We start from the raw sequence: 230,686 nt of genomic DNA on the forward strand, positions 1-230,686 counted from the left end.
ATCGGCAGACAGAAAAGGTTCTGCCGGATGGGACCATTGAAAAGGCCGTGAGCAACCGGACGATCAACATCGCCATCGAGCGCGCGGTCCGGGTTTTGACGCTCTGCGCCAGGAAGTGGCGAGACGATGATCGCCGGCCATGGCTGGACAGTGTGCCCATGCTGAGGAAGCTCGAAGAGAAGAAGTCGAGCCGTAAGCCCTACCCAATGTCATGGGAAGAGCAGTCGATCCTCTTCAACGAGTTACCGGGCCACCTGCAAACGATGGCCCTGTTCAAGGTAAACACGGGCTGCCGGGAGCAAGAGGTGTGCAAGCTGAGGTGGGATTGGGAGATATCGGTGCCGGAACTGGGAACCAGTGTTTTCCTGATCCCTGCTGACTTCGGCGGGAGACACGCCCGGTCGGGCGTAAAGAATGGCGACGAGCGCCTGGTGGTGCTGAACAACGTGGCCAAGTCGATTATTGAAAGGCAGCGCGGGATCAGCAAGGAATGGGTATTCCCATACAACGGCACCGCGATGCACCGGATGAACGACTCGGCATGGAAGAAGGCACGGGTGAGAGCGGCGAAACTCTGGCAGGAGGAAAACCTTCGCCCCGCTCACCCTGGATATGCCTCGATCAGGATTCACGACTTGAAGCACACCTTCGGTCGACGACTGCGGGCAGCAGGCGTTACTGAAGAGGATCGGAAATCACTGCTCGGGCACAAGAACGGCAGCATCACCAGCCACTACTCCGGCGCTGAGCTGGGCAAGCTGATTGAGGCTGCGAACATGGTATCAACAACTGACTCTCGCGGGCCGGTGTTGACGATCTTGAAGAGGAAAATCGGATGAAGTCCCGAAAAACTCCCCACATGCAAAAACGACAAAGCCACCCGGAGGTGGCTAAGTCGTTGAAATATATGGTCGGGACGGAGTGATTCGAACACTCGACCCCTTGCACCCCATGCAAGTGCGCTACCGGGCTGCGCTACGCCCCGACTGGGCTTTGAAGCATGTTCTCAATCTTGCCGAGAACGTTGAAGAATGTACCCTAACCCTCTGATAAATGAAAGCTTTTTCTCAAAAAAATTTCCATTCATCAGAAACCCGGTTTACTTCTTCAAAACCACCAACACATCCTCCAACTCAACAATCATCTGCCGAATCAGCTGCTTGTACTGGCTGGATTCATCTTTAGCCTCATCACTGGAGAGCCTCAACCGCGCCCCGCCAATGGTGAACCCCTGATCATACAGCAGCGCACGAATCTGGCGGATCATCAGCACATCCTGGCGCTGGTAATACCGCCGGTTCCCCCGCCGCTTCACAGGGTTCAGCTGGTCGAACTCCTGCTCCCAATACCGCAGCACGTGTGGCTTTACGGCACACAACTCGCTCACTTCACCAATGGTGAAGTAGCGTTTGCCCGGTATGGGGGGCAGTTCGTCGTTATGGCTTGGTTCCAGCATAGGCCTCAACCCGGGCCTTCAACTTCTGCCCTGGACGAAAGGTGACGACGCGCCGTGCAGTGATCGGGATTTCTTCCCCTGTCTTGGGGTTACGGCCCGGCCGCTGGCGTTTGTCGCGAAGGTCGAAGTTGCCGAAACCGGACAGCTTGACCTGCTCGTTCTCTTCAAGTGCGTGCCGAATTTCTTCGAAAAACAGCTCGACCAGCTCCTTGGCCTCACGCTTGTTAAGCCCCAGCTCCTCGTACAGCCTTTCGGCCATCTCAGCTTTCGTCAGAGCACCCATGCCGTTATTTCCTTAACGTGGTGTTCAACCTTTGTTCGAGCGAGGTGAGGATGTTTTGCAGGGTAGTGTTCACCTCATCGTCGTTAAGAGTGCGCGATGGATGCTGCCAGGTCAAGCCGACGGCAAGGCTTTTTCTATCAGGATCAATGCCTTTACCTTGGTACACATCAAACAGCCTGAGGTCTGTGAGCCATTCGCCTGCATTGTCACGAATTAATTCAAGCACCGCGCTAGAAGCCACATCACGTCCTGCGATCAAAGCCAGGTCACGACGGGTTTCCGGGAACTTGGACAGTTCGCTGAATTTCGGCAGGCGGCCTTCGACCACGTCGCCCAGCACCAGCTCGAACAGGAACACCGGGCGGTCCAGGCCCAGGGCCTTGGCCAGCTCTGGGTGGATGGCGCCGAGGTAGCCGACCAGTTTGCCGTCACGCTCGATGGCAGCAGTCTGGCCTGGGTGCAGGGCTGGGTGTTTGCCGGCGCTGAAGGTGAAGTCGCTCAGGGCGCCGGAGTAGCCCAGCAGGGCTTCCACGTCGGCTTTGACGTCGAAGAAGTCGACGCCGTCGCGGCCGTTGGCCCAGCCTTCTGGCAGGCGGCTGCCGGTGATGACGCCGGCAATCATTGGCTGCTGCTGCAGGTCACCCAGTTGGCCGACAAAGCGCAGGCCGCTTTCGAACAGGCGCACGCGGTCTTGCTGGCGGTTCAGGTTGTGCTGCAGTGCCTTGACCAGGCCCGGCCACAGCGAGGCGCGCATGGCGGCCATGTCGCTGGAGATGGGGTTGGCCAGCAGCAGCGGCTCTACGCCCGGGCTGAACAGTTCGAACAGTTTCGGGTCGATGAAGCTGTAGGTGATGGCTTCCTGGTAGCCGCGGGCAACCAGCAGGCGGCGCAGGGTCGGCAGGTCACCGCGGGTTTCCGGCTTGCCCTGTGGGGCCAGGCGGGCTTGCGGGTAACGAACCGGCAGGTTGTTGTAGCCGTACAGGCGGGCCAGCTCTTCGATCAGGTCCACTTCCAGGCTGATGTCGAAGCGGTGGCTTGGTACGCTGACGGTCCACTGCCCTTCCCCGCTCTTGGTCGTGGTCAGCTCGAGGGCGTTGAGCAACTGCTCGACCTGGGCTGGGTCCATTTCCATGCCAAGCATCTGGGTGATGCGTTCGGCGCGCAGGGTGACCGGGGCTACTTGTGGCAGGTGCTGTTCGCTGACCGCTTCGACCACAGGGCCGGCTTCGCCGCCAACGATGTCCAGCAGCAACTGCGTGGCGCGCTCCATGGCTTCGCGGGCCAGTTGCGAGTCGACGCCGCGCTCGTAGCGGTGCGAGGCATCGGTGTGCAGGCCGTAGGAACGGGCTTTACCGGCGACGGAAATCGGCTCGAAGAAGGCGCTTTCCAGGAACAGGTCGCGGGTTTTTTCGGTGTTCACACCGCTGTGCTCGCCCCCCATGACGCCGGCGATGGCCAAGGCGCGGGTGTGGTCGGCGATGACCAGGGTGTCAGCACGCAGGGCCACTTCCTGGCCGTCGAGCAGGACGAGCTTTTCGCCCTCTTCGGCCATGCGCACGCGGATGCCGCCGTTGATTTCCGCCAGGTCGAAGGCGTGCATCGGCTGGCCGAGTTCGAGCATCACGTAGTTGGTGATGTCGACGGCGGCGTCGATGCTGCGAACGTCGCTGCGGCGCAGGCGCTCGACCATCCACAGTGGGGTTGGCTTGCTCAGGTCGACGTTACGGATAACGCGGCCCAGGTAGCGCGGGCAGGCAGCCGGGGCGCTGACTTCGACCGGGCGCACTTCGTCATGGGCGGCCGCTACGGCTGGCACCACCGGGCGGGTGACCGGGGTGTCGTACAGGGCGCTGACGTCGCGTGCCAGGCCGGCGATGGACAGGCAGTCGCCGCGGTTCGGGGTCAGGCCGATTTCGATGCTGGCATCATCCAGGCTCAGGTACGTGCGAATGTCTTCGCCAACCGGAGCGTCGGCAGCCAGTTCCAGCAGGCCGTCGTTTTCTTCGCTGATCTGCAGTTCGGCAGCCGAGCACAGCATGCCGAAGGACTCGACACCGCGCAGCTTGGCCTTCTTGATCTTGAAGTCGCCTGGCAGTTCGGCACCGATCATGGCGAACGGGATCTTGATGCCTGGGCGGGCGTTAGGGGCGCCGCACACAACCTGGAAGGTTTCCTGACCGCTGCTTACCTGGCACACGCGCAGCTTGTCGGCGTCCGGGTGTTGTTCGGTGGCGAGAATTTCGCCCACGACGATGCCGCTGAACTGGCCGGCAGCGGGGGTAACGCTGTCAACTTCGAGGCCGGCCATGGACAGGCGGGCGACCAGTTCGTCACGGGAGACTTGCGGGTTGACCCAACCGCGCAGCCACTGTTCACTGAATTTCATGCTGTTCTCCTGAAAGTTGCGTCGATTGGGCCTAGCGGAATTGGGCTAGGAACCGCAGGTCGTTGTCGAAGAACAGACGCAAATCGTTGACGCCATAGCGCAGCATGGCCAGGCGCTCGGCACCCATGCCGAAGGCAAAGCCCTGGAACTCTTCTGGGTCGATGCCGGACATGCGCAACACATTCGGGTGCACCATGCCGCAGCCCATCACTTCCAGCCAGCCGGTTTGCTTGCACACGCGGCAGCCGTTGCCGGAACACATCACGCACTGGATGTCGACTTCTGCAGACGGCTCGGTGAAGGGGAAGAACGATGGGCGGAAACGGACCGCCAGTTCTTTCTCGAAGAATACGCGCAGGAATTCTTCGATGGTGCCCTTGAGGTCGGCGAAGTTGATATCGCGATCGATCAGCAGGCCTTCGACCTGGTGGAACATCGGCGAGTGGGTGATATCCGAGTCGCAGCGGTATACGCGGCCCGGGCACACAATGCGGATGGGCGGCTGGGTGGACTCCATGGTCCGCACCTGCACCGGCGAGGTGTGGGTGCGCAGCAGCATGTTGGCATTGAAGTAGAAGGTGTCGTGCATCGCCCGCGCCGGGTGGTGGCCAGGGATGTTGAGCGCTTCGAAGTTGTGGTAGTCGTCTTCCACCTCTGGGCCTTCGGCAATGCCGTAGCCAATGTGGGTGAAGAACTGCTCGATGCGCTCGAGTGTACGGGTGATCGGGTGCAGGCCACCGGTGGCCTGGCCGCGGCCTGGCAGGGTGACGTCAATGCATTCGGCAGCCAGGCGAGCGCTGAGCTCGGCTTCTTCAAAGGCAGCCTTGCGGGCATTGAGCACAACGGTGACGCGCTCTTTGGCGTCGTTGATCAGCGCGCCGACTTTCGGCCGCTCTTCGGCTGGCAGGTTGCCCAGGGTCTTCATCACCTGGGTCAGTTCGCCCTTCTTGCCGAGATAATTAACCCGGATCTGTTCCAGGGCGTTGATGTCTTCAGCGCGTTCCACGGCCTCTAGGGCTTGGGAGACCAGCGCATCCAGGTTTTCCATGTACAGACTCCAGATACGAAAATAGGGGAAGAGCTTTGAAGGCTCTTCCCCTATCGATGACGTTCAATGCCCGGCAGCGCTAGCACCGCCGGGTGATTGTCGCGGGTACTTAAGCCAGAACGGCTTTAGCTTTCTCGACAATCGCAGCAAACGCCGCTTTTTCGTTCACTGCCAGATCAGCCAGAACCTTACGGTCGATTTCGATCGAAGCCTTTTTCAGGCCAGCAATCAGACGGCTGTAGGACAGACCGTTGGTGCGGGCACCGGCGTTGATACGAGCGATCCACAGTGCGCGGAACTGACGCTTCTTCTGGCGACGGTCGCGGTAGGCGTATTGGCCTGCCTTGATGACCGCTTGCTTGGCTACACGGAATACGCGCGAACGTGCACCGTAGTAACCTTTAGCCAGTTTCAGAATTTTTTTGTGACGCTTACGAGCGATAACGCCGCGCTTAACACGAGCCATGAGTAACTTCCTCTATCTTAACCAGAATTAACGAACGCGCAGCATGCGCTCGACTTTTGCGACGTCGGACGGGTGCAGCAAGCTGGCACCGCGCAGTTGACGCTTACGCTTGGTCGACATTTTGGTCAGGATGTGGCTCTTGAAAGCGTGCTTGTGCTTGAAGCCCGAAGCTGTCTTCAGGAAGCGCTTCGCAGCACCGCTCTTGGTTTTCATTTTTGGCATGTTGGAACTCCGCATTCGATAAAATTACACATAATCATCAGGCCTGCCGTGCCCGGGAGATTACTTCTTTTTCTTGGGGGCGATGACCATCATAAGCTGGCGTCCTTCCATCTTCGGATGCTGCTCAACGGTGCCGTATTCGGCGAGGTCGGCTTCGACCCGCTTCAACAGCTCCATGCCCAGCTCCTGGTGGGCCATCTCACGACCACGGAATCTCAGAGAGATCTTGGCCTTGTCCCCATCGGTAAGGAAACGTACCAGGTTGCGTAGTTTTACCTGGTAATCCCCATCCTCCGTCCCTGGACGAAACTTGATTTCTTTGATCTGGATCTGCTTCTGGTTTTTCTTGGCTTCGTTAGCCTGCTTCTTCTTCTCGAAGAGGTGCTTGCCGTAGTCCATGACCTTGCAGACGGGTGGTACCGCGTCTGCAGAGATTTCTACCAGGTCCAGCTTCGCTTCATCAGCGATACGCAGCGCTTCATCAATCGAGACGATGCCAACCTGCTCGCCGTCTGCGCCAATTAACCGAACCTCGCGGGCCGAGATATTCTCGTTGATCGGGGCCTTCGGTACAGCACGCTTATCGTTTCTCATTTCACGCTTAATAGTCATTACTCCGATTCTTGGCGACCACGCCGGGAAACCGCTTGTGTCAGCAGCTCAACGAATTGGGCGACGGGCATGGAGCCCAGGTCTGCGCCTTCGCGAGTACGCACAGCGACGGTTTGCGTTTCGACTTCGCGGTCCCCTATAACCAAAAGGTACGGGACCTTGAGCAAAGTATGCTCGCGGATTTTAAAGCCGATCTTCTCATTTCTCAAGTCCGACTTGGCACGGAAACCGCTTCCGTTCAGAGATTTCTCAACCTCGAGGGCGAAATCGGCCTGCTTGTCGGTGATATTCATGATCACCGCCTGGGTTGGGGCCAGCCACGCCGGGAACACGCCCGCGTAGTGCTCGATCAGCATGCCGATGAAGCGCTCGAACGAACCGAGGATGGCGCGGTGCAGCATGACCGGGCGAACGCGGCTGTTATCTTCGGCGATATAGCTGGCATCCAGACGCTCTGGCAGGTTCGGGTCGTACTGCAGGGTACCGCACTGCCAGTTACGGCCGAGGCAGTCGCGCAGGGTAAACTCGATTTTCGGGCCGTAGAAGGCACCCTCGCCCGGCTGGTATTCCCACTCAAGGCCGGATTCGTTCAGGGCGTCGGCCAGTGCTGTTTCAGCACGGTCCCACAGCTCTTCGGAACCGACACGCTTGGCCGGACGAGTGGACAGTTTCATGGCGATGTCGCTGAAACCGAAGTCCTTGTACACGTCCAGGGTCAGCTTGATGAAGTCGGCGGCTTCTTTCTTCACCTGTTCTTCGGTGCAGAAAATGTGCGCATCGTCCTGTACGAAGCCACGCACGCGCATGATGCCGTGCAGGGCGCCGGACGGCTCGTTACGGTGGCAGGCACCGAACTCGGCCAGACGCAGCGGCAGGTCGCGGTAGCTTTTCAGGCCCTGGTTGAACACCTGCACGTGGCACGGGCAGTTCATCGGTTTTACCGCATAGTCACGGCTTTCCGACGAAGTGGTGAACATGTTTTCGGCATAGTTGGACCAGTGGCCGGAACGCTCCCACAGGATGCGGTCGACAACCTGCGGGGTCTTGATTTCCTGGTAGCCGTTTTCGCGCTGCACGCCACGCATGTACTGCTCGAGTACCTGGTAGACGGTCCAGCCGTTGGCGTGCCAGAACACCATGCCCGGGGCTTCTTCCTGCAGGTGGAACAGGTCGAGCTGCTTGCCGATCTTGCGGTGGTCGCGTTTTTCGGCTTCTTCGATGCGCTGGATGTACGCAGCCAGCTGCTTCTTGTCAGCCCAGGCCGTGCCGTACACGCGCTGCAGCTGCTCGTTCTTGGCATCGCCGCGCCAGTAGGCGCCGGACAGCTTGGTCAGCTTGAATGCCTTGAGGAAGCGGGTGTTCGGCACGTGCGGGCCACGGCACATGTCGACGTATTCTTCGTGGTAGTACAGGCCCATGGCCTGTTCATCCGGCATGTCTTCGACCAGACGCAGCTTGTAGTCTTCGCCACGGGCCTTGAACACATCGATGACTTCGGCGCGCGGGGTCATTTTCTTGACCACGTCGTAGTCTTTTTCGATCAGCTCCATCATGCGCTTTTCGATGGCGGCCATGTCTTCTGGGGTGAAGGGGCGCTCGTAGGCGATGTCGTAATAGAAGCCTTCGTCAATGACCGGGCCGATCACCATCTTGGCGGTCGGGTACAGCTGCTTCACGGCGTGGCCAACCAGGTGGGCGCACGAGTGACGGATGATCTCCAGTCCCTCTTCATCTTTAGGGGTGATGATCTGCAGGGTGGCGTCGTTGCTGATCAGGTCACACGCATCGACCAGCTTGCCGTCGACCTTGCCGGCCACAGTGGCCTTGGCCAGGCCAGCGCCGATGGAAGCGGCTACTTCAGCTACGGATACGGCGTGATCGAACGAACGTTGACTGCCATCGGGAAGAGTAATAACGGGCATGGCGCCTCCTCTCCTAGTGGTGACCCCTACCAAAGGTCACGTGGGTTGGGATGAGCCAGTACAAGATCCGACCTGCCTTCCGGTAAAAGGAAGCCTGCCCCACAGTGGCAGAAGCCTTTCGGCTTGTCAGGGACGAACCAGAGTGACTGGAAAGAAAAAAGATAGCTGCAACCGGCAACAGCGCGACTGCAAGCCGAGCATGCTAGCACGCGGGTTGCACCCCAGGCAGAAATATTTGGAAATTGCACCACAACGGTGAACTAACGCGGAAAAATACCGCTCAGACTTTGGGAAGCAACCTACTCTTGATGAGACCTTAACCCAAGGAGTAACTGGTGATGCGAGTTCCGTCTCTTCTGGCCCTGGCGGCCGCTGGCGCCCTGCTGCTGCCCGTGGCTGCGAACGCCGGCAACTTCCCAGCCGGGAAGGAGGCCGCCTACATGACCCAGTGCACGCAAGTGGCCAGCGGCCAGGGCGTTGACGCTGCCACCGCGAAAAAACACTGCGACTGCGGCGCGCAAGCCATCAAAAAGAACTTCACCGACGCCGAGATTGCCGACCTCGACAGCAAGGACGGCGTTGACGCCAAGCTGATGCAGAAGGCGCAGTCGGTGGTGAGACAGGCCTGCGCACCGAAGAGCTGAAACCTTAAAGCCGGTGATGACCAGCCATTCTTTGAGCTGGATCAATATCCTGCGAAGGTAAAAGGCGCTAGATGCGCAGAATTAGACTATGATGTATCCCGTGCTCCGTAGCCTCGGCCGCATTGCACCACTGAAAAAACTAAATGTTCTGGAGATTCACCCATGTCCAATCGCCAACAAGGCACCGTCAAATGGTTCAATGATGAGAAAGGCTACGGCTTCATCACCCCAGCAGGCGGCGGCGACGACCTGTTCGTACACTTCAAAGCCATCGAATCTGACGGCTTCAAGAGCCTGAAAGAAGGCCAGACTGTTTCCTTCGTCGCCGAGCGCGGCCAGAAGGGCATGCAGGCTGCACAGGTTCGTCCGGAGTAATTCGGATAGCTGTAAAAAAACCCGCCCTTGTGGCGGGTTTTTTTATGGGTGATGCATCATCTGAGTGGGGCGGGATTGCCTGCGAAACCGACTGTAGGGTGAATGGCACGGGCTTTGCCCGTGTTCGCGGGTGAACCCGCTCCTACAAGGCGACCGCGCAGGCTTTTCACATTTTGCGCAAGGCAGTTGCCCCCGCGTGCATCAACCGCAGTTGACGCGGGTTACCCTACCCTGCTCGTCCACGTTCAGGTTCAAGCGCTCGGAGCGGTACTCCAGGGTGACCACGTCGTGCGGCTTGAGAATGCGCGCCATCTGCGAGCCGCTGGCCTTGCGTGCCTGCTCCAGCAATTCGGCGCTGGCCTGCTTGCCCAGGGCAAAGTCGGCACCACTGGCTTCGCAGCGGCCATCGTTGCCCGCTGGCGCGGCACCACCATCAGCATTGCCACCAGTGCTGCAACCCGCCAGGACAGCAGCCACAGCCAGAGTTGCCAGGTAAGCACGGGTACGGAACATGAAGCCTCCTAAATCGGTCCGGGAACTGCCTGATCCGACAGCTCCGCTCATCATTTGTTGCAAAACCGGTCAAGTCTGCCTGAACTGCAGCGGCGAGGCGAAAAGCAATCGTGACCGGATTTTGCACAACGTGCTGTATTTGCCATATGCTTAGCCCGCACGGTCACCGGCGCAAAGCCATGATTTGCTGCAAGAAGTGGAGCGCATCCCGCCTCCATCGAACACCAGGGTCAGGTGTTCCCCCTTCGTTCCGGGCCCCCAGCGAGAGCTTTTCATGAGCACCCACAGCATCGATGCCGATATCAAGGTCAAATGGGCCGAGGGCCAGAGCGCGTACAGCCCTGGCACACCGGAAGAGTTACTGTTGATCGCCATCGACCTGTTGGTGCGCGACAACGGTGCCGAGGCGGCACGCAGCTTCATCGACCAGGTATTCGAGCGTTACGCGCCGCACGCGGCTATTCCAATCGCGCCAGACGGTCACTGAGCAGGTTGAACAGCCCCTGGGCATCACCCTGCTCCACCCACAGCACATTCGCCGGCCGCTTGAGCACACCGTACCAGTCTGCAACTGTCTGGCCGAAAGTGGCCCCTTCGCGGCTGTCGATGCTCATGTGGATACGCCGGCCACTGAACAGCTCGGGCTTTAACAGGTAGGCGATGACGCTGGCGTCGTGCACAGGGCCGCCAGGTATGCCATACACGTCCATATCGTGGGTGATGTAGGCATTGAGGATATCCACCACGCGCTTGCTGGCCTGGTTGTTCACGGCTGCCAGTTGCTTCAGGCGGGCGTTACTGGTCAGCAGCTTGTGCGTGACGTCCAGCGGCAGGTAGGTCAGCTGTACGCCGCTGGCCAGCACCACTTCAGCGGCGTGCGGGTCGGCATAGAGGTTGAACTCCGCCACCGGGGTGATGTTGCCGCCGTTGAAATGGGCTCCCCCCATGACCACCACCTCTTTGATGCCGTTGACGATGCTCGGGCGCTGGATCAGCGCCAGGGCCAGGTTGGTCTGCGGGCCGAGCATGGCGACGGTGATGCTGTGCGGTTTGGCTGCGCTGAGGGTATCGACCAGGTATTGCACGGCATTGCCCTGGGCCAGAGGCGCTTTCGGCTCGTGCACCGGTACACCGGTGAGGCCTTCTTCGCCATGAACGTCGGCGGCGTAGATCGGCGTGCGCACCAATGGGCGGCCGGCACCGGCGTACACCGGGATGTCTTCACGCCCCGCCCATTCGCAGGCCAGGCGGGCATTGCGCGAGGTCTTGTCCAGGCGCACGTTGCCGGCCACGGTGGTGATGGCGCGGATATTGAGTTCGTTGGGCGAAGCCATGGCCAGAAACAGCGCGACCACGTCGTCCGCGCCGGGATCGGTGTCGATGATCAGGTCGATGGGTGCGGCCTGGAGGGTGGAGGCTGTGGCCATGAAGACGACTCCTTGTAGCAGGGACTTGAGCATGGATGGCACTCCTGTTGCCTATGAATCATGCGTTTACACAGCCCGGCGTCCTTTGTGGAAGCGGCTAGAAGGTGACGCCGGAGATGAGGGCGATGTTGCTGTAGGGCTGGCACTCGCCTGTACGCACCACCGCACGGGCACTGCGCGACAGCACTTTGAAATCCTCATGGGTCAGCCATTCGCGCTTGCCCAGCTTGCCCTTCAGTCGCTCGATTTCGACCAGCGCGGGTGGCACCACTTTCTGCATTTCTTCGGCCAGCACGTGGCGCTCAACCTGCAATTCGCTCAGCACCACCCGCAGCACACTGGCGAAGTCCGGCAGGCCAGGCGTAATGGCCAGGTCGATCAGCTCGACACCCGGCGGCACCGGCAGCCCGGCATCGCCGATCACCAGGATATCGCCATGCCCCATGCCGGCAATGACTCGCGACAGTGCAACGTTCAGCAGCGGGGTTTTCTTCATGGCGTCAGCTCCGCCAGGTAGGGAATCGACGGTTGGGCACCGGCACGGGTAACCGACAATGCCGCGGCACGCTGGCCAAAGGCGATCGCCTCGCCCTCCTTCAGCCCACGCACCAGGGCGGCAGCAAAGCCACCAATGAAGGTATCGCCGGCAGCGGTGGTGTCCAGCGGTTGCACGCGCGGCGCCGGATAGTGCTGATGGCCTTGGGCAGTAACCAGCAAGGCACCTTGCGCACCCAAGGTGATGATCACTTTGCCTGCCCCCAGCTGCAGCAAGCGCTCACCTGCGCGCCGGGCACTGTCCTGGTCGGTCACCGCCACACCGGTCAAGGCTTCGGCCTCGCTTTCGTTAGGGGTAAGGTAATCGATATGCGCAAACCAGTCCGCTGGCAAGGGGCCGGTAGCGGGTGCTGGGTTCAGGATGACCTGCTTGCCCAGCTCACGCGCCCTGGCCAGTGTGCACGCCACAGTGTCAGTGGGCACTTCCAGCTGGCAGATGACCACCTCGGCGGCCTGCAGCAGTGCATCGAAACGCAGCACCGACTGCGGCGTCAGCAGGCCGTTGGCTCCGGGAATGATGACAATACAGTTTTGGCTGGCGGCATCCACCGTGATCAGCGCCACACCGCTGGACGTGCCCGGGCAGGTGCTGACACCCTGACAGTCGATACCCTCGACATACAAGGCCCGGTGCAGTTGCCGACCGTAATCATCATCCCCCACATTGCCGATCATCGCCACGCTGCCCCCCAGCCGCGCTACCGCCACCGCCTGGTTGGCACCCTTGCCGCCCGGCACCGTGAAAAAGCTATCGCCGGGGAGTGTTTCGCCGGCCCGTGGCAGGCGCTGGGCGCGGACCACCAGGTCCATGTTGAGGCTGCCGACCACCACAACCTTGGCATTCATGACGTTTCCTTAGCGTTAGCGGTATTCATTGAACAGGTCCGGGCGCGGCCCGGTGGATTCACGCAAGACGATACGCGGGGCGACGATACGCTGCTCCGCCGCGCCTTGCCGGGGCGTAGCGATACGCGTCAGCAGCAACGAGGCAGCGCTCTCGCCCAGCTCGCGGATCGACTGGCCCACGGTGGTCAGTGGTGGGTACACGTAGCGGCTCAGTTCGATGTCGTCGAAGCCGATCACCGACAGCTCGCCGGGTACGCTGATATTGCGTTCGGCGGCAGCGCGCAGCACACCAAAGCCGATCATGTCGTTGCCGGCAAAAATCGCCGAGGGCCGCTTGCCTTCCAGCACCTGCGCCGCCGCTGCATGGCCACCCGGGCTGGTGAAGTCGCAGTGCAGTACACGGCTGCCCAGCACAGGCGCACCGGCTTCGGCCATGGCACGGCGGAAGCCGCTCAGGCGCAGCTGGGTAACACCGGTTTCGGCGGGGCCGCCGATATAGGCGACGTCGCGATGGCCCAGCTCCAGCAGGTGCCGGGTGGCCAGGTACGCCCCCTGCTCGTGGTCAATGCGCACCAGGTCGGCATCGACGCCTTCCAGCTCACGGTCGACGATGACCATTGGCGTGCGCACACCGGCCAGGCTTTGCAGCAGGTCGTCGTCCTGGCCCACCGAGGCCACTACCAGGCCGTCGATGCGTTTTTCCAGCAGCACGCGCAGGTAGCTGCGCTGCTTCTGTGGGTTGTCGTCGGAGTTGCACAGGATCACGCAATAGCCGTTGCGCTCGCAGGCGTCTTCGATACCCCGCGCCAGCTCGGCGAAGTACGGGTTGACGCTGTTGGGCACCAACAGGCCGATGGTGGCCGTGCTGCGCGCCTTCAGCGAGCGCGCCACCGCACTGGGCACGTAATCCAGTTCGATGATGGCGGCTTCCACTTTCAGCCGCACCTGCTCGCTGACCGGACGGGTCTTGTTGAGTACATGGGACACGGTGGTGTACGAAATACCCGCCAGTGCCGCGACGTCTTTGATAGTTGCCATGGTGTCAGTTCCGCCGGCCTGCGCGCCGGCTACGGTAAGTGTCGAGCACAACGGCGATGACGATCACCGCCCCGGTGATAATGCGTTTGGTCGGCTCGCTGGCGCCGATCTGCGCCAGCCCGGCGGCCAATACGGAAATGATCAGTACGCCAAAGAAGGTGCTGATGACCGAGCCACGCCCGCCCATCAGGCTGGTACCGCCGATCACGACGGCGGCAATGACCTGCAACTCCAGGCCAGACCCGGCGTTGGGGTCGGCGGCTTCCAGCCGCGAGATCTGGAACAGTGCGGCCAGGCCGGCGAGCAGGCCCATCAGGGCGAACACCAGCACTTTGTAAGGGCGCGGATCGATACCGGCCAGGCGCACGGCCTCTTCGTTGGTGCCGATACCGATCAGGTAACGGCCGAACACCGTGCGCGTCAGTACCAACTGGGCGAGCACGATCACCAGCAAGGCGATGATAAACGCTGGCGAAACACCAAAGGCGACCGGGTTGGAGAACCAGGCATAGGCGTCGCCGATATAGGCGGTGCGCGAGTCGGTGAACTGGTAGGCCAGGCCACGGGCCATCTCCAGCACACCAAGCGAGACGATGAACGACGGGATGCGCCAGGCTACGGTGACGCCACCGGTAATGCTGCCGGCCAATGCGGCCACAGCCATGCCCAGCAGCGCCGAGGGCAGCACGCCCCAGCCCCAGCCGAGTATCGCCACGCTCACCGTCGAGGCGGCCAGCGCCAGCACCGAGCCCACCGACAGGTCGATGCCGCCGATGATCAACACGAAGGTCATGCCCACCGCCAGCACCATCAGGTCCGGGATCTGGTTGGCCAGCGTGCTGAAGGTGCCATACGACCAGAAGTGGCTGCTGAGGAACGAGAACAGCACGATCATCGCCAGCAAGGCGCCAGCCAGGCCCAGGTAGGTGCCCAGGCCAAAGTAGGTACCGCTGCGGCGCACGGGGGCGGCTTCCTGGTTGTTGAGCGGGGTGGTTTTCATGCATCCATCCTGGGGGCTGCATCATGCAGCAACGCGTCACGTTTCTGATAACCGGCGAAGGCGGCGGCAAGCAACTGGTCCTGGCTCCAATGATCACGCGCGAAGGTGTCGATCAGGCGGCCGGCGGACAGCACGGCGATGCGGTCGCAAATCAGCATCAGTTCGCGCAGGTCACTGGACACCACCACCAAGGCCTTGCCTTGGCGCGCCAGCTCGGCCAGCAGGCCATAAATGTCGAACTTGGCGCCCACATCGATGCCACGCGTGGGCTCGTCGAACAGCAGCACCTGGCAATCGCGCTCCAGCCAGCGGCCGATCACCACTTTTTGCTGGTTACCGCCAGACAGCTCGCCCACCACCTGCTGCGCGCCGGCACTGCGAATGCGCATGGCCTGGATCTGGCGTTCGGCCAAGGCCTTTTCCGCTTCGCTATCGAGCACACCGGCGCGCGATACCGCGCCCAGGTTGCCCAACGCAATGTTGGCGCTGATCGACTGCGTCAACAGCAGGCCCTCGCCTTTGCGGTCTTCGGTTATCAGCGCGATACCGGCCCGCACTGCAGCCTTGGGCGAGTCGATGTTTACCGCCTGCGGCGGTTGGCCGAGCGCGATACCGCCGCTGTCGGCGCGATCGGCACCGTAGATCAGGCGCAACAGCTCGGTACGGCCGGCGCCGATCAGCCCGGAAATGCCAAAAATCTCCCCTGCCCTGACTTCGAACGACACCTCGCGCACCTTGTCGCCGCGGCACAACTTGTCGACCTTGAGCAGCGGTGCACCCATCTGCCGTCGGCCCAGGTCGATATGCTCGCCCAGCTCGCGGCCGACCATCAGGTTGACCAGCTCGGCGCTGCTGTAGCGCTGGATCGGCTCGTCGCACACCAGCTTGCCATCGCGCAGCACAACGATGCGTTGGGCTACCCGCTGCAACTCTTCCAGGCGATGCGAGATATAGACGATGGCCACGCCGCGCGCGCGCAGGCGCTCGATCTGGGTGAACAGCAACGCCACCTCGCGCGCAGTGAGCATGGCAGTGGGTTCGTCCAGGATCAGCACATGGCAGTCACCGATCAGGTTGCGGGCAATTTCGACCATTTGCTGATGGCCGATGCCCAGTTCACCGACAGGGGTGTCCGGGTCGATGGCGTCGAGCCCGACCCGAGCCATGGCGGCCGTTGCCAGCTGGCGCAGGCGCTTGTGGCTGATCCAGCCGAAACGGCTGGGCAGGTTGTCGAGAAACAGGTTTTCCGCGACGGTCAGCGTCGGCAGCAGGTTCAGTTCCTGCATGACCATGCGCACACCAAGGCGTTCGGCCTCGCTGCGGCTGCCGGGCGCGTAGGCCTGGCCACGGTAGGTCATGTGCCCGGTGGTGGGCACCTCCAGGCCGCTGATGAGCTTGGACAACGTACTCTTGCCCGCGCCGTTCTCGCCGGTCAGGGCCAGCACTTCGCCGGCGCGCAGGCTCAGGCTGACCTCGCCGAGCACGGGCTGGGCGTAGGTCTTGCCCAGGCCGCTGGCGGCAAGCACCACTTCATTGGCCGATGCAGGCATGGCCGATTCTCCTGGCAGCATCAGGGCTTCTTGGTGATGAGTTCGACCGGGGTCTGGATGACGTTGTCGGCATCCACATCAGGCTTTTCGCCCTTGACCATTTTCAGCGCCGCCTGAATGCCATACACCGCCTGCTGGCTGGCGGCCTGGTCGAGGGTGGCAAGCACGCGTCCATCGGCAAGCATTGGCTTGATGGCTTTGATGTTGTCGTAGCCCACCACTTGCACCTGGCCGGCCTTGCCAGCGGCACGCACGGCGGACACAGCGCCCAGGGCCATGCTGTCGTTGCCGGCCAGCAAGGCCTTCAGGTCGGGGTATTCGTTGAGCATGGAGGCGGCGACGGCGTTGCCTTTGTCGATCTCCCAATTGCCGCTTTGTACCGAGACGATGTTCATCTGCGCGGCGTCCATGGCGTCCTTGAAGCCGGCGGTACGCTGCTGGGCATTGGTGGTGGTCGGCACGCCTTCGATAATGCCCACCTGGTCGCCGGCCTTGAGCTTCTGGCTGGCCAGGTAATCGCCAACCAGGCGCGCGCCCTTGCGGTTGTCGGGGCCGACGAAGGGAACGCTGATGCCTTTGCTCTTGAGCAAGTCAGGGTCCAGACGGTTGTCGATGTTGATCACCACCACGCCCTGGTCCATGGCCTTCTTCACCGCCGACACAAGTGCTTTCGAGTCAGCCGGGGCAATCACCAGCGCCTTGGCGCCGGCATTGACCATCTGCTCGACGATGCGGATCTGCTCGCCAGTGTCGGTCTCGTTCTTGATGCCGTTGGCGATCAGGTCGAACTCGTCGGCGTGGGTTTTCTGGTAGTCCTTGGCGCCGTCTTCCATGGTGCGGAAGAACTCGTTGGCCAGCGACTTCATGACAAGGGCGACCTTGGGCTTGTCTTCAGCGTGGGCAGCAGACAATGGCAAGGCGAGGCTAAGCGAGGAAATGACAGCGAGGGCCAGCAGACGACCGGGGAACGGCAGCTTCATGAACGATGACTCCGAATCTTGTGTTTTTTATCGGATCGCAAACGTTTGCGTTGACCAACTATGGTAACAGGACCGTTGTTTGTCAAATCCGTTTGGCTGTCGGAGGCCAATGTGCTGCCGGGGCCGATTATGCAGGCTTTTCCGAAAACCCGAACACCTTTTCCTTTTTTTGTTCGGAATTACGAATGCAATGCCACCGTTTGCAGGCGCGGCTCGGTGCAACACCACACATTGCCGGGGCTGCTACGCGGCCCCTTGCAACGCAAGGCCGCTCCAACCCAGGCAACGCGTGGTGCCTTGGTACGAAAAATGCCTATAGCCCTGCGCGACTCAATAACTATCTCACTAGGAAGCGAGAACAATAACGATGAATGCCGCACTCAAAACCTTCGCCCCCAGCGCACTCGCCCTGCTGCTGATCCTGCCATCCAGCGCCTCGGCCAAAGAAGCCGAAACCCAACAGAAGCTGGCCAACGTGGTCATCCTCGCCACCGGCGGCACCATTGCCGGCGCCGGTGCCAGCGCAGCCAACAGCGCCACTTACCAGGCTGCCAAGCTGGGCGTCGACAAGCTCATCGCCGGCGTGCCAGAACTGGCCGACATCGCCAATGTACGTGGCGAGCAAGTCATGCAGATCGCCTCCGAGAGCATCAGCAATGACGACCTGCTGAAGCTGGGCAAGCGCGTCGCCGAGCTGGCCGAAAGCAAGGACGTGGACGGCATCGTCATCACCCATGGCACCGACACCCTCGAAGAAACCGCCTACTTCCTCAACCTGGTAGAGAAGACCGACAAGCCAATCGTGGTGGTCGGCTCGATGCGTCCGGGTACCGCCATGTCCGCCGACGGCATGCTCAACCTGTACAACGCCGTGGCCGTAGCCAGCGACAAGCAGTCGCGTGGCAAGGGCGTGCTGGTGACCATGAACGACGAGATCCAGTCCGGCCGCGATGTAAGCAAGGCGGTCAACATCAAGACCGAAGCCTTCAAGAGCGCCTGGGGCCCGATGGGCATGGTGGTGGAAGGCAAATCGTACTGGTTCCGCCTGCCGGCCAAGCGCCATACGGTCAATTCCGAGTTCGATATCAAGCAGATCAGCAGCCTGCCGCAGGTGGACATTGCCTATGGCTATGGCAACGTCACCGACACCGCCTACAAGGCGCTGGCACAGAACGGCGCCAAGGCGCTGATCCATGCCGGTACCGGCAACGGTTCGGTATCGTCGCGGGTAGTCCCGGCGCTGCAAGAACTGCGCAAGAACGGCGTGCAGATCATCCGCTCGTCGCATGTCAACCAGGGTGGTTTCGTACTGCGTAACGCCGAACAGCCGGATGACAAGAACGACTGGGTCGTGGCTCACGACCTGAACCCGCAGAAAGCGCGGATCCTGGCGATGGTGGCAATGACCAAGACCCAGGACAGCAAAGAGCTGCAACGCATCTTCTGGGAGTACTGATCAACCACCCATGGCCGGTGCCCCACATCACCGGCCATTCTTCCCTTCCAGATCAATCCCGCCCGGCCGCCATTCAACTGGGGCTCGCATCAGTGGGTTTCTTCTCTGGCTTGCGCAAGCGGCTCTATTTGTAATCTCTCGGATCAACGCCCCACTTCTTGAGTCGAGACGCCAAGGTTGTGGGCTTCAACCCCAGCAATTGCGCAGCACCACCCTCGCCGGAGACTTTCCCTGCTGTTCGTTTGAGCACAGAGATCGCATTCAGCTTCATCTGCCGCTCCCAGTCTTTGTCGGCAGTCGGCTCAGGCTGGCATTGTGCAATTGAAGATACAGGGCCACTGGACGGGCCGTTTGGCGCCAGAACCTCATGAAAGCTCACGCGACCGTCTCGGGAGACGATGGTCTGTCGCTCAATCACATTTTGAAGCTCGCGGATGTTGCCTGGCCAGGCGTACTGCTGAAGCACCGCGACTTGGGTCAGCGACATGCGAATGCCCGGCTTGTTAAACGCCAGGCTAGCCCTTTCAAGAAAATGGCTGGCGAGCAACGGAATGTCCTCAAGTCGCTCCCGCAGGGGCACCGAGCGTATAGGGAACACATTCAAGCGGAAGTATAAATCTTCCCGGAACGCCCCTCGGGCGACCATATCGCGCAGGTCACGGTTCGTTGCGGCGATAACTCGCACATCAACGGCCCTGGTGCGATTGTCGCCTACAGGCTCAAACTGGCGGTCCTGTAGAACACGGAGCAACTTGCTTTGTAGCTCCAGCGGAATCTCTCCCACCTCATCGAGAAACAAGGTACCTCCGTCCGCCAATTCAAAGCGACCCACTCGGTTGCTGACCGCTCCGGTGAAGGCCCCTTTGAGGTGGCCGAAGAACTCGCTCTCGAACAATTCACGGGGTACCGCGGCGCAATTGACCCGAATCAGAGGGCGGTCGCGCCGGGGGCTGCTGGCATGAATCGCGCGAGCCACAAGCTCTTTACCCGTGCCTGACTCGCCGGTGACCAACACGTTGGCGTCGGTAGCTGCGACCAGGTCAATCTGCTGTAACAGATGCTTGACCGCTGGGCTTTCGCCGACGATCTCGTGGTGATTGCCGTGGGCGTTGATTTCCTCCTGCAGGTATTGGTTTTCCATCTCCAGCCGAGTCTTCAACTGCTCTACTTCACTTAGCGCATCGCGCAGGCGCGCTTCAGTGCGCTGTCGTTCGCGGATGTCCCGAAACAACACCACCGCCCCCACCAGCCTTCCCATCTCGAAGATTGGAGTGCTGGTGTACTCGACGGCGATTGGTTCGCCGCTCTTGTGCCAGAACACCTCGTGGTCCACGCGATGAACTTGTCCATCGCTGAACGAAGCATGGATGGGGCACTGATTGACCTCGAACGCACGTCCGTCGCTATGGCTGTGGTGGAACAAATGGTGGGCATCCTGGCCAATCATGTCGATGGCACTCCACCCCAGAATACGCTCGGCGGCGGGGTTGATGAACGTGGTCTGGCCCCGGGTATCGAGCCCATAGATGCCCTCGCCAACTGCACCAAGAATCAGCCGGTTCTGCTGCTGGATGCGCTCGAACACCTGGCTGATCCGCTCCCACCCCACGTGGCCCAAACGGTGTTGGCGGCGCGCCTCAGCCCGGTTACGGCGCTGCTCCAAAAGGTCCCGGCGCTGCACCGCCAGTACAATTTTCCCGCCCTCAACCGCGCTAGCCGAAACCTCCACCGCTATTTGCCGCAGTTGCAGATCCACCAGCAGCAGGTCGTCCGACCACGCTTCGCCTTGAGTCAGCACCTCATCCGTAAAGCTCACCCACAGTGCGATTCCCCCTCGCAGAAAATGGCTAAAGGCATGACCGGAAAGCTCATTTGCGGCGCAGCCCAGTAAATCGAGCGCGGCGTTGTTGGCTTGCAGTACCCGATCATCTACCGGGTGGATTAACAGCATGGCAACGGCGGAGTCGGCAGCGACTCCGAGGGCGACGGCGTCTGTCACTGATGGATATCCTCGAACCGATTTTCACGACATTTCGTGAACAATATTACGACCGTTCGTGATTTACGAAATTTCGTAAATAAACCTCGCCATCAAACAAAAAATAACTCAATAAAATCATGCAGTTACAAAAAACAGGAGATTGGCACATCTCTCGCTATGGGTGTGTTCACCTTAAACCAAACTGCGGGAGCAGAAATAATGGACAAACTTGAAATGCATCACCTGATCATGGCCGCGAAAGCACGCAAGGGCCTGAGCTGGGATGATCTTGCCAACGCAGTGGGCAAGGCCCCGGTATGGCTTGCATCGGTCTGCTACGGCATGAATAGCGCGCCGCTGGAAGTGGCAACGCATCTTTGCGAGGTATTGGAGCTGGATGATCAAGTCGCCGCCACCTTAACCGCTTTCCCAGTCAAGGGCTGGGACAAGTCCATCCCTCAAGACCCGCTGATCTATCGACTATATGAAGTCGTGGGCGTCTATGGCCCGACCCTGAAAGACGTGATCCAGGAAAAATTTGGCGACGGCATCATGAGTGCCATCGACTTTTCCATGCATGTCGAGCGAATCGAAGACCTCAAAGGCGACCGGGTTCTGTTGACCCTCAATGGCAAGTTCTTGCCGTACCGTTCCTGGTAAACCCATCCAACCCTCGGCACCCCTCCAGGGGTGCCGCCTATTACCCGCAGTTGAGGGAGCCGCCATGTCTTATCTGCTACCCACCGATTTTGTCACCAAGATGCTCGATGCCGGCGCATCAAAGGTCCACATGTCCACTCGCGACACGCTGATCCGCAGCTATATGGCCGGGGCAATTCTGGCCCTGGCGGCCGTATTCGCAGTGACCATCGCAGTACAGACAGGCTCAGCCCTGCTAGGCGCAGTACTGTTTCCGGTTGGTTTTTCAATGCTCTACCTTATGGGCTTCGACCTGCTCACTGGGGTCTTCATGCTCACCCCGCTGGCATTACTGGACAAACGTCCCGGGGTCACCGTTAGGGGAATTCTGCGCAACTGGGGCCTGGTGTTCGTCGGCAACTTCGCCGGCGCCCTTACGGTCGCCTGCATGATGGCCTTCGTCTTTACCTATGGTTTCCATGCTTCCCCCGGCGCCGTGGGAGAGAAAATTGCCAGCATCGGTGAGGCCCGCACCCTGGGTTACGAGCAATACGGGCTGGCAGGCTGGTTGACGATCTTCCTGCGTGGCGTGCTGTGTAACTGGATGGTGTCGATGGGCGTGGTCGGCGCAATGATCTCCACCTCTGTGAGCGGCAAGGTGATCGCCATGTGGATGCCGATCATGCTGTTTTTCTTCATGGGCTTCGAGCACTCGGTCGTGAACATGTTCCTGTTCCCTTCCGCAATGATTATGGGCGGCGACTTCTCGCTCATGGACTACCTGGTGTGGAACGAAATCCCCACTGTACTGGGCAACCTGGTGGGCGGCCTGGCCTTCACAGGCCTGACGCTGTACGGCACCCACATCCGTACGGCCGCGAAGAAAGCCACCAGCGCAACAACCTGCTGAAGCGACAAAGAAGGCAGGCAGCCTCAGTCGCCGCCTGTCTCACTTCATACCCAGGACAAAAAAGAGGTTTTGCTTTGCACTGCTACTAACCCGAACATCGTTTACATTTCAGAACGGTGTCATGGCTTACAGACCAACGCTGGATTTCCCCTGACAAGCTGTTGCGAATTTACTTACAGTGAAATACTGTATGCACATACAGCAAAACAAGGAAACTCCTGTGTCCAGCACCGCCTCCGCCACCCCGAGCAGCTATGAACAGCTGGGTGTACGCATCCAGAAGATCATCAACAGCCCCACCGCCCAGCGCAGCCGTGCGGCGCTGATCTTCCGCCTGGAACAGGAAAGCCCGGATGACTGGGAGACCCTGCTTCAGGAGATCGCAGAAAACGACAACGTCACCCTCGCCCATCGCGACGATGGCGGTGTGCAGATTTTCTGGACCGTACCGAAGGAAGATTGACTGCGCATGAGAGTTTCGCTTTTCGCAGCAGCTTGCCTGTTACTGACCACTCCCCTTGTTCAAGCCGACGCCCCGCGCACCTTCCAGGAGGCCAAGAAGGTCGCCTGGAAGCTCTATGCGCCGCAATCAACCGAGTTTTATTGCGGCTGTAAATACAAAGGCAACAAGGTCGACCTGGCATCTTGCGGCTATACCCCACGCAAGAACGCCCAGCGCGCGTCGCGCATCGAGTGGGAGCACATCGTACCCGCCTGGCAGATCGGCCATCAGCGCCAGTGCTGGCAGAGCGGCGGGCGCAAGCAGTGCTCGCAGCATGACGAAGTGTACCAACGCGCCGAAGCCGACCTGCACAACCTGGTGCCAAGCATCGGCGAGGTCAACGGCGACCGCAGCAACTTCAGCTTCGGCTGGCTACCAGAACAAAGCGGCCAGTATGGCCGCTGCCTGACCCAGGTCGACTTCAAGGCCAAGAAGGTGATGCCGCGCCCGTCGATCCGCGGCATGATCGCCCGCACCTACTTCTACATGAGCAAGCAGTACAACCTGCGCCTGTCCAAACAGGACCGCCAGCTGTTCGAAGCCTGGAACAAGACCTACCCGCCGCAAGCCTGGGAGCAGCAACGCAACCAACAGGTCGCCTGCGTGATGGGGCGAGGAAACGCGTTCGTGGGGCCGGTCAACCTCAAGGCGTGCGGTTGATCCTCAGGCCAGCGCCTGTAAATAGGCACTGGCTTGGCGATAACGGGCCAGCCGCGCCAGGTCGGCGGGGCCCGGGCAAGGGATGCGCGAGAGGTCGCTGTTGTCGGCCAGATCAGCCAGCTTGACGGTGCGCGCCAACGGGTCTTCGCCCAGGCGCACCACGAAATCCTGGTAAGGCTCGCCTTCGCGGCGGCTAAGCGCCAGCAACGCAGCCAGGATTTTCAGCGCGAAGCCCTCACGCGCCAGGTCGGACAGGGTCAGCGGGGTGTCTTCGATCACATCGTGAAGCACCGCCACAATCCGCTGCTCAGGTGTGGAAACCCGCATCATCACGCGTAACGGGTGGAGGATATAAGCAGCCCCACCCTTATCGTATTGCCCTTCATGCGCCCTGGCGGCCACGGCAATGGCCCGCTCCAGTGTAGACATGAGGCCCTCCCCGTTTGGCATCTCCCAACCCAAGCATAGCCAAACTTGTGTGAACAGCGCCTGACACAAGCCTTGGCCGCGGCGCCACTGTACTGGCTTAGGCTCTGTACGATAAGCCTTGATACTTGGTCATGCTGCGTCTCAAGACTTCTCGAACAGACCCTAGCGTGCTGCGCCGTGCTGGATGACCACCGAATCGGTACCCAGCTTGGCCATCACTTCGTCCCTGCGCGCTTGCGCTTCTTCGCGGGTGGGGAACGGCCCCATCAGCACCACCGGCTTGCCGTCACGGTACTCCACCGAAGAGGGGATGCCCTTTTCGATCAGGCGCGCCGTCATATCGCTGAGTGCGCCCATGTTGGCGCCCTGTACCACTTCCACATCCCACCCCTGGGGCGCCGGCTGGTCTGCCAGCGCCTCGGCACGGCGCTGCAGGTCGGCTCCGCCGCAGAGTTCACGGATACGCAGGTTGTTGCCGGTATCGTCAACGATGATGTCGTACTGGCCATCGCGCTTGATCGCCACGTAGCTGCGGTAGGCTTCGTACTGCCCGGCATCGTCCTTGCCGCGGACCTGACCGCAGATGGTGCCCTGGGTGTCGATCCGCACGTTGCCGAACTTGGCGGTCTTGGGGTTATGCAGGTGTTCGGCCACCTGCTTGTGCACGCCTTCGACCTCGTTCTCACAGCCCGCCAGGGCGAGCACTGCCATTACCACAGCCAGTTTGCGCACGCGTGTACCTCCAGATTCGAAGGGGCGGATTCTAGCACGCCGGGTATGCCCCGAACCGCGACCAAACGTTACACGCTGCTTCGGGCGCAAATGCAAAAAGGGCGATCATTTCTGATCGCCCTTTTTCGATTTGGTAGGCACAATTGGACTCGAACCAACGACCCCCACCATGTCAAGGTGGTGCTCTAACCAACTGAGCTATGTGCCTGTCGTGTGGTGCGCATATTAGTGGCCCGATGCGTACCTGTAAAGCTTTTTTTTGAGAAAAATCAAAAACTTTCGAATGAAAGCGCTTTGCGTCCATGCCGCGGTATTCCCGCTCGCGCGGCAATGGACAATGAAAAAAGGGGTGACCCTTTCGGATCACCCCTTTTTCGATTTGGTAGGCACAATTGGACTCGAACCAACGACCCCCACCATGTCAAGGTGGTGCTCTAACCAACTGAGCTATGTGCCTGTCGTGTGGTGCGCATTCTACGCATTACAAAAACCCTGTCAACACTTTTTTTCGCGCTAACCTACTGAATCTTAAACTCTTTATAGAGAGGCTGACTGAGGGGGGCCCCGTAAAGGATTTTCACCAGACGACTAGCGGGTGTTTATTATTATTGATAGCATCGGTACATTCGTTAAAAATATAAAACACGAGGTTCCTGCAGCATGGCTAACACCCCCTACCCCCAGTCCTACTACGCCGCCTCGGCCAACCCGGTGCCGCCACGTCCGGCGCTGCAGGGTGAGGTGGAAACCGATGTGTGCATCATCGGTGCCGGCTACACCGGCCTGTCCAGCGCCCTGTTCCTTCTGGAGAACGGCTTCAAGGTGAGCATCGTCGAAGCGGCCAAGGTCGGCTTCGGCGCATCGGGCCGCAACGGCGGCCAGATCGTCAACAGCTACAGCCGCGACATTGATGTCATCGAACGCACCGTCGGCCCCAAGCAGGCACAACTGCTGGGCCACATGGCCTTCGAGGGCGGGCGCATCATTCGTGAACGCGTGGCCAAGTACAACATTCAGTGCGACCTGAAAGATGGTGGCGTATTCGCTGCCCTTACCAGCAAGCAGATGGGTCACCTGGAATCGCAAAAGCGCCTGTGGGAACGCTTTGGCCATAATCAGCTGGAGCTGATGGACCAGAAGCGCATCCGCGAAGTGGTTGCCTGCGACAGCTACATCGGCGGCATGCTCGACATGAGCGGCGGCCACATCCACCCGCTGAACCTGGCCCTGGGTGAAGCTGCCGCGGTCGAGTCGCTGGGTGGCATCATCTATGAGCAAACCCCGGCCGTGCGCATCGAACGTGGTGCCAACCCGGTCGTGCATACCCCGCAGGGCAAGGTCCGCGCCAAGTTCATCATCGTTGCCGGCAACGCCTACCTGGGCAACCTGGTGCCCGAGCTGGCCGCCAAGTCCATGCCATGCGGCACGCAGGTGATCACCACCGAGCCACTGGGCGAAGAACTGGCCCGCACCCTGCTGCCGCAGGACTACTGCGTCGAGGACTGCAACTACCTGCTCGACTACTACCGCCTGACCAGCGACAAGCGCCTGATTTTCGGTGGCGGCGTGGTGTACGGCGCGCGTGACCCGGCCAACATCGAGGCGATCATCCGCCCGAAAATGCTCAAGGCCTTCCCGCAGCTGAAGAACGTGAAGATCGACTACGCCTGGACCGGTAACTTCCTGCTGACCTTGTCGCGCCTGCCACAGGTTGGCCGGATTGGCGACAACATCTACTACTCGCAGGGTTGCTCGGGCCACGGCGTGACCTACACCCACCTGGCGGGCAAGGTACTGGCCGAGGCCCTGCGTGGCCAGGCCGAGCGTTTCGACGCCTTTGCTGGCCTGCCGCACTACCCGTTCCCAGGTGGCCAGATGCTGCGTGTACCGTTCAGCGCCATCGGTGCCTGGTACTACAGCCTGCGCGATCGCCTGGGCTTCTGATTCAGGCAGGCCTGGCCTTTTCGCCGGCAAACCTGCGCCCACACGGACTGTGCAATAAGCACAAATCCTGTGGGCGCGGGCTTGCCGGCGAAGAGGCCGGCACAGGCAACGCTATTCGTTCAGGCTATTGACCGCCTGCTTCGCCGCAATCTCTTGCCCCGCCTTGGCCAATTCATCCGCAGCATGCAACCACCGCTGGCGATCAACCTGAGCCGGCAGTTGCCGAGGTGGTTGCACCAGCACCGCCCAACTCCCCTGCTTCTCCCATGCCGATGCAAATTCATCGAATGCCATCACCTGCCGCCGGTGCATGCCCGAGCGCAGCAGCACCCGCTGCTTGTAACGGTCATACCCCATCAACACCGCATAGCGCGGCTCGCTCCACCAGGCCGAACCGTCCTCGTAACGCAGCAGCACCGGGTTGCCCGCTGCCACCTGGGTCAGCAGCGCGTCCAGTTGCTTGTCCAGCGGGTACACCACCCTACCGTAGTCCCGCGCCACACGGGGAATAGCGGTATCCAGCGTTTCGGCGCCCTGAGGCAGGTTGAGCGGCTTATCCAGCAAGCCCGGCGTAATAGGCGCCCCCTGCTGCGACAGCACTGCCGCCAGCGCCATGGCCCCGCTGTGGTTGGCGTTGCCACGGTAGAACGGCACGCTGCTGATCTCGACTCGCTGCGGCAGGCCCTTGAGGTTGCCGGGCGGTGCGCTGGCGCAGCCGGCCAGGGTGGCAGCCAGCAGGCAGGCAGCCAGTAGCCGCCGGGGGGCAGCCTTGAAGGAATCTTGCTCCATGGACACTCGCTTGTTCCAACGCCAGGCAGGCAGCGCCCGGCTCTGGCCACCGATCATAGGTCCGACAGCGGCGCGGGTATAGTCCGACAGCGCCTTGGAGCGAATCGGCCCTAGAGATAGACCATTGTTCGATGGAACGTCACAGACGAAGGGCTAGACTAAAGCAGTGTCTGGAAGGTAAACGCGGCCCAATCAAGCGCTTGCCGCAAAGATGGAGGCACAGATGAGCCTGACCATGGCAATTCTCATGCTGGTAGGCATGTGGCTGAGCGTCGCAGCCGCCATGCTGTGGGGTGTACTGCGTATCGTGCGGCGTCATGCACACCACCTGCCACCGCAGGCACCCGCCAAGCCACAGCCAGTAAGACGGCCGCGGCGGCATGCCGGGGTGAGCTAACCTCAGGATTTCCCGAAGCCCACTGACTGACAAGCCCGCTGCACAGGTATTCGCATTGCCAGTGCCACGCGAATACCTATGCAGCGGGCTTGTCCGCAAGAGGGGCGCGAGGCGCCCCTTTTTACATCAACCTTCAGCCGCCTCACGCTTCAGACGCGCTCGGCGGGCCAGGATGTTGAGGACCTCGATAGCCGTCGAGAACGCCATGGCCGCATACACATAGCCCTTGGGTACATGGGCGCCAAAGCCTTCGGCGATCAGCGTCATGCCGATCATGATGAGGAAGCCCAGCGCCAGCATGACCACGGTCGGGTTGTCGTTGATGAAGTTGGCCAGCGGGTCGGCGGCCACCATCATCACGATCACAGCCGTGATAACGGCGATAATCATGATGGGCAGGTGCTCGGTCATGCCCACGGCGGTGATGATGCTGTCGACCGAGAAGACGATGTCCAGCAGCAGGATCTGGAAGATCGCCGCAGCAAAGCCCAGGGTCACCGTGGAGGAGACTTTGGCTTCCTCCTTGGCGCCATGCGGGTCGACGTTTTCGTGAATTTCCTTGGTCGCCTTCCACAGCAAGAACAAACCACCGGCAATCAGAATCACATCCTTCCACGAGAAGGCGTTGCCGAACACTTCGAACACCGGGTCGGTCAACTGGACGATCCAGGCCACGGTGCTGAGCAAGGCCAGCCGCATGACCAAGGCCATGCTGATACCGATACGCCGCGCCTTGGAGCGGTACTCCACCGGCAGTTTGTTGGTCAGGATCGAGATGAAGATCAGGTTGTCGATGCCCAGTACAACTTCCATGGCCACCAGCGTAGCCAGGGCAACCCAGGCGGTAGGGCTAGCGGCGAGTTCCAGCAAATATTCCATTGTTCAAATCCTGCAGCAGCGGTTGGGGTCAGATTTCCTGGGTTTCTTCTTTCTTCTCGGCATCCTTGGGCTTCTGCCCTTCGCCGCCGATGGCTTCGCTCAGCGCCTGCTGGGCAGCCTTGTTGGTGTCGTCGATGGCCTGCTTGGCCGACTGCGCGGCCTGGTCGAGCATCTGCTGGGCGGATTTCTCGGCCTGGTCGCAGCCTGCCAGGGTGAACAGGGCCAAAGCCAGCACCAATGGGGTGCCAATGGATTTGAGTTGCAGCATGGTGTCCTCGCTTGAAATAACCCGGCGGCGCATGGCGCCTGATAGCCGTGCATTCTAGAGACGGCAATAGTTCAGGAAAATTCGTATTTTCATGGCATATACTTCGGTTTTTACGAATCGGGACGACCGACGGTGCTTAACTATCGCCAGCTGCATTACTTCTGGGCCGTGGCCAAGACGGGCAGCATCACCCGCGCCAGCCAACAGCTGAACCTCACACCACAAACCATTAGCGGGCAGATCACGCTGTTCGAGCAAACCTACGGCCTGGAACTGTTCCAGCGCGCCGGCCGGCAGCTGGAACTGACAGAAACCGGCCGCCAGGCCCTGGTGTATGCAGAGCAGATGTTTCAGATTGGCAGCGAGCTTGAAGCCATGCTGCGCGCCGGCCCTCAGGAGCAGATCCTGTTTCGTGTGGGGGTGGCTGACGTGGTGCCCAAATCCATTGTCTACCGCCTGCTGGCACCGACCATGGACCTGGAGGAGGTGCTGCGCATCAACTGCCGCGAAGACAAACTTGAGCGGTTACTGGCAGACCTGGCTATTCAGCGCCTGGACCTGGTGATTTCCGACAGCCCCATGCCTAACCACCTGGACATCAAGTGCTACAGCCAAAAGCTGGGCGAGTGCGGGCTGAGCTTCTTCGCCACCCCGGCGCTGGCACAACGGCTTGAAGGTCCTTTTCCAGCTTGCCTGCAGGATGCTCCGCTGCTGGTTCCCGGCCAGGAGACCGTGGTAAGCAGCCGCTTGCTGCGGTGGCTGGGCGAGCAGCAGGTGCAGCCACGGATCGTGGGGGAGTTCGATGACAGTGCCTTGATGCAAGCGTTCGGGCAGTCGGGCAGCGGCATTTTCGTTGCGCCCAGCGTAATCGCCGAGGAGGTGTGCCGTCAGTATGGCGTGCAACTGATCGGGCAGACCGAGGCCGTGCACGAGTCGTTCTATGCCATTTCGGTGGAGCGCAAGGTCAAGCACCCAGGGATCGTGGCGATTACCGAGGGGGCGCGGCGGGAGTTGTTTCACTGGTAGCCATCCAAGCCTGATTGACTAGCAACAAGGCGCGCCGTGCCCACCAGGTGCTCTATGGTAAAGTCCGCCCTTTCCAGATTCCGAGATACCGCTGCACATGACGCCTCTCCTCCGCTTCCTCAACCGCACCAGCCTGGTGACTCAGATCGTCATCGGCCTGCTCGCCGGCATCGCCCTCGCCCTGCTGGCACCTGCCATCGCCCGCGACCTGGCCTTTCTTGGCAAGGTGTTTGTCAGCGCCCTGAAGGCGGTTGCGCCCGTGCTGGTGTTCATCCTGGTCATGGCTTCGGTCGCCAACCATCGTCACGGCCAGGAAACCCAAATTCGCCCGATCCTCTGGCTGTACCTGCTGGGCACCTTTGCCGCAGCAGTGGTGGCCGTGGTTGCCAGCATGCTGTTCCCGTCGTACCTGGTACTAAGCACCAGCGAAGCCACGCTGAGCGCGCCAGGCGGCATCACCGAGGTGCTGCAGAACCTGCTGCTGAGTGCGGTAGACAACCCGGTCAATGCCCTGCTCAATGCCAACTTCATCGGCGTGCTGACATGGGCCATCGGCTTGGGCGTGGCCCTGCGCCACGCCGGCGAAACCACCCGTACCGTGGTCGAAGACCTGTCCACGGGTGTAACCCTGATCGTGCGCGTGGTCATCCGCTTCGCCCCGCTGGGCATCTTTGGCCTGGTCAGCTCCACCCTGGCCCAGTCGGGCCTGGACGCGCTGCTCGGCTACCTGCACCTGTTGGCGGTACTGATCGGCTGCATGCTGTTCGTGGCGCTGGTGATGAACCCGCTGATCGTGTTCTGGAAGATTCGCCGCAACCCGTACCCGCTGACGCTGCTGTGCCTGCGTGAAAGCGGTATTACCGCGTTCTTCACCCGCAGCTCGGCCGCCAACATCCCGGTGAACCTGGCGTTGTCGGAACGCCTTGGCCTGCATGAAGACACCTACTCGGTGTCGATCCCGCTGGGCGCGACCATCAACATGGCCGGTGCGGCGATCACCATTACCGTGCTGACCCTGGCCGCCGTGCATACCCTGGGTATCCAGGTGGACCTGCCGACTGCCGTGCTGCTCAGCGTGGTGGCGGCAGTGTGCGCCTGCGGCGCCTCGGGCGTGGCTGGGGGTTCGCTGCTGCTGATTCCGCTGGCGTGCAGCCTGTTTGGCATCCCTAGCGAAATTGCCATGCAGGTAGTGGCGGTGGGCTTCATCATCGGCGTGTTGCAGGATTCTGCCGAAACGGCGCTGAATTCTTCAACCGATGTGCTGTTCACCGCGGCGGCGTGTCAGGCCGAAGAGCAGCGTAACGGCTAAGCGGGCCGGGGCCGCTTTGCGGCCCCAATTGCCTTACGCGATCGCATTACCTACCCTAGTGGCCTTTCCCCAGCCACGAGACAGGGCCATGTCAGAACACGAAACCGCAGGTGAAGGCCGCTTCAACAGCATCGAGGTCCGCGTTCTCGGCTCGCTGATCGAAAAGCAGGCCACCAGCCCGGAAAGCTACCCGCTGACCCTCAATGCCCTGGTCCTGGCCTGCAACCAGAAGACCAGCCGCGAGCCGGTGATGAACCTCACCCAAGGCCAGGTCGGCCAGGCGCTGCGCGTCCTCGAAGGTCAGGGCATGACCCGCCTGCAGATGGGCAGCCGTGCCGACCGCTGGGAACATCGGGTAGACAAGGCACTGGAGCTGGTGCCAGCGCAGTTGGTGCTGATGGGCCTGATGTTCCTGCGGGGCCCGCAAACCCTCAACGAACTGCTGACCCGTAGCAACCGCCTGCACGACTTCGACGACACCGAGCAGATCCAGCATCAGCTGGAGCGCCTGATCTCGCGGGGCCTGGCCTTGCACCTGCCACGCCAGGCCGGCCAGCGTGAAGACCGCTACACCCATGCCTTGGGCGACCCGGCGGAAATCGAGGCTATTCTCGCTGCACGGCAGCAGGAAGGCGGCGCGCGCACCAGTGGCGGCAGTGTGTCCGAAGAACGCATCGAGGCCCTCGAAGCCCGCATTGCGGCGCTGGAAGCACGCCTGGCCGAGCTGGAAGGCTGAGCCGTCACGGCTCGGGGTCGGGGAAATTGCGGCAGCTCTTGCGCTCGGCCAGCTCCCGGTCAGTGGGGCGCTGGTCGACGAACACAGCGCGACCGTCGGCGTAGATTTCCAGGTAGCCCCAGTGCAGGTCCTGCTCTTGCTGCCCGGGCTTTGGGGGGACTAGCCACCAGGGTTCGCGGCTGATCAGGGTCATCGGTTTGATTCCTGAGGGGTCTGCAGTAAGCATAGACACCTTCAGGTCCTGCTTTGCTTGCACCGGCCCTTTCGCGGGTAAACCCGCTCCTACAGCGTCCTGTGTCCAACCCTCGATGTGTGTCCGCCACCAATCTGCGTAGGAGCGGGTTTACCCGCGAATACGGTGGCGGCGGCGACGGTGAACGGCAGGTGGAGATTGTCCAGCAGGCCCGGCCTCTTCGCGGGTAAACCCGCTCCTACGACGGCCTGTGTCCAGCCCTCGATGTGTGTCTACCACCGATCTGTGTAGGAGCGGGTTTACCCGCGAATACGGTAGCGGCAGCAACGGTGAAAGGCGGGTGGAGATTGGCCAGCAGGCCCGGCCACCGACATGTGTCCACCACCGATCCGATGTAGGAGCGGGTTTACCCGCGAATACGGTAGCGGCAGCAACGGTGAACGGCGGGTGGTGATTGGCCTGCAGGCCCGGCCTCTTCGCGGGTAAACCCGCTCCTACGGGGATCTTCACAGTTTCAACAACTGCGCAGTCCTGTGAGAGCGGCTTCAACCGCGAAAGGGCCGTACAGGCTTACGCCGGTGCCGAAGTCCGAATCAGGTGGTCAAAGGCCGCGAGCGACGCCTTGGCCCCCTCACCCACCGCAATGACGATCTGCTTGTACGGCACGGTAGTCACGTCACCTGCTGCAAACACACCCGGGATGCTGGTCTGGCCCTTGGCGTCGACAATGATTTCGCCACGCGGCGACAGCTCGACGGTGCCCTTCAGCCAGTCAGTGTTGGGCAACAGGCCAATCTGCACGAAGATGCCTTCCAGTGCCACCTCGTGCTGTTCATCCGTGGTGCGGTCCTTGTAGCGCAGGCCGGTGACCTTCTCGCCATTGCCCAGCACCTCGGTGGTCAGCGCGCTGGTGATCACGTTGACGTTCGGCAGGCTGCGCAGCTTGCGTTGCAACACCGCATCGGCACGCAACTGGCTGTCGAACTCAATCAGCGTCACCTGGGCGACGATACCGGCCAGGTCGATGGCCGCTTCCACACCCGAGTTGCCGCCGCCAATCACCGCCACGCGTTTGCCCTTGAACAGCGGGCCGTCACAGTGCGGGCAGTAGGCCACGCCGCGGCCACGGTACTCTTGCTCACCCGGCACGTTCATTTCGCGCCAGCGGGCGCCGGTGGCCAGGATCACGGTCTTGGCCTTCAGCGAAGCGCCCCCCGCCAGGCGCACTTCGTGCAGACCGCCCTCGGCGGCCGGAATCAGCGCTTCACCGCGCTGCAGGTTCATGATGTCGACGTCGTACTGTTTGACGTGCTCTTCCAGCGCCGTGGCCAGCTTCGGCCCTTCGGTTTCCTGCACCGAGATGAAGTTCTCGATGGCCAGAGTGTCCAGCACCTGGCCGCCGAAGCGCTCGGCTGCAACACCGGTGCGGATGCCCTTGCGGGCAGCGTAGATGGCAGCAGCGGCGCCAGCGGGGCCACCGCCGACAACCAGCACGTCAAAGGCCTCCTTGGCGTTGATCTTCTCGGCCTGGCGGGCGCCAGCGTTGGTGTCGATCTTGCCAATGATTTCTTCCAGGCCCATACGGCCCTGACCAAACACTTCACCGTTGAGGTAGATACTCGGAACCGCCATGATCTTGCGCGATTCCACTTCGTCCTGGAACAGCGCACCGTCGATGGCAACATGGCGCACGTTGGGGTTGAGTACCGCCATCAGGTTCAGTGCCTGGACGACGTCCGGGCAGTTCTGGCACGACAGCGAGAAGTAGGTTTCGAAGTTGAATTCACCTTCCAGGGCCTGGATCTGCTCGATCACTTCGGCACTGGCCTTTGACGGGTGGCCACCCACTTGCAGCAGTGCCAGCACCAGCGATGTGAACTCGTGGCCCATGGGGATGCCGGCGAAGCGCAGGCTGATAGCGGCACCCGGGCGGTTCAGCGAGAACGAAGGGCGACGGGCATCGGTACCGTCCGCGCTGAAGGTAATGAGGTTCGACAGGCCGGCAATCTCCACCAGCAGGTCGTGCAATTCGCGGGACTTCGCGCCGTCGTCGAGGGAAGCAACGATCTCGATCGGCTGGGTGACCCGCTCCAGGTAGGTTTTCAGTTGCGATTTAAGCGTGGCGTCCAACATACGGGCGATTCCTTTTTCAAAACTCGGATACAAAAACGCCCAGGCGAGGTCGCCCGGGCGCTTGACGGGGCGGTAGGTACTTCAGCTTTGGCGGCTGCTTACCGCCCGCGTTATGGGCATGACCTTAGATCTTGCCTACGAGGTCCAGCGACGGCGCCAGAGTGGCTTCGCCTTCTTTCCACTTGGCCGGGCACACTTCGCCTGGGTGAGCGGCAACGTACTGAGCAGCCTTGACCTTACGCAGCAGTTCAGCAGCATCACGGCCTACACCACCGTCGTTCAGCTCGACAATCTTGATCTGGCCTTCCGGGTTGATCACGAAGGTACCGCGGTCGGCCAGGCCGGCTTCTTCGATCAGCACGTCGAAGTTGCGCGAAATGACGTGAGTCGGGTCACCGATCAGCGGGTATTCGATCTTGCCGATGGTGTCCGAAGTGTCGTGCCAGGCTTTGTGAGTGAAGTGGGTGTCGGTGGAAACACCGTAGATTTCCACGCCCAGTTTCTGGAACTCGGCGTAGTTGTCAGCAAGGTCACCCAGCTCGGTCGGGCAAACGAAGGTGAAGTCGGCCGGGTAGAAGAACACGACAGACCACTTGCCTTTCAGATCGGCTTCGCTGACCTGAACGAACTCGCCTTTGTGGTAGGCGGTGGCGTTGAAAGGTTTGACCTGGCTGTTGATGATTGGCATGAGAGACACTCCTTCATGGGGTTGGAATCAGTTGATGGATAGAATCCTAACTAATCATCCCGCTGAAGGCTCATTGGCAAAGCTCATGCTTTCGATTGGTTTTGGCTATAACCGAGGTTACTTAATAGAAGGGAACGGGCTGAGCAAAGGATTGCGGTCCTGAGCGCTGCACTGGCAAAGAAATGTAACAGCTCCCCATTCGGCATCACGGGCAAACGGGTCTAGGCTCAAGCCCATGTGATACCGGGCCCCTCTGACGGCTGCCAAGCCGCCATGTCGGATCACTGTTGCCTTGCAACGTCGACATTCAAGGAGGGGCTCATGACAGCTCTGCAAGCATTCCTCACAACACCTGTCCTCGGTACCAGCGCCTGGTTGTGGCTGGTGTTCATGGCCATCGTCATCGGTTTGTTGGTGCTCGACCTGGGCGTGCTGCACCGCCACGACCGGGAAATTGAAATGCGCGAGAGCCTGCTGCTGTATTCAGGCTATTTCAGTGTCGGTGTGCTGTTTGGCGCGGGGGTCTGGTACCAGTTGGGTGCACAGTCGGCACTGGAGTTCTACACCGGTTTCCTGGTCGAACAGTCGCTGTCGATGGACAACGTGTTCGTCATGGCGATGATCTTCAGCTACTTCGCCATCCCCCGCCGCTACCAGCACCGCGTGCTGTTCTGGGGCATCCTGGGCGTGGTGTTCCTGCGGGCCATCATGATCGGCGTGGGCGCGGCGCTGGTACAGAACTTTGCCTGGGTGCTGTACATCTTCGGTGCCTTCCTGCTGTTTACCGGGGTGAAAATGGCGCTGTCGAAGGAAGACAGCCGCCCGGACCTGGCCAACAACCCGATCCTCAAGTTCGTGCGGCGGCACATGCGGGTTACCGACCAGATCCATGGCTCGCACTTCTTTGTACGCCACACCCCGGCCGGGCACAGCAAGGCGCTGCGTTATGCCACCCCGCTGTTTCTGGCACTGGTACTGATCGAACTGGCCGACCTGGTGTTTGCCGTCGACAGCGTGCCGGCGATCTTCGCCATCACCCAGGACCCGTTCATCGTCTACACCTCCAACATCTTCGCCATCCTCGGCTTACGCTCGCTGTATTTCGCGCTGGCGGCGCTGATGCACCGGTTCGTCTACCTCAAGTACGCACTGGCGCTGGTGTTGATCTTCATTGGCTGCAAGATTTTCTACCACGGCATGGTGGGCAAGGTGCCGGCGCTCCTGTCGTTGGGCGTGACATTCGGGTTGTTGCTGGGTGGGGTGGTGATTTCGTTGATCAAGACGCGGGGGCAGACGTTGAATAAAGACGACAAGACGATAGAAAAAGCAGCTAACGATAAGAAAACAACGGGAGAAAAAAGGAATGACCCACAGTTACGGGTCTGAGTTGCAATCATTGCTTGATGATGAAGTAACCAACCGCTCCCCAAAGTGAGGCAATCAAGATCAACCAAAGGGCTGCTCCCATATCTCGCCTCAACTTTGGGGGAAAATTGTCAAGCTCCGCTTCGTTCAACCATCCGAGGCGTAAATGTAACCTTGGGAATGTGACCAAAGCGCTTACTGTACTCATCAGTAGGCATCGATGCCTTAGGGATGGTCTGAAGTAGCCATGCATCTCTGGCTGACTTCAGCGTCTGCCGATTTCAAAATCGCCCAACTGATCCAAGACAATCCGATCAGTCGCGCTTTTCTACCTTTTTCGTTACCGCCAGCACGTTACCGCAGCCATTTTCCGCATTACAGGCGCACCTCTCCTGCGCTGGCCAGCAAATGTCGGCGGGCCATCCACAGATTCGACAGGGCAAACAGCGTCACCATCTGCGCCGCATTCTTGGCCAATCCTCGGAAGCGCACCTTCGTATAGCCAAACTGCCGTTTGATCACGCGGAACGGGTGTTCGACCTTGGCACGGATCTGGGCCTTGGCCTTCTCGATCTTGCGCAGCGCTTTGTACAAGGCGCTGCGCTTGCCGTGTTTCTTGTAGGTGCTGCGCCGAGCCGCGATCTGCCAGATAACGGCACGACCTTCATGTTCAGGACGCTTCTCGACTCCGGTATACCCAGCGTCAGCGCACACCACGTGTTCTTCGCCGTGTAGCAGTTGGTCGACCTGAGTGATGTCCGCAACATTGGCCGCCGTGACCACCACGCTATGTACCAGGCCCGATTCTTCGTCGGCACCAATGTGGGCTTTCGCGCCGAAGTAATACTGGTTGCCCTTTTTGGTCTGGTGCATTTCCGGGTCGCGCTTACCGTCCTTATTTTTGGTCGAACTTGGCGCGTGGATCAGTGTGGCATCGACGATGGTGCCCTGGCGCAGCGACAGACCGCGATCCCCCAGGTAGCCGTTGATCACGGCCAGAATTCCGGACGCCAACTCATGCTTTTCCAGCAGACGGCGGAAGTTGAGGATGGTAGTTTCGTCGGGGATGCGCTCCAGGCTCAGCCCAGAAAATTGGCGAAGGATGGTGGTTTCGTACAACGCTTCCTCCATCGCAGGATCGCTGTAGCCGAACCAGTTCTGCATCAGGTGCACGCGCAGCATCGCCATCAGCGGATAGGCCGGACGTCCACCTTCGCCCGTCGGATAATGCGGCTCGATCAGGGCGATCAAACCCTGCCACGGCACCACCTGATCCATCTCGATCAGGAACAACTCCTTGCGGGTTTGCTTGCGCTTGCCGGCGTACTCGGCGTCGGCGAAGGTCATCTGCTTCATCGGAAAACTCGGGCAACGGGATCGGCGTATTTCACCAGATTCGGGAAGTCTTCTTCAGGATTTCCTTAGGTTTCGCCCGCCCCATACAGGTTTCATCTGCTCAAGATAGGGGTTGCTCGTTATCGCTGAAAGGGCGACATCAAAATCACTCGACAAAGCAATTTTCACATTGATAGCGATCCCCGCAAGGCCTAGGACGAAAGGCGCAATCAGGAATCCTATTTGCAACAATGGGGACCAATTGTCAAAGTCAATCATCAGTCACCTCATGAAGGAGTTCACCGGTTTGCTCTCCGAGGGCGCCAATACCAATAGCGCCTGCAGAAGAGGCGGCGCCAACGATCGCAATCCCGCACACTGCACCAAACCCACCGGTACCCACCGCAAAAATACCGCATAACGCAGCTGCTGCAGCACCTCCACCAGAGGCGCCTACCAACCCTCCCGTTAGCCCCCCTACAAAATTTCCCGCTTCAGTAAACCGAACCTTTCGACAAGCACGAGTCTCCCCGGCCCGACAGACTTCATTTACTTTCAGATAAGACGAGGTCCCGCCCAGCCCAATCGCTGCATACCCTCCGTATTGCAGGTACTTACTTAACCGCGCCACCTTCTCAAGATGTGTCGCATACCCCGGAATCTGCCCCGGTCCGCCCGCTTTCGACCAATGGTGCACCAGGCTCTTGGTAGAGATATTCAAGCTCTTCTTCAGCCGCTCATAGCTCCCCAGATTCAGTTGCTTATTAAGCAACGCCGCTTTCAACTGGCCATCCAGTTGCTGCAACAACCGCCTGCGCTCGGCGAAGAAACCCGGACTATTCAAATGGCCATGGTGCATGAACTCACGCTGGTGCAATTGCTCGATGCTGGTCAAGGTATTGCTTACTTGTTTCAAGCCTTGATCCAGCATGTCCTTGCCCACGCCCATGGACAGACTGGCGTTGCTGAGCAAGCCGGCGATTTCGGCCTGGTGCTGCATCATGAAATCCGCTTCGACGTGGTCGAGTGCCTCCAGCGCACGCCGCGCATGCTGCGCAGCCGCCATAAGCTCTCCCTCTTCGCGCGTGTAGGCATTTCCATTGTCAGGATCACCGATAACGAAGATTTCCCCAGCTTTGAACCCTTGCGCATACGTGGGGTTGAGCCGCTGTAACCGTGAGATCGGCAACGTGGAATCGTGACCGGCCAGTTGAAGCAGTATCTGGGGAAACGACATGCGTCGTGGAACCACGTAGAAGCCAGGCTCCAGCGAACCAGGCAGTGCACCTATTACCGGTTGGGAGAAGCGCTCGGGGTTGAAGGTGGGTGACAGCTCGGCAGCGTGGGTATTGGCACGCCCGGCAATAGAGTGCATGGACGGCGGAGCCTCATACAAGGGCGCGACTACCCGGTTGGTGCCCGGCGAACAGCCACAGACAACCAACGCACCATCCATAGCCACCCGCTGGCCATCTGAAATAAAGTGATCCACACCTTCGGCGACAGTTCCCGCCTGCCCACAAAGAGGGCATGGCGTGGTGTGGTCGCCTTCACGGAGCACCATTCGGCCTTCGTCTAGATAGCCGGCCCCCGTCGCAATACAGACAGCACCCGTTGTGGTGACATCGCCGTCTACCGCCTGACCTTTCCCCTCTAGATTGACGCGCAGATATGAACTCCCTGTACTTGATTCAGGTTGGAAACCTATCACCAGCAAGGGAGATTCAAGTGGCCTCAGCCAAAATTCAGATACGTCCTACAAGTTGCAGGACTTTGCGCAATCACTGCAGGCGCGGGTTTAATCGCGAATGGGCCGGCGCAGGCTGACGCGTTCACCGCCCGCTACGCAACATCTCCACCGGCACATACTTGCCAATCTCGTATTTGCCAATCGCCGCCCTGTGCACTTCATCCGGCCCGTCAGCCAGGCGAAGGGTGCGCTGCATGGCATACATGTAGGCCAGCGGGAAATCGCCACTTACCCCTGCCCCACCATGTATCTGGATAGCCCGGTCGATCACTTTCAAGGCCACGTTCGGCGCCACCACCTTGATCTGGGCGATCTCGCTACGGGCCACCTTGTTGCCGACGGTGTCCATCATGTAGGCCGCTTTGAGCGTCAGCAGCCGGGCCATGTCGATTTCCATGCGCGAGTCGGCGATCTTGTCGACGTTGCCGCCCAGGCGTGCCAGTGGCCGACCAAAAGCAGTACGCTCCACCGAGCGCTTGCACATCAACTCGAGTGCGCGCTCGGCCATGCCGATCGAGCGCATGCAGTGGTGAATACGGCCAGGGCCCAGGCGGCCCTGGGCAATTTCGAAGCCGCGGCCTTCGCCAAGGATCACGTTTTCGTACGGCACCCGCACATTTTCGAAAAGGACTTCGGCATGACCATGGGGCGCATCGTCATAACCGAACACCGGCAGCGGGCGAACGATCTTCACGCCTGGCGTGTCGGTCGGCACCAGCACCATGGAATGCTGCTGGTGGCGTGGCCCTTCAGGGTCGGACAGGCCCATGAAGATCATGACCTTGCAGCGCGGGTCGCAGGCGCCGGAAGTCCACCACTTGCGGCCGTTGATCACCCACTCGTCACCGTCCCGTATGGCGGTAGCAGCCATGTTGGTGGCGTCCGAGGAGGCCACGTCCGGTTCGGTCATGGCAAACGCCGAGCGGATCTCACCACGCAGCAGCGGCTCCAGCCACTGGCGTTTCTGCGCCTCGCTGCCATAGCGCACCAGCACTTCCATGTTGCCGGTGTCCGGCGCGGAGCAGTTGAACGGCTCCGGTCCGAGCAACGAGCGGCCCATGATCTCAGCCAGCGGGGCGTACTCCAGGTTGCTCAGGCCGGCGCCGTATTCCGACTCTGGCAGGAACAGGTTCCACAACCCTTCGGCGCGGGCCTTGGCCTTGAGCGCCTCCATGATTGCAGTGGGCTGCCAGCGGTCACCCTCGGCGACCTGGCGCTCGAACACGGCTTCGGCGGGGTAGACATGAGCGTCCATGAACGCAGTGACACGCTCGCGCAGTGCCTGGACCTTGGGTGAATAGGCGAAATCCATCTGGGCTACCTTCACAGTTCGGAGTACTTGGGCCAGAGCCTAGAGCAGCATTGCTCCATCCACCTAGTCTATTTTCCGCGTGTATAAACATTCATAACCGATATATGATCGGCCGATAATTCCAACAAAGAGCGGCGCCCATGAACCTTAGCAAGGTCGACCTCAACCTGTTCATCGTGTTCGATGCGATCTACACCGAAGCCAACCTGACCCGCGCCGGGCAGATCGTCGGCATTACCCAGCCGGCAGTGTCCAATGCCCTGTCGCGCCTGCGCGAAACCTTCAATGACCCGCTGTTCGTGCGTACCGCGCAAGGCATGGTACCCACCCCCATGGCGCAGAACATCATCGGCCCTGTGCGCAACGCGCTGGCGCTGCTGCGGACCTCGGTGCAGGAAAGCCGCATTTTCAACCCGCAGCAGGCCAACAAGACCTTCCGCATCAGCATGACCGACCTGACCGAGGCGGTCATCTTGCCGCCGCTGTTCCAGCGCCTGCGCCGTCTGGCGCCGGCAGTCGTGATTGAAAGCTTCCTGTGCAAGCGCCGCGAGACCACCAAGGAACTCGCGGCCGGCCGCCTGGACTTTGCCATCGACGCGCCACTGAACACCGACCCGCAGGTGCGCCACATCAAACTGATGCAAGACCGCTATGTCTGCGCCCTGCGCCAAGGTCACCCGCTGGCCGACAGCAAGCTGACCCTCGACAGCTACCTGGGCATGACCCACATCCATATCTCCAGCCGCCGCAACGGCCTGGGTTACGTCGACCTGGCGCTGGGCAAGATGGGTGTTCAACGCAAGGTCGCCCTGCGTTCGCAACACTACCTGATGGCGTCGCAGGTGTTGCAGCAGACCGACATGGCGATGACGGTCCCCGAGCGCTTCGCCCGTCGCCATCAGTTGCGTTATCAGGCGCTGCCGGTGGAGGTCCCTGCGCTGGAAACGCACCTGTACTGGCATGAAAGCACCGACCAGGACCCGGCCAACCGCTGGATGCGCGAGCAGATCACGGAATTGTGCGAGCGCGTGGTTGCAGAGGAAGAGAAGGCTCTGGAGCCCTGACGGTGCCGGCGAGGGACCCTTCATGGCCCTCACCAGGCAAAGTAGAAAATCCCATGAAAGATCTTCGATAGAGAATTTTTTTCTAAAATAATCGCGAATCGACCTGAGGGAAACGAAAAAAATACCGCTGCTGGCAGGTACGCTTACGTCAATGATCGCCGATTTCACGGCCACTGACACGGACCCGCCCTCAATGCCTAGCGCCCCACTCTACTTCGATTACGCCGCCACTACCCCAGTCGACGACCGGGTTATCGAAACCATGCTCGCCTGCCTGGGCAACCAGGCCAACTTCGGCAACCCGGCGTCCAGCGGCCACGCCTTCGGCCAGGCTGCACGTCACGCCGTGGACCAAGCGCGCCAGCAAGTCGCCGAGTGCGTCGGCGCGCACGCCGAGCATCTGGTATGGACGTCGGGTGCGACCGAGTCCAACAACCTGGCACTCAAGGGTATTGCCCAAGGCATCGGCCAGCCCGGGCACCTGATCACCAGCCAGCTGGAACACAAGGCCGTGCTCGACACCGTGGCCGAACTGGAGCGCCAGGGCTGGGCCGTTACACGCCTGGCAGCGGATGCCGACGGCCTGATCCAGCCCGCGAGCGTGCAGGCAGCATTGCGCGCTGACACCCGCCTGGTGTCGCTGATGGCGGTCAACAACGAACTGGGCACGGTCACCGATTTTGCCGCGATCGGCGAGCAGGTGCGTGCCCACGGTGCCCTTCTGCACGTGGATGCCGCGCAGGCCGTGGGCAAGCTGGCGATCGACCTGCATACGATGGCCGTGGACCTGATGTCTTTTTCGGCGCACAAGGTCTACGGGCCAAAAGGCATCGGCGCGCTGTATGTCGGGCCGCGCGCCCGCGTGCTGATGCGTGCGCAGATGCACGGCGGCGGCCATGAGCAGGGCCTGCGTTCCGGCACCCTGGCGACCCATCAGATAGCGGGCATGGGCAGCGCCTTTGCCTTGGCCGGCCAACCTGGCGACAGCGAGCACCAGCGCCTTGAGCAACTGGCAAGACGCCTGCGCACAGGCCTGCTGGCCATGCCCGGCGTTACCCTGAACGGCTGCGCCAAGCAACGCATTCCCCATACCTTGAACCTGTGCATCGACAGCAAAGGCTTCAACAGTGCGGCGCTGGCCGGCGAGCTGGCCTTGTCGACCACCTCGGCCTGCAACTCGGCGAGCAACGCTGCCTCGCATGTGCTGCTGGCACTGGGGCTGGATGAGCGTCAGGCTCGCAACAGTGTGCGTTTGAGCATCGGCCGTTTCAGCACCGAGGCTGACGTGGACAAGGCGCTCGAAGTGTTTGGCCGGGTGCTGGCGTCAGCATCGGCAGCACTGTGGTGACCACCTCGGCTGTTTTCGCCTTGCCTGACCTGCGTCTCAAGACTTTTCGTACAGAGGCTAGAACAGGCGGCTGTCCGGGGTGAAATCCTCAACCTGGATTTTCGCGCTCTGCGCCTGCGGGTGCCGTGGGTTGAACAGGTAATTGGTGGTGCTGGGCATGATCGCGCTTGGCACCGGCAGCAGCAATGCCGAACCGTCATCCAGAAAGCGATTGCCCAGCGTACGGGTCAACTCAGGGTGAGCAGACCAGCCGGGCTGCAAAGCGGGCAACTGTGCCTGGGAAACCGTGTCGGGCAGTTCGATGCGAAGCAAGCGCATGGTGGTCGGGAAATCCTCGGGGTCGATCTCCAGGTGCACCAACACTTCCAGCATCGCCCCGGGAGGGCTGGTGGCGGCATACACCACCGGCCGCCCCGCCTGGTGCCAGCGGCCACTTACACGCAAGCCCCCCGTACCGCTCAAGTCTGTATAGGCGCTGATTCGCCACAAAATCACAGGCCATAGCCCTCGGCAATCTGCAGCAGCATTTCTTCGACCTGCGTGGTGCCTTGCTGGGTGGTGAGCATCTGCATCGGCGTCAGCCCCGAGAAACGCTCCTTGGGCTTGGAAAGCCAGCGTTTGGCCTTGCCCGCTTCACCGAACACAGCCTCGGCCATGGCGGTGATGTGGGCCGAGCGGAACAGCCGATCGCTCTCATCCACGGTCAGCGGTTGGTCGCGCTCGATACGGGATTTGAGGGTGCGCAGCGGGATGATCTGGTCGCGCTCCACCGGCGTGAGCACACCGCGTTCGGTCAGCTTTACCAACCAGGTGGCGGCAAAACCATCGGTGATGCGGGTGTGAATCTCGAAGTCACTGGCAAGCTCGGGAATGTCCAGCAGCGCCTGCAAGCGCGCCCGGTACTCGTGGTAACCGTTGTCGCGAAGCACTTCGGCAAGCATGGCAGGCTCCTTTTCGGCATTTGCCGATAAGTATGCGGTATATGCCGGGTCATTGCCAGTTTGCCTGATCGGGCGGTCGACGTCAGGGCTTTGCCAGATTAACTGCCAGCGTTGCCAGGGCCGCACAGCGGCCCCGGAAACCTCACAGGAAGGTGAACACTTGCGATGCCGGCAACCGCGACTTGCTCAGCCCGGCATTGAAGTCCGCCTCACTGCGGTAACCCAGGCTCAGGATCACCACACTGGTAAAGCCACGCTCACGCAAACCCAGTTCGGCATCGAGGACCTTGCTGTCGAAGCCCTCGATCGGCGTGGCATCCAGCCCATGCGCCGCTGCACCCAGCAAGGCAGTTCCCAACGCCAGGTAGGTCTGCTTTTCCATCCAGTGCTGCACATCCTTCTGGTCGAAGCGGTGCAGGTTGACGTAGTGCCGGCGGCTCTGGTTTTGCCCGGCGCGCGCTTGCTCATCACGGAAACGGCCATCGGCAGCCTCTTGATCGAGCACGGCGTTCAGGTGTTCTTCAGTCATTTCGGTACGGGTGCAGAACACGATCACATGCGAGGCATCGAGAAGCTTCTGCGTGTTGTAGGCATAACCCTCAGCAGTGCTCTTGGCCAGGCGGGCCTTGCCTTCGGCCGTGTCGGCGACGATGAAATGCCAGGGCTGGGAATTGACCGACGACGGGCTGTGACGCAGTTGTTCGAGCAGGGCGTCGACGGTGGCCTGGGGAATGCGGCGTGAGGCATCGTAAGCTTTGGTGGTGTAACGGCGCTTGGCCAGCGATACGGTATCCATGCGACAACTCCGGGATGAACAGTGGATTTGCCGGGCATCTTATCTTTCCAGCAAAAAAGAAAAAGCGGCACAATGTAACAACACTTTCATCCCTGGAATGAAAATGCTGCGCATCACCGACCTCGAACTGTTTGCCCGCAGCAGCGTGCTGGGTAGCTTCACTGCCGCCGCCCATGAAGCCGGCCTGCTGCCGGGCCAGGTGGCTGCCGCGATCAAACGTCTGGAACGCGACCTGGATGTACGCCTGTTCGCCCGCACCACCCGCAGCCTGCGCCTGACCGCCGAGGGCGAGCGCTACCTGCCAACCGCGCTGAATGTGCTGGAAAGCCTGCGCCAGGGCCATGAAGATCTGCATGGCAACCCCAATAGCCTGCGCGGCACCCTGCAGGTGTCGGCGCCTTCCGACATGGGCCGCAACATGTTGTTGCCCTGGCTCAGCGCCTTCCGCCACGACCACCCGGCATTGCAACTGCGCTTCTTCCTGTCCGACCAGATGGCCGACCTCAACCGCGACCCTGTGGATGTGGCCATCCGCTATGGCCTCAACCAGGATGCCAACTACATCGCCCTGCCACTGGCCGAATGGAACCGCCGAGTGCTGGTGGCCTCGCCCGACTACCTGGCCCGCCACGGCCGCCCGCTTACCCCCGACGCGCTGCAGCAGCATGCCTGCCTGCTGTACATGCAGCACAGCCGGGTGTACGACAAGTGGCAGCTGGGTAACCGCACCGTGCAGGTGCGTGGGCCGCTGGTCAGTGACGATGCCGACGTCATCCGCCGCCTGGCCATCCAGGGGGAAGGTATCGTCTACAAGTCGTGGCTGGATGTCAGCGCCAACATCGCGGCCGGTGAACTGGAAATGGTCCTGCCCGAATTGCTCGGCGAGCCTACCCCGCTGACCTTGGTCTGCCCTCATCGCAAACAACTCACACCGGCCGTGAAGCAATTGCACCTGTGGCTACGCGAACGCTTCGAGGCCCTGCGCGCCCGGGCACTGACCAACGGCTGCACAATCGTTCCAGACTGAGCCGGGGGCATTGCGCTAAGGTTGCCATTTACCCCACGGTACCCGTCCATGAGCAACTGGATCGACTTCAAACAAGACGCCGACACCGGCATCGAGTCGGTCCGCGCGCATTTTGTCGGCCATGCCTATGATCCCCACTGGCACGACAGCTTCCTGGTCGGCGTGACCGAACAGGGCGTGCAGCAGTTCAACTGCCGCCGGGTGCGCCACCGCAGCACGCCGGGGCAGGTATTTTTACTTGAGCCTGGCGACATCCACGATGGCCTGGCGCCCACCGAAGAAGGCTTCACCTATTCGACGCTGTACCTGGAGCCCGCCTGGCTCGACCAACAGCTGCGCGCGCTGTACGAGCACGCGCCGGGCGACAGCCTGCCCAGCTTCGCCGACACCCTGTGCCACGACGAACGCCTGGCACGGGCCACCGCCCTGGCCTTCAGGGCCGTGCATGACCAGGACTTGCGCATCGTCAGGCAAACGGCCATGGACGATCTGCTGGCCTGCCTGACCCGCCACCTGCACTGGCGCCGCCGCATCAACCCCGACCCGCGCCTGCCGCTGACCGCACAGCGCGCCCGGGACTTCCTGCATGCCAATCTGGAGCGCGACATCGGCCTGGAGGACCTGGCCCAGGCCTGCGGCATTGACCGCTTTCGCCTGACGCGTGCGTTCAAGGCGGCGTTCGGCATTGCACCCCATGCCTACCTGATCCAGCTGCGCCTGGCCCGCGCGCGGCGCCTGCTTGCCCAAGGCCAGACACCGGCCGAAGTGGCCGTGGCGTTGGGCTTTGCCGACCAGAGCCACCTGGGGCGCTGGTTCCGCCGCGCCTACCAGTTGACCCCGGCCGACTACCGCAGGCGCTGCTCAAACCTTCCAGACTGAGTGCCGGCGGGCAGCGAGCATGGTGCTTCGATGTTACGGAGCCCATGAACCATGTCTGAGTCGTTGTTGCCCTTCATTCTGTTTGCCCTGGTGTCCAGTATCAGCCCGGGGCCGACCAACCTGTTGATCCTGGCCCATGGCGCCCGCCGGGGCCTGCGCGCAAGCCTGGCGCCGATCGTGGCGGCGTGTGGCGCGGCTGCAGCCATTGTGCTGCTCGTCGGGCTGGGGCTGGGCGAACTGCTGCTGCGCCACCCCCTGGCACAACAGCTGATGAGCTGGGCCGGGGTGCTGTGGCTGAGTAGCCTGGCCTGGAAGATGCTGCGCAGTGCCGCCGCCCCGCTCCACACGACCACGGCGCCAGGCTTCAGTGCGCTCAGCGCGGCTTCGTTGCAGGTGGTGAACCCCAAGGTGTGGTTGATGGCCGTGGCGGTGGTCGGGGTATTTGCCGCGCCGTCGTTGCCAGTGTGGCAGCTGGCGCTGGTGTTCTTGCTGATCGCTCTGCCGAGCATGGCCGCGTGGGCGGTGTTGGGGGTGGGGAGCGCCCGGTGGCTGCAAGCACCGGGGCGGTTGCGGGTGTTCAACCAGGTATTGGCGGGGGTTTTGTTGATATCGGCATGGGCTGCCGTATTGGCCTGAGTCTCTACTTGACCGGCAAGGGGCCTGAGCGGCCCCGGCTCAGCGTGCCAACGCCTCGCGAAAGCGCCGGGTACTGGCAACGGCCAGTACCAGCCCGACCACTGCCACGCTGCCGCCCACCAGGCCGATATCCGCCACATTCATCTGGCTGCTGACGATACTGCCCAGCAGCGCACCCCCGCCAATACCGATGTTGTAGATACCCGAGAACAGCGCCATGGCCACATCGGTGGCGTCGGACGCCAGCTTCAGGGTCTTGGACTGCAGCGCCAGGCTGAAGCTGAGAATGGCCACGCCCCAGAACATGCTCAGCACTGCGAACACATAGAAGTTGCCCGACAGCGGCAACATCAGCAACAGGCACGCGGCGAGTACCCCGATCGAACCCACCAGGAAGCCATGCGGGAAGCGGTCGCTGTAACGGCTGAACAACAACGAACCAAAAACCCCGGCACCGCCGAACAACAGCAGCAACAGTGTGGTGCGGTCGCCGCCGATCTGCGCTACGTGCAGGGCGAACGGCTCGATATAGCTGTAGGCCGTGAACTGCGCGGTAATGACCAGCGTCACCAACAAGTAGGTAATGACCAGTGCCGGGCGCTTGAACAGGACCGGCAGGCTGCGCAACGAACCGGAGTTCTGGCTGGGCAGCAGCGGCAGCGATTTCATCAGGCACAGCATGGTGGCTAGCGCTACCCCGCCAATGCTCAGGAACGTGATGCGCCAGCCCAGTGCCTCGCCCACCACACGGCCCAGCGGGATGCCCAGGACCATGGCCAGGGTAGTGCCGGTGGCCAGCAGGCCCAGCGCCTTGGCCTGCTGGCCCGGCGGCGCCACACGCACCGCCAGCGAGGCGGTGATGGACCAGAACACCGCATGCGCCAGGGCAATGCCGATACGGCTGACCAGCAGCATGGCGAAGCTCTGCGAAAGCCACGACAGCACGTGGCTGACAATGAACACCAGGAACACGAACAGCAGCAGACGCCGCCGTTCGATGTTGCGGGTCAGCAACATCATGGGCAACGAGGCCAGCGCCACGATCCAGGCATAGATGGTCAGCATTAGGCCGACCTGGGCAGTGCTCATGTCGAAGCTGCGGCCAATGTCACTGAGCAGCGCCACCGGGACGAACTCGGTGGTGTTGAAAATGAAGGCCGCCAAGGCCAGGGCGATGACGCTCAGCCAGCTGCCGCTGCCCGTTGTGGGTGGCAGGTGTGTGGGTATGGGTCCGTTCATGGGTGGAAACCGCTTCTCCGCAGACAAAGCAACAGGTCGCACGCCAGCCACCCGCTTGCAGGGGTGCCAACGTACGTTTTGTTATGGATAGGAATGCCCGGCATGGTACGCGTCAAGCTGGGGCCTCACAACCGCAGGGCAGGCAGAAGGAGTACCATGCGCGCTTTGTGTGAAACGCGCGTGCAACAAGGAGCCCGATCCGCTCATGGACAAGCAGCACCCCCAGCAGCAGTGGCAGCAGGCAGTCATCGCCTATGCCCAGGCCGTCAACGACTACGTCGCGCAGGGCCGTGCGCACGGCTGGGACAACCTCGAAGAGCCGCAGGCACCCGCCACCGAACACCTGCTCGACGCCTGGCTGGCAGCCCTGCAGGCAGCCAACCGCCCTGGCATGGACGAACCGCAGCGTCAGGCATTTCGCGAGGCCTGGCCACCCGCACACCACCCCTTGATACCGTTGCTCGAAGACCACGGCCAAGGCATCAGCCATGTCCTGCTGCTGGAAGATGGCAGCCTGCTGGCCCGCATCGGTATGCCTTACGACAAGGGCCAGGTGGTGCGTATCGATCACCATGGGGTAACCCCGGTCATCGGCATCGAACACTTTGGCCGTTGCCCGGCGCGGCGCTATTTCGCCCTGGCCAATGCCGAGGGCGTGCGTGTGACCGATGGCTGGGGCGGCCCGCAAGTGCAGCGCCTGGCCTGGCCTACCGGGCTGGAGGGGTTGCCGCCAGGCTACCCGTTCGAGCCGTTCGACCTGCCGCCCACACCGACCGCGCTGATCCCCTTCCCCGATGGCCAGCGAGTGCTGCTGGTGAGTGCCGAAGGTATCTTCGTGCTGGCCACTCAAGGTGCGACTCGCCTGCTGCCACAGCAGACACGCGTGCTCGATGAGCTGGCCGAGGGCACCGACCCGGACGACATCAGCCTGGGGCTGAGCATGGAGCATGGTGCGGTGTCGGCGGATGGCCGGCTGATCGTCGTGGGTGAGCAAGGCAGCCGACACCTTGTTCTGGACGAACGACTCAAGCCGCTGGCGCACATCGGCCCGGGCAGCGAATACCCGCACTTTGCCTTGTTCAACCGCGCGGGTGACCAGTTGATCGTCAATGCCTGCCATTTCTACAGCGGTGCCACGCTGGCCGTGAGGGTGGCAGACCTGCACGGGCTGAATACCGATTACTACAGCCAGGACCCGCGTACCCCGCTGGTGCAGGATGGCGCAAGGGTGTATGCGGGGGTTGCGCGCGATGGCGAGTACATTGTGGGTGATGCCTATGGCTACCTGCGGGCGTTTGGCGAAGAGGGTACGGAGCATTGGCAGCATTACCTGGGATCGACCATCAGTGCGATGGATATCAGCGCCGACGGACAGACGCTGGTAGCGGCGAGCCATGCGGGGGTTATTTCGGTGATTGCGCTGGATAGCGGGCGGCCCGAGTGGCAGATCGGTACCGGGGCGCACGGCGAGGTGCGGCGATGGTTGTTCTGGAAGGGCTGGGACAAGCCGATGGCCTGGTAAAACGGCTGCATCGGTGCTGCCTGTACGGGCCCCAACGCGCGCAAGCCCTACATCACCCCTGTGTAGGAGCGGGCTTGCCCGCGAAGAGGCCCGTACAGGCAACCGACCCATCAGCCCTGTAACGTGGCCATGTCGATCACGAACCGGTACTTCACATCCCCGGCAATCATCCGCTCATAGGCCTGGTTGATGTTGCGGATATCCAGCATCTCGATATCGCAACGGATGCCGTGCTCGGCGCAGAAGTTCAGTACTTCCTGAGTCTCGGCAATCCCCCCGATCAACGACCCCGCCAGCACCCGGCGCTTCATCACCAGGTTGGCCGCATGCAATGCCGGGTCGATCGGTTCGATCAGGCCAACCAGGATGTGCACACCGTCGAACTTCAGCGTTTCCAGGTACGGGTTGAGGTCGTGCTGCACCGGAATGGTGTCGAGCAGGAAATCGAAACGGCCAGCAGCGGCGCGCATCTGCTCGGCATCGGTGGAGACGATCACATGGTCGGCCCCTTGGCGGCGCGCTTCCTCGGCCTTGGCCTGAGAGCGCGTGAACAGGGTCACTTCCGCACCCAGGGCCTTGGCCAGTTTGATGCCCATGTGGCCCAGGCCGCCCATGCCGAGGATGCCGATCTTGTGGCCCGGGCCAACGCCGTGGTGCTTGAGCGGCGAATAGGTAGTGATGCCAGCACACAGGATAGGTGCAGCGCTGGGCAGGTCCATGCCGGCCGGTATGCGCACCACGAAGTGCTCGCTGACCACGATGCTGCTGGAATACCCCCCCATGGTGTTGCTGCCATCGACCCGGTCCGGGGTGGCGTAGGTCATGGTCGGGCCTTCGAGGCAATACTGTTCCAGGTCCTTGGCGCAGGCTTCACAGGTACGGCACGAGTCGACCATGCAGCCGACGCCCACCAGGTCACCGACCTTGTGCGTGGTGACTTTGTCGCCCACCGCCGTGACCCGGCCGATGATCTCGTGGCCCGGCATCAGCGGGTACACGGCAATGCCCCATTCGTTGCGCGCCTGGTGGATGTCGGAGTGGCACACGCCGCAGTACAGGATGTCGATGGCGACGTCATCCGGGCGCGGGCTGCGGCGTTGGAACGTCATGGGGGCCAGGGGGCTGGTGGGGGTTTGAGCGGCATAACCGATGGCGGTATACATGCAGGGCCTCGCAGTGAAGTGAAACGATTCAGGCGACGCATTTTGCGCGTCGTTCGCCGCCTCGCCCACGGCTGATTCTCCGGCATGCATGCCTGATTCTACGAAGATGCCAAGCTATAGCTGGCGCCACGCCCTCAATCTGCGATGATCAAGCTGTCTGATTCTCTGCCCTTGGTCCACCATGCAACTGACCCGTCACGTCGATGCCAATGCGCCGCTCTGCTCACTGATCCGCAGCCTCACCACGCGCCCGGGCTTCGTGCCCACCCTCCTGCCCCAGGTGCAGGTGCTGAGCTGGGACCACTATGTGGCCAGCAGCCCACAGATCTACGAACCCAGCCTCATGATCCTGGCCCAGGGCAGCAAGCTGGCACGCCTGGGGCCGCGCACCCTGGAGTACGGCGCCGGGCATTACCTGGTGCAGGCGTTGTCGGTGCCGTTCATGTGCGAAACCTTCGCCACCCCTGACGCGCCATTGCTGGGCGTGGCGGTGGGCATCGACCGTGGCGTGCTGGGCGAGTTGGTGCAGAGCATGGGCTTGGCACCGGACGCTGAAGTGCAGGCGCAAACACCGCAATCGATGACCTCCGCAGCACTGGATGCGCCAATGCGCGAAAGTGTGGAACGGCTGCTGCACTGCCTGCAGGACCCGCTTGACGCCAAGGTACTGGGCCCGGCGCGCGTACGCGAGGTGCTGTATACCGCGCTGCGCGGCCCGCAGGCCGGTGTGTTGCGGGCACTGGTGGAGCAACAGGGGCACTTCGCCCGCATCGGTGCCGCCCTCGCCCACCTGCGCGAGCACTACGCCGAGCCGCTGAGCGTGGAGGCACTGGCCGCGCGGGCCAACATGAGCGTTTCGACCTTCCATGAACACTTCAAGCGCTGCACCGACATGGCACCGATGCAGTACCTCAAGCGCTTGCGGCTGCTCAAGGCGCAGCAGATGCTGATTGGCGAAGGCCTGGGCGTGGCACAGGCTGCGCACAGGGTGGGCTATCAGAGCACCTCGCAGTTCAGCCGCGAATACAAGCGCCAGTTCGAACGCAGCCCAGGGGATGAATTGCCTTACCAAAGCATGCCGGTGTAATCACCCGATCTGAACAGCCCCTGCAGGTACGCATCCGGGACAAGGCGTTTTTCGCCCGGCGGGTCAGCCTGCCAGCGGCCACTGCGCCAAGGGCCGGTAAGCGCCCTTGCGTGACTCGTAAAGCGTGAAGTGGCGCGCGCTGAGGTAGAACTCCGGCGCGCTGCTGGCCTCGGGGGGTTGCCCGCGGTAATCCCTGGACAGGGTCAAGTGTGGCCGATACTCACGGTTGGCCGCCTCCACCCCCAACGGCAGCAGTGCCTGCTGCAAGCCGTACACCAGTTGCAACAGGGCTGGCGGTGTCTGCTGTGGCTCCAGCACCAGCGCGCCGGCCCGCTGCCACACCTGCAAGCGGTCAAGCAGAAGCCGCGGTGCCATGGCCGGCAATGCCAGTTGATCGACTGCCGCACAGATCGCAGGCACCTGGGCGGTATCTACATCGCCGAGGAACAGCAGCGTGACATGGAAGTTGGCCGCCGGCACCGGTTTGCCGCTGCGCAGGTTCAGCCCGCGTCGCCACTGGGCCAGGTCACGGCGCTGCGCGTCGCTGACCGGCAAGGCGAAGAACAGCCGCTTGAACGGGCTACCGCTGGGGCGTATATCCTGAACCATACAAACTCCCTGACATGAAACGTTTGCGCAAGACTGTAGGGTATTACACCAATGTCGCCCCGCAGTTTGGTAACAATAAGTACAAACTGCCCCCATGATTGTTTATGCTGGCGGGCTCATGCCTCGGCGCATGGCCATTTTTCGACAAGTAAACGTCCATGAAAATTGCACTCGTACTTATCTTCGTCTTCTCGATCGCCTATGTTCACCTGCGCGGTCGGGTTCGCCACAAGCTGACTCGCCAGCTGGGCGACCACTCCAGCTTCCTGGCCCCGATCAACAGCTTCCTGTACCTGTTCTCCAAACACCCGGCCAAGCCCTACCTGCCGGTCGAGGCCTTTCCGGAACTGAAACCGCTGCAGGACCACTGGCAGGAGATCCGTGAGGAAGGCCGCCAGTTGCTGCACGTAGGCGAAATCAAGAAATCCGACAATTACGATGACGTCGGTTTCAACTCGTTCTTCAAGACCGGCTGGAAACGTTTTTACCTGAAGTGGTATGGCGAAAGCCACCCGTCGGCAATGGCCCTTTGCCCACGCACGACCGAGCTGCTGCAAGGCATCGGCACGGTCAAGGCCGCCATGTTCGCTACCCTGCCTCCGGGAGCCAAGCTGGTGCGCCACCGTGACCCGTATGCCGGCTCGTACCGCTACCATCTGGGCCTGGATACCCCGAATGACGACGGCTGCTACATCGACGTGGACGGCGAGAAATACGCCTGGCGCGATGGTGAGGGGGTGATCTTCGACGAAACCTACATCCACTATGCAGCCAACACCACCGAGCACAACCGCATCATCCTGTTCTGCGACGTCGAACGCCCGCTCAAGTACCGCTGGGCAACCGCGTTCAACCGCTGGTTCAGCCGCAACGTGATGGCCGCTGCCGCTGCGCCCAACGATGCCAGCGACAAGACCGGTGGCATCAACCGCCTGTTCACCCGCATCTACAAGATCCGCGAGCGTGGCAAGGCGCTGAAGAAGCGCAACCGCATGCGCTACTACCTGGAAAAATGGGCAGTGGTCGCGGCGTTGGTGCTGGTGTTCATCTACATCTGAAGGCTCAACGCAGGCCACTGTACGAGTGACCTGCGTTTACCCACCAAAGTACCGCCTCGCACGTGCCACGCTTCGACTAGCCTGAAAGCTCCACTCGCAACCCCCCAAGGTGAAGACGATGAGCATGATGGACTGGGACGCCTACCGTAAGCAGTTGATGGCCGGCATCGGCGATCTCAAGCAACTCTCCCCCGACACCGTAGCCGGCTACATGACCGCCAGCGGTGCAGGCGCCAAAACCAACCACCTGGATGCCAAGACCCGCGAGCTGATCTCCTTGGCCGTGGCTGTGACCACCCGCTGCGACGGCTGTATCGCCGTGCATTCGCAGCAGGCCGTCAAAGCGGGGGCCAGCCGCGAGGAAATTGCCGAGGCCCTCGGCGTGGCCGTGGCCATGAACGCCGGTGCCGCGCTGGTGTACTCGGCCCGCGCAATGGACGCGGTGGGCAAGGCCAACGGTTGAGCACAAACGGCGTCGTCGCCCTTGCGCGACGGCGCCGCGCCACCCAGACTGGGCGGCTCACCCCGCGCAGGAACCCGCATGATCCACATTCGCCCCATGACGCCGGACGATTTCGATCGTTTCTGGCCCACCTTCCAGGCCATTGTCCAAGCCCGTGAAACCTACGCTTTCGACCCGGCCCTGAGCTTCGAACAGGCGCGCCAGCTGTGGCTGGAGCTGCCCTTGCACACGCTGTTGGCCGAAGAAGATGGCGAGCTACTGGGGTCGTATTACCTCAAGCCCAATGCTGCCGGGCCTGGTGCGCATGTGGGCAATTGCGGCTACATGGTCTGCGAACAGGCGCGCGGCCGGGGCGTGGCGCGCTTGATGTGCAAGCACTCGCAAAAGCTGGCGCGCCAGGAAGGCTTTCTGGCATTGCAGTTCAACTCGGTGGTAGCCACCAACGAAGTGGCCGTGGCGCTATGGCACAAGCTGGGCTTTGAAACAGTCGGCCGTTTGCCCAAGGCCTACCGTCATGCCCGCCTGGGGCTGGTGGACTGCCTGGTGATGTACAAGTGGCTGGCGGATGAGCCGGTGGTGGAGAAGCCACCGCTGCTGATCGGGCGCAAGAACATCGAGGCACGGGTATCGCGGCGCCGCGGGCGCTAGCTTTACAGGCAAGCCTGCCTCCCCAGCCAACTCATCACGCTGGGGCCTGAAATTCTTGCCAAATGGGGCTCCGGCGCCGCAAAAACGCACAACCTGTTGTTTTTTCTCAGCATTCACAGCACACCAACATTTGACGCCCCAGCCTTTCAATGGTCAGATGCGCGCCAGTTTCAGGTGCCCTGCGCCGCCGCGCGCAGGGTGAAACGGGAAACCGGTGCGTCGTGTTGCCCACGACAAGTCCGGTGCTGCCCCCGCAACGGTAAGCGAGCGAACCCTTCGAGATACCACTGTGCTCAAGCATGGGAAGGTGAAGGTTTCATGCCCCTCGCAAGCCCGGAGACCGGCCTGGAGCTTCACTTGGCAACCCGCGGTGGGCGGGCGCAGGCCGGAATCCGTGCGCGCGCCTGCCTGCATGGTTCGCCTTTGCGTGTTTTCCACCGGGATCCATTCATTCCTGCAGCAGTGGAACGACATGTCCCGTATGTTCAAACTTCACCCCCTGGCGGCCTGCCTGGCCGTTGCCCTGCCGGCGCTGGCTGATGACCGCGACCCGCAGCCTCTGGCCCTGCCTTCCACGGCCATCACCGACACCCAGGACAACCGCACCATCGACCTGGCCACGCCGACCCAGGCCGGCTCGCGCCTTGGCCTCAGCGCCCTGGAAACACCGGCCAGCACCAGCAGCATCAGCGAACGGCAGATTCAGCAGCGCAACAACATCACGGTGCAGGATGCAGTGACCCGCTCGCCGGGCATTACCTTCGTCGGCTCCCCGGGGGACGGCGGTACAGGCCTGTCTGCCCGCGGCTTTGCCGGCCACAGCTCAGTGATGACCCTGTTCGACGGCGCGCGCCTGTACACCGGTGCCGGCACACAGACCTTCCCGGTCGACCCGTGGATGGTCGAACGCATCGAGGTGATTCGCGGCCCGGCCTCGGTACTGCATGGCGAAGGCGCCACCGGCGCAGTGATCAACGTGATCCCGAAAAAACCTTTTGCCGGCGAGGTGCGCAACCACCTGCGACTGGGTTACGGCTCGTGGGACCGCCAGCAGCTCGGCCTGGACAGCGGCGGCAGCCTCAGCGAGCGCCTGAGCTACCGCCTGACGCTGAACCAACAGGCCGGCAATGGCTGGGTCGACCGCACCGCTTCACGTAGCCTGGCCCTGAGCGCCGCGCTGCGTTTTGACGCCAGTGATGACCTCAGCTTCACGCTGGCCCATGACCGCGGCGATGCACAACCTGCCAACTACTACGGTACCCCGCTGATCGACGGCCACTACCGCAGCAGCCTGCGCAAAAAGAACTACAACGTGCAGAACGATGTGCAGCAGTACGTTGATGAATGGACCCGGCTCACGACCGACTGGGCGCTGAACGACCAGCTCGGCGCCAGCAACCAGCTGTACTACATCAAAAGCCGCCGCCACTGGCGCAACGCCGAGGACTACAGCTGGGACGCCGGGCGTCAGCAGTTGCTGCGCGGCAGCTACCTGGAAATCAAGCACAACCAGGAACAGTTCGGCGACCGTCAAACCTTCACCTTCGACCACACCCTGTTCGGCCTGGACAGCAAGACCGTGCTCGGTGCCGAATACAACAAGGTGCGCTTCAACGTCGACAGCAATTCACCCTACAACGATGTCGGCGGCGACTACCTCGACCCATGGCAGCCGCAGCCCGGCGGGTTCCATAGCGCCTCGCCGTTGCGGCCGCAAACGCTCTCGACCACCCATACCTTTGCCCTGTTTGCCGAGAACCGCCTGCAATTGAGCGATCGCCTGTCTTTGGTTACCGGCGTGCGTCGCGACCAGAACCACATCGACCGCAACAACTTGATCAACGACAGCCGTAGCGATCGCAGCCTGCAAGGGGGCAACTGGCGCGTCGGGCTGGTGTACGCAATCAGCGACGACCTGTCGTTGTACGGCCAGTACTCAACCAGCGAGGATGGGGTCAACAACCTCATCAGCCTCAGCCCCGCGCAGATGAACTATGACCTGACCGAGGCGAAGCAGACCGAGGTCGGCCTCAAGCAGCGCTTTTGGGAGGGGCGCGGCGAATGGACGCTTGCCGCCTACCACATCGTCAAGAAAAAGCTGCTGGTGGACGACCCCATCACGCACGAGAAGCAACAAGCCGGGCAGCAGACCTCCGATGGCCTGGAAGCGACGCTGGAGCTGGCCCTGGCCCATCAGTGGCAGGTGTCGGCCAACGCATCGCTGGTACGCGCCAAGTACGACGACTTCGACGAAATGGTCGGCGGCCTGCCGCAGAATCGGGCAGGCAACCGGCCGGCCAACGTGCCACGGCGTACCGCCAACCTTTGGTTGAGCAAAGGCTTCGGCCAGCAGGTGAAGGCTGGCATTGGGGCGCGCTATGTGGATGAGCGTTATGCCGATACCGCCAATACCCAGAGCGCCCCCGGGTACACCGTGGTCGATGCCAACATCGCCTGGCAGGTGCTGCCGGATGTGAAATTGGGGTTGCAGTTGAACAACCTGTTCGATCGCGAGTATGTGCAGTCGGCGTTCAGCGGGCAGCAGTGGTTGATGGGGATACCGCGGTCGTACTTCGCGACGGTGGATTACAGCTTCTGATCTGGGTGGCTTGTGCCGCGAAGAGCCCGGCACAGGCCACACAAAAACCTCTATTCCCTTTTAGCGTATTGTTATACGATAACGTTTCACATGAAATTCATTCCTATTAGACAACCCATGACAAGTGCCAGCGCCACGCCCACGCTGATCACCCAGCGCCTGCAGAGCATCGATGCCCTGCGCGGCCTGGTGATCCTGTTCATGCTCCTGGACCACGTCCGCGAGACTTTCCTCCTGCACCGCCAGGTCAGCGACCCCATGGCCATCGACACCACGGAACCGGCGCTTTTCTTCAGCCGCACCCTCGCTCACCTGTGTGCGCCTGTGTTCGTCCTGCTGACCGGCCTGTCGGCCTGGCTGTATGGCGAGAAGCATCAGGGCCGTGGCGACGTCTCGGCGTTCCTGTTCAAACGCGGGCTGTTCCTGGTGGTGCTGGAGTTCACCCTGGTCAACTTCGCCTGGACCTTCCAGTTGCCCCCGAGCGTGATCTACCTGCAAGTGATCTGGGCCATCGGCGTCAGCATGATCGCCCTGTCGCTGCTGGTGTGGCTGCCACGCGCCGCACTGCTCGCCCTGGGCGCCAGCATCGTCGCCGGCCACAACCTGCTCGACGGCCTGCACTTTGGCGTGGATTCAGCCCTGCATGTGCCGTGGGCAATCCTGCATGATCGCGGCTGGCTGGCGTTTTCCGAAAACCTGCACCTGCGCACGTCTTACCCGGTGCTGCCGTGGATCGGCGTCATCGCCTTGGGTTACGGCCTGGGGCCCTGGTTCGCCCGCGGCAGCGATGCCGGGCAACGCCAGCAACACCTGCTGGCGGCTGGTTTGCTCGCGCTGCTTGGCTTTGTCCTGCTGCGCATGTTCAACGGTTACGGTGAGGCGCCGTGGAGCGGTTACCCAACCTTCACGCAAACCCTGATGAGCTTCTTCAACATCACCAAATACCCACCGTCGCTGCTGTTCCTGACCCTGACCCTGGGCTGCGGCCTGTTGTTGTTACGCGCGTTCGAACGGGCCGGCCTGGCGCGCTGGATCACTGCCCTGGCGGTGATCGGTGCGGCACCGATGTTCTTCTACCTGCTGCACCTGTATGTGCTGAAGCTGCTGTACCTGGCCTGCGTGGCGCTATTCGGGCTCAACCATGGCGACTACTTCGGTTTCAACGGTGTTGCAGCGATATGGCTGGGCGCAGTACTGCTGGCGGTTTCGCTGTACCTGCCGGTGCGCGGGTTCGCCCGACTGAAGCAGCGCCGCCGTGACATCCGTTGGCTGAAGTACTTCTGAAAAGCGTTTTCACCTGGCGACGCGATGGTCTACCATGCGGGCCGCCGGTTTCCACCACGGAACTAACAGGGAATCCCAGGCCTGCCAATACGGGCCAAACGGAACTGCCCCCGCAACTGTAGGTGCCGAGCCTGCTCCATCAATGCCACTGGGCCTGCCGCCCGGGAAGGCCGGAGCCGGGCCGTGACGCACCAGTCAGGAGACCTGCCGGCCTACATTCACCAACCGGCGGGGTGTCCGGGATTGGCCATCCGTGTTGCCCCGGCCACCCGCTGGGCCTCGGCGATGCCTGTCCGTGCGTTCCTCACCAGAACTGTCCGATAGGAGATCGCCCAGCATGCTGCCCCGTTTCGCCACCCTGCTCGCTGGCCTAGGCTTCACTGGCCTGGCCCAGGCCGCTGCCACCCACTATCCGCTGACGGTCGACAACTGCGGCAAGCCGCAGGTTTTTGCCCAGGCGCCGCAGCGCGCCGTCACCATCGGCCAGGCCGGTACCGAGCTGCTCTATGCCCTGGGGCTGGGTGACAAGCTGGCGGGCACCTCGCTGTGGTTCAACAATGTATTGCCTGAATACCAGACGGTGAACGCCAAGGTGCCGCGCCTGGCCGACAACGACCCCAGCTTCGAGGCGGTGGTCGGCAAGCGCCCGCAGCTGGTCGCGGCGCAGTTCGAATGGATGGTCGGTACCCAGGGCGTGGTCGCCACCCGCGAGCAGTTCGATGAGCTGAAGATCCCCACCTACGTGCTGCCATCGGACTGCGAGGGCAAGGACAACCTGGTCGGTGCAGACGGCACCCGCCTGCAAGCGTTCCAGGTAGACAGCATCTACAAGAGCGTCAGCCAACTGGCCGAGATCTTCGACGTTCAGGACCGCGGCGCGGCCCTGAACGTCGAGTTGCAAGGGCGCCTCGACAGCGCCAGGGCACAACTGGCCGGCAAGGACCTGTCGGCAACTTCGGCGCTGTTCTGGTTCTCCAGCGCCGACCTGGACATCGACCCCTATGTGGCCGGCCGCCAAGGTGTCGCCGATTTCATGCTGCGCACCCTCGGTGTGCGCAACGTGGTCGAGTCCAGCGAAGAATGGCCAAGCGTAGGCTGGGAAACCCTGGCCAAGGCCAATCCGACCTGGCTGATCATCGCGCGTATGGACCGCCGCCGTTTCCCCGCCGACGACTACCAGAAAAAACTCGAATTCCTGCGCAGTGACCCGGTAACCCGCAACATGGACGCGGTGAAGCACGACCGCATCATTATCCTCGACGCTGACGCCATGCAGGCCGGCATTCGCCTGTTCCGCGGCGTGCAGACGCTGTCCACGGCCTTCGCCAGCGGTAAAGCAGCCCCGTGATGAACCGCCTGTTACCCTGCATCGCGGTTGCCCTGGCCGCTCTGTTGGCCGCCCTGCTGGCCGGTACCGCCATTGGCGAAACCAACCTGTCGCCCAGCGTGGTTGGCCAGGTGCTGGCCAACCACCTGTGGCAAGCCGATTACCCGGTGGACCCGATCGACGCCGGCATCATCTGGAACTACCGCCTGACCCGCACCCTGGTCGCCGCCGCTTGCGGCGCCGGGCTGGCCACCTGCGGTGTCATCCTGCAGGCGATGTTGCGCAACCCACTGGCCGAGCCCTACCTGCTGGGGCTGTCTGCCGGCGCCTCGACCGGCGCGGTACTGGTCGGCCTGCTGGGGCTGGGTAGCCTGGCATTAAGCATGTCTGCTGGGGCCTTCATCGGCGCCGGGGCCGCATTCGCCCTGGTGCTGGTGCTGGCCCGCGCGGCCGGCCCCAGCAGCAACAATGCACAGGTCATCCTTGCCGGTATCGCCGGCTCGCAGCTGTTCAATGCACTGACCGCCTTCCTGATCACCAAGTCAGCCACCGCCGAGCAGGCGCGCGGCATCCTGTTCTGGCTGCTGGGCAACCTGAGCGGCGTGCGCTGGCCTTCGGTGTGGCTGGCCGTACCGGTGGCGATTTTCGGCTTGCTGGTGTGCCTGTGGCATCGCCGTGCGCTGGATGCCTTTACCTTCGGTGCCGATTCGGCCGCCTCGCTGGGCATCCCGGTGCGGCGCACCCAGTTGCTGCTGATCAGTTGTGCAGCGCTGGTGACGGCTGTGATGGTGTCCATTGTCGGCGCCATCGGTTTTGTCGGGCTGGTTATACCCCATGCCCTGCGCCTTCTGCTCGGCCCCGGGCACAGCCGTCTGTTGCCCGCCAGCGCACTGGGTGGTGCGCTGTTTCTGATTGTGGCGGACATTCTTTCGCGCACGCTAATCACCGGCCAGGTGATCCCGGTGGGCGTGGTTACGGCGCTGATAGGTGCCCCGGTATTCGCGCTGATTCTGGTCAGCCGACGGGGGCGCCCATGACAGCCATAACCGCTGTTCGCATCCCCCCGCTGGCCTGCCATGGGCTGGGGTTGCAACTGGCCGGCACTACCGTGCTCAGCGCTATCGATCTCAGCGTTGTCGCCGGTGAAACCCTGGGCATCGTCGGCCCCAACGGCTCGGGTAAGTCCTCGCTGTTGAAGTTGCTGGCAGGGCTGCGCAAACCCGCCTGCGGCAGCGTGCAGCTCCTGGGTGAGCCACTGGCACAGATGCCCCGCCGCCGTGTTGCCCAAGCGCTGGCACTGGTCGAGCAACAGGCCGACACACTCGATGCGATCAGCGTGTTCGACGCGGTTGCCTTGGGCCGCACGCCGTGGCTCTCGGCCCTGGCACCGTTCTCCCGGCAGGACTGCGCCATCGTCGAGCAAGCCCTGGCCGACCTCGACGCCCTGCACCTGCGCACGCGCCTGTGGGGGTCGCTGTCCGGTGGCGAGCGCCAGCGTGTGCACATCGCCCGTGCGCTGGCCCAACGGCCGCAGGTGCTGCTGCTGGACGAACCGACCAACCACCTGGACATTCAGCATCAGCTCAGCCTGCTGCAACAAGTGCAGGCGCTGCCGGTCACCACCCTGGTAGCGCTGCATGACCTCAACCAGGCGCTGACCTGCGACCGTGTCGCGGTTCTCGACAAGGGCCGTCTGGTCGCCCTCGGCAACCCCTTCGAAGTGCTTACCCCCGAGCGCCTGTTGAGCACCTTCGGCGTCCACGCCCACTACCTCACCGACCCTTTCGACGGCGCGCGCATCCTGCGCTTTCGCGCCCCCTGAACCTGGTAGCCTTGCCCATGCTGTTGCGCCCTGTCGCCCTGCTGCTCACCAGCACCCTGCTTGCCCCGACCGCACTGGCCGAAGTGCATGAAGTGAAAATGCTCAACCGTGGCAGCGACGGCGCCATGGTCTACGAGCCTGACCACTTGCGCATTGCCCCCGGCGACAGCGTGCGCTTCCTGCCGAGCCACAGCGGGCATAATGCCGCCAGCGTGGCGGGCCTGCTACCCACCGGTGCCGAGCCGTTCAAGAGCACGCTGAACCAACCGTTCGAGCACACCTTCCGCGTGCCGGGCGTATACGGTATCCAGTGCATTCCGCACGTGGCCATGGGCATGGTCATGGTGATCCAGGTCGGTGATGCGCCTACCGCCGAATTGCCGGCCAGCTTGCCGGCGCGGGCCAAAGCCCGCTTTGCCGCACAGTTGCAAAAGCTCGAGGCCGGGCAGTGAGGCGGCTATTCGGGCCGCTCACACCCTGGCCGGCTCCGCCCGGTTGCACAGCAATGGCTTTACCGAGGATGGCAACTGGAACCTCATCAACCGCCGTGCGTTCGACCCAGTGACCCAGGGCGCGATCTTCATCGCCAATAGGCACGTTCCCACAGGTCAGCGTAATCGCAACTGCATGTGCGTGGTCTGCCACACCGGGTCCTGCTCCACATCCACCACCGTGAAGCCTTGCCGCTCCCAGAACGCAATGGCACCCGGCAGAAACGGATGAGTATGCAAGTAAAGGCAGTCCAAGCCCGCTTGCATCGCCCGTTCGCGCAGGGCACCAAACAAGGCAGCCGCCAGGCCATGCCTGCGGTAGGCCGGCAACACGAACAGCCGCACCACCTCGACTACCCGCTCTGCGCGGTAATCAAGCTGGGCAAAGCGATGGTCATAGGGCAAGTAACCGATCACCGCGACCAGCCGCCCACCCTCACGGGCTTCCAGAAAGCAGCCCGCACCGTCCAGGTAAGTGTCGGCGAAATGCGCCAGGTCACGCGGCAAGGGTGCGTTGGCGAGCATCGGGAAAAGCGCGCGCCGAGCGCTGTCGACAAACGCCAGCACTTCGGCAATGGCGTCACGCGCCACAGGTTGCAGGGTCCAGTTCGGCATCGGGCTATTGCCAGTGTGGTTGGGAGCGCACGGTTCTACCGCAGCGTGCCGCACAAGGCAAATCACAGGGCTCGTCGTGGCAAGGCGGACATCGGTATAATCAGCAGTCTTCACTGCCCGACCAGGCCACACCATGCCTCGCCTCCCGAAGTTGCTGTTACCCCTGTTGCTGGCTGCTGCATTCACCGCCTGCGACCAGAAACCCTCCCGTGAAGATCAGATCCTCAGCCAGCTGCCGCTGCAGGACGCCTACACGCACAACATCGAGCGCATGTCCGCGCTGCTGGGCCGCACTCACCCGCAGCTGTCGCAAGCGACCATCCAGGACGTACTGCGCAAGCACCTCACCGTCGAGGACCAGCGCCGGGACCTGTTCCGCCTGTACAGCGAAAAAAACTTCAGCGACGCCGAATTCGCCACCATCGTCGCCGCCACCCAGGACCCCGCCAAAGCTCGCGCCCTGGAAGACACCGAAGCCGGCAAACGCTTGAGCGAAAAACTCACCGCCCTGATGCGCGAAACCGCCCGCGATGTGAACGTGCAAGCCTTGGTGGAGCAGCGTATGCAAGAGGTGGAAGATGAGCTTGATGCGCTGGACAAAGCAGGCTCTTGACCGCTGCCCGGCAAGGTAACTTCTGTTCAGCCGCCCTTTACGATCACCCGAGGTCAGGATTGACACACACCAAGCATGGATTGCGCCTGGATCTACGTACACTCATTCTGGTGCTCTGCGCCCTTACCGCAGTGGTCATGCTGTGCGCCAGCTATTTCGCCAGCTACCGGGTGCAGCGCCAGCTATTGATCGACAATGCCCTGGAAGCCAACCGGGTGTATGCGACCAAGCTGGCCAGCATCACCGAAACCTTCATTGGCAACGCCTTGCAGCAACTGATGTTCAGCGCCGGCGTGCAAAGCCGGCAGTTGAGCGACACCACAGCGCTGCAGTTGGAAACCGACCGCGTACTGGGCCAGAGCATGGCCTTCAACTCCACCTTCGTGATCGATGCCAACGGTGTACTGCTGGCAGTATCCCCCGCCCCGCTACGCCACCTGCTCGGCACCCACGTGCAGTCGCCCGGTGCTCTGGAAGCCCTGCGCGAACGCCGTCCACTGGTTTCCACGCCCTACCTGTCGGCGGCCGACAACCTGGTGGTAGCCTTATCGCAACCCATTTTCGACAGCAACGGCAACTACCTGGGGTATGTGGGTGGCAGCCTGTACCTGCGTGAACGCAACATCCTCAACAGCCTGCTGGGCGAGCATTTCTACAAGGACGGTTCGTACCTGTATGTGGTCGACCGCAACCGACGCCTGCTGTACCACCCCCATAGCGAGCGGGTAGGCACGGTGGTGGAGGGCAATGCGCTGGTCGACCAGTTGGCGACACTGGACAGCGGTACCCGGCAACTGACCAATAGCCTGGGCGTGGAAATGCTCGCCGGCTTCGCCACTGTGCCCAGCGCCGGCTGGGGCGTGGTAGCGCAGCAGCCCTTGGTGCAGACGGTGGCGCCGTTGCACCATCTGGTGCTGAACGTGATCGCCAGTTCGGCGCCCTTGGCGCTGGTTGGCAGCCTGCTGCTGTGGTGGCTGGCCCGTACCATCGCCCGACCGCTCTGGAAGCTTGCCGCCGGTGCCCGCACGATGGACCGCGCCGCTACCGCCGAGCACTTGCATCAGGTGCGGGCCTGGTACTTCGAGGCGGCAGAGCTCAAGCGCGCGTTGCTGTTCAGCCTGAACTTGCTGCAAGAGCGTATCGGCCGGCTCAATCGGGACGCCCAGACCGATCCGCTGACCGGCCTGGGCAACCGCCGCAGCCTGGAAATCAGCCTGTCGTTACTGGAGGCTGAAAACCGGGAGTTTGCAGCCATTGCGCTGGATATCGACCACTTCAAGCGGATAAATGACAGCCATGGACACGAAGTGGGCGACCAGGTGCTGCGCCAGCTGGCGGAGCTCATGCGCCGTTGTTGCCGCGAGGGCGACCTGCTGTGTCGCACCGGTGGCGAGGAGTTCCTGATATTGCTGCCTGGGGCCACCCTGAACGTGGCGGCCGCGGTGGCCGAACGGTTGCGTGTGACCGTACAGGATATGCCGGTGGAACCGGTGGGCGCCGTGACGATTTCGCTGGGGGTGACGCACTGGGATGGCGAGACTCACGGCGAGCCCATGAACGCATTGGGCGAGGCTGACCGGGCGCTTTACCGGGCCAAGCAGGAGGGGCGCAACCGAGTCGCTTTTGCCTGAACGTCTTGAGTTGTCTGCAGGGGGCGGGCTTGCCCGTGAAATGCCGTTACAGGCAACGATGAATCGGTGGCTTGTAACAATTCCTGTCATAAAACTGCAGTGTTTCAGTCATAGGATTGACCCCGACCTGACATTTTCACTTCATGGATGAGCGTCTCATGCGTCGTGTGGTTTTCAATCAGAAAGGTGGCGTCGGCAAATCCAGCATTGCCTGCAACCTCGCCGCAGCCAGTGCCGCCGAGGGCTACCGGACCTTGCTGGTCGACCTCGACCCGCAGGCCAATGCCACCTTCTACCTCACCGGGCTGGTCAACGACACCATTCCTGCCGGCATCGCCGACTTCTTCCGCCAGACCTTGTCGCCGGTTACCGCCGCCGGCAAGAAGCACCGCGTGGCCATCACCGAAACCCGCTACCGCAACCTGCACCTGGTCACCGCCAGCCCTGACCTCAGCGACCTGCAAAGCAAGCTGGAGAGCAAGTTCAAGATCAACAAGCTGCGCAAGTTGCTGATAACGCTGAGCGAGGACTATGAGCGAATCTACATCGACACCCCACCCGCGCTGAACTTCTACACCTTCAGCGCGCTGGTGGCGGCCGAGCGTCTGTTGATTCCGTTCGACTGCGACAGTTTCTCGCGCCAGGCCCTGCACAGTGTCATGGCCGAGGTCGAAGAACTGCGCCAGGACCACAACCCCGCACTGGTGGTGGAAGGTGTGGTGGTCAATCAGTTCGCCGGGCGCACGGCGCTGCACCAGACTTTGGTCGATCAACTGCGCAACGAAGGCATGCCGGTATTGCCGGTGTACCTGAGCAGTTCGATCAAGATGCGCGAATCGCACCATGCCTCGGTGCCATTGGTGCATTTGGCGCCGCGGCATAAACTGGCTCTGGAATTCATCGATTTGCTGGATGTGCTTGAGCGTGCGGCCTGACAGGCCGTTGGGGGTACTCCAGCTGTAACCTGCTGGACCGGTCGAATCAGGTATACCGAGGTCGCCCTCGACAAAGCGCGTTGCAGCGCTCGGCTATCTACTGGCAAGCACAATAACGATGGCGCGGCCCGACTGCGCCACTTTCAACATGGCTGCCAAAGGAAACCGGAGAGCACCCGCATGTCCGCACATCATGAGGTATCCCCCGCCACCCTGCGCAGGGTGATTGCCGCTTCGGCCATCGGCAATTTCGTCGAATGGTTCGACTTCGCCGTGTACGGCTTTCTCGCCACGCTGATCGCAAGCCAGTTTTTCGCCAGCGAAGACGCCAGCGTAGCCTTGCTCAAAACCTTCGCGGTGTTCGCCGTGGCCTTCGCCCTGCGTCCCTTGGGCGGCATCGTCTTCGGCGCCTTGGGCGACCGCCTGGGACGCAAGCGCATCCTGTCGCTGACCATCTTGCTGATGGCCGGCTCCACCACGTTGATCGGCCTGCTGCCGACCTACGCCAGTATCGGCCTGGCAGCCCCGGCGCTGCTGACCCTGGCCCGCTGCCTGCAGGGTTTTTCTGCCGGTGGCGAATATGCCGGGGCCTGCGCCTACCTGATGGAGCACGCGCCTGACAACAAGCGCGCCTTTTATGGCAGCTTCGTGCCTGTGTCGACCTTTTCCGCCTTTGCCTGTGCGGCGGTGATCGCGTATGGCCTGGAAGCCAGCCTGTCGACCGAGGCGATGAATGCCTGGGGTTGGCGCATTCCGTTCCTGATTGCAGCACCGCTGGGCCTGGTCGGCCTGTACCTGCGCTGGCGCATGGAAGAAACCCCGGCGTTCCGCGAAGCCGTCGCCCAGGGCAAGGAGCACGAGCATTCACCGCTGAAGGAAACCCTGCGCCACCATGGCCGGGTCATTCGCAACCTGGGGGCGTTCATTTCGCTGACCGCATTGTCGTTCTACATGTTCACCACCTACTTCGCCACCTACCTGCAACTGGTCGGCAACCTGACCCGCGCGCAGTCACTGCTGGTAACCACCGTGGCCCTGCTGTTCGCTGCGGTCGGCTGCCCGCTGGCCGGGGCATTTTCGGACCGGGTGGGGCGACGCAAGACCATCGGCTTTACCTGCCTGTGGGTGATGCTGTGCGTGTTCCCGGCGTACTGGCTGGCCAGCTCTGGCTCGATGTCGGGTGCGCTGCTGGGGGTGATCCTGCTCGCGGTGGGGGCATTGTGCAGCGGCGTGGTTACCGCAGCCTTGCTCTCGGAAAGCTTCCCTACCCGTACCCGCTACACCGCTTCGGCAATTACCTACAACGTGGCCTACACGCTATTTGGCGGCACAGCGCCGCTGGTGGCAACCTGGCTCATCGGACAGACCGGCAGCAGCCTGGCACCGGCGTTCTACCTGGTGGTGATTGCGCTGGTGGCGTTGGTGGGCGGGTTGGCGTTGCCGGAAACGTCGCGGATTTCTTTGCATGACGACCTGGGTGTGGACGGTGTACGGGCTGGTGCCCGAAGGGCCGTTTGAGGTTGTTGGGGCTGCCTTGCAGCCCCACGTACTCAGCCTTCCTGCTGCTCATCCCGCCGATACGCCCACTGATACAACGCCGGCAACACCAGCAACGTCAGCGCGGTAGAAGACAAGATCCCACCAATCACCACCGTCGCCAGTGGCCGCTGCACCTCTGCCCCGGTCCCGGTGGCCAAGGCCATCGGTATGAACCCCAGCGAGGCCACCAGCGCCGTCATCAGTACTGGCCGCAAGCGGGTCAGCGCCCCCTCCTCGACCGCCGCCCGCAGCGTGCGCCCTTCCTCGCGCAGCCCGCGGATAAAGGCAATCATCACCAGCCCGTTCAACACTGCCACTCCCGACAATGCAATGAACCCGACGCCGGCAGAAATAGACAGCGGAATATCACGCACCCACAGCGCCAGCACCCCGCCGGTCAGGGCAAAGGGGATGCCGGTGAACACCAGCAGGCCATCCCTGAGGTTGTTGAACATCATCAGCAACAGCGCCATGACCAGCAGCAAGGCCACCGGCACCACCACCTGCAAGCGCTCGGCTGCCGACTGCAACTGTTCGAACTGCCCTCCCCAACGCGTCCAGTAACCCGGTGGTACCTGCACCTGGTCGATCAGGGCCTGCTCAGCCTCTTGCACAAACGAGCCCAGGTCGCGTCCACGCACGTTGGCACTGACCACCACCACGCGCTTGCCATCCTCGCGGCTCACCTGATTCGGGCCCAGTTGCAGGTTCAGCGTGGCGACCTGCGACAGCGGGATGAAACCGATTTGCCCGGCCCCCTCAGCGGCACTGGCCGGAACCGGAATCAGCAGGCTGGCCAGCCCGTCGACATCGGTACGCAAGGTCTCCGACAGGCGCACGACCATGTCGAAGCGGCGGTCGCCTTCATACAGCGTACCGGCGGTGCGGCCGCCCACGGCAATGGCGATGGCATCCTGCACATCGCCCACATTCAGGCCATGACGGGCGGCCTTGTCACGGTCGATGTCGATGGTCAGTACCGGCAGGCCCGTCGTCTGCTCCACCTTCACCTCGGACGCGCCCGACACCCCTTGCAGGCTGGCAGCGATCTGTGCGGCAGTGCGGTTGAGCACCTCCATGTCGTCACCGAACAGCTTCACCGCCACATCACTGCGCACCCCGGAAATCAGCTCGTTGAACCGCAGCTGAATCGGCTGCGACAGCTCGTAGTTGCTGCCCGGCACACTGGCAGCGGCGCGTTGCACCTGGGCGATCAGCTCATCCCGCGGTTTGCCCGGGTCAACCCATTGTTCGCGCGGGCGCAGCATCACGTAGGCATCGGAAATGTTCGGCGGCATCGGGTCGGAGGCAATCTCGGCAGTGCCGGTGCGGGCAAACACCCGCTCCACCTCCGGCACCTGAGCGATGATCGCCTGCTCCAGGCGCTGTTGCATGTCCACCGACTGCGACAGGCTGGTGCCCGGCACGCGCAGGGCCTGCAGGGCGAAGTCACCCTCGCTGAGGCTGGGGATGAACTCGCTGCCCATGCGGCTGGCCATCACGCCCGACAACAGCACCAGGGCGGCGGCGGCGGCACATGCCAGTTTGCGCCGGCCCAGCACCCAGGCCAGCACCGGGGCATAGCGCTGCCGTGCCGTACGCATCACCAGGCCTTCCTCTTCCTTGACCTTGCCGGTGACGAACAGGGCAATGGCTGCCGGAACGAACGTGACCGAAAGGATCATCGCGCTCAACAGGGCCATGACCACGGTAAAGGCCATAGGGTGGAACATCTTGCCCTCGACCCCGGTCAGGGCAAAGATCGGCAGGTACACCACCATGATGATCAACTGCCCATAGATCAGCGGCCGGCGTGCTTCGCGGGCAGCGGCAAACACCTCATGGAACCGTTCGCTGCGGGTCAGCATGCGACCGTGGCGCTGCTGGGCATGGGCCAGGCGACGGATGGCGTTTTCCACGATCACCACCGCGCCGTCGACGATGATGCCGAAGTCCAGCGCGCCCAGGCTCATCAGGTTGGCACTGACCTTGTTGCTGAACATGCCGGTAAAGGTGAACAGCATCGAAAGCGGGATAACCATGGCCGTGATCAGCGCAGCGCGAATGTTGCCGAGGAACAGGAACAGCACGGCAATCACCAGGATCGCACCTTCGATCAGGTTCTTCTTCACCGTGGCGATGGCTTTCTCCACCAGGTTGGTGCGGTCGTACACCGTCACAGCGACTACGCCCTTGGGCAGGTTGCGATTGATCTCGACCAATTTTGCAGCGACCGCCTGCGACACCGTGCGGCTGTTCTCGCCAATCAGCATGAACACCGTGCCCAGCACCACTTCCCGACCGTTTTCGGTGGCTGCCCCCGAGCGCAGCTCTTCGCCAAGGCCAACCTGGGCGACATGGCTGACGCGGATCGGCGTGCCGTCGACGCTGGAGATAACGATGTTGGCAATGTCTTCGGCCGAGGCCACCTGACCCGGCGCGCGAATCAGCAACTGCTCGCCATTGCGCTCGATATAGCCAGCGCCAATGTTGGCGTTATTGCGCTCCAGCGCTGCAATCAGGTCGTTGAGGGTGAGCTTGTAGGCCGCCAGGCGCTTGGGCTCTGGTGCAATCAGGTATTGCTTGGCATGGCCGCCAATGCTGTTGACCTCGGCCACACCCGGTACATTGCGCAGCTGCGGCTTGATGATCCAGTCCTGAATCACCCGCAGGTCAGTTGGGGTGTAAGGCGTACCGTCTTCCTTGAGCGCCCCCTCCTGGGCTTCCACCGTCCACAGGAAAATTTCCCCCAGCCCGGTGGAGATCGGCCCCATGCCCGCCTCGATGCCCTCAGGCAATTGCTCGCGGGCCACCTGCAGGCGCTCGTTGACCAGTTGGCGGGCGAAGAAGATATCGGTGCCATCATCGAAAATGACCGTGACTTGCGACAGGCCCGAGCGCGACAGCGAGCGGGTCTGCTTGAGCCCTGGCAGGCCAGCCATCGCGGTCTCGATGGCAAAGGTGATGCGCTGCTCGGTCTCCAGCGGCGAATAGCCGGGGGCGGCGGTGTTGATCTGCACCTGGACGTTAGTGATGTCCGGCACAGCATCGATCGGCAGTTTCTGGTAGCTGTGGATACCCACCGCGGCCATCAGGACCACGGCCAGCATCACCACCAGGCGCTGCTCGATGGCAAATTGAATCAGGCGTTCGAACATGCAGGTGTCCCCGTGATCAGTGGCTGTGCTCGGCCGAGCCCTTGCCCAGTTCCGACTTGAGGACAAAGCTGCCGGCGGCCGCAACCTGAGTACCGGCGGCCAGGCCGCTGGTGATTTCCACCTGGCCAGCATCGCGACGGCCAGTCTTCACCGGGCGCGCCTCGAAGCCTTCCTCCGTGCGGGCGAACACCACGGTCTGCGCCTCCCAGGTTTGCAGGGCGCTTTCCGGCACCGCCACGGCGGCATCGAAGCGGTCGACGCTGACAGCCACATTGACGAACAGCCCGGGGCGCCAGGCGCCATTGGGGTTGGCCAGTGTGGCACGCACAGTGGCGGCACGGTTCTGCTCGCCGAGCAGGCTGCCGACGTAGTTGACCTTGCCCAGAACTTGGGCGCCCAGGTCCGGCGCACTGACCGTGACTTCACGGCCGGTCACCACCTTGCCCAGGTCACGAGGGGCCACGGCGAAGGTGGCCCACACCCGGCTCAGGTCAGACAGGGTGAACGCGTTGCTGGTCTCGTCGACCACCTCGCCCACGGTCAGGTGCTTCTCCACGACGACCGCATCGAAGGGGGCGCGCAGTTCATAGCGGTTGCCGGCACCGGCCGGCCCCACCGCTGCGACCTTCTGCCGAGCATTGGCCAGGGCGATCTCGGCCTCCTGCAGCGCCTGACGTGCCTGCAGGTAATCCTGCTCGGCGCTGATTCGCTCCTGCCACAGCTGTTGTTCCCGTTGAAAGGTCAACCGCGCCAGTTCCAGGCGACGTTGAGCGGCCTGCTGCTCACTGCGCAGGTCGGAGATCTGCTGGCTGGCAATCACCGCCAGTACCTGGCCGCGCTTGACCGCCTGGCCCAGCTCGGCGTGCACCGCTTCGACCACACCCGGCACGCGGGGTACCACATGAGCGGTGCGGTCCTCGTCAAAGCGGATCTCACCCGGGAAGCTGATGGCGGTGCCCAGCTCACGGGGGCCTGCGGCAGCCAGTTGTATGCCAGCCGATTCGATCTGCGCGATAGACAGGTGCAGCTGGCCTTCTTCTTCGCCGTGCTCCTTCTCCGCATGGCCTTCGACGGCCTGCGCTGCAGCATGGCCGTGGCTGTCTTCACTATGGTCGTCATGGGGGGCTTGAGCCTTGGACGCCTGGCCGAGGTTGCCGGTCCAGGCCAGGCCCGTGAGGCCAAGCGCAGCAATGGCGGCAGCCAGAAGGGCTAGCTTGCGTGGGTTAGTCATTGTTGCTCCTGCTATTGGGTTTGTTGCTCACGCCATCGAGATCGCCGTAGATGCGCTCCACTTGTGCACGCGCGTCGGTCGCCGAGGCCAGCGCCTCGAGGTACAGCCCGCGAGCCTCGATCAGCGTGCGCTGGGCGTCGAGTACATCGAGGAAAGCGAACTTGCCCATTTCAAAACCGCGGGTGGCGGTGTCCACGGCCTGCTGCGCAGCCGGCAGGATGGTGCGGTCGTAGGCTTCAACGTCCTGCATCGCCGTCTCCCACTGGCTGATGGCACTACGGGTTTCACTGCGCAGACGCAGCGCCACGGCATTGCGCAGGTCACGCGCCTGGTCGGCACGGCGCGCAGCTGCCAGAACATTGCCTTGGTTGCGGTCGAACAGCGGCAACGGCATGGACAGGCCAACCACGTTCACTCGCTCCCGGTCTTCGCGGCTGTACTGGCTGCCAAGGCTGACGGTGAGGTTGGGGATACGCTGGGCTTTTTCCGCCCCCAGGGAGGCGTCGCCGCGCTCGACCTGGGCAGCGGCCAGGCGCCATTCGGCAGTCTTTTCGACCTGGTCAAGCAAGGTGTCGGCACCCGGCGCAATGCCTGGCGAAAGGTTGGCTGCCTGCAACCGGTCGAAGCTTGCCAGCGGGCTGCCCGTCATCCGGGCCAAGGCCTGGTAGGCCACGCTGCGCTGGGTTTTCGCGCGGCGCACTTCGGCCTGGGCCTGGGCCAGTTGCACCTGGGCACGGGTGGCCTCCACCGGTGATGACTGGCCTGCCGTAACCCGCCCTTGCACCACCCGCAGACCTCGTTCAGTCAACGCCTGCGACTGCTGAGCCAACTCCAGCGCGGTCTGTGCACGCAAGGCAGCGTGGAAAGCCTGCACCACATCGGCCCGCAGGGCGTTGCGCTGGCGCTCCAGGTCAAGCTGGGCAATGGCCTGGCCGGCACCCGCCACGGCGAGACGTGCGCCGCGCTTCCCGCCCAGCTCCAGCGGCTGGCTGAGGGTGACGGTGGTGGTGCTGGTGTCGCGGCGGGTGTCCTCGACCTCCCAGGCCAGCTCCGGGTTGGGGAGCAGCCCGGCCTGGCGCCGTTCGCCATCGGCAATGCCAATTTCACGGCCGGCTGCAGCCAGCTCCGGGTTCTGGGCGAAAGCGGCGGTAAGCGCCTGGGGCAGGCTCAGCACCTGGCTGGCCTGGGCGCCGGTGGCACTGGCCAGCAGCAGACAGAGCAAGGCGATCTTGCGGGGGATGGGCACGAAACAGTCCTCTGGGCGAAGCATTGGCGAGGGACTGTAGAAAGGGCTGGTTATCGGGGCGGTGGCGGCAAGATTACAATTTTGTAATGACGCCCTGCGGTTCGTTGCAGGGGCAGCTTTGCACGGCTGGGTACAGGGCATTCAACGCCCAATAAGTTCGATAATCGCCCACTTTCCCGGTGCGACGATCTTGGCCAATTGACGGAACTAACCAGTCAGTACAAAACTACGTGCATTCAACAACAACAAAGCGATGCCCGTCATGAAGCCCCTTATTCTCGTGCTCAACGGCCCCAACCTGAACATGCTGGGCACCCGCGAGCCTGCCCAGTACGGCCACGAAACCCTCGCTGACCTGGCTCAGGGATGTGCCGACACTGCCCACGCCCACGGCCTGGAAATCGAATTCCGCCAGACCAACCACGAAGGTGAACTGATCGACTGGATCCACGCCGCCCGTGGCCGCTGCGCCGGCATCGTGATCAACCCCGGCGCCTGGACGCACACCTCGGTCGCCATCCGCGATGCCCTGGTGGCCAGCGAACTGCCGGTGATCGAGGTGCACCTGTCCAATGTGCACAAACGCGAGCCGTTCCGTCACTTGTCGTTCGTATCGTCCATCGCCGTCGGTGTCATCTGCGGCCTGGGCAGCCACGGCTACCGCATGGCGCTGAGCCACTTCGCCGAGCTGTTGCAGGAGCGTGCGGCATGAGCCAGCAAGCCATCCTCGCCGGCCTGATCGGCCGCGGCATCCAACTGTCACGTACGCCGGCCCTGCACGAACACGAAGGCGACGCCCAGGCCCTGCGCTACTTGTACCGGCTGATCGACGCCGACCAGCTGCAACTGGATGACAGTGCCCTGCCCGGCCTGCTCGAAGCCGCGCAACATACCGGTTTCACCGGGCTGAACATTACGTACCCGTTCAAGCAGGCGATCCTGCCGTTGCTCGACGAACTGTCCGACGAGGCCCGCGGTATCGGCGCGGTAAATACCGTGGTGCTCAAGGACGGCAAGCGCGTCGGCCACAACACCGATTGCCTGGGCTTTGCCGAAGGCTTGCGCCGCGGCCTGCCCGACGTTGCACGGCGCCAGGTGGTGCAGATGGGGGCCGGTGGCGCTGGCTCGGCCGTGGCCCATGCCCTGCTGGGTGAAGGGGTAGAGCGGCTGGTGCTGTTCGAAGTGGATGCGACCCGTGCGCAGGCGCTGGTGGACAACCTGAACGCCCATTTCGGCGCGGAGCGCGCCGTGCTTGGCACCGACCTGGCCACAGCACTGGCCGAAGCGGACGGGCTGGTCAACACCACGCCGGTGGGCATGGCCAAGCTACCGGGCACGCCACTGCCGGTGGCGTTGCTGCATCCCCGCCTGTGGGTGGCAGAGATCATCTACTTCCCGCTGGAGACCGAACTGCTGCGCGCGGCCCGGGCACTGGGCTGCCGCACACTGGATGGCAGCTACATGGCGGTGTTCCAGGCGGTGAAGGCATTCGAGCTGTTCAGCGGGCGGCAGGCGGATGCGGCGCGGATGCAGGCGCACTTTGCCAGTTTTACCTGAGTAGGTCGCCGTTGGCTGCTTCGCGGGTTCACCCGCGAAGCAGCCAACAAAGGCCAATCACCCTTTTTCATCCAGCAACGCCTGTATCACCTGTTCCTGCTCGCCATAATCCCCCTCGCCAACGTGCACATGGCGCACCTGCCCCTTGCGGTCGACAAAGTAATGCGCCGGCCAGAACTGGTTGCCCCAGGCATTCCACACCTTGTAGTCATTATCTACCGCCACCGGATACCCGATACCCAACCGGGCTACCTTGTCCCGCAAAGTCGCCACATCATGCTCGTAGTCGAACTCGGGCGTGTGTACCCCCACCACCACCAGTCCTTGATCGGCATAGCGCCGCGCCCAATCATTCACATGCGGCAGGCTGCGCCGACAGTTGATGCAGTCCCAGGTCCAGAAGTCCACCAGCACCACCTTGCCCTTGAGCCCCGGGGCATCCACGGGCGGCGAATTCAACCACTGGCTGGCGCCTGACAGCGACGGCATGGCGCCGTAGCTGTCGCGTGCCTTCAGGTGCCCAGCCAACCCAAGCCCCATCAGCGCCAGCGCAAAACCACCTGCCTTGAGCATCCGGCGCCGATCAATTGTCATGGCAACCGCCCGTGGCGTAGGTGCGGTACTGCACGCTTTGCCGCTGGCCATGGGAGTCAAGGTAGTCCATTCGGGTGTTCACCAGGCCGCAGGCGTTGCTCTGATCGTCCTGCACCGACAGCACTTTCTTCACATCCAGAGGCTCACCGTAGCGGTACTGCATGACCCCGCCATCCTGCATCGGGGCCGTGGCGGCCTGGGCAGCGATGGCGCCGAAGCTGAGCACGGCGAACAGGCTGGCGCTGGCGATAGTCTTGACGTTCATGGCATCTCTCCTGGGTAACACTTGGGGGGTGGGGAGTGTTGCTCCCCGGTCGAGAGCCATTTCACGTCAGCCAGGTATCCCGCATGTGTCTCCCAGCGTTGTGATATGCGTCCTGCTGTATCCCTACCCGTGCCAGATACACTGCAATACAAACTCCCGCAGGCAAGGGCGAACGCGCTCGGTACACTGCGCCCAACCCCCTTTGCACAGGAACCCAGCGCATGGAACACGTCGATCACATCCTGATCGTCGACGACGACCGCGAGATCCGCGAACTGGTCGGCAACTACCTGAAGAAGAACGGCCTGCGCACCAGCATCGTTGCCGACGGCCGGCAGATGCGCGCCTTTCTCGAAGCCAACAGCGTCGACCTGATCGTGCTCGACATCATGATGCCTGGCGACGACGGCCTGCTGTTGTGCCGCGAGCTGCGCGCCGGCAAGCACCGCAATACGCCGGTGCTGATGCTGACCGCCCGCAATGACGAAACCGACCGCATCATCGGCCTGGAAATGGGCGCCGACGATTACCTGACCAAACCGTTCTCGGCCCGCGAACTGCTCGCCCGCATCAACGCCGTGCTGCGCCGCACACGCATGCTGCCGCCCAACCTGACCATCAGTGAAAGCAGCCGCCTGCTGGGTTTCGGTCAGTGGCGTCTGGACACCACCGCGCGCCACCTGCTCGACAGCGAAGGCACCCTGGTGGCCCTGAGTGGCGCCGAGTACCGCCTGCTGCGGGTGTTCCTCGACCACCCGCAGCGGGTGCTCAGCCGCGAACAGCTGCTTAACCTGACCCAGGGCCGCGAAGCCGACATCTTCGACCGCTCCATCGACTTGCTGGTCAGCCGCCTGCGCCAGCGCCTGGGTGACGATGCCCGCGAGCCCAGCTGCATCAAGACCGTGCGCAGCGAGGGCTACGTGTTTTCGCTGCCGGTGCAATTGCTCGAGTCCCCCTCATGAAATGGCCGCGCACCCTGGCCTCGCGCCTGGCGATGATCTTCTTCACCGGCCTGGTGTTGGCTTATGGTCTGTCGTTCGGCCTGCAGGCCTACGAGCGCTACATCAGCAGCCGTTCGATGATGCTCAGCAACCTCGAACAGGACGTGGCGACTTCGGTTGCCATCCTCGATCGCCTGCCTGCAGCCGAGCGTGCCGCCTGGCTGCCGCGCCTGGAACGGCGCACCTACCGCTATCGCCTCGACCAGGGCCTGGCAGGCGAAGCGATGGCCAGCAGTGACCCACCGATGGCCGCCGCGTCGATCGTCAAGGCCATTGGCAGCGACTACCGCCTGACCTTCCTGGAAATCCCGGGGCCCAATGCGCACTTCCAGGCGCACCTGAACCTGGCCGACGGCGCGCCACTGACCATCGACGTGACGCCAGCAACAGTCCCGGTAGCCCGTTGGTTGCCCGTGGTGCTGCTGATTCAGCTGGCTGTGCTGTTGCTGTGTACCTGGCTGGCGGTACGCCTGGCCATCGGCCCGCTAACCCGTCTGGCCCAGGCAGTGGACAACCTCGACCCGGACCAGCCCGGCGTGCAACTGGATGAAAGCGGCCCACGCGAGGTGCGTTACGCTGCCGTGGCCTTCAACGCCCTGCAGGCGCGCATTGCTGCCCACCTCAAGGAACGCATGCAGTTGCTGGCAGCCATTTCCCACGACCTGCAAACACCGATCACTCGCATGAAGTTGCGGGTCGAAGTGATGGATGAGGGGGTCGAAAAGGACAAGTTCGGGAGCGACCTGGATGAAATGGAACACCTGGTGCGCGAAGGCGTGGCTTACGCCCGCAGCATGGACAGCAGCACCGAAGCGACCTGCCGGGTCAACCTTGATGCCTTTCTCGACAGCCTGGTATTCGACTACCAGGACAGCGGCGCCCAGGTTGAACGCCACGGCAGCAGCGGGACTCTGCTGGAAACCCGCCCGCATGCGCTGCGCCGGGTACTGGTGAACCTGGTCGACAACGCCCTGAAGTTTGCAGGTGCTGCCGAGCTGCAAGTGTCACGCGAGGGCAGTACCACCATCATCCGCGTGCTCGACAACGGGCCAGGGATACCCGGTGACGAGCTGGATGAAGTGCTCAAGCCGTTCTACCGGGTGGAAGGTTCACGCAATCGCAGCACGGGTGGCACCGGCTTGGGATTGGCCATTGCCCACCAGCTGATCCAGGCCATGGGGGGCCGGCTGACCCTGAGCAACCGCGAACAGGGCGGATTGTGCGCGCAGATCGAACTCTCCTGAAGTGCATCTGCGATCGTTGGCAGGAACGGCCTTGGATCTCGATCGGGCCGTTCCTGTAAACCGCGAGGTCGCCTCTACATACAGATACACAACTGCATCCCCCTGACACACTGCAGATACCCCGCCTCGAGACACTCCCGGTCACACAACCACACCCCGGGAGTCCCTGATGAAAGCCCTCACCTTGCCCTCCGGCTGGAAGCTGTTCGCCGCCCTCGCCGGCCTGACCTTGGCGATGACTGCCGTAGTCCTGGCCAGCCAACCTGACCCGGACGGCTTGCGCAGTGCCATTCGTGCCACCGCACGCAGCTCGTTCGCACTGTTCCTGCTGGCGTTCCTGGCCTCGTCGCTGGTGACCTTGCTGCCTGGCACATCAAGCCGCCGCATCCTTCAGGAGCGACGCTACCTGGGGTTGGCATTCGCGTTCTCCCACACCGTGCACGGCGTGCTGATTTATCGCTACGCCCAGCAATTTCCCGAGCTGTTCTGGGCCGGCCGCACACTGACTTCCAGCCTGCCCGGCACAGTCGGCTACCTGTTCGTGCTGCTGCTCACCGCCACCTCGTTCAAGCCCCCCATGCGGCTGTTGGGCGGCCGTGCCTGGCAAGCGCTGCACAGCAGCGGCATGTGGGTACTGGCTGCCGTGTTCTGCCTGTCGTTCTACAAACGCATCCCCATGGGCGGGTGGTACCCGCTGGCGTTCGCCCTGATGTTCAGCGCCATCGCCGTCAAGCTCACCGCCAAAGTGGCCCGTAAACAACGCCGCAGCACCCGCGCCCTTGCCTGAAGAGAGCACCGCAAATGACGACCTTGACCCGTACCCTGACCACCGTTGATCGCCTCGGCAGCTGGAGTGCCGACGTGCCATTACGGGTATTTTTGGCCTGGGAGTTTTTCGAATCCGGCCTGGAGAAATTCAACGGCAGCAACTGGTTCGCCGACCTGCAGTCCAACTTCCCGTTCCCCTTCAACCTGCTGCCCGCGGAGCTGAACTGGCAGCTGTCGATGTGGGCCGAGTTGGTGCTGCCGTTGCTGCTGCTGTTGGGCCTGGGTACCCGGCTGGCATCGTTGGGTTTGATGGTGGTCACCGTTGTAGCGATAGCGGCAGTGCACTGGCCGGCGCACTGGTCGGGCCTGGCGGAGCTGGCCCAAGGCTATACCATTACCGACCAGGGCTTCGGCAATTACAAATTGCCATTGATCTACCTGGTGGCGTTGCTACCCCTGCTGCTCAAGGGCGCCGGGCGCCTTAGCCTCGATCATTGGCTTGGCATGCGGTTCGGCAGATGAGGGTTGGGGGCTGCTGCGCAGCCCCCAATGCCTTCAAACGGTTCCGACAATGACGCCCTGCTCGCGCAATGCCTCCAACAATGCCAACCCTTGCTGCACATCCCCGCCCAATGCCTGCAGCCGCTCTCTTCCAGTTCCCTGCTCCACCAGCAACCGATACGCCATAGGTGCCAACCGGGCAAAACGCACCTGCAACCGGGCATCGCGATAAACCAGCAGCAAGCTCGGCGATGCTGGGGCAGCCGTTGGCTGGTAGTCCACGCCAATGCTTTCTACCGGCCAACGATAGGCCAGCACCCGCGCCACACAAGACAACAACGGCGCTCCAGCCAGCAGGTCACCACCCGGGTCATGCGCCGGGTCCTCGGCATCGCTCAGGTACAGTTGCGCCTCGACCCACTCATAGTGCGCCAGCTCCAGCTGCCAAGGGGTGTCCAGCGCCACACGTTGCAAGTAGTCGACGAACGTCTCGGCAATTTCGGTAAACAACGGCGTCTGGCAACGGTAACTGGCGTAGAAATCACGTACTCGGGCATGCCAGCGCTGCTCGCCCAACGCCTGGCGCATGACCGGGAAGCTGCCAGCCAGCAACCCTTCGATGGCGCCATAGAACAACTCACGGTAAACCTTCAGGCGGCGGGCCTCGACGCCGGGCGGCGGGGCATGGCGCTGTGGGTCGCGCAGGTGACGGGCCAAGGCATACTGCTGCGCACGCAGGGTCTCATTCATCTGCTTGCCCTCCGGCAGCGCATTGCACAGCACGCATACGCGCCGTCTCGGCCAACAGTTCGGCCAAGGGCGGGTAGTTGAAATCACGTTCAAGCACCGTCGGCTTTACGCCAAAGCGCACGCAAGCGCTGGCGTACAGCGTCCAGACATCCTCCTTCACGGCCGCCCCGTGGGTATCCACTTTGAGGTCAGGCGCTTCATCGTAATGCCCGGCAACGTGCATCCCGGTCACGCGCGCCGGGGGCAAGCCTGCAAGGAATTGCTGGGCGTCGTAGCCATGGTTGCAGGCGTTGACATAGACATTGTTGACGTCCAGCAGCAGGTCACAATCCGCTTCTTCGAGCACCGCCTGGATGAAGTCGAGTTCGCTCATCGCCTGATACGGCGCGGCGTAGTAGCTGATGTTCTCCACGGCAATGCGCCGCTCCAGCTGCTCCTGAGCCTGGCGTATGCGCGCGGCCACATGGCGTACGGCTTCATCGGTGAACGGGATGGGCATCAGGTCGTACAGGTGCCCGTCATCACTGCAGTAGCTCAGGTGCTCGCTGTACAGTCGCACCTGGTATCGCTCGAGAAACTGCCGGGTCTGCTCAAGGAAATGGCGGTCCAGCGGGGCACTGCCACCCAGCGATAAAGACAACCCATGACAGGTGACAGCAAAGCGCTCCGCCAACTGGGCCAAGCCCTTGCCATAGGCGCCACCCACGGCAATCCAGTTTTCCGGCGCACACTCGAGAAAGTCCACTGCACCCGCCTCCATGGCCAGCAGTTCCGGCAACAGGCCGCGACGCAAGCCTAGCCCGATGTTCAACATCGCAGGACACATAAAAGTTCTCCAACAAGCACAACGCCCCACCTGGCCAGCAGGAGGAGCGTTGTGGCGTTTCATGGGGTAGAACGTCAGGGCTTGCCGGTCAGGTGGCTGAACAAGCCATCAGGCATGGCTTTGCCATTGGCCTGATAAATCGCCTTGAGGTGATCGGCCGCTTCCTGCTCGGAGATGAAACCGTCATGGTTGCGGTCGATCGTGTCGAAATCACGGGCACGGTCCTTGGCCACCGCCAGAAACTCATCGCGCGAGACCTTGCCATCGTGATTGCTGTCGGTTTTGGCGAACGAGGCGTCACCGCACTTGCCTTCACCACACTTGCCCTCAGCCCCAGCCTTGGCGCCGGCGCCGCACTTACCCTCACCGCACTTGCCTTCGCTCTGGGAAGCCTTGCCGCTCCCCCCGCACTTGCCCTCACCACACTTGCCCTCGCCGGCCACTTTGGCCGAGGCCAGTTGGTAACCTTGAGCCAGCGGCTCGACGGCGAACGCACTGTTGCTCAATGCCATGCTGCCGATCAGGGCGGCGCCGAGCAGGCCGAGGGTGTTTTTTGCTTGAGTCATGATGCAGCTCCACTGGGGTTGGAAAGTGGAGCCATTAGGCCGTTGCGGTTTGTCGTGGATGTATCGTGCCAGGCGCACTTTTGTATGGCAGTAGGTCTGCAGCACAGGCAGATACAGTGCGATACACACCACCCGGCAACGGGCCCCAAGTTGCCTTGGGGCCATCAGGCGTGATCAGTCTTCCAGCGGTTTGGGCGGGGCCGCTGGCTTGGCGGGCTTGGCCGGCTTGCTGTCCTTGTCCTTGGCTTGCGGGGCCGCCGCTACGGGCTCGGGCGCCGCCACCGCCTTTTCGCTGGCAGGCAGTTCATCGACCGCTTTGAGGATCACCTGTGGGTCGATGGCCTCGCCGGTGTCGTCGTCCTTGAGCATGTGCCGCTCACCGTCCTTGCCCACCAGGATCACCTTGGTACCCTTGCTCGCACCCAGCTTCAGTTCCCGAATCAGGGCCATTGTGGTCTGCTGCTCGAGGTTCTTGTCCTCTCGCTTGCCCATCATGTTGGCGACGCTGTACAGGACAAGGTTGCGCTCCTTGAACGCTGCCTGGGTGGCCGGGTCCTCGAGCGCTTTGTTCAGCCCTCGCAACGTTGGGTCGGCACTGCTGGGAGCGATAACCACCAATGGTCTGGCCTTGCCCAGTTCCTTGGCTAGAGGCGCATCACTGTCTGCGGCAAACAGGGGGCCGGCAACAGCAAGCAAGGTTGCGAGGGTCAGTGACCGGACAAGCATGCGTATCTCCTTATTGTCTCGATAAACCAATGACTACAGATCACGGAGAAAAATCCGACAGGGAGCCTAAACCACTTCATTCCAGAACGGGGTGTGTAAAAGTAACTGTCGATTTCCGAGCCACCTGAAGCCAAGACTACGGCGCTGGTACAAACCACATTCAGCTTGACTGAGCATAGCCCAAAGCCGCTTTGGCAGGGCCGGGCAAGCCCTTACCCTGAGCGCATGTCAACGTACATCGATCGAGGGCCCCTTGGGTCCCATTTCCATCGCTTGAATCGTCATATCCAGCATCAGTCCTCTGCGTGCAGCGCGCTGAGCATCACGAATGGCATCCGCCTGGTCGATCCTGGCCCCTTCGCTCAGCGCTTCGTCGTCAAGCACGGTTTCAAGCTGCCTTCTGAACGGCAGGTCGACCGCAGCGAATCGCTCAGGATGGGAACGCTCCAGGTGCGCCTGCCAAAATTCACGGTCAACCATGGAGCGGGCAATCTCTTCCGGTGTCTCTGCATCCCGCACCGCAGCCTCTGCCTCTGCAAGGTCCGCCTCCAGGACGCCAGAGATCGCAAGAAAGCTCATTTCTCCCACCTGCAATGGCAGGTCGAGACGCTCCCTCAGCCCGATCCTGAAAGCCAACCCCACCTCGCTTCCTTCCAGCGTCCTGCCATGCTGTAGCGCCCATCGGGTAGCGAACATGTCGACTGCATCCTGGCGCCAAAAACGTCTGCCCAGGTCTAGCAAAGCGCGTTCGCTTTCTCCCTGAGCCGCGTGCTCAACCTGCCAAACCAGCAAATTCAGTTCAAGGTTGCTCAAGCACCAGGTTGCACCGTCCTGGCACCCCCACTCATCATTGGCCACTGACAGCAAGTTCTGCCGCAGCTCTGGCGTAATGGCCATCGCTTGCAATACCGCCATTACCCGATTGCCCAGTGCACGCGCGTTGACACGAAAGTCTTCGGACAGCAACAACTGGCGAAGCACACGGAAAAAACGCTCGGCGTCCTGCCCTGCATCCAGCGAGTCCCAGGCAGCAAGCATCAAGCCGCGATGCTCCGGGGCCACGGCATCCCCCCAGACTTCACGCGCGTGCTGCAGGCGCAGAAGCACTTGCTCCTCGTCGAGGGCCGGATCGACGCTGCTCAACGAAGCCTGCAAGCGTAACGTCTGGGCCTCGCCCAAGGGGTTCGCATTCAAGCGAAACCGCCGCCGATGCCACACGGGCAACTGGTAGAAACCCTCTGGAATGTGCCTGATCCGGTTATCCCGCAAGTCAACGGATACCAACTGAGCGTTGTCGAACACGCCCAGTGGAAACTGCGAGATCTGTGTGTCGCGCAAGTTCAGCCAACGCAACTCAGCCAAACCCGCCAACGTGAACCGGCTCCCCAGGGGGTTGTGGGACAGGTCGAGAGACTGCAGGCTCGTGCAACTGGCCAATGTGGCGGTTTGTGCAGTGTTCAGGACGATCCGGTTGTTGGTCAGGCTCAGATGCCGCAACTGCGGTATCTGCAGCAACGGCTGCGGAAGGCGCGTCAACAGGTTCCCTCCCAGATCGAGGGTTAGCAGGTTAGGGAAAGCCAGCAATAGGCTGCTGGGCACCTCCAGAAGGTCAAGGTGCAGCAGCGACAGGCTGGTCACACCTCTGAAGCTGACCTGTGGGGGTATGTTGGGCAAGCCGCTCGATCTGAAATTGCAGAACATGACGTGGAGGTTTTCCTGTGCATTGATCTGCAGTTCCCCCACGCCCACCGACCGCCGCCAACAGTTGAACAACGTCTGGCGTAAAGCCTCTCGATCTTCCCTGACATCGCCCTGCCCTCGTGCCACCCAGGTATTCAGTGTGATGCGCAGGATGGCGAACTCATTGCGAAGGTCAGTCAGTACGTGTTCAATCTGCTGCCCTGAACGCCTGGCGTCATCGGCGAAGGTCTCGACCTGCTCATCACTCAACCACGGAAAGAGATCGCGCAGCGTTGCCCTCAGGGCACTCCCCCTTGATGCGAACCCACCTACTCCGCCACCACCCAGTGGGTAGCCAATACGTCCATCGGCCAAGCGCATGGGCCCTCGGACAGCACCTGGGCGTACCGCGCCAAGCAAACGACTGATCTCATCACGATGGCGTGCCGCTTCGCGCGCCAGTATCACCCTGAGGTTGTGCGTAAATGGATCGCCGATCCCCATCGCCGCCCTCTGCGCTTCGGTATAGGCTGGCGCCATGACGTCAAACAACTCACCTGCCTCACCCAGCGCCGTGCCCTGGCTGCCATGCAGTTGAAACGTACCGTTCACGTGCACCAGATCGAACGCCCGCTGCCCTTGCTCGGTCTTCGCCAGCATCGGCCCGCCCAGGCAACCTTCGTACAGGCGCCAGCACACACCTTCACCTCCGGGTAGATACCGCAACAAGCCCAAGGCCACCCGTGCCAGGTCTGCATGCTGCGGGGTATCAAGGTACAACGCTTCAAATACCCGAGCCTGGCGGGTAGCCAGCACACTGCCCCTTGCCGCTTCGGCGAGCCCCAGTGCAACCCTGCCGCTGGACAGCAGCCGCGTGCGATCAATGCTGCTGGCGGCCTGTACCAGTGCTTGCGCAGTGCGCGCGCTCAGCCCCGGGAACACCCGGCGCAACGCCGCGCTGCCAGCGGTGTCGCTGGGCTGCAAGGCTTCGAAAAGGTGCTGCAGCAGTGTTCGGCGCTGTGTCCATGCCAACGCGGCCAGTGCCTGATCTGTCAGGCCACTCGCGCCTGGCAGGCGCCGAGCGTGATCGAGCACTGTTGTATCTGCTACCGGCTCGCCGCTGCGCAGACGGCCAATCATGCTGCGGATGCGTTGATCAAGCCTGACCCGCTCCACACTGTCGATCATCCCGGGGCTCGGTGCCTGGGCGTGTACATGCAGGCCACGCAGGTCGTCGCCATCAAGGCCATGGAACAGCAGAACCTCATCGATCTGTTCGTCATTCAGCCTATTGAAGGGTTCGCCCAAACGCCGGAACATGCGGTATTTGTCGGTCCACCGAGCCGGTTGCTCGCTCCACAAACGCCAGGCACCTGCGCCATTGTGGCGCAGCAACGGCCCGTGGCCGTCGACCGGATACAACTGCCATTGATCATCACCCGCCTCTGCCACGCGATAGTGATGCCCGTCCATTTCGATCCAGGCCCGCCCGTCCTGACGCCGAATACCCAAGGCATCCCGGCTCGAGGCCGCAACGGGGGCCTGGCTTTGAAACAGGGTCAAGTCGTGTTGCCAAAGTTTCTCAGTGCCGTCCTCCAGCCGGGCCGGCACCATGGCATCGACCTTCGCAGAGCGTGCCCAAACCCGTCGAGCGACACCCACCCCGGCGACTGTGGTCGCCAGCACGGCAAGGTCTGTCGCCACGTGGGTCAAATGGTCGAGCGCCTCCTGACGATCGCCTTGCTGCCAGGCCTCGGCGCCATGGTAGACCTCACCCAGCAGTTCGCAGGCCGTCACGGCCAGCAGCGCCAGGCCAACCCCGGGCACAAAGAAACTGGCCAGGTTGAGCAGCGCCCATCCTTCGGCTGCAAGGCGCAGGTCATGCTGGCGCTGAACCTCACGATCCAGTCTGGCCACAGGCACCGCGATCATCGCCGCATCGTCCTTGATCTGGTGGATACGTGCCTGTGCCAGGCTGATGAACAACGGCTGCGGGTAAGCCTGCAAGCGCGGTTCGAGATCACGAAAAGCCCAGCCCGGCAGGTCATCGAAGCGCTCCGCGACCTGGGCGAAAAAAGCCTGGCTGTCGCGCCGCAGCACGAAGCGGCTGAAAAAACGCTGGTAAGCCTTGTCTCGCAAGCAACGGCCCAGTTCGCGATTAAGTTTGTCGAGGCTCTCGAACGCGCGCCAGGGCGAAAAAGGGTCTCCAGGCACGTAAAGCAACACCCGACGCGTCGTGTTGAACAAAACGCCCTGCTCAACCACTACGAACACGGTCACCTGCTCAATCTGGCAACCCAGCAATTTCAGTTGCCTGGCCTGCACAAGGTCGCCCGCCAAGCGCGGCAGTTGTCCCTTCTCGCACACAGCCACCATCACATTGAGTTCGCTGGCATCCAGCGTTCCCTCTTGCCTGGCTTTGTAGGCGTCCACAAGCATGGTGTAGCGCGTGGCATCTACAAGCTGCGATACCAGGCGCTCGGCACTGCCAGAGGGCGTGAGGATGGCATCCAGATGACGTTGATAGCGCTCACCCAGGTCCAGCTCACGACACAGTCCGGCAAACTCGATGCTCGTAGGGGGTTTGACCGTGCCGTGGCGTGGAAGCAGCAGGCGGTTACCGCGCGGCTGGCCACCTTCCTGCGCCTGCGCGTCCGTGAAGTTGCGCAATGCCACTTCGAGCAGCGGCTTTTCTTCATAGACCACGGTAGTCAGGTGCGCGCCCACCGGCTGACTGTTGATCACAGCTTCCCGGCGGCCCTCCAGGAACCTGAGCACGTGCGGGTTACGGCCAAGCCCGTAACGCTCGTCGAGGGCCTTTCCCAGGGCTGATGCGACGAAACTGTCGAGGCCTTCGATGCCTCGCAGCACCGTGTTCACTTGCTCACAGCAGCGAAGGCTGTTTGACAATGCCCTGCCGATCTCAGGCAGTTGCTCAGCGGGTGCATGACGCAACCAGGGTGGCAGGCGCCTGCCGATGATGCCGTCCTGGAACGCGTCGATGGCGGCCTGTGCATCTGACGGCAAAGTGGTGTCCATAGCGGGGGCCTCTTCATGAAAAGAGGCCAGACTAAGTTGCCTGCTCCCCGCCAGGCGCTATATAGCTAATGCCTGCGTTCAGACAACCGCCAACCCGCTAGCTGAGCGGACGCTGCACCGTGTTCCGGTCCAGCGCCTCCAGCGTCAACTGCAGCAACACCGCATGCTCGCGTTGCTGATTGCGGATCTGCAGCCGCGCGATTTCCTCGTCCCGATTCCCCAGCGCCATCAGCCGTTCCAGCTCAGCGTGCATGGATTGGGGCACTTGCAAGCGAACCGCGCAGGCCTTGCGCAAGTAATCCTGCCAGAACCACTGGCGTGACAGGTAATCAGCAATGCCCTCCCGGGTCTGTCGCGCCAGAACCCTTTCACGGGCCAGAAGAAGGTCCTGGCTACTCAAGGCAGGGATACCTGCATAGAGCATTTCATCGGGTTGGCCAGGCAAGTCCAGAGACTTGCGCAAGCCGATTCGATAGGCCAAGGCGAATTCGATCGATTCAGCGCTCGCCCCCACCCGATGAGCATGTTCAGCGGCAATTTGCTCAAGCACCGCCAACCGCCACATCCGGGCACCGAGCTTCAGCAAGGCCCGTTCAGGCCGGGCAGATCCGCTGTGCCTCGTGCGCCATATCATCACTCGCAGTTCCAGGTTGGCGAAACGCGCGGTGGCGTTATCCTGGCAACCGGTCGCCGCAGCGTGCTCGAACAGCTCCTGCCTGAGGGCATCATGCTCAGACATCGCCTGGAACATGTCGAACATGCGGGCCGCGAGCGCGGATGCAGTCGATGAGAAACTGAAGGCGCCCGATTCTGTCAGCATCGACAGGGTATTGAAGAACGCTTCCGATTGCTCCTCGGCCTCCAGATAGGCCCACAGTGCAGCCATTTCATCTCGACGTTCGACAGGCAGCGCATCCAGAATGCGCAACCGGTAAGGCACGCGACTGGCCTCAAGCAAATGCCAGTTTGATAACCCATCCTGCGCGCCCCCCAACCGATTGCCGGAAAGCTCGACCCTGCCCAAGCGCCACAGCTGCGACTGATGAAAACCCTCGGGCAGTTCAGAAATACGGTTGTCGCTGAGGTTCAGGGTGTGCAGTTCTGGCGCGTCCATCAGCCCGTAGGGGCACTCGGGCAACTGGGTGTTCGACAGGTAGAGGGCATTCAGCTCGGTCATTGCCTGGACGGAAAATGCCCTGCGCAACGGGTTGTCCGAAAGGTTCAGGTACACCAGGGATCGGCAATCTGCCAGGACCAACGCCTGGCCTTGGTCGAGGGCGATCTGGTTACCAGACAAGTCGAGCACCTCCAGCTTCTGGACAAGCATCAGAGGCAATGGCAAACGCCGGAGTCGGCAATGGGTGATTTCCAGGTTGCGCAAGTTGGGAAACGCCCGCAGAAACTCATCCGGAACGTGCTCCACGCGCATGGCGCGCAAGGCCAGGATCGAAACGTGGGGAAAGCCCACTTGCGCGGGCAGGGCCGGCAGGTGGCCCAAGCGGCTGATGGTCTGGGTCAGCATGAAGCGCCCATCGTCCAGTGCCGCTTGCCCTTGCAGTTCCGGCACAAGACAGCGCCAGCAGTTGATCAACCCCTTTCTGAATTCACGCCGGGCGGCCAGTTCTGGTGACAGCAAGGCACTGCGTGCCCACTGGGTCAAGTGCCTCTTGAGCACCCCGTATTGCTGTTCCAGCCTATGTAACCTGGCCTGCGCGTCGCCTGATGCGAGCCAGTGCCCGATCTGCTCGTCACTGAAAGCTGGGTACAGATCACGCAGCCGAGCCTGAAGCGCCCTGGGCCTGTTCCGCCCCAGCGCCCCCCAGAACCTGCCGCCCGCCAAAGGGTAGCCAACCCTGCCATCCGCCAGACGTTGCGGCGGGAGAAACGAGCCGGTCGGCTGTTCCAACCTGAGCAGACTCACCACGGTCTGGCGTTGCTCGATAGCAACGTCGGTCAGCGCCTGGCGCAGCGCAGGCACAAACGACCGGCCTTGGCCGATGGCCACTTGCGATGCGTCGTCATAGGCTGCGGCCAAGGTCTCGAACAACTCCCCCCTCTCACCGGCAACCGTGTGCGTTCGGGTACGCAGGCGGAACAGCCCATGATGATGAAGCAAGTCAAACGTCTGCCCCGATCCCTCGACCGTCAATAACGGCTCGCTGGCATCACCGTCGTACAATCGCCACCCGGGCCCGCCAGCCCCCGGCACATGCACCAGCAGATTAAGTACCACACGCGCCAGGTCGAGGTTTTGCGGCGTATCGATGCTCAGCGCCTCATACACCCGCGCCATTCGAATTCGCGCAACCTGCAACCTTGCTGCCTCGGCCATCGGCAACGGCACGCGCCCCGTCTCACGCAAAAGCTGCAGGTCATCCTCGCTGGCATCGCGTAGCACCTCATCCGCAGCCAGGCGGTGCAGGCTGGCAAAATTCTGCCGTAAGAGACGGCCCGTTTCCGTGTCGGGATTCTGCTCTTCGTACACCGCCTGCAGCAGTGCTCGTCGCCCGGCCCAAGCCACATCGGCCAACGCTGCTCCGTCCTTGCCGGCGGCCTGTGGAAGGCGCATGACCTGCTCCAGCAGTAGCGGGTCTGCCGTTACCCCTCCCTCGCGCAAGTGGTTGATCAACGTCCCAATCCTGCCGGCGAGCCGCACGCGTGCGACGGTGTCGACCAGCGCTGCTTCCGGCGCAAGGCCATACACATGCCATGCCCGAAGGTGCTGATCATCGAGGCCATGGATCGCCAGCGACTGGTCGATCTGCGCATCGTCAAGGTCGCTGAATGGCCCGCCCAGGCGGCGGAACAACTGGCGTGTGTCGCCCCACTCGGCGGGCTGTTCGCACCACAGCCGCCACGCGCCGGCCCCATTGTGACGGAGCGGCGGCGCATAGCCCTGGTAAGGGAGCAATTGCCACTGTTCATCATCATTGTGCCAGGTCACCTCATACCAGTGGCCGTCCATGCTGATCCAGCGGCGCTCGCCAACACGGTGCACACCCTCCATGTCCAGCACCGCCGTGTCTGACGGGCTTTCGCAGCGATAGGGGCTGAGGTCTGCGTTCCACAGCTTTTCCTCACCGTTTTCCAGCTGCGCCGGTACCAGGTTGTCCACCTCGGTCCAGGCGCGTCGAGCCGTGGCGACGACGGCAACGGTTGCCCCCACCGCCAGCAGCCCTTTGCCAACCTTCAGCAGGTGCGCCAGTGCCGCATTGCGTTCGTTGTCCTGCCAATCCCCTACAGCCTGGAACGTCTGCTCAAGCAGTTCCCAGGCCATCACCCCCAACAACACCGCGCCGATGCCCGGAACGAAAAACCCTGCAACACCCAACAGAGTCCAGCCTTCAGCACGCAAACGGCGGGCGTGTTCGGCCTGGACCTCGCGATCAAGCAAGGCTACGGGCGGGGCGATCACCGCAGCATCGTCCTTGATCCGCGCAATCCAGTCGTCAGCAAGGTGTTCGAACAGTGGCAGGCGATAGGCAAAGGTCTGCTCATCGAGGTCGCGGGTTGCCCAGCCGGGCACGTCATCGAGGCGCTCACTGACGGCCGAGAAGAATCGCTGGCTATCGCGTCGGCGCACGAAGCGGTTGAAGAAGCGCCGGTAGTCATCTTCGCGCAGGCGTTTGCCAAGCACCCGGCGGGCATAATCTTCCAGGTCGCTGCGCACGCTCCAGGGGCCGTGCGGGTCACCCGGTACATAGACCAACACGCGCTTGCTGGTGTTGAACAACAAGCCCGCGTCGATCACGTCCAGCACGACGATCTGCTGCAAGCGGCAACCGAACACCGCCAACTGCCGCACGCGAACCGAGGCGCCTTCGAGCTTGCCGAGCGTGTCCTTGGTGCAGAGCGCCACCACCCACTGCAGTTCGTCTGCGCTCAATACGCCCTGCGCCCTGGCCTGCAGGGCATCCACCAGCATGCTGTAGCGTTGCCGTCGCGTCAGCAATCCCCTGACTTCGGGCTGAAGTACCGAATCCAGATGCGCCTGGTATTTCTGCCCAAGATCCAGCGCTCGACACAGCCTGGCGAAGCTCGGTGCAGACAGCTCACTACGCCTTGCGCCGCGCACATCGACCAGGCAATTACCCTGTGGCTGGTCGCGCTGCTGTTCTGCGGTGAAATTGCTCAAAGCGGCCTCGAGCAGAGGGATGTCGTAGTAATCGCTGCCGACAACCGGAAGCCGACTGGTTACATAATGGATCGTGGGCGAGGTAAAGGTGTACCACTGGCGAAAGGACAGGCGATCGACGTCAAGGTCGCCGTGGGCACCGAGCGCTTGCTGCAGCAAGGGCTGGGTAAATGCATTCAGGTTGCGTAGCCGCGCCAGCGATGACACCAAGCCTGCGCGGCAGGCCAGCAGTTCAGGCAGCGCCTCGTTCAGCAAGGTGAATTCGGCCATGCTCAGCCGCTTCATCCAGGCCGGCAGCCGCTGTGCAATGTAGTGATCCTGGCATGCTTGTGCCATGGCAAGGGTATCGACCGCAGCCGATGGTTGACGGCTATTGTTCTGCATCTCTGCCTCCGCGACGACATGGAGGACCGAGTCTGAAGACTGTAGCGTCAGGCTGACGCCTAGCTATCTACCACCTGTTCAGAACAGCAGTAACTGATGGTCGGCAAGGCGCGCGAAATCATCGCCGACAAAGGGCAGGATGGCGTCGGCCACCGGCAGTAGCTGACGGCTGATGTAGTGATCGTAATCGATCGGTGCCTGCAGGTTTTCCAGCGGCTCAGGGCCGGCGGTGGTGATCACATAACTGATCCAGCCCCCACGCTGGTACTGAAGAGGGCGCTGCAGACGCTTGTTGTAGTCGTCGGCAAGGCGTGCGGCACGCACATGCGGCGGCACGTTGCGCTGGTAATCGGCCAGCGGGCGACGCAGGCGCTTGCGATAAACCAGCAGTTCGTCCTGCTCGCCCGCCAACGTTCGCCGCACGTACTCGCGGACATAATCACGGTAGGGCTCGCTGCGGAACACTCGGCCGTAGAGTTCCTGCTGGAACTGCCGGGCCAGCGGTGACCAGTCGGTGCGCACCGATTCCAGGCCCTTGTAAACCATTTCTTCAGCACCGTCGGCCCGCTGCACCAGGCCGGCATAGCGCTTTTTGCTGCCTTCATCGGTACCGCGGATGGTGGGCATCAGGAAGCGTCGGTAATGCACCTCGAACTGCAGCTCGAGGGCGCTCTGCAGGTTCATGGTCTCGTGCAGATGGGCTTGCCACCATTGGTTGACCTTTGCCACCAGCTCGCGGCCGATGCGCGCCGCGTCTGCCTCGGCGTGGGCACCCTTGAGCCAGACAAAGGTGGAGTCGGTGTCACCGTAGATTACATCGTAGCCACACGCCTCGATCAGGGACCTGGTCTGGCGCATGATCTGGTGGCCGCGCATGGTGATCGACGACGCCAGGCGCGGGTCGAAGAAACGGCAACCGCTGGAGCCAAGCACGCCATAAAAGGCATTCATGATGATTTTCAAGGCCTGTGACAGCGGCGCATTGCCCTCGCGCTTGGCCGCTTCCCTGCCCTGCCACACCCGTTCGACGATGGCTGGCAGGCAGTGCTGTGTGCGTGAAAAACGCCCACCGCGAAAACCCTCGACCGAATGTGCGTCGTCAGGCAGACGCAGGCCTTCAATCAGCCCGACCGGGTCGATGAGAAAGGTACGGATGATCGATGGGTACAGGCTCTTGTAGTCCAGCACCAGCACCGAGTCGTAAAGCCCTGGCCGCGAATCCATGACAAACCCGCCGGGGCTGGCTTCGTCAGGGCGGCTGCCAAGGCTGGGCGCGACAAAGCCAAGGCGGTGCATCTGTGGAATGTACAAGTGACAGAACGCAGCTACCGACCCACCGCTGCGGTCTACGGCCAATCCCGTCACCGAGGCACGTTCGAGCAGGAAGTCGAGCAGCCGGGTATGGGCGAAAATGCGCGTGACCAGTTCACAGTCCTTCAGGTTGTAGCGCGCCAGGGCCGGTTTGTCTTCGGCGAAGCGGCGATTGATTTCGTCCATGCGTTGGTACGGTGTGTCGATGGCCTTGCCTTCACCCAGCAGGGTCTGGGCAACGTTCTCCAGGCTGAACGAGGCAAAGCTCCAGGTGGCCGAACGCAACGCCTCGATGCCATCGATCAGCAGCCGCCCCGGCGCATCGGCGAAGACATGGCCGCCACCGGCATGGCTGCGCAGGGTCATGACCGCACCGTTGCGCCCCAGCGTCAGTGGCACCTGCAACGACTTGGCATGCTCATGCAGCAGGCGCAGGTCGAACTGCACCAGGTTCCAGCCAATGATCGCGTCCGGGTCATGCCTGGCCATCCACTGGTTGAGCCGGGTAATCAAGGCGGCGCGATCAGCGCAATACTCCAGGTCGAAGTCAAGCCCGGTGGCATCGCCGTTGGCCGGGCCGAGCATGTACACCTGGCGCTGACCACAGCCCTCCAGCGCGATGCTGTACAGCTCGCCACGCTCGCTGGTCTCGATGTCCAGCGACACCAGGCGCAGCGCCGGGCGATAGCCTGGCTGCGGCTTGAGCTGGGCGTCCCGGTAAACGCCCTGCGCATCCGGCTGACCAGTGAACTGCACCGGCGCCGTGATGAAGCGCTCCATGAGGTAACGCTCCGGCGGGCGGATATCGGCCTCGAACACGTCGATACCGGCCGTGCGCAGACGCTGCTCCAGTTGCATCAATTGGCGATGCTGGCGGGTATAGAGGCCGAGCATCGGGCGATGCTCGAAGTCCTTCAGGCGCAGTGGCTTGAGCTTCGTCCCGGTTTCGTTGGCCAGCAGCACACGGGCGTGCTCGGCCTGCGCCTGAGGAATGAAAGCCACCGACTCCTGCGCCGCCAGCCGCAACAGCCGCGGCCCGGCATCGGTGGCCAGCCAGAACTCCACGCAGGTGCCTTCCGGCGTATCGTGCCAGTGCCGGGTCAGGACAAAACCCTGCTGCAACTCCACTGCGTCGACCTCTGGATTGTCTGTAGATGGCGCTATTCTACCTGTGTCGTGCCTGGCATGAGTGTTTTAGCGCCTACCCGCCACAAAACCGCTCCCCCGCCCGGCCACGGCCAGCAGCCAGGCCAAGGCGATCAACACCAGCACCACCCCGCCAAACCACGCCACGCCGGCCCCAGCCAGCAGCAATCCGCCAATGATCCCGCCCAGGGCAATGGCGCAGTTCCACACCGTCACCAGCATCGACTGCGCCACATCACCACCCGGGCCTGCGGCGTCGGCGCACGCTGTCTGCAGCAGGGTCGGGGCGCCGCCATAGGTCATTCCCCACAAGGCGATGCTCAGGTACACAAGCCACGACGATGCCTGCCCCAATGCCAGCGTGGCCAAGGCAAAACCGGCCAGGCTCAGCAACACCAGCTTGCGCAGGTGCCGGTCGACCAGCAGCCCTACCAGGCCGATCCCGGCCAGCGCCGACAGACCAAACACCATCAGCACCGGGCCAATGTCCGCAGCCATGCCAGCCGCCGCCAGCAACGGCACGATATAGGTGTAGAGAATGTTATGGCCAAGGATCCAGGTGAGGATCACCAGCAGTACGATCAACACCCCTGGCGTGCGCAATACCTGCATGGCCGCCGGGCGCTTGTCGGCAGCCTGCCCCGGGTAGTCCGGCACGGATCGCAACACCCACACCACCAGCAGCGACGCCACCAGCGTGACGACCACGAACGTCGCGCGCCAGCCCAGCCCCGCTCCCAGCCAGGTCGCAATCGGCAAGCCGAGCGACAAGGCAATCGGCTGCCCGAGCATGGCCAGCGCCATGGCCCGGCCCTGCAACGGTACCGGCACCATGCGCCGGGCATGGCCAGCGATCAGGCCCCATGCCAGGCCGGCCGCAGCCCCCGTGAAAAAGCGCAGCACCAGGGTCAGGCTGTTGGAGTCCGATAGGGCCGTCAGCCCGTTGAACAGCACGAAGCCGATGATCGCCAGCAACAGCGCCCGGCGCCGATACCAGCCTTGGGTCAATGTCACCAACGGGATGGCGGTCAGTAACGAGCCCAAGGCATACGCCGTGACCCATTGCCCAGCCATGGCCTGGCTGATGTGCATGCCATCAGCGATCTGGTCGAGCAGACCCGCCGGCAGGGTTTCGCTGAGGATGGCGATGAAACCGGTCATGGCCAGCGCCAGCAGCCCGCCAACGGGCAAACGTTCGTTGCTGGCGGCCAGCACCGGTGCGGAAGATGTCTGGGACATTGCAAATGCCTTGAGTGAGAGACGAGGCGAACAGTCTGCAAGACCAGGCCATTGCGGAAAAAGACGGTTACAATGCCGCTCACCCAGGACATCAGCGTCCGCAATCAGGAGTGCGACATGGACAGCCTCAGCGGCTTCGTGGTCTTCAATCGGGTGGCCGAAACCCGCAGCTTCGTTGCCGCCAGCCAGTCACTGGGGATCAGTGCCTCGGCAGTGGGCAAGCGCGTGGCGCGCCTGGAAAGCCGCCTGGGCGTGCGCCTGTTCCACCGCAGCACACGCAGCATCACCCTCACCGCCGAGGGCACGATGTTCCTCGAACGCAGCCGGCGCATCCTTGCCGAAATCGAAGCCACCGAGCAGGAGCTGTCGCAGGCCAGCGAAACGCCGCGCGGGCGCCTGCGGGTGAGCATGCCGCAGGTGACCAGGCTGGTAATGCCGGCCCTGGCCGAGTTCATGGCACTGTACCCACAGGTTGAACTGGACCTGGACTTCTCCGACCGCATGGTGGATATCGTTGGTGAAGGCTTCGATGTGGTGATGCGCGGCGGGCAGCCGGTGGATTCCCGGCTCAGCGCCAAATTCCTCGGGCACTTTCAGCACCGCCTGGTAGCCTCGCCCGAGTACCTGCGCGAACGCGGCACACCCTTGCACCCACGCGACCTGGCAGCGCATACCTGCCTGCATTATCGCTTCCCCAGCAACGGCAAGCTGGAAACCTGGCCGCTGCGCCAGGAGCATCCCGAGCACGCCTATGACATCCCCATCTCGATGGTCTGCAACCACGTCGAAACACGCGTCTGCTTTGCCTTGAACCACCGCGGCATTACCTGTCTGCCGGACTTCAACGTGGGTCGTGAATTGGGCAATGGCTCACTGGTCAGTGTCCTCGACGACTTCATGGAACGGCGCGGCAGCTTCTATCTGCTGTGGCCGTCCGGGCGGCAGATGCCGCCAAAGTTAAGGGTATTCATCGACTTCATGCTCGCTCGGGTATTCAACCGTACAGGTAGTTGATGTCCTTGTAGGCCAGCGGCGGTACCTGGCCGAGCAGGAAGTCACGCAGCTTGTGCATTTGCCGCGCTTTTGGGCTGGCCTTGAGCCAGGTCATGTAGTAACCGTCGCCGGTGGCCACGGCATGCTTGAAAGGCGTGACCAGGCGCCCGGCGGCCAGGTCGGTGCTGGCCAGTACCAGATCGACCACTGAAATGCCCAAGCCTTGCTGGGCGGCCGATATGCCCTGGTCGAGGGTATCGAACACCTGCCCCTGGTCGATGCTGATGTCCAGCGCGTCCATTCGCGCCAGCCAACGCCGCCAGTCACGCCGGTCGGGTGACGGGTGCAGGAACTCGCATCGGGGCAGGTCGGACAGTTGCGGTTGTGCCTGCGTCATGTAATCCGGATGACATACCGGGATCAGCCATTCATCGAACAGCTTGAAACTCTCGATATCGGCAGGAAAACGCCCGCTGGCCAGGAGAATGGCGCAGTCGTAGGGCTCGGAATAGAAGTCCACGCTGTCGATATCCATCCACACACTGGACAGTTGCACGCTGCAGTTGTCCTCGACCTTCTTGAATGCATCAAGCGCCCGCAGCAGCCAGCGCACCGTGAGCGTGGACGGCGCCTTCAGGCGCAGGCCGTAGCGATCCTGACGCAGCAGTGCGCAGGCATTTTCGATGATCTTGAAGCCTACCTTCAGCTCTTGCGCCAGCAGGCGGCCGTGCTCGGTCAGGCTCAATTTCGGGCCCCGACGTTCGAACAGGTCGCAGCCGAACAGGGCTTCGAGGGTCTTGATGTGGTGGCTGACGGCGCCCTGGGTCAGGGCCAGTTCCTCAGCAGCGCGGGTGAAAGAGCCATAGCGAGAGGCCACCTCGAAGGCACGCAGCGCGTGCAAGGCCTGAATCCGTTCCGACATGGCGGCGTCCCGAGCATGAGTAAGACTAATAGTAGGTCATAACTCCACGCGTTTTACAACGACAGGAGCGTCTCGGAAAATGCCGGTAAATAACAAACATAACCAAGATCCTGCCTGCATGTGACTGGAACGTTCACTTAAATCAACGCCTGGGGAAATCATGTTTACGGGATATGGAAATTGCTATCGCCTGGATGCGCTGGAGCTCGCCGCTGAACATGGACACACCATGCAACACTGGACGTTCAAAACCATAGAACACTTTCGCAGTATTCTCGCCAACCCCGAATTCCCCTGCCTGTTCGGCCGCAAGGCGGTAAACGGCGAAACCTGCCACATTCTCTTCGCCCGCGCCGAGCAACTGGCCGATGATATCGCACAGGGCCTGGCCAATTATGTGCGCACCGTCGCACCGATCGCACCCAAGCAGCGCATCGGCAGCCCATTGGTGGTGTTTCTCGAAACCGCCGCCGGCAGCAGCCTGGCCGAGCAGCAGGCCTTGGCCTGGAAGGTACTGCGCGGCGTGCATGCGCGCGACCCGCACCCTTGGCCGCAGGGCATCCCGACCGATCCCGACGATACCGGCTGGTCATTCTGCTATGCCGGCATGCCGCTGTTCATCAACATGAACTTCCCAGGCCATCAGCAGATGAAAAGCCGCAATCTGGGCCAGCACATCACCTTCGTCATCAACCCGCGGGAGAACTTCGACGAAGTGGCCAACGCCAGCACCGAGAGTGGCAAGCGCATCCGCGAACGGATTCGCGAGCGCGTGCACCACTACAACGACGGCGTTGTGCCCGACACCCTTGGCTTTTTCGGCGATACCGACAACTACGAGTGGAAGCAGTATCAACTGCAGGAGGCAGGCTCGCTCAACCCGTCACGCTGCCCCTTCCATGCCCATGCCGCACACCAGGCGACACCCGACATACTGATCGAGAACTGACCGTGAATACCGCACTCACCGCCACCTACGCCCTCACCGTGCTGCTACTGATCGCCACTCCCGGCCCGGTGGTGGCACTGATCGTCAACACTGCGGCCGCCTCCGGCTCGCGCAAGGCCATGTTCACCGCCGTCGGCACCAACTGGGCATCACTGGTGCTGATCGGCGCGGCAGCGTGGATCATCCTCACCAGTGCCGCCATCGACAAAACATGGCTCAGCACCATGAGCCTGCTGGGCTGCCTGTTCATCGGCTACATTGCCATGGGCACGTTGAGGGACGCCCTGCAGGCACCCGCGTCAGACGCGGCGAGCGAGGCCCCCAAGGCTGGGCGCGGTGGGCTGATGCAAGGCTTCATGGTGGGCATTTCCAACCCGAAAGACATCATTTTCTTCATCGCCTTCTTCCCGCAGTTCATTCAGATCACCGAATCGTTCGGCAAGAGCATGGTGGTGCTGTCGCTGCTGTGGGTGGCCATCGATTTCGCCGTGCTCAGCCTGTACATCTTCGCCATCGGCAAGATCGCCTCGCAGCGCAGCAACCGCATCATCAGCCTGGCGTCGGGCGTCGCCCTGCTGCTGATCGCCGCCGGCGGCCTGCTGTACAACCTCAAGGAACTGGCGGCCTGAATCTGCTGCAAAGTACCCGACTTAAGCGAAGGAGAGACCATGACCACGACTGACACGCGCCCGTCTCCTTCGCCGCTGCAGCAGGACTACCAGCGTTTTCTCCTGCTGGGCAGTCGCCGTGCCCCCTATACCCTGCATGTGCACGAAACCGGCTACCGCTCCGGCACCATCAACACCGATGCCCTTGGCTTGCGCTACAGCCATTGCGCCGGCAAGCGCTTTTCGGCGGCCGAGCACGGTGGTGCGTCGCGCATCAACCTGCTGGTCGGCGGCTCCACAGCCCTGGGCATCGGCGCCAGCTCCGACGAACACACGGTGGCCTCGCACCTGTCGATGCTCACGGGCGAAGTCTGGCTGAGCCTGGCCGGCTGCGGGCTGAACGCCACCCAGGAATTGATGATGTTCCTGACCCACCAGCACCGCCTTGGCCAGCTCGGCCATGTGGTGGTGCTAAGTGGCCTCAACAGCCTGGCCCACGAAGCCCTGTGTGAAGTCCTCGCAGGCACCAACGACCCGCAGCACGCCAAGGCCTACCAGGCCTTTCTCAACAGTTTCAGCGAAGGCATGCAGCCCTGCGCACCGCCCCGTCGGCAGTCGCTGTGGCGGCGCATCGGCCAGGCGCTGGCCCCTCCCGTGGTCACAGCCCCGGTCAGCTGGCCACTGTCGTCCCCGGAAAAACGACTGGCCCGTGCCGCCGACAACATTGGCCGCACCTTGCGCCAATGGGACCGTCTGCTGGCAGACAGCCACGCCACGCTCACCTTCATCCTGCAACCGCTGCTGCCCTGGTGTCGGGATACCCTGCCCGCCGGCGAGCAAGCCATGTTGACCGCGCTGCAGCAACAACCGGCCAACTTCGACCGGTTGCTGGAGGGGGCATTCGACAGACAGTTGCATTCGGCATTTTTCCGCCGCATCAAAAGCCAGGCCGACCCGGTGCCCTGCTACGACATGAACTGCATGCTCGACAGCTCGCCCGTGTTCGGCGCAGACCTGTTCATCGACCGCCTGCACCTGAACGATCTGGGCAACAATGCCTTGGCCAAGGTGATCACCGCCAAGCTTGGGCTGGCCCAGGAAAAACATGCCCAGCGCAAGGTCACGCCGATCAAGCTCGTCTGACAGTTGTCGGGTGGTCTTTCGGCCACCCCCCTTGGGTGGCTAGAATACGTCGTCGTTACGATTTGCCCGAGGCGCACGTTTGACCGCCATGAACACCGAAGCCGTCCATCCGTACCTGGCCACCCATGGGGTTTGCCTGTGAGCCTTGTGCGACGCTTGCCCCCGCTGTTGGCTGCGCTGCTGCCACTGGCCGCGCAAGCGCTGGAGGTACGCATCGACCCTCATGCCGACTTGCTCTACCGTCAGGCCTTGCCACTACTGGAGCAGGCCGATAACCAGGACGACGCTGCCAGCACGCTGCGCACAGCAGCGGGCGGCGACCCAGAGCTTAGCCGCCAGGGCCAGGCCATGGCCCACACATTGCCAACGGCGGTAGCCCTGCTGAAAAAATCGGTAGCGCTTGGCCACCCGGTCGCACAGTACCGTCTGGCGCTGTATTACATGACGTACCTGCCCGCCGCGCAAATCCCGGAGGCCGCCTGCCCGTTGCTCGAAGCCAGCCTCCAGCAGGGGTTTGCCGCACCGGCGCCCGCCATCGCCACCTGGTGCCGGCCCTACAACGTCAGCAGCGAGTACCGTACAGCGCTGGAGGCCATCCCCAGCATGGCCACCGTGTACGCCCCCTACTACCCGCAACCGGCCACGCGCCTGGCCTGCAACCGCAGCCGGCCACAAGGCCTGGAAATGCTGTGGGGGCGTCAGCGCGACTACCAGGCCGAGGTGTACCGCCTGCTTGGCGACCTCGACCCACAGCAGCGCACGAGCCTGCTGCAGAAAGCCGTAGACATCAATGGCTGCGCAACGGCGCAACAGCTGCTGACCAGCCGCCCATAACCCAGGGTCATTCGGGGCCGCCTTGCGGCCCTGTTGTCAGTTGGCCACTGAGGTTGAGACGAACACGCCTCGACCAGCAAGATCGTTCAAGCCATCCCCTGCCCCGTCTGTCATGCTGGCCTGCCTCGTAGCCGTCATGCAGCCATCATGCCCCACATCGCCCGCCAAGCCTTTCTTCACGGCGCCATTGCCATTCTCCCGTTGTCCCTGGCCGTTGCCCCTTGGGGCCTGCTGGCCGGTTCCATGGCCATCGAGGCCAACCTCAGCGCCTGGCAGGGGCAGGGGCTGTCGGCCATCGTCTTCGCCGGCGCCGCGCAGCTGGTGGCCATTGGCATGCTCAAGGGGGGTGCCAACCTGGCATCGATCCTGCTCACCACCCTGCTGCTGACCTCGCAGCACCTGCTGTATGGCCTGTCGATGCGCCCGGTACTGTCCAGCCAGCCGCTGCGCTGGCGGCTCGGCCTGGGCTTTCTGCTGACCGACGAATTCTTCGCCCTGACCAGCCAGTACGACCAGCAGCAATTCAACCGCTGGTATGCCTTGGGGGTGGGCCTGACCTTTTACATCGCCTGGAACCTGTTCACCCTGGCCGGCATACTGCTGGGCCAGAACATTCCACACCTGGACCAGTTCGGCCTGGATTTCTCCATTGTCGCCACTTTTGTCGCCCTGATCGCGCCGCTGGTGCGCAACCTGGCCACCGTGGTGTGCGTAGCCGTGTCGCTGTTCTGTTCGGTGCTGTTCAGCTACTGGCACTGGGAAACCGCCCTGGTGGTCGCAGGCCTGCTGGGCATGAGCGCCGGGTTCATCTGCCAGAAATTCGCCGGAGCCCGCGCATGACCTGGATCCTGATTTTCGCCATGGGCGCCATCGTATTTCTCAACCGCTACGCATTCCTGGAGCCGCGCCTGCCCCTGCGCCTGAGCTCGAATGCCCGGCAGTTTCTCGGCTTTGCCGTGCCGGGCATGCTCACTGCCATCTGCGGCCCGATCATCTTCATGGCTGACCACCAGCTCAACCTGAGCGTGCTCAACCCCTACCTACTGGGCTCCCTTGTGGCCATCGCCCTGGTGCTGTTGACCCGCAGCGTATTGCTGAGCATGCTGGTGAGCATGTTGATCTTCTTCCTTCTGCGCAGCTGGCTGGCATGAGCCCGCCCTTGCGCGAGCAGACACACCTCTGGCAGGCGCCAGCCCTTGGCGACGTCGAGATGCTGCACGCTCGCTACTACCAGCAGCGCTTCGCCCCGCATGTGCACGAGGGCTATGTATTCACCGTGATCGAGTCGGGCGCCCAGCGCTTCTGGCACCGCGGCAGCGAGCACCTGGCACCGGTCGGCAGCATGGTGCTGATCAACCCCGACGAACTGCATACCGGCGCTACGGCCCATGAAGCCGGCTGGCGTTATCGCGGCTTCTATCCCGAGCACGAGCGGGTCACCGGTGTGCTCGACGAACTGGAACTGGGCCGCCACGGCATGCCCAGCTTCAAGGACAGCGTGATCCATGACCCGGCCCTGGCCCTCGCGTTCAGCCAGCTGCATCAGTTGTCCGAAGCCAGCGCCAGCGCCTTGCAGCAGCAGACGGCCTGGCGCCAGGCGGTGCTGGCCCTGGTGCAACGGCACGGGCAGTGCGCCGAGCCTTCGGCCCCTGGCCACGAACCCCTGGCCGTAGCCCGCGCCCGCGAACTGCTGGAAAGCCAACTGGCCGACCCGCCCTCACTGGAAGCGCTGGCGGCAGCAGTCAACCTGTCGCCGTTCCACTTCGCCCGGGTGTTCCGCCAGGCCACCGGACTGCCACCCCATGCCTGGCTGAAGCAACGCCGCCTGGCCCGCGCCCGCGAAATGCTGAAGCACGGCCTGGCCGCTTCGCAAGTGGCGTTCGACCTCGGCTTTGCCGACCAGAGCCATTTGAGCCGGCAGTTCAAGCAGGCTTACGGGGTTTCTCCGGGAGCATATCGGCAAGCATGCGTCAGCCCAAGCGCGGCAACTCGGCTATTCACAAACCTAACTCCAGTTGCAGCGGATCCAGCATGTGCCGGCGAATCCTGACGGCGACACCAACCAAGCGCACGGCTCGCCCTTGCCGTTTATTGTCCCAAAGCATACGGCACAACCCCCGGACGACCTGCGGCTGTAGTGCAAGAGCGGGCGCTTCGGCAGTAGCTATGGAAAAATCGGAAAACTTGAGCTTGACCTGGTTCCTAACAATTGGTGGCGCGCTCCCCAAAACTTCCAGGCGCTTCGCCAAGGTGCCCAGCAGTTCATCCAGCTCCCTGAGACAGCAGGCAAAGTCATTACAGTCGCTGGGCAAAGTATGTTCAACCCCCAACGATTGCACAGCACCAGGCTTCCCTTCGTAGCTTTCTTGGCCCCGACAGCGTTCCCACACATAAAAACCATGAGCCCCAAGGTGACGCAGCAAAGCCGGTATCATCTCGTCAGTGACATCCGCACACTTGGTGCACCCCAAGGCTTGTAGCACGGCCCAAGTCTTTGGCCCCACACCGGGAATCTTGCGAATATCCAGGTTCTTCAGAAACGCTTGCACCTGATGCGGCGCAATAACAAACTGGCCATTGGGTTTGTTAACTTCCGAGGCCATTTTCGCCAGGTACTTCAGAGGTGCGACACCCGCCGATGCCGTCAGATGCAGTTCTTGCTCAATACTCGCCCGGATCCTGTTTGCCATGTATGTCGCCGAACCGTTGCAGTACACCTGCCCTGTCACGTCCAAGGTGGCTTCATCTAGCGAAAGGAACTCGACGTTTGAGGTATAGCGCCGAAAAATGACGTCTAGCCTGCGAGTCACTGCCTCGTAACGCTCGAAACGCACGGGCAGCAGCACCAACCCTGGGCACAAGCGCTCAGCCGTGGCGGTTGCCATGCCGCTTCTAACACCATATCGCCTGGCGATGTAGTTGGACGTACTGATTACGCCCCGATCTGTCGCCTTGCCGCCGACAGCGACCGGCCGCTCACGCAGCCATGGGGCATCCAGCAACTCAACAGCAACAAAGTAGGAATCCATGTCGACATGAATGAACTTGTGGCCTTGGCCTAGCAGTTGCCGCGCCACTCCATCAGGCGGTTGACGGTTTTCAGCCAAGCACGAATACCCCCAGCGATGTAGATCCATCGATATTACGAAGTTCATGCACACCCTGAATGTGCGGGGCAAACTCGGGATATTCCACGGACAGCGCCTCGACTGCTTGCAAATAACCAACCAAAGCCGTAGTCCAACGCTCGCCGGGAGCGATGCACATGATCCCTGGCGGATATGGAATTGCCCCCTCGGCCGCTACCTTGCCTGCAACCTCCCCAATGCGTTGCAGGCTGGCTTCACCACGCACAAACTGTTGGTTTGCCTGATACGGAGAGCAGTGCCACTGTGCCGCGTCAATTGCGCTGAAAATCTCATTTTGCCGCTGCTCAACCTGATGGACGCAATAGAGGGTATTGATACGCTCACCAAGCATGGCAAGGGATAGCCCCAAATAGGGCTTAGCAGCGGCGCGCAGCGACGGCAGTACTTGCAGCACCGAAGTGCCCTTGAGCCAGTGCGCTTCGAAAGCTTCCAACGCATCGACCAGCCTGTTCAAGGCAACAATGTCGCTGGATGGCGTCATCAGCAAGGTGAAGGTGTAGAAATCCGCTTTTTCCGGGGTGAAGTCGCAATCTCGTAGGTACTGGGTGACTAGGCATGCCGGGATATCGAACTGCCCTCGGGTGGTAAAAATAGCCTTGCATGGATCGATGTAGTGCAAGCCAGGCTCAATAGGCAAAGCGCCCTGTACCTGATATTCAAGCGGAGCCTGTGCAACAGCAGGCATCACTGGTTGGACAAACCGGCAGCGGCGTATCACTTGATCGCGCAGTAGCTGCGCAGCAGCCAATGCCTGACGCCAGTGACGCTCGCCTTCGCCTTCGGCAAGCATGGCTGCATTCACTTCCAGTGACATAAACAAGGGGTAAGAGGGACTGGTCGAAGCGTGCTGCATGAAAGCCGCGTTAAAGACTGGCCGCGGGCAGTAACCAGGCAAATGACTGATATGCCGGTCCTTCCTATGAATCTGCGACGCTTGGGACAGCCCGGCCATCTGCTTGTGCACCGACTGGGTCACAACAATACCAGGGGAAGTCTGGGTCAACGGCACACTCAGTGGTGACAGCCTGGCCAATGCAGGAACGAAAGGCTCATATCCCGCCCATGCGCCGTCGAAAAGGACATACTCACAAAGATGGCCGATGCGCGCCAACAGTGCCGCCGCGTCAACCACTACTCCATCGCAGGTCGCCTGCTGGATAACTGCCAGGCGAAACGGCCTGGGTTGCTGGGCGCGACGCTCGCAGACCAGGCCCACCCGGCGGCGTAAGTGTGCTTCATCCAGGGCTCCAGCCCGATAGCCGCCCAGCACCCCGCGTTCATCCCGAACATTGTCCAGGTACACTGGCAAAGCACCGCACTGGATCAAGGCACCGAGGAATACAGACTTGTGATTATTGCGATCCATCAACACCAGGTCGCCGGCCGCCAGCAACGCACTGGTTACCACCTTGTTGGCAGTGGACGTACCATTGAGCACGAACCAGGTGTCGTCAGCCCCAAAAACCCTTGCCGCCAGTTGCTCGGCCTCTCGTATCGGGCCTTCATGACCCAGCACATCCCCCAGCTCCGGGGCTGCATGGGGCACATCTACATGGAAGACTTCAGGCCCCACCAACCGCCTGAAACGGGCTCCAGCCGGGTGCTGCTGCAGAAAGGCTCCCCCTTGGTGCCCTGGGCAGGCAAAGGTTGGCCGGCGTCTGTCGACAAACGACGCAACCGCGCGGGTGAAAGGCGGCAACACCTGCCGCTCAAAGGCAAGCGCGGCAGCAGTTAGCCTGGCCTTGTCATGCTCCGACAGCGGCAACTTCATCTGCGGGTCTTCCACGCCACCTGTCGAGACGCCCACGCCGACCGAGGCAATGAAAAACGGTATCCGCCAATGCTCTACTGCTTCACGCACAGTCACGTGCAGCGCGTCATCGGGTGTCAGCAACAATGCCGAAGCGAGTGCGAGATTTGTCGACGCATGCAAAGGTACGGTCTCCACGCCCTGCCACGCGTCCACAGCGAGTACCACGCTATATACGATCGTCGGTGTCATCGGTATTTCCTTTCAGGTTCCAGCGCACTGGCGCTATGAATAACATCAGCGTCATCCAGATGAAGGTTGCCGGCCCGGCGACTACAAACACCAAACTGGCAACCAGCCCTGAAACGGCATCACCCATGACAGCGGTGAAAAAGTAGAGGGAGAAGTTCCTTCCAACTTCATGTTCACTCGACAGGTATTGGATGTTGGTGACAATAGCGATATCAACGAATGCACCAATGAAGCCGACAACAAATAGCACCAACAGAAACAACCAGCTATTGAACTGCAGCGCCATTGCTGCAGCAAAAAATAGCCCGCCGTATAGCAACCAATAACGCACTACCAACCGTACAGTAGTATGCGGATTGAAACGTGTATAAAGCACGCCGCCGAGCACGGTGCCAGCAGCAAGCAGTGAAAATACGTACCCCACCGCTGCTTCGGAAGCGAAGTGCTCCAATACTGACGCCGGAAGGATGAAGCGAATGATCGATGTTGCGAACAGCGCACAGATCGTGGTACAGCCAATAACTGCAAACAGTGGAGCATTACTATTTCTGAGCAGGCTCACACTGCGCGCAGCATCGCGAACCATGGCCCCGCCATCGAATGCCTGACGCTCGCCTTGCCTAACCGGCTTCAGTGTGGCTATTGATAGTGCCGATAACACCAGGCACAGCGAAAAAAACAGGAATGTCGCTTCGCGCGACAACAGCACTACGCATGCAGAGAACGCCAGTGGACCGATAATAGAGGCAGCATCTTCGATCACTTGAACACCACTATTGACCGAGGCCAGTTTATTCTTTTCGACAAGTTCCGGGAAGTACGCGCGAAAGGATGGCACATAAAGGCACTCAAGCGCCGTCATGACCATCGCCAGCCCTACCACCACTGGCAAAATTGGCGTGTAAACGCTGAATGAGGCAAAGAAGGCCAGTGCCAAAAGGCCTTTACCCGCCTCGACTACAAACAGTGTACGTCTCTTGTCGGCGTTATCCGCCAGCCAGCCACCCAAAGGCGAAAACACCATACTCGGCAGGTAACGAAAAAAATAGGCGACACCAATCAGTAGCAGGTCGGCATCGGTCATGGACACCATTGCGACTGCAAATGCCGCTTCGAAGGCAAACTCACCGCATTTGGAAAAACAATAGCCCGATGCCAATGAACGTGTTCCGTTATTGCCAGTCAACGCCTGCATGTTCTGCTTGCTCCTTATCGAGCGGTATAGATCAACTCATCCTCGGTGATGTCGCGTCCTGGTACATCGAGCCGCTCGAAAACCAACTTCCTGAGAATATCCTGCTCACTCGCCGGCATCAGATAAAACATGATATTGCTGTACCAAAGCCAGCCAAGTCGCGTCAGCCGGTAATGGTTTGCTTCCTCCAAAACCAGGCCTGCCTGGATCAATGCACCAAGCCGGAGTATCAAAGGCTCCGGTACACGGCTCATTTCTACCATGCGCTTGTCGACTGAACCGTGATACGCCAAACGAACCACTAATGGTTTGACCACATCCAGCACGGAATCATGCCCGCTCACTTGACAGAGATACTCACCCTCCGTCATGCGTTGGGTATACTTGTCACGCAATGGAGTGTTCGTGATAACGTGCCCCGCGACCGATGAGATGGCACCCACGCCGAAACCCAGCAGGTCATGATCGGCATAGCCATAGACATGCTCGTGGTAAATGAACGAATAATCGCTGGCAAACAGCGCGTTATCGACGCCCGGCCTACGCACATAGCCATGCCCGTTGTAGGGAACATAGCCATACTGGCGCAGGTGCTCATCAAGCATAAATTTCATGTTGAGCTTGCGCATGGCAGGCATCACGTCCGCGAAACGCTCCTTGATCTGCTTGTGTAATTTAACGGAAGTCGCGGCGTTGTTGATGGGGTAGATATCGACATTGCTGACCCCCATCGCAACCGCTTTATCAATGTCGGCGAGCGTCTGCTGCTCATGGCTGCCATTCATGCCATACAGGATGTCGCAGAGAACATGCGCGAAGTGCCCACGCAGCTGTTCGGTAGCACGCTCGATCTTGCCGATGTCCGGGTCGAGGTTGAACAGCTGCCGCCATTGCCGATCGGTCGTTTGCAAACCGAATCGCGCATGCGTCACACCAATGGCAGCCAATGCGCGGGCGCGCTCCTCGGTGACACTAGTAACACTGAACTCGAATGAGAACTCCTGCACATCGCACATATCGAAATGACGATGCAGAGCTTCGCCAATCTCTTGAATGTTTCGCGGCGACAATAAGGAGGGCGTTCCCCCGCCAAAGAAGATGGCCCTGACCGGGACCGCCTTCAAATCCATCACTTGCGCTTTGTACTCTATTTCGCGGATCAGCGCCTGCGTATATCGATCGATGTCTTCAGCACTCTTGTACAACCCCCGGGTAAACGGGCAGAACGAACAGATGGCTTCACAGAACGGCACATGGAAGTAAAGTGCGCGTGAACACGCCGCCTGATTGGCACTTGCCATGATTTCCGTAAACTGCTGCTTGTCCGGCGTGAAAAGATTATGTACTTGCGTTGGAAAGAAAAAATTATACAGCGGGAACTGATAGTCAAACTTCAACATCCCCCTATTGAGCAACTGCATGCTTCCTCCCTCGCAGGCCAGTTACCACCGCCCCGCGCAATAGCGTCCTCTTGTTGACTTGGACGTCGGCACCAAAGAACGCTGTGATCCCGTCATTAATGCAGTGATTGCTTTTACCGCAGGTATAGACGTCAATACTGATATAACCGCGCTCGGGATAAGTATGGTAAGAAAGATGAGACTCCGACAACAGAAAAAGACCTGTCACACCCTCTCCGCCAGACGTGAACTTGTGAACCATGTCGCTTATGACAGTGAAACCGGATGCCTCTAACGCCGAAAGGAAAAAGCGATGCAATGTCTTCTCACTGCGCAACAACGTTGCGCAGGCACCCGTGATATCCCAGATAGTGTGGTAGCCACGATCGTCCATAATTCATGCCCCTTCTCGAGGAAGATGAAGGGGCGGCACAAAGCCGCCCCCTTGCTTACCACATGCAAACGCCTTTCGTGGTAACGCCGGTCACATCGGTTTTGAACAGCTCGATTGCAGATTTCATATGTGAACTCCTTTCAGATTTTTGAGATCGCCCTTGCATCTCTCGGGCGAGTTCAACTTAGGACTAATGCAGGGAGAAACTCAACAAGCAAGTTGTAACAACGACAAGACCAGCAACAAGCGCGAACAGGGAAAGCAGAATATTCCTACATGCCCACACCATTGAGAGCTGACGTCTTCGAGCGCTACAAAACGGCGGATTAGAGCATTTCACTGCTGCACACGAAATGCTCGCGCTGTTATCCGGCTCACCGAACCGCGCATTCGACTTTAAACATACTGTTTAAACGTAACTCGTTGTTACGGTACCGCCTCGGCGACTGCTGCAGCGACAAACAGAGCTACATCATCCTTCTGCTACACTGACAAGGCTGAATGGAGGATCCTGCCATGTCCGAAAGAGAGCTCACCACCCTTCTGTCGTTGATGAACCAGCGCCAGGCCTGTCTGAGCAGTGCCTGCAAGGAGATTGCCGACTGGATCGACCGGCAGGGCGATGTGCCCGCCGCCGGCAAGATCCGCGCTAGCCTGAAGGCACTGGAGGCCGATGAGGCCCAGGTTCGAAAGACCCTGACGTCGCTGACCCTCGACAGACCGCTGCCGCGCTTTCGTAGCTGAAAGGCGCAGTTGAAAAAAAGGGCCGCTGAACGCGGCCCTTTGATCTGTCAGTGGTTCATGTGCATGTGATCATGCCCACCACCCGCGTCGGCGTTGAGTGCACGCACTTGTGCCTGAACGTCCAGGGTTTCCTTGGCGCCCTTGGCATCCTCGATGGTCAGGGTCAGTGGCACTTTGTCACCCTCCTTCACCTGATTGTTCAGGCCCATCAGCATGACATGAAGGCCATTCGGGTCCAGGGTCACTGCCTTGCCGGCTGGCAATTCGACAGCCTTGACCTCACGCATGCCCATCACGTCACCGTTCATGGTCATCTCGTGCACCTGCACGGTCTTGGCCACGGGCGAAGCCACACCCACCAGCTTGCTGTCGCTGCTGGCAGTCAGGACCATGAACGCACCGGTGGACTGCTGATGCGGCACGCTGGCACGCACCCAGGCATCACTCACGGTGGTCTGGGCCAGGGCCGGCAGGGCCAGCCCCATCAGTACCAGGGCAGCCAAACCGCGTTTGATCGGTTGCATCGACATTCAGCAGATCTCCATCAGGGTGACCAGATCTTCGGCGCATTCCTTGGCGTTCAGGGAATGACCCAGGCTCAGGCGCAGGGTGCCACGTGTATCGTAGACGTAGCTGGTGGACGAATGAGAAATGGTGTAGGTGTCTCCGGCCGGAACCTTCTCGTAGAACACCTTGAATTCCTTGGCCACCGCGGCAATTTCCTCGGGGGTGCCGGTCAGCGCGGTGAACGTCGGGTCGAAGGCCTTGACGTAGGCATCGAGCACCTCGGGCGTGTCGCGCTCCGGGTCCAGGGTGATGAATACCACCTGGAACAGGTCGCGGTCGCGGCCCCTCAGCAGCTTGCGAATCTGCGCCGCGCGCGCCAGCGTGGTCGGGCAGACGGCCGGGCACTGGGTGAAGCCGAAGAAGACCATCGGCATGCTGCCGTAGAAGCTCGACAGGGTGCGCACGTTACCTTGCGGGTCTTTGAGGCTGAACTTGCGCCCGAGGATTTCGTTGCTCATGTTCTTGCCGTACTTGAACTCGAGCCCCCGGGCCGGGCTGCAGCCTGCCAGCAGGCCAAGCCCGAGAACGCCCATGCCGGCGACAACCGCACGCCGGGTCAAAAGATCATTCATGAAACCATCCTTTACAGGGAAGGTGCCGGCCCTCGGGACGGGCCGGTCGAAAAACCGGGGCATTCTGGCATGACACCCAGAGGGGTTCTACCCGACCATGGCGGGTATGGCCTGCAGCCCTTTGAATACGGGCTGCGGCCTGTTGTCGCAGGGGTTGAAACCGTAACACTTTGTTGCTAAGGGAGCCGCCTTCAACTCAGTAGTAGGCGTTTTCTTTCTGGCTGTGGTCAGTCACGTCGCGCACGCCCTTCAGCTCCGGAATACGCTCGAGCAGGGTGCGCTCGATGCCTTCCTTCAGGGTGACATCGGCCTGGCCGCAACCCTGGCAGCCACCACCGAACTGCAGCACGGCAATGCCGTCATCGACCACGTCCACCAGGCTCACCTGGCCGCCATGGCTGGCCAGGCCGGGGTTGATCTCGGTCTGCAGGTAGTAGTTGATACGCTCGTTGATCGGGCTGTCTTCGTTGACCATCGGCACCTTGGCGTTTGGCGCCTTGATGGTCAGCTGGCCGCCCATGCGGTCGGTGGCGTAGTCGACCAGTGCGTCTTCCAGGAACGGTACGCTGACGGCGTCCAGGTAAGCAGTGAAGCTTTTCAGACCCACGGCGGTGTCGTCAGGCTTCTCTTCGCCCGGCTTGCAGTAGGCGATGCACGTCTCGGCGTACTGGGTGCCCGGCTGGGTGATGAAAATGCGAATGCCGATGCCGGGCGTATTCTGCTTGGAGAGCAGATCGGCCAGGTAGTCATGGGCGGCGTCGGTAATGGTTATAGCGCTCATGTAGGTTCCTCACAGACTTGCGGCCAAGTGTACGCCAACCCAGCCTTCGAACAAAGTCCTAGCAATTGACTCGGGAAAGCGCATATTCAGGGGCCGGCCCCCGTTGCGCCGCCAGCCAGGCCTGCATTCGCCGGTACAGGCCGCGCTCCAGCCACTGGTAGCTGAACCACGACATTAGTCCAATGGACGGCACGCACAGGGCAAATGTCAGGAACGGGTTCAGATGCAGGCGCTCACTGGCGAACCAACCGGCATACAGCACCAGCACATGTATCAGGTACACCGAGTACGAACAGTCGCCAAGGGCCTTGAGCAGCCGATTGCCCTGGAACAGCGGCTCCATGGCCACGAAGGCCAGGACGACCATCGCACTCGGTAACCCCCAGTGCAGCAAGCGCTGGGAAGCGTCCAGATAGTAGATCGCCATGCCCGCCACACCCAGCAACGCCAGCGGCAACCACCGGCCCTGGCGGATCAGCCCGCGGCGATACAGTACGCCGACACCAATGCCCAGCAGAAACTCGTAGATGATGCCGTTGTTGTAGAAGCGGCTGACCACGCCCATGCGCCCCAGTACCTCACTGACCAGCAACAGAGCGGCAGTCACCAGCAGCAGGTGATGCCGTTGGCGTACCAGGAAGGCCAGGCCGAACAGCAGGTAGAAGAACATCTCGAAGTTCAGCGTCCAGCCCACGTTCAGGGTCGGGTACAGGCCATAGCCACCTGGGTTTTCCGCCGGGATGAACAGCAGCGACAGGAACAGGTGCCGCCAGTCAAACGCCTGATGTGGCATCCATTGGCTGAATGCCAGCAGCAACATGGCCATCAGGGCTGTGTAGAACCAGTAGGCAGGGACGATGCGCAGCGCCCGATTGAGCAGGAACTGGCGCGGTTCGATGGTTTTGTCGCGGGTCGACAGGTAGATGACCAGCCCACTGATGACGAAGAAGATGTCGACGCCTACGGCGCCACGGTCGGTGAGCAGTTGGCCGATGGGGCCGGTGGCGTGGAAGTCGAAGAAGATCTGCATGAAATGGTGGCAGACCACCACCCAGGCGGCGAACGCCCGCAGTGCCTGAAGCGAATACAGCATGGAATACCCTGCGCTTGGCGGTGCATTGAGGCCCGTATCGAGTGCAGAGGCCAGCGCCAGCCTTGAGAGCAGCGCCGTACCTGTTGTAGGAGCGGGTTCACCCGCGAAGGGCTGCAAAGCAGCCCCCTTTGCAATCGATCAAGACCACCCACCCGTTCCGACCGCAAGGTACTCGGAAAGGTCAGCCAACCCGATCAGAGGTTCTCGTACCGGTTCATGTCCAGCACGCCCGCCTCGACCGGTTCGGTTTCCTTGATATAGCTGTTCAGGTCATGGAAATAGCGCCAGAACGCCGGGTGACTGCGGCGCACACCCCAGCGCATGACAATGCGCTCGAACTTCGCCGCGTCATCTTTGGCATACTCCATGTCCTCGACGAACTCCGGCACATCCTTGGTCGGGATGTTGAAGATGAAGTTCGGGTAGCTGGAGAGCACCCCCGGATACAGGGTCAGGGTATCCAGCCCCGGCTGGTAGCGGTACGCCTCACCCAGCAGGAACGCCACGTTGCTGTGCGCGCGGTTGCGCAGCAGGCTGTACACCTGACGTTGGCCGTCCTGCCCTTCGATACGCAGCATGGTCGCCTCGGGCAACTGGTTGATCACCTTCAGCCCGGCCGCCGGGCGCGACACCAGACGGCTGAGCGACTGCTCGGCATTGCGGAATTCTTCGCTCATCTGCGGCCGTGAGCAGAACGCGCCCTGGCAGCGGTTGATCGGGTCCGGTGCGGCATTCAGGCTGCCGGTGCGCTGCAGCAGCTTCAGGCCAAAGTCGCGTTTGGGGTTGCGCGGGTCGAGCTTGATGCCACTCGGGGTGTCGGTGTCGATGTCTTCATAATCCATCCACATCTTCACCTTGCCACTGTTCTGGTACCAGTCGCCAAGGATCGCCTTGCGCTGGTCGGCCGGCATCAGGCGCAGGAAGTTGACCTCGGCGCCGTTGCGGATCAGGTCGAAGTACAGGCGCGTCTGCAACTGGTGCGAAACGTTGCCATACACGTCGAAGTTGACCGCCAGCTGGTAATACGTGCGCTCGAACAACGGGTAGTCGAACAGCCACACGGTCAGCGGCACATCCCCCACCAAGCCCTTGGTCACCGATGCGCTGTCGAAGTGGCGGAAGATGCTCAGCAGCGCATTGTCGTTACCGGCCCACAGCGTCGACCATCTCGGTGCCGGCATTTCGGCATAGGCTTCACGGCGCAGTTTCTCGTAGTCGTTGCGCTTGTCACGATAGGCGTGCCACAGGCTCAGCACACTGCCCACGTCATCGATCTGACCAGGCATGGCCAGCAGCGGGGTAGCCTCGCCGCGGTACTTGGCATCGGTGATGTAGCGATCGAAGGCCGGCTCCTGGAACAGCGCCCAGAAGTTGTCGCGGATCACGTCAGTGGCAATCTGCCCGCGGCACACCGGGCCACGGATGAAGGTGCGCACGAAGTACTCGGCGTTATCCAGCATGAACTGGTAGCGCGCCACCGCCGGGATCGCCTCGAAGGTTTCAAACGGATTGGCCCGGTGGCGCGGGCCGTAGCCCGGAAGCGCGGCAGCATGCCAGTCACCGGCATAGAACAGCTGCTTCACGCGCTTGAGCTTCTGCGGCCCCATCGGGTAGGTGATGTGCGTCTTGTGCACGATCACGCCCTGCACCGGGATCAACCGGTAGTAGAAGTCCGTGCCCGGTGGGTCGTTGGGGCGGCGGGTGGCAATGATATCGACCGGCTTGCCACTTGGCGTGCGCGAGCGCACCCACTGGAAGAAGTGGCCCTGCTCGCCGCCAGCGAAATAGATGTGCGCCAAAAACAGGTGCTCGTACAGCCAGCGGCCCACCAGCGCCTCGGTGGAACCCGGGCGGTTGAGCAGTTCTTCCCACTCTGCGATCTGCCTGGCTTCGGCCGCGCTAGGCTGGATCGGCTGGTACTCCACCGGCGCACCGGCCGCCAGCCAGCGGCGCAGGGTGGCGTATTCGTCGTCGGTCAGCCCGGTCACCGCCAGCGGCATGCCCTCCTTGGGGTGTGCGCCGGCATAGGCGTCGAATTCATGGGGCAACGGGCACATGTTGTTGCGGCTCAGGCCCAGGACGATCTCTTCGGGCAGCTTGGCGTTGGGCGTAAGCGGGGTCTTGTGGCCCAATTCCAGCATGCGCGCCATCAACGCGGCCTGACCACCCTGGTTGTCGAGCACCGAGTAGAAGCCCTTCTTGCGCCACTGCTCTTCGCTGTGTGCGTCGTAGAACAGCCGCGTGGTGGGCACCGCCTTGCTCCGCTCGCCCTGGTACACCGGGACCTTGCTGGCCCCGCGTACCGCGCCTTCAGGGCTTTCCAGCTTGAGCTGGCAGGCGGCGTCGTTGCAGGCGTGGCAGGCCACGCACTTCTCGGTGAAGATCGGTTGAATATCCCGGGTGTAGGAAATAGCCGGGCTCGACTGGGGGGCCTGCCCGAATACCGCGCCGCTGATGAGCAAGGCGAAGGCGCCGGCAAGGATACGATGCACCATGTGCGGAAAGTCCTGGTTCTTGAAAGCCATCACGATTTGTTGCCTGGTCGTCCTGGGTGCCTTGCGCTGCCTCCACCCGCCCAACATGAGCAGTTTTCATGCAAATGGGCGACATGCCTAAAAACCGCGCAGCTTTGTTATGATTCGGCACCTTCTGATATTCGCCCGACCAGGTAGTTCCTATGTCCGACCGCAGCGCTCGTCTCCAAGCACTCCAGAACGCACTCAAAGAGCGCATCCTGATCCTCGACGGCGGCATGGGTACTATGATCCAAAGCTACCGTCTGGAGGAACACGACTATCGTGGCACGCGTTTTGCCGATTGGCCAAGCGATGTGAAGGGTAACAACGACTTGTTGCTGCTCAGCCGCCCGGACGTGATCGCCGCCATCGAGAAGGCCTATCTGGATGCCGGTGCCGATATTCTCGAAACCAACACCTTCAACGCCACGCAGATTTCCCAGGCCGACTACGGCATGGAGTCGCTGGTTTACGAGCTGAACGTCGAAGGCGCGCGCATCGCTCGCCAGGTTGCCGATGCCAAGACCCTGGAAACGCCCGACAAGCCGCGCTTCGTTGCCGGCGTGCTCGGCCCTACCAGCCGAACCTGTTCGATTTCCCCGGACGTCAACGACCCTGGGTTCCGCAACGTCACCTTCGACGAGTTGGTAGAAAACTACATCGAGGCCACCCGCGGCTTGATCGAAGGCGGCGCCGACCTGATCCTGATCGAAACCATCTTCGACACCCTCAACGCCAAGGCGGCGATCTTCGCCGTGCAGCAAGTGTTCGAGGACGACAACGTCGAACTGCCGATCATGATCTCCGGCACCATCACCGACGCCTCCGGCCGTACCCTGTCGGGTCAGACCACCGAAGCGTTCTGGAACTCGGTGCGCCACGCCAAGCCGATTTCCGTGGGCCTGAACTGCGCCCTCGGCGCCAAGGACCTGCGCCCGTATCTGGAAGAGCTGGCCACCAAGGCCGACACCCACGTGTCCGCCCACCCCAACGCAGGCCTGCCGAACGCCTTCGGTGAGTACGACGAAACCCCGGCCGAGATGGCCGCGGTGGTCGAAGAATTCGCCGCCAGCGGTTTCCTCAACATCATCGGCGGTTGCTGCGGCACCACCCCAGGCCATATCCAGGCCATTGCCGAAGCCGTGGCCAAGTACAAGCCGCGCGAGATCCCGGAAATCGCCAAGGCCTGCCGCCTGTCGGGCCTGGAACCGTTCACCATCGACCGCCAGTCGCTGTTCGTCAACGTCGGTGAGCGCACCAACATCACCGGTTCCGCCAAATTCGCCCGGCTGATCCGTGAAGAGAACTATACCGAAGCCCTGGAAGTCGCCCTGCAGCAGGTCGAGGCCGGCGCTCAGGTAATCGACATCAACATGGACGAAGGGATGCTCGACTCCCAGGCGGCCATGGTCCGGTTCCTCAACCTGATCGCGGGTGAGCCGGACATCTCGCGTGTACCGATCATGATCGACTCGTCCAAGTGGGAAGTGATCGAAGCCGGCCTCAAGTGCATCCAGGGCAAGGGCATCGTCAACTCCATTTCCATGAAGGAAGGCGTCGAGCAGTTCAAGCACCACGCCCGCCTGTGCAAGCGCTATGGCGCTGCCGTGGTGGTCATGGCTTTCGACGAAGTCGGCCAGGCCGACACTGCCGCGCGCAAGAAGGAAATCTGCCAGCGCAGCTATGACATCCTGGTCAACGAAGTGGGCTTCCCGCCAGAAGACATCATCTTCGACCCGAACATCTTCGCCGTCGCCACCGGTATCGAAGAGCACAACAACTACGCCGTCGACTTCATCGAGGCCTGTGCCTATATCCGCGACCACCTGCCCCACGCCCTGAGCTCGGGTGGCGTGTCCAACGTGTCGTTCTCGTTCCGTGGCAACAACCCGGTGCGTGAGGCGATCCACTCGGTGTTCCTGTACCACGCGATCCAGAACGGCCTGACCATGGGTATCGTCAACGCCGGCCAGCTGGAGATCTACGACGAGATCCCGGCCCAGCTGCGTGAAAAGGTCGAGGACGTGGTGCTCAACCGCACCCCGCATGGCACCGATGCACTGCTGGCCATCGCCGACGACTACAAGGGTGGCGGCGCAACCAAGGAAGTGGAAAACGAAGAGTGGCGCTCGCTGCCGGTGGAAAAACGCCTGGAGCATGCGCTGGTCAAGGGCATCACCGCGTTCATCGTCGAAGACACCGAAGAATGCCGCCAGCAGTGCGCGCGCCCTATCGAAGTGATCGAAGGCCCGCTGATGAACGGCATGAACGTGGTCGGCGACCTGTTCGGCGCGGGCAAGATGTTCCTGCCGCAGGTGGTCAAGTCGGCCCGCGTCATGAAACAGGCCGTTGCTCACCTGATCCCCTTCATCGAAGCCGAAAAAGGCGACAAGCCGGAAGCCAAGGGCAAGATCCTGATGGCCACGGTGAAAGGCGACGTGCACGACATCGGGAAGAACATTGTCGGCGTGGTGCTGGGCTGTAACGGATACGACATCGTCGACCTTGGCGTGATGGTGCCGGCGGAGAAGATCCTGCAGACAGCCCGCGAGCAGAAGTGCGACATCATCGGCCTGTCCGGCCTGATTACCCCGTCGCTGGACGAAATGGTCCACGTTGCCCGCGAAATGCAGCGCCAGGGCTTCGAACTGCCGCTGATGATCGGTGGCGCCACCACCTCCAAGGCGCACACGGCGGTCAAGATCGAGCCCAAGTACAGCAACGACGCAGTCATCTACGTCACCGACGCTTCGCGCGCGGTCGGCGTGGCCACCCAGTTGCTGTCCAAAGAACTCAAGCCGGGCTTCGTCGAGAAGACCCGCCTGGAATACGTGGACGTGCGCGAGCGCACCGCCAACCGCAGCGCCCGCACCGAGCGCCTCAGCTACGCCCAGGCGATCGCTGCCAAGCCGCAGTACGACTGGGCCAGCTACCAGCCAGCGGTGCCCTCCTTCACCGGCGTCAAGGTGCTGGAAGACATCGATTTGCGCACCCTGGCCGAGTACATCGACTGGACCCCGTTCTTCATCTCCTGGGACTTGGCCGGCAAGTTCCCGCGCATCCTCACCGACGAGGTGGTTGGCGAGGCTGCTACGGCGCTGTACAAGGATGCCCGCGAGATGCTCGACAAGCTGATCGACGAGAAGCTGATCAGCGCCCGCGCGGTATTCGGTTTCTGGCCGGCCAACCAGGTGGCCGATGACGACATCGAAGTCTACGGCGAAGATGGCCAGGCACTGGCCACCCTGCACCATCTGCGCCAGCAGACCATCAAGCCGGACGGCAAGCCCAACTGGTCGCTGGCCGACTTCGTCGCACCGAAAGACAGCGGCGTGACCGACTACGTAGGTGGTTTTATCACCACCGCCGGCATCGGTGCCGAGGAAGTGGCCAAGGCTTACCAGGACAAGGGCGACGACTACAGCTCGATCATGGTCAAGGCCCTGGCCGACCGCCTGGCCGAAGCCTGTGCCGAATGGCTGCACGAGCAGGTGCGTAAAGAGCACTGGGGCTATGCCCGCGACGAACACCTGGACAACGAGGCGCTGATCAAGGAGCAGTACAGCGGCATCCGCCCTGCGCCGGGCTACCCGGCCTGCCCCGACCACACCGAAAAGGAAACCCTGTTCCGCCTGCTCGATGGCACCGCCATCGGTGAGACCGGGCCAAGCGGGGTGTACCTCACCGAACACTTCGCGATGTTCCCGGCTGCGGCGGTCAGCGGCTGGTACTTCGCCCACCCGCAGGCGAAGTATTTCGCCGTAGGCAAGGTCGACAAGGACCAGATCGAACGTTACAGCGCACGCAAAGGCCAGGATATCAGCGTAAGCGAGCGCTGGCTGGCGCCTAACCTGGGGTATGACAGCTAAACGACTGCGCTGGCTTCTTCGCGGGCTCGCCCACACAGGTATGAAACAGGCCTCAAGGGCCGTGATTTACCTGTAGGAGCGGGTTCACCCGCGAAGAGGCCGGCACAGGCAACCTCACAACCATTGCCTACACTGTCCTTGATTGCCTCTGATTTCCCCAGGAGCCACCATGGACGATTCCAGCCAGGGCAAACCCCCGACCTTCTGGCAGATGCTGCACAGCATCCTCGCTGCCGCCTTCGGCGTGCAAAGCGGCAAAAACCGCGCACGCGACTTCACCCACGGCAAGGCCAGCCACTTCATTGCGTTGGGGGCGCTGTTCACCCTGGTGTTCATTGCGGTATTGATCGGCCTGGTGCAATTGGCGCTGCACCTGACCCGCTAGCCTGTGCCGGCCTCTTCGCGGGTAAACCCGCGCCTACAGCGACCTGCGCCCAACCAGCGATGCGTGTGTAGGAGCGGGTTTACCCGCGAATACGGTCGCGGCGGCAACGGTGAACGGCAGGTGGTAATTGGCCAGCAGGCCCGGCCCTTTCGCGGGTGAACCCGCTCCTACGACGGCCTTTCCCCAACCAGCGATGCGTGTGTAGGAGCGGGTTTACCCGCGAATACGGTCGCGGCCGCAACGGTGAACGGCGGGTGGATATTGGCCAGCAGGGCCGGCCCTTTCGCGGGTAAACCCGCTCCTACGACGGTCCCGCGCCATTCTCAAGGGATATGTTTTCACCGCGAAGAGGCGGCCACAGGCAATAATAAAGCGCCTGCGAGACTCCCTCCCACAGGCGCCCTGCTACATCACGGTCTTGAGTTTCAAGTCACTGGTGGCTGACCCAATACACCGCAGTGACCACCACCAGAACGATCAGGCAGAGGATCGCCCAGGCATCGACGCTGCTGTCAGCTTTGCGGACCTTGGTTGAGTTTCCCATTGCATTGCCTCTTGTAGTGGTTATGGGAATGCACTTCACCACCAGCAGTTAAGACGAGCAATGCCCTTCCCTCAAGCAGGGTCATTCAATATTCGACCGGTGACGCCAGAAACGGGTAACGGTAACCGGGCGGGCGCCCTTCAGCACTGTAACGCCGAAAATCGACGCCGTAGTCGTCCCTTTCCAACAGCTTCAGCCAACGCCTGGCCTTGGCCTGATCGATTTCCTGCAATACCGGAACACGGCGCTCGCGCAGGCCGTCGCGGTTCAACGCCAGCCCGTGGGCGTCATCGTGCAGCATCACCATGGCCCAACCGCCAAGGGTGAAATGCCCACCCATCAGCACGCTCAAGCGCCCATCGATACGTGCGCGCAAGGCTTCGGGCGAGCTGTTGACGGCAGCGAACAGCACGTCACGACCCGCCGTGTACCCGGCCTCCTCGAACGCCTGCATGGCACCAAAGGCCATCTGATCATTGGCCGACCACACCAGCCGGGTGGCCGGGTAACGCTCAAGCAACTGCTTCGCTTGCTCGTAGGCGCGCTGGCGGTTCCAGCCGCCGTATACCACTTGCCGCAAGCGCACCTGAGGGAAATCGGCCAGAGCGCGGCGCATGCCCTCAACGCGCAACTGCGAGGCCGGGGTGGTCTTGACCCCGGCAAAAGCCACCAGATCCACCGGCCCTGCGTCGCGAGGCAGCTGCGCGAGCATCAGGTGCAACATCTGGAAGCCTGCCTGCTCGTCGTTGCTCATCAAGGTACCCAGTGGCTCGGCATACTTGCCGGGCTGGGCCTCGATGCTGAGGCGCTGGCTGGCGGTCAGGCCATTATTGACCAGCAGCAGTTTCACCCCGGTGCCACGCGACAACCGCAGGATTTCCGGTGCCACGTACTGCTCATTGACCAGCACCAGGTAATCCGGACGCTGCGGCGCACTCAGGATCGCCCGGGCCTGGGCCAGTGCCAGGTCGGCTCGGCGCTCGCTGTATTGCACCTGCAGTGTCATGCCCAGCTCGTCCGCGGCGGCCTGCATGAAGCGGGTATAGCTGGTCCAGAATGTCTCGGTGGACAGCCCCGGGTTGAGGAACACCACCGAAGCCGGTTGCGCATTTGCCACCAGTGGCAAGGCAAGGCACAAGCTTTGGCACAGGGCCTTGAGCATGGGGTCACATCTCTGCGAAGCAAACGCCGGATTATAAACGCCTGGCGATGCTCAGCGCACAAATGGCAGTCAATCTCACATAGTCCATTTGGTTCTTTTCATATGCAAAAACATCACTTTAGCGCATAACCGCAACCTGCTATCGTTCCCCGGCTCCGTACCGGAGTGCGCGGCCGTGCGCGCGAATAGCTGCATGCCTGAGACAGGACTTTTATGTACGTATACGACGAGTACGATCAGCGGATCATCGAGGACCGCGTCAAGCAGTTCCGTGATCAGACCCGCCGCTACCTGGCCGGTGAGCTGAGCGAAGAAGAATTCCGCCCTCTGCGCCTGCAGAACGGCCTATACATCCAACGTTTCGCGCCGATGCTGCGTGTCGCGGTGCCGTACGGCCAGCTGAACGCCAACCAGGTCCGCACCCTGGCCAAGATCGCTCGCGACTATGACAAGGGCTATGCCCACATTTCCACCCGCCAGAACGTGCAGTTCAACTGGCCGGCGCTGGAAGACATCCCCGACATCCTCGCCGAGCTGGCCACCGTGCAGATGCACGCGATCCAGACCAGCGGCAACTGCCTGCGCAACACCACCACCGACCAGTTCGCCGGTGTGGCCGCAGACGAGATCGTCGACCCGCGCCCGTGGTGTGAAATCGTCCGTCAGTGGACCACCTTCCACCCGGAATTCGCCTACCTGCCACGCAAGTTCAAGATCGCCATCAACGGTTCGCAGGAAGACCGCGCCGCCATCGAAGTGCACGACATTGGCCTGGAGCCCGTGCGCAACGCGGCCGGCGAACTGGGCTTCCGTGTGCTGGTCGGTGGCGGCCTGGGCCGTACCCCGGTGGTGGGCTCGTTCATCAACGAGTTCCTGCCATGGCAGGACCTGATCAGCTACCTCGACGCCATCCTGCGCGTGTACAACCGTTACGGCCGCCGTGACAACAAGTACAAGGCGCGGATCAAGATTCTGGTCAAGGCCCTTACCCCGGAAGTGTTCGCCGAAAAGGTCGAGGCCGAAATGGTCCACCTGCGTGGCGGCACCACCACCCTGACCGAAGCCGAAGTGCAACGCGTATCGCGCCACTTCGTCGACCCCGAGTACCTCGCACTCGACAACGTCGACTACACCGCACTGGACGCCGAGCACCCAGGGTTCGCCCGCTGGCGCTCGCGCAACACCCGTGCCCACAAGCGCCCGGGCTACGTGGCTGTTACCCTGTCACTCAAGCCTACCGGTGTTGCCCCGGGCGACCTGACCGACAAGCAGCTGGACGCCGTGGCCGACCTGGCCGAACGCTACAGCTTCGGCTTCCTGCGCACCTCGCACGAGCAGAACATCATCCTCGCCGACGTCGAGCAGCGCCAGTTGCACGCGCTGTGGCTTGAACTGCGCGAAGGCGGCTTCGCTACCCCGAACATCGGCCTGCTGACCGACATCATCTGCTGCCCGGGTGGCGACTACTGCTCGCTGGCAAACGCCAAGTCGATCCCGATTGCCGAGTCCATCCAGCGCCGCTTCGACGACCTGGACTACCTGTTCGACATCGGCGAAATCGACCTGAACATCTCCGGCTGCATGAACGCCTGCGGCCACCACCACGTGGGCCACATCGGCATCCTCGGCGTGGACAAGAAGGGTGAGGAGTTCTACCAGGTGTCGCTGGGCGGCAACGCCGCACGCGGCGCAAGCCTGGGCAAGATCCTTGGCCCGTCCTTCGCGCAGGATGACATGGCCGATGTGATCGAGAAGCTGATCGCCGTGTACGTCGAGCAACGTACCGAGGAAGAGCGTTTCATCGACACCTACCAGCGTATCGGCATCGACCCCTTCAAGGAACGCGTCTATGCAGCGAATCATTAAGAACAACCAGATCGTCGACGAAACCTGGCACCTGCTGCCCAAGGAAACCTCGTTTGACGAGCTGACCAACTGCGACGACTACATCGTGCCGCTGCAAATGTGGCGCGACCATGCCCATGTGCTCAAAGCTCGCGATGGCGGCCTGGGTGTATGGCTGGACAGCGACCAGGAAGCGGAGGAAATCGGTGAAGACGTGCACCACTTCCAGGTCATCGCCCTGAACTTCCCGGCATTCACCGACGGCCGCAGCTACTCCAATGCGCGCCTGCTGCGTGACCGCTACAAGTTCAAAGGCGAACTGCGCGCCATCGGCGATGTGCTGCGCGACCAGCTGTTCTTCATGGCCCGCTGCGGCTTCGACGCCTTCGCCATCCGTGCCGACAAGGACCCGGAAGACGCGCTGCAAAGCCTGAAGGACTTCTCGGTGACCTACCAGGCCGCCACCGACGAACCGCTGCCGCTGTTCCGCCGCCGCTGATCGTCCCGCCCCAGCGAACAGCCCGCCTCTCGGCGGGCTGTTTCGTTCACAGGGCGTGGCGTTGAATTGCCTCTCGGCTCAATTCAAGCAAAAGCTGCCGTTTCGCGACCTCACGCGCTGCGCAGATATGCTCGACCTGGGCAAAGTAGTCGCCATCGCTCAGCGTTTTCGATTGTTCGAGCAACGCATCCAGGCGCTGCTGAAAAGGCTCGTCCAGGCGGCTGAAGCGCGCCGCCTGCTGCTCGTGCAGATAGTCCTGCCAGAAGGATCGATCTGCCAGCGCCTGCGCCAAGGCTTGTGGCGTTTCCTGCCGCAGCACCTCGCTGCGCGCGGCGTCCAGGTCTTCGCGGCCAACCCCGCTGAAACTCTCATACGAAAGATGGCTGGGCTGCACGGGAAGGTCGAGGCTATCCGCCAGCCTGACGCGATAGGTCAGGTAAACCTCAACGGGATCGTTCGAAAAGTAATCCGCAATATGCCGCGCGGCAATTGCGTTGACTTTGTCCAGGCGGAACAATGAACGCCCCAGCCTGACCAGCGCCCGCTCCTTCTGCAACCCGGTACCGGCTGCACCGGCCTTGGCGACCAGCGCGCCAACCTCCAGCTCGCTGAGCGTCAGCAGCAACTCGTCGCTGCAACTGCGCGGCCGGGCAACTTGCTCGAACAGGCTCGCGCGTACTTCAGCGTGCTGTTCGCAGGCTTCGAGGATATGCCACACCCGCGCCTGAAGGTCGCGCGGTTGTGCGTCGTATTCACGCAGGGCGCGTAAATCAGAGAAAAAGCGAAACAGATCCTGCGCCCCGGCTTCCTGGCTCAAGCGGTTCCAGCTCGCCAATCGCACCTCGCGCTGGGCTGGCGTGAACCCTGAAAACCAAGGGGCTGCAGCGTTCGGGATCGAAGTGGCATGAGCTGCACGTCGACGCTCAGCAGCCCCGGCCGACGCCCTGGCCAACTGCAAGCGCTGCAGGGTTTCGTCCGAGAGTGGATTGTCGTGCAGCTCCAGGCCCCGCCACAAGCGAAGCGGCACTAGGGACAACGCTTCAGGCAGCGTCTGGATCTGGTTGTCACGCATGTCCAGCAACTCCAGATTACCGTGCCTGGCCAGATCAGCGGGCAGTTCGCCCAGCCCGGTGTTGCGCAAGGACAGCCGGCGCAGCAGGGGGAAAGACGCCAAGGGTGGCAGCAAACCGACCGGGTTGCCGTTGAGCTCCAGGCGGCGCAGTTCCACAAGCTGGCTCAAACGCAGGTTATCCTCGCTGGAAAGCACGATCTGGTTGCCGCCAAGGCGCAGGTTTTTCAATTCGGTCAGTTGCTCGATACCTGCAGGTAGGCGTGTCAGCCGGTTGTTCCGCAAGTCCAGGTTGCGCACATTGCTGAAGCGACCAAGAAAGCCCGCATCAAGGCTCGTCAGCTGCATATCGCGCAGGGTCAGGTGCGTGATGTGGTCAAAACTCACATTTTCAGGCAAAGCCGGCAGGTCACCCACCCGCTCACCCACGAGGGTCAGGTGGTAGTCACCCGCCACCTCTCCAGGGGTAAAGCGCTGCCAGCTTGCCGTAATGCGCCTGGCAACCTTGATACGACGCAGGCGGCGAACAATGTTCAGCCCTGCGTCATTTCGCCAGGCTTGCAATGCCTGCTTGAGGCTGACCTTGGCCTGTAACAGTTGGCTGACATGGCCCCACGGGTCCACCCCCCGCTGTGCCAGGTCTTGCAGGTAGCCCTCCAGCTGCTCACTGCTCATCACCGGGAACACGTGGTTCAACGTGCGCCGCAGTGCCTGGCGGGTGCCTGTCAGCTGGCCACTGAGCGGGTAGCCCAAACGCCCATCGAACAACCGCACAGGAGGGCGAATCCCCTGCCCCACACGGGCCAGCCCAATCATTCGGGCCGCCGCTTCACGGTCAGCGAGCGCCTCACGCCCAAGCCGCTCACCCAGTGCGTCATCCGTCATCTGGCTAATACCGAGCAACTGTCGCTGGCGGCTGTCCAGTTGCCGTCTCAACGTCTGCAGCAACCCACCCCTGCCCGCGGCAGGCAGCTCAACGTTGACCCCAGCCGACCAGGGGGCGATGGCATCGAGCAGGCCCAGCGCGAGCTTGCCGGTATCGTCATTTTCTGCCGCGGCCTGGCGCAACCCTGCGCAGGCACGGTCTATCCGACTGTCGCGTATTGCCCAGCGTGCACGTTCCGCCAAGGCCAAGGGCACCCGGCTTGCGCCCGTCAGGCTCTCCATCTCGACACTGCTGGCCCCCTCGACGATTTCCCGTGCGCAGCGGTGGGAAAGGCCTGGGAAGTCCCGCATCAAGACCCGGTCTGCTGCTTGCGGGCTGATCTGTCGCTCGTTGAAGACCTCCTCGAAAGCCTCACCTCGCAACGCCGGGAAATCACGGTGCAATTGCTGGCGCTCGATGGCATCGAGCAGGCGTGCCGGCGGGGGCGCATTTTCCAGTAACAAACGGCGCAGGCTGTCAGCCTCGAAACCCGTGGCCTGCAACGCCACAGACACCGCCTCATCGGGCACCTGCGCCGTACGACTGGCAAGGCGGCGCACCATGTAGGCGGCGTCATGCCAGCGCTGCGGTTGTTCGAACTCATGCACCCATCCCCCGGCACCATTGTGCTCAAGTGCCGGTACGTAGGCCTGTGGCCTTGATGGGTGATGAATACGCCATGCGCCATCGTCCCCTTCACTCACCTCATAGACAGCATCGTGCAGGCGCCTCAGCGAACGGCCAGTTTCATTCACGGCCTGTCCTACCATCAGATCGACGCCCTCACGCTGATAGCCCGACAAGGACGGGTCACACAGCCGCAACTGGCCATCGCCCAGGCTTACCGGCACCAAGGCATCCACCTGCGCCACTCGCTGGGCCAGCTTGCCAAGTGCCGTCGCCCCGGCCGTCGTCACCGCCGTCATCACAACCGTGTCGGCCACGTTGAACAAGTGACCCAATGCGGCGTCGCGATCACCCAACTGCCAATCCTGGTAGCTTTCGTACACCTCACCTGCCAGCTGCACCACCGTAAGCCCCAGCAGGGCCTGCCCCAACACAGGCACAAACAGCGCTGCCAGGCCTGCCACGCTCAACCCCAAATCCAGATAGCCCTGCAAACGTGCGCGACGGTCGGCGACATCCTCATCCTCTGTCGATACCGCCAATACCCGTGCGTCATCCAGCATTTTGTCGATCCGGGCTTGGCGCAGCGCGACAAACACGTCGCCCTCGATCGCAAAACAGCGGCCATCCAGCTCAAGCGGGAGAACGGTATTACCGTGGCTGAGCAGCGCGTTCAGCGCCGCGCAGAAGGCGACGCGATCACGCTCTGCGACGAAGCGCTGGAAGTAGCGCCGATACGCTTCATTACGCAAACGTATGCCAAGGGTCATGTACAGCAACTCCCAGCTGGTGTGCCAACTCACCGGGGCATACGGGTCCTCAGGGAACCACGCGATAACACCAAGCAGGCGGGCGTTCTGACGCACTTCGATCACCAGTGCGCCAATGACCTCCTTGCCCAACAGCCGCAGGGTGTGACACTTCAATACGGTGTTGTCGGCTGGCAGGAAAGACCCTGTGCCCACCACCTGGTTGATCCACTGACAGGTCTGCTCATCGATTTCACCCTTGATTCTTGCGGCGATTGCAGCAAGCGCCAGGTTGGCGCTCATCGCCTCCTCCAGGGCACTCTCGACGGCCACCCCCTCGCCTTCCAGCTTCGATTGCAAATGGCTTTGATAACGCCTGCCAATATCGATGTCTCTGCAAAGGTGGACAAAAGCTTGCGCACTTAGCGGCAGCAGGTGCCCGCTGGCAGTGACCAACTGCGACCCGGCCGCGAACCAGCCAGGCTGCATTTCCTTTTCGTGGAAGTTATGCAGTGCCGCCGAAAGAAGCGTCTGGGTGCTGACGATGCGTGTTGACGTGCTAGGTAGAGCAGGTGATATCGACGGTTTGGGCTGCAGGGTCACCAGCCTGAGCTGAGCCTGGCGCAAATCCACCTGCTTGATCGAATGGGCCTCGGGTGCACGTTTGAGCAACGACTCGGCGAACTCATCCAAGGGGGTTATAGCCCTTAACCAGGCGTCGACGTGGTCCTGCGCCCGCTGTTGGCGCAAAGCAGCGGCGCGCAGCCCTGTCAGCTCTTGGGCAGATGCGCGCTTGAGCCAGCCTGGCAGCTGACGGGCAATCAGCGCATCGATGGAGTCGGCGGGTATTACTGAAGGGGTCATGGGCAGCCTCAACGCTTGATAAAAAAGCGCTAGCTGAACAAGGTTCCAGTCCCCTCGGGCCCTATTTATGTAGTGAATGCACAGCTTGAAAATGTATTTGTGACTACAGGTCAAAGGACTTTGGCGCCATGGCGGCTTATTCGCTGCCGTTCAAACCTGCACACTGGCCATCACATGATCCTCCCCCTATTCAGGAGCAACCCCATGAGCGTTCCTTCCTTCGGCCTCGGCACCTTCCGCCTCTCCGGCCAAACCGTCATCGACTCGGTCAAGTCTGCCCTGGCAGTCGGCTACCGCGTCATCGATACCGCCCAGATCTACAAGAACGAAGCCGAAGTGGGCCAGGCCATCGCCGAAAGCGGCGTGCCGCGCAGCGAGCTGTTCATCACCACCAAGATCTGGGTCGACAACTACGCCGCCGACAAGCTGATCCCCAGCCTGCGTGACAGCTTGCAGAAGCTGCGCACCGACTACGTCGACCTGCTGCTGATCCACTGGCCAGCGCCGGGCAATGGCGTAGAACTGCCCGAGTACATGAAGGCCCTGGCCGACGCCAAGCAGCAAGGCCTGGCTCGCCAGATCGGCGTTTCCAACTTCAACATCGAGCTGACCAGGCAAGCCATTGCCGTGGTCGGCAAAGGGGAAATCGCCACCAACCAGATCGAGCTCAGCCCCTACCTGCAGAACAGCACGCTGACCGCGTTCCTCAAGGAACAAGGGATCACCGTGACCTCGTACATGACCCTGGCCTACGGCAAAGTGCTGAAAGACCCGGTGCTGGCCCAGATCGCCGCCAAGCACAAGGCTACCGTCGCCCAGGTTGCCCTGGCCTGGGCCTTGCAACTGGGCTATGCCGTGATCCCGTCGTCGACCAAGCGTGAAAACCTGGCCAGCAACCTGCTTGCCCGTGGCCTGACGCTGGACATCGACGATATGGCACGCATCGCCAAGCTGGAGCGCAATGGCCGCGAGGTCAGCCCTGACGGCCTGGCGCCAACCTGGGACTGACACTGATGACTGCTCAAACAATGAGACCCGGCCGCGTGCTCTTCGCGTTGGCCATTGGCGCCTTTGGCATCGGCACTACCGAGTTCACCCCGATGGGGCTACTGCCAGTCATCGCCCAGGGCGTGGAGGTGAGCATCCCCAGCGCCGGCATGCTGATCACCGCCTATGCCATTGGCGTGATGGTCGGCGCGCCGATCATGACCTTGCTGTTCAGCCGCTTTGGGAAGCGCGCTGCGCTGATGGCGCTGATGGCCATCTTCACCCTTGGCAACCTGCTGTCGTCACTGTCGCCGGACTACTACACCCTGCTCGCTTCGCGACTGGTCACCAGCCTCAACCATGGTGCGTTCTTCGGCCTGGGAGCCGTGGTGGCAGCCAGCGTGGTGCCCAAGGAAAAACAGGCCAGCGCCGTGGCCACCATGTTCATGGGCCTGACCATCGCCAACATCGGCGGCGTACCGGCCGCCACCTGGATCGGCCAGCAGATCGGCTGGCGCATGGCATTTGCCGGTACCGCCGTACTTGGCCTGCTGGCCATGGCCGCGCTGTGGTACGCCCTGCCCAAGGGTGAACGCGGCAGCGTGCCGCATGTGCGCAAGGAACTGGCGGTCATTGCCCGCCCCAGCGTGCTGCTGGCAATGGCCACCACCGTGCTCGGTGCCGGCGCCATGTTCACCTTGTACACCTACGTGGCGCCGGTGCTGGCCGAACTGACCGGTGCCTCGGACGGCTTCGTAACCTTGGCGCTGGTACTGATCGGCGTTGGCTTCACCCTTGGCAACAGCCTGGGTGGCCGCCTGGCCGACTGGTCGCTGGATGGCGCGGCGAAAATCTTCCTTGCCGTGCTGGCGCTGATCATGCTGCTGATGCCCCTGGTACTGAGCAGCCACCTCGGCGCTGCCATCGCCCTGCTGGTCTGGGGCATGTTCACCTTCGCCGTGGTACCGCCGCTGCAAATGCGTGTAATGACTGCCGCCATCGAGGCGCCAGGCCTGGCGTCGTCGATCAACGTGGGTGCGTTCAACCTGGGTAACGCCGTGGGCGCGGCGCTGGGTGGTGCGGTTATCAGCCTGAACCTGGGCTACGCCGCCGTGCCAATGGCCGGAGGTGTGCTGGCGGCTGCGGGGCTGTTGCTGGTATGGCTGGGCGGCCGCCACAAGGTCGCCGGCAAGACCGCAGCCGATATGGCCTGAAGGCAACCACCTGCAGGAGCGGCCCACCGCGATACAAGGCCGCTTCTGCACACGGGCCGCACCTGACGTCTGCGACGCACCGTTCCTCACTGCAATGATGAAATGCCGGGCGATTGCGTGCGCTTGTCAGGCTGTGGGCACGGATGCCCGAAACGCGACATTGGCTGCCTGTTCGGCGTGAGACAGGCAACCTCGGCACTGGATAACCTGCTGCGGCAATGCCTTGTTCCCTTGCCATAGAAGAACCTTGCCCATGACAACTTCCGCCGCCTCCGTAGCCGCCGCCACGCCTGCCGACCAGCCTCAGGGCTTTGTCGTGCGCATCGTCGGTGCTGCTGCATTCGCCCACCTGCTCAACGACCTGATTCAAGCCGTACTGCCGTCGATCTACCCCATGCTGAAAAGCGATTTCGCGCTGAGCTTCGCCCAGATCGGCTGGATTGCCTTGGTGTATCAGGTGACCGCTTCCCTGCTGCAACCTTGGGTCGGCATGTTCACCGACAAGCACCCACAACCCTACCTGCTGCCTGCCGGCATGGTGGTGACGCTGGTGGGCATCGCCCCGCTCGCCTTTGCCGGCAGCTATGAAATGCTGCTGGTGGCCGCCGCCGTGGTCGGCGTGGGTTCGGCCACCTTTCACCCAGAGGCCTCGCGGGTCGCCAGGATGGCTTCCGGCGGGCGCTTCGGGACCGCGCAATCAACCTTCCAGGTCGGCGGTAATACCGGCTCGGCCCTCGGCCCACTGCTCACCGCTGCCATCATCATTCCGCACGGCCAACCGGCCATTGCCTGGTTCATGCTGGCCGCTGCGCTGGCCGTTCTGGTGCTGCTGCGGGTGACGGGCTGGAGCGTGCGCCACGGCCAGGCCCGGCTCAAGAGCTTCGCGGGCCAACAGGCCCCCGGCCTGTCGCGGGGTGCCATGTGGCGCGCTGTGGTGGTGATCGCCGTGCTGATGTTCGCCAAGTTCGTCTACATCGCTTCGTTCACCAACTTCTTCACCTTCTACCTGATCGAGCATTTCGGCCTGAGTGTGCAGCACAGCCAGCTGTACCTGTTCGTGTTCCTCGCAGCCGTTGCGCTGGGCACCTTTGCCGGTGGCCCGGTGGGTGATCGCATCGGGCGCAAGGCCGTGATCTGGGTCTCGTTCCTCGGCGTGGCGCCCTTCGCCCTGGCCCTGCCCCATGCCAACCTCGCCTGGACAGCCGTACTGGCGGTGGCCATCGGCCTGGTGATGTCCTCGGCATTCGCTGCCCTGGTGGTGTATGCCCAGGAGGCGGTGCCAGGCCGGGTCGGCATGGTTTCGGGGGTGATGTTCGGGCTGATGTTCGGCATCAGCGGCGTGGGTGCAGCCGGCCTGGGCACACTGGCCGACCGGCATGGCATCGAATGGGTGTACCAAGCCATCGCGTTCCTGCCGCTGCTCGGGTTGGCCACCGCCTTGCTACCGGCCACCCGCTCGCGGGCCCGCCCTGGCCGTTGCTGCTAAAGTGGCGCTGCCAGGCTGCTTCGATACGAGGTCACGATGGTAAAGCCGCAGCGTGAATTGCTGGTGGAGGTCGATGAGTGGACCTGGGAAGTGGGTAGCCGTGCGACAGACTACCCAAGCGACTGGTTCATCGAGCCCCATAGCCATACCAAGCATCAACTGATCTATGCCATCAAAGGCCTGATGATCGTCGAGTCCGGAAACGAATGCTGGACAGTGCCACCCAGCCGCGGTGTGTGGATGCCTTGCGGCCAGGTGCACGCCATTCGCTGTGTCGGCGACGTGAAGATGCGCAGTGTGTTCGTGCGCATCGACGCGGCAACCGGCCTGCCCCTGCAGAGCAAGGCCATCAGCATCTCGCCCTTGCTCAGCGAACTGATCAAGGCCTCGGTGGGGTTCACCGCACCGTTTGCCGAGGACTCGCGCGAAGCCCGGGTCATGCGCCTGATCCTCGACGAAATCTGCGTACTGCCGACCTTGCCGCTGAAGCTGTCGCAACCCAGCGACCAGCGCCTGCGGGTGATCTGCACGGCATTGCATGAACGGCCCGACGATAACGCCACCGTTGCCGACTGGGGCGTGCAGCTGGGGGTGGACGAAAAGACCATCCAGCGGTTGTTCCGCAAGGAAACCGGCATGACCTTCGGCCAGTGGCGTCAGCAGGCGCGGCTGATGCAGGCACTGGAGCGAATTGCCCTGGGCGAGCGAATCATCGATGTGGCGGGCGCCTTGGGCTATGACAGCCCAAGTGCCTTCGCCAGCATGTTCAAACGCCAGTTCGGTACCACGCCCAGCCAGTTCTTCAGATAACCTGAAGTCCACGCATTTGCCGGCACTGGCCCGCCGCATACGGGCTGTCCGCTGACGGCTCGCCCTGCCTGTTCTTGCACAGCATCCCCGCCAAGCCGTATACAGTACCCCTACAACAATGCCCGCAAAGGAGCCCGGCACATGACCGTGACGCTGTCCCCCCTGCAGATCGACTGCGATTTCGACTCCGGCAACATTCAGGTACTGGATGCCAGCAACCCGGCCCAGGTACACCTGGCCATTCGCCCGGACACCCACAGCGGCCACTACCAGTGGTTCCACTTCAAGGTCAGCGGGCTCACACCGGGGCAGGTCCATCGCTTCAGCCTGGACAACGCTTCTGGCTCCTCGTACAAGAACGCGTGGAGCGGCTACAACGCTGTGGCCAGCTACGACCAGCAGCGCTGGTTCCGCGTGCCCAGCCAGTTCGACGGTACGGCGCTATCGTTCGAGGTCAAGGCTGAACAGGACCAGATCTGGTTCGCCTATTTCGAGCCCTACCCGCGTGCCCGCCACAACCAGCTGATCGAACGGGCCCGCCAACTCCCGGGTGTCGAGTTGCTGGCCAGCGGCCGCAGTATCCAAGGCCGCGATATCCCGCTGCTGCGGGCAGGCGACGGTGCCGAAGGCAAGCGCAAGCTGTGGCTGATTGCCCAGCAGCACCCGGGCGAGCACATGGCCGAATGGTTCATGGAAGGCGTGATCGACCGCCTGCAGGCCAACGACGCAGTGGTCCAGCAATTGCTCGCCAAGGCCGACCTTTACCTGATCCCCAACATGAACCCCGACGGCGCCTTCCTCGGCCACCTGCGCACCAACTTCAAAGGCAAGGACCTCAACCGCGCCTGGCAGGACGCCAGCGTCGAATTCAGCCCGGAAGTGTTCTTTGCACAGGCGCAGATGAAGCAGTACGGTGTGGATGCCTTCATCGACGTGCACGGTGACGAAGAGATCCCGCACGTGTTCACGGCCGCATGCGAGGGCAACCCCGGTTACACCCCTCGGCTGGCCAAGCTCGAAGAGCAGTTCCGTACCACCTTGTGCAGCCTGACTCGCGACTTCCAGACGGTGCATGGCTATACCCGTGACGAGCCCGGACAGGCGAACACGACGCTGGCCTGCAACGCGGTGGGCATGGCACATGACTGCCTGTCACTGACGCTGGAGATGCCGTTCAAGGACCATGACGACGCGCCCGATGCAGTCACCGGGTGGTCGGGGGCGCGCTCGAAGGCACTGGCCGGCGCGGTGCTGGAGACCCTGGCAAGCATGGTAGGCGATTTGCGCTGAACCTCGTCTTGCGCAGACCCTGCAGGAGCAGCACGTCGCGACACGCGGCAGCTCCTTCGGGGGTATAGACCGCTGTTCAGAACTGCACATCCAGTATCACACTGTCGGTATAGGTCGCAGCCGGCGGTGTCGCCTGATCGGTATAGACCTTGGCGTTGTAGTTGAACACCTGGCTACCCGTGCCGGTACCCACGCCGGGGTTGATGTCGGCGTCCGTACTGGAACGCCTGGCAGCCCCGGACGCCCCCCAGCGCACGGTACCGGCACTTTTGAAAATGTCATAGGCCAGGTAGTTGTTGGCCGAAGACTTCATCCGCCGCCGCCCTCCGGACACGTTCTGCCCGTCACCCAGCCCTACCGTGTAGCTGCTGCCCTTGGTGCATGACACGTTTATGCCCTGGCTCACCGTGCCGAACCCCGCCACCACCGGCGCACTGGCGAAGCTGATGTCGGGGGTGGTGATCTGGCAATCGTTGGTCACCGTCAGGCTCACGTTCAAGACCTGGCTACCCGAGCCGATGTCACGCCCAAGGCATATCCCCAACGCGCCAATACCCGAACAATAATCCCAGCTCCAGGCCACGGTCAGGGCCTCTTGATACAACCCGGCCGCGACATTGCTGCCAATTTGGGTGCGCATGTAGATCGGCACCGCCTTGGGCGTGGTACCGCCGAGCAGCCCCAGCAAGTCGAGGATACCGTTGCGGGCGAAGTCGTAGGCCACACCCCGGGTAATCGGGTAGCGGGTGGTGTTGTCGGCATAGAGCGTATAGGGAATGACATCGCCTGTCGGGCCGACCAGACCGCCCGAAGCGGGCGTGATCGTGGCGTAGAAATGATCACCGCTGCTGAGCAAGGTCAGCAGCGAACCGGTGCACTGCAACCCGGAGTTGAGGCTGGAAGCCGTCTGTACCGTGTTGCGAACCTGCGTCGAATTAAGGCTGCCAAACGCTGCCGGCAAGGTGGCCACCGACGAGCAAAGCGCCCAGGCCGTACTGCTCGGCAACAGCAGCACGCTCGCCACCAGGCCCCGCCGCCAGGCATTCATCGGCACACCAACGGACCAATCAAAGGGACCGAGCCTTGCGCGTCAGGCAGGTCGAACGCCACTTCGCAATGCCCACCCCCTTCAAGCGCTACCTGAAGGTGGTTATTCGACGACAGGTTCTCCAGGTACACCAACCCGTCCCACCCCACCACCGCCTGGGTGCCACTCTCTGCGTGGGTAACACGGCTACCCAGTTTGAGCACCTGCTGGTTGCCATCCACCAATTCGACACTGGCCGCCATGACGCGCTTGAGGGGGAACTCCAGCAAGTAGCCACTGCCCCGTCGTACCGCCACACGCTGCTCAACGTCCGGCGCGAGGACATCCGGTGGCAGGTTCATGGGGTCGATCTCGTACTTGCCCCGGTAGTAACCGCTGCTGTAAGGCACCAGCAAGTGCCCCTTGGCATCGGTACGGCCGATTTCCTGGTTTTCATAACGCACCGGTACATCGGCGTAACCTGCGGTGCTGACCACCACGAAGGCATCATCGATACGGTTGGCGGCGAACACGCCGGCATCCATCCACACCAGAGAACCACTGGCGTCGGCCCAGCGGGTCATCTCGCCGCTGCTGCCATACACACCGGCCTGCAATTGTACCGATTGCAGGCGCCAGGTGACGTCGGCCTGGCGATAGGCATCACGGTCGCTGCCTGCGGCATAGCCCAGGTTGTAACCGACGCCGACACCCGCTGGCACCGCGCGGCTGTAGTTGACCCGTTGCAGGGTCTCGCCTTCATTGCTGCGTTCCATGCTCAGCGCCAGGGTGCCGTGCAGGTCGAACGGGATCACCAGCTGCGCCTGCACCGCCCACTGGCTGTCACCCACTTCACGGTTGGCCGACAGGTACACACTGCTGCTGCCCCACAGCGGCTTGCTGTAGCTCAGGTTGATCAACCGGGTACGCGTTCCGTCACCGGCGCGCACGTCGAAGTAGCCAGCGCCAATGCTGCCGTACGCGTTCAGGTTGACACTGAGGGTAACCTGTTCGCTGCTTTTGCTCAGTTGCATGTCCGGGGAGCCCACCCGGCTCAGGTCGGCATAATCGCCATGACGTTGCAGGCGCTGGTAACCGAAGCCGATGCGCTGGCTGTTGTACTGGTAGCCAAGGGCGACCTGGTGGCCCTTGTCGCCCTCGAACCGGCTTTGCGCCAAGGCGGCGTTGAGCACGCCGAAATTGCCCACGCGCATGTTGTCACCCAGCCCTCCGAGCATCAGCGACTCCGCCGTTTCGGCGTGGGTTTCCAGGGTGAACATGTCACTGAGCCCATAGCGCAGGCTGCCCGAGGCAATACCCGGCCCATAGCTGAAATCGCGTACGCCGTAATCCCGGCGTAGGCTGCCGGCGGCCACCGAGTAGTCCGACAGGCCCTTCTGCAGCAGGCTGCTGGTGACATAGAACGGCAAGGTGGTCGACACCTGCCGGCCAAGGGCATCAGTGGTGACCACCACCGCCTCCCCGGCCCCGTTGATGAACGGCACGTTGGTCAGGGTGTACGGGCCTGGCTGAAGTTCGGTGGTGCTGGACTTGAAACCGTTGATGAACAGGTCGAGCGACGTGGGGACCGCCGCTTCACCGGCGAACGCAGGCAACGGGTAAGTGACAAGATCCGGACGCACCGCGAAGTCGCGTGACAGCTGCACCCCGCCCACGCGCACCGAACTGCTCCAGGGCAAGGCGCCCGTCACGAAGTCACCGGTTTCGTAGGTCAGCAGGCGCTGCTCGTCGGTAAAGCGCCAGGTGGTGTCGTAACGCATGAAACCTCGGCGCGTATCGTCCGCCTGTGCGCCACTGAAAGACTGGCGCCACTGCCCGGTACTGGAAAAGGTACCCCAGCTGTCGAACAGGCGCAGCTCGTTCCAGGCGGCCAGGTAGGTGCCGCCTTGATCGGTGTCGTTGAGATACAGGTCGTAGTTGAACAAGGCGCCAAAACTGCTGCGCGCATCGCTGGCCGGGTAAAGGTTGCGATCACCCACTTGCTGGTCAGGCAACCAGGCCGGCGGTACCTGCAGCAACAGGCGCTGGTTCTGACTGTCGTAATCGGTATGCAGCCCCGCGATGCTGTCCAGGGCCACCTCCCCCTGGGGGTTGCCCGGCAGCGAAACGCCGGCTGCGCGCAATAGGTCGCTGTCCAGGTACAACCGCCCGGCCCGCTGCTGCACCGGTATCAGTTCAACCCTGGGCATCTGGTTCACCACCAGGTCGAGGTAAAGGGTGGCCTCGGCGATGGCGGACATCTCCGTGGGCGGTGGGGGCAAGTCGTCGGCCAGCACCAGCGTGGGGCTGACCATGGCCAGCCCTAGGCACCAGCGGCACGTCGTCGCCGGGAGCCGTTTCACACACGGTTTCCAACCATTGCCGGGTCCTCCTTGGCCCCTGCACTTCATTTAGCCGTTGGCTCATTGGCCTTGGCGGATGGCGTCCGCCGAGTGTTGACCATTGACCCTGCCCTTCAGCACGCTAACGTTGCCGGATGCCACGGGAGCCGGCCAGCGCATGCTTGCCCCTGGCAGTACATAGCCCAGCAGGCCTTCAGCCAGTGGCTTGCTCTGGGGGCCTTGCTGCACGACCACATCGGTCAGCCGCGCATGTACCGGGCCCGTGTTACGCAGTTCAATGTAGGGCTTGCCCTGCACCGTCACCGGGCGCCAACTGAGCTGTGGCTTGCCCACGCCCTCGGCATTGCGTTTGCCTTCAGGGTCGGCCTTGCCCCACAGCCCTTCGCCATAGACGAACAGCGGCACCGAATAACGCATCTGCAAACGAATGGCCGCCGTGGCACCGGGCTCGGCCTTGTCGACCGGGATGGCGGGCGGAATCTCGTCGATGATGATGCGGTAGGCCTGCTCCTGGCCGGCGGGTGAAGGGCCGGTACGGGTCAGGCGGATCAGCTGCTTCTGCCCGGGCGCAATGTTGGCGACCGGCGGGCTGCCGATAATCTCGCGCTGCGCCTGGAACTGCTCCTGGTAATCACCCTGGCGCCAGGCGAATACCCGCACCTGCAGGTTTGCCGGCGCAGTGCCACGGTTTTCCAGCCACAACGCACCGGCCTTCTGGTCGGCCTCCAGCACCGGGTCGATCGGCCAGATCAGCACCGAAGTGGCCGCCCAGGCCGGCAGGCTTGCCAGCGACAACAATCCAGTCAATCCACGCGTCCACTTCGCGCCTGCCCGCATGCAGCTCTCCTTAGACACTTGTCAGGGGTGGCGCTGGCCGTTACCAGGTCACCGTCACTTGCACCACATCGGTATAGGTCCCTGCCGGCAGTGTGCCGGTCAGCTGGACCCTCCCGTACACCGGAAGCTTGATCGCCGTCGGGTCGGAATAGCTCACCGCCACGCTCTGGCCGATTCCCAAGGCCTGGCTATAGGCGGCGTCCCGGTACAACTGGTAGGCCAGCACTTGCGTGCCACTGGTGCGCTTCAGGTTGCGTGTGCCACTGGCAGTGTTTTGCCCGCCGTCCAGGCTCATGCTCATGGCCACGCCCGGCGTGCACTGGAACGTCACGGTAGAACCACCCAGCGATGTGCTGAGCAGCCCCGTGGACAGCGCCGACTGCGAGCCATAATCGAGCGTGCCGTAGCTGGTGACACCCCCCACCACCAGGCACCCGGCGACAACTTGCGCCGTCACCGTGAAGGTACTGGTGGTCACTGCCCCCAATGGGGCGGCCAACAACATGCTGACGCCAGTCAGGCTACCTGCCAGCCAGCCGCGCATGGGTCAGAACGACAGCTCGACCGAGATCGTGTCGCTGTAGACCCCTGCGGGCAGGCCCGCCTTGCCGACGGCCTTGCCGTAAAGGTTGACGGTCTGGGCGGCGCCGGTACTGGTCGGCAGGGTGATGGTGTCGTCGACAGCCAGCAACGCCGTACGCCCAGCGTCGGTATAGAGGTCGTACGGTACAAAGTTGCCAGAACCATCGGCGAGCGCACGGGTGCCGCCGCTCGACTGGCCGTCATGCAGGCCGGCACGCACTTTGATCACGGGCACCGTACCTGCCGAGCACAGGATGCTCATGGCGCCCCCCCCGCCTCCCAGCACCTGGGCATTGGCGGTGACGAACAAGGCATCCTGGGTACCGAAGTTCAAGGCACCGAAGTTAAGCCCCGACGTGCCCGACGTGCCATTGACCTGGCACGCCGCAGTCAGCGTCAGGGTCGAGCTGATACTGCCCGTCACCGTGGCCGCCTGGGCCTGGGAAGCCAACGCCAGGCCCAGGCCTGCGAGGACGCAATATGAAAGGTTCGTTCGCATCGGAGTCTCCTTGCGTGGTTACCAGTCCAGGGTCACTCTGAGGGTGTCGCGGTAAAGCCCGGCCGGCAGCGCACGCGGTTGCGCCACTACCACACCGTAGATGGGAATCGGTACTTGCTGGCTGCTGCGAATGGTGAAGGCCCGCGCCTGGCCGACGCCGTAGCGGCTGTTACCGCCTGGGTCGACCGCCAGCTGATAAGGAATCAGTTCACGGCCGTTGCTCAGGCGGCGAATGCCATCGTCGCCATTGAGGCCACCATTGATACGCACGTTGAAGGCCCGCACTTCAGGCGTGCAACTGATTTGCAGGCTACCCTGGCCGCCCACTTCGTCCACCTGGCTGCGCAACGGCTGGTCCCAGTTCGGACCGCGCTCGCCAAAGTCCAACACGCCTGGGTCACCCAGCACGGCCGGTTGCGTCTCGTTGCTGCTGATCTGGCAAGACGCGCTGATCACCAGCCGCGCCTGGATGAAACCGGTGGTGCTGCCATGCACCGCGCCGCCGGGGACCAGCAGCGGGCCGAGGGTGAGCAACAGGATCGAAGTGCGGTTCATGGCATGGCGTCCTTGTGCATGGCGGCGTCCCTACCAGGTGACGGTGACTTTCAGCAGGTCGGCATAAACCCCTGCATCCGGCACCCAGGCCAATTTGTCGATACGTGCGTACAACGGCAATTCAACCGAACCGCTGCCCGGCACACGCGCCGACTGGGCCACCCCCACCGCCAGCGGCTCACGCCAGGCAGCGTCACGGTACAAGCGGTAAGGAATGGGCCGCGCCAGGCGATCGTCGCTGGCCAGGTAGCGCAGTTCGCCGACGCCACCATGCTGGCCACCGTCGACCCGCACCTGATAGGGCGTATCCGGGTTGCACTCCAGGCGCGGCGGGCGCTGGCTTAGCAGTACACCGCTCAAGGGCGCGCCAGGGCCATCCAGGCGCGCCGTCGCCCCCAGGTCGATACGACCCAGGGCCTGAGCTCCCGCATCGCGGGTCTGGTTGACCAGCATGCAGCCACGCTGCACCAGTACCCGCACTTCCACGAGAAAATCCGCCGCCACGGTACTGCCGCTGAACAACAGGCCGAACAGCGCGGCCAGCATGCGCTCCGTCACCTTGTTATCCTTATCGAAACGTCCTGAACTGAGCGTAGCAGTGAGGTGGCGCAGCCGATGTGGCATAACGCCATTTTTTTTGTATTAGCGATAAAGCGATACCGTGGCATCAAAAAAAGCCTGTACCACACAGAACCCGTGGCCAACCCGTGCCTCCAATGGCCAAGAGCCGGTAAATGCACCGGGATTCTGTTAGGGTGAATCGTACTCGTCCTGCGCCAGACACCTGTGCCGTACACGGACGGACATGACAGGAGCTTTTTCAATCATGACTGCAGACAACTCACTGGCAGACGCCATGGAGCGCTGTGCCCAGGAGCCGATCCAGGTTCCGGGCAGCATCCAGCCTCACGGCTTTCTGCTGGTGCTGGATGCCACCGACCTGTGCGTGCTGCAGGCCAGTGAAAATGTCGAGCACTGGTTGGGCTTGCCAGCCCGTGAACTGATCGGTTGCCGCTTCGCCGACCTGGTTCACGAGGGCTTTGACCTGCACGCGCACCTCACACGGCTTCCTGAAGATGAAGTCTTCCCGTTCCACATTGGCGACGTGCGCTTGCACCAGGGCGCCCCCATCAGTGCCCTGCTGCACTTGCTGGTCCATTGCCACGATCAGGTACTGATTGCCGAGTTCGAACCGCCCCGCCTGCCAGCAGACCTGGTCGGGCAAGGCGACTATTACCCGTTGGTGCGCAGCTTTGTCGCCAGTCTGCAAGTGGCCAGCAGTATTGAAGACCTGCTGCAGCAAACGGTGTTGCAGTTCAAGCGCATCACCGGCTTTGGGCGGGTCAAGGCCTACCGTTTCGATGCCGAAGGCAACGGCCAGGTGCTGGCCGAAGTGGCCGACCCAGGCTACCCCAGCTACGCGGGCCTGTGCTTCCCGGCTGCAGACATCCCGCGCCAGGCGCGCGAGCTGTACCGGGTCAACCGTATCCGCGTGATCGAAGATGCCAACTATCAACCCTCGCCTCTGCTGCCCGCTACCAACCCGCGCACCGGCAAGGCGCTGGACATGAGTTTCGCCGTACTGCGTAGCGTGTCGCCCGTGCACCTGCAGTACATGCGCAACATGGGCACGCTGGCCTCGATGTCGCTGTCGATCGTGGTCGACGGCGAGCTGTGGGGGCTGATTTCCTGCCACCATCAGCAGCCACGCCCGGTGGACCTGCGCACCCGCACGGCCTGCGAGCTGTTGGCCAGCGTGCTGTCGTTGCAGATAGAGTCCCGCGAGTCCCATGCCAGCACGCGCAAGCTGCTGGCGCTGCGCCAACACATCGTACGCATGATCTCGTCCATGGCCGACCACGACAGCGTCAGTGACGGCTTGCGCGACCTGCCTCACGTGCTGCTGGCCTTCGCCGACGCCCAGGGCGCGGCAGTGATCTCGGCCGAGCGCTGTGACCTGATCGGCCAGACTCCGCCTGAGGCCCAGGTGACGGCGCTGGTGCACTGGCTAGGCCAACGTGACGAAGACAGCGTGTTCCATAGCGACAACCTGCGCCGCGACATCACTGAGCTACCCGAGCTGGCAAACCATGCTGGCGGGGTGCTGGCGGTGGCCATCTCGCAGATCCACTCGCACTACCTGCTGTGGTTCCGCCCCGAGCAGATACGCACGGTCAACTGGGCCGGGCAGCCGACCAAGCAGGTCGGGCCACAGGGCAACCTCGACCCGCGGCACAGTTTTGAACGCTGGCAGGAAGAACTGCGCGGCTATTGTCAGGCGTGGGACCCACTGGTGATCGAGGGCGTGATGGAGCTGCGCACCGCGGTACTGGGCATTGTCCTGCGCAAGGCCGAAGAGCTGGCACAACTGGCTGGCGAATTGCGCCGCTCCAACAAGGAGCTCGAAGCGTTCTCCTACAGTGTTTCCCACGACCTGCGCGCCCCGCTGCGGCACATCGCCGGCTATACCGAACTGCTTGGCGAAATCGAAGGCCAGGGCCTGAGCGAACGCGGCAAGCGCTTCCTGCAGCATATCGGTGAAGCGGCGCACTTTGCCGGCAGCCTGGTCGACAACCTGCTCAACTTCTCGCAAATGGGCCGCTCGGCCTTGCGCCTGTCCGACGTCGACCTCAACGCCCTGGTCGAGGCCATTCGCAGCGAGCTGGCCCCCGATTACGAAGGCCGCGCAATCGTTTGGGACATCGCCCCGCTGCCCAAGGTGATCGGCGACCCGGCATTCATCAACATGGCCTTGCACAACCTGATAGCCAATGCCATCAAGTACACTCGCGGCCGTACGCCTGCTCGCATCGAGATCAGTGCCGTACAGCACCCTGACGAAACCGAGGTCTGCATCCGCGACAATGGCGTGGGCTTCGACATGGCCTACGCCAACAAGTTGTTCGGCGTCTTCCAGCGCCTGCACCGCATGGAAGATTTCGAAGGCACCGGCATTGGCCTGGCGAGCGTACGCCGCATCATCGAGCGCCATGACGGTCGAGTCTGGGCCACTGGCCAGATCGACCAGGGCGCCAGCTTTCACTTCACCCTACCCCGAAACACTGCTACCTGAGGCACCGCTACCATCATGCTCAAGCCCATTCTGCTGGTCGAAGACAATCCCCGAGACCTGGAGCTGACCCTGCTGGCCCTGGAGCGCAGCCAGTTGGCCAACGAAGTCATCGTGCTGCGTGACGGCGCCGATGCGCTCGACTACTTGCTGCGCCGCAACGCCTATGCCGAGCGCGATGACGGCAACCCTGCCGTGCTGTTACTCGACCTGAAACTGCCTAAGGTCGACGGCCTGGAAGTGCTCAAGGAAGTGCGCGCCACTGCCGAACTGCGCAGCATCCCCACCGTGATGCTGACCTCTTCGCGCGAAGAGCCCGACCTGCTGCGCGCCTACGAGCTGGGGGTAAACGCTTATGTGGTCAAACCCGTGGAGTTCAAGGAATTCGTCACCGCCATCTCCGACCTCGGGGTATTCTGGGCAGTGCTAAACGAACCGCCACCCGGCTCACTGCGACTGAACCGTCGCGGTAGCAACTGAGGCCGCCGCGACGATGCAGCAAACGCCGTTGAAAATACTGATGGTCGAAGACAGCTCGATGGACGCCGAGCTGACCCTGATGCGCCTGGAGCGCAGCGGGCTGCATGTTCAGTCACAGCTGGTGTTCGACCATGCAGGTGTCGAACATGCCTTGCGCCAGGCCCGCTACGACCTGATCTTGTGTGACTGCGTGCTACCAGGCTCATCCGGCACCGAAGTGCTGGCCATCGCCCAACGCCTGGCACCCGACATCCCGTTCATATTCCTGTCCGGCATTTATGGCGAAGAGCACGCGGTGGAAATGATCCGCCTGGGCGCGACCGACTATGTGCTGAAGAAGAACCTGCCACTGCTGCCCAAAGCCGTGCGCCGAGCCCTGAGCGAAGTGCAGGAACGCCAACGCCGTCGCCGCGCCGAAGAGGCCCTGGCGGACGTCGAAGCACGTGCTCGCATTGCCATCGACGCCGCCGGCATGGGCACCTGGGACCTGCGCCCGCAAGAGGGCCTGTTGCTGTGGGATGACCGCTGCAAGACCTTGTTCGGCGTGCCCACCAGCACCGAAATGAGCCTTGAAGTGTTCTACGCCGGCATCTACCCCGATGACCTGCCACTGGTGCGCGAGGCAGTGGAACATGCCATGCGCCCGGAAAGCGGCGGTCATTACCGCGTGGAGTTTCGGATCGCGCAACCCAATGGCCTGGAGCCTCGCTGGTTGCTGAGCAGCGGCCAGAGCCAGTTCGTCGATGATCAGTGCGTTCGCTTTTCAGGCGTACTGCAGGACATCCACACGCAACGCCAGGCCACCCAGGCGCTGCGTCAGCTGAACGAGATGCTCGGCGAGCGGGTTGAGCGCCGTACCCGCGAACGCGATCGTGCCTGGGAGCTGTCGCAAGATTTGCTGGCCGTGCTGAACAAAGACCTGACCCCGGTCGCACTGAACCCCGCCTGGGAAGCCAGCCTGGGCTTCTCGCGCGAACGCCTGAGCCAGTCCTCCTTGCTGCACCTGCTGCCTGAGCACGACCAGGAACAGTTACTCACCGAACTGGCCGCCCTCTCCCACGGCCGCACCAGCGCACGCTTTGTCGGCCGCATCCTGCATGCCGGCGGCCAACAGCGCTGGCTGTCGTGGGTGGTGGTGCCGGAGGACACCCTGCTGTACGTGGTGGCACGCGACATCACCAGCGAGCGCGAAGCCGCCCTGGGCCTGGCAGATGCCAACGCCCGGCTGCGCGAACAGATCAACGAGCGCGAGCGCATCGAGGCCGCTCTGCAGCAGATGCAGCGGCTGGAAGCGGTTGGGCAACTGACGGCTGGCGTGGCGCATGACTTCAATAACCTGCTGACGGTGATACTCACCGGTGCCAGCTTTCTGGAGCGCGATCTGGCCAAGGCCGACCTGGACAAGGCCCGCACTCGCCTCACCCATATCCGCGAAGCGGGTGAGCGTGGTGCCAAGCTGACCTCGCAGTTGCTGGCCTTCTCCCGCCGCCAGCGTCTGGAGCCGGTGCCGCTGAACCTCAACCGTACCCTGGCCGGCCTGGAAGAGCTGCTGCGCCGCACGCTGGGTGGCAACGTCTCGGTGCGTCTGGACCTGGACCTGGCCCTGTGGCAGGCACTGACCGACCCCACCCAGACCGAGATGATCATCCTCAACCTGGCGATCAATGCCCGCGATGCCATGCCCGACGGCGGTCAGCTGACCCTGACAACGCGCAACACCCACATCGACCAGCGCCCGCAACGTCCGGAAGACCCAGACCCGGGCGAGTACGTGATGCTGAGCATCCGCGATACCGGTTGCGGCATGAGCGAAGACGTGCTGGCCAAGGTATTCGAGCCTTTCTTTACCACCAAGGACATTGGCAAAGGTTCGGGCCTGGGCCTGGCCCAGGTGTTCGGCTTTGCCAAGCAGTCCGGTGGCGGCGTGCGCATCGCCACCACACTCGGTCGCGGTACTGAGGTGGCGGTATACCTGCCGGCGGTAAAAGAGGAGATGGTGAACGAACCCGTAGCAGCAGTGCTCAGTCAGTCAATCAGCGAAAGCGGCCATAACCGCACGGTGCTGCTGGTGGACGACGACCACCTGGTGCGCGACATGCTTGGCGATGTGTTACGCCAATACGGCTACCAGGTGCGCCAGGCGCACAGCGGCGAGCAGGCATTGGCATTGCTGGATGACGATATTGACCTGCTGCTGACTGATTTCGCCATGCCCGAGTTCAATGGTGCACAACTGGCGCTGGCTGCCCGCGAACGGTACCCCCGCGTGCCGGTGGTGTTTCTGACCGGTTATGCGGAGTTGCAGGGGCTGGAATTGCCGGGCAGCCTGGTGATCCAGAAGCCGGTGCAGGCTGATGAACTGGCCAGGGCGCTGAACGAAATGCTGGGGATTTCCGGGTAACCCGGTACGGCACGTACCCGCGCTCAGGAGGCGCGGAGGCGCGCAAAATCACAAAAACGCGAAAACCCAGTGCTCATCTTTCTTGGCACCGGGTTAAATACGTTTGAATCTTGAAAAATGGCAGGGGCGGCTGGATTCGAACCAACGCATGGCAGGATCAAAACCTGCTGCCTTACCGCTTGGCGACGCCCCTGTATCGGATGCAGCATTTGCTGCTCTGACAATTCCAACTGAGTGACAACTGGGTTGTTGTCTTGGAATGCGCGGCACTTTAACAACAAACTTTCGGTCTGTGAACCCCCCTGATAAAAAAAATTGCCAAAAAACAGCGAGTTAGTCATTTCGGTGCTGGTGCAGCGACCGTCCGTCGGTTTCCGCGCGCCTCGCTTCAACACAATCGCATTCCGCACTTCCAATCAGGTAAGCCCATTGCATTGACCAAGGAGGACCCCATGCCTGTCTCTCACGACCTCTACCAGGACCTGCACTACCCGCGCGAAATCGTCCAGCAGCGCCGCCAGCAGGACAAGGCGCTGGATCGCCTGCTAGACGAGTACGTGGACATCGACAACCAGGTGCTGGCTGCCGAATCGATATCGGCCGGTAACTTCGTCGACGAAGACCTGCGCCACCTCAAGGAGCGTCGCCTGGCGGTGAAGTACATGATCGAGCGCCAGCTGGAGCGAAAGTCATAGCCCGCACAGGCACAAGAGGCGGCCAGACCTATCGCAAGAAGTGATGATTGCCCGGCACTTTCTCTATTAGTCAAAATGGCCGCTCTCGGGCAAGCTGCAGGCTGCCCCGCCATCGCCCAAGGAGCGTTGCTTTTGTCTGCCTGGATCCCCACCCCGCTGCGCCAGCTTGGCCAACGCTTGCGCGGCACCGCCAATCAACAGAGCGAGCTGCTCGGCTGGTTCGAGGACAAGGCGCACAGCCGCGGTTATCAGCTGAGTGACGGTCAGCGGCGGGTAATCCACTGCATGGCCGAACAACTGACGCAGCTTGAACAAGGTCAACCGCGCAGTCTGTACCTGTACGGCTCGGTCGGCCGGGGTAAAAGCTGGTTGCTCGATGGCTTTTTCCAGGCCGTGCCGATAGCCGCCAAGCTGCGCCTGCATTTTCATGATTTCTTTGCACGCCTGCACCAGGGCATGCACCGCCACCGGGCGCTGGATGACGCGCTGGGCGCAACGCTGGACGAGCTGGTGGGTGGTTGCCGGGTGCTGTGCTTCGATGAATTCCACGTGCATGACATAGGCGATGCCATGCTGCTCACCCGGCTGTTCAACGCCTTGTTCGCCCGTGGCGTGTACCTGCTGGTGACCTCTAACTACGCGCCCGAAGGGCTGTTGCCCAACCCGCTGTATCACGAGCGTTTTCTGCCGGCCATTCGCCTGATCAACAGCTCGATGCACGTGCTCGAAGTCGGTGGCGACACGGATTTTCGCAGCTTGCCGGCCAACCGCGAGCATCAGCGTTTTACCCAGGGCCATTATGTCTGGCCGGGTGATGCGGCGCAGCGCCAGGCGCTGAACGTGCCGAACGAACAACCGGTGATATTGGACGTGAACAAGCGCCCGCTGCGAGCGCTGGCCATCGATGGCCGGCGGGTGGTGCTTGGCTTTGACGATCTGTGCGAGAAGGCCACTGCGGTCATCGACTACCTGGTACTGGCCAGGGAGTATGACGAGTGGGTGATCGATGGGCTGGATGACCTCTCGGCGCGTTCGCTGGCGGCTCAGCAGCGCTTCGTCAACCTGGTGGATGTGCTGTATGACCAAGATCGGCGGGTGATTGTCATAGGTAAACGTCCGCTGGAAGAGAGCCTGGGCGGCCCGCTGGCCGACCTGATGCGTACCCGCAGCCGGTTGGGGCAACTGCACCAGATTGCCCCCTGAGCCTGCAGTGCCTGAGCCGGCCCTTTCGCGGGTGAACCCGCTCCTACAACGACCTGGTGTAGGAGCGGGTTTACCCGCGAATACGGTAGCGGCCGCAACGGTGAACGGCGGGTGGAGATTGGCCAGCAGGCCCGGCCCTTTCGCGGGTGAACCCGCGCCTACGACGGCCTCTGCCGAACCACCGATGCGCGTCCCGCCCGCGAAGGGGCCATCGAGGTCAAACCATCAACCCGCCCTGGGCAAATCCGCCAGCACCGCTTCGATCTCTCCCAGCACTGCCGGGTCATCCAGGGTCGAAGGCGGCACATAATCCTGCCCATCGGCAATCTTGCGCAGCACCGCCCGCAGAATCTTGCCGGAACGGGTCTTGGGCAGGCGCTTCACCAGCCGTACCCGATTGAAACAGGCCAGCGGGCCAATTTCCTCGCGCACGCTACCCACCAGCTCCACCAGCAACTGCGCCTCGGCAATGCCCTCGCCATCCTTGAGTACTACCAGCGCCAACGGTACCTGGCCCTTGATCTCGTCATGCACGCCGATCACAGCACACTCCGCTACCGCCGGGTGCCGGGCGACCAGGTCCTCCATTTCACCGGTGGACAAACGATGACCAGAAACGTTGATCACATCATCGGTGCGCCCCATGATGTAGACGAAGCCATCATCGTCCAGATAGCCGCCATCGCCCGTGTGGTAATACCCCGGATACGTGCGCAGGTAGGCCTGCAGGTAGCGCTCGTGATCCCCCCACAGCGTCTGGCTGCAGCCGGGGGGCAGTGGCAGTGCAATCACGATCGAACCCTGATGGTTGGCCCCGAGCAAGTGGCCTTCGTCATCCAGTACGCGAACGTGGTAACCCGGCACCGCGCGGTTGCTCGACCCTGGCTTCGCCGCGCTGCCCTCCAGCCCGACGCAAGGCGCGGTGACCGGCCAGCCGGTCTCGGTCTGCCACCAATGGTCGTGCACCGGCTTGCCACTCACCCGCTCCAACCACTCATGGGTGCTGGAATCCAGCTTTTCCCCCGCCAGGAACAGTTGACGCAGCGAGCTGAGGTCATGGTTGCGAATCAGTTCGCCCTCCGGGTCTTCCTTGCGGATGGCGCGCATGGCCGTCGGTGCACAGAACAGCGCGTTGACCTGGTACTGCTCAACCACCCGCCAGTAGGCCGAAGCGTCCGGGGTACGGACCACTATTTTGCTAATTCGCCGTTCTTGTCAACAGCGGTAAACTGAGGAAAACGGGTACAGACAGCGCTGTGCTATTCGCAACCTCCAGCATCCCCACTACCTTCCCATCATAGAAAAGGTAGCGTGAGGCTGCTCCCCTATGAGGTCGCAGAGCTGCGGGCGTTCGTGCGGCTGACGCCACGACCTGCAAGCGAGTCATGTTCCTTTTGTCCCTACCATGTAAGACACGGTAAGGGCACGTCACTATGGATACAGGCCTACAGGCTTTCAAGATGGTGATCGTTGACCAAGAGCGAGAAGTGCAATCGTCGCAAGCTTAACCGAATCTTCCATGGCCTCAGCGGCTTTGGTATCGTTGACTGATAGTGAGCAATCCCCAACACAGAATCACAGTTTCACGATTAAGGTTCTCAATAAATCCGCGTGTGCTGAGCATGTGGTGGACGTTGCGCTGAATAGTTTGCCCTGAGTGTTTGAGTTTTACCTCAAAACCTGGAACTTTTCACCGTCATTGATCTCATAGAGCTACTAACCAATTAAGTTAAACTTTCGGAAGTCAGAAGCAGTGATGCCTTGCGCAGACGCTCATGGAAGGCTAGGGGGAGAAAAAATCGACGAAGACTATTAATCAAGACTTAAATCTAGAACCGTGATTATTAAAATCGGCTAGCAGCCCATCCATAGCGGACTGAAACTTACCGACAAAAGAGTCTACATCCCTACTTTTTGAGAGCCTGTCAAGAAGATACTTAGCCTCGTCCAAGAACAGCCGAGTAGAGCGAACAACAACAACAGAGTCAACAATCGACCCAAACCCTGAAGCCTCTTCAAATGCTAGATCAATATAGGTATCCAATGAATCAACGGACTTCCCTCCAGTCCACTTCAAGACTTCAGACTTCAGTTTCCCACCGTCGATCAACAAAGCTCGAAATTCATCGGGGGACTCGATTTTGTGCCGTTCAATTAAAAGCACAAAAAGATTAGTTATGAATGCATGCCTAAACATGTGAGCACAGACTTGCCGCTCTATACCAGCAAACTTTCGTAGCATCCGAATTTCATTAGTGATATTCCTAGGAGCGTAGTGCCCACCATCAGTTTCAGAAATGAAAACATATCCGTGATCTTTCGCGCCATATTTTTTCCTGACCAGAGGGCCACGCCAGTCGTCGATAAACTGATCTACCTGCTGAAGAAAAACCCGGGAAACTGGTATTTTTCTCGTTCCGCCACCTCTTTTCAAAGTTGGCAATTCGAGCATGGGATCAGCTTCACTCAAAGCCTGCTTCACCGACGCGACAGTAAGCAACCCTATCTCAGACCGCCTACCACCCAGATTAACTAACGCCGCGATCATTGTATGTCGCCTCACCACTACGAAATCACCGCTCCCTATATCATCAATAGCCATACGCAAATCTTTGATATCCGTACGCGGTATAGGATTTCGTTTATTTTCTCTCTCCCCTAGAGAAAGACTCCCATGAGTCCAATAATATCGAACCTTCTTCTTCCCCCCTTCATATATAACATGTTCCTTTTCAGATGCTTTAATTATGCCATCCGCACTCACGAAGTTGGCCGCCCCATAAAGACGCCCCACAAACTCTAAAAAACCAATGCATGAGCGCCCAACAGCATTCACCGTATTCTCAGATTTTTTAGGCTCCCCCTTTTCCGTTACTTCCAGCCGTAACTCCTTAATAAATTTGTAAAAATCCCCATCCACCAGCTCATGAAACGCGATTGAATTTTTGAAGCAATAGCGGACGAGGTGGGAAATTTTGTAAGCGTGCTCCCCAATTGAACCACCACTTTCTCCATTTGTTGAAAGCCCTGCTCCGCCCCTTCCCGGCCTTTTTAGTAGGGACAAAATATATAGGTTCGCTTCATTGCACGGCCTCCTGTGAGGCCAGGAAACATGAGAGAGACCCACTATATTTCGTCTATGAGCTTCTCCTCTAGCATAAAAATCATGAAGCTGAAAATCTTTCAACCTGGAAACTAATTTTTTATGTTGATCAACCATTACCTTTTAAACTCAACAACATTTGCATCATCGGAAAACCTTCCAGGTTGTACCCTGAGAGGGTACCTTATGGAAATAATTGACCTGATATCGTTCACCATATCAGCAGCGAATACCGCTCGCTTTTCGAAGTCAGCTTCGTCCCGCAAGAACTTGATATCAAAAATCAACCTAGAAACCGCTTGAAGAAGAATCATGTTGGACTGATGAGCCACCTCAAGCTCTTCGCAAGCTTCCTTATATTTTTGTTTGAAGTAAGCTTTAGTATTCGTTCGTCGCGTTGCCTGATTCTTATAACGCGACAAAGACTCGCACGCTCTTACTCTCAACTGGTCAAGATCAGTAAATCCGCCGACCAGGTGCAGCTTTGCCCTAGCACGAAGTGTATTTAGCGCCCCTCCGTAATAGTGGAACCGTTCACCACCCACCTCGATTTCAATATCCATTTTTGCCATAGCACCCTGACTCTTCAGCCGAGTTCCCAGATCTACTATCCCTGCAAATAGCTCAGGATTATTTTCGACTGCAACAAGAAACCTCACCAAGTCCAATACATTACATTTGGTATTCACGCTCGCCCCCTCTCACTAATACCATAATCTGCATCTTTTCGCCGGAAGAACCGATGAAGAACTTCGGCTCAAGCGCGACCGCCTCTTTCTTCAATAACTCATCCAAATACATTTCTAGCCGGGCAGTACTGGCCAACTTGAAGTTCTCGACCCCAAATTCGTCTTTCAGCAACTGGGCCAGTTCTTTGTAAGCAGGCCAGCCATGATCGGTAAGACGCTCAGCAATAGCCGTTGCTTTCGCACTGCGTAGATCGGCCCCAGGCACCACTGATGTAATATAATTATAAATATGTTTGAAATCGGAATGTCCGAAATACCATCTTAACGTATCCAGCCTAGCCCCCTTGAAACTTGTATAAAATAACAATGCGAAAAATCGACGTAATTGGTGCTGCCTAACATAGTAGCGTCTACCCTCAGCGTCCAAGGGAGATTCAATGTAATCTTGAAATAAATCCATATTACGATAATAGATAAACACATCAGGCTTAATGAGCCACCCCGCCCCTTTCAAACCTGGCGCAGAAAACAAAGGATAGGTATCGTCAACAAACCCAAGATCTTCCAACTCATCATGCAGCCACTGAATATTCGCGACCATATCAACAGCGATATCATCCAGCGGCCTTGCCATTAGCTGCCGCGTAACAGAAGTGCTCCTTGATGCTTTCTGATTTAGAAAAACCAGCCACTTACGACTCCTATCAAAACAATTCTTGGGTAGATCCCTTAATTCTTTTGAACGTCTAGCCGAAAGTAGACCCACAACCAACTGAGCAGCACCATAATAGATTGCTAGCAACTCGAGAAATCCCACATTTTTTCGCACCTGTGCAAAATATTCTTTACTGCTTAAAGTAACCGGCGCAGTCCACGCGGCGAATCCAGGGCGCCGACATGCCAAACCTAGTTTTTTTACTCCAAGTTCTTTTAATTCATTATGAAGGCAACTTTGAAACTGCTCTTCAGTCAAATCGGCTATAGAAAGACTCAGTTCTTTACACAAGGAAGCAAGCTTGCAATACGTTTCTACAAGTGCTCGCCCATGATTGATATGGTACTTGATGGCTGCGGCTACGGAATGGCGCATTACGTTGGCAGGGACAGTTCCGTAGCGTCCTTGGTCTCCGCCTTCAATGAACACTTCTGTGACGCAATCAAGTGTTTCAGCTTGCGGCAAGGCAAGCGACATGGGATACAGTTGCCGAAGATCTAGAAGAGCAATTCGATAAAACCGCAAATTAAAAGCTGACATCCTGGAGTGCTGTGAGGTTTGGATTGGAACCCCATCAAACTCCCTGGTAAATATTTCATCAGAAAGACTGAACATCAACATAGGCATAATCGGCTTCTGAGACTTAATTCCCGCAATGGTATTGGAGTAGATTATCCTACTTACCTTAGCCGAATGGACGTGGTAACCCTTGGTTGAGTTAAAAACATAGAAGCCTTCAACAAGCAGCGCAGCACGTACATATGGAACAATTTCGAGAGGCAGCCCCATAACGTCATTGGCTTTCTGATCTTCAGTGATAACCGAAAGATACGGACTCTGTCGGACAATCCTGTGCAACTGCTTTAAGTCACACTTGGACAGTAATTCTAGGCAGAAGCCTCGAAGCATCACAGGCCACTGATAAATACTCAACGCCACTTCATTATTCGCAGAAATGCGAACCAGTAGATCTTTCAGATTGTTTCGCGTAAGCATCTCTAGCCCAAATTTTGCTACATTGTATTCCCCGCAATCCATCACAAACAAATCAATAATATGCAACGTAGTATTAAACCTAACATATTGCGACTTAAGCGCCGTAGTGTGGAGACCGCCACTATCCTTATTGCTAGTTGAAGCAATCAACCAGTGTTTAAAGACGGTCAACAATGGACGGTTCTTTTTATCAATCAGTCCGCTACCGTCCGAAAGATAAATCTTCCAGTTCAGTTCAATAGGTTGCGAAAAGCCGAAACTGACTGACCACAAGTCATCGTCAAAATTCGAAAGCAACCACGGGGCACTCTCAAAAAGCCTGATGTTTTTGAGCAAAAAATTATTCAAGAACTGAATCGACTCAGGAAGCAACATTTGCAATCAACTCCTTTGTCCAAGGGCGAGCAAGCTCCCTCGCTGACCGCAGATAACGCTTCAACTCAGGATCATATCCAGAGTCGATGTGCATCGTGAGCAAATCCGAAAACTTAGACCAATACAAAGCGAGCCCGTGAGCCTCGCTAACATTTGGTAGCTGATCGACCCCCATCTTTAACGAAATCAAATCTGTTAAGATCTCTACGTTAACGGCAATATGAAGTTTATCTGGTGAGAGGACACGATTGCGAGCACCGCTAGGATCGGTCAGGCTAGAAGGCAACTCCCCCAATGCATTCCTCAGCATGAACACGTCAAACTCTTCAACACTACTGAAACCAATTTTTTGATGAAAAACCTTTGCTTCACTATCAAGAGCCCAACATACGACTGTTCGTTGAAAGACTCTTATCCAACGCTCGTTAAAGAAATCTAGGATTTCAGTTGGAAGGTACGAGGACAATAAGTCTGGCCTATACTTTGTGTGCCCCAATGCATTTGCCATTGCCTCTGCAGATCGCGTACGGAGGTATACCTGCACGCCACATGAGTCGCGGAGTCTTTTTAGGGATAGCTTAGAAATAAGTTTTTTAATTCGCTCCAAGGGAGCGACGATGCACTCAGAGAACTCTCTCACCAAATCACTAGCCGGTGTGCGACCTTCCCTGACATGATCCGCAGTCCAAGGCTGCGTGCTAGCCTTCTTGGGAACAGTAAATCCATGACCTGAGGTGAGAAATAATTTTCTCCAAGCAGGGTTACCACTCTTCTTGAGAAAGATACGCAGTGGTTCCGTGATTTCTATGACTTGACGCACCAAGACCGCGCTTCGAGCATCCAGCTTTATCTTCTGCTGACTTAAGCTTTTTCCTTTTCGGTCTTTGTAACCTATCAAATAATAACCGCCATCAAGCTTGACAAATCCAGATTGCTGACCTTGGGAATTATAAAGATCTAAGTCACCGAGAAAGCTTTCAGTAATTTTTGGATCTGCTATTACAAGCAGACACTGGAATGGAAAGAGCGACCTGACTGTTGGCAATCCTATCAGCCGCGCTATAGTTTTTAGATTATTTCCATACCTATTATCACTCGTACGGTCGCCTGCACAAAACCCCTCAGCCTCAAACGTCGCGCAAATATTTTCGATTCCAAGCTCCTCAATGCTTGGACTTTTGCCGTTCCGAGCCCTTTCACTCAGCACCACCCCAACTTTTGCCAAACTTATTCGCTGGAGCTGTGCTCGCCGCAACTGCCAAACCTGACGCCACGCCCAAGTTTCACAATCGAAAATATCTTGCTCAATAGTTTTAAACAAAAGCTTGAATGCTTCTTCGTCAGAGATATGAAGCGGGACATCGGTAAGAAGATTATCAACGTACAAGTTCCCATCCGCATCCTGCTTGATGTTTTTCCTGGAGCCTGACGCAACCCCAGCTTTCGGTCTAGGCAGAGCACCAACATACGGGGTGGCCCATATTCCAGGCGTGATGAAGACATCTTCGACCGCGCAAACAAAATTCCGCCAACGGATGGTAGCGCACTTAATATCTGAACTTTTATTTGAGACCTTCTGAAAGAAATCGATCATGAACGATTCAAACAAGACAGGGAGTCGATACGGATTTGCAAAAGTCTCGACTGGCCAAAGCCTGGCGGCACCCGCTATGAAATTTGCAAAACAATTAAGCAACGGGATATTGGCACTCGCATTTTTGAGAGCGTACATCTCTATCCTTTCATGAAAGTTTGTTACAAACTCATGACCATGGCTGTGCCAAAGCCTTGAAACATCCAAATAGACAACCTTCCCCTTCCGACTTCTTACTGACCAACCACTCCAGTAAATTTCTCGTCGTGGATCAATGTCTTTTTTTGCTTCGATCCATTTCTCTCGATTATCTTTTAGCAGCTTCCCACTCCAGTCATAGGTTGTCACATCGATACCTTCCGTTAAGGCGAAATCCAGAAAATCCAGAAACTTTCTCGCCAACCTATTTCGATTGGTATCTGACATAATAACGAGATCAGTGCCGCTTAATGCTCCAAAAAAAGCAAGCACAACAGCCTGATTAAACAGCAGGGAAGACATTGACTCTCTGGTGACTCGGAAGTTGATGACGTGACAAAAACACTCAAACACCTTTACTAGCACATCCATCCCGCCAGAGATATGCGTTGGGGCCCGACTCAGGAGATCCACAACTTCCCCTGACAACATCAAAACGGGATAACGACTAATGTACTTAGTTGATGAAAGTATAGTCATAACTTTAACTCATAAATCTGGCTCAAACATTACCTCACTAACTTAAAGTGACGCATCGGATTAAGAATTTTTACAAAAGATGCAGCATTTTTCGGCTCATGGCAAGCTCTTTTTGCAACTTCTGAATTGTCAATTTATAGTGAATTATTTGTTATGAAATTGACAGACAGTTCATTAAAATAATTATTCACTATATTGATATTTAACTTAACGCCCTACCACCGACAAGCAATTTCACCCATATGTCTTTTGAGGCCAACAGAAACCTTTTAAACCAGAAGACTGTCGCTACCTAATTACAAGCACTGACAGCTGAGGATTGACAGACATATCTGAGGAAATGGGCTTTCGTCCGATAGCACGATTGCCCGCGAAGTCCTGATCCGAATGGAAGAAAGAGCAAACACGACTAATGGTTATATAGCGGATCGCCTGGAGAAGCCAGAGGGCTGGCTTCCACAAATACCTGAGCAGTTATGGCTGAAGCTGGATAAATGGCCCCTGGGCGTAGGCGTCTTCTCCTACGCGCAGCTAGAACAGGTTAGGTTCATGTCTCGCTGAAACCGTTTGGTATCTCGTCGAAGACGGTCGCGTAAATATATGCCTGAGCACTTTCGATGCGCACGTTTCCGTGACACCTGAATAATTAACTGCTGGCCATTTAATTTCTGCCTTAGTAGATTCTTACAATCTTTTTGACTCAGATAGCTTGGCTCACCAGACTTAGTCAGAGGTGCAGCACGATGGTCGACAAGATGGCATACACACCCGCGGTTGGCAAAACAGTTCTACGTAGGCCCCTCAGCCCCTTCCTCCTGACATTGCCGAATACTGCACAATCAGCTCCACCGCTCTACCACATGACTGCCGGGGTCGTCAGGTGGTAGCCTATCAAACGTAGATTTAGCCACAGGGGCTCAAAATGTTTCATCTACGAATAATTGACTGGCTTTTCCCTGATAAAAGGACGCAGCGCGAGCAGGATCAGGAGCGTGAGTTTATTAAGGCAGTCAACAGCCTCAAAACCCTTTCAACGACTGAGCGTGGCGGCATGTCAATCGACCCCGAGGAAGTGCGCGAAATTATCGTTGCCTCTCGTCACGATCTTCGACACCTAAACAAAGCACTAAACGAAGCAGCGAACACTCCCTGCGAACACGCGGATGCCATCCAGCATATAAGTTGGCGTCGTCTAGCTAGCGGCTTATCAGTGCAATATGTTTGCCTGCAGTCGATTACAACAGGAGGGTATGCCGTAGTGTGCGCAAACCTATTCAGCGGTGATAGCGAGAGCCTGCCGCCTTGGCTGAACGCAGGCATAAGTATGCAGGTCGCCGCTGCATTGAAGGCTTCCGAGCTTAAATGGCACGAGACTATAAAGGATGCGATGGATGCCTGGGATCACGATCTCTAACGGAGGCCAGCTTCCAGAGCGTCTTGCGCCTTATTGCTTCCCTGGAGCGGATTACTTCTTGGCTCATCTCATTTTTCTCCGAGTTTTCAGCGAGGCGTACGCAAAGTGTATTGCGTGCCGCCTCTGGCGGATGGCTGTCGTGAACCGAGCCCCGCCGGGCGGGTCTCGGCCCTGCCGGGCTTCCATCCTGCACGCCTGCGCGCTCCGCTTGCTGGGAAGATGCCGGGGCCGCCATGCAGGAGCGTGATGAATGCTGACCACAATTCCCATGAGCCAGGCTCGTAGACGCTTCAGGCGCCTGGTAGGTAACCGTCCGGGCAACACACCTTCCTGATGCCATTGTTTAACCCGCTAGCACTTGTCGCGAACAGGACAGACTTTGCGCACGCGACTAAAAATAGGTCGCTGCCGTGGCAATGCAAAACGTCGTCGCTGGTAGTCTGAGGTGAAAATCTGGGAGACTTTCAATGACTCGACGTGCTTGCTTGGCCGCTCTATTGACACTGACTGCAGCAACTGCCTTTGGCGCCCCCAGCTACAATCATCTCTATGCTTTCGGTGACAGCTACTCTGACAACGGAGCGGGTGAAATCTTCACTAGAAAATTGGCCGCACAGAAGGTCAAAGATGCACAGGAGCTACCCGGTTCGTTGTATTGGAAGGGACGCTGGAGCAATGGCCCCACTGCCGTCGAGGGCTTGGCTTATGCCTTGAAAACCCCCTTGACCGACTACGGGATTGGCGGTGCCAAGAGCGGCAACGGCAACTACTATGCCTGGATGGAGCCATCTCGCAACACTGGGGTTTTCGGTCAAATCGACGGTTATCTGAAAGCCGCTAAAACACACAAAGCGGATCCGAATTCGCTCTATTTCATTTTCATCTCAGCCAACGACTTTTTTGAATGGGCCGACTTCTCGCACCCAGAATCAATTGACGTGCTAAGCCAGAACAGCGTGGCGAACATACAGAAGGCTACCGAGACGTTGATTGCAGCAGGTGCGAAGCACGTGATGGTCGTGGGGACTACGGATTTGAGTCATGTGCCGGCTGTGGTGCAGGGCAATCAGGTCAAGAATGCAACAGAATACCAGCAGATACTCGAACAAAAACTACCAGCCGTGCTAACAACACTGGCTAAAACCCATCACGTCAGTATCAGTTACTTTGACCACCTGGCCTTCAGCAACAAGCTTCGCGCAGCCCCCGATGTTGCGGGTTTGAAGTATCTGGATACCCCGTGCCAAGCCACCTATCCGGACGTCAAGCCCGCGTGTGAAAATCCAGATGCCCATTACTACTGGGATGAATGGCACCCCACCCGCAAAGTCCACGCGCTGGCCGCCGAGGCGATGCTTGATACGTTAAAAACCAGCCGCTGAAACGACGCCTTCGCGGGTAAGCCCTGCTCCTACAGTGCAGCGTCGATCACAGCTTTTGTGTACGACTCAAAACTATAGGTCAGCTTCAGCCGAACACACCTTGCGTGGTTAAACGGGCGCCCATTTATTCGGCAGTAACTCCGTAATCTCTCTCGCCCGCTGTGTCGGCAGCCGCGTCAGCACATCCTTGAGATAGGCATACGGATCATGCCCATTCATGCGCGCCGATTGGATCAAGCTCATGATTGCAGCCGCCCGTTTACCGCTGCGCAGCGACCCGGCAAACAACCAGTTCGAACGTCCGAGCGCCCATGGCCGTATCTGGTTCTCAACCTGGTTGTTGTCGATGGGCACAGCCCCATCGTCCAAGTAGCGCGTCAGCGCTACCCAGCGTTTCAAGCTGTAATCGAGGGCTTTGGCCGTAGCTGAGCCGTTGGGCACCAGATCGCGCTGGGCCAACATCCAGTCATGCAGTGTTTTGATGATCGGTACCGCCATTTCCTGACGTATTCGCCAACGATCTTCATCACTCACGTCCCGCGCTTGGCGTTCGACCTCGTACAAACAGCCAATCGAGTGCAAGGCCTGTTCAGCCAACTGACTTTTGTTCGCCACGTGCAGATCGAAAAACTTGCGACGGGCGTGGGCCATGCAACCGATTTCAGTGATGCCTTGTTCAAAACCGGCTTTGTAGCCAGCGAAATCATCGCAGACCAACTTGCCGTTCCAGTCGCCCAAGAAGTTGCGCGCATGTTCTCCGGCACGGCTTGGGCTGAAGTCATACACCGCCGCTTTGAGCGCCGAAAACGGCGTAGTGCTGTAGGCCCAGACGTAGGCCCGGTGGGTTTTCTTCTCACCTGGCGCAAGCATTTGCACCGGTGTTTCATCAGCGTGAACCACACCTTGGCTCAGCACCGTTTCACGCAGTACATCGACCAGCGGCTGGAGTCGCACACCGGTTTGTCCGACCCACTGGGCCAAGGTCGAGCGAGCAATGGCCAGCCCGGCGCGGCCAAAGATCTTCTCCTGCCGGTACAGCGGCAAGTGATCGGCAAACTTGGCCACCATCACGTGGGCCAGCAAGCCTGCGGTCGGGATACCTTTGTCGATAACCTGCGCTGGCACCGGCGCCTGGATCAGTGTTTCGCACCGACGGCAGGCCCATTTGCCCCGCACATGTCGCTCGACGGTAAACACGCCAGGCGTGTAATCCAGCTTCTCGCTAACGTCTTCGCCGATGCGCTGAAGTTGGCAGCCACAGGCACACTGAGTGTTTTCTGGTTCGTATCGAATCACGGTGCGTGGAAACTGCGGCGGCAAGGGCGCACGTTTCGGGGCTTGCCGGGCTTCGGCCTGCGGCGAAGCAGGGAGAAGCTGTTTCAGCTCGGCCTCGATCGCTTCAAGATCAGTATCGAGCAGGTCATCCAGCAAGCTACCTTGCGCCGGGCTGATTTGCTCGCTGCGCTTGGCGAACTTGTGGCGTTTGAGAAGGGCGATTTCGTAAGTGAGCTGCACGATGATGCTTCCATCGTTCTGAATCTTCTTGCTCATCGCCTCGACCTGGGACTGCAACCGCAACGCCTGTGCCGCCAAGGCACGAAGCTGTTCCGGGGTCATCTGGTCGAGGTTGGGTAAGAAAGTCATGCCGCCGATTGTGCCAGAGCAGGCACGTAACGACGACAAGTAGACCGGCCAAATGGCCGGCGTTTACAGCATGCTGATCGCACCGCCTGCGCCGACGCGCTGCCACGGCAGGCCCAGCACCAAAGCCTGGAGTTGTTCGCTGTCGAGTTCGACCTCGCAGCCATGGCGAATGCCGGGCCAGTGAAACTTGCCTTGATTGAGTCGTCGCGCTGCAAGCCAGATACCTACGCCGTCGTGCACCAGCACTTTCATCCGGTTAGCCCGGCGATTGGCGAACAGATAAGCGCAGTGCGGCTTCGCCGCACCGAACACCGCGATCACTCGGGCTAATGCGGTTTCGGTACCGGCGCGCATGTCCATCGGCTCGGTGGCCAACCAGATCGCATCGATGCGGATCATTGAGCGACAGCCCGAATAAATTGCGCGCAGCCATCAGGATCCGAGGCTGGCCATTTCACCGTGATCAATTGCCCGGCCACGGGCAACTCGATGATCACTGTCGCTTCGGCTGGCCGTTTAGGTGCGGCCTTCAGCGGCACAAAGGCCGGTAGGGAAGTTGCTGCGGGTTGGTCTCGATAGAGCGGCATCCATTTGCGGATGACGTTGGCGTTGATGCCGTGGCTGATGGCGACACTGGACACGGTTGCGCCAGGTTGCAGGCATTCCTGAACAACCTGGGCCTTGAACGGTTTGGGATAAGAGCTTCGTTGGCGCATGGAGATCCTGGCGATAAGGGTGATCGCGTCCGCTTAAAAATACGCGGACACCATCGCCCTTAAAGCTGGAGTTCGGAAGGTGAGTTCGCCGGACGCTTACCCTGGTAGCGCTAGTTGCCAAGGGACACGTCTTTATCATCACAAAAAACGGCAAGCCGTTAGTATTGCTGGACGCGCCGAAACCATCCGATAAGCAGGAGCAGTAGCCAGGGAACTATGAGACATAGAGAGCCTATGAGTCCGGATGCGGTTGTGAGCGTTTCCTGCAACCGCTGCGGCAAAGCATGTCACCCAGATGGGAAGGAGGTTAGATGATGACCCACAATGACGATCAGCATGCAGCTACAGAGGCATTTGAGCGCAAGCAGGGCCGGGTTCGACCTGAGTTTTTGAACCAGGACACGCTGGATCGGGTGGCTCATGACCATGCGCAAGATTTCATTGAGCCAGGTGCGAAATCAGCAAACCCTCCCCTGCCATCAACAGACTCAAAGGACTGACTTGGAGCGGTTGCCCTTTCGATCACGGGCCGCTCTGTGGCGCTCAAGATGGGTCATTTCCTGTTGCCACTTTGAAAGAAACTTCAGCCAGTCATGCAGATAGGCGCCCTCATCTACACGGGTTGAACCGTAACTTGCACACAAGAAGCGCTCACGCCACGGCTCCGGAATAGCGTCATCCCTTACGATGGACGTACCAATTGGGTGGGGCTCAGAGGCTACCTGATTGGTGACCTCGTCAACGGTGGCGATCCGACCTGACCCAAGCCAAGCTTGTTCCTGCAGGTCAATCTCATCTAACACCCTCAGAACACATAGTGCTCTTGGATCACCAGGGGCAAGGTAGGCGAGCGTCCATAATGTTCTCCGCCTGCGAGTTTCACGGGAGTGAAGCAAATCGTCACTGGCCATGGCGTCAGCTCCTAGTGTGGCTTGCGACCGAGCCCGCCCTCGCCGGCGAGCATGCCCTCAACGAACTCGATTGACATCTCCAGCTCGCCCTGGGCCTCTTTGAAGACCGATTCAAGTGATGGATGAGCGCCTGAGGCGCGAAGCTTTGCTATCAGTTCCAGGAGCTCTCGGCCTTGGGCCATGGGCATTTGGATGCTGCAGTACACGGTGTCCTTCGCGTCTCGACTCATTTGTTTTCCTGTCAACATGCCATAGTGGTACGCGCCCTTACGGGCCGGCTGTCGTGAACCGAGCCGCTCGCCACAGCGGCGTCTCGGCCCTCCGGGCGTCCATCCTCGCGCCTACGCCATCCTGGCTGCGCGCTCCGCTTGCATGGTTTTGCGCGCTGATCGCGTTACTCTATGCCCTTCCCTGTTGCTCAGGCTTTACGGAATTCAATTGTATAGTTGTCGCCATCAAACGAAGTGAGCTTGCCGATGAGATCCTCCCTGACGGAGAAGGTGTTTTTCAGCTTGCTGGCATCCCCGCCGCGATCCACTGCTCCTGGATCAGATGTTTTCGCCATTACCAACCTGACCGCCAGATCCTCTGACGCTGTGTGCTCAAGATGCTTACGCAGAAGGTTTAATCCTGGCTTGTTGTGGCCTTTCCAGCGAGACAACGAATCATCGTAAAGAAGCACGCCTGGCTGGGGTCGTTTGAAATACTGCTCCCAGCAGCTAATGACCAGAGAACCATCACTGGAGATCGCCGATACAGCCCAGTTGGGGTTGTCTAATACAGCGCTGTATCGCTTGAAGGCTTCCGTGTAATTCAGCTTTCCCATGGCCATGTGCACATCCTTTCCGATCTTTACCGAGGATTGCAGAGCCTCTAGCGAAGTCCTGTCGCAGTCAAGGTGCACGCGCTGTAATGAGCCAAAGTGAGCGGAGCCAACTCAACTGAAGCAGGCCTAATTGCTATTGATCGCTGATCACCCGCCTCCATGCACCATTCCTTCCAATGCTCTAGAGCCAGTCTTCTTCACGAACGATGGTCATCTGATTACTCTGGACGGTCGGAAGTCGCTGTACGCTAGCTCAGCCTAGCGACGCGCTTAACTGGAAAGCTGCGCGTGGAACCATAAGTCTTCTCCAGACTAGAGGCTTTCTGGCGCGCCCCGTTGGGGCCGGCTGTCGTACACCAAGCCACTTCGTGGCTCGGCCCTTCGGGCTTCCATCCTCGCGCCTCCGACCGTCCTGGTCTGCGCGCTCCGCTTGCCTTCAGCCAGAATCCTCAACATGCTCCAGGTGATCGCTTATGTAAGCACTCGGAACAGCCAGGCCAGGACACTATGAGACCCACAGAACAAATCAGCCCGGATTCGGTTGAGAGCATTGTCTGCAAACGCTGTGGCCGAGCATGTCGTCCAGAGGGCGAGTACGGCCTACTGAGCGCCACCTGGGGAGCAGGCTCAAAACATGCAGGCGAGGCCTATGAGCTTCACCTCTGCGAGCCTTGCTTCTTTGCTCTGGTTTCTGCGATCAAACGAGAGCGATGGGCACAGTCCATGTTTTCCCAGGACGCTGACGCGCTGCTTGCAGACGAGAGTTTCGGTCGGGTAGATAAGCCATGAGGTATGATTAGACGACACGAGCACATTTGCACTTCATCGCAATCTCAGGTCTGTGCTCACCCAGCTTGGTGCCGGGAAATGTCGGCACAACAATCGTTCAGTCAAGGGCCGACCAATGACCACAGACACGAGCGAAGGGAACGATAAACAGTACCCTGATGCTTACGACCATAAATGTAACCGCAAGCGGCCCGCATTCCTAAGGCAGGAGACGCTTGATCGCATTGCCAATGATCACGCGAATGAGCTCCGAGAGCTTGGCTCGAGCCAGAAAAAGCGTTGAGCTGTTTTTGCTGACCCAACCTAGCGTGCATACCGAGACTAAATTGCTGCTCTCCTCCTGATGGCCGCTCCCGCTAATGACTCCTAGGAGTGGCCCCGCCCAGCGCACCCAGCTGATAGTCCGTCACGGCTTGGAACTGATTCTCGGCAATCAGCCGTAAGCGCTCCAGCTCGGCACCTGTGACCCCACCTGCTTCAGCTTCGTGATAGCGTCTCAGGGCGTCCACGGCCTCGGTGTACATCGGATCGTCCGGCATCAAGACCTTGCTGAGATCCCTCCGCTTCATGGTCATTCCGCTCATGTTGGAATAGGCAGATCGGTATCAATGACGATGACTCGATGCTTTTCGGTACCAGGGTCATCTGGCTCCCCGTGGAACCAGCTCAGGGACTCATAGCCCATGATCCGCCCTTCGCGCACGACGTCTGGGTAACACGCAACAGCGTCTTCCAGCGCTGAGCAGTCAGATCGCGGAATCAAAACTGGCAGGTTCGGGTCATGCTTGCGCAGCTCTTCGATCAATTCGCCAACATTCATACCATGTCCTCGGATAACCCATCACGCGGCACGTTAGGCCCTAGTCTCAGGATTTTAGCAATCTCATCAGCGAGAAGGCATAGCCTGAATGCACAGCCGAGGGATAAGTAAATTCTCTCCAACCACGCGTGCCACCATCACTGCTCAACAACTGCGCACTTCTCCTGAAACGGATAGACTCAGCTCAAGGCAATGTGCCACCCACCAGTTCTCGCTATGGAAATACGCATGGATTACTCACGCATCAGGGGCATGGAATCAGGACAACGCCTCGCTTTCGAAGAACTCATTTGTCAACTCGGTCGCCGTGACAAGCCAGCAGCCAAAGCAGAGTTCAGGCGAGTTGAAGGTGCGGGAGGTGACGGTGGACTTGAGGCTTACTGGCTGCTCGACGACGACAAAAAAGTCGGTTATCAAGCCAAATATTATTTGAAGTCAAGTGATATAAATTGGGCTAACATCGACGACTCGGTGGAAAAGGCTCTTCGGTCTCATCCAAGTTTAAAAAAATATATTGTCGCCATCCCTTGCGACCTAACGGACAAAAGTGGCCCCAAGGGTGGTGGGAAGAGAGGATGGGATCACTGGGAAACCCACAAAGAAAAATGGGAAAAGTTAGTCCCTGCTGGTCAACATGTAGAGTTCACTCTATGGTCGGCATCCGACATTACTGATCGATTGTCCAACCCAAACGCCGAAGGACTAAAAAAGTACTGGTTCGGAGACTTCGAATTCTCTCCTCAGTGGTTTGCCAACAACGTGGGCTTTGCAATTCAGTCCTTGGACGAAAGATACCATCCCGACGACCATGTTGAAGTCAGCATCGAAAAATTATTCAAGGTTATTCTATGCGACCACACAATCATTGAGGACATCCAGAAACGGATTTCTAAAGTTTGCAGACTTGCCAAAATAAATGATCCAGAAAATATACTGGGCAGCTCCGAGCGGAATGCTTTAGACATCATTGCAACCACAGCTAAAGCCTTGGAAATCCTCAGCTCCCGATACAGCCCTGACGCCTGGCTGGAATGGCCCATACAAGAGTGCCTGGATTGCGTTGATGATATGTCAGATGCCATCCATCCCCTTGAGAACCTAATATGGAGTTTAAAAGAGGCAGAAAACAAACCAAAGCAGTCTAGCGATTATAAGCTGAGCAATTTAGAACACCAACTTAGGGAAGCTAGCAGCGCCTGCTACTCATTGAGGTCATTACTACGAGACCGTTACATCAGCAAGCAACATGAGAGCAGCATCCTCCTAAACGGAAAAGCCGGTACTGGAAAATCTCATCTACTAGGGAGTGTGGCACAAGAGGCGATTTGCGAAGGCAGAACTGCAGTCTTGATCCTAGGACAACACCTTGGCGGTGAGAACGTTTGGGGGCAGATCACCAGGCGACTCGGACTTGGAGATCTCAACCCCGATGTTTTCCTTCAAGCCTTAAGTGCTGCCGCTGAAGCAACAAAGAGACGCGGACTTATTCTCATCGACGCCGTAAATGAAGGAGGCGGACTAGCGCTATGGCGTAATGAGCTTGCTGAATTTATCGCCAGGATCGAAAAACATAAAAACCTGGTACTGGTATTCAGCTGTAGATACGAATATACCTCCTACATCATCCCGCCAAAACTGAGCAACAAAATACCGTCCTTTATGGTGCAGGGATTCAGAACACCTGAGGAGCAGAAGCGTGCGGCTCGGGTATATCTCGGAAAACGAGGAATATCCCAACCCAACACACCATGGCTCGCCGAAGAGTTCACAAACCCTTTATTTTTACGAAGTGCGTGCGTTGCGCTAGAAAGAGACAACAAGAAATTTTTCCCCAAAGGCCTCATTGGCACAAAACAGGTATTCGCCTTCTATCTGCGAAGCATTGCTAGAAACTTAGGCGCCGGCAGAGACGGAAGCGACGACCTGGTTTCTCCTACCATGCAATCCATTGTTGCGATCGCGTTAGATATGGCTGGACAACGGAGGGACTATGTTCCGCACTCGCAAGCTATTGCCCTTATAGCTGAAAAGTTCCAGGCCTATCCAACACCACCAGCCACCACTTGGTTTGAAATTCTTCAGCGCAATGGCCTTTTTAGGCTAGACCCAGACCCGCATAGCTTAAAGGCTGATCCCTTCTTGATGGCCGAGGAATTAACTCGATTTAGTTTCCAAAGACTTCAAGATCACTTGATGGCCTCGGCCCTATTGGATAATGTTGAGAATCCCGCTCTGGCATTAGCTAGCGGTTCGCTTCAATTTATTCATAATGGTGAGAGAATTCTTGGCGAGTGGGCAGGCTTAACCGAGGCCCTTTCGATTCAAATACCTGAACTTTTTAACGAAGAACTCTTGGATTTGATGCCTGGAGATACCGACCATTGGGCGAACGACTACTCGGTTGGAGGCGCGTTCATTGAGAGCCTCAAGTGGCGGAGCAACGAGTCGTTTACCGACAGGACGCTTCATCTCTATAATGCGTTCCTTAATGCTTCCGATGAGCATTTCGACATCATTCTCCAGGTAAGTGCCAGCGTAGGTCATCCATGGAACGCTAAATTCCTGCATGAGCGACTGAAAGCCCGAAAAATGCCACAACGTGACGCATTCTGGTCTGTCCAGGTAAACGGACTTTCGTTGGAGGAAGGGTCGACAATCCACCGCTTAATCGAATGGAGTGCTTTTGAGCAGAATAATCAAACTGACCCTGAAGTTCAGTATCTTTGCGCACTCACTCTAACGTGGTTTTTTTCAAGCTCGAACCGATTGATACGAGACCGAGCAAGCAAAGCACTTACGTCCCTTATGATTATAAATCCCGGCTTGTACGATAAATTGTGCAATGACTTTGCAGCCGTTGATGACCTTTACGTCCAAGAACGACTTCACACAGCCGCGTATGGCGCTTGCTGCATTGATGGTAATGAACAGCGCCTGCAGTCCTATTCCGACACGGCTTACAGGATAGTTTTTGGCAGTGACGTTGTTCCGCTTTCGATACTCCTCAGAGATGCAGCTTTGGGCATAATCGAGATGGCAACCCTCAAGAACTGCTTATCTCAAAGCGTCGACGTTCAGAAATGCAGCCCACCTTATAGAACCAAAATGATACGTCTCTCCATCACAGAAGAAGCGCTGGAGAGGGCCTCCAAGGCCGTCGGCGGCTCGAATATACTCAGCTCTTGTACAGGCTGGATGGGTGATTTTGCCAGCTACGAGATTCAACCCAGGGTTAGCACATTCCTTAACGTCTCGCTAACCGATCCCGAGCCGATGTCTGACGCTGAAATACGTGACCGCTTTAAAGAAGAAGTTATCGAGATATGCCCTGTAAGGAGCGCGCTCCTCAAGCGCATGCGCAAGATTACGCATAACAAATTCCGCACTTTATTAGTACGCTTAGAGCACAATAATAAAAAAGACGAAATTAAAGACCCTGATCATTCGGAAGAGTTCAAACGCCTCGAGAAACAACTCCTGACAAGCTTAAATAAAGAGGAGAAGGCTCGATACAGGAAGGAATACCAGCCATATTTCAACTCCTCGAACAACCGCCCAGACCGGCTACCTCATATCGACATCAAAGCAGCGCAGCGCTGGATTGCAAAAAGAGCTTATGGTCTGGGCTGGACAAATAAGCTATTTCCGGATGACCGTAGCCATGGCGAAGATCACAGCCGCAGCAGACCACTTATTGAGCGTATCGGCAAGAAGTACCAGTGGCTTGCGCTTGATGAGCTTCTCTGTAGTTTGGCAGATAATAAATGGATGTCAGAGCGACGCAGCAACGGCTCACGGCTTTATGCCACACCATTGGACATTGGCTTTCACCGGGATATAGATCCCACTATTCTGCTTATCGAGGATGAAGCTCAAGCAATTTCTCAGGGCGTTGAGTTCGACAAATGCGAGATTTCCTTGCGCGAGACAGAGGAAGAAGAACTCGGGATGTGGCCATTTGAGGATAGCCCAGCCATAAACATACCAAGGTTAGTAACGCGAACCGATTCTACAGGGGCAGAATGGATCGTCCTCCATGAACACCGTAATTCAACTGACCGTTACTCTGACAAAGCGAACCGAGATCATGGACTGAGGAAGCAGGAATGGCGCTTCCTTTTACCGGTCTTTGTACGGTCTGAAGATAAAGCACTGCTGCTTGATTACACCTTGGATAAGAAAAACATCAATGTGGACTCATGGACAACCCGAGACCTCACAGACGCAGGATTCTTAAGAGAGGCGCCGTGGCGTTCAACCTGGGAGCAGGCGCAGTGGAGTTCTCAGTATTTTCATGACCTAGGAGAGGTCGATATTGCATATCCATCATTTTTCTATCAGTGGGAGTCTCACCTGGATGCATCACTCCCGCAGGGAGCCCAAGCAATTCTGCCAGCACCTTGGCTAGCTCATCGCCTGGGTTTAACGCCCCATCGCGAAAATGCTGATCAGTACGTAGATCAAGCCGGCGCGGTTCGCTTTGCGAGTGGTCGAAGCCCAGGTGACGGATCTCACGCCTACATGGATAAGCAGTTGGTAGAAGCCTTTCTGGAGGAGGAAAAGCTCGAATGCATATGGGTTTTCGTCGCTGAACGTAGCGCCTGGCCTGGTGGTGAGAATGACCATGCCTCGAGACGCCGCTCGGAAGGTGTTATCTGGCGCGAGGACGGCAAAATGAAAATGGTTTCCTGGGATGATGATTGGGCCCGAGGTGATTCGTTAAAATACCTCCCTATCGGAGCATAGCTAGCAACCTACCCCAAGATTCGAGACTGGGCGACGTAAGAAACCGCCCGGCTCGGACAGTGGCGCATCGCCACATCCCAACTACGCTGAGGGGCCACGCCTACCGTAGACAGGGAATTCCCGCCATGCACTGTTTGAGCAAAATTCACATCCAAAACTTCCGCTCATGCAAACAAGTGATCTTGCCTTTGGGTGATTTCACCCCACTGGTGGGTCAAAACAATGCTGGAAAATCCACCATTCTCGACGCAATCAGGTTGGTGCTTGCGCCCAAGGCATTTGCAAGGACAGATGCCAATGACTCCAGCCAGCCGATCATCATCAGCGCATGCGTGGCCGGGATTACAGAAGACCTCGTAGCTCAAATCCCTGATGCCCGACATCGGGCCGCGATTACCCCCTACTGCGTCAACGGTAACCTTTGGATAAGGATATCGGCGTCAGGCACAACTAGGCCATCCACTGAGGTCTGGGAAGGTGCTGACGTAGATGAGCAGGGCCTCCCTACTTCCTGGCGCAGCTATCCGACCGGATTACCTCAAGCCATTTCGGCATTGTTGCCTGAAGCATTGCATATCCGCGCAATGGACGACGTCCAGGAGGACTTAGGCAAAGGCAAGGCCGGCAGCACTATCCGTGGGCTGCTGGATGAAATCATGGCTCCCATTCTCACGGCCCACCAGGAGGTTCAAGACGCCCTTGCAGCGGTCAAAAACATCCTGGCCGCCGATGGAGAGAACCGCTCTCCTCTCCTTGCAGAATTTGACACCAATGCCAACAACGCGCTCTCAAGTTTTTTCCCAGGCCTAGTGTTAAACCTGGACGTGCCATCAATCGACGTTAAGGAATTTTTTAAGAGCGGCGACCTGAATGTGACCGATGAAATCTCTGGTGAAACCAGGCGATTCGACACCTTGGGCAGTGGTGCACAGCGAGCGATACAAATGGCATTGATTCGCCTCTTGGCCGACATTCGGAAAACCCGCGATCAAGACCTCTCCCGACGTCTTCTTTTGATCGACGAGCCCGAGATATTCCTCCACCCACAAGGTGTCAGGGGCCTTCGGGAGGCACTCCATGTGCTTTCAAAATCTGGTTACCAGGTCGTCTTCACTACACACTCGCCGTTGATGGTGAGCAGGGATAACGCCCCAGATACGGTTATCGTCCGTAGATCACGGGAGAATGGTTCCGAGGTTCGCGTGCCGATGGGAGCAGCGGTTGCGCAAGCCATGGCAGAGGCACAAGCTCAATCTCGAACTCTCTTCGAGCTTGGAAACATTGCTGAGATCTATTTTGCTGAAAAGGTAATCCTCTGCGAGGGTAAGACCGATCAGAGGCTTCTGCCACTCATCTACGAAAAACTCTATGGTGTACGGCCTGAGCTCGAGCGTATCTGCTTTGTTGCTCTCGGTAGCTGCACCTCCATCCCTAAGGGTTTTTCTGTGCTGACGGCAATGGGCATCAAATGCGGCGTGATCGCAGACTTGGATTTTGCATTCACTCATGCCAGGGGGCCCTGGCTGCAGAAAGAATGCGAAGAGATGAATAAGGTTAAATCCGTACTTCAAGGCATCAGCCAGGCTGAAGGCTTCCAGCTGGGTGGTAACGGAATGCCCCAGAACTCGAGGAACAAGTCAGCTGCGGACTGCTGGGCTGCCTTTGCAAGACATCCTGACGGCCAAGCACTCGCGAACGATGCTCATGAGGCGCTGAAAGAATTCACGACCTGGGTCTGGCCAATGGGCTGTATCGAGGATGCCCTAAACATCGAGGATAAGGGGGAGGCAGCCATAATCGCTCAGGAAGACACCATCAGGAATTGGCAGCCTGCGGTGATTGATCGTAAGCGCTCCATGAACCCCACATTCAAAGCGCTTACCTGATCCTCGATGCTGTGCTCCCGATTTCTTTCTGGAGCTCGCCGACCATGATGCGACCCGACGCCAAAGTCGAAAAAGTGTACCTCTACCCCAAGCCTGTCGACTTTCGAAAATCCATCGATGGCCTGGCCGCATTGGTCGAACTCGATATCAAAGTGGCGGTGTTCGACCCAGTGCTTTTCGTCTTCCTCAACAAGCCGCGCAACCGCGTGAAGATCCTGTATTGGGAACGCAACGGCTTCTGCCTCTGGCTCAAACGCCTGGAGTCCGAACGTTTCAAAACTTCACCTGATCCGACTGACGTCGCCATTGTCCTGACCGTTCAGGAACTGAACTGGCTACTCGATGGCTTCGACCTCTGGCGCAACCGTCCGCATCAGGTTTTGACGCCTCGATACGTCGCCTGATTCGGTATAATCCGCGGCATGATTTCCATGCCCGAAAACCTCCCTGACGATCCTGTTCTGCTCAAGCAACTGCTTGAGCAGATGATCCACGAGCGCGCGTCCGACAAGGGCAAGATCGTTCATCTCGAAGAGGAAGTTGCGCTGTTGCGCCAGCGCTTGTTCGGGCGCAAGACCGAGCAGACTGGCGATACGGCGACACCACAGTTGCCACTCTTCGACGAAGCGGAAAGCCTGGCCGAGCCCTTGGATGAGGCTGACGACGAAGAAGTCGTTGCGCCAACCAAACGCCGTGGCAAGCGCAAGCCGCTGCCAGCTGATTTGCCGCGTATCGAAGTTGTCCACGAACTGCCCGAGCATGAACTGACCTGCGCTTGTGGCTGCCGTAAACATGCCATCGGTGAAGAAGTCAGCGAACAACTTGAAATCGTCCCGATGCAGATTCGCGTCATCAAACATGTTCGCAAGGTGTACGGCTGCCGGGACTGCGAGTCAGCGCCCGTAACGGCGGACAAGCCCGCCCAGATGATCGAGAAAAGCATGGCCAGCCCGAGTGTGCTGGCCATGCTGCTGACCACCAAATACGTAGACGGCTTGCCGCTTCACCGCTTCGAAAAAGTGCTGGGGCGTCACGGTATCGATATCCCGCGCCAGACCCTGGCACGCTGGGTGATTCAATGCAGCGAGCACTTTCAGCCGCTGCTGAATCTGATGCGCGAAAGCCTGTTGAACAGTCGGATCATCCACTGTGATGAAACACGTGTGCAGGTGTTGAAAGAGCCTGGTCGTGAGCCCAGCAGCCAATCCTGGATGTGGGTGCAAACCGGCGGCCCACCTGATCGCCCGGTGATCCTTTTCGACTACGCCACCAGCCGAGCGCAGGAGGTGCCGGTGCGCCTGCTGGACGGCTATCGCGGCTATGTCATGACCGACGACTACGCCGGTTACAACGCGCTGGCCGCACAGGACGGGCTGGAGCGATTGGGCTGCTGGGCGCACGCGCGCCGCAAGTTCGTCGAAGCGCAGAAAGTACAGCCCAAGGGCAAAACAGGACGCGCTGACATCGCATTGAACCTGATCAATAAGCTCTATGGCGTCGAGCGCGACTTGAAGGACAGTGACGACGAAGATCGTAAGGTTGCCCGCATGGAGCGCAGCCTGCCATTGCTGACTCAGCTGAAAAACTGGGTAGAGAAAACGCAACCTCAGGTCACGACGCAGAATGCCTTGGGCAAGGCCATCGGTTACTTGGCCAGCAACTGGAGCAAATTGGAACGCTACGTCGAGCACGGCTACTTGCCGATGGACAACAACGCGGCCGAGCGTGCGATCCGCCCGTTTGTCATCGGGAGAAAGAACTGGTTGTTCAGTGACACGCCCAAAGGTGCCACTGCCAGCGCACAACTTTACAGCTTGGTAGAAACGGCCAAAGCCAACGGCCAAGAACCCTATGCGTGGCTGCGCCACGCACTGGAACGCCTGCCGCAGGCGTGCTCAGTCGAAGACTACGAAGCGCTACTGCCATGGAATTGCACACCTCACATACACAGCTAGGTGCGCTGCCCATCTTTGGTTAGGTGGGGTTTATGGAGCGCTTACGATTGATCAGGAGTATCCAGTTTTCCGTAGCACCCTGGATTGGATGCGAGCTATCTAAGCGAGGTGCCCAGCGTCCTTACCTGGAAAATGCCTCACTACATCACCTTTGAAAAAGCCCCCATCAGGGGGCTTTAGCAAGCTTCCGGTGGAGCATGTTTTTAGGCGAGCCAGCCTTCCACCACGTCGGAGCCGTACTCGGCTTTCCATTCTTTCAGCAGCTTATGGTTTCCGCCTTTGGTCTCGATGATTTCACCGTTGTGCGGGTTCTTATACTGCTTAACTTGGCGAGCGCGACGCGGGCCCTTTTCAGCTACAGCTGGGGCGGTGGCACGACGGTTGGCTTGAGGATCCAGGATGTTGATGATGTCGCGCAAGCTGTAGCCGTACTTGGCGAGCAGGTCGCGCAGTTTGGTCTCAAATTCGATTTCTTTCTGCAGTTCGGAGCTGCCCTTCAAGGCTTCGAGCTCTGCGAGCTGGGCGGCGAGCTGCTGCTCCAGTTGACGAAACTCTGCAAGACGAGACATATGAGATCCTTAAGATGTCTAAGAGAAAGGTGCATTCTAGCGATAAGTTTCGGGCTCAGCTTATTTTTCTTCGTACCCGATAGCTTTCATGCTCAGTCGGAAATACAGATCGACCTAACTTATAGACCCCGCGCTCGTCGCCCGAGTTCATCGAGATCCCGAACCCTGTGCTCCAAATCTTGATCTCTGTCCCACTCCCCTGGGCCCACCTTCTCTTCGGGCAAGCCGGCAAATTCAGCCAAACGACTTATAATCTTGGACACCTCTAAGCCTAGAACCGCGTACCCTCGTTGCCGTGTCCAAAAGAACTCAGGATGATCGGGAGGATCGTAATTGTATTCTTGGATGGCGCTAAGCTTACCGTGAAGCTTGTCTTGATAATCTGGGATGCGGATTATCGAATACATCAAATCCTTAGGAAGTAATTTCCAGTTGATGTCGATATCAAGTGGGTTAAAGACCGGCACAGTCGTTACCGTTTGCCATCCGCCATCCTCCCCTGCAGGCTGCCCTTGCCGCGTTCCATTGTCCCTAGCGACCTCCAAGCATTCAGTGGCCAAGCGGTCGAGATGTGATATCAAGAGGATCCCAACATACGATATGTCTCGCTTATCCTTCCGCCGAGTTATCCCCCACTCCTTGGCCCAAACGAAAACGTTCCCTAACAACACTCCAGTGATTCCAGCTGCTGCTGAAATGATGGCCGAAACATTCCCTGCATCCACCCGTCACCTCCTGCTTATGTGCCGCTATTGATAGGTTTACTGAGAGTTGCTGTGATGACTTTCAGTAGACGATACGCCTCCCACCTGCGCTATCAGCCCTGAGCCATGGCGTCGAAACGGAACGCCGGATACAAACCGTAAGGCGGCTGTCCCGCGTTGAGAATGCCCGTCAAACTCCATGAGCGGATGGAACATCGATGTCCCAAGGAGGTATGACCACACCTCCATATTCCGGTGAATCCTGATCAGCACTCTCTCTCGCTACGGCTCCAATTTCATTGTCAGGTGAGGCCTCAGCGTAGCGCTCAAGAACAGGAAGGCGCACCAGCAAAGCGCGAAGTCGAGCCTTGAACCGCAAGCCGTCCGGGTGACCACAAGCTATGAGCCTACCGACTTTTCCCATTAGCCTGCGAACCTCACGCTCAAGGTCGATTGAAAGTGGGCCAGGCTCTGCGGCAGCCTGAATTTCAATCCGCTTTACCATAGCGCGTATCAGTCTGCGCTCGTCTTTTGGAAGACCCGGTTTGAGCTTGTCGACAGTCAGCCCGGTCACGGTTACAGCTCCCGGTTCCTTTACCTGTAGGAGAGATTGACCGCGACGACGGATATGCAGCTTGCTGCGCTTCTGCAGGCAGCCCTTCTGACTCAGCATCCACGTGACTGCGGAAATAACTCGGCTCTTGGCGTCGGGAGGAATCTCAGATTTGCTCGAGACAGTGATGTCATCCGCAAATCGGGAGTACGCAAGACCTTCTGACTTCAGTTGCTTCACCAATGCTGGCTCTACATCCCAGAAGACCAGGTTGGCAAGATAGCTACTTGTACTGGCCCCTTGAGGTACCTGCCCAGCACGGGTAGTCAACGCTGCCAGCAGGGATGAGACCTCGTTAGAGAACCCAAATAGACCGGAAAAAATTTCTTCCACGTGTGCCGTAGTGATCGAAGGGAAGAAGTTTTTGATGTCCTGCAGAATGATAGATTTAGAGCCTGCATGAGACCGTGCATTGGAGTAAATGCTACGCGGTTGCACAGTGTCTCGAATGCCACCATGAAGGTAGGCCGGGTATTTCACTTTGGTTAAAATACGATCAACGATTTTACGTTGGATCCCCTTCAATGGCTCGTATGCATCAAAGGTATCTCTCGGTGAACCATCTCTTTTTTTCTGAGGGACATACCGATAAAGGTTGGAGCCTCGTTTGGCAATGGCAACAAGGAGAGCTTCTGGCTCAGCAAGCGCAAGAGAGAGTGCTTTTAGGCTGTAGATAGGGCGATGAGGGTAAAGGGGAGCTTCCATCGCCAGCCTCATCAGTAAATGGCTGGCTCCTCGTGTGAGCCAGCCATTCCAAGAAATCGAATGGTGTAGTTTGTTGCGTCATTAGATTTCCTCAAGGAGCGATACGACATGCTCCTTCAAAAACTCGTATCCTTGCACGCCTTTTTCCCAGAGCCACACATAGTACGGGATACGCCTCAACATCTTGGTCAACCTTGCAACCAGAGACTTCAAACGCTCCCATTTACTTGGAGGTGGCAGCTGAGATGAAGCGACTTGGGTGACGCGAGCATCTTCATTGCTGTGCATTTCCTGGCGTGGTTTACGCGCCAGTGACTTTAAAATTTTCACGATTGATGATTCCTATCGACTTGGCACTTGCCCCGCCGCTAGACATTCCGGGCCGAAAGGAACGCTGAAGATGCCACTACAAACTACAGTTCCGCTTATCAAGTCCCTTGATAAGCCGTCCGCCGCACAACTCCATCACTTCGCTTAGCCGCTTAGGTCGAAACACATGGGACACCATTGGGGCATCTCAGCACTACGAACCAAGCAGCTTAGGGACAGCGACCGCACGCCGAAGATAGCCGTGGAGAACACCAAGGCCGGTCAGTTTCCTGACCATCAACTGCAAGCCCGAATTTTTTCAATCGTGTTTAAAGAGCACCTGGGCGAGTCGCCCAGCTACCACTATCTTCACCTAAGAAGCAAAGCGGTATCAAGCACCTTTTGTTGCTGACTATGTCATTGAGTAAAAAGGCAACACGATAGTTCTGCTGATCCCGCCTCCCCTGATTTCACTTAATTTTCACTCCAGCTCAGGCAGTCTCTAGCTATCCCTACGTGTGATAGATCTTGCCCGCCTAGCAGCGGGCTTTCTTTTGCCTGTAGCTTCGCCTGCCTGCCCAAGCAGCAACCTAACGGAGTATCCGACTACTCGGTGCGTCAGGCGCAACTAGCAATTGAAGCAGATCCGTTATCAACCCTCGTGCATCATGTTGGTACCCCTCACGCCAACGGTATGACCAGTCTCATGGGGATCCGTCCTCCTCCCACTCGGCTAATGCGAGGCCATTGAGAACCTCCATCTCAAACCAGGGGGTCTGCCATCCTTCCGTGTCTGAAACCAGGTTTGGGTTTTGCCAGGCGAATTCTGTCTGCGCGACGAAGCCCGACCAACGTATCAGATCTTGAGATGCCTGTTGGGCCAGTATCATTAGCGCCGAGACTGTCAGCACAGGTTTTCTCCAGAGACAACGAACAGGCTGCTTCGCATTCTGCCAGAGAGCGGTCAACACGCACGCCGAACCTTGAGGGTCAATGTCTGCGTTGGCACTGTATGACTTTGCCTTCCTCAGCAGCTTAATGGCCGAGCTTGCTCATCATATGGTTCCGCTCGAGAACCGTACTGCACTTCAAGCAAGAACGGGCGGCGAGATCCTCAGCGAATTTCGCAAGTGCGTAAAGAAAGCCAAAGCCACAAAGCCAGATGCCGGGCCTATTGGCCGCGCGGCCGCTGACATGTTCCAGGCGCTGGACACCCGGCGATCGGACATCATGCATGCCTACCCGATCGCCGACCGGGCCAGGCAGCAAATTCTGCACCGTCGGCTGGGGCACGAAAAAATCGCTATTTTGAGGTCACCAACGAGATACTAGACTTTGTACGAAAAGTATTGCCGCATGCAACGTAGGCTGCAGGCCAAGGTGACCATGGCTGCAAAGCTCTTGGCCAGCTTGTCATAGCGAGTGCCGATCCTGCGATTTTCTTTCAGCCAGCCAAACATCCGCTCAATGATGTTCCGTTGCCGGTATTTGGGCCGGTCAAACAGTCGGGGCAAGCCAGGTCGAGGTTTGCGCGGCATAGCGCGCAATGGGATTACCGGCTGCATTCGGTAACGGTCGCAGTACTGGCGCAGGTGCTCGGCATCGTATCCCTTGTCAGCCAGCAACCACCGGCTACGTTTACGCGGTCGTCCTGGCTTGCCAGCAATTCTTACAGCATCCAGCAGCGGCTGAGCGTGGGAGACATCACTGGCTTGTCCTGGTGAAAGCCTGAAATGCAATGGCACGCCATTGGCATCGCACACCATGTGAATCTTGGTGGTCAGACCGCCTCGACTGCGCCCGAAGGCATGGTCTAACGGTTCTTCAGGCCCCCCTTTTTCCCGGCGCCTGAAGAGGCTCGGGTTGCTCGTACTGCGGTGGAGTCGATCATCCAGGTGTCCAAGTCGATCAGTCCTTCCCGGTTCAGCCGAATATGCAGACGCTCCAGTACTCGCTCGAATGTGCCGTCGTCGCGCCAGTCACGAAAACGCTGATACACCGTTGACCAAGGCCCAAAGCGTTCAGGCAGGTCGCGCCAGGGAGCGCCCGAGCACAGGATCCACAGAATTCCGTGGAGAACCTGACGATCATCGTTGCGAGGACGGCCCATTTTCTGTTCTGGAGAAACCAAATCCTTGATCAGCTCCCATGACGCATCAGAAAGTTCGTAACGCCTTGCCATACGGGCCTCCAACCGGTCATGGCGGCAATTTTAGCCACAACGACTTTTCGTACAAAACCTAGAGGAGTTCGTCAGAAAGCTACATGACGTGAGCAGCTTGCTGTACTACATTCGCGCCATCATGAAGCCAGAGCTTGCCGACCGAGCGGCGACTTCCAGCCGTTGAGCAACCGGGATGCGGGCTCAGAAGTCCAGAGGTAGATAGCTTCAGGCTTGGCTTCCGGGCTAAAGTCTGATGTTGCGCAGCAAATCCACCCGCCAAGCAAGCGACACACCATCTGCCTAGTGAACCAGGACACCATGACCACACCTTCCCACCTGTACAAATACCAAAGCGTCACGCGGTACTCGCTGCAGTCCTTGGCCGACAAAAAAGTCTGGCTGTCCACCCCGGCCTCCTTCAATGATCCGTTTGACTGCGCCATCAACCTCGACCGCAGCAAGCTGGCAGAGTCCGTAGCCCACGCGGTCGAGAAAGCCACACAAAATGCTGTGGTGGAGGACTCACTGAAGGTGCCGAGCGAGGAGGATGAGCTCGCCTATGAGCGGCTTCGCGACGGACTCGGCGCGCTCATGCAGAACATTGGCGTGCTCTGCCTCAGCGAGGCACCCGATGAAATTCTGATGTGGTCTCACTACGCCGAGAACCACAAGGGCTTCTGCATTGAGTACAAAATCGATGAAACCTCCCCGCTGAAAACCATGGCCAGACCGGTGAAGTACACCGATGTATACCCGTCACTGTCCGTGAAAAACCTGCCTGCCGGCGCCACGGAGACCTTTTTGGATGCCTGCCTGTTCACCAAGGCCAAGCAATGGAGCTACGAGAAGGAATGGCGAGCAATCATGGATGTTGGCGGGAAGCTTTATCAAGCTCCAGCACCCGTCTCCGCCATCATCTTCGGCGCGCGCATGCCTGATGCCGATAAGCGAGATGTCTACGAAATTCTTCGCCTTACACCCGGAATCGAATTCCGGGAGGCGTTCCTCCTTGATAACTTCTTTGGACTCGGTTTCCGTCCGTACGTAACTGAAGACAACCGATAAGGTTGCTTAGGGCCAGGGAAATGGAATCCCTGGCCTTGCTCAGGTGCTACCGCCTTATTTGCAGTAAACCGTCCATAGCTCATCAACCCGCGTCGTGAATCTCTGGCTCATCATCTCCCGACGCATACCCCAGCTTGGATCGACCGGTACGCTTGCCAACCGCATCGTCCCCCTACCCCACCTGCCGTTCACCGCATCGAGCACACCCATCAGCTTTTCACTCGCCACCGGCTGTGCCGCCGCGAACAGGTCACCGGTAATCTCGTTTGACTGGCTGAGGTCGAGGAGCAGCACCTCCGCCTTGCTGTAGCGGAAGCCTTCCCTGAATACCCGCTCCACGCCTTCCTGCGCTGCCTTTGCCAGCAAACGCGTGTCGTCTGTTGGGTATGGCAGCTCGACCAGGACGCCGTTGGCGTATTTCGCCTCGTCCGGATTGAACATCCCCGTGCGAATGCTCACCCGTAGCCGTTTGCAGAGCGACTGCTGGGCACGGAGCTTCTCGGCAGCCCTAGAAGTGTAGGTGGCCACCGCCTCTTTGATCGGAGCCAGCTCGGTCAGTCGGGTACCGAACATGCGGCTGCAGCAGATCTCCTTTTTGGGTGGGTCGGGCTCGTCCAGTTCGAGGCATATGGTGCCGCCTAGTTCCCTGGCAGTCTTCTCGATCACCACACTGAACTGCTCCCGGAGCGCCCAGGCGTCAGCATGCGCAAGCTCCCACGCAGTTCGTATATCCATAGCCGCCAGGTGCGCCGTCATGCGCCGGCCAACTCCCCAGACGTCCGACGCATCGCACTTCTTGAGCACCCAGTTGCGCTTCACCTCATCGCGCAGGTCGACGACGCCACCTGTATGGCTCTGCCATTTTTTTGCAGCGTGGTTGGCCAGCTTCGCCAAGGTCTTGGTTGAGGCGATACCGACACCGACCGGTATACCTGTCCGCCGATAAACCTCGGCACGGATCTGTCGGCCCAGGCGCTCAAGGTCGCCGGGCATGCCCGTGAGCTCGGCAAAGGCTTCGTCAATCTAAAGGAAAGAAGAACAGCCATGGACATGACTTCAGCTCAGACATTCCGCTACTCAATCTCTGATGTCGGATGTCCATAGAAAGAACCTCTTTTCCAGGAAATTGGGGCTTGAAGTCCATACCTGCGCAATTGCACCCATTTGACCAGTCAATTGCATTGGTACTGACCACCGCGTGCATCCGACTTGGCCAGTGGGCAGCAGAGACGCAACAGGCAGAAACCGGCCAGAAGCAGTCAGTCAATCATGCGTTACAGTGATTTTTTGCAGCTCTTTATAGAGCCGTTAGCTGCTGCCACCAATAATCCATAGGCCTGCCAGTCGTCAGACAGTCTTATTCTCGATCAGACGATTGCCCCGTCGATGACCAGTAGCTCACCGGTGATGGAGCCAGAGTCCGGTCTTCGGATGCAGGACTCCTGGCTTTGCTCACTCAGCGCCGATCCCGGCCATCGGTTCAGTTTGGCCCCAGCCACCGCCCAGAGACCTGAACAGGTCAACCAGCGCAATCTGCCGTTCCGTGCTGATTTGAATTAGTGTGGTCTGGTTGCTAAAGGTGCTGCGCTGGGCGTCAAGATAACGCAGGTAGTCGTCCACGCCGCCCTCGTAACGCGCCTTAGCCAGGGCCATCGCAGCCTCGCTGGAACCGGCCAGAGCCTGGCGGGCAGCCTCCTCGCGGCGCAGGGTGTCGGTGGCGGCCAGGGCATCGGCCACTTCGCGGAAGGCGGTCTGGATGGTGCCTTCGTAGTCGGCCACCGCCGCGTCCTGGCGCACTTCGGCGAGGTCCAGGTTGGCGCGGTTGCGGCCACCGGCGAAGATCGGCAGCGACAGCGTCGGGGCAAAGCTCCAGGCCCGCGAGCCGCCATCGAACAATCCGGACAACTCGGCACTGGAGCTGCCCACCGAACCGGTCAGGCTGATCCGGGGAAAGAACGCGGCGCGAGCTGCACCGATATCGGCATTGCGCGCCTTGAGGCGGTGCTCGCTGGCGAGAATGTCCGGGCGCCGTTCGATCAGTTCCGAGCTGGTGCCGGGGGCGATGTCCTGCAGCACCATCAGGTCGTCGCGGGGCGTCGCGGGCAGCAGGCGAGCGGCATCTGGCGTGCCGAGCAACAGGACCAGGGCGTTGTCCGCCTGGCGTAACTGGCGTTCGGTGCTCTCGCGCTCGGCCCTAGCCTGTTCGGCAAGGCCGACCGCTTCCTGGTAATCCAGGGCGGTGGCGGCCCCCGCTGCACGGCGCTGGCTGACCAGCTCCAGCGAGGCCATGCGGCTGTCCAGGGTTTGTTCGACCAGGGCCATGCGGCGTAGCGCACCATCGCGGGTCAGGTAGGCCTGGATGACCTCGGCAACCAGGCTGATCTGCGTGGCACGGGTCGCCTCCTCGGTCGCCAGGTAGGTCTCCAGCGCGGCCTCGGAGAGGTTGCGCACGCGGCCGAACAGGTCGACTTCGTACTCCGCGAGGCCGAGGCCGACCTGATAGTTGCTGGTCACTTCCGAGCGCCCGGTCTGCGACAGATCGGCAGGCAGGCGCTGGCGGTTGCCGCTGGCATTGGCGTTGATCGAAGGCAGGCGATCAGCACGCTGGATGCGGTACTGGGCACGCGCAGCTTCGATATCCAGCAGCGCCTGGCGCAGGCTGCGGTTGTTGCTCAGCGCCGTATCCACCGCGCGGCGCAAGTCGGCATCGACGATGAAGGTCTGCCAGTCCAGCGCCTGGGCACGGGCGCCCTCCGCGTCGGCGGCTTGCCAGTGCGACGCGACCGGTGCCTGCGGGCGCTCGTAGGTCGGGGCCAGCGAACACCCCGCCAGGGCGGCGATGGCCAGGGGCAGCAGAGCGCGACGGAGCATGAAGTGAGAGGTCATCGCATTACTCCGCTTTATGCAGGGGATGGTTGTCGGTTTGCTGAGGTTTGGTGCGCAGCAGCGACAGCACCCAGACGAAGAAGATCGGCACGAAGATCACCCCGAGCATGGTCGCGCTGAGCATCCCGCCCAGCACCCCGGTGCCCAGTGCGCGCTGGCTCGCAGCGCCGGCGCCAGTGGCGATGGCCAGCGGCACCACGCCGAGCATGAACGCCATGGAGGTCATGATGATCGGGCGGAAACGCAGGCGCGCGGCTTCGACAGCGGCATCGCGCAGCGAGTAGCCGTCTTCCCACAGGTCCTTGGCGAACTCGACGATGAGAATGGCGTTCTTCGCCGCCAGGCCGATCACGGTGATCAGGCCGACCTTGAAGTACACGTCGTTGGGCAGGCCGATGGCAGTCACCGCCAGTACCGCGCCGAGTGCGCCGACCGGCACGATCAGCATCACCGTCAGCGGGATCGCCCAGCTCTCGTAGAGCGCCACCAGCAGCAGGAACACCACGGTGATGGCCAGCGCGAACAGCATCGTCGCCTGGCCGCTGGCGACCCGCTCCTGATACGAAAGCCCGGTCCACTCGTAGCCGATACCTTCGGGCAGCTCGGCAGCGATGCGCTCCAGTTCGAGCATCGCCTCGCCAGTGCTCACGCCGGGCGCGGCGTCACCGGCAATGCGGATCGACGGGTAACCGTTGTAACGCGCGACCTGCACCGGGCCTTCCTCCCAGCTCGTGGTGACGAAAGCACTCAGCGGTACCAGGCTGCCGCTGTCGTTGGGCACATGCAGGCGCAGGACGCTTTCCGGCGTCATGCGCTCGGCCTGTTCGGCCTGTACCACCACGCGCTGCTGGCGGCCGGCGTTGGCGAAGTCGTTGATCACCGACGAGCCGAACGCAGTGGACAGCGCGCTGCTGATCGCTTCGAAGCTGACACCCAGCGTGCGGGCCTGCTCACGGTCGATCACCAGGCGCAGCTGCGGCGCCTCGGCCAGACCTTCCATCATGGCGTAGAGGAACTTCGGATTGCCGTTGACCTTGCCCAGCACTTCATCGCGCGCTGCCAACAGGGCATCGCGGCCGAGACCGGCGCGGTCCTGCAGGCGCAGGGCGAAGCCACCGGAGTTACCAAGGCCTTCAATCGGCGGTGGTGGTACCGACATGATTGCGCCGTCATCGAGGTTGGCGAAGTGCTCGTTGACCGCAACCGACTCGGCTTCCGGCGACTGCGAAGAATCACGCTCAGACCAGTCCTTGAGCAGCGGGAAGGCAATGGCCGCGTTCTCGCCCATGCCGGAGAAGCTGAAGCCAAGCACCAGGAAGGTCGTCTGCACGGCCTCGCGGGCCATCAGAAATGACTCCAGCTCTCCACCAGCGGCCGAGGTACGCTCACGGGTGGCGCCGGGCGGCAGCTGGATGTCGACGATCATGTAACCCTGGTCTTCCACCGGCACGAAGGATTCCGGCAGGCGCATGTAGAGAAAGCCCATCAGCACCACCACGCCCAGGTAGATGAACATCACCCTCCCGGCTCGCGGCACCAGCTTGTCGTTGAGCTTCGTGTAGCGGCTGGTCAGGCTGGTGAACTTGCGGTTGAACCAGCCGAAGAAGCCAGTCTTCTCGTGATGGCCTACAGGAATCGGCTTGAGCAGCGTGGCGCACAGCGCCGGGGTGAAGGTCAGCGCGAGAAAGCCCGAGAACAGAATCGACACCGCCAGCGACAGCGAGAACTGCTGGTAGATCACCCCCACCGAACCCGCCATGAAGGCCAGCGGCAGGAACACCGCCGACAGAACCAGGGTGATACCGATGATCGCCCCGGACACCTGCCCCATCGCCTTGATGGTCGCCGGCACCGGCGCCAGGCCTTCCTCGGCCATGATCCGCTCGACGTTCTCCACCACCACGATGGCGTCGTCCACCAAGATGCCGATGGCCAGCACCATGCCGAACATGGTCATCATGTTCACCGAGAAGCCCAGCAGGTACATGAAGGTCAGGGTACCAAGCAGACACACCGGCACGACGATGGACGGGATCAGGGTGTAGCGCACGTTCTGCAGGAACAGGAACATCACCAGGAACACCAGCACCATGGCCTCGATGAGGGTCATGATGACCTTGTCGATGGCCACGTCGACGAAGCGCGAGGTGTCGTACGGCACGGAGAACTCGACGTTGTCCGGGAAGTTGGCCGACAGCTCGGTCAGACGCTGCTTGACCGCCTCGGCGGTCTGGATCGCGTTGGCACCGGGCGACAGCTGCACGGCGGCGGCAACGGCGGGCTTGCCGTCCTGGCGCGAGCCGAAGTTGTAGTCCTGGCTGCCGACCTCGATGCGTGCCACGTCGCCCAGGGTCAGGCGCGAGCCGTCCTGGTTGGCACGCAGCACGATGGCGGCGAATTCCTGCGGGTTGTCCAGGGTGCCCTTGACCGCCAGGGTCGCCGTCAGCTCCTGCTCGCTGGAACCCGGCGTGCTGCCGAAGGCACCGGCCGGCACCTGCACGTTCTGCGCGCGGATGGCGTTGTTCACGTCATCAATGGACAGGCCGTAGCCAACCAGCTTCTGCGGATCGATCCACACGCGCATGGCCGCCTCGGAGGCGAAGAACTGCAGTTTGCCGACACCGGGTACCCGGCGGATTTCGTTGTTGATACTGCGCGCCGCGTAGTCGGCCAGCGCCGTGACATCGGAGTCCTTGTCGCCATCGGTGTAGCTCAGCGCATAGATCAGCAGGAAGCCGGCGGTGGCCTGCTCGGTCTGGATGCCGAGGGTCAGCACGGCCTGCGGCATGCGCGCCTCGGCCTTCTTCAGACGGTTCTGCACGTCGACCTGGGCCAGTTCGGGGTCGGTCCCCGGCTGGAAGGTGACGGTGATCTCGGCTATGCCGTTGGCGTTGCTGGTGGACTCGAAGTACAGCAGGTTCTTGGCGCCGTTGAGTTCTTCCTCGATGACGCTGGTCACCGAGTCGGTCAGCTCCTGCGCCGAGGCGCCGGGATAGGTGGCGGTCACGGTAATCTGCGGCGGCGCCACGTTGGGGTACTGTGCCACCGGCAGGAACGGAATGACCAGCAGGCCACCTAGCGAGATGAACAGGGCGACTACCCAGGCAAAATTGGGGCGTCGGATGAAAAACAGGGGCATGAATGGTTCTCCGGCTTACTGGGCCTGGGACTGTGGAGCTTTTTCGGCGGCGCCTTGCTCGCGTGGGATGACCTTGGCGCCCGGACGGATAGCCGCCAGCGAGCTGGTGATCACCTTGTCGCCGGCCTGCAGGCCCTCGCTGATCTGCCAGCGCGAGCCTTGCATGGCGCCAGTAGTGACCTGGCGCACCTCGACGGTATCGCCCTCGCCCAGCAGCATCACGCTGGCCTGGCCGTCAGCCGAACGCTGCACGGCACGTTGCGGCACCAGGATGGCGTTCTGGTTGAGCCCCTGCGGCGTGCGCACACGCACGTACATACCCGGCAGCAACACGCCCTCGGGGTTGTCGAACTGCCCTCGCAGGGCGATTTGCCCGGTGCTGCGATCCACCGAGATATCAGTGAACAGCAGCGTGCCCTTGCTCTCGATATCGGTACCATCGACGCGCAGCGACAACGGCTGGTCGCTAGCGCCGGCAACCTTGCCCTCGGCGATGGCCGCGCGCAGGCGCAGGGCGTCGGCAGCCGGCTGGGTGAAGTCGGCGTACACCGGATCAAGTTGCTGGATACGCGCTAGCAGAGTCGCCTCACCCTGGCCTACCAGCGCCCCTTCGGTGACCTGGGCTCGGCCGATGCGTCCGGCAATGGGTGCGCGAACCTCGGCATAGCCCAGGTCCAGGCGGGCGGTTTCGACATTGGCCTGGGCCGATCGCTTGTCGGCCTGGGCACTCTGCAGAGCGGCCTTGGCGTTGTCGAAATCCTGCTGGCTGACGGCGTTGATCTTCACCAGCGGCTCGTATCGGCGAACCATCGCCTGGGCCTGGAACAACTGCGCCTCGGCGCGGGCCAGTTCACCCTGCGCCCGCGACAGGGCCGCTTTGAACGGCGCAGGGTCGATCTGGAACAGCACGTCGCCGGCCTTCACGTCGGCCCCTTCCTCAAAGGTGCGCTTGAGCACGATCCCCGCCACCCGCGCGCGCACCTCGGCGACACGCACCGGCTCGATGCGTCCTGGTAGCTCGGCAACCACGGTGAAGGGCTCGGTCTGCACGCTGAGCACATCGACTTCACGCGCCGGCGCCTCCTCCCCTTGCTCTTCGGGCTTGTCGCAGCCAACCAGGGTCACGGCGACCAAACAGGAGATCACGGAAAAAGTGATCCACTCGCGAAATTTGTTCATATCTCACCCAAGCACGAAGCCAGTACGTAGTCGAAGCCGCGCATGATGCACATCAAAATCAAATGAGTCAATATTGACTCATTTTATTTTGATGTGAACAAAGCTAGTATCCTCTTTGAGAAAAATGAGTGTTCTAGGCAAAATACCCGCATCTGCCTGCGATAGATAAAGAGTGACCGATGGATTTAACTGCTGCCGATGAGAAATTGCTGAAGGCCCTGGCGATCGCCATCGTTGACCACCCGCGAGCCACGTTCAAAGAAATAGCCCAGGCAGCGGGAGTCAGCAAGGCGACGCTAAACAGGTTTTGCGGCGCCCGCGACAACCTGATCGAGATGCTTCTGGATCATGGTTCGGTGGTTATTTATCGGGTCATTGCCGATGCCGATCTTGAGTCGGCGCCCTTGGACGCATTGCATCGCCTGATCGAAGGCCATTTGACTCACAGGGAGTTGTTGGTTTTCCTCTCATTTCAGTGGCGCCCGGACACGTTTGATTTAGATGCAGGCGGCTGCCGATGGCTGCCTTACTCAGAAACGCTGGACGAGTTCTTTCTACGCGGGCAAAAACTGGGCGTATTCCGTATCGATATCGGTGCCCCGGCGCTTACCGAAATCTTCTCCTCCTTGATCTTCGGCCTGGTAGACGCCGAGCGCCGCGGCCGTATCGCACGCGCAGGTATGGCGGCGTTGATCGAGCAATTCTTCCTGAACGGGGCTTGCAACTACCAAACTTAACGGAAAGCAACGCTCAGTTTTTTTCGGGTTGGCGGTGTCCGTTTTTGGCCGATTCTGTTGAAAAAGTAGCGGCCTCTCCATACCGTTGGCAAAATTGCTCTGTCAGCGAGCGTGGGGGCGAACAGCATGATGGGGCAGTTACCGGGAGGACAGCAGCGCCTGTTCTACTCGTTCAACCTAGAAGATCACGTCCCGGCTCAACACCTCCTGCGCAGCATCGACCAGTGCCTGGATCTTAGTGATCTGCGCGCCTACCTGGCGGACTTCTATAGTCCCATCGGACGCCCCTCGATTGACCCGGAATTGATGGTGCGCATGCTGGTCGTCGGCTACTGCTATGGCATTCGTTCCGAGCGGCGATTGTGCGAAGAGGTGCACCTGAACCTGGCCTATCGCTGGTTCTGCCGGCTGGGTCTGGAAGACGAAGTCCCCAATCACTCGACCTTCTCGAAGAATCGCCATGGGCGTTTTCGTGACAGCGATCTGTTCCGCTGGTTGTTCAATGAGGTGCTGCGGCGTTGCATGGCAGCCGGCCTAGTCAAGGGCGAAGGTTTTGCCGTCGACGCTAGCATCATCAAGGCGGATGCCAGCCGGCAACGTGGGGTAGCGGGAGATGAGGTCGATTGGAACGATCCAAAGCTCAGCAGCCGCGCAGTGCGCGAGTACCTCGAAGCCCTTGATGAAGAGGCGCTGGCTGAGGCTCTTCCCAAGAAAATTTCGCTCACAGATCCTCAGTCCCGTTGGACAGCAGCGCCAGGTGGGCCGGCCTTTTTTGCCTACTCCACGAATTACCTGATCGACACTGAGCACGGTGTGATCATGGACGTGGAAGCTACCCCGGCGCACCGTACCGCCGAAGTCGATTCGACTAGGACGATGGTTGAGCGTGTCAAAGCTCAGTTCGATCTCACACCGGAACGCCTTATCGGCGATACCGCTTATGGCACCGCCCCGATGCTGGCCTGGATGGTCGAAGAAAAGGACATCGAGCCGCATGTGCCGGTGTGGGACAAGACTGAGCGCAAGGACGACAGCCTCTCCAGTAACGACTTCCACTGGAACCAGGAGGCCAATGAATACCGCTGCCCAGCCGGCAAACCACTACGCAGTGAGTGGCGCGCCTTCACCCAGAAAAGATCGCGGGTGACCAAGGCCCACACCATCATTTATCGCTCCAGCCAAACCGACTGCACTACCTGTCCGCTGAAAGCGAAATGCTGCCCCAACACGCCGAATCGGAAGATCGTCCGCAGTATCCATGAGGCTGCCCGCGATGTGGCCAGGCGCATCGCCAAGACACCGGAATACCTCGTCTCTCGCTGCGAACGAAAGAAGGTGGAGATGCTGTTCGCCCACCTCAAACGGATCATGAAACTCGATCGTTTACGACTGCGCGGCCTGACAGGTGCCACTGACGAATTCACTTTGGCGGCGGCGGTGCAGAACCTGCGACGCATGGCCAAGCTTTTGCCTCAAGGGCCACCGCTCACGGGATAGGTACGCCTGCTGAGAGCAGAAACCTTCAAATTAACCCTCAGGCCTGAGCAAGGACGCTCAGCGAAACGCCGAAAGGCAACCTGAAGTGGCTTGCAGTCACTTCGACAGCAGGCACACCTGATCGGCAGGCCGCCGCTAAACCTACTTTTTCAACAGAATCGGCCGTTCTCTGACGGTCGTGACAGTGACACGCCCTGGTCAAGTTGAACGCAATCCGTGGTCAACGCCAACCCAAATTGGTGGTCAAGAGGAGTGCAATTTCGCACATACCTGAGGACTGCTCACCACATCGCTTGCGTCGGTAGTAGCTTCCGCACTTTCCCCGTCTCTCACCGCTAAGCAGCGCTTTCCGGTAGCGGACTTTAGAGCGGCTTGATACTGGCCAGCATGCAGAAATTCTGCCCGTGTAGCGTCACGACCGGACAAGCCACTAGGGTGGCGGTCAGGAAGGCAGGCAAACGGAACACGGCGAAGCACCTCGAAGGCGCTGGCCACTTGCCATCCAACTGGGCGCGGCCTTTAATCGGCGGATCTGGAAAGGAGACGGATATGCCATTGTTGGACGAGATTATTGGGTGGGCCGGCGGACTCAGACCCTGGCAGCAGGAAGCACTGCGCCGGATATTTGCCCGGGCCGAACTAACCCAAGATGACATCGAGACCATTCTGCGAATGGTTCGCGAGCAAGAACGGGAAGACGCAACCACGGGGGGAGCACGGCCATTCACGCTGGACGACGTACCAGGCGCCGGAAGTGGCGCAACCGTGCGGTTGGTGGGTGTCTCGGGGCTAGACCAGGTAAACGGCTTCCCGTCCGGTCGTGCCTTTGACCTCGCACCGGAGGGCATGACCATTTTCTTTGGTCATAACGGCGCCGGCAAATCCGGCTACGCCCGCGTCTTCAAGAATGCCTGCAACGCTCGGCATCGGGTGGAGGTCCTGCCCGACGCTTTTGGGGCGGCAACCCCAGCTAGACCGCCATCAGCAGATTTCGCCATTTTGGTGGATGGCACTCCGGAAACCGCACGTTGGGTCCAGAACGGGCCGGCCCATTTGCATTTGAGTTCGGTCTCGGTCTACGACGCGGCCTGTGCCAATGACTACATCGACGCGGAAGGGACCCCTGCATTTCAGCCCTACGGACTCACTCATCTGACGCGCCTGGTCCTACTTCAGCGTGATTTACAGGCACGGATTGGGACCGAACGCAATGCCTTGGCTCTGGATACCCGGCAATTCGAACCGCTGAAGGGTGACACCGAAGTCGGCCGCTACATCGCCAAATTAGGTGGGGACTCGGACCGCGCCGTGCTTGCTCGATTAGGGACGGTCGGTGACGATGAACTCCGGCGACTGGAGTTTCTGAAGCGGACATTACTGGAAAGCGATCCTGTGCCGCAGGCGCTGGCCTTGGAACGTTTGGCGACACGCTTGGACCAGGCGCAGCGTCGAGCCGAGGAAGTCCAGCGCTGGGTGAATGATCGTGCCATAGCACGGGCAAAGGAACTGATTACAACGGAAAAAACCGCGCATCTCGCCATGCAACTGGCGCAAGCGCGTCTTCAGGATCGAGACACACTGAACGCCATGGAGTTGCCGGTAACGTCCTCACCCACCGCCACGCTGCTGGAAGGCACAGGAGCTGAACTCTGGCAAACGATGTACCGAGCCGCTGAGGCTTTCTCTCAGCAGACGGCATACCCTGAACATCCCTTCCCGCACCTGGAACCGGACGCTTACTGCGTACTCTGCCAGCAACCTTATTCAACGGATGCCTCGGAGCGCATGCGGCGTTTCGCGGCATTTGTCGCCGACAGCGCCACGGCGGATGCGCAAGCCGCCACGCTTGCGCGCATGAACGCTCTAGGGAAGGTGCAGGCTGTCGATCTAAACGTTCTGGATGTGCCAACACGGGCTGACGTGGAGGAGCGACTGCCCGACCTACACGCTGCCATCACCGCAGCGGCATCGGTCTGGACCGCCCGGCATACTTGGGTTAGCCAAGCCCTGCAAACTGGAAACTGGTCCCCCGAGTCAGAACCGCTTCCTATCGAAGCAAACCTCGATAGTCTCTTCGCCGCCAAAGCTGCTTCGCTCCGAGTCGACGCCAATACCCTGCGGACCTCTGCCGATCCCGCTCTACGCTTGGCGCTGACCCAAGAACTGGCAGAGCTAGAAGCCCGACAACGCCTCGCCAACCAGCTTGGCGCGGTGGAGCGCTTTGTTCAGGACAGTCAGGTCCATGCCACATTGAGCCGCTGCCATGCCGCCCTCAACCCAGCGGCAGTGTCACGCAAACTGACGTCCCTGGCGGCGACGCATGTGACCGAGGCTCTGGCCGCTTCTATGAATGCTGAGTTGAAAGCCCTGGGCTATAAGCGACGGGTGCAACCCGACCTGAGCGGGCGCACAGAGCTGGGGGTGACCAAGGTCACGCTGCGCCTGCAGGAAATCACGGCGAAAGCCTCCAAGGTGCTGTCAGAGGGCGAGCAGCGCGCGTTGGGGATGGCTATGTTCCTCGCCGAGCTCGAATCCCTGCCACATACTTCGACCGTTATTTTCGACGATCCGTCTACGTCGCTGGATCACGTATATCGTCGGGCCATAGCTCGGCGTTTGGTAGCGCTGGCTGAGACCCGCCAAGTGCTGGTGTTCACCCATGATGCGGTGTTCCTGACCGAGCTCGCGATGGCGCTTCAGCGCGCTGATCGCTCGGCCAGCTACAAGACCATCGGTTGGGACGAGTCGCCGGGACTAGTGAGCGAGGGGCTGACGTGGACGACGATGGACACCAAGGCCCGCCTGGCCGATCTCGAAAGTCGTGCGAAAGCACTGAACGTTCCGGTCGGCAGCGACCCGGATGATGAGCTTGAGCGGCAAATCGCATCGGGATACTCAAGCCTCCGAGGCACTGTCGAGCGCGCCATACGCGAGGTTTTTTTGAACAATACCGTCCAGCCGTTCAGCGATGTGGTGAGCGTAGAAGCATTTGGTGCTGTCATTGGCCACCCCGCAGAGGAGTGGGAGCAGTTGCTGGCAGTGTATGCGCGGGCCTGCGAAGCTACCGAGGCCCACGACACCCCAGGCGAGCGCCAACTACCGCTTCCCGCGCGTGAGGAGTTGCTCGGCGATATCGCCCAGGTCCTGGAATTAATCAAAAACGCGACTAAACGCCGAACTGCCTACGAGAATCTACGCCGGGAGCGGACCGCGCAACGCAAGAAGCTCTTCGGCGGCTAGCCCGACGTTTCATGCCGGGCTGGTCGGGCATGGCTGTGTTTCTTTCGAATATTGCGAGCTCTCCGTTTCAAAGTTTTTTGTGGCCTCGCGGATCAAGAGGAAGCACATTGGAGGCCGGCAGTTGGCGCTCCAAGTCCGCAATACGGTCGTACAGCTCAAGAATGGTGGCGTCGGCCTCACTGAGTAGGCTGGCTAGGTGGTCACGCTGCTGCGTGATTTCCTCGATCCGTTCTCGAAGTCCACGATTTTTTCTGCGGGCTAATAAGCTGACTTGGCGCACTGATGGCGGACGTTGCTCAGCGTGTCCTTCCACGTACTTTTGGATCTCAGCGATCAGTAGGGGGAAACGAGCTTTTTTCAGTGCAGAGGGGTCGCTGCCGGCCTCCTTGGCAACGTTGTTCTGACTTACGGGCGTCCCCTTCGGCAGTCGTTCGGGCTTGTTGCTCTTCAGCCGCTCGAACGCTGCGCGATACTGCTCGCCGGCACTCATTCGCTTAGCCGGGTCAGCGGATTCATGTTTGCCGGATGACATGGCGATAATTCTCCACACTACGTTTCTGGGCTTCCAACGAAGTCCTTAGCGGACTGTCTACCTCGGCAGCGGCCAGGCGCTCATCCAATACCGCCTCCAACACTTCGACTTCGTCGAGTTGCTCGGGGTCATAGAGAACGTCCGCACATGGTTTGGTTTCTCCGGGGGAGTCGCCCCCTCCGCAGCGAGCGATATTGTCGATGCCCCCATAGGGACAGGGGGTACGGCTCGTGCAGATGCCCAGCAAAATCGGTCGATGAGTGACCGTCCCCTTCTTAGCCAGATTGATCGCTTTCTTAGCATCAGAGGCTGAGATTAGGCGGACAATCTCAGATTTTCGCTTCTCGCCGTGGGGGCTGACGAATCGGTTGCTCGTCAGCTGTTGCAGCTGCCTACCCAAAGTTTCGTACATGGTGCGGACGTAGTAGGTATGGGCCTTCTCTTCCAGCCGTACCCTGGAATGGTTTTGCCCGTAGTAGAGACTCATCGCTCTGGCGACGTGCTTTAGCTGAAACTGCAATGAAGCGTCGCTGACCAGCCCGGATGCCTGCATATTCACTGCGCCGGTTCGTCGGAGTTGATGCCAGGCCAACGGCCAGATTTTGCCGACCGCAAACTCGTCGGTCAGCGTCGGCGTCACCAACCGAGCCAATTCGAAATCTTCCGGCGTAATGCGCAATTGCTCACGGTCGAACAGCTTGTCGAACCACTGAAGCACATGGGCATAGCTCGGAATCGATGGCCGAATCGTGCGGTTGATCTTGGTGAACTTCGTTCCCCACGGTTCAAGGCAATAATCAAGCAGATAGCGCTTGGCCGGATCATCCGGCACCGAGGCCTCGCCGGGGGGAGAGTCGCATTCTGCGCGGAGGTCTGCGACCACACGCATGGCTTCAACTGCCACCTGAGCTGACGGGGACGTCACCCAAAGTGCCTCAGAATCCGACATCGTCTTGGTCGTTCGTCCGCACAATACATGGATGTCGCCAAACTGCGGATCACGTTCTATGTGCAAGCAATCGGCGCGCAGGTTCCAAGCCTCTTCGACTCGCATGAGGCTGAAGTTCAGCAGATAGCACAGTCCAGATCGACTCACGAGGTTGAGGTAGCGACTCAGAGTTTGAATGCGAATTTCGTCGTCGCTCACTCCCAGCCAGCGACGAAATAGTTCCACCATGCCAAACCGATGCGCGGTGTCGATGAATGGGCCGTAGTACTGCCGCCCAGTCCACTTTCCGTTTGATCCATCCGACGGCCACTGAAACGGATAGAACGATTGTGGCCTGCGTTGTCCTTGGAGACTGGCAGAGTTGTGCCGATAGGCAGCCAGACAGAAGCGGAAGCACTCCTCGACTTGGCCTCGATGCGCCAAAAAGTCATCCAGGCATTCGCGCAAGCGTGTGATTTGATAGTGCCAAATGCGGGGCGGGATATAGGGGGTCTGGAGCTTCTGGTGGTCGGGCATGGCCGCTGCGAGGCGTGCCAACCCTGCGCGATCCAACAAGGTGAACCCCAGCGCATCCCGCCGCTCGTACAGTTCGTGCAGCAATGCCAAGAACTCACCGGACCGGGAAGCCTGGAGCACCTCCGGGAGACGGTCGGCAACGCGCGGAAAATGACTCAGTTCGGATGCGAGAATGCCTTCTTGAGTGCACAAGACGAACAGCCGACGCATCTGGTCGAAGCGCGTTTTCAGGCCTCGGTATCCACGGGCTCCATTGGGGCCGTATAGCCACCAGCCGATTACGGTCCGCAATAAATCGGCGTTCGCAGGATCGATCGCGGCGACATATTTCTTAGCTGGGCCATCGCCGAAATTGAGAGTGAGCCGTTTTCCCGCCCATGGGTCGAGCCGCCAAATGGCATCGCCCCAACGGCTCACCACCTGGCCAGCGGCATCTATGATGACCGGCCAATCACGCTGCGGTGGCCAGCACGGCGGACGGTAGTTCGGCGCATCAGGAATCGCTAGGGGCGAGTCGATGCCGAGGCCAAGTTCGGAAAGAATATTTTTCGTCATGCTGATCTTTGTCGCAGTTCTGCCAATCGGATGAAGCCATCCCAGGCCGGGTGGTAGTCACCTTCACTTATGCGCGCTCTGGCTTCTTCGACCCAAAGCCTGCGGACCTCGCTACTTTCTTCGAAGAAGCGCAGTTTGGCCGTCAGCCGATCGATCACCAGCAGGGCCGGATGCTCTGTCGTCAGGTGCTTACCCGAACTGGATGGGCGGTAGCGTGCCAGTTCAAGCGATTTGAGGTGGCGCAAGCTACCGAGAGACCACACATGATCCTCACTTTCGATATCCCGGTGCTGGGTACAGAACAGGCAACCGGCAGCATTGATGCAGTCGGGTCGCGGACCATTCTTCGGCATCGTGCCCACTGGTTCAGGTGTGGCCGATACACATCTACCAGGAGCAGGAGGTGAAAGGGACGGATCGGTTTGCTGATGGAAGCGCGTAATTTCCACCATAGCGATCTGCGGATGGGGGTCGGCATATACGCGTATCAGCGTTTGCACCGTATGCTGGGCCAACTCCGCAACCTGTTGGGGATTCTGGGACTCCCGAAGCAACCAGTTGATGCGCGTCCCGCGCAGTTTTCGCGGTCTCACTATCGGTATGCCAAGCTCGCGGCAGATGCGCGTAACGTTCGTGAACTGCGTCGCCTCTTCTAGGATTCGTCCCCCGCTACGTATAAGCGGAAAGAGCAAACCATCCGGCTCATTGGGAAACCATTCGGAACGCCATTCGAGATAGCGCTCGAACCACTCTCGATAACTGGCAAAGATCTCGAATAGCACTTCTCCTTCCCGTCGATTTTTGTAGGTACGTACCTGGTAGCCGTCTATGTGGCTGGTGTAATGAAACTGCTCAACCCGCAGGGTATGTGCTTGCTGGAGGTTCAGACCGGTCTGGGCGATGAACATCAGCAATTCACTCTCGATCCGTAAATTGACGATGGGGAAACGGGTCCGCAGTGTCCGATCTGCATCGTGGGCGGCACGCGCCGCCAGGGATGCTTCGATTTGCGCTTGGTTTTGCGGCCTGGTACGGCGGGCCGCTACTTTCTCGGGGCTCTGCAATCCCGACCATAGTTCCAGCACTTGGCCGGTGCGTAACGAAATACAAACTGGGAGGGGGGCCATTGTCCCCCTCCAGGCAATGCCTCGCATACGTCAGCTAGAAGGTGTCCGAATGCGAAGGTGTTTTGCAGATTCTGCTTGTCCGCTTTGCTCGTATGTACCTTGCCTTTGCCGCGCGGCTTGCGAATACGTGTGCTCTTGCTCAGGCTTGCTTGGCGGTCCAATGCTCGGTCCAGCATCGTCGCCGTGAGCCTGGTGAGATCGTACAGGGACCCATCGCTGAAATTGCGTTCGACTCGATGACGCTGGAGCAAGTGATCGGTCCAACGAATGAACGTGTCGGCCGCCGTCTCGAGACTGAGATTCACGTTTTCTGAATCGATCCAGGCAAAGAATCGGCGCAATGCACTGATCTTGTTCTGCACCGAGAAGCGACTTCCGCCACCAGCAAGGTCGTCAGTCATGTGCTCATGCAGCTGCGTCACCAGCTCGAAACGTTCCGGCAAGGGACTGCCGAGTTCGCCCTGCGCGATCTGGCGGCCCACATGCTTCACCTTTGCTGCTGCACCTCCGCGAAACAGCAGCGGCCGGAGGTCCCAGGGCGTTTCAGTGGCCCCATACTCAAGCATCGGGAAAGTGAGGTCGAATTCGGAACTATCCATCGTGCCGCGCCCCAGCGCCGATCCCGCTAAATGCCGCCATGAAGCTATTTGAGAGGGCTTGTTTGATCGGCAGTGCCTGTACGAATCGGATGTATTTGAAGGTGGTGGCTTCAGAGTTAGGCCCATGGAGCAACGCGTCGCTGACCGTCGCAATTACAATAGCGACATCGGCACAAGCCGATAGCGCCAGACGTGCCAATTCGGTACCGAAGGTGCAGCGCGACTGATGGAAGCGGAATTTACGGAGCACCTGTAGTTCTGCTTTGACGCCCCGTTTTCGAAACTCGGACATCTCAACATTCACAGCAGATGACTGATCGGTGCCGCGCCTGCCATAGGCGTTACCAAAGCGGGTCAAGAACAGCAAATCACGATTCTCGGGCGAGGCTTTCGCCTCTCGTTCCATCCTCCGCCAGCCTTTGGCATATTCCAGCAATTCATCACGCAACGCTTCGGGTATCCAGACCTGGCCAGTCACACCGAATTTCGTGTGCACTGGCGGAGCTGCGCCTGGACCAACTGCAAGGCGTAGAAGCCCTTCAGCGGAAGGGTCGGGGGCGGCGCGCTCCAGAGACTGAATCTTGAGATCACAGATGCTGCCGAGCCGCATCCCGGTAAAAAATCCAAGGGCCAACATGAGGTAGAGCTCGGGCGTGGCGTTCTCTGCGGCGAAATCCAGAATTGCATCGCGATCGGTCTCCGAGACTGGCAACAGCCCATCTTCAAGCGTTTGGCCTGGGCGCTTACGGTTCGGGATGCTGAGGTCGGTGGTGGTTCCGCTGATCGTTCGCTCGAACCCCACCCGGTCGAAGTATTTAACGACGTAGGGCTTTTCCCGCCACAGCTGGACGTGTGGAGAAAGAAGCTCCCTATGCCTTACCCACCGATAGAACATGATGCAATTGCGCATGTACTCAGACGCCGTGGATGGGCTGATCTGGCCGGCATCGCGCATCTTGATCAACGCCCCTCGGTATAGCACCAGGCAGCGGTCAGCTTTGCGAGCGGGAAACTCGAACCACTGCAAATCACGAGATTCAAGAAATTTAGCGTAATTGAGAAGGCCATTCATGTTACTGGCAACGGTCTTAAGAGAAGCGTCACCAGTCGTTGCTCGCTCCACTGCCCACAGGTTTGCCTCCCTCCAAGGTGCATAGTCTGCCCAAAAGATTTGGGGCAAGCCCTCAATGGATGGCCGGCTGCTACTGGGGGAGTATGCGACGGCGTTCTCTCTGCGCACGAGGTAATGGGGCACGAAATGAATGCGCTCTAACGTCGCCATTCAACGCCCCTGGGACGCTTAACAATGTCCATAGATAGAACTCAATAGCTTAGGCGTCCGCACTATACAACTTACTCTTATCGATACTGTAAACCTCGGCATTGGGCACCATGGACTCAATAACCGACATGACCCGCTCACTCATGTCGCCGTAGAGCTCGTAGTTCGACGAACACGCGACAATGCCGTGCTTACGGAGCTTGTCCTTGATCTGAAAGTACGGCTCACCCATCTTGATCCAGGGCTTGGCATCCGCCGATCGCGCGATCACGCAACCATCGTTGTATCTGAATGATCCTAACAGTTAGTTTGTTGTAAGATATTGATTTATAAGGGAATTAACCCACTAACATTTTTTGATTATTTTCCTTCGTTCCTGATGGCGATACTCCTCGACTAAGCCTATTTCAGACGTGGCTTCGCAAAGCAGGGCGGCGGATCGCAATCGACGATAGCTTCACTGTATACTTTTGGCTCCGCATACCCCTTGAGCTACAGGAACACCAGCATGACTGTACTCCAAACGCTCTACTGGCAGCCTACGCCGCCTTAGCGCTACGCCCCCTCGCAACACCTCGCCTCCGCCAGTTTCGCTCGCGGCTGCGTACTGCTGTACGCCCGGTTCTTACACCCAAAGCGCACAGCAAAATAATCCTCACAATTTGAATTCGTATCGACGCGCTCGCCATTTCCTGGCATGCGTGCGGTGCATTGCTTTGGATATTCTGATGCTACAAACACTCAAACAAACGTGGTTTTCCAACGTCCGTGGCGACGTGCTCGCGGGGATCGTCGTCGCACTTGCGCTGATCCCTGAAGCCATCGCTTTCTCTATCATTGCGGGCGTCGACCCCAAAGTTGGTCTCTACGCCTCATTCTGTATCGCCGTAGTGATCGCCTTTGTCGGTGGCCGCCCAGGCATGATTTCAGCCGCGACAGGGGCCATGGCACTGCTGATGGTGACCCTGGTCAAGAACCATGGTCTTGAATATCTGCTGGCCGCCACGCTGCTGTGTGGCGTGTTGCAAATTGGTGCTGGCTACCTGAAGCTCGGCTCGCTGATGCGCTTCGTTTCGCGCTCGGTGGTGACCGGCTTCGTCAATGCGCTGGCGATCCTGATCTTCATGGCTCAGCTGCCCGAGCTGACCAATGTCACCTGGCACGTCTACGCCATGACAGCCGCAGGCCTCGGCATCATTTATCTGTTCCCCTATGTCCCGAAGATCGGCAAGCTCATCCCATCGCCGCTGGTGTGCATCATCGTGCTGACCGCCGTTGCCATGTCGGTTGGGCTGGATATCCGCACGGTCGGTGATATGGGTCAACTGCCGGATACGCTGCCAATCTTTCTCTGGCCTGACGTGCCGCTGACGTTCGAGACGTTGGCCATCATCTTCCCTTACTCGGCAGCACTGGCCGTGGTCGGTCTGCTGGAGTCGATGATGACCGCGACCATTGTTGACGACCTGACCGACACCCCTAGTGACAAGAACCGCGAGTGCAAGGGCCAGGGCGTGGCCAACATTGCTTCGGGTCTGATCGGCGGTATGGCCGGCTGCGCGATGATTGGTCAGTCGATCATCAACGTGAAATCCGGCGGTCGCTCTCGCCTGTCGTCCCTGGCAGCAGGCGTATTCCTGCTGCTGATGGTGGTATTCCTCGGCGATTGGCTGAAGCAGATCCCAATGGCTGCTCTGGTAGCCGTAATGATCATGGTATCCATCGGCACCTTCAGTTGGGATTCGCTGCGCAACCTGAAGAAGCACCCGTTGTCGACCAACATTGTCATGGTCGTCACCGTGGTGGTCGTGGTCGCCACCCACAACCTGGCCTTCGGCGTGCTGGCCGGCGTGCTGCTGGCCGCGATGTTCTTCGCCAACAAGGTTGGCCATTACATGGCAATCAGCTCTTTGCTGGACGAAGCCGGCGAGCATCGTAGCTATAACGTCACCGGCCAGGTGTTCTTCAGCTCGGCAGACAAGTTCGTCGCGGCCTTCGACTTCAAGGAAGCCCTGAACAAGGTAACCATCGACCTGAATCGCGCCCACTTCTGGGATATCACCGCTGTTGCAGCCCTGGACAAGGTGGTTATCAAGTTCCGCCGCGAAGGCACCGAAGTTGAAGTGCTGGGTCTCAACGAAGCAAGCGCCACTATCGTGGATCGCTTTGGTGTTCACGATAAACCCGACGCCATTGATCAACTCATGGGCCACTGAGAAGGAGAACAACGATGACCCAAGTAATTGCCTGTATCGACGGTTCCACCTCGGCTCCAGCTGTGTGCGACTACGCAGCATGGGCCAGTCTGAGCCTGGAAGCCCCGCTGACCTTCTTGCATGTGTTGGATCAGCGCCAGTACCCAGTTGCGGCCGACTTGAGTGGCAATATCGGCCTTGGCAGCCGCGAGCATCTGCTTGATGAGCTTGCTTCCCTGGATGAACAGCGGGGAAAGTTGGCCCTTGAGCAAGGGCGGATCATGCTTGCGGCCGCGAAAGAGCGGGCCATTAAGGATGGCGTGGCCGCGCCGGAGTCCAAGCAACGTCATGGCGATCTGCTGGAAAGCCTGCAAGAGCTGCAAACCGAAACGCGCCTGCTGGTCATCGGTCGCCAGGGCGAGTCTAGTGGCAATCTGAGTCAGCAGGTCGGAAGCCAGCTGGAGAGCGTGATTCGTATCATGCACCGGCCAATCCTGGTTACCCCGGCCAGCTTCCAAAAGCCCAAGAGCGCGATGCTGGCATTCGATGGCGGCGCTACTACCCGCAAGGGTGTGGAGATGCTGGCAGCCAGCCCGCTGCTGAAGGGGTTGCCGATCCACCTGGTCATGGTTGGCCCCGTAAGCGATGAAGCATCTGCACAGCTGGACTGGGCGCAGAAAGTGCTGATCAACGCCGGCTTCACTGTTCGTGCCGAGACCCGGAGCGGTGAGATAGAGCCTACCCTGCACGCCTATCAGAAAGAGCATGGCATTGATCTGCTGGTGATGGGGGCCTATGGCCATTCCCGTATCCGGCAGTTCCTGGTCGGTAGCACCACGACCAGCATGCTCCGCACCACCATCAGTCCGCTGTTACTGCTGCGCTAATGGCCATGGACGACGCCCTCGATCTTGCCCATTTCAAGACCCTGCTGGAACAGCGGGCTGCCGAGCTGGATCGATTGCTGGAAGACGCTGAGTCTCGCTCGCAATCGGTAGAGCTGGATCAAAGCAAGGTAGGGCGTTTGTCGAGGATGGATGCACTCCAGCAGCAAGCAATGAACGATGCCATCCGCAGTCGGGCGCAGCATGAACGCGTCCGCCTCCAACTGGCCCTCAAGCGTTGGCACGAGGGTGAGTATGGCTGGTGTAACCAATGCGGCGAGTTGATCGCCTCGGGCCGCCTGGAATTTGATCCGGCCACGCTGCTGTGCATCACCTGTGCGAGTCGCACTGAGTCGGGTTGAAATCGTCACGATTCGTGGCGTCAGCCCCAATTAACGAGATTTCTATGTATTTGTTGGCAAAAAACTGGCTGGGCCGAACACGGAAAACAAGCGCCTGGATGTGGGCACTGCTGTGCCTTGTATTGCTTACCGTATTCCAAGTCCGCACCCATCACCTTGATGATCGTTTGTACTTCTGGATCAAGACCAGCTGGCACACCGACGATTGGCAGGAGCGCTCTGTGTGGCTGCCTGGCTATCGGGTTGAACTGGATGCTAAGGCGGTTTCCGGTGTGGACAGCAATCTTTCGGGTCTGACCTTTGACCCTGACCTAAACCTGCTGTGGGCGGTCACCAACGGCCCAAACGAACTATTGGCCCTTAGTCGTGACGGTGATGTGGAAAGGCGTTACAACCTGGATGGCTTCCACGATGTGGAAGCTGTGTCCTATGCCGGCAATGGCCAGCTGGTAATCGCCGAGGAGCGCCGGCAGAGCCTGGTTATCGTGGATGTCCCCATCGCCGAAGACGGTAAACTTTCTCCTGGTCGACCATTGAGCCGAGACCAGTATCCAGCTCTCACCCTGGCGTTTGGCAAGGAAGACAACAAAGGCCTTGAAGGGCTCGCCTACGACCTGAAAGGCGACCGCCTGTTTGTGACCAAGGAGCGAGATCCTCGCCAATTGCTGGAAGTGAGCGGCCTTCGTGCCAGCCTGGCCGGAGGCTTTTCCTTGCACGTGCGTGACCTGTCCAGCCTGGTAAAAGACAAGGTGTTTGCGACTGACCTGTCTTCAGTCGTCTTCGATCAACAGAGCGGCCATCTGATATTGCTCAGCGACGAGTCGAAACTGCTGATTGAAATGACCGACGAGGGCAAGGTGGTGAGTTTCCGCTCCCTGGCGAGAGGTTTTGCTGGTTTGCTGAAAGGCATACCCCAGGCCGAAGGCGTAACCATCGACAATGAAGGGTATTTGTACGTGGTCAGCGAGCCGAACCTGTTCTATCGCTTCACCCGTGAACCAGATTGACCAGTCAACAAGCTACAGTCGGGCGTGATCGTGGCGCTTGAAGTGGTGGTCTACGATTTTTGCCGAATTCAGTGGGCTCCCCATCAGGGCCTAGTTGGGCCCTGGTTTCAGAGGGAGTGCGGTGACCTTACCGTTGGCAACCGCCTTCAGCTGAATCATCTCGAATATTAGTCGCTGGTTAACCGAAGCCAGCCGAGCTACCTCCGCTAAAAGCTGATCATTCTCTGCACGGAGCACCCTGTTCTTTTCTTTCTCGCTCATCAACGCTTGATGCTTAGAGTCTCGCTGGGCTCGCACCGACTTGCCAACGATGTTGCGAATCCTTTCCGCTATGCTTGGGTAAGTGTTATGGATGAGTCCCGGAGTCACACCTGCGGCACGGGCAACGGATGTGATGGAAAGCTTTTCGTCACCAGCAATTAGATCGTCGACGACCTTGTTGAGCGCGGCGAGTGTCTTCGACCTGGAGCGAATAGGAGAGTCAGGGCCCACCGCCTGTCTAGTCATTTGCCGCCTCCTCCATTTCCTCAACTGGAGAAAGGCCAAGGCTGGTAATTACATCTAGTGCAACCTGCAAGTCGCGTTCTGCGCGCTGCCTAACAGCGGGGCCTGCATCCTCAATTTTTATCAGCTCTCGCTGTTGAATGTAGATGTCCTGCCAAGTGCTGGCGAAGACTTCATCGATCACCGAATTTTTGCACCCTGGACACCGTGTGGCTTCGTATAGACCAGCACCTCCGCAGCCCCGCTCTGTGGCGATGCACCAGCCGTGTCCAGTCGCACGAATGTTGGCATGTGGGGCGGTCTGGGCAAGCAAAGCAGCTCTATCCTTGATTGGAATCGCCCGCAACTCCACAATCTTTTCGCCAGCGCCCCCTGCCAGTGGCTGATCATCGAGCCATGATTCGATCAGGTCAATTTTAAACTCTGTCATCTGCTGGAAGATCTCATCAAAGAGAGTCAGGTCTTGCTGCGGATTGGATGCATAGAGTTGGGTCATACTCATGCTGCTGTGTTTGAACTGCCATTTGAGGTAGATCAATGAAGTGCGGCCCATACGGGATTCTACAAAGCATCTTGCATATGTTCGCCTGCATTGATGCGTCCTCAACGGCCAATCGCTTCCAGCGGCTTTAGCTATACGGTCAAACGCAGCATTGGATGCTTGCCCGCTGAGAGCCTCAACGTGATGGCTTTCCTGAACTTTCCCTCCTTGTGTGTTTCGTCCCAAAAATAGTTTATTCGCGTCTTTTCGGGCTTTTTCGAGCCTAAGGAGATGTTCAGTTGAATACGAAAAATCCCGATTGCTTGCAAGCTGTCTAATCTCTTCATCCAGCTCTTTTCTGATGGGTACTGAATATTTTGCCAAAAGACTTAAAGCTTCAATCGTCAGTTCTGGTACAAGATATTCGACTTGGCCTTTACCTGTCTTGTGCTCGATTGTGGTCACCCAGCAAAAGGTAACCCCGTTTTTTAACTCTTTGCGCCAAGCGCCAACCTCAATTCCAATTGCCTCGTCATTGCGCATGCCGCTAGTGATTGAAACTATATACAGAACAGCATCTCTGCAACGAATTGCCATCCGTTCATCACTAGGATGATATCCAATACCATTGGCTGCCAATTCGGCCTTCATCTCCCGGACAATGCTTTCGCAATAGTTGAAAATCCTAGATTGTTCATCATGAGGAATAATATCTGTTCGCCCGACGTTTTTAGTGGCAGCACCCAACCCTTTTACATTCGCGACCCCACAAATCCGCCACAATGTCGAATTACCCCAAGGATAACTCTGAATGGGAAACATCGTGTCGGCAGAAAACACCCAAAGAAAATCAATAACCCGTAATCGCCCATACAGCGGGAGAGGCTTTAACTTCAATTCATATTTGCAATGATGAACGTAATTGCTGACATGGATCGGACGGACATCTGCAAAGCTTGAAACTCCTAGATCGTTTAACCAGCGAACAAAAGGCATCGCGCTGACGACGGCGAAAGTAGTAATGCCCCGTGCGATAGGAGGTTTGGATCTAGGCATTCCTCTTTTAAACCAAGCATAAGCAACAGCTTTGCAGTCATCAATAAGCGCCCGAGGCATGCCCATATCCCAGTTGATGAATTTATAAGAATGAGCAACATTGGCCTGATCAAAAAACGGGCGAAGATCCCACTGTGCATCGCCAAACCTGCTAAGAACGAAGGTTTCTCCATCTTCATTAACGATAGCGCTGATCACGATTGCATCCCGCTCTGCGGGACTTAGGCCATTCGCTGAAACTGGTTGTGCGATGAGGACATCATATGCCTTTAACACCGCACTCGTGGTTCTTATGCTCAAATTTCACCGTCCAATTTTTTCTTCATGAACTCGATTTTTTTAGCCCAGAACAAGTGCGGAGATGACTCAGCCTGAGCCCTTGCTTGCGAAACCAATGCAAGATCAAACTTCTGGGTGAAATCATCTATCAATCGAATATAGTCAAACTGACGCTTGCGCCATGCGCCCCACTCGTCCGTGAGAAAGTATTCGACTTCTGCATACAAGAATTGTTGGTAGCTGAACAGCCGGTATAAGTCCTCCAAGGTGCCTACAATTGCATAGCTAGGGCAACCGAGGCAGTGGATGAATTCAGAACAATGATTGACGCCATCCTTTGGTGCCAGACTACCGTAAAGGCTATCTTTGCAGCCGCCTGGCGGGGTTGGTATAACGTTTATGCCACGTAGTTTGTCCGGAAAAGCCTCCCCAACAAATGTCGCCCCGTCGATCTTGATCTCATCGTTGATTTTCAAATAGTGATTATCGGCGACACCAGGGGTATGACCCATAACGGAGGAAACTTCTATAATGTCGCCACCACTCAGTTTCCACAAACGGCTTTCCATAGTCTTTCGCAGCCGACTAAGCGTGACATTTAGCCGATTGCCTTGATCATCCTGAAGCGCATGACGCTCACAAATGCTTTTTGCCGTGACATATAAAGCACCGGGTGTAAGGGTAACGATGTCGTTCGAGCGGCCAGGCTGGCCCGAGCGATATAACCACACACATGAAGATATTTCATCAGGTGCCAGTGCTACGAGTGGCTTAGAAATCTCCAGCGCCTTATTGAGGACTGCCACCCCATCCAGGGGAATAGCACTGTACTCATCTAGCAGATTAGTCTGACGGATTGTTTTGCTCTGTGCGCCTTTACCTCGACGTTTGACGGTAGTAATCAACCTGAGATTAGGAATAAATGGGTGAGGCTGTAGGGCATCCCTCTTCATCTCCAAGAGCGGCGTAGTATTGATTCCAGACCTTGCCGCAGTAATTAGTAGCAATACAGCCATCGCCTCCGCGCCATTTCCAAGGAATGCACCCTTATGGATGGCAATAAGATCTGACTTCAAAGCGCCAATCAGCCTTTGCATTTCACCCAAGGTGAGCGGATCTGCATCTTTAGTGCTCTGCGCATTATTAGGAAATGGATTGAGGGGCAAAAGATCGTCAAGATTGACTTCAATAAATCCATATTCAGCCAAAACAACAACTAACGACTTGAAGCTAGTATAGTAATTCTTGGCTGTCGAGCCGTTAGGGTATTTTAGCCTCAGCCAAGAGACGTATCGCTCCAAGTGGCGTTTGGTAAGACTGTTTGGCGTTGCAGGTGGCGACTTGACCGAACCGCCACTCAAGAAATTTATAAAAAATCTTAGTCCGTTCGTAGAGTAACCAATCAAGGTCGTCACTGAGAAGTTTCCTCCTTGTAGCAAAGCTTTGATAACGTGAAGACTTTGAATTGCCCAAGCATCGAAGCCCAAGCCTAAATATTTCGTATGATCGAGTTGCCTGTGGTTTCTCGGATTTCTCGGCAGGTCAATCTTGATATCATCTTCGACAGCCTCGAATCCTTTTGTAACCGACCGCATAACCGCCTTGTAGCTTTTTTGCCGAGCCAATGGTGCTACCTCAGATACGCGAAACCGAATCAGTCATAAACATCATGTCAATTTCGTCCTCGTGAGCAAGGACGGATTGGGCTTCAAGCTGGTTTATGAGATGCAAATAGATCATAGTTGTTTGCACATCTGAATGCCCCAGCCTATCTCGGACATACAACAATGGCTCACCTTCAAACTCTTTACTTTTTCGAAGAGCAAGCAAGGTATAAGTCCCATAGGTGTGGCGTAGCATGTGGGCCCGAACATAGAAGCCGCACTTTCTTTCATAGGACTTCATAGATCGTGTCCCGGGAAGTGGTGTAACTGAACCAGCCGAAGGCGCCCTGCGGGCGAAAGAGGATGGTCATCGTGGTTCTTGGCTAACGTTGAGTTTGCGAAGACCAAACACTCACCAGAGAAACCACGATGACCAAGCCCACTATCGCATTGACCGAGTTGGTTGAGAAAGGGGCAGACGCTGATCTGCTCAAGCAAATGATCCAGTTCGTTGCCCAGCGCATGATGGAGTTCGACGTCGAAGGCCTGTGCGGCGCGGGCTTCGATGTCAAAAGCCCAGACCGGACAAATAGCCGTAATGGCTACCGCGATCGTCTTTGGCAAACCCGCGCAGGCGACGTCGACCTTAAGATTCCCAAGCTGCGCCAAGGCAGCTATTTCCCTGGTTTCCTTGAACCTCGACGCACCGCTGAGAAAGCCATGGCGGCAGTCATCCAGGAGGCCTACATCCAAGGCGTTTCAACACGCTCAGTGGACGAGCTGGTCAAAGCCATGGGCATGACCGGCATCTCCAAAAGCCAGGTCTCACGGCTAGCTGGTGAGATCGATGAGCGCGTTCACGCCTTCCTTGACCGCCCGCTTGAGGGCGACTGGCCCTATCTCTGGATCGATGCCACCTACGTCAAAGTGCGGGAGGCCGGACGCATCGTCTCGGTCGCCGTAATAATCGCCGTGGCCGTGAACACCGACGGTGGCCGCGAAGTCCTGGGCATGCGGGTTGGGCCGTCAGAGGCTGAGCCGTTCTGGACAGACTTCCTGCGCAGCCTCACGCGACGTGGCTTGCGGGGCGTGAAACTGGTCATCTCCGACGCCCACGAAGGGCTCAAGGCGGCTGTTTCCAAGGTCTTCAACGCGACCTGGCAGCGCTGCCGTGTGCATTTCATGCGTAATGCCATGGCCCACGTCGGCAAAGGTCAGCGCACCATGGTGGCGGCCCTACTGCGCACAGTCTTCGCCCAGGACAGCCGTGCCGAATGCCATCAGCAATGGCGTTTGGTCGCTGATCAGCTACGCGAAAAATACCCCAAGATCGCGACACTCATGGACGGCTGCGAGGATGAAGTGCTGGCTCACATGGCGTTTCCAAAAGCGCACCGACAGCAATTACACAGCACCAATCCACTGGAGCGGCTTAACGCGGAGATCAAACGCCGCACCGACGTCGTAGGCATCTTTCCCAACGATCCTGCAATCACACGGCTGGTAGGCGCGATGCTGCTGGAGCAGAACGACGAGTGGTGCCTGCAACGGCGTTACATGCAGTTGGAGGCCTTTGAGGCAGTCAGCGATAATCCACAGGCCAAGCTGTCGGCCGTGATCAACTAAACGGCGAACTCAGCGGCCAGAACCATGATGAGTTACACCACTTCCCGGGACACGATCACTTCATAACGTCCACTACGGAATCTTTTGAATAATGCCTGCCTTCATTAGTCAGCAGCAGCGCGGTAACACGTCCATCACTATTGGACTTACGAACCTCTCGTTGGTGAAGGGAGTAAGACCACATGCTCTCCATCAACGACCATGGCACGTCGATAGTTCTAGGCCGGTCGTACTTGATATGCATGTCTGAAGGATCAAGAGCAACACTGATCATTTGCCCTGGGCGCAGTCCCTTCTTCAACCTGGGGTTGAACACATATTTGAGAGGAAAAGACCTCGCCTCACAGGAGCGAAGGCCGGTACGCACCATGAGGTGGAACAATATCTGGTGGCTTGGATCGGTATCCAGGGCAAGGCATACCTTGACTTGATCCTTGGTCAGGAATTTGGTCAAGCGCTTTCGGTCGCGAACCATCACCGAAACTTTCGTGCTCTCGGCTCCGGGCCGAGCGATATGACTGAGAAGACCGGAATGTTGGGCAGCTCTTACCCTTTTCTCACCGAAGGGCAGCACAGTTATCAGGTTGCGCTGCTTAGCCCATCGGTAGAACCTCACGATCAAGGCCAGACGATTGTTCACCGTGCCGGGATCAAGTGCTAATTCTCCGCTCGACCAATCCCTATACCTCGACAGAGCACTCAGACCGTGAGCCGGGCTTTCCTCGTCCCAGGCCAATCCATTGGCTTCCAGGAAGGCAAAGTAATCGTACAGACGCCGTCCATAGGCTTCCCAAGTCAAATCGCTTAGGGCCTCACCTGACTCGATAAGCGTGTGCCAAAGGAAGGATTGAGCTGGCTCGACTGGCCATCCCTCTGACCCAATCAGCAACGGAAAGCCTTCAAAGGATCGACCTGCTAATGCTAGGTCTTTTGTTGCGAATACCAGCCTCATGCCGCTGCCCTAAACCACTTCCAATGGATTGCCTTATGAAGCCTGGAAACTGCTGCTCCAGAGGGGTTCAGAAGGTGGCGCGGACTCTACAGGATTTACTAACGATTCCCACCCCTCAGATCGTTGTTGCTGAGCACAACTACCGGTTTGGCGCGGAGGTCGAGGCGAAATACACGCTCGCAGCTCGCGTAGAAGCTGTTGCAATCGATCAGGGCGAAGACCCGCTCAGGCTTTGTCATGGCTGCGCACGCTGTAGGTGACAACACCCCACACCTGGAGTTCTTCGCCTTCGAGGAGATACCGGGATGGGTAGCGCGGGTTTTCCGACTTGAGTACCACCTGGCTCCCATCCCTTGCCAGGCGTTTGCAAAGTGGCTCGCAGTTCACAGCAGCAATGACGATGTGCCCAGGCTCCGCCTCGATGGAACGATCAACGATGACCAGGTCACCTGGGTAAATGCCCGCTCCGATCATACTGTCTCCTTCAACCCGGACGAGATAGATATGCGGGGCTCGCACGTCGAGCAGCTCGTCTAGCGAGATACGTTTTTCAAGGTGATCAGCAGCTGGCGACGGGAAACCAGCCGGGACATGGAAGGAAAAGAGCGGAAGCTGTGCTCCGCTTGGTTCTAGAGGGCCAAGGATGGTGACCATGATAAAGCGCCTATACTGTATATACGTACAGTTAAGCTTTTCGCCACGTCCGGGTCAATGGCTTCGCATTTAACCAGATGGCTGGCAACCGACGGGAGAATCCCTCCGCTGTGTCATCATTGGATATCAGACAAGGAGTGGACGCATGGATCAGATCGCCTCACTTGATGACAGCATCGAACGTCTGTCTCGAATCGCAGATGAGCTTGAGCAGCAAGTAGTTCCGTGCCCCGCCTCTCGATTGAGACTCATCACCTGGGTCACCGATTGGGTACGTAGTCCGTCAGGATTGTTAGAGATTGAGCAGGGCTTGCCGAGTATCCCGCAAAGCTTGATTTCATCTTACACGGCTTGGATTAACGGAAATGGTCGGCGCTAGATTTTCGAGCGGATGCTCTTCACGTCCTTTTCACATGCGGTGTGGGAACGTTGGTTATCCCTACGTGTGATAGAAGCTCCCATTAGCCGCCCTAGCAGTGGGCTTTCTTTTGCCTGATCGCTCAACTGAAGTCCCGCCCCTTCCAGATGGCTCAAGAAATTCGCAGCTCAATAGGCGAAGGCATCCGGCAGTGTCGTGATGGAGAGCTGCCTTGGGCGTGCCCCATTCGGGGACGGCTGTCGTAAACCGCACCACGGCTGAGCCAGGTTGCGGCCCTTGCGGGCTTCCATCCTCACACCTTTGGCCCATCCGGGCCGGCGCGCTCCGCTTGCATTCTTTGCTCACAAACTTAGTGAGCGTACTACGCCTTTACTGGTCGTCGACCCTCGATATGAACGCGTCACCGTGTCCAGCGTCACCAATAGGCATGGAATCAACGCCAGTGATCTGTAAGTGGATGATGCTGCCAAGAGCTCGACTATTTGCCGCAGGGGCTCCCCAGCGGCTACTGCAGCGACAGGTGGTGCTAGAAATCCTTGAGTCGTGTACTTGGCTATAGGAAGGGCATCGAGACCGCCCCAAAGCAGACTCCATCATGGAAGGAGTGATCAGATGTCAACCTTATCCCTGGCAGGATGCACTCATGCAATCAGTAGATTGGATTTCGAGCAGGATCAACAGTGGCCGGACACACCCCAGAACCGCCATTTGCTAGCCGCGTATGGGGCTGCTTATGAACGATCATCTAACTGCGCTATTGCTGCACTGAGCGCAGAGCGAGGCGGCTGGAGAAACGTTGAGGAGTACAAGGCTAAAGCTGCGCACTGGGAGACTGTGGCGAACACTCTCGGAGCTGTATTGAGCATGGAAATCCATGGGGGAAGAGAGAGCATTCTGCTCCCAGATCCCTGGAGCTAGCGAGGGCTGAAGCAGGTTGTGGGGCCACCGCCAGAAACCTAGGGACTCTCCGATCAAGTCAGCACAGGCAGCCTGACCTGTGCTGAAATAGCGCTCCGTTCATCCACGCCAACAAGTCTTGCCCATGAGTCAGATGAGCTTCTCCGATTTCGAATATGCCGGTAAGCGCAAGCAAACCCGTCGTGAGCGTTTCCTGGCCGAGATGGAACAGGTCGTACCGTGGAGCGGACTGGTCGCATTGATCGAGCCGCATTACCCAAAGGCAGGTGGCGGTCGCAAACCCTATCCATTGGAAACCATGCTGCGCATTCATCTGCTGCAAAACTGGTTTTCACTGAGCGACCCCGCCATGGAGGAAGCGTTGTACGAGATCACCTCGATGCGCCAGTTCGCTCGACTGACGCTCAGCGCCCCGATCCCCGAAGACACGACGATCATGAACTTCCGGCATCTGCTGGAGAAGCACCAGTTGGCGGCGGGTATTCTGGAAACCATCAACGCGTACCTGCGAGACAAAGGCTTGTCGCTGCGCCAGGGCACGATCGTCGATGCCACGATCATCCACGCCCCCAGTTCGACCAAGAACAAGGAAGGCAAACGCGACCCGGAAATGCACCAGACGAAGAAAGGCAACCAGTACTTCTTCGGCATGAAGGCGCATATTGGTGCCGATTCTGAGTCGGGCCTGGTGCATCACGTTCACGGCACAGCCGCGAACGTAGCTGACGTGACGGAGGTCGCTCAGCTATTGCATGGCGAAGAGAATGTCGTCTGTGCGGATGCGGGCTACACAGGCGTGGAAAAGCGGCCAGAACACGAGGGGCGCCAGGTGATATGGCAGATCGCTGCCCGCCGCAGCACCTACAAACACTTGAGTAAACCCAGCGTGCTCTACAAAGCCAAGCGCAAGATCGAAAAGGCCAAGGCGCAAGTACGTGCGAAAGTGGAGCACCCGTTCCGGGTGATCAAACGCCAGTTTGGCTATGTGAAGACTCGCTTTCGCGGCTTGGCCAAGAACACGGCGCAACTGACCACGCTGTTTGCCCTGTCGAATCTGTGGATGGTACGTCGGCAATTATTGCCTGCTGCGGGAGAGGTGCGCCCGTGAGGGCAGAAAACCAAGGTTGCGCCTTGGTTTTCCAATAATCAGCGGCTGAAAATCGGGCTTTTCGGCATCCCCCAGTCGTTCATTTCCGGCTGATGGGCAACTTGTTCGGAGTTTCCCTAAGCCAGCATGAGCTCTGCCAGGGTGCTCGTCACCCTGGCAACTCTGAGGCCGTGAGAGACAGCCATCAGGATGCAAGGAGGATCGGTAGGAGTGGCTTGCTCCGAACCTTGAAGCGTCTGCCCAACATGATGAGCGTGCCCGATAATGCAACACAGACTAGGGCTGTGACGAACGTCTGGCCCGGATTAGCGATGTCCCCCATCACCGCTATAGCGATCATCACGAGAGCGACAACCAGTCCGGCCCACCCAAGCGCGGTAAGAAGCCATCCGACTACACGCATCACATTTCTCCCAGAACAGCTTCACGCTTGAAGATTTCCAATGTCTTCGGCCCTATGCCCTTGAAGCTGAGCAACCACGCGTCAAACTCAGCTGGTTTCATTGACCCGCTCCATACAGCATTCGTTCGTGATTCCAGCTCCGCCGCAAGGCTTATACCCAGTGCACGCAGTCGCGTGGCAGTGGACTCGTCGTACCGTGCATAGCCTGCCTGGCCCAGGAATCTGACGAGATCCCGATGGGAGCAGCGGGCTAACCTCTCTGGCGTATCCAGGCCATGCCGATCAACCAAGCTCCGGTACGCCTCAACGGCGACAGAAGAACGAATTCTCTTGCCGATCAAAAAGCTCGCGAGGAGCCATTTGTACAGCCCGTGGGCGCTCGGATCTCCGAAATCAATACCAAGGTCAGCAGCGGTGATAGGTGTCACCCCTTCGAGCGCCTTGGGTCGGCAGAACGCGGGTAGGTACGTTCTTCTTCAATGGTACCATCGGCCTTGTGGATCTTCACCGACGCAGTTTTGCCGTCAAAGAAATCGGACAGCGAGCTGACCAATTCCTGCTTGGTGGGAAATTGCACCTCACTTGACCAATCGTTTGCATTGCACTTGACCACCTGTTTGCATCGGATTTGACCAGCCAATTGCATTGGATCTGACCACTCAAAGTACGGCGTAAGCCGATCAGAACGAGTTCCATGATGGTCGACCTCAATTATCGATTTACGCTATCGTAGATCGATAATTTCATCCAGCCTTGTCACAGATCAGGTATTGACCATGACTGAAATCACCAAGACTGACCGTAGCCCTTGGGCTGTTTTTTTGATCTTCCTCCGCTTGGGGTTCACCTCCTTCGGCGGCCCAATTGCACACCTGGGCTATTTCCGCGATGAGTTCGTGGTGCGTCGACAATGGTTGAACGAGCGCAGCTATGCGGATCTTGTCGCCCTTTGCCAGTTCTTACCGGGGCCAGCCAGTAGCCAGGTCGGGATTGCGCTCGGGTTGTCTCGATCCGGCTACGCCGGGGCACTAGCCGCGTGGATGGGATTCACCTTGCCCTCCGCAATCGCCTTGATCCTCTTCGCACTCGGCATCGCCAGTTATGGTGATGCCATGCCTGCTGGCGTGCTGCACGGTCTGAAGGTGGTGGCCGTGGCGGTGGTCGCCCAGGCTGTCTGGGGCATGGCGCGCAATCTTTGTCCCGATGCGCCGCGTATTTCCATCATGGCAGCGGCGACCTGCTTCGTGCTGCTCGTACCCTCTGCCTGGGGGCAAGTGAGTGTCATCATCCTTGCCGCCATCGTCGGCCTGCTGCTATTCAAACCACAGCAGGGCGAGGCCCATGATCCACTACCGATCAGCGTGCGGCGTCGCGTTGGCTTGTTCTGGCTGGCCCTGTTCTTTGCCCTGCTGCTTGGGCTGCCGTTGCTGACAGCTGTGTTCCCGAGCCAGACACTGGCGATGATGGATGCCTTCTACCGCGCCGGCTCGCTGGTATTCGGTGGCGGGCATGTGGTGCTGCCGCTGTTGCAAGCTGAGGTCGTACCAACAGGCTGGGTCGACAACGAAGCATTCCTCGCGGGCTATGGTGCGGCGCAGGCCGTGCCGGGGCCTCTATTCACCTTTGCAGCATTTCTCGGCGCCTCGATGAACCAAGCACCAACTGGCTGGCTTGGCGGGCTGATTTGCCTGCTGGCGATCTTTACGCCGTCTTTCCTGCTAGTGGTGGGGGCCTTGCCATTCTGGGAGCACCTGCGCCGTAACCTGCGTACGCAGGCAGCACTGCTGGGCATCAATGCGGCCGTGGTCGGCCTGCTGCTTGCTGCTCTCTACCAGCCGGTATGGACGAGTGCGATTCATGGCCCGCAAGACTTTGGCCTGGCCCTCGTGGCACTGGTGGCGTTGATGTTCTGGAAGCTGCCGCCGTGGCTGGTCGTGCTGGGCAGCGGTGTCCTGGGCGGGCTGTTGAGCATTGCACTGTGAGATACATCGAGTGACCGACAAAGACCTCTACGGCGGGTTGATCCGCCTGCATATCCTGCACCACGCTGCCGAGGCTCCCATCTTCGGGCTGGCCGTCATCGAGGAGCTGCGCCACCACGGTTACGAACTCAGCGCGGGCACGCTGTATCCGATGCTGCACGGTTTGGAGAAGAAGGGTTATCTGTGCTCGCACCATGAACGCACTGGGCGCCGCGAGCGACGCATGTATGAGATTACTGATGAAGGCCGAGCAGCGCTGGCAGATGCCAAGGTGAAGGTTAGAGAGTTGTTCGGCGAGTTAATCGAAGGACGCTGATGGCCTTAACCGGAGTGCCTGCTACCAGCTACTTGCTTTCTTGACCGCACACTGACCGAAAGCAGTGGCCCATTAGCTACGTACGCTTTTGGCCGACTTCTGCCCGTCAAGGCGTACCCGTGCGCCGGTCAAATTCGATGCAAACAACTGGTCAAGTCGAGTGCAAACAGGTGGTCAAGTCCATGCAATTACGCACTTGGTTGCGGCTCGCTTCGAAGCGCGTTCCGCACTGACTTTTTTGAGCCCCCAACCTTCAGCAGTGGGGCTCAGGTGATAGTTGTCCATTGACTGCCTCCTTCATTAAATGGCTTCACCGTCGTCAACGATGTCCTCATCAGCTTCAGCGGCATCTGTCGCGTCGGCATCATTCAGGGGCGGTGAGGTTGGCTTTTCAGGGTCATTGATGAAGGGCACTCCGCTCGGCCCCTGTTCTTCCGTGCCTTCAGTTTTCGGCTGCATGGTTGATCCTCCAGGTAATGCTATTTGGAGGATGGCTTCACCTCATTGTTCAGTTGACTTCCGATTAGTTAAAACGTCGATATCTGTGCAGTGAAGTACAGTATCCGTATGGCTAGCTCTGATATCGGTGGAGAGAGAGACAAACAACCCTATGTAAGGCCATGGCTCAAAAATTTTGATGACGCGTTAATTGACTCGATGTACTTCGGGGAAAAACTTCCTTGTAATTTCAATTAGTTAGATGATTTATTCCTCTGAGTAATAATGGATCAGTTTTTTATGCTTAAAACTAACCTAGCAGAAGGTCGGCTAGGTACACTATTCTCCTCCGCGTCTGCTGGAGGGTATGAAGAATGAGACGAAAAAAAATCCGACCTCCACGGAATCCGCCGACACAGGCTCAAGGACAGGGAGCGCTGGATATGCAAATTGCGTTGAGGTCAAATCCCCTCGGTGATCTAACTGCCGAAAATGACAATCGAATGCTCAATGATGCATTCGTCGCAACCGGTGATTTTCGCACACTTATTGAATCAGATGATCGAACCGTGGTTGTGGGCAGGCGAGGCACAGGTAAAAGTGCATTGTTCCTTCAGCTTAAGAAACATTGGGAAAAAGACAAACATATCGAAGTTTTAAGCTTCGCCCCAGAGGACAGCGAAATAATTGGCTTCCGCTCGTTGATGAAGCCTTTTTCTGAGTCATTCAACTTGTCCCGCGCGGCTACGCGACTTCTATGGCGCTATGCCTTGCTCATGGAGATTGCGTCGTATATTGCTGGCAATTACAAAACTGCAAGTCTCGTGGATAGAGATCATGATCTACGGTCGCATATTGATCGCTGGAATCAGGCAAAAGGAACTTTCTTAACAAAGTGTCGCAAAATAGCTAAAGAGTTTTTGACATCTGACTCATGTGAGGAGGCAGTTGGGGATCTTTCAGGAAACCTTGATCTTGAGGCCGTTGAAGAAAGGGTTATTGAGCTCTTGGGGAAAGCTAAAAAACGAATTGTTATTCTAATGGATCGTTTGGATGAGGGCTATGAGCCAGACGCTGTTGGGATTGGGATCATTGCTGGTCTAGCCTATGCGGCTATTGAACTAAACAAAAAGTCTGATCAGATCAGGCCAATTGTTTTTCTACGTGACAATATCTACAGGGCATTAGCAAAAGAAGATCCAGACTACTCCAGGAATATTGAGGGGCAAGTTATTCGACTCCACTGGGACTGGGCGCAGCTCTTAATTTTAGCCACTGGGCGTTTGAAAATATCCTTCAGCTTAGACGTCGAAAAGGATCAGCGTGTTTGGGATAGATGTACTGCGGGTGACTTGCAAGGGCGGGACGGATTCAAAAAATGCTTGCAATTTACCTTGTACCGGCCACGCGACCTGCTGTCTTTACTAAATGAAGCTTTTTTTGTGCTGCCCGGCAATCTCGCGACCGAGCAGTCATAGATGATCTGGAGTATGCGGCACAGTCAATATCGCTCGCTCGTTTGGAAGATCTATGGAAAGAGTACCAGAAAATATTTCCTGCCATTCAGGCGACAACGTCATGCTTCAAGGACGGTGAGCCGGAGCTTACCGCAAGTCATGCACTAAATAAGATAAGCTCCACGTTTGACGGCCTTGAAGAAACCGGTAATCATTCGGCCTTAGCTGAAGCTAGAATTCTTCAGCCCAGTGGAATTCTCCAATCCTTGTATAGCATAGGGTTTATTGGCGTTCACGACAGTAATTCTTCATATTATTCATTCTGTCATGATGGTAGAACCCCTGATAAATGCTTTTCTGATCTTGATAAAATCCTCATTCATCCATGCTACTGGCTGGGTTTGAATCTCAGTAAAAACGCCCTGACGGAGGGGGAGGCTGAGGAGATAAATGATGAATATGATATCAAGGTGCAATCGTGCAACCCTCAGATACGTAGCACAAAGATAGGTCAAGTCATCTCTCAGTTAGATCGCATTCCGTTAGGGCATGAGGGTGATCGCGAATTTGAATCCTGGTGCTTGGAAAGTCTAAGGATAGTTTTTGCTGCGCACTTGATAAATATCCAGCCTCATCCAAACGGCGCTGCGGTTCAGCGTAGAGATATTGTCGGAACAAATAATGAAGGCTCGACGTTCTGGCGTCGAGTGTTTGCGGACTATAAGTGTCGGCAAGTTGTTTTTGATGCAAAAAACTACAAGGATTTAGGGCCCAGCGAATATCGCCAGCTTCAATCATATTTGGTTGGTGATTATGGTAAGCTGGGGTTCATAATAAATCGTGACCTTGACGAAAACTTACATAACGGCAAGGATCTCGATTGGGTTAAAGAGGTGTATCAAGGCCATGACTCACTGATTGTAAAACTGCCAGCAAAGTTTTTGTGCAAGCTTCTTCAAAAACTTCGAAGTCCCGAAAAGCACGATGCGATAGACAAGCAAATGAACTCTCTGCTCGATACTTATGAGCGAAATTACCTTTCCATCAAGAGTACGAATACTAGAGGGAAGAAGTCGAGGCAAACAAAGGCTGCAGAAGTCTGAGAAAAAGGCCGCCGTGAGGTGGCCTTTCTCAGTTGTTTTGGAAGGCTAGAAGAGAGGCTTAGCTATCCTACCAGATTCTACAATCAATTCTTGATTGAGCGTATGAGAGCGTATGACCTTGGTCGAGGTTGCACTCAATAACGCTAAATATACCGCTAAGTTACGCAGTGGGGTCACTTTCAGTTTGGTGACCACACCACTCGTGCCTTAATCGAGAATCATGGACGGAGATGAGGCCTTATCTGTCTTTACCTGAGCAGGCTCGTCATCGACGGCCTGGTCGCGGGTGAAGGTGCCATCGTTCTCGCCTTTGAAGAAATTCTTCCCGTAGATCAGCAGGCAAAGCGCGACTCCCACGGCGAACGCCCAGCTGGCACCCTTGATGGCGAGCACGGCACCGATCACGCCTGCGATGCCAAGGTCACGCTGACTCTTCGCTTCCAGAACACCGAGACGAACGCTCACATAACCCTGGATCAGCAGAGTGAGGGCCAAGGCCACACCCAGGATGGGTTGAACAAGCGTAACGACTGGCAGCAACAACAAGCCTGTGTTCGTGCCCCAGCGGAAAGAGCCGACGCCACCGATGATGGACTGCATGGCACGTGGGCCACCTTTGAACCGCTCGATGATGACCACAAGCATTGCCGCCCATTTAGGCCCGCACATTGCCACATCTGGGCCGAAGATACTCATGAATGCATTCCGTCCACCGAAGATCAGGTGAGCGCGATCAGGGTTGTAGTCCACCTTTTCATCGGTACGCACCTGCTCAGCCTCATCCAGCAGAACCTTGGCGCTAAGCACGTCGCCGAAAACGACGATGTACACCGCAAGCACCATTGGAATGGCTGAGATGAACATCGAGAGAGGTGGCATGCCCAGGCCGAAGACTGTGTAGTTGTTCCAGAGCCCCATAAAGTCAGGCGTGCTGATACCCCACTTGATGGTTGGCCAGGATGCTTCGTTCACCAGCGGCGCAATCACGACGGCAAGCAGGATGATGGGCAGAATTCCAAGCTTGGCGAAATTCCACCAGAAACGATTCCGTTTTTTCAGCTGTGCGAAATGCTGTGAGAAAATCAGATAGAACGCCAGGCCTACGGTGATGCTGATAGTGATCGGCAGCACATCGAATTTACCGCCAATCTGGAACACAGAAATCACGGCACTGAAACCCGCGCCGACAATGATGCCCGACTTGATGGCTGAGGGAACGTAGGTGAAGACCTTCTTGGCCATTCCCGTTGCGCCGAGCGTTATCGAGAACACTCCTAACAATAGCTGGAAGGCAATGAGTGCATGAACGCGCTCTGGCCCCTCAGGGAATGTCGCGCAGTAAGCCATCAGCAGTGGGACTGCTGGCGTGATCCATCCTGGAACGGTTGGATCTCCAAGGAGATGGTGAGTGAGGTAAAGCAGACCATTGAGCATGACGACAGCGAGGGCCACTTCGAATGGCATTCCGAGAAGCTCGGTCATCAGGGGGATCGCCGCGAGATCCACGGCGCACATCAAGAGGCCTTGGAGGAAGTCTGGTAGCTCAAGGCGATAGTGCAGAAATGGCAGTCGAACCTTGAACGGGCCAAGGGGAATGTATGGAGTTTCATGTGCTGAATTTGACATCAGTGCACCTGTATTATTGGTCTTGTAGGCATGGCACCCAGCCAGGGGTGCCAGATTCATCAGGCTGCTACCAGGCTGCTCGGTAGATCTCCTCAATGTCTGCCGACGAAAGTTTGCGAGGGTTGTTGCGCATCAGGCGGTCGATCTTGCTGGCCTCTTCAGCCATTGATGCCAATGCGTCATGGGGGACACTGAATGCTCGAAGCCCGGTTGGAATACCGACTGCTGAACACAGCTCGGCCATCGCGGTAACTGCAGCATCAGCTGCTTGAAGGTCGCTCAGCCCGTCGACGCTGATACCCATTGCCTGGGCAACATCTTTGAGGCGCTCAGCACATGCGAGCTTGTTCCAGCGCATGACGTAAGGAAGCAAGAGTGCGTTGCTGACACCGTGAGCGATGTTGAAGCGTCCGCCAAGTGGATAGGCCAGGGCATGTACCGCACCGACACCAGCGTTGCCAAACGCCATGCCACCCATGAGGCTCGCCGTGGCCATTTCTTCGCGAGCAACCAGGTCATCAGGGTTCGCATAGGCCTTTGGCAAAGCACGTGCGATAAGTCGGATTGCGCCCAGCGCGATGGCATCGGTGATAGGTGAGCGGTTTACAGAAATGTACGATTCGATGGCGTGTACAAGCGCATCTACCCCGCTTGCAGCAGTGACGCTACGTGGGCAGGTAAGGGTCATTACCGGACTTACCAAGGCGACGTCTGGCAAGAGGTAGTCGCTCACAATCCCTTTCTTCAACTGCGCCTTTTTGTCCGAAAAAATAGCCACGTTGGTGACCTCGGAGCCGGTGCCGGCAGTGGTTGGGATTGCGATCAGTGGAGGGCCTTTGCGGGCTACCTGATTTACTCCGAAAAGATCGGCCAGAGCTCCCTCATGCCCAGCAAAAGCAGCAACACCTTTGGCGATATCAATCGCGCTGCCACCGCCCAGGCCGATTAGTCCGTCATGACCGCCTTCACGGTAAGCACGAGTGCAATCTTCAACCAAGCCGATTTCCGGCTCTGGTTGAACTCGGTCATAGAGGCCGTAGTTGCGGCCAGCCAGCTCGGCCAAGGCGAGCTCAACGGTGCCGGTTTTCACCAGGATCGCATCGGTCACGATGAGGGGATTATTGACCTTCAAACGTGTTAGTTCGGCATCGAGTTGGTTAATCGCGCCGGCGCCAGTAAGGAGTTTGTTAGCTATCTGAAAGGCAGAAACACTCACGGGCTCATCCTCTTTGTTTTCTTGTGATGAGCTGGTGGGTAACAAAAGCTATGCCAAAGCTTTGAAAAGCCCGCCGTTGCTGGCCTTCACAGCGTTCTGGTGAATGTCGGGAGGCGTTCAGCGAGCAAGAATTAAATCAAAAAGCTGGTCTCCGATTAGGAACCTAATCAGACCTTTCCCAACGTTTCATCTTTTGGACAATGGTGGCTTGGCTGACGCCCAGGGCTTTTGCCGCAAGGCGGGTGGTTTTGTGAATACGCATCGCGGACATGATGGCGCTGCGTTCTGCATTCTCAATGATCCTGCGCAAGGGGAGTCGGCTCAGGTTTTCGCCCTCTGCATGCAGGTTCAGCATCTCCTCCGGTAGGTCTAGCGCTTCAATCGTTTCAGACTCGCAGGTAACGACCAAGCGCTCGACCAGATTTATTAGTTCGCGGATATTTCCTGGCCAAGCATACTCACAGAGCAGATCGACCGCCTCGAGACTCCATTTCATGTTTTGCTCATATCTGCCGTTGAAATGAGCAAGGTAGTGTTCCAGGAGCGTGGGTATCTCATTGCCACGTTCCCTCAGGGCAGGGATTTTGATCGGAACGACATTGAGTCTGTAATACAGATCCGCCCGGAACAAGCCATCAGCAACCCGCTGTCGAAGATCATGGTGGGTCGCGCTGATGATGCGGACGTCGACCTCCTTTAGCTCTAGGCCTCCAACAGGGATGAAGCGATTTTCCTCGATGACCTTGAGAAGCTTGACCTGAAGGGATAGGGGGAGATCACCAATCTCATCGAGGAACAAGGTGCCATGGTTGGCGAGCTCCAATAGCCCTCTCTTCCCTTTTGCAGCGGCCCCTGTGAAAGCTCCTGGCGCATATCCGAACAATTCCGCTTCTATGAGGTTTTCCGGCATTGCTCCGCAATTGAGAGGTATGAAAGGCTCATTTGCCCGAGCGCTTGCATTGTGGATGTACTGGGCGACGAGGCTTTTGCCTACCCCGGTCTCTCCGAGAAGCAGAACCTTCACATCGCTACTGGCCACTCGTCGAGCTTGGGCAAAGAGCTGTCCAGTCTGTGCCTGGTCGAAAACCATTGGAGACTTTGCGAGCTTCATGTATTCGCCAGCGTGCAGTTGCGCGGTGCTGCTACGAAGCTTTTTGAGCCCAGCTAGCTCATCACGCTCGTGCTTCATACGCAGAAGCTCGGTCATGTCCCGAACTGCGCTGACGACGTAGCTGATGCGGCGATCTTCAAAAATCGGCGTAGCGCTTACCAAAAGCTTTTTGCCGTTGCTTAGGCTTTGCATCACTGATACTGGAGCGCCTTGCTGGAGCACGCGCAATGATGCTGACTGTGATAAGACACCATCGCGTACCAGGTCATGCATGCTACGCCCGATGATTTGCTCACCTTCAAGCCCTGTCAGTCGCTCGTATGCAGTGTTCACCTTCACGGTGATACCGGCGCCGTCGGTGATATAGACGCCGTCATGCAACGCATTCAAGAACGTGTCAAAGGTTTGGTCGTTTAAGTCCACGATCAGGATCTGCCACAGAAAAGGATAGTGTAAGTGGTTTGGCCACTAACAGGAGCAAGCCTGTGGAGTCACCAGCCTGGCTGTGCGATCTGAGCCCTGTGGTAGCGCTGACGAACCTCGACATTGATCGTCGAGCGAGGCATACCAGTCTGCGTAGGGCGTATTTACAACCATTTTTCGGTTGTAGTCCGGGCTACCGTCCTTCCACCATGGCGCCCCTCGTTCACCGAGCTTTACCTTGGCGTCATTGACAAGCTCCCTTGCGACACGAAGCTCAGTGGCGTCTCCGGAAGACTTGGATTTCTTAACTGTGCGCCGGGCGTTCATCAACTCCTTAACCAATCGACCTCGCTCATCCTCGGAAAGCGACGGATCGCTGCAGCGCCACAGTCGACCTTTGACCACATAGTATCGCCCGTCAGGAGTCACGGCGTAGTTGCTCATGTGATCATTCTTTAGGCAGCAGCAATGGAAAACTTGGCTGTATCACTCAGGAAGATCATTCGAGTAACTCCTCCAGCACGAGGCGCTATGGTAAATCTGCGCGTCCAGTTGAGCCTGGTCGTCTGCGGATCTCGGAGAATTACTCGGGGTGAGGTGAGCGAGCACTGGCTCAATCGCCACATGGCCAGCAAAGCCACCCTCTAGGAGCGTCCGGTGATGCGTCCTGAAATTGATGTGTCCGGTTCCAATTCCGCCTCGGCCTGAATCGGAGATGTGATAGATCTCGAGTAAGTCCAAATTGGCCCGTATACACCTCCGCTTTCCAGCCAAGCGTGTTTGATCAAGCCAAGCAGACGTTGATCTTCTTTTGCTCGGGCAGATTGAGGCTCGGCCAGCCAGGCGTAATAGCCGCTGGGGTGCACCTTGAGGGTTTGGCAAAGGCGCCGCACCGGGTAATCAGTCGAGTGCTTCTTGATGAAGGCGTACTTCAGCCGCACTCCTTGGCAAAGTACGCGGCGGCCTTTTTTAAGATGTCTCGCCCTTCCGTCACGCGCTTGAGTTCAGCGCGTAGCTTGCGCAGTTCGGCCTGCTGATCGTCGTCTTGCTGACGCTGCTCTTGGGGCTTGCTGTAGACCTTGATCCAGGCGTAAAGACTGTGCACGGACATGCCCAGGCGCTGGGCGACATCGGCGACTGGTTTGCCTTTCTCGGTCACTTGCTTGACCGCTTCGATCTTGAATTCTTCGGGGTAACGCTGACGACTCATGACACCTCCTATTTGGGCCTCGTATGAGGCTTGGAGGTGTCTACGAAACCAGGGGCGATTCATACCACTGCCGGCATACACCCCTATGAACATTTGCGTGCTGCCCGTTCGCGATAACCGCACTTGGATATCCATCGTCGTGCCGTCGTCCAGAGTCTCATCGTGAGTTCGGTGATGAAGCGTCGGGTCTGACCATTTCCAGAAAATGTCACCGCGTATGCGCATGCCGCCCTCCCACGACTTTAGTCTTATGCCAGGGTGTCTGTACCATAGCGCAGCTGAGCGGCAACGCATCCCCGCCGAGCGGAAAAGTCGTAGCAAGATGTCGAGATGTGACGTATGCGATGTCAATGCCTTCAGCAAAACTCGGTATGACCAAGAATCTTGAAAGCTTTCCGAAGATTGCTCCTCAATGCCGACCGGCACCACTCCCCCATCGCCAAGAGCGTGGCATGAGATTGGAGGCGAGCTCGATCTAGCATCACCTGCCTTCCGCGTTTCCTCATCAAAAATTTCGCTAGTGTCCTGTCTCAGATAAAACGTTCTCTTTATTCTCGCGTGCCATTGCCTCTCGGGCACCCTGGATCTTGCGCAAGATGTCTTCACCTTTCGCGCTCCAGACGTACCGAGAGGGTTGGGCGTTGTGCAGCGCTAAAAACGTGGTAATGGAGCTGGCCAGTTCACGTGTGGAACTGAAGCTGCCGTCGCGCAGGTAAACGGTGATATCCCGGAAGAAGCGCTCAACCATGTTCATCCAGGAGCTTGAGGTCGGGGTGAAATGCAGGTGGAATCGTGGATGCCGCTTAAGCCATTCCTTGACCACGGGATGCTTGTGAGTGGCGTAGTTATCCACGATCAAATGCAGTTGCAGACCTTTGGGGGTTTCTCGGTTGATCTTTTTCAGGAAGGCCAGCCACTCCTGATGCCGATGCTGGGTTTCGATGCTGCTGATCAGCCGACCTTGCAGATAGTCCATGGCAGCGAACAACGTTAGCGTGCCGTGGCGGACATAGTCATGGGTTTGCGTGCGGATGTGGCCGATGCCCAATGGCAAGCCTGGTTGCGTGCGTTGCAGAGCTTGAACCTGGCTCTTTTCATCGCAGCAGAGCACCAACGCCTTATCCGGTGGCGCCAGGTACAGGCCGATAACGTCCCAGAATTTTTCTTCGAACTGCGGATCGTTGGACAGCTTGAAGGTGCGGGTGAGGTGCGGCTTGATGTCGTTTGCAGCCCAGATCCGCTGAACGCTGGCAGGAGAAATACCAGCGACACGCGCCATGCTACGGCAGCTCCAGCGTGGCTGACCGATGCGCGGTTGAGTGACCTGCTCAAGTGTTCGCTGCAAGGCTTCGGCAGGCAATGAAGGCTTGCGGCCTCGCCCCGGCAAATCTACCAAGCCCTGAAGACGCAGTGCTTGAAACCGCTTGCACCAGCGGGTGACGGAAACCACGGAGAGGCCAGTCAGCTCAGCGATTTCATTACGTGAATGACCTTGAGCGGCCAGCAAGATTACACGTGCTCGACGGCCATCGCGCTGGCTAATGGTGGCAGACCGAACTCGTCGGTTCAGCTCAACTTGTTCATCGTCACTGAGCACGATGTCTTGAGAATTCATCGCTCCACCCCGCGTCCTGTTTGACCAAGGAAGCGTAGCTCAAATGGAATACTTATTTTTGAGACAGAACACTAGGTGCTCTTCAACGACGCTTCCGTCCTGGGCACAGGGCAGCTTGACTTCCCGCCCCCCGACCTGCGCATGGACGGGGATCCGCCTGGCACAGAGTGTCTCAAAGGCACAACGTAACAATTCACGGACGACACTGCGTTCATTGGCTGAGGCTTCGTCAGCCGCCGCCAGGCCGCTACGAGTACCTCTGCCACCAATTGCTCGGCTTGTTCAACATTCTGACGCTGCATAACAAATCCTTGCCCTGTAACACGGCTAGTCCCTACGCCGCTTCACGCTTTCATGCCGCTACGTTGCATCACCACAGCGGCTCATGAGCCCCTCGATTGGAGTTCTCTGGCGGAGGCTGGTTCACCTTGAGTGTGCCTAAGCGAACTGAATTTTCTGAGTAATCGCGATGTCGTAGTGATGGCGCGCTGCTACGTCTCGCTGAAATTCAGCAGATAGACCTGGATGTCTCTCCCTTCCAGCAGCCGCTCTCCCGAGTATGAGTAATGACAGAACTGAACCCCGTCGCGAAAAAAGACCATCCTGCCGTCCTCATCGTTGAGGACGAACCCTTGATTCGAGAGCTTTTGACCCTCTATCTGGAAGATTGGGGTGCCGTTGTCACAGCGGTGGCTACCGCTGATGCCGGTAAGTTGGAGTTAATGAAACAAGACTGGGCGTTGCTGCTCACGGACGTGCAAACGCCGGGCTTGCTGAATGGAGTCGACCTCGCCTGGATCGCTAGCCAGCTCAACCCTGAGACTCGCCTCATCGTGATGAGTGGCTACTACGACTTCGTAGCCCGCGCTCTCCCTGACAATGCGCTGTTCTTGCCTAAACCTTGGCCGGTAACCAAGCTGCAGGAAATGATTTTTGACCAGCTGTCACAACCAGCAATGGCTCAACCGGGCGCGGCAGCAGACGTGGTTTAGCTCTCGAGTCCACCGTGTTCTGGCCATATTGGACATAAGGGGGGGGCCTACTACAGACCAATTCGCGGCCTCGGAAACCCAGGTAGGGCAAACCCGATCAACAGCCTCGTGAATCTGTCTGGGCTAGGCTATTGGAACGCATTCAATCGCCTGGTTTCTAAAGTTTGAAGCGGACGTGGATACAGCTTTTACGATCTGACCGATCCACCTCAACCGCCGCGCTGCCGTAGCCGGAATAGCTTTTGACCAAGCGCATGCCGAGGCCCGTGCCCGTCGGCTTAGGGTAATTATCAGGGAATCCATCGCCCTCATCCCTGACGGTGAGTAAGGCATGGTCGCCGGCATACTTGACGATCACCTCGATGGCGCCCTTGCCGTACTTGAGGGCATTGGTGATCAGTTCAGAAATGACCAGTCCCAAGGGCGCCATTCTTTCTGGGGGCAAGACGAAATCGTCAGCCTCCAGCACAATTTTTCGGTCGGCCAAGGCTCTGCCCAGATCCCCCAGCAGCGCATTGAGGTAGTCACGAGCGCGCAGTTCCTGGTCTTCGGCAGCGTGATACAGCCGTTCGTGAACCGTTGCAATGGTCACCACTCGGCCTGCGGCGGTTTCAAGTTGCAATTTGACCGCTGCATCAGGCGTGAGATTGGCTTGCAGCAACAGCAGGGTATTTACCAGGTGAAGGCTGTTCTTTACGCGATGGTGGATCTCTTCGAGATAGAGGTCGCTTCGGTTTTGCTTGCTATTCTGGGCCTCGATGAGCGACAGCAATTGAGCTTCATATTGATGACGCTCGGTGATATCTCGCGATACGGCAATCATTCGCTCGACCTTGCCGTCCGCTCCGAGGATCGGCGCCACCGTCACGTCCCACCATTTTGGATCATCTGCAGAGATGGGGTGATAGGCCTCGAATCGAGCGGTTTCCCCGCCGCTGACTTTTCCCATAGCCTCGCAAACAAGTGAGCGAGACTCCTCGGGCCACAAGTCTTGCCACCGCTGGCCTTTCACGTCCGCCAGCTGGGTAGCCAGGAAGAGTACCCCCGTTTCGTTCATGAACTCTAACTCGCCACTTGAAGTCAGGATCTCGACCCAGTCAGGACTCGCGTTCAGAAGGGTTTCCGAATACGGATCGGGAAGAGGGATATCTGCTCCAGCAGATAGTCGCTCAAGGGCCATGGAAATGACGTTCGAGATACCCTCCAAAAATACGAGATCGCTCTCTACAAAATCGTCCCCGTCACTGCTATCGGCTTCGAGAACGCCGAAGGGGCTAAGTACGCCCCGGATCGGGACGTTGATAGCCCGTTCGATTCCGTATTTCTTCAGCAGCTCCGGTGTTCGGAACCGGTGCTCCATGCCCAGATGGTTCGAGAGCACTGGCCTGTAGGTTGCCAATGCATAGCCTGCCGGGCTTGCTTCATCGGCACCCACGGTAGCCTGACCGATGTCAGAAGCGTCCCAGCCCACACCGTGTGACAAGATGAAGCCTTCCCCCTCCTCAGCCGGCTGCAGCACCTTGGCGAAGCGAGTGCTCATCCCTTCAGCGACGACTTCACAGGCATGGGTCAACAACACATCCAGGTCAGTCACTTTCAAGGACATCACGCCGAACTCCACCACCAGTTCATGTTGGCGGTGCAGGCGAATGTGGGTCTTCTTCAAGGCCGCTCGTATGGTTTCGTCAGCTGGCAGCTGCTGCATAGTCTTCCCTTCAGATTGACGGTAGACGCCCCGGAACCGTACCTACCGTGAAGGCGGTTCGCTTGTCGCCTTCCTACGATAGCCGCTAATCCCAAGCGACGCTTGGTGCACCACTCATCGCTTCGGAGCAACGTCGTATGGCCGGGAGGCCCTAACGCATACCAGAGACGAGCTAACGACGCATGACCAAAACCATTTTGATCGTAGAAGACGACGAACTACTCAGAGATCTCACCGCAGAGAGTCTCTCGTCACTTTACGCGGTAACCATTACGTCCACGGCAAATGCTGACGAGGCGCTTCACCACCTTTCGCATGAAGAAACCCCTGCATTGGTAATGAGCGATATCCACATGCCTGGCAGCATGGACGGATTAGGTCTGGCGCACGTTATTTGGCGCAGGTGGCCTACCCTACCCGTTATTTTGACGTCAGGACATGCAATCATCGATACCCATTCACTCCCGGTGAGGTCGGCATTCCTGCCCAAGCCGTGGGGGATTACCGATCTGGCCTCGCTGATCAACAAGCTCGTAACCCTGCCCGCCATCGAGGCTTAAGCAAACCATGGGGGGCGCAGATGCCTAATCACTCACTCGCCTGTATCTACGGAAGCAGCGCTGAGTGCCTTACATATTGCGTCGGCTAGCTGATCAATCGACCATGGCTTGAACAGGTAGATCACAGGCGGGGTCACCTGCGACGCGTCCAGTTGATAGCCCGAGGTCAGAATCGCGGGCAGTCCCGGCCACCTCTCATGGGCCATGGAGATGAATTCCATTCCCTGAATGCTCCCAGGCACACCGTGATCCACAACGATCAGCGAGCATTCATCTTTAAGGCCCAACATGTTGATCAAGGCATCTTCTGCGTTATCGAATGCAGCGCAGGCGGCGCCCAATTCGCTAAGAATTTCCACCAGCAAGGTTCGAAGCGTCGGATCGTCTTCTATGACGATCACTGTCTTCCCTGACAGCGACAAACCCTCGATGTCGAGCCTCATCACCCACTCCTGTCCATAATCCAATCACTGAGTGTTTCACTCATGTATCCGCACGTCGATGGGGGCTATAGGCCACCCTCTGCTCAGAAGCCTACCAAAGTCGTCAAATGGGCCCGACCTTCGCGCAGGAATATCTCTACCGTCTTAGGGCCTATACCCTCAAACTCCATTAGCCAGCGTTTAAAACCCTCAATGCCTGTGGCTCCTTGCAGTGCCTCAAGTTGGGCAGCCAGTTCCACCTCAACCTTGTTGCCAAGGGCATGTAACTGTCGGGCGGTGGATTCATCGTATCGTCTGTACCCGGCCTGACCGAGTAATCTGACAAGTACCGAATGAGAGATTTGGACAAGCTTCTGCGGCGTATCCAGGCCTTGCTCATGGACGAGGATTCGGTATGCCTTTAAAGCCACGGTTGAGCGGATGGGCTTGCCCATGAGAAAACTGGCCAGCAACCATCTGAACAGGCCAAGGTCATCCGCGACCTCTATGCCGAGGTCACGGGCAGTTATGTCCTTCAACCTTTGCTACGACGCGGGTCATCTGAGCGGGGGTAGGTACGCTCCTCCTCGATGGTGCCGTCGGCCTTGTGGATTTTCACCGAGGCGGTTTTACCTTCGAAGAACTCAGACAATGAGCTCACCAGCTCCTGCTTGGTGGTACTGCGTTTCGAAGCCCGTTCAGCTCCAGCCTTCTTGAGCTCCCAGCCGTCTGGAGTGGGGCTGACGTGGTAGTTGTCCATCGTTCTACTCCTTCTGTTTCATGCCGATCCGCTGTCTCATCTCTGACGTGATGAGCTGCTTCGTATTGGCCAAATCCGCCCAAGGATCATCATTGCCGAGCTCATCCAGACGCTCCTGGAGGTTAGTGATGTTCCACCTCGCTGCGGACTTGAGTTCGACGACCTCCTCTCGGTAAATCGGGACAGATACAGGTAGTCCTTCGCGAGCCCTGGCCGCATAGACATTGACCGTCGTAGCGCCTTTAGCGTTTCGCAAATAGTCGATGAAGATTTTGCCGATGCGATTTTTCGGGCCGAGCACAGCCGAAAATCGATCAGGGATGAGCTTGGCGATGTACTTCACCACCGCCTGGCTGAACGACTTCACCTCTTCCCATGAAGCCTTCGGAGTAAGCGGCACCATGATGTGGATACCCTTCCCTCCGCTGGTCTTCAGGAAGGACTGCAGGCCTAGTTCATCCAGCACCACCAGGGTAAGTTGTGTGGCCTCGACCATCGCCTTCCAAGGCAAAGCAGGATCTGGGTCGAGATCGAGGACGAAGCGATCAGGCTGATCAATGCGAGCGGTTGTGCCGTTCCAGGAGTGCAGCTCAATGGTGCTCATCTGCACCGCCCCGACCAGAGCTTCGACGCTGTTGATCACCATGCCGGCTTTGCCTGCCTCAGCCTTCGGCACGGTCGTGATGTTGGGTATCGCTAGGCGATCAGCATTCTTCTGGAAGAACAGCTCACCTGTGATGCCTTCAGGCGCTCGCACGAGCGCAATGGGACGATCTTTCAGGTGCGGCAAGAGCCAAGGTGAGACCTGGGCATAGTATTCGGCCAGATCACGCTTTGTAAGGCCGCTGCTGGGATCGATGACGCGCTCGGGGTGCGTGATCCTAACCTTACTGCTTGTTGGTTTGGTCGCCTCCGCTTTGGCGGATGTCGCTTTTTTCGGCGCGGGCGCCGGCTTCTCTTCCGTGATGTCCTTAGCGGGCTTGTCAGTGCGGATGCCATGGAAGACGGCATGTCGCACCACACCATCCGAGGTGATATCAGCGAACATGACCTCAGCCAGGAGCTCAGGCTTCAACCAATGGATACCCTTGGCGTCGACACCCTTTGGCGGATTCGCCACCGGTACCTTTTTCAGCTCCAAAGGCAGCAGCTTCTTCAAGATGGTGGCGAGGGTCGACTCGGTGAATCCAGTACCGACCTTGCCGGCGTACCGAAGCTCTCCGCTGTCCTTATTAGTCAGGGCCAGCACCAATGCTCCAAAGCCACTGCGAGCACCTTTCGGATCGGTGAAGCCAACGATCACGAACTCCTGGCGATGCTTACACTTCAACTTGATCCAAGAGTCGCTGCGCCTCGATACGTAGGGGCTACCGGAGCGCTTCCCAATCAGGCCCTCCATCTTCATCTGGCACGCGCTGTTCATGAGCGCATCGACGTCTTCGGTGAAGTCTTCCGAGAAACGAAGCAAGGGGTGTTCGTTTCTCTCCATGATCTCCTTGAGAGCGGCTCTTCGCTGCTCCACAGGCACCAGGCGCAGGTCGGCGCCGTTGAGGTATGGAAGGTCAAACAGGTAGTAGATGATGCCCTGGCTCTTGCCCGCGTCGAACGCGTTCTGCAGCAGCTGGAAATCGGGCACTCCGTCAGCATTCGGTACGATAATCTCGCCATCCAGCCAGGCGCTTTCCAGGCCAAGCTCCTTGATGGCTGCGGCCTGCTTCGGCAGCTTATCAGTCCAGTCATGACCATTGCGGGTGAACAGGCGCACGTCCTCAGCTTCGACTCGGCAGAGCATCCGATAGCCATCGAACTTGATCTCGAAGCGCCATTCACTTCCCTGGGGACTCGACTCGACGAGCGTGGCCAACTGCGGTGCGAGCTTCTCTGGAAGGTCTGCCGGCACGGCATGAGCCTTTCGAAGCGGCTCTGCTTTAGCTGCTGAATCAACGGACGCTGATGACTTCGATTTACCTCGTTTCTTGGGGATGACGGTACGGTCGCTGAGTACGCTGTTCGGCTGTTCCGCTACTACATCGAAGGCGGCCAGCGGTTTAGCCGACTCGTCCTGATGCTTGATGAGGAACCACTGCTCCTGCTTACCCTCGATGTTGGTTCGAACCATGTTCCAAAGGCCGGACAGCTTCTCCCCTTGAAGCTGAAATTTCAGGCGTCCCTTGTTATATGCCTCAGCTGGATCGCCTTGAGGAATCCAGATGCCGCGATCCCAGACGATCACATCACCGGCACCGTAATGGCCTTCGGGAATGGTGCCTTCGAACGAGGCATAGTCCAATGGATGATCCTCCACGTGCACCGACAGCCGCTTCACTTTCGGATCCAGACAAGGCCCTTTGGGGATCGCCCAACTCTTCAAAGT

The 230,686-nt window shown here is 59.6% G+C and carries 197 protein-coding genes, 4 tRNA genes, 8 pseudogenes and 2 riboswitches (2 of these 211 only partly in view); of the genes and pseudogenes, 89 read left to right on the forward strand and 120 right to left on the reverse strand.

From position 1 onward, the window contains the following. Positions 1-839 carry the 3' portion of a tyrosine-type recombinase/integrase gene (locus KW568_RS18130; protein ID WP_259538915.1) on the forward strand. The gene continues 289 nt to the left of window position 1, outside the view, so 839 of the gene's 1,128 nt are visible here — the last part of the coding sequence; its start codon lies beyond the left edge, outside the window; the stop codon is at positions 837-839. A gap of 69 nt (positions 840-908) precedes the next feature. On the opposite strand, the gene KW568_RS18135 is transcribed toward KW568_RS18130, so the two are convergent. The 9 genes from KW568_RS18135 to thrS all read right to left on the reverse strand — a co-directional run bounded on the left by KW568_RS18135 (position 909) and on the right by thrS (position 8,395). Next, positions 909-985 (reverse strand) — tRNA-Pro (locus KW568_RS18135). A gap of 114 nt (positions 986-1,099) precedes the next feature. Beyond that, entirely contained in the window at positions 1,100-1,456 is a 357-nt protein-coding gene (locus KW568_RS18140; RefSeq protein ID WP_003250681.1) for a MerR family transcriptional regulator, read from the reverse strand. Next, the gene (ihfA, locus tag KW568_RS18145) at positions 1,437-1,739 is read right to left on the reverse strand and encodes an integration host factor subunit alpha (RefSeq protein ID WP_003250679.1); all 303 of its coding nucleotides are present in this window, start codon (positions 1,737-1,739) and stop codon (positions 1,437-1,439) included. The genes KW568_RS18140 and ihfA overlap by 20 nt, the downstream gene beginning before the upstream one ends. 4 nt (positions 1,740-1,743) lie before the next feature. After that, complete coding sequence (gene pheT / locus KW568_RS18150) at positions 1,744-4,125, reverse strand: phenylalanine--tRNA ligase subunit beta (protein ID WP_004574323.1); 2,382 nt, start codon at positions 4,123-4,125, stop codon at positions 1,744-1,746. A 31-nt stretch (positions 4,126-4,156) separates the two neighbouring features. Continuing rightward, entirely contained in the window at positions 4,157-5,173 is a 1,017-nt protein-coding gene (gene pheS, locus KW568_RS18155) for a phenylalanine--tRNA ligase subunit alpha (protein ID WP_003250674.1), read from the reverse strand. Positions 5,174-5,282: 109 nt separating this feature from the next. After that, on the reverse strand, positions 5,283-5,639 hold the full coding sequence (gene rplT / locus KW568_RS18160; RefSeq protein WP_003250671.1) for a 50S ribosomal protein L20: 357 nt from the start codon (positions 5,637-5,639) through the stop codon (positions 5,283-5,285). Positions 5,640-5,666: 27 nt separating this feature from the next. Continuing rightward, positions 5,667-5,861: a 50S ribosomal protein L35 gene (rpmI, locus tag KW568_RS18165; protein WP_003250667.1), complete on the reverse strand. Its 195-nt coding sequence runs from the start codon at positions 5,859-5,861 to the stop codon at positions 5,667-5,669. A gap of 60 nt (positions 5,862-5,921) precedes the next feature. Then, complete coding sequence (gene infC / locus KW568_RS18170; protein ID WP_012052879.1) at positions 5,922-6,473, reverse strand: translation initiation factor IF-3; 552 nt, start codon at positions 6,471-6,473, stop codon at positions 5,922-5,924. Continuing rightward, positions 6,473-8,395, reverse strand: coding sequence for a threonine--tRNA ligase (gene thrS / locus KW568_RS18175; protein WP_004574324.1), 1,923 nt, complete (start codon positions 8,393-8,395; stop codon positions 6,473-6,475). The genes infC and thrS overlap by 1 nt, the downstream gene beginning before the upstream one ends. A gap of 338 nt (positions 8,396-8,733) precedes the next feature. Between thrS and KW568_RS18180 the strand changes: the two genes are divergently transcribed. Then, positions 8,734-9,039, forward strand: coding sequence for a hypothetical protein (locus tag KW568_RS18180; protein WP_003250658.1), 306 nt, complete (start codon positions 8,734-8,736; stop codon positions 9,037-9,039). A 162-nt stretch (positions 9,040-9,201) separates the two neighbouring features. Next, positions 9,202-9,414 carry a cold-shock protein gene (locus KW568_RS18185; protein ID WP_003250656.1) on the forward strand — a complete coding sequence of 71 codons (213 nt, stop codon included), beginning with the start codon at positions 9,202-9,204 and terminating at the stop codon, positions 9,412-9,414. A gap of 201 nt (positions 9,415-9,615) precedes the next feature. Here the strand turns inward: KW568_RS18185 and KW568_RS18190 are convergent, their stop codons facing one another. Next, a complete protein-coding gene (locus KW568_RS18190) occupies positions 9,616-9,927 on the reverse strand; it encodes an I78 family peptidase inhibitor (RefSeq protein ID WP_003250651.1) in 312 nt (103 codons plus the stop codon). Between the two features lie 274 nt (positions 9,928-10,201). Here KW568_RS18190 and KW568_RS18195 point away from each other — a divergent pair, with 274 nt between their 5' ends. Next, positions 10,202-10,414 carry a hypothetical protein gene (locus tag KW568_RS18195; RefSeq protein WP_003250649.1) on the forward strand — a complete coding sequence of 71 codons (213 nt, stop codon included), beginning with the start codon at positions 10,202-10,204 and terminating at the stop codon, positions 10,412-10,414. On the opposite strand, the gene KW568_RS18200 is transcribed toward KW568_RS18195, so the two are convergent. The 7 genes from KW568_RS18200 to KW568_RS18230 all read right to left on the reverse strand — a co-directional run bounded on the left by KW568_RS18200 (position 10,386) and on the right by KW568_RS18230 (position 17,323). Beyond that, positions 10,386-11,387 carry a nucleoside hydrolase gene (locus tag KW568_RS18200; protein WP_033726383.1) on the reverse strand — a complete coding sequence of 334 codons (1,002 nt, stop codon included), beginning with the start codon at positions 11,385-11,387 and terminating at the stop codon, positions 10,386-10,388. The genes KW568_RS18195 and KW568_RS18200 overlap by 29 nt on opposite strands. 64 nt (positions 11,388-11,451) lie before the next feature. Then, a complete protein-coding gene (rbsD, locus tag KW568_RS18205) occupies positions 11,452-11,850 on the reverse strand; it encodes a D-ribose pyranase (RefSeq protein ID WP_003250646.1) in 399 nt (132 codons plus the stop codon). Further along, positions 11,847-12,755, reverse strand: a complete 909-nt coding sequence (gene rbsK / locus KW568_RS18210) for a ribokinase (protein ID WP_003250643.1) — start codon at positions 12,753-12,755, stop codon at positions 11,847-11,849. Before rbsK ends, rbsD begins: the two co-directional genes overlap by 4 nt. 15 nt (positions 12,756-12,770) lie before the next feature. Further along, complete coding sequence (locus tag KW568_RS18215) at positions 12,771-13,793, reverse strand: LacI family DNA-binding transcriptional regulator (RefSeq protein WP_004574326.1); 1,023 nt, start codon at positions 13,791-13,793, stop codon at positions 12,771-12,773. A gap of 4 nt (positions 13,794-13,797) precedes the next feature. Next, complete coding sequence (locus tag KW568_RS18220) at positions 13,798-14,793, reverse strand: ABC transporter permease (RefSeq protein WP_003250639.1); 996 nt, start codon at positions 14,791-14,793, stop codon at positions 13,798-13,800. Next, positions 14,790-16,343 carry a sugar ABC transporter ATP-binding protein gene (locus KW568_RS18225; protein ID WP_003250637.1) on the reverse strand — a complete coding sequence of 518 codons (1,554 nt, stop codon included), beginning with the start codon at positions 16,341-16,343 and terminating at the stop codon, positions 14,790-14,792. The genes KW568_RS18220 and KW568_RS18225 overlap by 4 nt, the downstream gene beginning before the upstream one ends. Positions 16,344-16,363: 20 nt before the next feature. After that, positions 16,364-17,323 carry a sugar ABC transporter substrate-binding protein gene (locus tag KW568_RS18230; protein WP_004574327.1) on the reverse strand — a complete coding sequence of 320 codons (960 nt, stop codon included), beginning with the start codon at positions 17,321-17,323 and terminating at the stop codon, positions 16,364-16,366. A 367-nt stretch (positions 17,324-17,690) separates the two neighbouring features. On the opposite strand from KW568_RS18230, the gene KW568_RS18235 reads away from it, so the two are divergent. Then, the gene (locus KW568_RS18235) at positions 17,691-18,779 is read left to right on the forward strand and encodes an asparaginase (protein WP_003250634.1); all 1,089 of its coding nucleotides are present in this window, start codon (positions 17,691-17,693) and stop codon (positions 18,777-18,779) included. A 124-nt stretch (positions 18,780-18,903) separates the two neighbouring features. On the opposite strand, the gene KW568_RS18240 is transcribed toward KW568_RS18235, so the two are convergent. Beyond that, positions 18,904-20,778, reverse strand: coding sequence for a sigma 54-interacting transcriptional regulator (locus tag KW568_RS18240; RefSeq protein ID WP_003250632.1), 1,875 nt, complete (start codon positions 20,776-20,778; stop codon positions 18,904-18,906). Between the two features lie 201 nt (positions 20,779-20,979). On the opposite strand from KW568_RS18240, the gene cynS reads away from it, so the two are divergent. The 4 genes from cynS (at position 20,980) to KW568_RS18260 (ending at position 23,471) form a co-directional block, all read left to right on the forward strand. Next, a complete protein-coding gene (cynS, locus tag KW568_RS18245; RefSeq protein ID WP_004574328.1) occupies positions 20,980-21,420 on the forward strand; it encodes a cyanase in 441 nt (146 codons plus the stop codon). A gap of 64 nt (positions 21,421-21,484) precedes the next feature. Next, positions 21,485-22,309, forward strand: coding sequence for a formate/nitrite transporter family protein (locus tag KW568_RS18250; RefSeq protein WP_004574329.1), 825 nt, complete (start codon positions 21,485-21,487; stop codon positions 22,307-22,309). Positions 22,310-22,529: 220 nt separating this feature from the next. Continuing rightward, positions 22,530-22,772, forward strand: a complete 243-nt coding sequence (locus tag KW568_RS18255) for a DUF1654 domain-containing protein (RefSeq protein ID WP_004574330.1) — start codon at positions 22,530-22,532, stop codon at positions 22,770-22,772. Positions 22,773-22,778: 6 nt separating this feature from the next. Then, positions 22,779-23,471 (forward strand): endonuclease, encoded by a 693-nt coding sequence (locus KW568_RS18260; protein WP_004574331.1) that lies wholly within the window; start codon positions 22,779-22,781, stop codon positions 23,469-23,471. Between the two features lie 3 nt (positions 23,472-23,474). On the opposite strand, the gene KW568_RS18265 is transcribed toward KW568_RS18260, so the two are convergent. The 4 genes from KW568_RS18265 to KW568_RS18280 form a co-directional block, all read right to left on the reverse strand. Then, positions 23,475-23,900, reverse strand: a complete 426-nt coding sequence (locus tag KW568_RS18265) for a hypothetical protein (RefSeq protein WP_003250560.1) — start codon at positions 23,898-23,900, stop codon at positions 23,475-23,477. Positions 23,901-24,062: 162 nt separating this feature from the next. Further along, positions 24,063-24,632: an SPOR domain-containing protein gene (locus KW568_RS18270; protein ID WP_003250559.1), complete on the reverse strand. Its 570-nt coding sequence runs from the start codon at positions 24,630-24,632 to the stop codon at positions 24,063-24,065. A gap of 131 nt (positions 24,633-24,763) precedes the next feature. Further along, a tRNA-Val gene (locus KW568_RS18275) sits at positions 24,764-24,840 on the reverse strand. A gap of 172 nt (positions 24,841-25,012) precedes the next feature. Then, positions 25,013-25,089 (reverse strand) — tRNA-Val (locus KW568_RS18280). Between the two features lie 203 nt (positions 25,090-25,292). On the opposite strand from KW568_RS18280, the gene KW568_RS18285 reads away from it, so the two are divergent. After that, positions 25,293-26,576: an FAD-binding oxidoreductase gene (locus tag KW568_RS18285; RefSeq protein ID WP_003250557.1), complete on the forward strand. Its 1,284-nt coding sequence runs from the start codon at positions 25,293-25,295 to the stop codon at positions 26,574-26,576. 111 nt (positions 26,577-26,687) lie between these two features. Here KW568_RS18285 and KW568_RS18290 read toward each other — a convergent pair whose 3' ends face one another. Continuing rightward, complete coding sequence (locus KW568_RS18290) at positions 26,688-27,422, reverse strand: peptidase C39 family protein (RefSeq protein ID WP_004573702.1); 735 nt, start codon at positions 27,420-27,422, stop codon at positions 26,688-26,690. Between the two features lie 166 nt (positions 27,423-27,588). On the opposite strand from KW568_RS18290, the gene KW568_RS18295 reads away from it, so the two are divergent. Next, positions 27,589-27,762 carry a hypothetical protein gene (locus KW568_RS18295; protein WP_003250553.1) on the forward strand — a complete coding sequence of 58 codons (174 nt, stop codon included), beginning with the start codon at positions 27,589-27,591 and terminating at the stop codon, positions 27,760-27,762. 126 nt (positions 27,763-27,888) lie between these two features. Here the strand turns inward: KW568_RS18295 and KW568_RS18300 are convergent, their stop codons facing one another. Next, a complete protein-coding gene (locus tag KW568_RS18300) occupies positions 27,889-28,641 on the reverse strand; it encodes a TerC family protein (protein ID WP_003250551.1) in 753 nt (250 codons plus the stop codon). A 28-nt stretch (positions 28,642-28,669) separates the two neighbouring features. Further along, positions 28,670-28,909 carry a hypothetical protein gene (locus KW568_RS18305; protein WP_003250549.1) on the reverse strand — a complete coding sequence of 80 codons (240 nt, stop codon included), beginning with the start codon at positions 28,907-28,909 and terminating at the stop codon, positions 28,670-28,672. A gap of 132 nt (positions 28,910-29,041) precedes the next feature. Between KW568_RS18305 and nhaR the strand changes: the two genes are divergently transcribed. From nhaR to KW568_RS18320, 3 genes are all read left to right on the forward strand, one after another. Then, positions 29,042-29,935, forward strand: a complete 894-nt coding sequence (nhaR, locus tag KW568_RS18310; protein WP_004573709.1) for a transcriptional activator NhaR — start codon at positions 29,042-29,044, stop codon at positions 29,933-29,935. Between the two features lie 97 nt (positions 29,936-30,032). Further along, positions 30,033-31,244: a serine/threonine transporter SstT gene (sstT, locus tag KW568_RS18315; RefSeq protein ID WP_004573711.1), complete on the forward strand. Its 1,212-nt coding sequence runs from the start codon at positions 30,033-30,035 to the stop codon at positions 31,242-31,244. A gap of 88 nt (positions 31,245-31,332) precedes the next feature. Beyond that, positions 31,333-31,980, forward strand: a complete 648-nt coding sequence (locus KW568_RS18320) for a YceH family protein (RefSeq protein WP_004573713.1) — start codon at positions 31,333-31,335, stop codon at positions 31,978-31,980. 4 nt (positions 31,981-31,984) lie between these two features. On the opposite strand, the gene KW568_RS18325 is transcribed toward KW568_RS18320, so the two are convergent. The 3 genes from KW568_RS18325 to ahpC all read right to left on the reverse strand — a co-directional run bounded on the left by KW568_RS18325 (position 31,985) and on the right by ahpC (position 34,994). Beyond that, positions 31,985-32,173, reverse strand: coding sequence for a hypothetical protein (locus KW568_RS18325; RefSeq protein WP_003250541.1), 189 nt, complete (start codon positions 32,171-32,173; stop codon positions 31,985-31,987). 570 nt (positions 32,174-32,743) lie between these two features. Continuing rightward, positions 32,744-34,306 (reverse strand): alkyl hydroperoxide reductase subunit F, encoded by a 1,563-nt coding sequence (ahpF, locus tag KW568_RS18330; RefSeq protein ID WP_004573714.1) that lies wholly within the window; start codon positions 34,304-34,306, stop codon positions 32,744-32,746. A 124-nt stretch (positions 34,307-34,430) separates the two neighbouring features. Further along, a complete protein-coding gene (gene ahpC, locus KW568_RS18335) occupies positions 34,431-34,994 on the reverse strand; it encodes an alkyl hydroperoxide reductase subunit C (RefSeq protein ID WP_003250537.1) in 564 nt (187 codons plus the stop codon). A 321-nt stretch (positions 34,995-35,315) separates the two neighbouring features. Between ahpC and KW568_RS18340 the strand changes: the two genes are divergently transcribed. Then, positions 35,316-36,380, forward strand: coding sequence for a TerC family protein (locus KW568_RS18340; RefSeq protein WP_004573717.1), 1,065 nt, complete (start codon positions 35,316-35,318; stop codon positions 36,378-36,380). A 354-nt stretch (positions 36,381-36,734) separates the two neighbouring features. On the opposite strand, the gene KW568_RS18345 is transcribed toward KW568_RS18340, so the two are convergent. From KW568_RS18345 to KW568_RS18360, 4 genes are all read right to left on the reverse strand, one after another. Further along, positions 36,735-37,715: an IS5 family transposase gene (locus KW568_RS18345; protein ID WP_004573718.1), complete on the reverse strand. Its 981-nt coding sequence runs from the start codon at positions 37,713-37,715 to the stop codon at positions 36,735-36,737. 54 nt (positions 37,716-37,769) lie between these two features. Continuing rightward, complete coding sequence (locus KW568_RS18350; protein ID WP_004573720.1) at positions 37,770-37,973, reverse strand: hypothetical protein; 204 nt, start codon at positions 37,971-37,973, stop codon at positions 37,770-37,772. Further along, entirely contained in the window at positions 37,966-39,363 is a 1,398-nt protein-coding gene (locus KW568_RS18355) for a PAAR domain-containing protein (protein WP_033726336.1), read from the reverse strand. Before KW568_RS18355 ends, KW568_RS18350 begins: the two co-directional genes overlap by 8 nt. Positions 39,364-39,526: 163 nt before the next feature. Next, the gene (locus KW568_RS18360) at positions 39,527-40,756 is read right to left on the reverse strand and encodes an acyl-CoA dehydrogenase (RefSeq protein ID WP_003250533.1); all 1,230 of its coding nucleotides are present in this window, start codon (positions 40,754-40,756) and stop codon (positions 39,527-39,529) included. 140 nt (positions 40,757-40,896) lie between these two features. Here KW568_RS18360 and KW568_RS18365 point away from each other — a divergent pair, with 140 nt between their 5' ends. Together KW568_RS18365 and KW568_RS18370 are read left to right on the forward strand one after the other, a co-directional pair. Continuing rightward, positions 40,897-41,820 (forward strand): LysR family transcriptional regulator, encoded by a 924-nt coding sequence (locus KW568_RS18365; protein WP_004573723.1) that lies wholly within the window; start codon positions 40,897-40,899, stop codon positions 41,818-41,820. 193 nt (positions 41,821-42,013) lie between these two features. Beyond that, positions 42,014-43,168 carry a cysteine desulfurase family protein gene (locus tag KW568_RS18370; RefSeq protein WP_004573724.1) on the forward strand — a complete coding sequence of 385 codons (1,155 nt, stop codon included), beginning with the start codon at positions 42,014-42,016 and terminating at the stop codon, positions 43,166-43,168. 57 nt (positions 43,169-43,225) lie between these two features. Here KW568_RS18370 and KW568_RS18375 read toward each other — a convergent pair whose 3' ends face one another. From KW568_RS18375 to KW568_RS18385, 3 genes are all read right to left on the reverse strand, one after another. Then, a complete protein-coding gene (locus KW568_RS18375; RefSeq protein ID WP_004573725.1) occupies positions 43,226-43,663 on the reverse strand; it encodes an RES family NAD+ phosphorylase in 438 nt (145 codons plus the stop codon). Continuing rightward, complete coding sequence (locus KW568_RS18380; RefSeq protein WP_003250525.1) at positions 43,660-44,109, reverse strand: antitoxin Xre/MbcA/ParS toxin-binding domain-containing protein; 450 nt, start codon at positions 44,107-44,109, stop codon at positions 43,660-43,662. The genes KW568_RS18375 and KW568_RS18380 overlap by 4 nt, the downstream gene beginning before the upstream one ends. Positions 44,110-44,251: 142 nt before the next feature. Further along, on the reverse strand, positions 44,252-44,905 hold the full coding sequence (locus tag KW568_RS18385) for an oxygen-insensitive NAD(P)H-dependent nitroreductase NfsB (RefSeq protein ID WP_004573726.1): 654 nt from the start codon (positions 44,903-44,905) through the stop codon (positions 44,252-44,254). A gap of 103 nt (positions 44,906-45,008) precedes the next feature. Between KW568_RS18385 and KW568_RS18390 the strand changes: the two genes are divergently transcribed. Genes KW568_RS18390 through KW568_RS18400 form a run of 3 tightly spaced genes read left to right on the forward strand, consistent with a single transcriptional unit; the run spans position 45,009 to position 47,447 of the window. Beyond that, positions 45,009-45,932 (forward strand): LysR family transcriptional regulator, encoded by a 924-nt coding sequence (locus KW568_RS18390; protein ID WP_004573727.1) that lies wholly within the window; start codon positions 45,009-45,011, stop codon positions 45,930-45,932. 48 nt (positions 45,933-45,980) lie between these two features. Next, positions 45,981-46,811 carry an AraC family transcriptional regulator gene (locus KW568_RS18395; RefSeq protein WP_003250518.1) on the forward strand — a complete coding sequence of 277 codons (831 nt, stop codon included), beginning with the start codon at positions 45,981-45,983 and terminating at the stop codon, positions 46,809-46,811. 51 nt (positions 46,812-46,862) lie between these two features. Further along, positions 46,863-47,447 carry a LysE family translocator gene (locus tag KW568_RS18400; RefSeq protein ID WP_004573728.1) on the forward strand — a complete coding sequence of 195 codons (585 nt, stop codon included), beginning with the start codon at positions 46,863-46,865 and terminating at the stop codon, positions 47,445-47,447. 39 nt (positions 47,448-47,486) lie between these two features. Here the strand turns inward: KW568_RS18400 and KW568_RS18405 are convergent, their stop codons facing one another. Beyond that, positions 47,487-48,686: a sugar transporter gene (locus tag KW568_RS18405; RefSeq protein WP_003250514.1), complete on the reverse strand. Its 1,200-nt coding sequence runs from the start codon at positions 48,684-48,686 to the stop codon at positions 47,487-47,489. A gap of 205 nt (positions 48,687-48,891) precedes the next feature. On the opposite strand from KW568_RS18405, the gene KW568_RS18410 reads away from it, so the two are divergent. After that, positions 48,892-50,208 carry a hypothetical protein gene (locus KW568_RS18410; protein WP_004573729.1) on the forward strand — a complete coding sequence of 439 codons (1,317 nt, stop codon included), beginning with the start codon at positions 48,892-48,894 and terminating at the stop codon, positions 50,206-50,208. A gap of 110 nt (positions 50,209-50,318) precedes the next feature. Here KW568_RS18410 and calA read toward each other — a convergent pair whose 3' ends face one another. Then, positions 50,319-51,371, reverse strand: a complete 1,053-nt coding sequence (calA, locus tag KW568_RS18415) for a vanillin reductase (RefSeq protein WP_003250510.1) — start codon at positions 51,369-51,371, stop codon at positions 50,319-50,321. Positions 51,372-51,552: 181 nt separating this feature from the next. Between calA and KW568_RS18420 the strand changes: the two genes are divergently transcribed. Next, positions 51,553-52,458: an AraC family transcriptional regulator gene (locus tag KW568_RS18420; protein WP_003250509.1), complete on the forward strand. Its 906-nt coding sequence runs from the start codon at positions 51,553-51,555 to the stop codon at positions 52,456-52,458. 63 nt (positions 52,459-52,521) lie between these two features. Here KW568_RS18420 and thpR read toward each other — a convergent pair whose 3' ends face one another. Beyond that, positions 52,522-53,067, reverse strand: coding sequence for an RNA 2',3'-cyclic phosphodiesterase (thpR, locus tag KW568_RS18425; protein ID WP_004573730.1), 546 nt, complete (start codon positions 53,065-53,067; stop codon positions 52,522-52,524). 158 nt (positions 53,068-53,225) lie between these two features. Between thpR and lpxO the strand changes: the two genes are divergently transcribed. The 9 genes from lpxO to KW568_RS18470 all read left to right on the forward strand — a co-directional run bounded on the left by lpxO (position 53,226) and on the right by KW568_RS18470 (position 62,720). Continuing rightward, on the forward strand, positions 53,226-54,125 hold the full coding sequence (gene lpxO, locus KW568_RS18430; protein WP_004573732.1) for a lipid A hydroxylase LpxO: 900 nt from the start codon (positions 53,226-53,228) through the stop codon (positions 54,123-54,125). Positions 54,126-54,243: 118 nt separating this feature from the next. Then, entirely contained in the window at positions 54,244-54,588 is a 345-nt protein-coding gene (locus tag KW568_RS18435; RefSeq protein ID WP_014591592.1) for a carboxymuconolactone decarboxylase family protein, read from the forward strand. Between the two features lie 78 nt (positions 54,589-54,666). Next, a complete protein-coding gene (locus tag KW568_RS18440) occupies positions 54,667-55,236 on the forward strand; it encodes a GNAT family N-acetyltransferase (protein WP_004573733.1) in 570 nt (189 codons plus the stop codon). 155 nt (positions 55,237-55,391) lie between these two features. Further along, positions 55,392-55,600: riboswitch (cobalamin riboswitch) on the forward strand. A gap of 108 nt (positions 55,601-55,708) precedes the next feature. Beyond that, complete coding sequence (locus KW568_RS18445) at positions 55,709-57,835, forward strand: TonB-dependent siderophore receptor (RefSeq protein WP_033726337.1); 2,127 nt, start codon at positions 55,709-55,711, stop codon at positions 57,833-57,835. Between the two features lie 117 nt (positions 57,836-57,952). Next, entirely contained in the window at positions 57,953-59,119 is a 1,167-nt protein-coding gene (locus KW568_RS18450) for a DUF1624 domain-containing protein (protein WP_004573735.1), read from the forward strand. Positions 59,120-59,147: 28 nt separating this feature from the next. After that, positions 59,148-59,346, forward strand: a riboswitch (cobalamin riboswitch). Between the two features lie 110 nt (positions 59,347-59,456). Continuing rightward, positions 59,457-60,467, forward strand: coding sequence for an ABC transporter substrate-binding protein (locus KW568_RS18455; RefSeq protein WP_004573736.1), 1,011 nt, complete (start codon positions 59,457-59,459; stop codon positions 60,465-60,467). Next, positions 60,467-61,483 (forward strand): iron ABC transporter permease, encoded by a 1,017-nt coding sequence (locus KW568_RS18460; protein WP_003250493.1) that lies wholly within the window; start codon positions 60,467-60,469, stop codon positions 61,481-61,483. The genes KW568_RS18455 and KW568_RS18460 overlap by 1 nt, the downstream gene beginning before the upstream one ends. Then, entirely contained in the window at positions 61,480-62,268 is a 789-nt protein-coding gene (locus tag KW568_RS18465) for an ABC transporter ATP-binding protein (protein ID WP_003250491.1), read from the forward strand. The genes KW568_RS18460 and KW568_RS18465 overlap by 4 nt, the downstream gene beginning before the upstream one ends. Positions 62,269-62,285: 17 nt before the next feature. Then, the gene (locus tag KW568_RS18470; protein ID WP_004573737.1) at positions 62,286-62,720 is read left to right on the forward strand and encodes a pseudoazurin; all 435 of its coding nucleotides are present in this window, start codon (positions 62,286-62,288) and stop codon (positions 62,718-62,720) included. Positions 62,721-62,876: 156 nt separating this feature from the next. Here the strand turns inward: KW568_RS18470 and KW568_RS18475 are convergent, their stop codons facing one another. Further along, positions 62,877-63,374 carry a GNAT family N-acetyltransferase gene (locus KW568_RS18475; protein ID WP_003250486.1) on the reverse strand — a complete coding sequence of 166 codons (498 nt, stop codon included), beginning with the start codon at positions 63,372-63,374 and terminating at the stop codon, positions 62,877-62,879. 133 nt (positions 63,375-63,507) lie between these two features. Here KW568_RS18475 and KW568_RS18480 point away from each other — a divergent pair, with 133 nt between their 5' ends. The 4 genes from KW568_RS18480 (at position 63,508) to KW568_RS18495 (ending at position 68,071) form a co-directional block, all read left to right on the forward strand. Then, the gene (locus KW568_RS18480) at positions 63,508-63,987 is read left to right on the forward strand and encodes a hypothetical protein (RefSeq protein ID WP_003250484.1); all 480 of its coding nucleotides are present in this window, start codon (positions 63,508-63,510) and stop codon (positions 63,985-63,987) included. Positions 63,988-64,046: 59 nt separating this feature from the next. Further along, a complete protein-coding gene (locus KW568_RS18485; RefSeq protein WP_014861791.1) occupies positions 64,047-65,618 on the forward strand; it encodes a sensor domain-containing diguanylate cyclase in 1,572 nt (523 codons plus the stop codon). Between the two features lie 158 nt (positions 65,619-65,776). Next, positions 65,777-66,553, forward strand: a complete 777-nt coding sequence (locus KW568_RS18490) for a ParA family protein (protein ID WP_004573740.1) — start codon at positions 65,777-65,779, stop codon at positions 66,551-66,553. 180 nt (positions 66,554-66,733) lie between these two features. Continuing rightward, a complete protein-coding gene (locus KW568_RS18495) occupies positions 66,734-68,071 on the forward strand; it encodes an MFS transporter (RefSeq protein ID WP_003250478.1) in 1,338 nt (445 codons plus the stop codon). Between the two features lie 32 nt (positions 68,072-68,103). Here the strand turns inward: KW568_RS18495 and KW568_RS18500 are convergent, their stop codons facing one another. Genes KW568_RS18500 through KW568_RS18510 form a run of 3 tightly spaced genes read right to left on the reverse strand, consistent with a single transcriptional unit; the run spans position 68,104 to position 73,727 of the window. Further along, entirely contained in the window at positions 68,104-71,250 is a 3,147-nt protein-coding gene (locus tag KW568_RS18500; RefSeq protein WP_004573743.1) for an efflux RND transporter permease subunit, read from the reverse strand. Positions 71,251-71,266: 16 nt separating this feature from the next. After that, the gene (locus KW568_RS18505) at positions 71,267-72,481 is read right to left on the reverse strand and encodes an efflux RND transporter periplasmic adaptor subunit (RefSeq protein WP_004573745.1); all 1,215 of its coding nucleotides are present in this window, start codon (positions 72,479-72,481) and stop codon (positions 71,267-71,269) included. Then, positions 72,474-73,727 (reverse strand): TolC family protein, encoded by a 1,254-nt coding sequence (locus tag KW568_RS18510; protein WP_004573747.1) that lies wholly within the window; start codon positions 73,725-73,727, stop codon positions 72,474-72,476. The genes KW568_RS18505 and KW568_RS18510 overlap by 8 nt, the downstream gene beginning before the upstream one ends. Positions 73,728-73,989: 262 nt before the next feature. Here KW568_RS18510 and aroQ point away from each other — a divergent pair, with 262 nt between their 5' ends. Then, positions 73,990-74,439 carry a type II 3-dehydroquinate dehydratase gene (aroQ, locus tag KW568_RS18515; protein WP_003250469.1) on the forward strand — a complete coding sequence of 150 codons (450 nt, stop codon included), beginning with the start codon at positions 73,990-73,992 and terminating at the stop codon, positions 74,437-74,439. Then, the gene (locus tag KW568_RS18520; protein ID WP_003250467.1) at positions 74,436-75,284 is read left to right on the forward strand and encodes a shikimate dehydrogenase; all 849 of its coding nucleotides are present in this window, start codon (positions 74,436-74,438) and stop codon (positions 75,282-75,284) included. The genes aroQ and KW568_RS18520 overlap by 4 nt, the downstream gene beginning before the upstream one ends. 57 nt (positions 75,285-75,341) lie before the next feature. Here KW568_RS18520 and KW568_RS18525 read toward each other — a convergent pair whose 3' ends face one another. Beyond that, complete coding sequence (locus KW568_RS18525; RefSeq protein ID WP_003250466.1) at positions 75,342-75,857, reverse strand: thioredoxin family protein; 516 nt, start codon at positions 75,855-75,857, stop codon at positions 75,342-75,344. 10 nt (positions 75,858-75,867) lie between these two features. Next, positions 75,868-76,143: a DUF2790 domain-containing protein gene (locus tag KW568_RS18530; RefSeq protein WP_004573749.1), complete on the reverse strand. Its 276-nt coding sequence runs from the start codon at positions 76,141-76,143 to the stop codon at positions 75,868-75,870. Between the two features lie 221 nt (positions 76,144-76,364). On the opposite strand from KW568_RS18530, the gene KW568_RS18535 reads away from it, so the two are divergent. The 4 genes from KW568_RS18535 (at position 76,365) to KW568_RS18550 (ending at position 79,678) form a co-directional block, all read left to right on the forward strand. Then, positions 76,365-77,105: a response regulator gene (locus KW568_RS18535; RefSeq protein ID WP_003250463.1), complete on the forward strand. Its 741-nt coding sequence runs from the start codon at positions 76,365-76,367 to the stop codon at positions 77,103-77,105. After that, a complete protein-coding gene (locus tag KW568_RS18540; RefSeq protein WP_004573750.1) occupies positions 77,102-78,388 on the forward strand; it encodes a HAMP domain-containing sensor histidine kinase in 1,287 nt (428 codons plus the stop codon). Before KW568_RS18535 ends, KW568_RS18540 begins: the two co-directional genes overlap by 4 nt. A 169-nt stretch (positions 78,389-78,557) precedes the next feature. Continuing rightward, positions 78,558-79,175 carry a ferric reductase-like transmembrane domain-containing protein gene (locus tag KW568_RS18545; RefSeq protein WP_004573751.1) on the forward strand — a complete coding sequence of 206 codons (618 nt, stop codon included), beginning with the start codon at positions 78,558-78,560 and terminating at the stop codon, positions 79,173-79,175. 14 nt (positions 79,176-79,189) lie between these two features. Further along, positions 79,190-79,678 carry a DoxX family membrane protein gene (locus KW568_RS18550; RefSeq protein ID WP_003250457.1) on the forward strand — a complete coding sequence of 163 codons (489 nt, stop codon included), beginning with the start codon at positions 79,190-79,192 and terminating at the stop codon, positions 79,676-79,678. Positions 79,679-79,711: 33 nt separating this feature from the next. On the opposite strand, the gene KW568_RS18555 is transcribed toward KW568_RS18550, so the two are convergent. From KW568_RS18555 to KW568_RS18590, 8 genes are all read right to left on the reverse strand, one after another. Further along, entirely contained in the window at positions 79,712-80,407 is a 696-nt protein-coding gene (locus KW568_RS18555; RefSeq protein WP_003250455.1) for a DUF2063 domain-containing protein, read from the reverse strand. Next, a complete protein-coding gene (locus KW568_RS18560; protein WP_033725554.1) occupies positions 80,400-81,233 on the reverse strand; it encodes a DUF692 domain-containing protein in 834 nt (277 codons plus the stop codon). Before KW568_RS18560 ends, KW568_RS18555 begins: the two co-directional genes overlap by 8 nt. A 74-nt stretch (positions 81,234-81,307) precedes the next feature. Then, complete coding sequence (locus KW568_RS18565) at positions 81,308-81,799, reverse strand: hypothetical protein (protein ID WP_003250451.1); 492 nt, start codon at positions 81,797-81,799, stop codon at positions 81,308-81,310. 174 nt (positions 81,800-81,973) lie between these two features. Continuing rightward, positions 81,974-82,525: a DUF4174 domain-containing protein gene (locus tag KW568_RS18570; protein WP_003250449.1), complete on the reverse strand. Its 552-nt coding sequence runs from the start codon at positions 82,523-82,525 to the stop codon at positions 81,974-81,976. 228 nt (positions 82,526-82,753) lie between these two features. Continuing rightward, complete coding sequence (locus KW568_RS18575; RefSeq protein ID WP_004573754.1) at positions 82,754-87,244, reverse strand: NEL-type E3 ubiquitin ligase domain-containing protein; 4,491 nt, start codon at positions 87,242-87,244, stop codon at positions 82,754-82,756. 97 nt (positions 87,245-87,341) lie between these two features. Continuing rightward, positions 87,342-91,763, reverse strand: a complete 4,422-nt coding sequence (locus KW568_RS18580; RefSeq protein WP_004573756.1) for an NEL-type E3 ubiquitin ligase domain-containing protein — start codon at positions 91,761-91,763, stop codon at positions 87,342-87,344. Between the two features lie 78 nt (positions 91,764-91,841). Next, positions 91,842-94,202 (reverse strand): DNA polymerase II, encoded by a 2,361-nt coding sequence (locus KW568_RS18585; protein WP_004573757.1) that lies wholly within the window; start codon positions 94,200-94,202, stop codon positions 91,842-91,844. Positions 94,203-94,268: 66 nt separating this feature from the next. Next, a complete protein-coding gene (locus KW568_RS18590) occupies positions 94,269-95,459 on the reverse strand; it encodes an MFS transporter (RefSeq protein WP_004573758.1) in 1,191 nt (396 codons plus the stop codon). A 117-nt stretch (positions 95,460-95,576) separates the two neighbouring features. Here KW568_RS18590 and KW568_RS18595 point away from each other — a divergent pair, with 117 nt between their 5' ends. Next, positions 95,577-96,473 (forward strand): LysR family transcriptional regulator, encoded by an 897-nt coding sequence (locus KW568_RS18595; RefSeq protein ID WP_004573759.1) that lies wholly within the window; start codon positions 95,577-95,579, stop codon positions 96,471-96,473. Here KW568_RS18595 and KW568_RS18600 read toward each other — a convergent pair. After that, entirely contained in the window at positions 96,454-97,374 is a 921-nt protein-coding gene (locus KW568_RS18600; RefSeq protein ID WP_003250438.1) for a LysR substrate-binding domain-containing protein, read from the reverse strand. The two genes, KW568_RS18595 and KW568_RS18600, sit on opposite strands and share 20 nt — an antisense overlap. 160 nt (positions 97,375-97,534) lie before the next feature. Between KW568_RS18600 and KW568_RS18605 the strand changes: the two genes are divergently transcribed. The 7 genes from KW568_RS18605 (at position 97,535) to KW568_RS18635 (ending at position 102,958) form a co-directional block, all read left to right on the forward strand. Next, positions 97,535-98,323: a YqcI/YcgG family protein gene (locus tag KW568_RS18605; protein ID WP_014861807.1), complete on the forward strand. Its 789-nt coding sequence runs from the start codon at positions 97,535-97,537 to the stop codon at positions 98,321-98,323. Between the two features lie 2 nt (positions 98,324-98,325). Beyond that, positions 98,326-98,952, forward strand: a complete 627-nt coding sequence (locus tag KW568_RS18610) for a LysE family translocator (RefSeq protein WP_003250434.1) — start codon at positions 98,326-98,328, stop codon at positions 98,950-98,952. Positions 98,953-98,991: 39 nt separating this feature from the next. Next, the gene (locus KW568_RS18615) at positions 98,992-100,074 is read left to right on the forward strand and encodes a hypothetical protein (protein ID WP_003250433.1); all 1,083 of its coding nucleotides are present in this window, start codon (positions 98,992-98,994) and stop codon (positions 100,072-100,074) included. Between the two features lie 138 nt (positions 100,075-100,212). Continuing rightward, positions 100,213-100,908 carry a hypothetical protein gene (locus KW568_RS18620; protein WP_004573761.1) on the forward strand — a complete coding sequence of 232 codons (696 nt, stop codon included), beginning with the start codon at positions 100,213-100,215 and terminating at the stop codon, positions 100,906-100,908. Between the two features lie 147 nt (positions 100,909-101,055). After that, on the forward strand, positions 101,056-101,748 hold the full coding sequence (locus KW568_RS18625; protein WP_004573762.1) for an AzlC family ABC transporter permease: 693 nt from the start codon (positions 101,056-101,058) through the stop codon (positions 101,746-101,748). Next, positions 101,745-102,059 carry an AzlD domain-containing protein gene (locus KW568_RS18630; protein WP_004573763.1) on the forward strand — a complete coding sequence of 105 codons (315 nt, stop codon included), beginning with the start codon at positions 101,745-101,747 and terminating at the stop codon, positions 102,057-102,059. Before KW568_RS18625 ends, KW568_RS18630 begins: the two co-directional genes overlap by 4 nt. Next, entirely contained in the window at positions 102,056-102,958 is a 903-nt protein-coding gene (locus KW568_RS18635) for an AraC family transcriptional regulator (RefSeq protein WP_004573764.1), read from the forward strand. The genes KW568_RS18630 and KW568_RS18635 overlap by 4 nt, the downstream gene beginning before the upstream one ends. Here the strand turns inward: KW568_RS18635 and dinB are convergent. From dinB to speD, 5 genes are read right to left on the reverse strand one after another with little or no spacing between them, the layout of a single operon-like run. Then, positions 102,906-104,015: a DNA polymerase IV gene (gene dinB, locus KW568_RS18640; protein WP_020193368.1), complete on the reverse strand. Its 1,110-nt coding sequence runs from the start codon at positions 104,013-104,015 to the stop codon at positions 102,906-102,908. The genes KW568_RS18635 and dinB overlap by 53 nt on opposite strands. Further along, positions 104,008-106,059 carry an ornithine decarboxylase gene (locus tag KW568_RS18645; RefSeq protein ID WP_004573768.1) on the reverse strand — a complete coding sequence of 684 codons (2,052 nt, stop codon included), beginning with the start codon at positions 106,057-106,059 and terminating at the stop codon, positions 104,008-104,010. The genes dinB and KW568_RS18645 overlap by 8 nt, the downstream gene beginning before the upstream one ends. After that, positions 106,037-107,254 (reverse strand): MFS transporter, encoded by a 1,218-nt coding sequence (locus KW568_RS18650; RefSeq protein WP_004573770.1) that lies wholly within the window; start codon positions 107,252-107,254, stop codon positions 106,037-106,039. The genes KW568_RS18645 and KW568_RS18650 overlap by 23 nt, the downstream gene beginning before the upstream one ends. A gap of 14 nt (positions 107,255-107,268) precedes the next feature. Continuing rightward, positions 107,269-108,675, reverse strand: a complete 1,407-nt coding sequence (locus KW568_RS18655; RefSeq protein WP_004573772.1) for a coproporphyrinogen-III oxidase family protein — start codon at positions 108,673-108,675, stop codon at positions 107,269-107,271. Next, positions 108,659-109,048 carry an adenosylmethionine decarboxylase gene (gene speD / locus KW568_RS18660; protein WP_004573774.1) on the reverse strand — a complete coding sequence of 130 codons (390 nt, stop codon included), beginning with the start codon at positions 109,046-109,048 and terminating at the stop codon, positions 108,659-108,661. Before speD ends, KW568_RS18655 begins: the two co-directional genes overlap by 17 nt. Positions 109,049-109,564: 516 nt before the next feature. On the opposite strand from speD, the gene KW568_RS18665 reads away from it, so the two are divergent. Then, positions 109,565-109,792 (forward strand): hypothetical protein, encoded by a 228-nt coding sequence (locus tag KW568_RS18665; protein WP_003250422.1) that lies wholly within the window; start codon positions 109,565-109,567, stop codon positions 109,790-109,792. Positions 109,793-109,839: 47 nt separating this feature from the next. Here KW568_RS18665 and KW568_RS18670 read toward each other — a convergent pair whose 3' ends face one another. From KW568_RS18670 to KW568_RS18690, 5 genes are all read right to left on the reverse strand, one after another. Next, positions 109,840-110,322: a copper chaperone PCu(A)C gene (locus tag KW568_RS18670; RefSeq protein ID WP_004573777.1), complete on the reverse strand. Its 483-nt coding sequence runs from the start codon at positions 110,320-110,322 to the stop codon at positions 109,840-109,842. Continuing rightward, positions 110,323-110,931 (reverse strand): SCO family protein, encoded by a 609-nt coding sequence (locus KW568_RS18675; protein WP_003250418.1) that lies wholly within the window; start codon positions 110,929-110,931, stop codon positions 110,323-110,325. Between the two features lie 196 nt (positions 110,932-111,127). Next, on the reverse strand, positions 111,128-111,712 hold the full coding sequence (gene nfuA / locus KW568_RS18680) for a Fe-S biogenesis protein NfuA (RefSeq protein WP_003250416.1): 585 nt from the start codon (positions 111,710-111,712) through the stop codon (positions 111,128-111,130). Between the two features lie 58 nt (positions 111,713-111,770). Further along, positions 111,771-112,805, reverse strand: coding sequence for an acyltransferase (locus tag KW568_RS18685; RefSeq protein WP_004573784.1), 1,035 nt, complete (start codon positions 112,803-112,805; stop codon positions 111,771-111,773). 194 nt (positions 112,806-112,999) lie between these two features. Continuing rightward, positions 113,000-115,300, reverse strand: a complete 2,301-nt coding sequence (locus KW568_RS18690) for a fatty acid cis/trans isomerase (RefSeq protein WP_004573786.1) — start codon at positions 115,298-115,300, stop codon at positions 113,000-113,002. 182 nt (positions 115,301-115,482) lie between these two features. On the opposite strand from KW568_RS18690, the gene metH reads away from it, so the two are divergent. Both metH and KW568_RS18700 read left to right on the forward strand, forming a co-directional pair. Continuing rightward, positions 115,483-119,190, forward strand: a complete 3,708-nt coding sequence (gene metH, locus KW568_RS18695) for a methionine synthase (protein ID WP_004573789.1) — start codon at positions 115,483-115,485, stop codon at positions 119,188-119,190. Positions 119,191-119,359: 169 nt separating this feature from the next. Beyond that, positions 119,360-119,575 carry a DUF2970 domain-containing protein gene (locus KW568_RS18700; RefSeq protein WP_004573790.1) on the forward strand — a complete coding sequence of 72 codons (216 nt, stop codon included), beginning with the start codon at positions 119,360-119,362 and terminating at the stop codon, positions 119,573-119,575. 629 nt (positions 119,576-120,204) lie between these two features. Here the strand turns inward: KW568_RS18700 and KW568_RS18705 are convergent. Continuing rightward, a complete protein-coding gene (locus KW568_RS18705) occupies positions 120,205-121,281 on the reverse strand; it encodes an ABC transporter substrate-binding protein (protein ID WP_004575747.1) in 1,077 nt (358 codons plus the stop codon). A gap of 213 nt (positions 121,282-121,494) precedes the next feature. On the opposite strand from KW568_RS18705, the gene KW568_RS18710 reads away from it, so the two are divergent. Together KW568_RS18710 and KW568_RS18715 are read left to right on the forward strand one after the other, a co-directional pair. After that, positions 121,495-123,147 carry a nitrite/sulfite reductase gene (locus tag KW568_RS18710; RefSeq protein WP_003250394.1) on the forward strand — a complete coding sequence of 551 codons (1,653 nt, stop codon included), beginning with the start codon at positions 121,495-121,497 and terminating at the stop codon, positions 123,145-123,147. After that, positions 123,131-123,625 (forward strand): DUF934 domain-containing protein, encoded by a 495-nt coding sequence (locus tag KW568_RS18715; protein ID WP_003250391.1) that lies wholly within the window; start codon positions 123,131-123,133, stop codon positions 123,623-123,625. Before KW568_RS18710 ends, KW568_RS18715 begins: the two co-directional genes overlap by 17 nt. 46 nt (positions 123,626-123,671) lie before the next feature. Here KW568_RS18715 and KW568_RS18720 read toward each other — a convergent pair whose 3' ends face one another. Beyond that, positions 123,672-127,859, reverse strand: a complete 4,188-nt coding sequence (locus KW568_RS18720) for an NEL-type E3 ubiquitin ligase domain-containing protein (RefSeq protein ID WP_004575748.1) — start codon at positions 127,857-127,859, stop codon at positions 123,672-123,674. 204 nt (positions 127,860-128,063) lie between these two features. Here KW568_RS18720 and dkgB point away from each other — a divergent pair, with 204 nt between their 5' ends. The 5 genes from dkgB (at position 128,064) to KW568_RS18745 (ending at position 133,646) form a co-directional block, all read left to right on the forward strand. Beyond that, complete coding sequence (gene dkgB / locus KW568_RS18725; protein WP_004575749.1) at positions 128,064-128,867, forward strand: 2,5-didehydrogluconate reductase DkgB; 804 nt, start codon at positions 128,064-128,066, stop codon at positions 128,865-128,867. A 20-nt stretch (positions 128,868-128,887) separates the two neighbouring features. Further along, positions 128,888-130,060: an MFS transporter gene (locus KW568_RS18730; protein ID WP_033726488.1), complete on the forward strand. Its 1,173-nt coding sequence runs from the start codon at positions 128,888-128,890 to the stop codon at positions 130,058-130,060. 253 nt (positions 130,061-130,313) lie between these two features. Further along, the gene (locus tag KW568_RS18735) at positions 130,314-131,546 is read left to right on the forward strand and encodes an MFS transporter (protein ID WP_259536586.1); all 1,233 of its coding nucleotides are present in this window, start codon (positions 130,314-130,316) and stop codon (positions 131,544-131,546) included. A gap of 36 nt (positions 131,547-131,582) precedes the next feature. After that, entirely contained in the window at positions 131,583-132,356 is a 774-nt protein-coding gene (locus tag KW568_RS18740; RefSeq protein WP_004575751.1) for a helix-turn-helix domain-containing protein, read from the forward strand. 141 nt (positions 132,357-132,497) lie between these two features. Next, on the forward strand, positions 132,498-133,646 hold the full coding sequence (locus tag KW568_RS18745; RefSeq protein ID WP_004575752.1) for a M14-type cytosolic carboxypeptidase: 1,149 nt from the start codon (positions 132,498-132,500) through the stop codon (positions 133,644-133,646). 76 nt (positions 133,647-133,722) lie between these two features. On the opposite strand, the gene KW568_RS18750 is transcribed toward KW568_RS18745, so the two are convergent. The 7 genes from KW568_RS18750 to KW568_RS18780 all read right to left on the reverse strand — a co-directional run bounded on the left by KW568_RS18750 (position 133,723) and on the right by KW568_RS18780 (position 140,067). Continuing rightward, positions 133,723-134,694: a spore coat U domain-containing protein gene (locus tag KW568_RS18750; RefSeq protein WP_003250377.1), complete on the reverse strand. Its 972-nt coding sequence runs from the start codon at positions 134,692-134,694 to the stop codon at positions 133,723-133,725. Then, on the reverse strand, positions 134,691-136,988 hold the full coding sequence (locus tag KW568_RS18755) for a fimbria/pilus outer membrane usher protein (RefSeq protein ID WP_259538919.1): 2,298 nt from the start codon (positions 136,986-136,988) through the stop codon (positions 134,691-134,693). The genes KW568_RS18750 and KW568_RS18755 overlap by 4 nt, the downstream gene beginning before the upstream one ends. A 108-nt stretch (positions 136,989-137,096) precedes the next feature. Further along, positions 137,097-137,873, reverse strand: a complete 777-nt coding sequence (locus KW568_RS18760) for a molecular chaperone (RefSeq protein WP_014861818.1) — start codon at positions 137,871-137,873, stop codon at positions 137,097-137,099. Positions 137,874-137,913: 40 nt separating this feature from the next. After that, entirely contained in the window at positions 137,914-138,417 is a 504-nt protein-coding gene (locus tag KW568_RS18765) for a spore coat U domain-containing protein (RefSeq protein WP_003250371.1), read from the reverse strand. Between the two features lie 3 nt (positions 138,418-138,420). After that, positions 138,421-138,954 carry a spore coat U domain-containing protein gene (locus KW568_RS18770; protein WP_003250368.1) on the reverse strand — a complete coding sequence of 178 codons (534 nt, stop codon included), beginning with the start codon at positions 138,952-138,954 and terminating at the stop codon, positions 138,421-138,423. 18 nt (positions 138,955-138,972) lie between these two features. Continuing rightward, positions 138,973-139,509 (reverse strand): spore coat U domain-containing protein, encoded by a 537-nt coding sequence (locus KW568_RS18775; RefSeq protein WP_003250366.1) that lies wholly within the window; start codon positions 139,507-139,509, stop codon positions 138,973-138,975. 30 nt (positions 139,510-139,539) lie between these two features. Further along, positions 139,540-140,067, reverse strand: a complete 528-nt coding sequence (locus tag KW568_RS18780; RefSeq protein ID WP_033725550.1) for a spore coat U domain-containing protein — start codon at positions 140,065-140,067, stop codon at positions 139,540-139,542. A 268-nt stretch (positions 140,068-140,335) separates the two neighbouring features. Between KW568_RS18780 and KW568_RS18785 the strand changes: the two genes are divergently transcribed. From KW568_RS18785 to KW568_RS18795, 3 genes are read left to right on the forward strand one after another with little or no spacing between them, the layout of a single operon-like run. Further along, positions 140,336-142,582, forward strand: coding sequence for an ATP-binding protein (locus tag KW568_RS18785; RefSeq protein WP_004575754.1), 2,247 nt, complete (start codon positions 140,336-140,338; stop codon positions 142,580-142,582). A gap of 15 nt (positions 142,583-142,597) precedes the next feature. Further along, positions 142,598-143,059, forward strand: coding sequence for a response regulator (locus KW568_RS18790; protein WP_003250360.1), 462 nt, complete (start codon positions 142,598-142,600; stop codon positions 143,057-143,059). Between the two features lie 13 nt (positions 143,060-143,072). After that, the gene (locus KW568_RS18795) at positions 143,073-145,460 is read left to right on the forward strand and encodes a response regulator (RefSeq protein WP_003250358.1); all 2,388 of its coding nucleotides are present in this window, start codon (positions 143,073-143,075) and stop codon (positions 145,458-145,460) included. Positions 145,461-145,578: 118 nt separating this feature from the next. Here the strand turns inward: KW568_RS18795 and KW568_RS18800 are convergent. Continuing rightward, positions 145,579-145,653, reverse strand: a tRNA-Gln gene (locus KW568_RS18800). Between the two features lie 259 nt (positions 145,654-145,912). On the opposite strand from KW568_RS18800, the gene KW568_RS18805 reads away from it, so the two are divergent. Further along, on the forward strand, positions 145,913-146,155 hold the full coding sequence (locus tag KW568_RS18805) for a hypothetical protein (RefSeq protein WP_003250356.1): 243 nt from the start codon (positions 145,913-145,915) through the stop codon (positions 146,153-146,155). Between the two features lie 132 nt (positions 146,156-146,287). After that, on the forward strand, positions 146,288-147,358 hold the full coding sequence (gene zapE, locus KW568_RS18810; protein WP_004575755.1) for a cell division protein ZapE: 1,071 nt from the start codon (positions 146,288-146,290) through the stop codon (positions 147,356-147,358). A gap of 225 nt (positions 147,359-147,583) precedes the next feature. Here zapE and KW568_RS18815 read toward each other — a convergent pair. From KW568_RS18815 to KW568_RS18835, 5 genes and pseudogenes are all read right to left on the reverse strand, one after another. Next, positions 147,584-148,546, reverse strand: a pseudogene (locus KW568_RS18815) (AMP-binding enzyme); the annotation flags it as partial. A 628-nt stretch (positions 148,547-149,174) separates the two neighbouring features. Next, positions 149,175-150,578: a site-specific integrase gene (locus tag KW568_RS18820; protein ID WP_080634939.1), complete on the reverse strand. Its 1,404-nt coding sequence runs from the start codon at positions 150,576-150,578 to the stop codon at positions 149,175-149,177. After that, entirely contained in the window at positions 150,578-151,150 is a 573-nt protein-coding gene (locus KW568_RS18825; RefSeq protein ID WP_147286517.1) for a hypothetical protein, read from the reverse strand. Before KW568_RS18825 ends, KW568_RS18820 begins: the two co-directional genes overlap by 1 nt. Beyond that, positions 151,134-153,236 carry a hypothetical protein gene (locus KW568_RS18830; RefSeq protein ID WP_004575759.1) on the reverse strand — a complete coding sequence of 701 codons (2,103 nt, stop codon included), beginning with the start codon at positions 153,234-153,236 and terminating at the stop codon, positions 151,134-151,136. Before KW568_RS18830 ends, KW568_RS18825 begins: the two co-directional genes overlap by 17 nt. After that, on the reverse strand, positions 153,223-155,331 hold the full coding sequence (locus KW568_RS18835; protein ID WP_157404862.1) for a hypothetical protein: 2,109 nt from the start codon (positions 155,329-155,331) through the stop codon (positions 153,223-153,225). The genes KW568_RS18830 and KW568_RS18835 overlap by 14 nt, the downstream gene beginning before the upstream one ends. Positions 155,332-156,430: 1,099 nt before the next feature. On the opposite strand from KW568_RS18835, the gene KW568_RS18840 reads away from it, so the two are divergent. Then, positions 156,431-156,922, forward strand: coding sequence for a hypothetical protein (locus KW568_RS18840; protein WP_004575761.1), 492 nt, complete (start codon positions 156,431-156,433; stop codon positions 156,920-156,922). Between the two features lie 467 nt (positions 156,923-157,389). Next, positions 157,390-158,304: an SGNH/GDSL hydrolase family protein gene (locus KW568_RS18845; RefSeq protein WP_004575762.1), complete on the forward strand. Its 915-nt coding sequence runs from the start codon at positions 157,390-157,392 to the stop codon at positions 158,302-158,304. Between the two features lie 108 nt (positions 158,305-158,412). On the opposite strand, the gene tnpC is transcribed toward KW568_RS18845, so the two are convergent. From tnpC to tnpA, 3 genes are all read right to left on the reverse strand, one after another. Next, positions 158,413-159,948: an IS66 family transposase gene (gene tnpC / locus KW568_RS18850; RefSeq protein ID WP_004575763.1), complete on the reverse strand. Its 1,536-nt coding sequence runs from the start codon at positions 159,946-159,948 to the stop codon at positions 158,413-158,415. 63 nt (positions 159,949-160,011) lie between these two features. Further along, the gene (tnpB, locus tag KW568_RS18855) at positions 160,012-160,347 is read right to left on the reverse strand and encodes an IS66 family insertion sequence element accessory protein TnpB (RefSeq protein ID WP_048388116.1); all 336 of its coding nucleotides are present in this window, start codon (positions 160,345-160,347) and stop codon (positions 160,012-160,014) included. Continuing rightward, positions 160,344-160,664 carry an IS66-like element accessory protein TnpA gene (gene tnpA, locus KW568_RS18860; protein ID WP_048388114.1) on the reverse strand — a complete coding sequence of 107 codons (321 nt, stop codon included), beginning with the start codon at positions 160,662-160,664 and terminating at the stop codon, positions 160,344-160,346. Before tnpA ends, tnpB (KW568_RS18855) begins: the two co-directional genes overlap by 4 nt. Positions 160,665-160,975: 311 nt before the next feature. Between tnpA and KW568_RS18865 the strand changes: the two genes are divergently transcribed. Next, positions 160,976-161,164, forward strand: coding sequence for a hypothetical protein (locus KW568_RS18865; protein ID WP_033727144.1), 189 nt, complete (start codon positions 160,976-160,978; stop codon positions 161,162-161,164). Here the strand turns inward: KW568_RS18865 and KW568_RS18870 are convergent. The 5 genes from KW568_RS18870 to KW568_RS18890 all read right to left on the reverse strand — a co-directional run bounded on the left by KW568_RS18870 (position 161,153) and on the right by KW568_RS18890 (position 164,010). Next, a complete protein-coding gene (locus KW568_RS18870; protein ID WP_004577678.1) occupies positions 161,153-161,575 on the reverse strand; it encodes a hypothetical protein in 423 nt (140 codons plus the stop codon). The two genes, KW568_RS18865 and KW568_RS18870, sit on opposite strands and share 12 nt — an antisense overlap. A gap of 11 nt (positions 161,576-161,586) precedes the next feature. Further along, on the reverse strand, positions 161,587-161,805 hold the full coding sequence (locus KW568_RS18875; protein ID WP_004577679.1) for a hypothetical protein: 219 nt from the start codon (positions 161,803-161,805) through the stop codon (positions 161,587-161,589). Positions 161,806-161,993: 188 nt separating this feature from the next. Further along, positions 161,994-162,407 carry a hypothetical protein gene (locus KW568_RS18880; protein WP_004577680.1) on the reverse strand — a complete coding sequence of 138 codons (414 nt, stop codon included), beginning with the start codon at positions 162,405-162,407 and terminating at the stop codon, positions 161,994-161,996. A 1,139-nt stretch (positions 162,408-163,546) separates the two neighbouring features. Beyond that, positions 163,547-163,765, reverse strand: coding sequence for a hypothetical protein (locus KW568_RS18885; RefSeq protein WP_004577681.1), 219 nt, complete (start codon positions 163,763-163,765; stop codon positions 163,547-163,549). A gap of 5 nt (positions 163,766-163,770) precedes the next feature. After that, entirely contained in the window at positions 163,771-164,010 is a 240-nt protein-coding gene (locus KW568_RS18890) for a hypothetical protein (RefSeq protein ID WP_004577682.1), read from the reverse strand. A 228-nt stretch (positions 164,011-164,238) separates the two neighbouring features. Between KW568_RS18890 and KW568_RS18895 the strand changes: the two genes are divergently transcribed. The 4 genes from KW568_RS18895 to KW568_RS18910 all read left to right on the forward strand — a co-directional run bounded on the left by KW568_RS18895 (position 164,239) and on the right by KW568_RS18910 (position 172,597). Next, the gene (locus KW568_RS18895; protein WP_232107009.1) at positions 164,239-168,756 is read left to right on the forward strand and encodes an ATP-binding protein; all 4,518 of its coding nucleotides are present in this window, start codon (positions 164,239-164,241) and stop codon (positions 168,754-168,756) included. 125 nt (positions 168,757-168,881) lie between these two features. Continuing rightward, a complete protein-coding gene (locus tag KW568_RS18900; protein WP_259536587.1) occupies positions 168,882-170,642 on the forward strand; it encodes an ATP-dependent endonuclease in 1,761 nt (586 codons plus the stop codon). A 44-nt stretch (positions 170,643-170,686) separates the two neighbouring features. Continuing rightward, entirely contained in the window at positions 170,687-171,046 is a 360-nt protein-coding gene (gene tnpB, locus KW568_RS18905) for an IS66 family insertion sequence element accessory protein TnpB (RefSeq protein WP_010954006.1), read from the forward strand. A gap of 18 nt (positions 171,047-171,064) precedes the next feature. Beyond that, positions 171,065-172,597 carry an IS66-like element ISPpu13 family transposase gene (locus KW568_RS18910; protein WP_029885958.1) on the forward strand — a complete coding sequence of 511 codons (1,533 nt, stop codon included), beginning with the start codon at positions 171,065-171,067 and terminating at the stop codon, positions 172,595-172,597. A 203-nt stretch (positions 172,598-172,800) separates the two neighbouring features. Here KW568_RS18910 and KW568_RS18915 read toward each other — a convergent pair whose 3' ends face one another. From KW568_RS18915 to KW568_RS18925, 3 genes are all read right to left on the reverse strand, one after another. Beyond that, the gene (locus KW568_RS18915) at positions 172,801-173,166 is read right to left on the reverse strand and encodes a histone-like nucleoid-structuring protein, MvaT/MvaU family (RefSeq protein WP_004574018.1); all 366 of its coding nucleotides are present in this window, start codon (positions 173,164-173,166) and stop codon (positions 172,801-172,803) included. Positions 173,167-174,060: 894 nt separating this feature from the next. Then, positions 174,061-175,188: a reverse transcriptase family protein gene (locus KW568_RS18920; RefSeq protein ID WP_033726373.1), complete on the reverse strand. Its 1,128-nt coding sequence runs from the start codon at positions 175,186-175,188 to the stop codon at positions 174,061-174,063. Between the two features lie 81 nt (positions 175,189-175,269). Next, positions 175,270-175,518: a hypothetical protein gene (locus KW568_RS18925; protein WP_157404852.1), complete on the reverse strand. Its 249-nt coding sequence runs from the start codon at positions 175,516-175,518 to the stop codon at positions 175,270-175,272. 972 nt (positions 175,519-176,490) lie between these two features. On the opposite strand from KW568_RS18925, the gene KW568_RS18930 reads away from it, so the two are divergent. Next, positions 176,491-176,829: a hypothetical protein gene (locus KW568_RS18930; RefSeq protein WP_004574014.1), complete on the forward strand. Its 339-nt coding sequence runs from the start codon at positions 176,491-176,493 to the stop codon at positions 176,827-176,829. Here KW568_RS18930 and KW568_RS18935 read toward each other — a convergent pair. Continuing rightward, positions 176,826-177,679, reverse strand: a protein-coding gene (locus tag KW568_RS18935) for an IS5 family transposase (RefSeq protein ID WP_085983001.1) whose coding sequence is annotated in 2 segments (ribosomal slippage) — positions 176,826-177,337 and positions 177,337-177,679 — 855 coding nt in all. Because the reading frame shifts where the segments join, the coding sequence is not laid out codon by codon here. The genes KW568_RS18930 and KW568_RS18935 overlap by 4 nt on opposite strands. Before the next feature lie 300 nt (positions 177,680-177,979). On the opposite strand from KW568_RS18935, the gene KW568_RS18940 reads away from it, so the two are divergent. Next, positions 177,980-178,726 (forward strand): DUF2971 domain-containing protein, encoded by a 747-nt coding sequence (locus tag KW568_RS18940; RefSeq protein ID WP_004574011.1) that lies wholly within the window; start codon positions 177,980-177,982, stop codon positions 178,724-178,726. Between the two features lie 54 nt (positions 178,727-178,780). On the opposite strand, the pseudogene KW568_RS18945 reads toward KW568_RS18940, so the two are convergent. The 4 genes and pseudogenes from KW568_RS18945 to KW568_RS18960 form a co-directional block, all read right to left on the reverse strand. Beyond that, positions 178,781-179,749, reverse strand: a pseudogene (locus KW568_RS18945) (DUF4113 domain-containing protein); the annotation flags it as partial. 429 nt (positions 179,750-180,178) lie between these two features. Next, the gene (locus KW568_RS18950) at positions 180,179-181,612 is read right to left on the reverse strand and encodes a multidrug efflux transporter outer membrane subunit TOprJ1 (protein WP_003152694.1); all 1,434 of its coding nucleotides are present in this window, start codon (positions 181,610-181,612) and stop codon (positions 180,179-180,181) included. A 4-nt stretch (positions 181,613-181,616) separates the two neighbouring features. Continuing rightward, the gene (gene tmexD / locus KW568_RS18955; RefSeq protein ID WP_088813949.1) at positions 181,617-184,751 is read right to left on the reverse strand and encodes a multidrug efflux RND transporter permease subunit TMexD; all 3,135 of its coding nucleotides are present in this window, start codon (positions 184,749-184,751) and stop codon (positions 181,617-181,619) included. 15 nt (positions 184,752-184,766) lie between these two features. After that, on the reverse strand, positions 184,767-185,930 hold the full coding sequence (locus tag KW568_RS18960; RefSeq protein WP_034039546.1) for a multidrug efflux RND transporter periplasmic adaptor subunit TMexC3: 1,164 nt from the start codon (positions 185,928-185,930) through the stop codon (positions 184,767-184,769). Between the two features lie 179 nt (positions 185,931-186,109). On the opposite strand from KW568_RS18960, the gene KW568_RS18965 reads away from it, so the two are divergent. From KW568_RS18965 to KW568_RS18975, 3 genes are all read left to right on the forward strand, one after another. Continuing rightward, positions 186,110-186,667, forward strand: a complete 558-nt coding sequence (locus KW568_RS18965) for a TetR/AcrR family transcriptional regulator (RefSeq protein WP_143237244.1) — start codon at positions 186,110-186,112, stop codon at positions 186,665-186,667. A gap of 126 nt (positions 186,668-186,793) precedes the next feature. After that, positions 186,794-188,164: an IS1182-like element ISCfr1 family transposase gene (locus KW568_RS18970; protein ID WP_065285146.1), complete on the forward strand. Its 1,371-nt coding sequence runs from the start codon at positions 186,794-186,796 to the stop codon at positions 188,162-188,164. Between the two features lie 549 nt (positions 188,165-188,713). Next, a complete protein-coding gene (locus KW568_RS18975; protein ID WP_259536588.1) occupies positions 188,714-191,404 on the forward strand; it encodes an AAA family ATPase in 2,691 nt (896 codons plus the stop codon). A 67-nt stretch (positions 191,405-191,471) separates the two neighbouring features. On the opposite strand, the gene KW568_RS18980 is transcribed toward KW568_RS18975, so the two are convergent. From KW568_RS18980 to KW568_RS19005, 6 genes and pseudogenes are all read right to left on the reverse strand, one after another. Continuing rightward, positions 191,472-191,936, reverse strand: coding sequence for a hypothetical protein (locus tag KW568_RS18980; RefSeq protein ID WP_023443007.1), 465 nt, complete (start codon positions 191,934-191,936; stop codon positions 191,472-191,474). Continuing rightward, the gene (locus tag KW568_RS18985; RefSeq protein WP_034039551.1) at positions 191,917-193,956 is read right to left on the reverse strand and encodes a hypothetical protein; all 2,040 of its coding nucleotides are present in this window, start codon (positions 193,954-193,956) and stop codon (positions 191,917-191,919) included. Before KW568_RS18985 ends, KW568_RS18980 begins: the two co-directional genes overlap by 20 nt. Further along, positions 193,953-195,083 carry a hypothetical protein gene (locus tag KW568_RS18990; protein ID WP_259536589.1) on the reverse strand — a complete coding sequence of 377 codons (1,131 nt, stop codon included), beginning with the start codon at positions 195,081-195,083 and terminating at the stop codon, positions 193,953-193,955. Before KW568_RS18990 ends, KW568_RS18985 begins: the two co-directional genes overlap by 4 nt. Continuing rightward, positions 194,999-195,682: a hypothetical protein gene (locus tag KW568_RS18995; protein ID WP_259536590.1), complete on the reverse strand. Its 684-nt coding sequence runs from the start codon at positions 195,680-195,682 to the stop codon at positions 194,999-195,001. Before KW568_RS18995 ends, KW568_RS18990 begins: the two co-directional genes overlap by 85 nt. Next, positions 195,675-196,964 carry a site-specific integrase gene (locus KW568_RS19000; protein WP_049306257.1) on the reverse strand — a complete coding sequence of 430 codons (1,290 nt, stop codon included), beginning with the start codon at positions 196,962-196,964 and terminating at the stop codon, positions 195,675-195,677. Before KW568_RS19000 ends, KW568_RS18995 begins: the two co-directional genes overlap by 8 nt. Positions 196,965-197,037: 73 nt before the next feature. After that, positions 197,038-197,247, reverse strand: a pseudogene (locus KW568_RS19005) (DNA polymerase V subunit UmuC); the annotation flags it as partial. Between the two features lie 445 nt (positions 197,248-197,692). Here KW568_RS19005 and KW568_RS19010 point away from each other — a divergent pair. The 4 genes from KW568_RS19010 to KW568_RS19025 are packed head-to-tail and all read left to right on the forward strand — an operon-like array spanning position 197,693 to position 201,412. Next, positions 197,693-199,180, forward strand: coding sequence for a SulP family inorganic anion transporter (locus KW568_RS19010; protein WP_004574009.1), 1,488 nt, complete (start codon positions 197,693-197,695; stop codon positions 199,178-199,180). Positions 199,181-199,194: 14 nt separating this feature from the next. Then, the gene (locus tag KW568_RS19015; protein WP_004574008.1) at positions 199,195-200,046 is read left to right on the forward strand and encodes a universal stress protein; all 852 of its coding nucleotides are present in this window, start codon (positions 199,195-199,197) and stop codon (positions 200,044-200,046) included. After that, on the forward strand, positions 200,046-200,405 hold the full coding sequence (locus tag KW568_RS19020) for a TraR/DksA C4-type zinc finger protein (protein WP_004574007.1): 360 nt from the start codon (positions 200,046-200,048) through the stop codon (positions 200,403-200,405). The genes KW568_RS19015 and KW568_RS19020 overlap by 1 nt, the downstream gene beginning before the upstream one ends. Before the next feature lie 44 nt (positions 200,406-200,449). Further along, complete coding sequence (locus tag KW568_RS19025) at positions 200,450-201,412, forward strand: SdiA-regulated domain-containing protein (protein ID WP_014003922.1); 963 nt, start codon at positions 200,450-200,452, stop codon at positions 201,410-201,412. 90 nt (positions 201,413-201,502) lie between these two features. On the opposite strand, the gene KW568_RS19030 is transcribed toward KW568_RS19025, so the two are convergent. The 4 genes and pseudogenes from KW568_RS19030 to KW568_RS19045 all read right to left on the reverse strand — a co-directional run. After that, a complete protein-coding gene (locus KW568_RS19030; RefSeq protein ID WP_004574005.1) occupies positions 201,503-201,919 on the reverse strand; it encodes a hypothetical protein in 417 nt (138 codons plus the stop codon). Next, positions 201,912-203,651 (reverse strand): tyrosine-type recombinase/integrase, encoded by a 1,740-nt coding sequence (locus tag KW568_RS19035; protein WP_223198351.1) that lies wholly within the window; start codon positions 203,649-203,651, stop codon positions 201,912-201,914. Before KW568_RS19035 ends, KW568_RS19030 begins: the two co-directional genes overlap by 8 nt. 98 nt (positions 203,652-203,749) lie before the next feature. Beyond that, on the reverse strand, positions 203,750-205,357 hold the full coding sequence (locus KW568_RS19040) for a hypothetical protein (protein WP_014003918.1): 1,608 nt from the start codon (positions 205,355-205,357) through the stop codon (positions 203,750-203,752). A gap of 10 nt (positions 205,358-205,367) precedes the next feature. Then, a pseudogene (locus tag KW568_RS19045) lies at positions 205,368-205,637 on the reverse strand (site-specific integrase); the annotation flags it as partial. A gap of 128 nt (positions 205,638-205,765) precedes the next feature. Between KW568_RS19045 and KW568_RS19050 the strand changes: the two are divergent. Next, on the forward strand, positions 205,766-206,962 hold the full coding sequence (locus KW568_RS19050; RefSeq protein ID WP_004575957.1) for an IS256 family transposase: 1,197 nt from the start codon (positions 205,766-205,768) through the stop codon (positions 206,960-206,962). A 58-nt stretch (positions 206,963-207,020) separates the two neighbouring features. Here the strand turns inward: KW568_RS19050 and KW568_RS19055 are convergent. The 3 genes and pseudogenes from KW568_RS19055 to KW568_RS19060 all read right to left on the reverse strand — a co-directional run. Further along, positions 207,021-207,914 (reverse strand): annotated as a pseudogene (locus tag KW568_RS19055) (site-specific integrase); the annotation flags it as partial. Between the two features lie 119 nt (positions 207,915-208,033). Then, positions 208,034-208,153 (reverse strand): annotated as a pseudogene (locus KW568_RS31180) (hypothetical protein); the annotation flags it as partial. Continuing rightward, complete coding sequence (locus tag KW568_RS19060) at positions 208,140-208,568, reverse strand: LexA family transcriptional regulator (protein WP_033726365.1); 429 nt, start codon at positions 208,566-208,568, stop codon at positions 208,140-208,142. The pseudogene KW568_RS31180 and the gene KW568_RS19060, both read right to left, overlap by 14 nt. 145 nt (positions 208,569-208,713) lie before the next feature. Here KW568_RS19060 and KW568_RS19065 point away from each other — a divergent pair, with 145 nt between their 5' ends. Both KW568_RS19065 and KW568_RS19070 read left to right on the forward strand, forming a co-directional pair. Further along, positions 208,714-208,947 (forward strand): hypothetical protein, encoded by a 234-nt coding sequence (locus KW568_RS19065; RefSeq protein WP_080634903.1) that lies wholly within the window; start codon positions 208,714-208,716, stop codon positions 208,945-208,947. 1,042 nt (positions 208,948-209,989) lie between these two features. Further along, complete coding sequence (locus KW568_RS19070) at positions 209,990-210,973, forward strand: IS5 family transposase (RefSeq protein ID WP_004573985.1); 984 nt, start codon at positions 209,990-209,992, stop codon at positions 210,971-210,973. Positions 210,974-211,375: 402 nt separating this feature from the next. Here the strand turns inward: KW568_RS19070 and KW568_RS19075 are convergent, their stop codons facing one another. Then, positions 211,376-211,804, reverse strand: coding sequence for a hypothetical protein (locus tag KW568_RS19075; RefSeq protein WP_004573982.1), 429 nt, complete (start codon positions 211,802-211,804; stop codon positions 211,376-211,378). Then, a pseudogene (locus KW568_RS19080) lies at positions 211,801-211,908 on the reverse strand (DUF2188 domain-containing protein); the annotation flags it as partial. The gene KW568_RS19075 and the pseudogene KW568_RS19080, both read right to left, overlap by 4 nt. A gap of 244 nt (positions 211,909-212,152) precedes the next feature. Between KW568_RS19080 and chrA the strand changes: the two are divergent. Both chrA and KW568_RS19090 read left to right on the forward strand, forming a co-directional pair. Continuing rightward, the gene (gene chrA, locus KW568_RS19085; protein WP_004573980.1) at positions 212,153-213,358 is read left to right on the forward strand and encodes a chromate efflux transporter; all 1,206 of its coding nucleotides are present in this window, start codon (positions 212,153-212,155) and stop codon (positions 213,356-213,358) included. Positions 213,359-213,368: 10 nt separating this feature from the next. Beyond that, positions 213,369-213,674 carry a PadR family transcriptional regulator gene (locus tag KW568_RS19090; protein WP_004573979.1) on the forward strand — a complete coding sequence of 102 codons (306 nt, stop codon included), beginning with the start codon at positions 213,369-213,371 and terminating at the stop codon, positions 213,672-213,674. A gap of 300 nt (positions 213,675-213,974) precedes the next feature. On the opposite strand, the gene KW568_RS19095 is transcribed toward KW568_RS19090, so the two are convergent. Continuing rightward, a complete protein-coding gene (locus tag KW568_RS19095) occupies positions 213,975-214,133 on the reverse strand; it encodes a hypothetical protein (protein WP_004573978.1) in 159 nt (52 codons plus the stop codon). A 422-nt stretch (positions 214,134-214,555) separates the two neighbouring features. Here KW568_RS19095 and KW568_RS19100 point away from each other — a divergent pair, with 422 nt between their 5' ends. After that, positions 214,556-215,590 (forward strand): P-loop ATPase, Sll1717 family, encoded by a 1,035-nt coding sequence (locus KW568_RS19100; RefSeq protein ID WP_232107082.1) that lies wholly within the window; start codon positions 214,556-214,558, stop codon positions 215,588-215,590. 41 nt (positions 215,591-215,631) lie between these two features. Further along, complete coding sequence (locus KW568_RS19105) at positions 215,632-216,672, forward strand: hypothetical protein (RefSeq protein ID WP_232435423.1); 1,041 nt, start codon at positions 215,632-215,634, stop codon at positions 216,670-216,672. Positions 216,673-216,879: 207 nt separating this feature from the next. Here the strand turns inward: KW568_RS19105 and KW568_RS19110 are convergent, their stop codons facing one another. From KW568_RS19110 to KW568_RS19135, 5 genes and pseudogenes are all read right to left on the reverse strand, one after another. Then, entirely contained in the window at positions 216,880-218,298 is a 1,419-nt protein-coding gene (locus KW568_RS19110) for a hypothetical protein (RefSeq protein ID WP_050562496.1), read from the reverse strand. 67 nt (positions 218,299-218,365) lie between these two features. Then, positions 218,366-219,514: an iron-containing alcohol dehydrogenase gene (locus KW568_RS19115; RefSeq protein WP_004573975.1), complete on the reverse strand. Its 1,149-nt coding sequence runs from the start codon at positions 219,512-219,514 to the stop codon at positions 218,366-218,368. A gap of 163 nt (positions 219,515-219,677) precedes the next feature. Further along, positions 219,678-221,048 (reverse strand): sigma-54-dependent Fis family transcriptional regulator, encoded by a 1,371-nt coding sequence (locus KW568_RS19120; RefSeq protein WP_004573974.1) that lies wholly within the window; start codon positions 221,046-221,048, stop codon positions 219,678-219,680. Between the two features lie 746 nt (positions 221,049-221,794). Beyond that, positions 221,795-222,258 (reverse strand): annotated as a pseudogene (locus KW568_RS19130) (transposase); the annotation flags it as partial. A 517-nt stretch (positions 222,259-222,775) separates the two neighbouring features. Then, complete coding sequence (locus KW568_RS19135; protein ID WP_004573968.1) at positions 222,776-223,873, reverse strand: IS630 family transposase; 1,098 nt, start codon at positions 223,871-223,873, stop codon at positions 222,776-222,778. 566 nt (positions 223,874-224,439) lie between these two features. Here KW568_RS19135 and KW568_RS19140 point away from each other — a divergent pair. Then, the gene (locus tag KW568_RS19140; protein ID WP_004573967.1) at positions 224,440-224,865 is read left to right on the forward strand and encodes a response regulator; all 426 of its coding nucleotides are present in this window, start codon (positions 224,440-224,442) and stop codon (positions 224,863-224,865) included. Positions 224,866-225,022: 157 nt separating this feature from the next. Here the strand turns inward: KW568_RS19140 and KW568_RS19145 are convergent, their stop codons facing one another. Next, positions 225,023-226,570 (reverse strand): sensor histidine kinase, encoded by a 1,548-nt coding sequence (locus KW568_RS19145; RefSeq protein WP_004573966.1) that lies wholly within the window; start codon positions 226,568-226,570, stop codon positions 225,023-225,025. A 182-nt stretch (positions 226,571-226,752) separates the two neighbouring features. On the opposite strand from KW568_RS19145, the gene KW568_RS19150 reads away from it, so the two are divergent. Continuing rightward, a complete protein-coding gene (locus KW568_RS19150) occupies positions 226,753-227,130 on the forward strand; it encodes a response regulator (RefSeq protein ID WP_004573965.1) in 378 nt (125 codons plus the stop codon). 32 nt (positions 227,131-227,162) lie between these two features. On the opposite strand, the gene KW568_RS19155 is transcribed toward KW568_RS19150, so the two are convergent. The 4 genes from KW568_RS19155 to ligD form a co-directional block, all read right to left on the reverse strand. Then, positions 227,163-227,573, reverse strand: coding sequence for a response regulator (locus tag KW568_RS19155; protein ID WP_004573964.1), 411 nt, complete (start codon positions 227,571-227,573; stop codon positions 227,163-227,165). A gap of 83 nt (positions 227,574-227,656) precedes the next feature. Further along, positions 227,657-228,091, reverse strand: a complete 435-nt coding sequence (locus KW568_RS19160) for a hypothetical protein (protein ID WP_004573962.1) — start codon at positions 228,089-228,091, stop codon at positions 227,657-227,659. Beyond that, positions 228,088-228,312 (reverse strand): DUF2188 domain-containing protein, encoded by a 225-nt coding sequence (locus KW568_RS19165; RefSeq protein ID WP_004573960.1) that lies wholly within the window; start codon positions 228,310-228,312, stop codon positions 228,088-228,090. Before KW568_RS19165 ends, KW568_RS19160 begins: the two co-directional genes overlap by 4 nt. A 4-nt stretch (positions 228,313-228,316) precedes the next feature. Further along, positions 228,317-230,686, reverse strand: the 3' portion of a protein-coding gene (ligD, locus tag KW568_RS19170; RefSeq protein ID WP_004573958.1) for a DNA ligase D. It continues 411 nt past the right edge of the window; only the last 2,370 of its 2,781 coding nucleotides appear in the window; its start codon lies off the right edge, out of view; the stop codon is at positions 228,317-228,319.

This window comes from Pseudomonas sp. HD6515, from assembly GCF_024971855.1.
Lineage (GTDB): Bacteria > Pseudomonadota > Gammaproteobacteria > Pseudomonadales > Pseudomonadaceae > Aquipseudomonas > Aquipseudomonas alloputida.

What these genes read in the sequence shown, in the direction of transcription:
- KW568_RS18140 (WP_003250681.1), bottom strand. Translation starts at nt 1,456, where the DNA reads ATGCTGGAACCAAGCCATAACGACGAACTGCCCCCCATACCGGGCAAA.
- ihfA (WP_003250679.1), bottom strand. Translation starts at nt 1,739, where the DNA reads ATGGGTGCTCTGACGAAAGCTGAGATGGCCGAAAGGCTGTACGAGGAG.
- pheT (WP_004574323.1), bottom strand. Translation starts at nt 4,125, where the DNA reads ATGAAATTCAGTGAACAGTGGCTGCGCGGTTGGGTCAACCCGCAAGTC.
- pheS (WP_003250674.1), bottom strand. Translation starts at nt 5,173, where the DNA reads ATGGAAAACCTGGATGCGCTGGTCTCCCAAGCCCTAGAGGCCGTGGAA.
- rplT (WP_003250671.1), bottom strand. Translation starts at nt 5,639, where the DNA reads ATGGCTCGTGTTAAGCGCGGCGTTATCGCTCGTAAGCGTCACAAAAAA.
- rpmI (WP_003250667.1), bottom strand. Translation starts at nt 5,861, where the DNA reads ATGCCAAAAATGAAAACCAAGAGCGGTGCTGCGAAGCGCTTCCTGAAG.
- infC (WP_012052879.1), bottom strand. Translation starts at nt 6,473, where the DNA reads ATGACTATTAAGCGTGAAATGAGAAACGATAAGCGTGCTGTACCGAAG.
- thrS (WP_004574324.1), bottom strand. Translation starts at nt 8,395, where the DNA reads ATGCCCGTTATTACTCTTCCCGATGGCAGTCAACGTTCGTTCGATCAC.
- KW568_RS18180 (WP_003250658.1), top strand. Translation starts at nt 8,734, where the DNA reads ATGCGAGTTCCGTCTCTTCTGGCCCTGGCGGCCGCTGGCGCCCTGCTG.
- KW568_RS18185 (WP_003250656.1), top strand. Translation starts at nt 9,202, where the DNA reads ATGTCCAATCGCCAACAAGGCACCGTCAAATGGTTCAATGATGAGAAA.
- KW568_RS18190 (WP_003250651.1), bottom strand. Translation starts at nt 9,927, where the DNA reads ATGTTCCGTACCCGTGCTTACCTGGCAACTCTGGCTGTGGCTGCTGTC.
- KW568_RS18195 (WP_003250649.1), top strand. Translation starts at nt 10,202, where the DNA reads ATGAGCACCCACAGCATCGATGCCGATATCAAGGTCAAATGGGCCGAG.
- KW568_RS18200 (WP_033726383.1), bottom strand. Translation starts at nt 11,387, where the DNA reads ATGCTCAAGTCCCTGCTACAAGGAGTCGTCTTCATGGCCACAGCCTCC.
- rbsD (WP_003250646.1), bottom strand. Translation starts at nt 11,850, where the DNA reads ATGAAGAAAACCCCGCTGCTGAACGTTGCACTGTCGCGAGTCATTGCC.
- rbsK (WP_003250643.1), bottom strand. Translation starts at nt 12,755, where the DNA reads ATGAATGCCAAGGTTGTGGTGGTCGGCAGCCTCAACATGGACCTGGTG.
- KW568_RS18215 (WP_004574326.1), bottom strand. Translation starts at nt 13,793, where the DNA reads ATGGCAACTATCAAAGACGTCGCGGCACTGGCGGGTATTTCGTACACC.
- KW568_RS18220 (WP_003250639.1), bottom strand. Translation starts at nt 14,793, where the DNA reads ATGAAAACCACCCCGCTCAACAACCAGGAAGCCGCCCCCGTGCGCCGC.
- KW568_RS18225 (WP_003250637.1), bottom strand. Translation starts at nt 16,343, where the DNA reads ATGCCTGCATCGGCCAATGAAGTGGTGCTTGCCGCCAGCGGCCTGGGC.
- KW568_RS18230 (WP_004574327.1), bottom strand. Translation starts at nt 17,323, where the DNA reads ATGAAGCTGCCGTTCCCCGGTCGTCTGCTGGCCCTCGCTGTCATTTCC.
- KW568_RS18235 (WP_003250634.1), top strand. Translation starts at nt 17,691, where the DNA reads ATGAATGCCGCACTCAAAACCTTCGCCCCCAGCGCACTCGCCCTGCTG.
- cynS (WP_004574328.1), top strand. Translation starts at nt 20,980, where the DNA reads ATGGACAAACTTGAAATGCATCACCTGATCATGGCCGCGAAAGCACGC.
- KW568_RS18250 (WP_004574329.1), top strand. Translation starts at nt 21,485, where the DNA reads ATGTCTTATCTGCTACCCACCGATTTTGTCACCAAGATGCTCGATGCC.
- KW568_RS18260 (WP_004574331.1), top strand. Translation starts at nt 22,779, where the DNA reads ATGAGAGTTTCGCTTTTCGCAGCAGCTTGCCTGTTACTGACCACTCCC.
- KW568_RS18265 (WP_003250560.1), bottom strand. Translation starts at nt 23,900, where the DNA reads ATGTCTACACTGGAGCGGGCCATTGCCGTGGCCGCCAGGGCGCATGAA.
- KW568_RS18285 (WP_003250557.1), top strand. Translation starts at nt 25,293, where the DNA reads ATGGCTAACACCCCCTACCCCCAGTCCTACTACGCCGCCTCGGCCAAC.
- KW568_RS18290 (WP_004573702.1), bottom strand. Translation starts at nt 27,422, where the DNA reads ATGATCGGTGGCCAGAGCCGGGCGCTGCCTGCCTGGCGTTGGAACAAG.
- KW568_RS18295 (WP_003250553.1), top strand. Translation starts at nt 27,589, where the DNA reads ATGAGCCTGACCATGGCAATTCTCATGCTGGTAGGCATGTGGCTGAGC.
- KW568_RS18300 (WP_003250551.1), bottom strand. Translation starts at nt 28,641, where the DNA reads ATGGAATATTTGCTGGAACTCGCCGCTAGCCCTACCGCCTGGGTTGCC.
- KW568_RS18305 (WP_003250549.1), bottom strand. Translation starts at nt 28,909, where the DNA reads ATGCTGCAACTCAAATCCATTGGCACCCCATTGGTGCTGGCTTTGGCC.
- sstT (WP_004573711.1), top strand. Translation starts at nt 30,033, where the DNA reads ATGACGCCTCTCCTCCGCTTCCTCAACCGCACCAGCCTGGTGACTCAG.
- KW568_RS18320 (WP_004573713.1), top strand. Translation starts at nt 31,333, where the DNA reads ATGTCAGAACACGAAACCGCAGGTGAAGGCCGCTTCAACAGCATCGAG.
- KW568_RS18325 (WP_003250541.1), bottom strand. Translation starts at nt 32,173, where the DNA reads ATGACCCTGATCAGCCGCGAACCCTGGTGGCTAGTCCCCCCAAAGCCC.
- ahpF (WP_004573714.1), bottom strand. Translation starts at nt 34,306, where the DNA reads ATGTTGGACGCCACGCTTAAATCGCAACTGAAAACCTACCTGGAGCGG.
- ahpC (WP_003250537.1), bottom strand. Translation starts at nt 34,994, where the DNA reads ATGCCAATCATCAACAGCCAGGTCAAACCTTTCAACGCCACCGCCTAC.
- KW568_RS18340 (WP_004573717.1), top strand. Translation starts at nt 35,316, where the DNA reads ATGACAGCTCTGCAAGCATTCCTCACAACACCTGTCCTCGGTACCAGC.
- KW568_RS18345 (WP_004573718.1), bottom strand. Translation starts at nt 37,715, where the DNA reads ATGAAGCAGATGACCTTCGCCGACGCCGAGTACGCCGGCAAGCGCAAG.
- KW568_RS18350 (WP_004573720.1), bottom strand. Translation starts at nt 37,973, where the DNA reads ATGATTGACTTTGACAATTGGTCCCCATTGTTGCAAATAGGATTCCTG.
- KW568_RS18360 (WP_003250533.1), bottom strand. Translation starts at nt 40,756, where the DNA reads ATGGATTTCGCCTATTCACCCAAGGTCCAGGCACTGCGCGAGCGTGTC.
- KW568_RS18365 (WP_004573723.1), top strand. Translation starts at nt 40,897, where the DNA reads ATGAACCTTAGCAAGGTCGACCTCAACCTGTTCATCGTGTTCGATGCG.
- KW568_RS18370 (WP_004573724.1), top strand. Translation starts at nt 42,014, where the DNA reads ATGCCTAGCGCCCCACTCTACTTCGATTACGCCGCCACTACCCCAGTC.
- KW568_RS18380 (WP_003250525.1), bottom strand. Translation starts at nt 44,109, where the DNA reads ATGCTTGCCGAAGTGCTTCGCGACAACGGTTACCACGAGTACCGGGCG.
- KW568_RS18385 (WP_004573726.1), bottom strand. Translation starts at nt 44,905, where the DNA reads ATGGATACCGTATCGCTGGCCAAGCGCCGTTACACCACCAAAGCTTAC.
- KW568_RS18390 (WP_004573727.1), top strand. Translation starts at nt 45,009, where the DNA reads ATGCTGCGCATCACCGACCTCGAACTGTTTGCCCGCAGCAGCGTGCTG.
- KW568_RS18395 (WP_003250518.1), top strand. Translation starts at nt 45,981, where the DNA reads ATGAGCAACTGGATCGACTTCAAACAAGACGCCGACACCGGCATCGAG.
- KW568_RS18400 (WP_004573728.1), top strand. Translation starts at nt 46,863, where the DNA reads ATGTCTGAGTCGTTGTTGCCCTTCATTCTGTTTGCCCTGGTGTCCAGT.
- KW568_RS18405 (WP_003250514.1), bottom strand. Translation starts at nt 48,686, where the DNA reads ATGAACGGACCCATACCCACACACCTGCCACCCACAACGGGCAGCGGC.
- KW568_RS18410 (WP_004573729.1), top strand. Translation starts at nt 48,892, where the DNA reads ATGGACAAGCAGCACCCCCAGCAGCAGTGGCAGCAGGCAGTCATCGCC.
- calA (WP_003250510.1), bottom strand. Translation starts at nt 51,371, where the DNA reads ATGTATACCGCCATCGGTTATGCCGCTCAAACCCCCACCAGCCCCCTG.
- KW568_RS18420 (WP_003250509.1), top strand. Translation starts at nt 51,553, where the DNA reads ATGCAACTGACCCGTCACGTCGATGCCAATGCGCCGCTCTGCTCACTG.
- thpR (WP_004573730.1), bottom strand. Translation starts at nt 53,067, where the DNA reads ATGGTTCAGGATATACGCCCCAGCGGTAGCCCGTTCAAGCGGCTGTTC.
- lpxO (WP_004573732.1), top strand. Translation starts at nt 53,226, where the DNA reads ATGAAAATTGCACTCGTACTTATCTTCGTCTTCTCGATCGCCTATGTT.
- KW568_RS18435 (WP_014591592.1), top strand. Translation starts at nt 54,244, where the DNA reads ATGAGCATGATGGACTGGGACGCCTACCGTAAGCAGTTGATGGCCGGC.
- KW568_RS18440 (WP_004573733.1), top strand. Translation starts at nt 54,667, where the DNA reads ATGATCCACATTCGCCCCATGACGCCGGACGATTTCGATCGTTTCTGG.
- KW568_RS18445 (WP_033726337.1), top strand. Translation starts at nt 55,709, where the DNA reads ATGTCCCGTATGTTCAAACTTCACCCCCTGGCGGCCTGCCTGGCCGTT.
- KW568_RS18450 (WP_004573735.1), top strand. Translation starts at nt 57,953, where the DNA reads ATGACAAGTGCCAGCGCCACGCCCACGCTGATCACCCAGCGCCTGCAG.
- KW568_RS18455 (WP_004573736.1), top strand. Translation starts at nt 59,457, where the DNA reads ATGCTGCCCCGTTTCGCCACCCTGCTCGCTGGCCTAGGCTTCACTGGC.
- KW568_RS18460 (WP_003250493.1), top strand. Translation starts at nt 60,467, where the DNA reads ATGAACCGCCTGTTACCCTGCATCGCGGTTGCCCTGGCCGCTCTGTTG.
- KW568_RS18465 (WP_003250491.1), top strand. Translation starts at nt 61,480, where the DNA reads ATGACAGCCATAACCGCTGTTCGCATCCCCCCGCTGGCCTGCCATGGG.
- KW568_RS18470 (WP_004573737.1), top strand. Translation starts at nt 62,286, where the DNA reads ATGCTGTTGCGCCCTGTCGCCCTGCTGCTCACCAGCACCCTGCTTGCC.
- KW568_RS18475 (WP_003250486.1), bottom strand. Translation starts at nt 63,374, where the DNA reads ATGCCGAACTGGACCCTGCAACCTGTGGCGCGTGACGCCATTGCCGAA.
- KW568_RS18480 (WP_003250484.1), top strand. Translation starts at nt 63,508, where the DNA reads ATGCCTCGCCTCCCGAAGTTGCTGTTACCCCTGTTGCTGGCTGCTGCA.
- KW568_RS18490 (WP_004573740.1), top strand. Translation starts at nt 65,777, where the DNA reads ATGCGTCGTGTGGTTTTCAATCAGAAAGGTGGCGTCGGCAAATCCAGC.
- KW568_RS18495 (WP_003250478.1), top strand. Translation starts at nt 66,734, where the DNA reads ATGTCCGCACATCATGAGGTATCCCCCGCCACCCTGCGCAGGGTGATT.
- KW568_RS18500 (WP_004573743.1), bottom strand. Translation starts at nt 71,250, where the DNA reads ATGTTCGAACGCCTGATTCAATTTGCCATCGAGCAGCGCCTGGTGGTG.
- KW568_RS18505 (WP_004573745.1), bottom strand. Translation starts at nt 72,481, where the DNA reads ATGACTAACCCACGCAAGCTAGCCCTTCTGGCTGCCGCCATTGCTGCG.
- aroQ (WP_003250469.1), top strand. Translation starts at nt 73,990, where the DNA reads ATGAAGCCCCTTATTCTCGTGCTCAACGGCCCCAACCTGAACATGCTG.
- KW568_RS18520 (WP_003250467.1), top strand. Translation starts at nt 74,436, where the DNA reads ATGAGCCAGCAAGCCATCCTCGCCGGCCTGATCGGCCGCGGCATCCAA.
- KW568_RS18525 (WP_003250466.1), bottom strand. Translation starts at nt 75,857, where the DNA reads ATGCTCAAGGCAGGTGGTTTTGCGCTGGCGCTGATGGGGCTTGGGTTG.
- KW568_RS18530 (WP_004573749.1), bottom strand. Translation starts at nt 76,143, where the DNA reads ATGAACGTCAAGACTATCGCCAGCGCCAGCCTGTTCGCCGTGCTCAGC.
- KW568_RS18535 (WP_003250463.1), top strand. Translation starts at nt 76,365, where the DNA reads ATGGAACACGTCGATCACATCCTGATCGTCGACGACGACCGCGAGATC.
- KW568_RS18540 (WP_004573750.1), top strand. Translation starts at nt 77,102, where the DNA reads ATGAAATGGCCGCGCACCCTGGCCTCGCGCCTGGCGATGATCTTCTTC.
- KW568_RS18545 (WP_004573751.1), top strand. Translation starts at nt 78,558, where the DNA reads ATGAAAGCCCTCACCTTGCCCTCCGGCTGGAAGCTGTTCGCCGCCCTC.
- KW568_RS18550 (WP_003250457.1), top strand. Translation starts at nt 79,190, where the DNA reads ATGACGACCTTGACCCGTACCCTGACCACCGTTGATCGCCTCGGCAGC.
- KW568_RS18555 (WP_003250455.1), bottom strand. Translation starts at nt 80,407, where the DNA reads ATGAATGAGACCCTGCGTGCGCAGCAGTATGCCTTGGCCCGTCACCTG.
- KW568_RS18560 (WP_033725554.1), bottom strand. Translation starts at nt 81,233, where the DNA reads ATGTGTCCTGCGATGTTGAACATCGGGCTAGGCTTGCGTCGCGGCCTG.
- KW568_RS18565 (WP_003250451.1), bottom strand. Translation starts at nt 81,799, where the DNA reads ATGACTCAAGCAAAAAACACCCTCGGCCTGCTCGGCGCCGCCCTGATC.
- KW568_RS18570 (WP_003250449.1), bottom strand. Translation starts at nt 82,525, where the DNA reads ATGCTTGTCCGGTCACTGACCCTCGCAACCTTGCTTGCTGTTGCCGGC.
- KW568_RS18575 (WP_004573754.1), bottom strand. Translation starts at nt 87,244, where the DNA reads ATGGACACCACTTTGCCGTCAGATGCACAGGCCGCCATCGACGCGTTC.
- KW568_RS18580 (WP_004573756.1), bottom strand. Translation starts at nt 91,763, where the DNA reads ATGCAGAACAATAGCCGTCAACCATCGGCTGCGGTCGATACCCTTGCC.
- KW568_RS18590 (WP_004573758.1), bottom strand. Translation starts at nt 95,459, where the DNA reads ATGTCCCAGACATCTTCCGCACCGGTGCTGGCCGCCAGCAACGAACGT.
- KW568_RS18595 (WP_004573759.1), top strand. Translation starts at nt 95,577, where the DNA reads ATGGACAGCCTCAGCGGCTTCGTGGTCTTCAATCGGGTGGCCGAAACC.
- KW568_RS18600 (WP_003250438.1), bottom strand. Translation starts at nt 97,374, where the DNA reads ATGTCGGAACGGATTCAGGCCTTGCACGCGCTGCGTGCCTTCGAGGTG.
- KW568_RS18605 (WP_014861807.1), top strand. Translation starts at nt 97,535, where the DNA reads ATGTTTACGGGATATGGAAATTGCTATCGCCTGGATGCGCTGGAGCTC.
- KW568_RS18615 (WP_003250433.1), top strand. Translation starts at nt 98,992, where the DNA reads ATGACCACGACTGACACGCGCCCGTCTCCTTCGCCGCTGCAGCAGGAC.
- KW568_RS18625 (WP_004573762.1), top strand. Translation starts at nt 101,056, where the DNA reads ATGCCCCACATCGCCCGCCAAGCCTTTCTTCACGGCGCCATTGCCATT.
- KW568_RS18630 (WP_004573763.1), top strand. Translation starts at nt 101,745, where the DNA reads ATGACCTGGATCCTGATTTTCGCCATGGGCGCCATCGTATTTCTCAAC.
- KW568_RS18635 (WP_004573764.1), top strand. Translation starts at nt 102,056, where the DNA reads ATGAGCCCGCCCTTGCGCGAGCAGACACACCTCTGGCAGGCGCCAGCC.
- KW568_RS18645 (WP_004573768.1), bottom strand. Translation starts at nt 106,059, where the DNA reads ATGACACCGACGATCGTATATAGCGTGGTACTCGCTGTGGACGCGTGG.
- KW568_RS18650 (WP_004573770.1), bottom strand. Translation starts at nt 107,254, where the DNA reads ATGCAGGCGTTGACTGGCAATAACGGAACACGTTCATTGGCATCGGGC.
- KW568_RS18655 (WP_004573772.1), bottom strand. Translation starts at nt 108,675, where the DNA reads ATGCAGTTGCTCAATAGGGGGATGTTGAAGTTTGACTATCAGTTCCCG.
- speD (WP_004573774.1), bottom strand. Translation starts at nt 109,048, where the DNA reads ATGGACGATCGTGGCTACCACACTATCTGGGATATCACGGGTGCCTGC.
- KW568_RS18665 (WP_003250422.1), top strand. Translation starts at nt 109,565, where the DNA reads ATGTCCGAAAGAGAGCTCACCACCCTTCTGTCGTTGATGAACCAGCGC.
- KW568_RS18670 (WP_004573777.1), bottom strand. Translation starts at nt 110,322, where the DNA reads ATGTCGATGCAACCGATCAAACGCGGTTTGGCTGCCCTGGTACTGATG.
- KW568_RS18675 (WP_003250418.1), bottom strand. Translation starts at nt 110,931, where the DNA reads ATGAATGATCTTTTGACCCGGCGTGCGGTTGTCGCCGGCATGGGCGTT.
- nfuA (WP_003250416.1), bottom strand. Translation starts at nt 111,712, where the DNA reads ATGAGCGCTATAACCATTACCGACGCCGCCCATGACTACCTGGCCGAT.
- KW568_RS18685 (WP_004573784.1), bottom strand. Translation starts at nt 112,805, where the DNA reads ATGCTGTATTCGCTTCAGGCACTGCGGGCGTTCGCCGCCTGGGTGGTG.
- KW568_RS18690 (WP_004573786.1), bottom strand. Translation starts at nt 115,300, where the DNA reads ATGGTGCATCGTATCCTTGCCGGCGCCTTCGCCTTGCTCATCAGCGGC.
- metH (WP_004573789.1), top strand. Translation starts at nt 115,483, where the DNA reads ATGTCCGACCGCAGCGCTCGTCTCCAAGCACTCCAGAACGCACTCAAA.
- KW568_RS18700 (WP_004573790.1), top strand. Translation starts at nt 119,360, where the DNA reads ATGGACGATTCCAGCCAGGGCAAACCCCCGACCTTCTGGCAGATGCTG.
- KW568_RS18705 (WP_004575747.1), bottom strand. Translation starts at nt 121,281, where the DNA reads ATGCTCAAGGCCCTGTGCCAAAGCTTGTGCCTTGCCTTGCCACTGGTG.
- KW568_RS18710 (WP_003250394.1), top strand. Translation starts at nt 121,495, where the DNA reads ATGTACGTATACGACGAGTACGATCAGCGGATCATCGAGGACCGCGTC.
- KW568_RS18715 (WP_003250391.1), top strand. Translation starts at nt 123,131, where the DNA reads ATGCAGCGAATCATTAAGAACAACCAGATCGTCGACGAAACCTGGCAC.
- KW568_RS18720 (WP_004575748.1), bottom strand. Translation starts at nt 127,859, where the DNA reads ATGACCCCTTCAGTAATACCCGCCGACTCCATCGATGCGCTGATTGCC.
- dkgB (WP_004575749.1), top strand. Translation starts at nt 128,064, where the DNA reads ATGAGCGTTCCTTCCTTCGGCCTCGGCACCTTCCGCCTCTCCGGCCAA.
- KW568_RS18730 (WP_033726488.1), top strand. Translation starts at nt 128,888, where the DNA reads ATGAGACCCGGCCGCGTGCTCTTCGCGTTGGCCATTGGCGCCTTTGGC.
- KW568_RS18735 (WP_259536586.1), top strand. Translation starts at nt 130,314, where the DNA reads ATGACAACTTCCGCCGCCTCCGTAGCCGCCGCCACGCCTGCCGACCAG.
- KW568_RS18740 (WP_004575751.1), top strand. Translation starts at nt 131,583, where the DNA reads ATGGTAAAGCCGCAGCGTGAATTGCTGGTGGAGGTCGATGAGTGGACC.
- KW568_RS18745 (WP_004575752.1), top strand. Translation starts at nt 132,498, where the DNA reads ATGACCGTGACGCTGTCCCCCCTGCAGATCGACTGCGATTTCGACTCC.
- KW568_RS18750 (WP_003250377.1), bottom strand. Translation starts at nt 134,694, where the DNA reads ATGAATGCCTGGCGGCGGGGCCTGGTGGCGAGCGTGCTGCTGTTGCCG.
- KW568_RS18755 (WP_259538919.1), bottom strand. Translation starts at nt 136,988, where the DNA reads ATGGTCAGCCCCACGCTGGTGCTGGCCGACGACTTGCCCCCACCGCCC.
- KW568_RS18760 (WP_014861818.1), bottom strand. Translation starts at nt 137,873, where the DNA reads ATGCGGGCAGGCGCGAAGTGGACGCGTGGATTGACTGGATTGTTGTCG.
- KW568_RS18765 (WP_003250371.1), bottom strand. Translation starts at nt 138,417, where the DNA reads ATGCGCGGCTGGCTGGCAGGTAGCCTGACTGGCGTCAGCATGTTGTTG.
- KW568_RS18770 (WP_003250368.1), bottom strand. Translation starts at nt 138,954, where the DNA reads ATGCGAACGAACCTTTCATATTGCGTCCTCGCAGGCCTGGGCCTGGCG.
- KW568_RS18775 (WP_003250366.1), bottom strand. Translation starts at nt 139,509, where the DNA reads ATGAACCGCACTTCGATCCTGTTGCTCACCCTCGGCCCGCTGCTGGTC.
- KW568_RS18785 (WP_004575754.1), top strand. Translation starts at nt 140,336, where the DNA reads ATGACTGCAGACAACTCACTGGCAGACGCCATGGAGCGCTGTGCCCAG.
- KW568_RS18790 (WP_003250360.1), top strand. Translation starts at nt 142,598, where the DNA reads ATGCTCAAGCCCATTCTGCTGGTCGAAGACAATCCCCGAGACCTGGAG.
- KW568_RS18795 (WP_003250358.1), top strand. Translation starts at nt 143,073, where the DNA reads ATGCAGCAAACGCCGTTGAAAATACTGATGGTCGAAGACAGCTCGATG.
- KW568_RS18805 (WP_003250356.1), top strand. Translation starts at nt 145,913, where the DNA reads ATGCCTGTCTCTCACGACCTCTACCAGGACCTGCACTACCCGCGCGAA.
- KW568_RS18820 (WP_080634939.1), bottom strand. Translation starts at nt 150,578, where the DNA reads ATGGTTGATCAACATAAAAAATTAGTTTCCAGGTTGAAAGATTTTCAG.
- KW568_RS18830 (WP_004575759.1), bottom strand. Translation starts at nt 153,236, where the DNA reads ATGTTGCTTCCTGAGTCGATTCAGTTCTTGAATAATTTTTTGCTCAAA.
- KW568_RS18835 (WP_157404862.1), bottom strand. Translation starts at nt 155,331, where the DNA reads ATGTCTTCCCTGCTGTTTAATCAGGCTGTTGTGCTTGCTTTTTTTGGA.
- KW568_RS18840 (WP_004575761.1), top strand. Translation starts at nt 156,431, where the DNA reads ATGTTTCATCTACGAATAATTGACTGGCTTTTCCCTGATAAAAGGACG.
- KW568_RS18845 (WP_004575762.1), top strand. Translation starts at nt 157,390, where the DNA reads ATGACTCGACGTGCTTGCTTGGCCGCTCTATTGACACTGACTGCAGCA.
- tnpC (WP_004575763.1), bottom strand. Translation starts at nt 159,948, where the DNA reads ATGACTTTCTTACCCAACCTCGACCAGATGACCCCGGAACAGCTTCGT.
- tnpB (WP_048388116.1), bottom strand. Translation starts at nt 160,347, where the DNA reads ATGATCCGCATCGATGCGATCTGGTTGGCCACCGAGCCGATGGACATG.
- tnpA (WP_048388114.1), bottom strand. Translation starts at nt 160,664, where the DNA reads ATGCGCCAACGAAGCTCTTATCCCAAACCGTTCAAGGCCCAGGTTGTT.
- KW568_RS18865 (WP_033727144.1), top strand. Translation starts at nt 160,976, where the DNA reads ATGATGACCCACAATGACGATCAGCATGCAGCTACAGAGGCATTTGAG.
- KW568_RS18870 (WP_004577678.1), bottom strand. Translation starts at nt 161,575, where the DNA reads ATGGCCAGTGACGATTTGCTTCACTCCCGTGAAACTCGCAGGCGGAGA.
- KW568_RS18875 (WP_004577679.1), bottom strand. Translation starts at nt 161,805, where the DNA reads ATGAGTCGAGACGCGAAGGACACCGTGTACTGCAGCATCCAAATGCCC.
- KW568_RS18880 (WP_004577680.1), bottom strand. Translation starts at nt 162,407, where the DNA reads ATGGCCATGGGAAAGCTGAATTACACGGAAGCCTTCAAGCGATACAGC.
- KW568_RS18885 (WP_004577681.1), bottom strand. Translation starts at nt 163,765, where the DNA reads ATGACCATGAAGCGGAGGGATCTCAGCAAGGTCTTGATGCCGGACGAT.
- KW568_RS18890 (WP_004577682.1), bottom strand. Translation starts at nt 164,010, where the DNA reads ATGAATGTTGGCGAATTGATCGAAGAGCTGCGCAAGCATGACCCGAAC.
- KW568_RS18895 (WP_232107009.1), top strand. Translation starts at nt 164,239, where the DNA reads ATGGATTACTCACGCATCAGGGGCATGGAATCAGGACAACGCCTCGCT.
- KW568_RS18900 (WP_259536587.1), top strand. Translation starts at nt 168,882, where the DNA reads ATGCACTGTTTGAGCAAAATTCACATCCAAAACTTCCGCTCATGCAAA.
- tnpB (WP_010954006.1), top strand. Translation starts at nt 170,687, where the DNA reads ATGATGCGACCCGACGCCAAAGTCGAAAAAGTGTACCTCTACCCCAAG.
- KW568_RS18910 (WP_029885958.1), top strand. Translation starts at nt 171,065, where the DNA reads ATGATTTCCATGCCCGAAAACCTCCCTGACGATCCTGTTCTGCTCAAG.
- KW568_RS18915 (WP_004574018.1), bottom strand. Translation starts at nt 173,166, where the DNA reads ATGTCTCGTCTTGCAGAGTTTCGTCAACTGGAGCAGCAGCTCGCCGCC.
- KW568_RS18920 (WP_033726373.1), bottom strand. Translation starts at nt 175,188, where the DNA reads ATGGAAGCTCCCCTTTACCCTCATCGCCCTATCTACAGCCTAAAAGCA.
- KW568_RS18930 (WP_004574014.1), top strand. Translation starts at nt 176,491, where the DNA reads ATGTCTGCGTTGGCACTGTATGACTTTGCCTTCCTCAGCAGCTTAATG.
- KW568_RS18940 (WP_004574011.1), top strand. Translation starts at nt 177,980, where the DNA reads ATGACCACACCTTCCCACCTGTACAAATACCAAAGCGTCACGCGGTAC.
- KW568_RS18950 (WP_003152694.1), bottom strand. Translation starts at nt 181,612, where the DNA reads ATGACCTCTCACTTCATGCTCCGTCGCGCTCTGCTGCCCCTGGCCATC.
- tmexD (WP_088813949.1), bottom strand. Translation starts at nt 184,751, where the DNA reads ATGCCCCTGTTTTTCATCCGACGCCCCAATTTTGCCTGGGTAGTCGCC.
- KW568_RS18960 (WP_034039546.1), bottom strand. Translation starts at nt 185,930, where the DNA reads ATGAACAAATTTCGCGAGTGGATCACTTTTTCCGTGATCTCCTGTTTG.
- KW568_RS18965 (WP_143237244.1), top strand. Translation starts at nt 186,110, where the DNA reads ATGGATTTAACTGCTGCCGATGAGAAATTGCTGAAGGCCCTGGCGATC.
- KW568_RS18970 (WP_065285146.1), top strand. Translation starts at nt 186,794, where the DNA reads ATGATGGGGCAGTTACCGGGAGGACAGCAGCGCCTGTTCTACTCGTTC.
- KW568_RS18975 (WP_259536588.1), top strand. Translation starts at nt 188,714, where the DNA reads ATGCCATTGTTGGACGAGATTATTGGGTGGGCCGGCGGACTCAGACCC.
- KW568_RS18980 (WP_023443007.1), bottom strand. Translation starts at nt 191,936, where the DNA reads ATGTCATCCGGCAAACATGAATCCGCTGACCCGGCTAAGCGAATGAGT.
- KW568_RS18985 (WP_034039551.1), bottom strand. Translation starts at nt 193,956, where the DNA reads ATGACGAAAAATATTCTTTCCGAACTTGGCCTCGGCATCGACTCGCCC.
- KW568_RS18990 (WP_259536589.1), bottom strand. Translation starts at nt 195,083, where the DNA reads ATGGCCCCCCTCCCAGTTTGTATTTCGTTACGCACCGGCCAAGTGCTG.
- KW568_RS18995 (WP_259536590.1), bottom strand. Translation starts at nt 195,682, where the DNA reads ATGGATAGTTCCGAATTCGACCTCACTTTCCCGATGCTTGAGTATGGG.
- KW568_RS19000 (WP_049306257.1), bottom strand. Translation starts at nt 196,964, where the DNA reads ATGGCGACGTTAGAGCGCATTCATTTCGTGCCCCATTACCTCGTGCGC.
- KW568_RS19010 (WP_004574009.1), top strand. Translation starts at nt 197,693, where the DNA reads ATGCTACAAACACTCAAACAAACGTGGTTTTCCAACGTCCGTGGCGAC.
- KW568_RS19015 (WP_004574008.1), top strand. Translation starts at nt 199,195, where the DNA reads ATGACCCAAGTAATTGCCTGTATCGACGGTTCCACCTCGGCTCCAGCT.
- KW568_RS19020 (WP_004574007.1), top strand. Translation starts at nt 200,046, where the DNA reads ATGGCCATGGACGACGCCCTCGATCTTGCCCATTTCAAGACCCTGCTG.
- KW568_RS19025 (WP_014003922.1), top strand. Translation starts at nt 200,450, where the DNA reads ATGTATTTGTTGGCAAAAAACTGGCTGGGCCGAACACGGAAAACAAGC.
- KW568_RS19030 (WP_004574005.1), bottom strand. Translation starts at nt 201,919, where the DNA reads ATGACTAGACAGGCGGTGGGCCCTGACTCTCCTATTCGCTCCAGGTCG.
- KW568_RS19050 (WP_004575957.1), top strand. Translation starts at nt 205,766, where the DNA reads ATGACCAAGCCCACTATCGCATTGACCGAGTTGGTTGAGAAAGGGGCA.
- KW568_RS19060 (WP_033726365.1), bottom strand. Translation starts at nt 208,568, where the DNA reads ATGGTCACCATCCTTGGCCCTCTAGAACCAAGCGGAGCACAGCTTCCG.
- KW568_RS19065 (WP_080634903.1), top strand. Translation starts at nt 208,714, where the DNA reads ATGGATCAGATCGCCTCACTTGATGACAGCATCGAACGTCTGTCTCGA.
- KW568_RS19070 (WP_004573985.1), top strand. Translation starts at nt 209,990, where the DNA reads ATGAGTCAGATGAGCTTCTCCGATTTCGAATATGCCGGTAAGCGCAAG.
- chrA (WP_004573980.1), top strand. Translation starts at nt 212,153, where the DNA reads ATGACTGAAATCACCAAGACTGACCGTAGCCCTTGGGCTGTTTTTTTG.
- KW568_RS19095 (WP_004573978.1), bottom strand. Translation starts at nt 214,133, where the DNA reads ATGCAGCCGAAAACTGAAGGCACGGAAGAACAGGGGCCGAGCGGAGTG.
- KW568_RS19100 (WP_232107082.1), top strand. Translation starts at nt 214,556, where the DNA reads ATGCAAATTGCGTTGAGGTCAAATCCCCTCGGTGATCTAACTGCCGAA.
- KW568_RS19110 (WP_050562496.1), bottom strand. Translation starts at nt 218,298, where the DNA reads ATGTCAAATTCAGCACATGAAACTCCATACATTCCCCTTGGCCCGTTC.
- KW568_RS19135 (WP_004573968.1), bottom strand. Translation starts at nt 223,873, where the DNA reads ATGAATTCTCAAGACATCGTGCTCAGTGACGATGAACAAGTTGAGCTG.
- KW568_RS19140 (WP_004573967.1), top strand. Translation starts at nt 224,440, where the DNA reads ATGACAGAACTGAACCCCGTCGCGAAAAAAGACCATCCTGCCGTCCTC.
- KW568_RS19145 (WP_004573966.1), bottom strand. Translation starts at nt 226,570, where the DNA reads ATGCAGCAGCTGCCAGCTGACGAAACCATACGAGCGGCCTTGAAGAAG.
- KW568_RS19150 (WP_004573965.1), top strand. Translation starts at nt 226,753, where the DNA reads ATGACCAAAACCATTTTGATCGTAGAAGACGACGAACTACTCAGAGAT.
- KW568_RS19155 (WP_004573964.1), bottom strand. Translation starts at nt 227,573, where the DNA reads ATGAGGCTCGACATCGAGGGTTTGTCGCTGTCAGGGAAGACAGTGATC.
- KW568_RS19165 (WP_004573960.1), bottom strand. Translation starts at nt 228,312, where the DNA reads ATGGACAACTACCACGTCAGCCCCACTCCAGACGGCTGGGAGCTCAAG.